Annotated in this window: 221 protein-coding genes, 4 tRNA genes and 1 pseudogene (2 of these 226 running past the window's edge); 105 read left to right on the forward strand and 121 right to left on the reverse strand. The window is 56.8% G+C overall.

Going from position 1 to position 229,628, the window contains the following annotated elements:
- The 4 genes from C7476_RS09305 to C7476_RS09320 all read right to left on the reverse strand — a co-directional run.
- A protein-coding gene (locus C7476_RS09305) for a GNAT family N-acetyltransferase (RefSeq protein ID WP_114429892.1) crosses the window boundary here: on the reverse strand, positions 1–499 show its 5' portion. 50 nt of this gene lie to the left of the window's left edge; the window shows 499 of its 549 coding nt (coding positions 1–499); it begins with the start codon at positions 497–499; its stop codon lies off the left edge, out of view.
- 160 nt (positions 500–659) lie between these two features.
- On the reverse strand, positions 660–1,436 hold the full coding sequence (locus C7476_RS09310) for a Bax inhibitor-1/YccA family protein (RefSeq protein ID WP_114429662.1): 777 nt from the start codon (positions 1,434–1,436) through the stop codon (positions 660–662).
- Between the two features lie 190 nt (positions 1,437–1,626).
- Positions 1,627–4,194: an ABC transporter permease gene (locus C7476_RS09315; protein WP_114429663.1), complete on the reverse strand. Its 2,568-nt coding sequence runs from the start codon at positions 4,192–4,194 to the stop codon at positions 1,627–1,629.
- The gene (locus tag C7476_RS09320; protein WP_181872400.1) at positions 4,191–4,922 is read right to left on the reverse strand and encodes an ABC transporter ATP-binding protein; all 732 of its coding nucleotides are present in this window, start codon (positions 4,920–4,922) and stop codon (positions 4,191–4,193) included. Before C7476_RS09320 ends, C7476_RS09315 begins: the two co-directional genes overlap by 4 nt.
- Positions 4,923–4,963: 41 nt before the next feature.
- Here C7476_RS09320 and C7476_RS09325 point away from each other — a divergent pair, with 41 nt between their 5' ends.
- Positions 4,964–5,623: an arylesterase gene (locus C7476_RS09325; protein ID WP_114429664.1), complete on the forward strand. Its 660-nt coding sequence runs from the start codon at positions 4,964–4,966 to the stop codon at positions 5,621–5,623.
- Between the two features lie 162 nt (positions 5,624–5,785).
- Positions 5,786–6,382, forward strand: coding sequence for an RNA 2',3'-cyclic phosphodiesterase (gene thpR / locus C7476_RS09330; protein WP_114429665.1), 597 nt, complete (start codon positions 5,786–5,788; stop codon positions 6,380–6,382).
- Here the strand turns inward: thpR and C7476_RS09335 are convergent.
- Positions 6,334–6,804 (reverse strand): low molecular weight protein-tyrosine-phosphatase, encoded by a 471-nt coding sequence (locus C7476_RS09335; RefSeq protein WP_114429666.1) that lies wholly within the window; start codon positions 6,802–6,804, stop codon positions 6,334–6,336. The genes thpR and C7476_RS09335 overlap by 49 nt on opposite strands.
- A 120-nt stretch (positions 6,805–6,924) precedes the next feature.
- Here C7476_RS09335 and C7476_RS09340 point away from each other — a divergent pair, with 120 nt between their 5' ends.
- The 4 genes from C7476_RS09340 (at position 6,925) to C7476_RS09355 (ending at position 9,858) form a co-directional block, all read left to right on the forward strand.
- Entirely contained in the window at positions 6,925–7,317 is a 393-nt protein-coding gene (locus C7476_RS09340) for a YkvA family protein (RefSeq protein WP_114429667.1), read from the forward strand.
- A 253-nt stretch (positions 7,318–7,570) separates the two neighbouring features.
- On the forward strand, positions 7,571–8,074 hold the full coding sequence (locus tag C7476_RS09345) for an invasion associated locus B family protein (RefSeq protein ID WP_114429668.1): 504 nt from the start codon (positions 7,571–7,573) through the stop codon (positions 8,072–8,074).
- Between the two features lie 120 nt (positions 8,075–8,194).
- On the forward strand, positions 8,195–9,433 hold the full coding sequence (rlmN, locus tag C7476_RS09350; protein ID WP_114429669.1) for a dual-specificity RNA methyltransferase RlmN: 1,239 nt from the start codon (positions 8,195–8,197) through the stop codon (positions 9,431–9,433).
- On the forward strand, positions 9,430–9,858 hold the full coding sequence (locus C7476_RS09355; protein ID WP_114429670.1) for a hypothetical protein: 429 nt from the start codon (positions 9,430–9,432) through the stop codon (positions 9,856–9,858). The genes rlmN and C7476_RS09355 overlap by 4 nt, the downstream gene beginning before the upstream one ends.
- Before the next feature lie 9 nt (positions 9,859–9,867).
- Here C7476_RS09355 and C7476_RS09360 read toward each other — a convergent pair whose 3' ends face one another.
- The gene (locus C7476_RS09360; RefSeq protein ID WP_114429671.1) at positions 9,868–10,509 is read right to left on the reverse strand and encodes a LysE family translocator; all 642 of its coding nucleotides are present in this window, start codon (positions 10,507–10,509) and stop codon (positions 9,868–9,870) included.
- 250 nt (positions 10,510–10,759) lie between these two features.
- On the opposite strand from C7476_RS09360, the gene C7476_RS09365 reads away from it, so the two are divergent.
- Together C7476_RS09365 and C7476_RS09370 are read left to right on the forward strand one after the other, a co-directional pair.
- On the forward strand, positions 10,760–11,983 hold the full coding sequence (locus tag C7476_RS09365; protein WP_114429672.1) for an argininosuccinate synthase: 1,224 nt from the start codon (positions 10,760–10,762) through the stop codon (positions 11,981–11,983).
- A 152-nt stretch (positions 11,984–12,135) separates the two neighbouring features.
- On the forward strand, positions 12,136–14,184 hold the full coding sequence (locus C7476_RS09370; protein ID WP_114429673.1) for a M3 family metallopeptidase: 2,049 nt from the start codon (positions 12,136–12,138) through the stop codon (positions 14,182–14,184).
- 18 nt (positions 14,185–14,202) lie between these two features.
- Here the strand turns inward: C7476_RS09370 and C7476_RS09375 are convergent, their stop codons facing one another.
- The gene (locus tag C7476_RS09375) at positions 14,203–15,024 is read right to left on the reverse strand and encodes an alpha/beta fold hydrolase (RefSeq protein ID WP_114429674.1); all 822 of its coding nucleotides are present in this window, start codon (positions 15,022–15,024) and stop codon (positions 14,203–14,205) included.
- 146 nt (positions 15,025–15,170) lie between these two features.
- The gene (locus C7476_RS09380; RefSeq protein ID WP_114429675.1) at positions 15,171–15,593 is read right to left on the reverse strand and encodes an organic hydroperoxide resistance protein; all 423 of its coding nucleotides are present in this window, start codon (positions 15,591–15,593) and stop codon (positions 15,171–15,173) included.
- Between the two features lie 148 nt (positions 15,594–15,741).
- Here C7476_RS09380 and C7476_RS09385 point away from each other — a divergent pair, with 148 nt between their 5' ends.
- A complete protein-coding gene (locus C7476_RS09385; RefSeq protein ID WP_114429676.1) occupies positions 15,742–16,212 on the forward strand; it encodes a MarR family winged helix-turn-helix transcriptional regulator in 471 nt (156 codons plus the stop codon).
- Between the two features lie 46 nt (positions 16,213–16,258).
- On the opposite strand, the gene C7476_RS09390 is transcribed toward C7476_RS09385, so the two are convergent.
- Complete coding sequence (locus C7476_RS09390) at positions 16,259–17,293, reverse strand: aspartate-semialdehyde dehydrogenase (RefSeq protein ID WP_114429677.1); 1,035 nt, start codon at positions 17,291–17,293, stop codon at positions 16,259–16,261.
- Between the two features lie 101 nt (positions 17,294–17,394).
- Positions 17,395–17,526 (reverse strand): hypothetical protein, encoded by a 132-nt coding sequence (locus tag C7476_RS29095; RefSeq protein ID WP_281032685.1) that lies wholly within the window; start codon positions 17,524–17,526, stop codon positions 17,395–17,397.
- A 336-nt stretch (positions 17,527–17,862) separates the two neighbouring features.
- Between C7476_RS29095 and C7476_RS09395 the strand changes: the two genes are divergently transcribed.
- Complete coding sequence (locus C7476_RS09395) at positions 17,863–19,749, forward strand: MFS transporter (RefSeq protein ID WP_114429678.1); 1,887 nt, start codon at positions 17,863–17,865, stop codon at positions 19,747–19,749.
- A gap of 65 nt (positions 19,750–19,814) precedes the next feature.
- On the opposite strand, the gene leuB is transcribed toward C7476_RS09395, so the two are convergent.
- Both leuB and leuD read right to left on the reverse strand, forming a co-directional pair.
- The gene (leuB, locus tag C7476_RS09400; protein ID WP_114429679.1) at positions 19,815–20,927 is read right to left on the reverse strand and encodes a 3-isopropylmalate dehydrogenase; all 1,113 of its coding nucleotides are present in this window, start codon (positions 20,925–20,927) and stop codon (positions 19,815–19,817) included.
- A gap of 67 nt (positions 20,928–20,994) precedes the next feature.
- Positions 20,995–21,600, reverse strand: coding sequence for a 3-isopropylmalate dehydratase small subunit (gene leuD, locus C7476_RS09405; RefSeq protein WP_112524963.1), 606 nt, complete (start codon positions 21,598–21,600; stop codon positions 20,995–20,997).
- Positions 21,601–21,755: 155 nt separating this feature from the next.
- Between leuD and C7476_RS09410 the strand changes: the two genes are divergently transcribed.
- Positions 21,756–22,628: an HpcH/HpaI aldolase/citrate lyase family protein gene (locus C7476_RS09410; RefSeq protein WP_114429680.1), complete on the forward strand. Its 873-nt coding sequence runs from the start codon at positions 21,756–21,758 to the stop codon at positions 22,626–22,628.
- 45 nt (positions 22,629–22,673) lie between these two features.
- Entirely contained in the window at positions 22,674–22,880 is a 207-nt protein-coding gene (locus C7476_RS09415; RefSeq protein WP_112524959.1) for a DUF1737 domain-containing protein, read from the forward strand.
- A gap of 14 nt (positions 22,881–22,894) precedes the next feature.
- On the opposite strand, the gene C7476_RS09420 is transcribed toward C7476_RS09415, so the two are convergent.
- The 6 genes from C7476_RS09420 to C7476_RS09445 all read right to left on the reverse strand — a co-directional run bounded on the left by C7476_RS09420 (position 22,895) and on the right by C7476_RS09445 (position 26,539).
- The gene (locus C7476_RS09420; protein WP_114429681.1) at positions 22,895–23,317 is read right to left on the reverse strand and encodes a metallopeptidase family protein; all 423 of its coding nucleotides are present in this window, start codon (positions 23,315–23,317) and stop codon (positions 22,895–22,897) included.
- A 73-nt stretch (positions 23,318–23,390) separates the two neighbouring features.
- Positions 23,391–23,969, reverse strand: coding sequence for a TetR/AcrR family transcriptional regulator (locus C7476_RS09425; RefSeq protein WP_114429682.1), 579 nt, complete (start codon positions 23,967–23,969; stop codon positions 23,391–23,393).
- Positions 23,970–24,048: 79 nt separating this feature from the next.
- On the reverse strand, positions 24,049–24,243 hold the full coding sequence (locus C7476_RS09430; protein WP_114429683.1) for a Trm112 family protein: 195 nt from the start codon (positions 24,241–24,243) through the stop codon (positions 24,049–24,051).
- A gap of 18 nt (positions 24,244–24,261) precedes the next feature.
- Positions 24,262–24,924 (reverse strand): LON peptidase substrate-binding domain-containing protein, encoded by a 663-nt coding sequence (locus C7476_RS09435; protein ID WP_114429684.1) that lies wholly within the window; start codon positions 24,922–24,924, stop codon positions 24,262–24,264.
- A gap of 53 nt (positions 24,925–24,977) precedes the next feature.
- The gene (gene trxA / locus C7476_RS09440) at positions 24,978–25,958 is read right to left on the reverse strand and encodes a thioredoxin (protein WP_114429685.1); all 981 of its coding nucleotides are present in this window, start codon (positions 25,956–25,958) and stop codon (positions 24,978–24,980) included.
- A 71-nt stretch (positions 25,959–26,029) separates the two neighbouring features.
- Positions 26,030–26,539 carry a prolyl-tRNA synthetase associated domain-containing protein gene (locus C7476_RS09445; protein WP_114429686.1) on the reverse strand — a complete coding sequence of 170 codons (510 nt, stop codon included), beginning with the start codon at positions 26,537–26,539 and terminating at the stop codon, positions 26,030–26,032.
- A gap of 201 nt (positions 26,540–26,740) precedes the next feature.
- Here C7476_RS09445 and C7476_RS09450 point away from each other — a divergent pair.
- Both C7476_RS09450 and holA read left to right on the forward strand, forming a co-directional pair.
- Positions 26,741–26,815, forward strand: a tRNA-Gly gene (locus C7476_RS09450).
- Positions 26,816–26,937: 122 nt separating this feature from the next.
- Positions 26,938–27,987, forward strand: coding sequence for a DNA polymerase III subunit delta (holA, locus tag C7476_RS09455; protein WP_114429687.1), 1,050 nt, complete (start codon positions 26,938–26,940; stop codon positions 27,985–27,987).
- Positions 27,988–27,997: 10 nt separating this feature from the next.
- Here holA and C7476_RS09460 read toward each other — a convergent pair whose 3' ends face one another.
- The 5 genes from C7476_RS09460 to mnmE all read right to left on the reverse strand — a co-directional run bounded on the left by C7476_RS09460 (position 27,998) and on the right by mnmE (position 33,783).
- Positions 27,998–28,906: a ParB/RepB/Spo0J family partition protein gene (locus C7476_RS09460; protein WP_114429688.1), complete on the reverse strand. Its 909-nt coding sequence runs from the start codon at positions 28,904–28,906 to the stop codon at positions 27,998–28,000.
- 39 nt (positions 28,907–28,945) lie between these two features.
- A complete protein-coding gene (locus C7476_RS09465; protein ID WP_114429689.1) occupies positions 28,946–29,740 on the reverse strand; it encodes a ParA family protein in 795 nt (264 codons plus the stop codon).
- A gap of 54 nt (positions 29,741–29,794) precedes the next feature.
- Complete coding sequence (gene rsmG / locus C7476_RS09470; protein ID WP_114429690.1) at positions 29,795–30,439, reverse strand: 16S rRNA (guanine(527)-N(7))-methyltransferase RsmG; 645 nt, start codon at positions 30,437–30,439, stop codon at positions 29,795–29,797.
- Complete coding sequence (gene mnmG / locus C7476_RS09475) at positions 30,436–32,301, reverse strand: tRNA uridine-5-carboxymethylaminomethyl(34) synthesis enzyme MnmG (protein WP_114429691.1); 1,866 nt, start codon at positions 32,299–32,301, stop codon at positions 30,436–30,438. The genes rsmG and mnmG overlap by 4 nt, the downstream gene beginning before the upstream one ends.
- A 147-nt stretch (positions 32,302–32,448) precedes the next feature.
- Positions 32,449–33,783, reverse strand: a complete 1,335-nt coding sequence (gene mnmE / locus C7476_RS09480; RefSeq protein ID WP_114429692.1) for a tRNA uridine-5-carboxymethylaminomethyl(34) synthesis GTPase MnmE — start codon at positions 33,781–33,783, stop codon at positions 32,449–32,451.
- 73 nt (positions 33,784–33,856) lie between these two features.
- Between mnmE and C7476_RS09485 the strand changes: the two genes are divergently transcribed.
- Positions 33,857–35,863, forward strand: coding sequence for a thioredoxin domain-containing protein (locus tag C7476_RS09485; protein ID WP_114429693.1), 2,007 nt, complete (start codon positions 33,857–33,859; stop codon positions 35,861–35,863).
- A 3-nt stretch (positions 35,864–35,866) separates the two neighbouring features.
- Here the strand turns inward: C7476_RS09485 and rho are convergent, their stop codons facing one another.
- The 3 genes from rho to hemE all read right to left on the reverse strand — a co-directional run bounded on the left by rho (position 35,867) and on the right by hemE (position 38,923).
- A complete protein-coding gene (gene rho / locus C7476_RS09490; RefSeq protein WP_114429694.1) occupies positions 35,867–37,132 on the reverse strand; it encodes a transcription termination factor Rho in 1,266 nt (421 codons plus the stop codon).
- Positions 37,133–37,329: 197 nt separating this feature from the next.
- Positions 37,330–37,869, reverse strand: coding sequence for a protoporphyrinogen oxidase HemJ (gene hemJ / locus C7476_RS09495; RefSeq protein ID WP_114429695.1), 540 nt, complete (start codon positions 37,867–37,869; stop codon positions 37,330–37,332).
- A gap of 22 nt (positions 37,870–37,891) precedes the next feature.
- A complete protein-coding gene (hemE, locus tag C7476_RS09500; protein WP_114429894.1) occupies positions 37,892–38,923 on the reverse strand; it encodes a uroporphyrinogen decarboxylase in 1,032 nt (343 codons plus the stop codon).
- Between the two features lie 365 nt (positions 38,924–39,288).
- On the opposite strand from hemE, the gene C7476_RS09505 reads away from it, so the two are divergent.
- From C7476_RS09505 to dnaQ, 5 genes are all read left to right on the forward strand, one after another.
- Complete coding sequence (locus tag C7476_RS09505) at positions 39,289–40,158, forward strand: pyruvate, water dikinase regulatory protein (RefSeq protein ID WP_425373961.1); 870 nt, start codon at positions 39,289–39,291, stop codon at positions 40,156–40,158.
- A 28-nt stretch (positions 40,159–40,186) separates the two neighbouring features.
- Positions 40,187–40,780: a Maf-like protein gene (locus C7476_RS09510; protein ID WP_114429696.1), complete on the forward strand. Its 594-nt coding sequence runs from the start codon at positions 40,187–40,189 to the stop codon at positions 40,778–40,780.
- Positions 40,773–41,630, forward strand: a complete 858-nt coding sequence (locus C7476_RS09515; RefSeq protein ID WP_114429697.1) for a shikimate dehydrogenase — start codon at positions 40,773–40,775, stop codon at positions 41,628–41,630. The genes C7476_RS09510 and C7476_RS09515 overlap by 8 nt, the downstream gene beginning before the upstream one ends.
- Entirely contained in the window at positions 41,627–42,208 is a 582-nt protein-coding gene (gene coaE, locus C7476_RS09520) for a dephospho-CoA kinase (RefSeq protein WP_114429698.1), read from the forward strand. The genes C7476_RS09515 and coaE overlap by 4 nt, the downstream gene beginning before the upstream one ends.
- A 70-nt stretch (positions 42,209–42,278) precedes the next feature.
- Positions 42,279–42,989: a DNA polymerase III subunit epsilon gene (gene dnaQ, locus C7476_RS09525; protein ID WP_114429699.1), complete on the forward strand. Its 711-nt coding sequence runs from the start codon at positions 42,279–42,281 to the stop codon at positions 42,987–42,989.
- Between the two features lie 52 nt (positions 42,990–43,041).
- On the opposite strand, the gene secB is transcribed toward dnaQ, so the two are convergent.
- Positions 43,042–43,548 (reverse strand): protein-export chaperone SecB, encoded by a 507-nt coding sequence (gene secB / locus C7476_RS09530; RefSeq protein ID WP_114429700.1) that lies wholly within the window; start codon positions 43,546–43,548, stop codon positions 43,042–43,044.
- A 129-nt stretch (positions 43,549–43,677) separates the two neighbouring features.
- The gene (locus C7476_RS09535) at positions 43,678–44,160 is read right to left on the reverse strand and encodes an FxsA family protein (RefSeq protein WP_114429701.1); all 483 of its coding nucleotides are present in this window, start codon (positions 44,158–44,160) and stop codon (positions 43,678–43,680) included.
- Positions 44,161–44,338: 178 nt separating this feature from the next.
- Between C7476_RS09535 and C7476_RS09540 the strand changes: the two genes are divergently transcribed.
- The 4 genes from C7476_RS09540 to C7476_RS09555 are packed head-to-tail and all read left to right on the forward strand — an operon-like array spanning position 44,339 to position 47,060.
- Positions 44,339–45,034, forward strand: coding sequence for a Tim44/TimA family putative adaptor protein (locus tag C7476_RS09540; protein WP_114429896.1), 696 nt, complete (start codon positions 44,339–44,341; stop codon positions 45,032–45,034).
- Between the two features lie 3 nt (positions 45,035–45,037).
- Positions 45,038–46,141, forward strand: coding sequence for a murein transglycosylase A (gene mltA / locus C7476_RS09545; RefSeq protein ID WP_114429702.1), 1,104 nt, complete (start codon positions 45,038–45,040; stop codon positions 46,139–46,141).
- On the forward strand, positions 46,138–46,692 hold the full coding sequence (locus C7476_RS09550; protein ID WP_114429703.1) for a Smr/MutS family protein: 555 nt from the start codon (positions 46,138–46,140) through the stop codon (positions 46,690–46,692). The genes mltA and C7476_RS09550 overlap by 4 nt, the downstream gene beginning before the upstream one ends.
- Complete coding sequence (locus tag C7476_RS09555) at positions 46,689–47,060, forward strand: helix-turn-helix domain-containing protein (RefSeq protein WP_114429704.1); 372 nt, start codon at positions 46,689–46,691, stop codon at positions 47,058–47,060. Before C7476_RS09550 ends, C7476_RS09555 begins: the two co-directional genes overlap by 4 nt.
- Here C7476_RS09555 and C7476_RS09560 read toward each other — a convergent pair.
- The 4 genes from C7476_RS09560 to hslV all read right to left on the reverse strand — a co-directional run bounded on the left by C7476_RS09560 (position 47,057) and on the right by hslV (position 50,595).
- On the reverse strand, positions 47,057–48,025 hold the full coding sequence (locus C7476_RS09560) for a DUF1402 family protein (protein ID WP_114429897.1): 969 nt from the start codon (positions 48,023–48,025) through the stop codon (positions 47,057–47,059). The two genes, C7476_RS09555 and C7476_RS09560, sit on opposite strands and share 4 nt — an antisense overlap.
- A gap of 164 nt (positions 48,026–48,189) precedes the next feature.
- The gene (gene hslU / locus C7476_RS09565) at positions 48,190–49,497 is read right to left on the reverse strand and encodes an ATP-dependent protease ATPase subunit HslU (protein ID WP_112524889.1); all 1,308 of its coding nucleotides are present in this window, start codon (positions 49,495–49,497) and stop codon (positions 48,190–48,192) included.
- A complete protein-coding gene (locus tag C7476_RS09570) occupies positions 49,494–50,051 on the reverse strand; it encodes a GNAT family N-acetyltransferase (protein ID WP_114429705.1) in 558 nt (185 codons plus the stop codon). Before C7476_RS09570 ends, hslU begins: the two co-directional genes overlap by 4 nt.
- Positions 50,041–50,595 (reverse strand): ATP-dependent protease subunit HslV, encoded by a 555-nt coding sequence (gene hslV, locus C7476_RS09575; RefSeq protein WP_114429706.1) that lies wholly within the window; start codon positions 50,593–50,595, stop codon positions 50,041–50,043. Before hslV ends, C7476_RS09570 begins: the two co-directional genes overlap by 11 nt.
- 215 nt (positions 50,596–50,810) lie before the next feature.
- Between hslV and hisB the strand changes: the two genes are divergently transcribed.
- The 7 genes from hisB to coaA are packed head-to-tail and all read left to right on the forward strand — an operon-like array spanning position 50,811 to position 55,428.
- A complete protein-coding gene (gene hisB, locus C7476_RS09580; protein ID WP_114429707.1) occupies positions 50,811–51,419 on the forward strand; it encodes an imidazoleglycerol-phosphate dehydratase HisB in 609 nt (202 codons plus the stop codon).
- Positions 51,420–51,422: 3 nt separating this feature from the next.
- A complete protein-coding gene (locus C7476_RS09585; RefSeq protein ID WP_114429708.1) occupies positions 51,423–51,908 on the forward strand; it encodes a DUF2628 domain-containing protein in 486 nt (161 codons plus the stop codon).
- A 2-nt stretch (positions 51,909–51,910) separates the two neighbouring features.
- A complete protein-coding gene (gene hisH, locus C7476_RS09590; protein ID WP_114429709.1) occupies positions 51,911–52,561 on the forward strand; it encodes an imidazole glycerol phosphate synthase subunit HisH in 651 nt (216 codons plus the stop codon).
- The gene (gene hisA, locus C7476_RS09595) at positions 52,558–53,301 is read left to right on the forward strand and encodes a 1-(5-phosphoribosyl)-5-[(5-phosphoribosylamino)methylideneamino]imidazole-4-carboxamide isomerase (RefSeq protein ID WP_114429898.1); all 744 of its coding nucleotides are present in this window, start codon (positions 52,558–52,560) and stop codon (positions 53,299–53,301) included. The genes hisH and hisA overlap by 4 nt, the downstream gene beginning before the upstream one ends.
- Complete coding sequence (gene hisF, locus C7476_RS09600) at positions 53,298–54,083, forward strand: imidazole glycerol phosphate synthase subunit HisF (RefSeq protein WP_114429710.1); 786 nt, start codon at positions 53,298–53,300, stop codon at positions 54,081–54,083. The genes hisA and hisF overlap by 4 nt, the downstream gene beginning before the upstream one ends.
- A gap of 17 nt (positions 54,084–54,100) precedes the next feature.
- The gene (locus C7476_RS09605; RefSeq protein WP_114429711.1) at positions 54,101–54,424 is read left to right on the forward strand and encodes a phosphoribosyl-ATP diphosphatase; all 324 of its coding nucleotides are present in this window, start codon (positions 54,101–54,103) and stop codon (positions 54,422–54,424) included.
- Positions 54,425–54,426: 2 nt separating this feature from the next.
- Entirely contained in the window at positions 54,427–55,428 is a 1,002-nt protein-coding gene (gene coaA / locus C7476_RS09610; protein ID WP_181872395.1) for a type I pantothenate kinase, read from the forward strand.
- Here coaA and C7476_RS09615 read toward each other — a convergent pair.
- The 4 genes from C7476_RS09615 to C7476_RS09630 form a co-directional block, all read right to left on the reverse strand.
- On the reverse strand, positions 55,415–56,029 hold the full coding sequence (locus C7476_RS09615; RefSeq protein WP_114429900.1) for an alpha-ketoglutarate-dependent dioxygenase AlkB family protein: 615 nt from the start codon (positions 56,027–56,029) through the stop codon (positions 55,415–55,417). The two genes, coaA and C7476_RS09615, sit on opposite strands and share 14 nt — an antisense overlap.
- A gap of 74 nt (positions 56,030–56,103) precedes the next feature.
- Complete coding sequence (gene lysM, locus C7476_RS09620; RefSeq protein WP_114429901.1) at positions 56,104–56,562, reverse strand: peptidoglycan-binding protein LysM; 459 nt, start codon at positions 56,560–56,562, stop codon at positions 56,104–56,106.
- A gap of 114 nt (positions 56,563–56,676) precedes the next feature.
- On the reverse strand, positions 56,677–57,114 hold the full coding sequence (arfB, locus tag C7476_RS09625; RefSeq protein WP_112524869.1) for an alternative ribosome rescue aminoacyl-tRNA hydrolase ArfB: 438 nt from the start codon (positions 57,112–57,114) through the stop codon (positions 56,677–56,679).
- 112 nt (positions 57,115–57,226) lie between these two features.
- Entirely contained in the window at positions 57,227–58,840 is a 1,614-nt protein-coding gene (locus C7476_RS09630; RefSeq protein ID WP_114429712.1) for a phosphoenolpyruvate carboxykinase, read from the reverse strand.
- A 307-nt stretch (positions 58,841–59,147) separates the two neighbouring features.
- Here C7476_RS09630 and C7476_RS09635 point away from each other — a divergent pair, with 307 nt between their 5' ends.
- The 12 genes from C7476_RS09635 to trxA (C7476_RS09690) all read left to right on the forward strand — a co-directional run bounded on the left by C7476_RS09635 (position 59,148) and on the right by trxA (C7476_RS09690) (position 76,862).
- Positions 59,148–59,867, forward strand: coding sequence for a response regulator transcription factor (locus C7476_RS09635; RefSeq protein ID WP_181872396.1), 720 nt, complete (start codon positions 59,148–59,150; stop codon positions 59,865–59,867).
- 143 nt (positions 59,868–60,010) lie between these two features.
- The gene (locus C7476_RS09640) at positions 60,011–61,798 is read left to right on the forward strand and encodes a sensor histidine kinase (protein WP_114429902.1); all 1,788 of its coding nucleotides are present in this window, start codon (positions 60,011–60,013) and stop codon (positions 61,796–61,798) included.
- Complete coding sequence (locus C7476_RS09645; RefSeq protein ID WP_114429714.1) at positions 61,798–62,256, forward strand: HPr kinase/phosphorylase; 459 nt, start codon at positions 61,798–61,800, stop codon at positions 62,254–62,256. The genes C7476_RS09640 and C7476_RS09645 overlap by 1 nt, the downstream gene beginning before the upstream one ends.
- Positions 62,257–62,440: 184 nt before the next feature.
- A complete protein-coding gene (locus C7476_RS09650; RefSeq protein ID WP_112524863.1) occupies positions 62,441–62,842 on the forward strand; it encodes a PTS sugar transporter subunit IIA in 402 nt (133 codons plus the stop codon).
- 24 nt (positions 62,843–62,866) lie between these two features.
- Entirely contained in the window at positions 62,867–63,181 is a 315-nt protein-coding gene (locus tag C7476_RS09655; RefSeq protein ID WP_114429715.1) for an HPr family phosphocarrier protein, read from the forward strand.
- A gap of 155 nt (positions 63,182–63,336) precedes the next feature.
- The gene (ahcY, locus tag C7476_RS09660; protein ID WP_114429716.1) at positions 63,337–64,737 is read left to right on the forward strand and encodes an adenosylhomocysteinase; all 1,401 of its coding nucleotides are present in this window, start codon (positions 63,337–63,339) and stop codon (positions 64,735–64,737) included.
- Positions 64,738–65,057: 320 nt separating this feature from the next.
- Positions 65,058–67,475 (forward strand): sensor histidine kinase, encoded by a 2,418-nt coding sequence (locus tag C7476_RS09665; protein WP_245426268.1) that lies wholly within the window; start codon positions 65,058–65,060, stop codon positions 67,473–67,475.
- A 7-nt stretch (positions 67,476–67,482) separates the two neighbouring features.
- Positions 67,483–68,991, forward strand: coding sequence for a tRNA (adenosine(37)-N6)-threonylcarbamoyltransferase complex ATPase subunit type 1 TsaE (gene tsaE / locus C7476_RS09670; protein ID WP_114429718.1), 1,509 nt, complete (start codon positions 67,483–67,485; stop codon positions 68,989–68,991).
- Positions 68,992–68,994: 3 nt separating this feature from the next.
- A complete protein-coding gene (locus C7476_RS09675; protein ID WP_114429719.1) occupies positions 68,995–69,720 on the forward strand; it encodes a nucleotidyltransferase family protein in 726 nt (241 codons plus the stop codon).
- Complete coding sequence (addB, locus tag C7476_RS09680; protein ID WP_114429720.1) at positions 69,713–72,853, forward strand: double-strand break repair protein AddB; 3,141 nt, start codon at positions 69,713–69,715, stop codon at positions 72,851–72,853. The genes C7476_RS09675 and addB overlap by 8 nt, the downstream gene beginning before the upstream one ends.
- A complete protein-coding gene (addA, locus tag C7476_RS09685; protein WP_114429721.1) occupies positions 72,850–76,347 on the forward strand; it encodes a double-strand break repair helicase AddA in 3,498 nt (1,165 codons plus the stop codon). The genes addB and addA overlap by 4 nt, the downstream gene beginning before the upstream one ends.
- A 191-nt stretch (positions 76,348–76,538) precedes the next feature.
- A complete protein-coding gene (gene trxA / locus C7476_RS09690; protein WP_027230897.1) occupies positions 76,539–76,862 on the forward strand; it encodes a thioredoxin in 324 nt (107 codons plus the stop codon).
- 54 nt (positions 76,863–76,916) lie between these two features.
- Here trxA (C7476_RS09690) and C7476_RS09695 read toward each other — a convergent pair whose 3' ends face one another.
- The 10 genes from C7476_RS09695 to C7476_RS09740 all read right to left on the reverse strand — a co-directional run bounded on the left by C7476_RS09695 (position 76,917) and on the right by C7476_RS09740 (position 86,121).
- A complete protein-coding gene (locus C7476_RS09695) occupies positions 76,917–78,245 on the reverse strand; it encodes a bifunctional folylpolyglutamate synthase/dihydrofolate synthase (protein WP_114429722.1) in 1,329 nt (442 codons plus the stop codon).
- Positions 78,246–78,275: 30 nt separating this feature from the next.
- Positions 78,276–79,196, reverse strand: a complete 921-nt coding sequence (accD, locus tag C7476_RS09700; protein WP_114429723.1) for an acetyl-CoA carboxylase, carboxyltransferase subunit beta — start codon at positions 79,194–79,196, stop codon at positions 78,276–78,278.
- A gap of 41 nt (positions 79,197–79,237) precedes the next feature.
- Complete coding sequence (gene trpA / locus C7476_RS09705; protein ID WP_114429724.1) at positions 79,238–80,077, reverse strand: tryptophan synthase subunit alpha; 840 nt, start codon at positions 80,075–80,077, stop codon at positions 79,238–79,240.
- Positions 80,078–80,079: 2 nt separating this feature from the next.
- Positions 80,080–81,330 carry a tryptophan synthase subunit beta gene (gene trpB, locus C7476_RS09710; protein WP_114429725.1) on the reverse strand — a complete coding sequence of 417 codons (1,251 nt, stop codon included), beginning with the start codon at positions 81,328–81,330 and terminating at the stop codon, positions 80,080–80,082.
- A 56-nt stretch (positions 81,331–81,386) separates the two neighbouring features.
- Positions 81,387–82,046, reverse strand: coding sequence for a phosphoribosylanthranilate isomerase (locus tag C7476_RS09715; protein WP_114429903.1), 660 nt, complete (start codon positions 82,044–82,046; stop codon positions 81,387–81,389).
- Positions 82,047–82,104: 58 nt separating this feature from the next.
- The gene (locus C7476_RS09720) at positions 82,105–82,734 is read right to left on the reverse strand and encodes a YdcF family protein (protein ID WP_114429904.1); all 630 of its coding nucleotides are present in this window, start codon (positions 82,732–82,734) and stop codon (positions 82,105–82,107) included.
- 11 nt (positions 82,735–82,745) lie between these two features.
- Positions 82,746–83,504: a M48 family metallopeptidase gene (locus C7476_RS09725; RefSeq protein WP_114429726.1), complete on the reverse strand. Its 759-nt coding sequence runs from the start codon at positions 83,502–83,504 to the stop codon at positions 82,746–82,748.
- A 105-nt stretch (positions 83,505–83,609) separates the two neighbouring features.
- The gene (locus tag C7476_RS09730) at positions 83,610–84,053 is read right to left on the reverse strand and encodes a DUF2852 domain-containing protein (protein WP_114429727.1); all 444 of its coding nucleotides are present in this window, start codon (positions 84,051–84,053) and stop codon (positions 83,610–83,612) included.
- Between the two features lie 107 nt (positions 84,054–84,160).
- Positions 84,161–85,315: a benzoate/H(+) symporter BenE family transporter gene (locus C7476_RS09735; protein WP_114429728.1), complete on the reverse strand. Its 1,155-nt coding sequence runs from the start codon at positions 85,313–85,315 to the stop codon at positions 84,161–84,163.
- Between the two features lie 14 nt (positions 85,316–85,329).
- Complete coding sequence (locus tag C7476_RS09740) at positions 85,330–86,121, reverse strand: alpha/beta hydrolase (RefSeq protein WP_114429729.1); 792 nt, start codon at positions 86,119–86,121, stop codon at positions 85,330–85,332.
- Positions 86,122–86,335: 214 nt separating this feature from the next.
- On the opposite strand from C7476_RS09740, the gene infC reads away from it, so the two are divergent.
- From infC to pheT, 6 genes are all read left to right on the forward strand, one after another.
- On the forward strand, positions 86,336–86,872 hold the full coding sequence (gene infC, locus C7476_RS09745; protein WP_112524829.1) for a translation initiation factor IF-3: 537 nt from the start codon (positions 86,336–86,338) through the stop codon (positions 86,870–86,872).
- A gap of 79 nt (positions 86,873–86,951) precedes the next feature.
- Positions 86,952–87,569, forward strand: coding sequence for a methyltransferase family protein (locus C7476_RS09750; RefSeq protein WP_114429905.1), 618 nt, complete (start codon positions 86,952–86,954; stop codon positions 87,567–87,569).
- Between the two features lie 249 nt (positions 87,570–87,818).
- Complete coding sequence (rpmI, locus tag C7476_RS09755; RefSeq protein WP_106713409.1) at positions 87,819–88,019, forward strand: 50S ribosomal protein L35; 201 nt, start codon at positions 87,819–87,821, stop codon at positions 88,017–88,019.
- Positions 88,020–88,058: 39 nt separating this feature from the next.
- A complete protein-coding gene (gene rplT, locus C7476_RS09760; RefSeq protein ID WP_112524827.1) occupies positions 88,059–88,460 on the forward strand; it encodes a 50S ribosomal protein L20 in 402 nt (133 codons plus the stop codon).
- A gap of 152 nt (positions 88,461–88,612) precedes the next feature.
- Positions 88,613–89,695: a phenylalanine--tRNA ligase subunit alpha gene (pheS, locus tag C7476_RS09765; protein WP_114429730.1), complete on the forward strand. Its 1,083-nt coding sequence runs from the start codon at positions 88,613–88,615 to the stop codon at positions 89,693–89,695.
- Between the two features lie 52 nt (positions 89,696–89,747).
- On the forward strand, positions 89,748–92,162 hold the full coding sequence (gene pheT / locus C7476_RS09770) for a phenylalanine--tRNA ligase subunit beta (protein WP_114429731.1): 2,415 nt from the start codon (positions 89,748–89,750) through the stop codon (positions 92,160–92,162).
- Between the two features lie 215 nt (positions 92,163–92,377).
- Here pheT and C7476_RS09775 read toward each other — a convergent pair whose 3' ends face one another.
- Complete coding sequence (locus C7476_RS09775; RefSeq protein ID WP_114429732.1) at positions 92,378–93,190, reverse strand: aspartyl/asparaginyl beta-hydroxylase domain-containing protein; 813 nt, start codon at positions 93,188–93,190, stop codon at positions 92,378–92,380.
- Positions 93,191–94,032: 842 nt separating this feature from the next.
- Positions 94,033–95,028, reverse strand: a complete 996-nt coding sequence (locus tag C7476_RS09785; RefSeq protein WP_114429733.1) for an aldo/keto reductase — start codon at positions 95,026–95,028, stop codon at positions 94,033–94,035.
- 98 nt (positions 95,029–95,126) lie between these two features.
- Here C7476_RS09785 and C7476_RS09790 point away from each other — a divergent pair, with 98 nt between their 5' ends.
- Together C7476_RS09790 and C7476_RS09795 are read left to right on the forward strand one after the other, a co-directional pair.
- Positions 95,127–96,017 (forward strand): LysR family transcriptional regulator, encoded by an 891-nt coding sequence (locus tag C7476_RS09790; RefSeq protein ID WP_114429734.1) that lies wholly within the window; start codon positions 95,127–95,129, stop codon positions 96,015–96,017.
- Between the two features lie 151 nt (positions 96,018–96,168).
- On the forward strand, positions 96,169–97,155 hold the full coding sequence (locus C7476_RS09795) for a Gfo/Idh/MocA family protein (protein WP_114429735.1): 987 nt from the start codon (positions 96,169–96,171) through the stop codon (positions 97,153–97,155).
- A gap of 156 nt (positions 97,156–97,311) precedes the next feature.
- Here the strand turns inward: C7476_RS09795 and C7476_RS09800 are convergent, their stop codons facing one another.
- On the reverse strand, positions 97,312–98,457 hold the full coding sequence (locus C7476_RS09800) for a zinc metalloprotease HtpX (protein WP_114429736.1): 1,146 nt from the start codon (positions 98,455–98,457) through the stop codon (positions 97,312–97,314).
- Positions 98,458–98,679: 222 nt separating this feature from the next.
- Here C7476_RS09800 and dnaK point away from each other — a divergent pair, with 222 nt between their 5' ends.
- From dnaK to C7476_RS09845, 9 genes are all read left to right on the forward strand, one after another.
- Positions 98,680–100,605 (forward strand): molecular chaperone DnaK, encoded by a 1,926-nt coding sequence (gene dnaK / locus C7476_RS09805; RefSeq protein ID WP_114429737.1) that lies wholly within the window; start codon positions 98,680–98,682, stop codon positions 100,603–100,605.
- Between the two features lie 262 nt (positions 100,606–100,867).
- On the forward strand, positions 100,868–101,326 hold the full coding sequence (locus C7476_RS09810; protein ID WP_147274639.1) for a hypothetical protein: 459 nt from the start codon (positions 100,868–100,870) through the stop codon (positions 101,324–101,326).
- 186 nt (positions 101,327–101,512) lie between these two features.
- Positions 101,513–102,640 carry a molecular chaperone DnaJ gene (dnaJ, locus tag C7476_RS09815; RefSeq protein WP_114429739.1) on the forward strand — a complete coding sequence of 376 codons (1,128 nt, stop codon included), beginning with the start codon at positions 101,513–101,515 and terminating at the stop codon, positions 102,638–102,640.
- 87 nt (positions 102,641–102,727) lie between these two features.
- Complete coding sequence (gene pmtA, locus C7476_RS09820) at positions 102,728–103,324, forward strand: phospholipid N-methyltransferase PmtA (protein ID WP_114429740.1); 597 nt, start codon at positions 102,728–102,730, stop codon at positions 103,322–103,324.
- 47 nt (positions 103,325–103,371) lie between these two features.
- Positions 103,372–103,956 (forward strand): NADPH-dependent FMN reductase, encoded by a 585-nt coding sequence (locus tag C7476_RS09825; protein ID WP_114429741.1) that lies wholly within the window; start codon positions 103,372–103,374, stop codon positions 103,954–103,956.
- 62 nt (positions 103,957–104,018) lie between these two features.
- Positions 104,019–104,732, forward strand: a complete 714-nt coding sequence (pyrF, locus tag C7476_RS09830; protein WP_114429742.1) for an orotidine-5'-phosphate decarboxylase — start codon at positions 104,019–104,021, stop codon at positions 104,730–104,732.
- Between the two features lie 119 nt (positions 104,733–104,851).
- The gene (locus tag C7476_RS09835) at positions 104,852–105,139 is read left to right on the forward strand and encodes a DUF1330 domain-containing protein (RefSeq protein ID WP_114429743.1); all 288 of its coding nucleotides are present in this window, start codon (positions 104,852–104,854) and stop codon (positions 105,137–105,139) included.
- Positions 105,140–105,317: 178 nt separating this feature from the next.
- A complete protein-coding gene (locus C7476_RS09840; RefSeq protein WP_114429744.1) occupies positions 105,318–106,589 on the forward strand; it encodes a polyhydroxyalkanoate depolymerase in 1,272 nt (423 codons plus the stop codon).
- 327 nt (positions 106,590–106,916) lie between these two features.
- A complete protein-coding gene (locus tag C7476_RS09845) occupies positions 106,917–107,531 on the forward strand; it encodes a transglutaminase-like cysteine peptidase (RefSeq protein WP_114429745.1) in 615 nt (204 codons plus the stop codon).
- Positions 107,532–107,629: 98 nt separating this feature from the next.
- Here C7476_RS09845 and C7476_RS09850 read toward each other — a convergent pair whose 3' ends face one another.
- The 5 genes from C7476_RS09850 to C7476_RS09870 all read right to left on the reverse strand — a co-directional run bounded on the left by C7476_RS09850 (position 107,630) and on the right by C7476_RS09870 (position 113,356).
- A complete protein-coding gene (locus tag C7476_RS09850) occupies positions 107,630–109,159 on the reverse strand; it encodes a YifB family Mg chelatase-like AAA ATPase (RefSeq protein ID WP_114429906.1) in 1,530 nt (509 codons plus the stop codon).
- A 114-nt stretch (positions 109,160–109,273) separates the two neighbouring features.
- The gene (gene gshB / locus C7476_RS09855; protein ID WP_114429746.1) at positions 109,274–110,215 is read right to left on the reverse strand and encodes a glutathione synthase; all 942 of its coding nucleotides are present in this window, start codon (positions 110,213–110,215) and stop codon (positions 109,274–109,276) included.
- A 366-nt stretch (positions 110,216–110,581) separates the two neighbouring features.
- Complete coding sequence (locus C7476_RS09860; RefSeq protein WP_181872402.1) at positions 110,582–110,887, reverse strand: septal ring lytic transglycosylase RlpA family protein; 306 nt, start codon at positions 110,885–110,887, stop codon at positions 110,582–110,584.
- Between the two features lie 476 nt (positions 110,888–111,363).
- Entirely contained in the window at positions 111,364–112,554 is a 1,191-nt protein-coding gene (gene uxuA, locus C7476_RS09865) for a mannonate dehydratase (RefSeq protein ID WP_114429748.1), read from the reverse strand.
- Between the two features lie 34 nt (positions 112,555–112,588).
- Positions 112,589–113,356 (reverse strand): GntR family transcriptional regulator, encoded by a 768-nt coding sequence (locus C7476_RS09870; protein ID WP_114429749.1) that lies wholly within the window; start codon positions 113,354–113,356, stop codon positions 112,589–112,591.
- A 265-nt stretch (positions 113,357–113,621) separates the two neighbouring features.
- On the opposite strand from C7476_RS09870, the gene uxaC reads away from it, so the two are divergent.
- Both uxaC and C7476_RS09880 read left to right on the forward strand, forming a co-directional pair.
- Positions 113,622–115,019, forward strand: coding sequence for a glucuronate isomerase (gene uxaC, locus C7476_RS09875; RefSeq protein ID WP_114429750.1), 1,398 nt, complete (start codon positions 113,622–113,624; stop codon positions 115,017–115,019).
- 27 nt (positions 115,020–115,046) lie between these two features.
- Positions 115,047–116,528, forward strand: coding sequence for a mannitol dehydrogenase family protein (locus C7476_RS09880; protein WP_114429751.1), 1,482 nt, complete (start codon positions 115,047–115,049; stop codon positions 116,526–116,528).
- Positions 116,529–116,612: 84 nt separating this feature from the next.
- Here the strand turns inward: C7476_RS09880 and C7476_RS09885 are convergent, their stop codons facing one another.
- A complete protein-coding gene (locus tag C7476_RS09885) occupies positions 116,613–118,139 on the reverse strand; it encodes a UxaA family hydrolase (RefSeq protein WP_114429752.1) in 1,527 nt (508 codons plus the stop codon).
- Between the two features lie 498 nt (positions 118,140–118,637).
- On the opposite strand from C7476_RS09885, the gene C7476_RS09895 reads away from it, so the two are divergent.
- Both C7476_RS09895 and C7476_RS09900 read left to right on the forward strand, forming a co-directional pair.
- On the forward strand, positions 118,638–120,125 hold the full coding sequence (locus tag C7476_RS09895) for a calcium-binding protein (protein ID WP_114429754.1): 1,488 nt from the start codon (positions 118,638–118,640) through the stop codon (positions 120,123–120,125).
- A 302-nt stretch (positions 120,126–120,427) separates the two neighbouring features.
- Entirely contained in the window at positions 120,428–121,405 is a 978-nt protein-coding gene (locus C7476_RS09900; RefSeq protein WP_147274640.1) for a DUF2971 domain-containing protein, read from the forward strand.
- Between the two features lie 431 nt (positions 121,406–121,836).
- Here the strand turns inward: C7476_RS09900 and C7476_RS09910 are convergent, their stop codons facing one another.
- Both C7476_RS09910 and C7476_RS09915 read right to left on the reverse strand, forming a co-directional pair.
- The gene (locus C7476_RS09910; protein ID WP_114429757.1) at positions 121,837–122,331 is read right to left on the reverse strand and encodes a DUF1772 domain-containing protein; all 495 of its coding nucleotides are present in this window, start codon (positions 122,329–122,331) and stop codon (positions 121,837–121,839) included.
- Between the two features lie 66 nt (positions 122,332–122,397).
- Positions 122,398–122,631, reverse strand: coding sequence for an XRE family transcriptional regulator (locus C7476_RS09915; RefSeq protein ID WP_114429758.1), 234 nt, complete (start codon positions 122,629–122,631; stop codon positions 122,398–122,400).
- A gap of 151 nt (positions 122,632–122,782) precedes the next feature.
- On the opposite strand from C7476_RS09915, the gene C7476_RS09920 reads away from it, so the two are divergent.
- Together C7476_RS09920 and C7476_RS09925 are read left to right on the forward strand one after the other, a co-directional pair.
- Complete coding sequence (locus C7476_RS09920) at positions 122,783–123,193, forward strand: MarR family winged helix-turn-helix transcriptional regulator (RefSeq protein WP_210207786.1); 411 nt, start codon at positions 122,783–122,785, stop codon at positions 123,191–123,193.
- A gap of 75 nt (positions 123,194–123,268) precedes the next feature.
- Positions 123,269–123,655: a hypothetical protein gene (locus tag C7476_RS09925; protein ID WP_114429759.1), complete on the forward strand. Its 387-nt coding sequence runs from the start codon at positions 123,269–123,271 to the stop codon at positions 123,653–123,655.
- Between the two features lie 12 nt (positions 123,656–123,667).
- On the opposite strand, the gene C7476_RS09930 is transcribed toward C7476_RS09925, so the two are convergent.
- The 3 genes and pseudogenes from C7476_RS09930 to C7476_RS09940 form a co-directional block, all read right to left on the reverse strand.
- On the reverse strand, positions 123,668–125,656 hold the full coding sequence (locus C7476_RS09930; RefSeq protein WP_114429760.1) for a putative bifunctional diguanylate cyclase/phosphodiesterase: 1,989 nt from the start codon (positions 125,654–125,656) through the stop codon (positions 123,668–123,670).
- 112 nt (positions 125,657–125,768) lie between these two features.
- Positions 125,769–125,969, reverse strand: coding sequence for a hypothetical protein (locus C7476_RS09935; protein ID WP_114429761.1), 201 nt, complete (start codon positions 125,967–125,969; stop codon positions 125,769–125,771).
- Positions 125,970–126,055: 86 nt separating this feature from the next.
- Positions 126,056–126,190 (reverse strand): annotated as a pseudogene (locus C7476_RS09940) (phosphohydrolase); the annotation flags it as partial.
- A 185-nt stretch (positions 126,191–126,375) separates the two neighbouring features.
- On the opposite strand from C7476_RS09940, the gene C7476_RS09945 reads away from it, so the two are divergent.
- Positions 126,376–126,837, forward strand: a complete 462-nt coding sequence (locus C7476_RS09945) for a DUF4126 family protein (RefSeq protein ID WP_114429908.1) — start codon at positions 126,376–126,378, stop codon at positions 126,835–126,837.
- Positions 126,838–126,959: 122 nt separating this feature from the next.
- Here C7476_RS09945 and C7476_RS09950 read toward each other — a convergent pair.
- The 8 genes from C7476_RS09950 to mepA all read right to left on the reverse strand — a co-directional run bounded on the left by C7476_RS09950 (position 126,960) and on the right by mepA (position 133,859).
- Positions 126,960–127,044: transfer RNA gene (locus C7476_RS09950), tRNA-Leu, on the reverse strand.
- A 206-nt stretch (positions 127,045–127,250) separates the two neighbouring features.
- Positions 127,251–127,871: a 2,3-bisphosphoglycerate-dependent phosphoglycerate mutase gene (locus tag C7476_RS09955; protein WP_114429762.1), complete on the reverse strand. Its 621-nt coding sequence runs from the start codon at positions 127,869–127,871 to the stop codon at positions 127,251–127,253.
- A 23-nt stretch (positions 127,872–127,894) separates the two neighbouring features.
- Positions 127,895–128,731 (reverse strand): 4-hydroxy-tetrahydrodipicolinate reductase, encoded by an 837-nt coding sequence (gene dapB / locus C7476_RS09960; RefSeq protein ID WP_114429763.1) that lies wholly within the window; start codon positions 128,729–128,731, stop codon positions 127,895–127,897.
- The gene (locus tag C7476_RS09965; RefSeq protein ID WP_114429764.1) at positions 128,728–130,560 is read right to left on the reverse strand and encodes an ABC transporter ATP-binding protein; all 1,833 of its coding nucleotides are present in this window, start codon (positions 130,558–130,560) and stop codon (positions 128,728–128,730) included. The genes dapB and C7476_RS09965 overlap by 4 nt, the downstream gene beginning before the upstream one ends.
- Positions 130,561–130,770: 210 nt before the next feature.
- Positions 130,771–131,799, reverse strand: coding sequence for a glucokinase (locus C7476_RS09970; protein ID WP_114429765.1), 1,029 nt, complete (start codon positions 131,797–131,799; stop codon positions 130,771–130,773).
- Between the two features lie 16 nt (positions 131,800–131,815).
- Positions 131,816–132,271: a methylglyoxal synthase gene (locus tag C7476_RS09975; RefSeq protein WP_114429766.1), complete on the reverse strand. Its 456-nt coding sequence runs from the start codon at positions 132,269–132,271 to the stop codon at positions 131,816–131,818.
- Positions 132,272–132,468: 197 nt separating this feature from the next.
- Positions 132,469–132,696 (reverse strand): hypothetical protein, encoded by a 228-nt coding sequence (locus tag C7476_RS09980; RefSeq protein WP_147274641.1) that lies wholly within the window; start codon positions 132,694–132,696, stop codon positions 132,469–132,471.
- Between the two features lie 149 nt (positions 132,697–132,845).
- Positions 132,846–133,859 (reverse strand): penicillin-insensitive murein endopeptidase, encoded by a 1,014-nt coding sequence (gene mepA / locus C7476_RS09985; protein WP_114429768.1) that lies wholly within the window; start codon positions 133,857–133,859, stop codon positions 132,846–132,848.
- A 127-nt stretch (positions 133,860–133,986) separates the two neighbouring features.
- Between mepA and C7476_RS09990 the strand changes: the two genes are divergently transcribed.
- Positions 133,987–135,027, forward strand: a complete 1,041-nt coding sequence (locus C7476_RS09990; RefSeq protein WP_114429769.1) for a zinc-dependent alcohol dehydrogenase family protein — start codon at positions 133,987–133,989, stop codon at positions 135,025–135,027.
- Positions 135,028–135,182: 155 nt separating this feature from the next.
- Here the strand turns inward: C7476_RS09990 and C7476_RS09995 are convergent, their stop codons facing one another.
- The 3 genes from C7476_RS09995 to C7476_RS10005 all read right to left on the reverse strand — a co-directional run bounded on the left by C7476_RS09995 (position 135,183) and on the right by C7476_RS10005 (position 138,077).
- Complete coding sequence (locus tag C7476_RS09995; protein ID WP_114429770.1) at positions 135,183–136,052, reverse strand: SDR family oxidoreductase; 870 nt, start codon at positions 136,050–136,052, stop codon at positions 135,183–135,185.
- On the reverse strand, positions 136,052–137,209 hold the full coding sequence (queG, locus tag C7476_RS10000; RefSeq protein WP_245426252.1) for a tRNA epoxyqueuosine(34) reductase QueG: 1,158 nt from the start codon (positions 137,207–137,209) through the stop codon (positions 136,052–136,054). The genes C7476_RS09995 and queG overlap by 1 nt, the downstream gene beginning before the upstream one ends.
- A gap of 175 nt (positions 137,210–137,384) precedes the next feature.
- Complete coding sequence (locus C7476_RS10005; protein ID WP_114429772.1) at positions 137,385–138,077, reverse strand: glutathione S-transferase family protein; 693 nt, start codon at positions 138,075–138,077, stop codon at positions 137,385–137,387.
- A 172-nt stretch (positions 138,078–138,249) separates the two neighbouring features.
- Here C7476_RS10005 and C7476_RS10010 point away from each other — a divergent pair, with 172 nt between their 5' ends.
- The gene (locus C7476_RS10010) at positions 138,250–139,056 is read left to right on the forward strand and encodes an undecaprenyl-diphosphate phosphatase (RefSeq protein WP_114429773.1); all 807 of its coding nucleotides are present in this window, start codon (positions 138,250–138,252) and stop codon (positions 139,054–139,056) included.
- 4 nt (positions 139,057–139,060) lie between these two features.
- Here the strand turns inward: C7476_RS10010 and C7476_RS10015 are convergent, their stop codons facing one another.
- From C7476_RS10015 to C7476_RS10025, 3 genes are all read right to left on the reverse strand, one after another.
- Positions 139,061–140,029 (reverse strand): complex I NDUFA9 subunit family protein, encoded by a 969-nt coding sequence (locus C7476_RS10015; RefSeq protein ID WP_114429774.1) that lies wholly within the window; start codon positions 140,027–140,029, stop codon positions 139,061–139,063.
- Between the two features lie 154 nt (positions 140,030–140,183).
- A complete protein-coding gene (locus tag C7476_RS10020; RefSeq protein WP_425373962.1) occupies positions 140,184–140,441 on the reverse strand; it encodes a BQ00720 family protein in 258 nt (85 codons plus the stop codon).
- Positions 140,442–140,584: 143 nt separating this feature from the next.
- The gene (locus tag C7476_RS10025) at positions 140,585–141,007 is read right to left on the reverse strand and encodes an Hsp20 family protein (RefSeq protein ID WP_112529546.1); all 423 of its coding nucleotides are present in this window, start codon (positions 141,005–141,007) and stop codon (positions 140,585–140,587) included.
- 134 nt (positions 141,008–141,141) lie between these two features.
- Between C7476_RS10025 and C7476_RS10030 the strand changes: the two genes are divergently transcribed.
- Both C7476_RS10030 and C7476_RS10035 read left to right on the forward strand, forming a co-directional pair.
- The gene (locus C7476_RS10030; RefSeq protein ID WP_114429775.1) at positions 141,142–142,080 is read left to right on the forward strand and encodes a nucleoside hydrolase; all 939 of its coding nucleotides are present in this window, start codon (positions 141,142–141,144) and stop codon (positions 142,078–142,080) included.
- 130 nt (positions 142,081–142,210) lie between these two features.
- Positions 142,211–142,780, forward strand: coding sequence for a L,D-transpeptidase (locus C7476_RS10035; RefSeq protein WP_114429776.1), 570 nt, complete (start codon positions 142,211–142,213; stop codon positions 142,778–142,780).
- Here C7476_RS10035 and C7476_RS10040 read toward each other — a convergent pair.
- The 7 genes from C7476_RS10040 to cysG are packed head-to-tail and all read right to left on the reverse strand — an operon-like array spanning position 142,777 to position 148,946.
- Positions 142,777–143,124, reverse strand: a complete 348-nt coding sequence (locus C7476_RS10040; RefSeq protein WP_112551609.1) for a 2Fe-2S iron-sulfur cluster-binding protein — start codon at positions 143,122–143,124, stop codon at positions 142,777–142,779. The two genes, C7476_RS10035 and C7476_RS10040, sit on opposite strands and share 4 nt — an antisense overlap.
- A gap of 12 nt (positions 143,125–143,136) precedes the next feature.
- Positions 143,137–144,162 carry an NAD(P)/FAD-dependent oxidoreductase gene (locus C7476_RS10045; protein WP_114429777.1) on the reverse strand — a complete coding sequence of 342 codons (1,026 nt, stop codon included), beginning with the start codon at positions 144,160–144,162 and terminating at the stop codon, positions 143,137–143,139.
- A 41-nt stretch (positions 144,163–144,203) separates the two neighbouring features.
- Entirely contained in the window at positions 144,204–144,737 is a 534-nt protein-coding gene (locus tag C7476_RS10050; protein ID WP_114429778.1) for a DUF934 domain-containing protein, read from the reverse strand.
- Positions 144,734–145,489 (reverse strand): phosphoadenylyl-sulfate reductase, encoded by a 756-nt coding sequence (locus C7476_RS10055; RefSeq protein ID WP_114429779.1) that lies wholly within the window; start codon positions 145,487–145,489, stop codon positions 144,734–144,736. The genes C7476_RS10050 and C7476_RS10055 overlap by 4 nt, the downstream gene beginning before the upstream one ends.
- A complete protein-coding gene (locus tag C7476_RS10060) occupies positions 145,479–147,149 on the reverse strand; it encodes a nitrite/sulfite reductase (protein ID WP_114429780.1) in 1,671 nt (556 codons plus the stop codon). The genes C7476_RS10055 and C7476_RS10060 overlap by 11 nt, the downstream gene beginning before the upstream one ends.
- 18 nt (positions 147,150–147,167) lie before the next feature.
- Positions 147,168–147,476 carry a DUF2849 domain-containing protein gene (locus tag C7476_RS10065; RefSeq protein WP_114429910.1) on the reverse strand — a complete coding sequence of 103 codons (309 nt, stop codon included), beginning with the start codon at positions 147,474–147,476 and terminating at the stop codon, positions 147,168–147,170.
- Between the two features lie 18 nt (positions 147,477–147,494).
- On the reverse strand, positions 147,495–148,946 hold the full coding sequence (gene cysG, locus C7476_RS10070) for a siroheme synthase CysG (protein ID WP_114429781.1): 1,452 nt from the start codon (positions 148,944–148,946) through the stop codon (positions 147,495–147,497).
- 343 nt (positions 148,947–149,289) lie between these two features.
- On the opposite strand from cysG, the gene C7476_RS10075 reads away from it, so the two are divergent.
- Positions 149,290–149,685 carry a VOC family protein gene (locus C7476_RS10075; protein WP_114429911.1) on the forward strand — a complete coding sequence of 132 codons (396 nt, stop codon included), beginning with the start codon at positions 149,290–149,292 and terminating at the stop codon, positions 149,683–149,685.
- Between the two features lie 50 nt (positions 149,686–149,735).
- Here C7476_RS10075 and C7476_RS10080 read toward each other — a convergent pair whose 3' ends face one another.
- From C7476_RS10080 to rph, 7 genes are read right to left on the reverse strand one after another with little or no spacing between them, the layout of a single operon-like run.
- Positions 149,736–150,434: a methyltransferase family protein gene (locus C7476_RS10080; protein WP_114429782.1), complete on the reverse strand. Its 699-nt coding sequence runs from the start codon at positions 150,432–150,434 to the stop codon at positions 149,736–149,738.
- Positions 150,435–150,445: 11 nt separating this feature from the next.
- The gene (locus C7476_RS10085; protein WP_114429783.1) at positions 150,446–150,811 is read right to left on the reverse strand and encodes a YraN family protein; all 366 of its coding nucleotides are present in this window, start codon (positions 150,809–150,811) and stop codon (positions 150,446–150,448) included.
- Positions 150,808–151,707 (reverse strand): 16S rRNA (cytidine(1402)-2'-O)-methyltransferase, encoded by a 900-nt coding sequence (rsmI, locus tag C7476_RS10090; protein WP_114429784.1) that lies wholly within the window; start codon positions 151,705–151,707, stop codon positions 150,808–150,810. Before rsmI ends, C7476_RS10085 begins: the two co-directional genes overlap by 4 nt.
- Positions 151,708–151,716: 9 nt before the next feature.
- Positions 151,717–152,880 carry a radical SAM family heme chaperone HemW gene (gene hemW, locus C7476_RS10095; RefSeq protein ID WP_114429785.1) on the reverse strand — a complete coding sequence of 388 codons (1,164 nt, stop codon included), beginning with the start codon at positions 152,878–152,880 and terminating at the stop codon, positions 151,717–151,719.
- The gene (gene rdgB, locus C7476_RS10100; protein ID WP_114429786.1) at positions 152,877–153,524 is read right to left on the reverse strand and encodes an RdgB/HAM1 family non-canonical purine NTP pyrophosphatase; all 648 of its coding nucleotides are present in this window, start codon (positions 153,522–153,524) and stop codon (positions 152,877–152,879) included. The genes hemW and rdgB overlap by 4 nt, the downstream gene beginning before the upstream one ends.
- Complete coding sequence (locus C7476_RS10105) at positions 153,521–153,928, reverse strand: VOC family protein (RefSeq protein WP_114429787.1); 408 nt, start codon at positions 153,926–153,928, stop codon at positions 153,521–153,523. The genes rdgB and C7476_RS10105 overlap by 4 nt, the downstream gene beginning before the upstream one ends.
- A gap of 12 nt (positions 153,929–153,940) precedes the next feature.
- Positions 153,941–154,657, reverse strand: coding sequence for a ribonuclease PH (rph, locus tag C7476_RS10110; protein ID WP_114429788.1), 717 nt, complete (start codon positions 154,655–154,657; stop codon positions 153,941–153,943).
- 123 nt (positions 154,658–154,780) lie between these two features.
- Between rph and hrcA the strand changes: the two genes are divergently transcribed.
- The 5 genes from hrcA (at position 154,781) to C7476_RS10135 (ending at position 158,098) form a co-directional block, all read left to right on the forward strand.
- Complete coding sequence (hrcA, locus tag C7476_RS10115; protein ID WP_114429789.1) at positions 154,781–155,848, forward strand: heat-inducible transcriptional repressor HrcA; 1,068 nt, start codon at positions 154,781–154,783, stop codon at positions 155,846–155,848.
- 74 nt (positions 155,849–155,922) lie between these two features.
- Entirely contained in the window at positions 155,923–156,636 is a 714-nt protein-coding gene (gene grpE, locus C7476_RS10120; protein WP_112529582.1) for a nucleotide exchange factor GrpE, read from the forward strand.
- Between the two features lie 111 nt (positions 156,637–156,747).
- Positions 156,748–157,401, forward strand: a complete 654-nt coding sequence (locus tag C7476_RS10125; protein ID WP_114429790.1) for a trimeric intracellular cation channel family protein — start codon at positions 156,748–156,750, stop codon at positions 157,399–157,401.
- Between the two features lie 44 nt (positions 157,402–157,445).
- Positions 157,446–157,715 carry a type II toxin-antitoxin system Phd/YefM family antitoxin gene (locus C7476_RS10130; protein ID WP_114429791.1) on the forward strand — a complete coding sequence of 90 codons (270 nt, stop codon included), beginning with the start codon at positions 157,446–157,448 and terminating at the stop codon, positions 157,713–157,715.
- Positions 157,712–158,098: a type II toxin-antitoxin system VapC family toxin gene (locus tag C7476_RS10135; protein ID WP_114429792.1), complete on the forward strand. Its 387-nt coding sequence runs from the start codon at positions 157,712–157,714 to the stop codon at positions 158,096–158,098. Before C7476_RS10130 ends, C7476_RS10135 begins: the two co-directional genes overlap by 4 nt.
- On the opposite strand, the gene C7476_RS10140 is transcribed toward C7476_RS10135, so the two are convergent.
- Positions 158,095–159,087 (reverse strand): adenosine kinase, encoded by a 993-nt coding sequence (locus C7476_RS10140; protein ID WP_114429793.1) that lies wholly within the window; start codon positions 159,085–159,087, stop codon positions 158,095–158,097. The genes C7476_RS10135 and C7476_RS10140 overlap by 4 nt on opposite strands.
- 164 nt (positions 159,088–159,251) lie before the next feature.
- Between C7476_RS10140 and C7476_RS10145 the strand changes: the two genes are divergently transcribed.
- Positions 159,252–159,971 (forward strand): sulfate transporter family protein, encoded by a 720-nt coding sequence (locus C7476_RS10145; protein ID WP_114429794.1) that lies wholly within the window; start codon positions 159,252–159,254, stop codon positions 159,969–159,971.
- Here C7476_RS10145 and nth read toward each other — a convergent pair.
- Positions 159,964–160,722: an endonuclease III gene (gene nth, locus C7476_RS10150; protein WP_425373963.1), complete on the reverse strand. Its 759-nt coding sequence runs from the start codon at positions 160,720–160,722 to the stop codon at positions 159,964–159,966. The two genes, C7476_RS10145 and nth, sit on opposite strands and share 8 nt — an antisense overlap.
- 34 nt (positions 160,723–160,756) lie before the next feature.
- Here nth and C7476_RS10155 point away from each other — a divergent pair, with 34 nt between their 5' ends.
- The 4 genes from C7476_RS10155 (at position 160,757) to cueR (ending at position 165,414) form a co-directional block, all read left to right on the forward strand.
- Positions 160,757–161,251 (forward strand): DUF2244 domain-containing protein, encoded by a 495-nt coding sequence (locus C7476_RS10155; protein ID WP_181872398.1) that lies wholly within the window; start codon positions 160,757–160,759, stop codon positions 161,249–161,251.
- A gap of 77 nt (positions 161,252–161,328) precedes the next feature.
- Positions 161,329–162,228: a methylated-DNA--[protein]-cysteine S-methyltransferase gene (locus C7476_RS10160; protein ID WP_114429797.1), complete on the forward strand. Its 900-nt coding sequence runs from the start codon at positions 161,329–161,331 to the stop codon at positions 162,226–162,228.
- A gap of 276 nt (positions 162,229–162,504) precedes the next feature.
- Positions 162,505–165,003, forward strand: coding sequence for a heavy metal translocating P-type ATPase (locus tag C7476_RS10165; protein ID WP_114429798.1), 2,499 nt, complete (start codon positions 162,505–162,507; stop codon positions 165,001–165,003).
- A gap of 6 nt (positions 165,004–165,009) precedes the next feature.
- Entirely contained in the window at positions 165,010–165,414 is a 405-nt protein-coding gene (gene cueR / locus C7476_RS10170) for a Cu(I)-responsive transcriptional regulator (RefSeq protein ID WP_114429799.1), read from the forward strand.
- Here the strand turns inward: cueR and C7476_RS10175 are convergent.
- The 6 genes from C7476_RS10175 to C7476_RS10200 form a co-directional block, all read right to left on the reverse strand.
- The gene (locus C7476_RS10175; protein WP_114429800.1) at positions 165,407–165,700 is read right to left on the reverse strand and encodes a Dabb family protein; all 294 of its coding nucleotides are present in this window, start codon (positions 165,698–165,700) and stop codon (positions 165,407–165,409) included. The genes cueR and C7476_RS10175 overlap by 8 nt on opposite strands.
- 99 nt (positions 165,701–165,799) lie before the next feature.
- A complete protein-coding gene (gene preA / locus C7476_RS10180) occupies positions 165,800–167,110 on the reverse strand; it encodes an NAD-dependent dihydropyrimidine dehydrogenase subunit PreA (protein WP_114429801.1) in 1,311 nt (436 codons plus the stop codon).
- Between the two features lie 11 nt (positions 167,111–167,121).
- A complete protein-coding gene (locus C7476_RS10185) occupies positions 167,122–168,579 on the reverse strand; it encodes an NAD(P)-dependent oxidoreductase (protein WP_114429802.1) in 1,458 nt (485 codons plus the stop codon).
- A 217-nt stretch (positions 168,580–168,796) separates the two neighbouring features.
- A complete protein-coding gene (locus C7476_RS10190; protein WP_114429803.1) occupies positions 168,797–172,117 on the reverse strand; it encodes an alpha-L-rhamnosidase-related protein in 3,321 nt (1,106 codons plus the stop codon).
- A 244-nt stretch (positions 172,118–172,361) separates the two neighbouring features.
- The gene (locus C7476_RS10195; RefSeq protein WP_245426270.1) at positions 172,362–175,436 is read right to left on the reverse strand and encodes an efflux RND transporter permease subunit; all 3,075 of its coding nucleotides are present in this window, start codon (positions 175,434–175,436) and stop codon (positions 172,362–172,364) included.
- Between the two features lie 71 nt (positions 175,437–175,507).
- Entirely contained in the window at positions 175,508–176,662 is a 1,155-nt protein-coding gene (locus tag C7476_RS10200; RefSeq protein WP_114429805.1) for an efflux RND transporter periplasmic adaptor subunit, read from the reverse strand.
- A gap of 270 nt (positions 176,663–176,932) precedes the next feature.
- Here C7476_RS10200 and pncB point away from each other — a divergent pair, with 270 nt between their 5' ends.
- Positions 176,933–178,240, forward strand: a complete 1,308-nt coding sequence (gene pncB / locus C7476_RS10205) for a nicotinate phosphoribosyltransferase (protein WP_114429806.1) — start codon at positions 176,933–176,935, stop codon at positions 178,238–178,240.
- A gap of 26 nt (positions 178,241–178,266) precedes the next feature.
- On the opposite strand, the gene C7476_RS10210 is transcribed toward pncB, so the two are convergent.
- Entirely contained in the window at positions 178,267–179,283 is a 1,017-nt protein-coding gene (locus C7476_RS10210; protein ID WP_181872404.1) for a LacI family DNA-binding transcriptional regulator, read from the reverse strand.
- Between the two features lie 419 nt (positions 179,284–179,702).
- On the opposite strand from C7476_RS10210, the gene C7476_RS10215 reads away from it, so the two are divergent.
- Positions 179,703–180,290 (forward strand): hypothetical protein, encoded by a 588-nt coding sequence (locus C7476_RS10215; RefSeq protein ID WP_114429808.1) that lies wholly within the window; start codon positions 179,703–179,705, stop codon positions 180,288–180,290.
- Positions 180,291–180,371: 81 nt separating this feature from the next.
- Here C7476_RS10215 and rpsA read toward each other — a convergent pair whose 3' ends face one another.
- The 4 genes from rpsA to aroA form a co-directional block, all read right to left on the reverse strand.
- The gene (rpsA, locus tag C7476_RS10220; protein WP_112529614.1) at positions 180,372–182,072 is read right to left on the reverse strand and encodes a 30S ribosomal protein S1; all 1,701 of its coding nucleotides are present in this window, start codon (positions 182,070–182,072) and stop codon (positions 180,372–180,374) included.
- Between the two features lie 122 nt (positions 182,073–182,194).
- Positions 182,195–182,851 carry a (d)CMP kinase gene (gene cmk, locus C7476_RS10225; protein WP_114429912.1) on the reverse strand — a complete coding sequence of 219 codons (657 nt, stop codon included), beginning with the start codon at positions 182,849–182,851 and terminating at the stop codon, positions 182,195–182,197.
- Positions 182,852–183,168: 317 nt separating this feature from the next.
- Positions 183,169–183,495 carry a hypothetical protein gene (locus C7476_RS10230; protein ID WP_114429809.1) on the reverse strand — a complete coding sequence of 109 codons (327 nt, stop codon included), beginning with the start codon at positions 183,493–183,495 and terminating at the stop codon, positions 183,169–183,171.
- Positions 183,496–183,516: 21 nt separating this feature from the next.
- Complete coding sequence (aroA, locus tag C7476_RS10235; protein ID WP_114429810.1) at positions 183,517–184,866, reverse strand: 3-phosphoshikimate 1-carboxyvinyltransferase; 1,350 nt, start codon at positions 184,864–184,866, stop codon at positions 183,517–183,519.
- A gap of 243 nt (positions 184,867–185,109) precedes the next feature.
- On the opposite strand from aroA, the gene C7476_RS10240 reads away from it, so the two are divergent.
- Both C7476_RS10240 and C7476_RS10245 read left to right on the forward strand, forming a co-directional pair.
- Positions 185,110–185,493 carry a TIGR02300 family protein gene (locus C7476_RS10240; RefSeq protein WP_114429811.1) on the forward strand — a complete coding sequence of 128 codons (384 nt, stop codon included), beginning with the start codon at positions 185,110–185,112 and terminating at the stop codon, positions 185,491–185,493.
- A 162-nt stretch (positions 185,494–185,655) separates the two neighbouring features.
- Positions 185,656–185,731: transfer RNA gene (locus C7476_RS10245), tRNA-Ala, on the forward strand.
- Between the two features lie 552 nt (positions 185,732–186,283).
- Here the strand turns inward: C7476_RS10245 and C7476_RS10250 are convergent.
- Positions 186,284–186,559 (reverse strand): DUF2277 domain-containing protein, encoded by a 276-nt coding sequence (locus tag C7476_RS10250; protein WP_114429812.1) that lies wholly within the window; start codon positions 186,557–186,559, stop codon positions 186,284–186,286.
- Between the two features lie 263 nt (positions 186,560–186,822).
- Between C7476_RS10250 and C7476_RS10255 the strand changes: the two genes are divergently transcribed.
- On the forward strand, positions 186,823–187,557 hold the full coding sequence (locus C7476_RS10255; protein WP_114429813.1) for a response regulator transcription factor: 735 nt from the start codon (positions 186,823–186,825) through the stop codon (positions 187,555–187,557).
- A gap of 31 nt (positions 187,558–187,588) precedes the next feature.
- Here the strand turns inward: C7476_RS10255 and C7476_RS10260 are convergent, their stop codons facing one another.
- From C7476_RS10260 to C7476_RS10280, 5 genes are all read right to left on the reverse strand, one after another.
- Positions 187,589–187,870, reverse strand: a complete 282-nt coding sequence (locus tag C7476_RS10260; RefSeq protein WP_114429814.1) for a transposase — start codon at positions 187,868–187,870, stop codon at positions 187,589–187,591.
- Between the two features lie 54 nt (positions 187,871–187,924).
- Positions 187,925–189,361, reverse strand: coding sequence for an HlyD family type I secretion periplasmic adaptor subunit (locus tag C7476_RS10265; RefSeq protein WP_114429913.1), 1,437 nt, complete (start codon positions 189,359–189,361; stop codon positions 187,925–187,927).
- A gap of 11 nt (positions 189,362–189,372) precedes the next feature.
- Positions 189,373–191,088: a type I secretion system permease/ATPase gene (locus tag C7476_RS10270; RefSeq protein WP_114429815.1), complete on the reverse strand. Its 1,716-nt coding sequence runs from the start codon at positions 191,086–191,088 to the stop codon at positions 189,373–189,375.
- Positions 191,089–191,179: 91 nt separating this feature from the next.
- Positions 191,180–191,749, reverse strand: a complete 570-nt coding sequence (locus C7476_RS10275; RefSeq protein ID WP_114429816.1) for a PE-PGRS family protein — start codon at positions 191,747–191,749, stop codon at positions 191,180–191,182.
- Positions 191,750–192,036: 287 nt separating this feature from the next.
- Positions 192,037–193,119, reverse strand: a complete 1,083-nt coding sequence (locus C7476_RS10280; RefSeq protein ID WP_114429817.1) for a hypothetical protein — start codon at positions 193,117–193,119, stop codon at positions 192,037–192,039.
- A gap of 400 nt (positions 193,120–193,519) precedes the next feature.
- Here C7476_RS10280 and C7476_RS10285 point away from each other — a divergent pair, with 400 nt between their 5' ends.
- The 3 genes from C7476_RS10285 to C7476_RS10295 are packed head-to-tail and all read left to right on the forward strand — an operon-like array spanning position 193,520 to position 197,465.
- Positions 193,520–194,911: a gluzincin family metallopeptidase gene (locus C7476_RS10285; RefSeq protein ID WP_147274642.1), complete on the forward strand. Its 1,392-nt coding sequence runs from the start codon at positions 193,520–193,522 to the stop codon at positions 194,909–194,911.
- 25 nt (positions 194,912–194,936) lie between these two features.
- On the forward strand, positions 194,937–195,596 hold the full coding sequence (locus C7476_RS10290) for a nuclear transport factor 2 family protein (protein ID WP_114429819.1): 660 nt from the start codon (positions 194,937–194,939) through the stop codon (positions 195,594–195,596).
- An 18-nt stretch (positions 195,597–195,614) separates the two neighbouring features.
- On the forward strand, positions 195,615–197,465 hold the full coding sequence (locus C7476_RS10295; RefSeq protein WP_114429820.1) for a hypothetical protein: 1,851 nt from the start codon (positions 195,615–195,617) through the stop codon (positions 197,463–197,465).
- Here C7476_RS10295 and C7476_RS10300 read toward each other — a convergent pair.
- Positions 197,454–200,648: an AAA family ATPase gene (locus C7476_RS10300; protein WP_114429821.1), complete on the reverse strand. Its 3,195-nt coding sequence runs from the start codon at positions 200,646–200,648 to the stop codon at positions 197,454–197,456. The genes C7476_RS10295 and C7476_RS10300 overlap by 12 nt on opposite strands.
- A 138-nt stretch (positions 200,649–200,786) precedes the next feature.
- Positions 200,787–200,972, reverse strand: coding sequence for a hypothetical protein (locus tag C7476_RS27835; protein WP_147274643.1), 186 nt, complete (start codon positions 200,970–200,972; stop codon positions 200,787–200,789).
- 113 nt (positions 200,973–201,085) lie between these two features.
- On the opposite strand from C7476_RS27835, the gene C7476_RS10305 reads away from it, so the two are divergent.
- Positions 201,086–202,003: a glycosyltransferase family 2 protein gene (locus C7476_RS10305; RefSeq protein WP_114429822.1), complete on the forward strand. Its 918-nt coding sequence runs from the start codon at positions 201,086–201,088 to the stop codon at positions 202,001–202,003.
- Positions 201,996–202,805, forward strand: coding sequence for a glycosyltransferase (locus C7476_RS10310; RefSeq protein ID WP_114429823.1), 810 nt, complete (start codon positions 201,996–201,998; stop codon positions 202,803–202,805). Before C7476_RS10305 ends, C7476_RS10310 begins: the two co-directional genes overlap by 8 nt.
- A 2-nt stretch (positions 202,806–202,807) precedes the next feature.
- Here C7476_RS10310 and C7476_RS10315 read toward each other — a convergent pair whose 3' ends face one another.
- The 3 genes from C7476_RS10315 to C7476_RS10325 all read right to left on the reverse strand — a co-directional run bounded on the left by C7476_RS10315 (position 202,808) and on the right by C7476_RS10325 (position 205,334).
- Positions 202,808–204,223 carry a phosphomannomutase gene (locus tag C7476_RS10315; RefSeq protein WP_114429824.1) on the reverse strand — a complete coding sequence of 472 codons (1,416 nt, stop codon included), beginning with the start codon at positions 204,221–204,223 and terminating at the stop codon, positions 202,808–202,810.
- 184 nt (positions 204,224–204,407) lie between these two features.
- Positions 204,408–204,481, reverse strand: a tRNA-Gln gene (locus C7476_RS10320).
- A gap of 97 nt (positions 204,482–204,578) precedes the next feature.
- Complete coding sequence (locus tag C7476_RS10325; protein ID WP_114429825.1) at positions 204,579–205,334, reverse strand: NIPSNAP family protein; 756 nt, start codon at positions 205,332–205,334, stop codon at positions 204,579–204,581.
- A 96-nt stretch (positions 205,335–205,430) separates the two neighbouring features.
- Between C7476_RS10325 and C7476_RS10330 the strand changes: the two genes are divergently transcribed.
- The gene (locus C7476_RS10330; RefSeq protein ID WP_114429826.1) at positions 205,431–206,039 is read left to right on the forward strand and encodes a TetR/AcrR family transcriptional regulator; all 609 of its coding nucleotides are present in this window, start codon (positions 205,431–205,433) and stop codon (positions 206,037–206,039) included.
- An 87-nt stretch (positions 206,040–206,126) separates the two neighbouring features.
- Positions 206,127–207,077, forward strand: coding sequence for a DMT family transporter (locus tag C7476_RS10335; protein WP_114429827.1), 951 nt, complete (start codon positions 206,127–206,129; stop codon positions 207,075–207,077).
- Positions 207,078–207,085: 8 nt separating this feature from the next.
- Here the strand turns inward: C7476_RS10335 and C7476_RS10340 are convergent, their stop codons facing one another.
- From C7476_RS10340 to C7476_RS10355, 4 genes are read right to left on the reverse strand one after another with little or no spacing between them, the layout of a single operon-like run.
- Positions 207,086–207,559, reverse strand: coding sequence for an SRPBCC family protein (locus tag C7476_RS10340; RefSeq protein ID WP_114429828.1), 474 nt, complete (start codon positions 207,557–207,559; stop codon positions 207,086–207,088).
- Between the two features lie 4 nt (positions 207,560–207,563).
- A complete protein-coding gene (locus C7476_RS10345) occupies positions 207,564–207,896 on the reverse strand; it encodes an ArsR/SmtB family transcription factor (RefSeq protein WP_112529664.1) in 333 nt (110 codons plus the stop codon).
- A gap of 49 nt (positions 207,897–207,945) precedes the next feature.
- On the reverse strand, positions 207,946–208,140 hold the full coding sequence (locus C7476_RS10350) for an eL24 family ribosomal protein (RefSeq protein ID WP_114429829.1): 195 nt from the start codon (positions 208,138–208,140) through the stop codon (positions 207,946–207,948).
- A 19-nt stretch (positions 208,141–208,159) separates the two neighbouring features.
- Entirely contained in the window at positions 208,160–208,621 is a 462-nt protein-coding gene (locus tag C7476_RS10355) for an OsmC family protein (protein WP_114429830.1), read from the reverse strand.
- Between the two features lie 100 nt (positions 208,622–208,721).
- On the opposite strand from C7476_RS10355, the gene C7476_RS10360 reads away from it, so the two are divergent.
- Positions 208,722–209,504, forward strand: a complete 783-nt coding sequence (locus C7476_RS10360; protein ID WP_114429831.1) for an SDR family oxidoreductase — start codon at positions 208,722–208,724, stop codon at positions 209,502–209,504.
- A gap of 7 nt (positions 209,505–209,511) precedes the next feature.
- Here the strand turns inward: C7476_RS10360 and C7476_RS10365 are convergent, their stop codons facing one another.
- The 3 genes from C7476_RS10365 to rutR form a co-directional block, all read right to left on the reverse strand.
- Positions 209,512–210,207 (reverse strand): response regulator, encoded by a 696-nt coding sequence (locus tag C7476_RS10365; RefSeq protein WP_114429832.1) that lies wholly within the window; start codon positions 210,205–210,207, stop codon positions 209,512–209,514.
- On the reverse strand, positions 210,204–212,885 hold the full coding sequence (locus tag C7476_RS10370) for a sensor histidine kinase (RefSeq protein ID WP_114429833.1): 2,682 nt from the start codon (positions 212,883–212,885) through the stop codon (positions 210,204–210,206). Before C7476_RS10370 ends, C7476_RS10365 begins: the two co-directional genes overlap by 4 nt.
- A gap of 111 nt (positions 212,886–212,996) precedes the next feature.
- Positions 212,997–213,650 (reverse strand): HTH-type transcriptional regulator RutR, encoded by a 654-nt coding sequence (gene rutR / locus C7476_RS10375; RefSeq protein ID WP_114429834.1) that lies wholly within the window; start codon positions 213,648–213,650, stop codon positions 212,997–212,999.
- A 205-nt stretch (positions 213,651–213,855) separates the two neighbouring features.
- Between rutR and aptA the strand changes: the two genes are divergently transcribed.
- From aptA to C7476_RS10415, 8 genes are read left to right on the forward strand one after another with little or no spacing between them, the layout of a single operon-like run.
- Positions 213,856–215,181 carry an omega-aminotransferase AptA gene (gene aptA / locus C7476_RS10380; protein ID WP_114429835.1) on the forward strand — a complete coding sequence of 442 codons (1,326 nt, stop codon included), beginning with the start codon at positions 213,856–213,858 and terminating at the stop codon, positions 215,179–215,181.
- 11 nt (positions 215,182–215,192) lie between these two features.
- Positions 215,193–216,440, forward strand: coding sequence for a Zn-dependent hydrolase (locus tag C7476_RS10385; protein WP_114429836.1), 1,248 nt, complete (start codon positions 215,193–215,195; stop codon positions 216,438–216,440).
- A gap of 58 nt (positions 216,441–216,498) precedes the next feature.
- Entirely contained in the window at positions 216,499–217,953 is a 1,455-nt protein-coding gene (gene hydA, locus C7476_RS10390; RefSeq protein ID WP_114429837.1) for a dihydropyrimidinase, read from the forward strand.
- 40 nt (positions 217,954–217,993) lie between these two features.
- The gene (locus C7476_RS10395) at positions 217,994–218,794 is read left to right on the forward strand and encodes an ABC transporter ATP-binding protein (protein ID WP_245426254.1); all 801 of its coding nucleotides are present in this window, start codon (positions 217,994–217,996) and stop codon (positions 218,792–218,794) included.
- A 16-nt stretch (positions 218,795–218,810) separates the two neighbouring features.
- Positions 218,811–219,272, forward strand: a complete 462-nt coding sequence (locus C7476_RS10400) for a GNAT family N-acetyltransferase (RefSeq protein WP_114429839.1) — start codon at positions 218,811–218,813, stop codon at positions 219,270–219,272.
- Entirely contained in the window at positions 219,269–220,144 is an 876-nt protein-coding gene (locus C7476_RS10405; protein WP_114429840.1) for an ABC transporter permease, read from the forward strand. The genes C7476_RS10400 and C7476_RS10405 overlap by 4 nt, the downstream gene beginning before the upstream one ends.
- Positions 220,141–221,241 carry an ABC transporter permease gene (locus tag C7476_RS10410; protein ID WP_114429841.1) on the forward strand — a complete coding sequence of 367 codons (1,101 nt, stop codon included), beginning with the start codon at positions 220,141–220,143 and terminating at the stop codon, positions 221,239–221,241. The genes C7476_RS10405 and C7476_RS10410 overlap by 4 nt, the downstream gene beginning before the upstream one ends.
- Positions 221,242–221,267: 26 nt before the next feature.
- Complete coding sequence (locus C7476_RS10415; RefSeq protein WP_114429842.1) at positions 221,268–222,257, forward strand: ABC transporter substrate-binding protein; 990 nt, start codon at positions 221,268–221,270, stop codon at positions 222,255–222,257.
- 54 nt (positions 222,258–222,311) lie between these two features.
- Here the strand turns inward: C7476_RS10415 and ilvD are convergent, their stop codons facing one another.
- Positions 222,312–224,165, reverse strand: a complete 1,854-nt coding sequence (gene ilvD / locus C7476_RS10420) for a dihydroxy-acid dehydratase (protein WP_114429843.1) — start codon at positions 224,163–224,165, stop codon at positions 222,312–222,314.
- Positions 224,166–224,324: 159 nt separating this feature from the next.
- Positions 224,325–224,561 (reverse strand): Lrp/AsnC ligand binding domain-containing protein, encoded by a 237-nt coding sequence (locus C7476_RS10425; RefSeq protein WP_114429844.1) that lies wholly within the window; start codon positions 224,559–224,561, stop codon positions 224,325–224,327.
- A 325-nt stretch (positions 224,562–224,886) separates the two neighbouring features.
- On the opposite strand from C7476_RS10425, the gene C7476_RS10430 reads away from it, so the two are divergent.
- Both C7476_RS10430 and C7476_RS10435 read left to right on the forward strand, forming a co-directional pair.
- On the forward strand, positions 224,887–226,815 hold the full coding sequence (locus C7476_RS10430) for an autotransporter assembly complex protein TamA (RefSeq protein ID WP_114429845.1): 1,929 nt from the start codon (positions 224,887–224,889) through the stop codon (positions 226,813–226,815).
- A protein-coding gene (locus tag C7476_RS10435) for a translocation/assembly module TamB domain-containing protein (protein WP_114429846.1) crosses the window boundary here: on the forward strand, positions 226,812–229,628 show its 5' portion. The gene runs 1,812 nt beyond the window's last position; only the first 2,817 of its 4,629 coding nucleotides appear in the window; its start codon is at positions 226,812–226,814; its stop codon lies beyond the right edge, outside the window. Before C7476_RS10430 ends, C7476_RS10435 begins: the two co-directional genes overlap by 4 nt.

Consider the following 229,628-nt stretch of genomic DNA (forward strand, 5'->3'; position numbering starts at 1 on the left):
TATCCAGCTGCATCAGCACGGTGTCGAGCCAACGGCCGTGCTTGAAGCCCGATGCCTTGATCGTCCCCGAATGTTTGAAGCCGGAGCTCAAATGCAAGCGTACCGACGCCGATGCATCGTGGCCATCGCCGATGACTGCGATAAACTGGCGGAAGCCGAGATTGGTACAATCCTTGATCAGCTGTTGCAGCAGGACCTTGCCGAGCCCCTTACCCTTGGCCTCCGGCGCAACATAAATCGAATCTTCGGCTGACCACCAATAAGCCGGGCGTGTCCGGAAATAACTGGCATAGGCATAGCCGATTACTGCTCCGTCGAGTTCCGCGACAACGTAGGGAAATCCATCCGTGGTGATCGCATGGAACCGCCGCGTCATCTCCTCCATATCGGGTGGATCGATTTCGTAAGTCGCCGTTCCATGCAGGACGGCGTCGCGATAGATTTCGGTTATGGCCGGAAGGTCGGCGGGGCGGGCCGAACGGATATGAATCTGGGACATGGCATTTCGCAATGAATAGATGATCTTGAACGCTTCATGCACTTCTTTGCATGGAATTTGAAGGGAGCGTCGCGAAAATTGTCGCCGAATCACCGGCGGCAGGAAAAACGATAAGGGCAGCGTTTCCGCTGCCCTTATCTTCAATTCAGGTTCGCAAGAGTCAGTTGCGGTTACCCAGGAACTGCAGCAGGAACATGAACATGTTGATGAAGTCGAGATAAAGTCGGAGTGCACCCATGATTGCCTTGCGGCCATAAGTGTCCGAGCTATCACCTTCGTAGTACATTTCCTTGATATTCTGCGTGTCATAGGCAGTCAGGCCGGCAAAGACCAGAACGCCGATAGCCGAGATTGCGAACTGCAACGCGCTCGACGCAAGGAAAATATTAACCAGCGACGCAAGGATGATACCGATCAGGCCCATGAACAGGAACGAGCCCATCCCGGACAGATCACGCTTTGTGGTGTAGCCGTACAGAGACAGCGCACCAAACGATGCTGCGGTGATGAAGAAGGTCTGAACGATGCTTCCGGATGTATACACGAGGAAGATCGAGGACAGGGAAATACCGACGAGCGCGGCATAGACCCAGAACGTCGTCTGCGCAGCAGCAACGCTCATCTTCTCGATGCGGAAGCTCAAGAAGAACACTGCGGCAAGTGGTGCAAGCATCACAACCCAGCGAAGGGGCGAGCCATAGATTGCCACGCCAAGATTTGTCAGCATCTTGCCGTTCGGCAACTGCGCTGCGGCGAGCGACGCATCATTGGTGGTTGCGAGATAAACGATTGCAAGGGCGGCCAAACCGGTCACAGCAAGACCGATACCCATAAGGTTATACACCTTCAGCATGTAGCTGCGTAGACCTTGATCGATCCCCGCGTCCACACGCACTCCGGCCGATGTACGGGCCTGGATGTTGCGATAGTCAGCCATGGTTTTCCTCATTTGCTTCGTCCCGTCGGGTGTCGGGGGAATCCCGGGCGCCGCTGGCGGGACCCCAGCATGCCTTGCTAAGAATTATGGTGATTTAAATGCCTCATAACAAGACCTGATTTACTCAAGATCGTGTGTTGCAGTCCCAAATTGCCCTGAATCCGTACAATATTACATCGTTTTAATGATTTCAAAGGTTTCGCAAGATCGGCGCCGCCTTCTGGCCAAGTATTCGCCATGTGCCAGCGAGGCCGAAACCGATAGTCAGAACCAGTGCGATAATTACCGTCATCATCGCCACCTCCGGCTGGAATGAAGCTGGCAATGTCATGACACGCACAATCACATACCAGGCAGCCACACCACCGGCGAGCAACGCAAAAATAGCGGTTGATAGGCCGAGCAGCATATATTCGAGCGTAAAGGCCTTTATCAGCGTGCGTCTGGTCGCTCCAAGCGTTTTCAGCACGACCGCATCATGGACACGCGCGCGGTTTCCTGCCGCCAAAGCACCGCCAAGCACCAGAATCGATGCGATGAGTGCCACTGACGCTGCCGCGCGAATAGCAACGGCCAATTGTCCGACCAGCTCATTTGCGATGGTGATCGCATCCTTGACCCGAACGGTCGTCACCGCCGGAAAGGCGCGGGTCACATCGCGCATGACGGTGGCTTCTTGCTGGGAGGTGGCTGCGGGGTCGGTCAGGGTCGCCAGCCACGCATGCGGCGCGCCGGTAAACGTGTTCGGCGAAAACACCATCACGAAGTTGATGGCAAGAGATTCCCACTGGAGTTGGCGAAAATTGGCGATCCGCGCGGTGATGTTGCGACCAAGCACATTGACCGTCACGGTGTCACCAATCTTCAAGTCAAGATTGCCAGCCTCTTCGGCAGAGAAGGAGACGAGCGGTTCACCGGAGTAATCAGCCGGCCACCACGAACCTTGTGTCAGCGTCGAGTTTTCCGGCACGGTTTTGGCATAGGTGATACCGCGATCGCCGCGCAATACCCATGCGCCCTCGGGTGGAATGGTCAATTTGGTGATATCGGTCCCGTTGAACGCGACGATCCGACCGCGCAGCATCGGAGCGCTGACGATCTTGCCATTCGGCGCCGCATTCTGCAGGAGACTGGTGAATTGATCGACCTGCTTGCTCTGAATATCGACAAAGAAGAAATTTGGCGCCCGCTCGGGCAAGTTACCCGCCAGTTGCTGGCGCAAACTACCGTCGATAAGGGCAAGCGCCACGAGAAGCGTCAGTCCCAGGCCAAGCGACAGGACTACGGACGGAGTCAGGGCACCAGGCCGGTGAATATTGCCAAAAGCCAGTCGCAGCGCTGTCGATCGCACGCGCGGCGCACGCCGTGCAAGCCATTGAACCAGGCCCGAAACAGCGCGCAAAACGACGAATGAGAACGCCACTGCGCCAACAAAGACCATGGCGATTCGCCGGTCATAGGCAAAAATCACGGCCAGCAAGCAAAGAATGGCAATTAGCACAACCGCGACTACCACATAGATTGGCTTCGGCCAGCCCCGCTGTTCAAACCCCTGTTCGCGGAAAAGTGCCGTCGCTGGAACGTCCCTAGCGCGCCCCAAGGGCAATATGGCGAACGCGAGCGTTGTCAAAAGACCAAACAGCGCCGCCCAGAGCAATGCGCCGGGATAGAAGCCGCCCTTCGAGGCGATGGGCAGAACACTTTGCAACGCATAGCCAGCGGCATAAGGAATAAGGGCCGCAACGACGAGGCCGATGAGAATTCCGGCCAGCGCCATGATGACGATCTGTATCAAATAGACGGCGATGACGAACCAGCCTGGAGCTCCAAGCGACTTGAAAGTGGCAATGACGCCGCGCTTCGCGTCGAGATAGGACCTTACCGCATTGGCTACGCCAACCCCGCCAACGATCAGGGAGGTCAGCCCGACTAAGGTCAGGAATTGTGAGAACCGTTCGATATTGGCACTGAGCGAAGGCGCGGCATTGTTGCGGCCACGTATTGTCCAACCGGCTTGTGGAAATTGCTTTTGCGCTTCGTCGCGTATGGCAGTGATCGCAGCGTCCGTCTCCCCGGCTGGTAGAGCGATCTTATAGCTATGATCGACAAGGCTTCCCGGCTGGATAAGCCCGGCAGCTCCAAGTCCTTCAAGCGAAACCATGAAGCGAGGTGCGAAGCCAAAGCCGTCGGATAGCAGATCCGGCTCGTTGCTGATGACGGAGCGCAACTCGAACGTTGCAGTTCCAAGGAGAACCCGGTCACCCAGCTTCAGATTGAGCCGGTCGAGAAATATCTGGGCTATGGCGGCTCCGTAGGCACCATCCTTTTCTGCAAACAGTGCCTGATGGTCAAGTGCGGGTGTTGTCTGCAGCGCTCCATAGAGCGGATAGGCATTGTCCACTGCCTTCACTTCCACCAGCGACTGATCAGACCCGTCGGCGAGCCTTGCCATCGACCGCATGTTGGCGCTGACGGCTACGCGGCCCTTGCTGTCGAGAAAAGCCCGCTCGTCCGGGTCGACTTCGCGCTGGTTGAGCTGGAAACGGATATCGCCGCCAAGGATGCTCTGGCCTTGCGTGGAGATACCCGCCGTAACGGAGTTTGCGACCGAGTTGACACCGCCAATGGCCGCCACACCAAGCGCAATGCAGGCGAGAAAGATATAGAACCCTGACAGACCACCGCGCATTTCACGCAGGGCGAAACGCAACGCCAGTTTCAGGGACGGTGAAGCACGGGCGGGGGATATCTCGCTCATGCGCTTTTCGCCAGCTCCGGAGCATGTTCATCCGCTTCGATCAGGCCGGAGCGAACGCGGATCTCCCTGTCGCAGCGCGCGGCAAGCGTCGCGTCATGGGTGACGAGGACCAGCGTGACGCCGAATTCCTTCTGCTTCTCAAACAGTAGGTCGGTTATTTGCCGGCCGGTCGCAGTGTCGAGATTGCCCGTTGGCTCGTCGGCAATGAGGATCTTCGGCGACGGCGCCAGTGCGCGGGCAATCGCGACGCGCTGCTGCTCGCCGCCCGAGAGTTCCCCTGGGTAATGCGTAATGCGATCGGCTAGACCGACTGCCGCGAGCACATTCTCTGCAATACCGAAGGCATCCGGATTCCCCGCGAGCTCGAGCGGCACAGCGACATTTTCGAGCGCCGTCATGTTCGGAATGAGATGAAATGATTGGAATACGATGCCGATATTGCGACCGCGGAACGCCGCGATCTGATCTTCGCTCATGCTTTCGAGTTTCTCGCCGGCAATCTGGACCGAACCGGAATCCACATGCTCAAGTCCGGCAAGAACCATCAGCAGTGTCGATTTGCCCGAGCCGGACGGGCCGACAATGCCGACTGACTGCCCATAATTGATATTTAGCGAGATGCCTTTCAGTACATGAACCGAGGAAGCGCCGCTGCCAAGTGTCAACTCAATGTGATCAAGCGCGATAACGGATTTAGTCACGAAGCACTTCCTTTGCGGTATGGTCATCACCAGATTGATTGCAGCTGGTCTGATATGGGTACCCAAGAATGAGATTCAAACCATTGTTACAGTTCTTCGTTTTGTCTGGCCTTGTTGCCTTGCCGTCCGTGGCTCTGGCCAATCAAAATGCCGTGTCCGACCGCCCCTTGGCGGTCGTCGGTTTCGGCGACAGCCTGATGTCCGGCTTCCAACTGCCAATCCAGGATTCGTTCACCGCCCAGTTGGAAAAGGCCCTGAAGGACAAGGGTGTCAACGTGACGATCACCAATGCGGGCGTTGCGGGAGAAACGACCACAGACGGCGTCTCCAGGCTGGATTGGTCGGTACCCGAAGGTACCGACCTGGTGATTCTCGAATTCGGCGCCAATGACGCGCTTCGAGGCATCGACCCGGCCATCAGCGAGAAAAACCTTTCCGATATCCTTGAGAAATTGAAGCAGCGCAAAGTTCAGGTCATTCTCGCCGGCATGCTGGCACCCCCCAACATGGGCAATGATTATGCCGAGAAATTCAACGCGATCTTTCCACGTCTGGCGAAAAAATACGACGTGCCGCTCTATCCCTTCTTCCTGGATGGGGTCGCCACAGTAAAATCATTGCAACTCGAAGACGGCGAACATCCGAACACGGAGGGTGTTGCCAAGATGGTTGAACGTTTTCTGCCCCTCATGGAAAAGACCATAAGCCAGCGCACCGCATCACAATAGGTGCTCAACGCGCTGATGGAGGCAATCTGGCAACCTGTTCCGCCACCTTTGGATGAGCCGTGGCTAATTTGTCGCGCCGGAGGATAATCTGAACTTATGTCTTGCTCGCGAGTTCATTCGATGATTCTCTAAAGTCACAACTCGATTCGGGGAGGATGCCTTATGCCGCGTCTCTTTACTGCCCTCGAAATCCCGAGGGACGCCGCTCTCTCACTGTCGCTCTTGCGCGGTGGCCTGCCAGGTGCCCGATGGATTGATGTCGAAAACTATCACATCACACTGCGCTTTATCGGAGATGTCGAAGGCCATATCGCCGACGAGGTCGCCAATGCGCTCGACCGGATAAGGCGACCGGAGTTCACGCTGCAACTTTCCGGCGTGAACGCCTTCGGTTCAAAGAAGCCCCATAGTCTGGTCGCGGGCGTTTTTCCTTCGCCCGATATTCAGGCCCTGCACGCCGAAATCGAACGCATCTGTCAGCGGCTTATGCTGCCGCCCGATCAACGCAAGTTCACTCCGCATGTCACGCTGGCACGACTGCGCAATGTCCGTAATGAAGAAGTCGCGCACTATCTCTCCTCACGTGGAAACTTCTCCACAGCGCCGTTCACAATCGGACGTTTCGTGCTGATGTCTTCGCGCGACTCCATCGGCGGCGGGCCTTACATCGTCGAGGAAGCCTGGCCCATGGAAGCCCCGCGCTCTTTCTATCAGAACCGCGCGGAGAGGCCCTTGGAAGCCGCCAGGATCATTCGGTAGACGCGTTCGAAATCGACACTCGTGCCGTAATACGGATCCGGGATCTGTTTGGCTTCTCCAAGTGCGAGCTCATAGAACATTCCGAATTCCGCTGTAGCAAAGCTGGGCCGCCGCGCTTTAATGGTCGCGATATTCTCCCGGTCCATGCCGACGATCAGGTCAAACCGGTTGAAATCATCCGCGATGAGTTGACGGCACCTTTGAGCTGAAATGTCGATGCCGTGGCGACTGGCGACGGCAATGGAACGTTGGTCCGGCAATTCTCCCGTGTGATAGCCATTGGTACCGGCGGAATCTATGAGAACACCATTCTCCTTCCTCTCCGCCGCAAGCACCGATCGGAATACACCCTCGGCCAAGGGAGAGCGGCAAACATTGCCGAGACAAACGAACAGAACGGAATGAAGCGGGTGTGATGTCATGCAAGCACTCTGGTTTGGACGGGGACGTGTTCACCAATTCCTGCAACAATTTCACTGAAACTCTTGCAGCAGGTGGCCGTTCTTCCCATGTTGTCACGGAATGGTTTTGAAGGAAAAGGGATGAACGACGCAAAGATTGGCGAAATTCTGGAACCGGGGAGTGAGGATCAGCAGCGCTCCCGCGAGGAACGCGTTCGTGCGCGCTTCTGGAAAACGGCACGCAAGGCTGCGAAATCGATCCCGTTTCTCGATGAAGTGGTTGCCGGTTATTTTTGTGCGCTCGATCCTGCGACGCCGACGAAAGTGCGCGGCATCCTTCTCGGTTCGCTTGCCTATTTCGTATTGCCCCTCGACTTCATTCCGGACTTCCTCTTCGGTCTCGGTTTCACCGACGACGTCGCAGTCCTGATGGCAGCATTGAGCGCCATTCGCAGTCACATCACACCGGCGCATCGGGCGGCCGCACAGACGGCGATCGAAAACCTCGACCGCGACCCTTCGCCGGCCAATTGATTTCGATTCATCACAAGGATGTGAAACCGTGAAACGTCAAAGTCTCGCCGCTTTTGTTTGGCTGGAGTTCACAGGTGGGACGTTAACGAGGACGCGATATTCGTAGCTCTGAAAATTTGCTCTATCTTCACCGTTTGGTAACCCAGATTAAGTCAAATTAAGGGAAGCGAACTGGACAATACGGCATTCGGAAATCTCCGGGCCATTGCCGGTTCGCTAGTTATGAAATACGCGAGAAAAACTGGTAGGTAAAATGTTTGGAAAATCAATCGTAGCGATCTCTGTGCTCATGTTTGGGCTGACGGGAACAGCTCTTGCCCAGACCCCAAGTCAGATCAGCCAGTACAACGCGTGGGGCGCTTACAGCTACCAGCAAGGCAACGGTAAAGTCTGCTACGTCCTTTCTGTCCCCATCGACAAGCAACCTGCCAAGATCGATCATGGCGATAATTTCTTCATGGTCAGCCAGAAGCCAGGGCAGAACGTCAGTTATGAGCCGCAGTTCAAGGCTGGCTACGATCTGCAGGCAAATTCGAAGGTCGTTGTAAAGATCGACGAGCGCTCTTTCTCCATGTTTACGAGTGGCAGTCATGGCTGGATGGAAAACGCTGCCGAAGAACCGCAACTGGTCGCTGCGTTGCGCGCGGGACATCAGATGTCAATCAACGCTGTCTCGAAGCGCGGTACGAAGACGAGTTATGCGTATTCGCTGAAGGGTGTCTCGGCTGCTCTGAAGGCCATTGCGACCTGCAAATAACAATTCGAAGAGATGTCGTCGCAAGGGCCGAGCACTGTTTCGGCCCTTTTGCATGTGGAGGTGACGCGCGGGCTGGAACGTGGTATGAGCCCGCTTCCGATTAGAACGTTAGAAAACTCCATGTCCGTATCGCTAGACCTGACACACCCTGTTGCCCGGGATAAATCCCGTGATGCTATTCGAACCGCGCTGGTTGAAAAGCCGTCGTTGATTGGCTTGTCGCGTGCGGAAATGGGCGAGGCGTTGGTTGCGATTGGCGTGCCGGAACGTCAGATAAAGATGCGCGTCGCACAGCTCTGGCATTGGCTCTATGTACGCGGCGTTTCCGATTTCGCCGATATGCTCAACATTTCGCGGGACATGCGTGAATTGCTGGATCGGCATTTCAATATTGCGCGTCCGGAGATCGTCGAGGAACAGATCTCCAATGACGGGACGCGCAAGTGGCTGTTCCGCTTCCCGCCACGCGGGGCCGGACGTCCTGTGGAGATCGAAACCGTTTATATTCCGGAAGAAGGCCGCGGCACCCTGTGTATTTCCAGCCAGGTCGGCTGCACCCTCACCTGCTCCTTCTGCCACACTGGCACCCAGAAGCTCGTCCGCAATCTGACCGCCGAAGAGATTCTGGCTCAGCTGCTCATCGCCCGGGACTGCCTCGGCGATTTCCCTGATCGCAATACTCCGGATGGCGCCATTGTACCCGCTGAGGGCCGCAAGGTTTCCAACATTGTGATGATGGGGATGGGCGAGCCGCTTTATAATTTCGAGAACGTCAAGAAGGCTCTGCTAATCGCCTCCGATGGCGACGGCCTGTCGTTGTCCAAGCGCCGGATCACATTATCGACTTCAGGCGTTGTGCCTGAAATTTATCGCGCGGGCGAAGAGATTGGCGTCATGCTGGCCATCTCGTTACATGCGGTGAACGACGATCTGCGCGACATGCTCGTGCCTATCAACAAGAAGTACCCGCTGAAGGAATTGCTCGATGCTTGCCGGGCTTATCCGAGCCTCTCCAATTCGAAGCGGATCACCTTTGAGTATGTCATGCTCAAGGGCGTCAATGACTCGCTCGACGATGCCAAACAGCTTGTAAAGCTACTCAGGGGCATTCCGGCGAAGATCAATCTGATCCCGTTCAATCCCTGGCCCGGTGTGAACTACCAGTGTTCCGACTGGGAGCAGATCGAGAAATTCGCCGATTACGTCAACAATGCTGGCTACGCCTCGCCGATACGCACTCCGCGCGGACGTGATATTTTGGCAGCCTGCGGCCAATTGAAATCAGAATCGGAACGCATGAAGAAGACCGACCGTCTGGCGTTCGAGGCGGCCATGATCGCCGGGCACGGCGAAGATTGAGCCGGATCCTGTTCTACTTGCTGCGTTTTGGCCTGATCACGTTTGGCTTTGTCTGCGCGATTTTCGCCGCATCCCTGTTCCTTAACCTGCTGCTGCTCGGTAGCTCCGAGTTGATCGGCTCGGAGGGTCCATTTCTCTATCTGACCGTTCCGGCTTTTGCGGTGGTGATTGGCTACAGCATCTTCTTTCCGGCGGCCATCCTGATCCTGTATGCCGAGCTGACCGCCTGGCGCGATTGGCTGTTCTACGCGCTCGGCGGTGCTGGCATCGCCGTCGTGATCATTGTCTGGAAATGGCGGCCGCAGGCGGAAGACACAAGTACATTCGCTGCAATCCTCGCCACCGGGGTTGTCGGTGGTTTTGTTTACTGGCTGATTTCAGGACGCAGTGCAGGCGTGATCGCGCAGCTGCCGAAAGACCTGTAGCCTAACGCACTACTTCGCTTGTGCCATCAGGATCTTTGCCGCGAAAGCGGAAAAAACACCCGCGAAAAGCCAATCAGTGATCCGGGTGACCGTCGGGTTTTTCTTGAGCAGCTTGGAAAACTTGTCCGCCGCGATAATCATCGGCGCAACCACAGGCAGGGCGAGCGGGATAAACAGCACACCTAGAAAAAACAGTTTTCCGGGTGCGTGCGGATCCGAGGCCGAGACGAACTGTGGCAAGAAGGTCATGAAAAACAGAATGATTTTCGGATTGAGCAGATTTATTCCGAAGCCGGTCAGCCAGTTTTGAAACAATGTGTGAGATTGCCCTGCCTGCTTTTCGGGCGAAAATGCTGACCCATGGCGGATTGCCTGATAGGCAAGCCATACCAGGTATCCCGCGCCGACGATCTTGAGCGCAAGGAAGGCGCTTGGTGAAGCAACAATCAATGCGGAAAGCCCAATAGCCACCATCGTCGTGTGTACGACAACCCCGCTGCTTGCGCCGGCCAGACAAGCAAAACCGGCCGCCTTGCCTTCCGACAAAGCCCGTCCCACGAAAAGCGTCATATCAGGCCCGGGTGTGATTGACAGAACGAAGGTCGCAACGGCGAACTGCAGGATGATGGACCATTCGGGAATGAAGTTCATTTACAAGCTCCGCTACGGATTTGGCGGAAACTAACGCGACTGTCGGATTTTAGCCACCCGCTTTCGGGGCTCGACGCCTATTTTGTACGCTGCATTTTCGAATGTCGTTCTCGAACCGTTGACTTTTCCGGTTCACCGACCGACACGACACCTGCAGAGGCAAGCCGCAGCTCTCCGAGACCAGCCTTGCCAACATCACCCCACCTGATAAAAGACCCTGCAAGAAATGGCCAATATGCGGGAAAACAGAATGAACAAGTGGAAAGACGTCAAGAAGGTCGTGCTCGCCTATTCGGGTGGACTCGACACATCCATCATCCTGAAGTGGCTGCAGACGGAACTCGGCGCTGAAGTCGTCACCTTCACCGCCGATCTCGGCCAAGGTGAGGAACTCGAACCGGCTCGAAAAAAAGCCGAGATGATGGGCATCAAGGAGATCTATATCGAAGATGTGCGCGAGGAATTCGTTCGCGATTTCGTCTTTCCGATGTTCCGCGCCAATGCCGTCTATGAAGGCGTTTATCTGCTCGGCACTTCGATTGCCCGCCCGCTGATTTCAAAACATCTCGTCGAGATCGCAGCCCGCACCGGCGCCGACGCAATCGCCCACGGCGCGACCGGCAAGGGCAACGATCAGGTCCGTTTCGAGCTTTCCGCCTATGCGCTCAATCCGGATATCAAGGTGATCGCGCCCTGGCGCGACTGGACCTTCAAATCGCGTACGGATCTTCTGGAATTTGCGCGCGAACACCAGATCCCGATCGCCAAGGACAAGCTCGGCGAGGCCCCGTTCTCAGTAGACGCAAACCTTTTGCACTCTTCGTCGGAAGGAAAGGTACTTGAGGATCCGTGGGTGGAGGCTCCGGAATATGTCCACCAGCGCACGATCTCGCCCATGGATGCGCCAGATAAGGTAACGGAAATCGAAATCGCTTTCGAAAAGGGCGATGCGGTTGCTATCGACGGCAAGCCGCTCTCCCCCGCAACATTGTTGAAAGCGCTCAACGACCTTGGCCGCGACAATGGTATCGGCCGTCTTGATCTGGTCGAAAACCGTTTCGTCGGCATGAAATCGCGCGGTGTTTATGAGACACCCGGCGGCACCATACTTCTCGCCGCACATCGTGCAATGGAATCAATTACGCTCGACCGCGGCGCCGCTCATCTCAAGGATGAATTCATGCCACGCTATGCCGAACTCATCTACAACGGTTACTGGTTCTCGCCGGAGCGTGAAATGCTGCAGGCCATGATCGACAAAAGCCAGGACGATGTAGAAGGCACCGTTCGTTTGAAGCTATACAAGGGCAACGTCATGGTTTCCGGCCGGAAGTCGAAAAAGTCGCTCTATTCGGACGCTCTCGTGACTTTCGAGGACGACCACGGCGCTTATGATCAGATGGACGCCGCTGGATTTATCCGCCTCAACGCGTTGCGGCTGCGCACGCTTGCCGCCCGCAAGCGCAACAGCTGATATGTCCGAACGCGAAGCGAAGCGGGGCCCTGCCCCGCTTTTTTTGTTTGGCACACTTGTGCAGACTTTATCGCAGATCCGACTTGTGGCACTCGCTTCTCCGTCTTAGATGTTACACGCTTAGAGTTTCTTGCCTATGACGGAGTGCCCCCATGTCCTCAACAAAACCGTCCATCAACGCAGCATTGAGAGAATGGACCGGGCCTCTTGGGCTGCCGGACTTCACCGCGTTCAACGATGACGACTTCACCGCTGCCTTTGATGCCGCCCTTGCGGGAGACCTCGCCGATATCGAGGCCGTGATTAACCAGCACGACGTCCCGACGATTGAGAACACGCTGAAAGCCTTGCAACTTTCCGGCAAGGACCTGGATCGCGTCTCCGCAATATTCTGGCTGCGGGCCGGTGCCCACACCAATGAAACGATTCAGGCGCTTGAACGGGTCATTGCGCCGAAAATGTCACGCCATTCTTCCTCGATCATGATGAACCCGCTGCTCTTCGCGCGTATCGATTCGCTTTACGAGCAGCGCGACCTGCTCGGTCTCGATCCCGAAACAGATCGCGTACTGGAAAAGACCTGGAAGGGTTTTGTGCGCAGCGGCGCGCGGCTCGCTGAACAGGGGAAGGCACGGCTTGCCGACATTAATGAAAGGTTGGCAAGCCTTGGCGCGCAATTCGGGCAGAATGTGCAAAAAGACGAAGCGGATTGGGCACTTTTCATCACTGACGAGGCGGAGCTGGCCGGTTTGCCGGATTTTGTGCGTGATGCGATGCGCGGTGCCGCCGAAGAACGTGACCGCCCCGATGCCTGGGCAGTCACATTATCCCGCTCCATTATCGAACCGTTCCTGTCCTTCTCCGAGAACCGCTCCCTGCGCGAAAAGTCGTTCCGTGCATGGGCAGCCCGGGGCGAAAATGGCGGCGAGACGGACAATACCGACATCGTTGCCGAAATGGTGAAGCTGCGTGCTGAAAAAGCCAAACTGCTCGGCTACCAAAGCTTTGCGGCTTACAAGCTCGATGACACGATGGCCAAAACGCCCAAGGCGGTTATGGACTTGCTGGAACCGGTCTGGGACAAAGCCAAGGCACGCGCCGCCGAAGAAGAAACCGATCTGCAGCGACTTATCACAGGCGAAGGCCGCAATCACAAAGTCGAACCCTGGGACTGGCGCTACTATGCCGAGAAACTGCGCAATGAACGTTTCGCTTTCGACGAGGCCGAACTGAAACCCTACTTGCAACTGGAGAAGGTCATCGAGGCCTGCTTCGACGTCGCGACACGTCTGTTCGGAATTACGTTCGAGGAGAAACAGGGCATTCCGACCTGGCATTCCGATGTCCGCGTCTGGGAAGTTTTCAATGCGGATGGCAGCGAACGTGGTCTCTTCCTTGGCGATTACTTCAATCGCCAATCGAAGCGCTCTGGCGCATGGATGAGCGCGCTCCAATCGCAACACAAGCTCGACGGCGAGCACAAGCCGATCATCTACAATGTCATGAATTTCGCCAAGCCACCCAAGGGGGAGCCTGCTCTGCTATCGCTTGATGGTGCGAAAACGCTGTTTCATGAGTTTGGCCATGCGCTGCACGGACTTTTGTCGGACGTCACCTGGCCAGCGGTTTCCGGCACATCCGTATCGCGTGACTTTGTCGAATTGCCATCTCAACTCTACGAGCACTGGCTGACCGTGCCGGCCATTCTTGAGAAGTATGCAATTCACTACCGCACCGGCGAAGCGATGCCGAAGGCCTTGCTCGACAAGGTGCTAGCAGCCAATACATTCAATGCGGGGTTCAACACGGTTGAATTCACCTCGTCTGCGCTGGTTGACATGGCGTTTCATGCGGACGGTAACCCCCCCGTTGATCCGATCAAATTCGAGGCCGATACATTGAGGCAACTGGAGATGCCCGACGCCATTATCATGCGCCATCGCACCCCGCACTTCACCCACGTGTTTTCCGGAGACGGTTATTCAGCCGGCTATTATTCCTATATGTGGTCGGAGGTGCTGGATGCGGATGCGTTCAAGGCATTCGAGGAGACGGGCGATGTGTTCAACAGTGATCTCGCCGCGAAGCTCAGGCGGTATATCTATTCAGCGGGCGGAAGCCGTGATCCGGAAGATCTCTACAAGGCATTTCGCGGCAAGATGCCCACGCCCGATGCAATGATCGAAAAGCGTGGGCTTTGATCTGATTTAAAGTCCAGATCAGGCCTTGGCGAAATCCAGAAGGTCCTTGTTCAGTTCATCCTTGTGCGTTGTTGCAAGACCGTGAGGCGCACCGGGATAGACCTTCAAGGTAGCGTTCTTCACGATTTTGACAGCCTTCCGCGCCGCATCGTCAATTGGCACGATCTGGTCGTCATCGCCATGGATGAACAAGGTCGGAATGTCGAACTTCTTCAGATCTTCGGTGAAGTCAGTTTCGGAGAATGCCTTGATGCAGAAGTAGGAGGCCGGCATACCGGCCATCATACCTTGCAGCCAGAACGCTTCCCTTACCCCTTCGGAAATTTTTGCTCCGCTGCGATTGTAGCTGTAGAACGGGAGTGACAAATCCTTGAAAAACTGCGAGCGGTCGGCAATGACACCATCGCGAATGCCATTGAAGACATCTAGCGGCAGACCTTCCGGATTGGCGTCCGTCTTTAGCATTAGCGGCGGCACTGCGCCGACCAGCACGGCTTTGGCTACGCGTTTTGTACCATGACGGCCGATATAGCGGGCGACTTCACCGCCGCCGGTTGAATGACCGATCATGATCGCGTCCTGCAAATCGAGCTTGTCGAACAGTTCCGCCAGATCGTCCGCATATTGGTCCATGTCATTGCCGTGCCACGGCTGGCTCGACCGGCCATGACCGCGGCGGTCATGGGCAATGACTCGGTAGCCATTTGAGGCGAGGAAGAACATCTGGTCCTCCCAGGCATCCGAAGAGAGCGGCCAGCCATGGCTGAAAACCACCGGCTGTCCCTTGCCCCAGTCCTTGTAGTAGATTTCAGTACCGTCGTTTGTGGTGATCGTAGGCATAGTTTGTCCTTTCGCTGGTTGTGGCTCGATTTCCTGCATTTGGGCAACGAACGCTGCCTTGGGAAAAAGCGGGGGATGTCATGTGTAACGGGATATCGCTCTGGGTGTAGCTGTCTTGGACAACCCTAGTACGACAACCCTTGGTGTCAATTAATCGATATACGTACGTTGAGGTTGCTACGTGTGGCCTCGGAATAGGGGCAAACAATGTGCGCGGCATCCACAATTTCCCGAGCCTGTGCAGCTTCCACACCCGGCAGAGTGACTGCGAGCGCGACATCCAAGCCGAACCCCTTGCCGTCGTCGCGCGGACCAATGCCAACTGTTGCAGTGACAGCGCTCTCCTCGGATAGCTTCACCTTTTTCTGACCAGCGACGTATTTGATCGCGCCAAGAAAGCAGGCGGAATAGCCGGCGCCAAAGAGCTGTTCCGGATTGGTGCCGTCACCGCCATTCCCGCCAAGCTCCTTCGGCGTTGACAGCGTAATCTGCAGGCGGCCATCCTCACTTGCTGCGCGGCCCTCGCGGCCGCCAGTTGCCGTCGCCTTCGTTGTGTAGAGAATGCTCATCACTTGTTCCTTAGATTGGTTGTTCAGCACGCATTAAATTGCACACAATTAAATAGTGCGCAATAGATATTCGATGTGGCGAAAAATTAAATGATGCGCAATTCAATTGCCTTTGCTATCTTGCACTGCCTTGGAAGGATACTGAACAATGAAACCAACATCGGGAAATGCACCGGACTCCCTCCTCAAACTGGAAAACTTCCTGTGCTTCGCCATCTATTCGACCGCCAACGCTGTTACGCGTGCCTACCAGCCGCGCCTGGCGGTGCTCGGCCTGACCTACCCGCAATATCTTGTGATGGTGGTGCTCTGGGAGCGGGAAAACCAGACGGTTAAATCGATCGGGGAAAAGCTCAGCCTTGATTCCGGCACGCTGACCCCGCTTCTAAAACGTCTGGAGAGCGCGGGCTTGATCACACGACGCCGCGATACGGTGGACGAGCGTCAGGTTCTGATCGGACTTACGGATGAAGGCCGAGCCGCGCGCAGACGCGCAGAAGCCATACCCATTGCAATCGGAAAGGCTTTTGGGTGCACCCTAGGCGAGGCGAATGATTTGCGCGCCGAATTAATAACTGTGCGCGACAATCTCATTGCCAGCATCGACAAGGCAAAATAAAAGGGCGCGGTCTCCCGCGCCCTTTTGCAGTTCAAACGGCTAATGATTAGGCCGCAATTTTCTTCGGCTGGATGAGCCCGCGCGCAACCAGAAGCTCGGCAATCTGGATCGCATTAAGCGCCGCACCCTTGCGCAGGTTGTCGGAAACGATCCAGATGGAAAGACCGTTTTCGACCGTAATATCTTCGCGGATACGGGAAATGTAAGTCGCATCTTCACCGGCGGCTTCGTAAGGCGTGATATAGCCGCCATCTTCGTGGCGATCCACGACCAGGCAGCCCGGCGCATCGCTCAGGATCTCGCGGGCTTCCTCGGCGCTCATCGGGCTTTCGAATTCGATATTTACCGCTTCCGAGTGACCGATGAATACCGGTACGCGCACGCACGTCGCCGTGAGCTTGATTTTCGGATCAAGCATCTTCTTGGTCTCGGCGACCATCTTCCACTCTTCCTTGGTCGAGCCATCTTCCATAAAGACGTCAATATGCGGAATGACATTGAAAGCAATGCGCTTGGTAAACTTTTTGGCCTCCACCGGATCGGCGACGAATACCGCCCGCGACTGCTGAAACAGTTCGTCCATGCCGTCCTTGCCCGCACCCGAAACCGATTGATAGGTCGCGATGACCAGGCGCTTGATCCTGGCCTTATCATGCAACGGCTTCAACGCGACCACGAGCTGCGCAGTCGAACAGTTCGGATTGGCGATGATGTTCTTCTTGGTAAAGCCGGTAATTGCATCGGGATTAACTTCCGGCACGATCAGCGGCACGTTTGAATCGTAACGCCATGCGGAGGAGTTATCGATGACAACGCACCCCTGCGCGCCAATCTTCGGTGACCATTCCTTTGACACGTTACCGCCGGCAGACATCAAGCAAATGTCCGTATCGGAAAAATCGTAATTTTCGAGGTTTTTGACCTTGAGCGTCCGGTCGCCATAGGACACCTCGGTTCCCTGCGAACGGCGCGACGCAAGCGCCACGACTTCGCTGACCGGAAACCCGCGCTCTTCCAGTATTGTAAGCATTTCGCGGCCCACATTGCCTGTGGCACCAACAACCGCAACCTTGAAACTCATCTGTGGTATCTCCTGTCCCTCTCTGCTGTATAAACCCGCTGGCCACTGCGGGTCTTCTCCCCCGGGCCGGACCCGGGAGGGGGCGAGCAGGCCAAGGGAAATCAGACCGTTTTAGTGGTCGTTTTCGCAGTCTGTTTGGCCGAAATTTTAAGGGCAAGAGCACGCGCATCACCGCCTCCGGCAAGCTTACCGGAACCGTTCTTCAAAAACAGCGCTGTTGTTTCGCCACCCATGCGGGCATCTCCTTGTCCGTCTGTGCTTGTACGCGGTTTCGGTAAAGAGTCAATTGTTTCGGCAAATGACAAGAATATGTCGCGTTACGCACAATTTTCGGCAATTGACGTAAGATGCGGGCTTTGCTTTGATCAATATATGGTGAACACTTCATCCGTATATCGGGTGCGTGACCTTTTGGGGGAAAAATTCCGGAGGACACTCACCAACGCGTTGTCTACGGCGAGCAATTCTGGTCCGCAGCTGACCACGCGTAGTGTCGACAGGTAATGGCATGACAAGGGGGTTACCTGTCGTGTTCTTGGCTCAACTGCTGTTTTCTGGGAGAAAATGAAATGACAACCACTACTGTGGCCGACGATTCTAGTCGGGGTATGACGAGGGAGGAAAAGAAGGTCATCTTCGCTTCTTCGCTCGGAACCGTTTTCGAATGGTACGATTTCTATCTCTATGGTTCCCTTGCCGCTTTCATCGGTACTGCCTTCTTCAGCGAGTACCCGGAAGCAACGCGCAATATCTTCGCGCTACTGGCCTTCGCCGCAGGCTTCCTGGTTCGGCCATTCGGCGCCCTCGTTTTCGGACGCATCGGCGATCTTGTCGGCCGTAAATACACGTTCCTCGTCACCATCATGATCATGGGTCTGTCGACCTTCCTTGTCGGTATTCTTCCAGGTTCAGCCAGTTGGGGTATTGCCGCGCCCATCGTCCTTATTGCCCTGCGCATGCTGCAAGGGCTAGCTCTCGGGGGTGAATATGGCGGTGCAGCAACGTATGTCGCTGAACACGCGCCAAACAATAGACGCGGCTACTATACGTCCTGGATTCAGACCACAGCAACACTTGGTCTTTTCCTTTCCCTCGTCGTCATCCTGATCATTCAGAATTGGCTCGGCAAAGAAGCGTTTGCTGCATGGGGTTGGCGTATTCCATTCATTCTATCTTTCATACTCCTCGGTATCTCCGTCTGGATCCGTTTGTCCTTGAGCGAATCGCCGGCGTTCCAAAGGATGAAGGAGGAGGGTAAAGGCTCCAAGGCACCGCTATCGGAAGCCTTCGGCCAATGGAAAAATGCGAAGATCGCGCTAATTGCACTCCTCGGCCTTACCGCCGGCCAGGCCGTTGTCTGGTATTGCGGCCAGTTCTACGCATTGTTCTTCCTGCAGAACGTTCTGAAGGTCGATGGCCAGTCGGTCAACATCATGATCGCCATCGCGCTCTTGCTCGGAACCGGTTTTTTTGTCTTCTTCGGCTGGCTTTCCGACAAAATCGGCCGCAAGCCTATCATCATGGCCGGTCTTGCTTTGGCAATCCTGACGTATTTCCCGCTGTTCAAGGCGTTGACCTGGGCAGCAAATCCTGCGCTCGCCATGGCACAGGAAAATGTTCGCGCGACCGTCACTGCAGCACCGGGCGACTGCAAGTTCCAGTTCAATCCGACTGGCACCGCCAAGTTCACTACCTCGTGCGATATCGCGACCTCTTACCTGACTCGCAACTCGGTTCCCTATGACGTCGTGGCAACGGCGGCGCCAGGTACTATAGCGACGGTGAAGATCGGCTCGGAAACAGTCGAATCCTACGACGCGACAGCTGCCGGAGCGGACGCAAAGGCAAAGGACGCGGCTTTCGCCAAAAGTGTCAACAACGCGCTTCAGGACGGCGGCTATCCCCTCGTCCGCGATCCGGTGAAGGTCGTCGACTCGAAGCTTGATGCCCTGGTCGCGGCAAATCCGAAACTGGCTCTCGATGCTGCCGCGATCCGGGGTGGCGAAAAGACGCTCGTTCCGGTTGATCAAGCTATCAAGGACAAGTTGCTGACCGCAGAAGAGGCTGCCGGCGCAACCGAGGTGCCGGTCTATACTGTTCCCGGCGCAGGCGCGTTCAAGATGGTTGCCGATCCCGCCGCTGTCAACTGGACAAAGGTCATCGCGATCCTCTTCGTGCTCGTGCTCTATGTGACAATGGTTTATGGTCCCATCGCCGCAATCCTCGTCGAGATGTTCCCGACCCGCATCCGCTACACCGGCATGTCCTTGCCCTATCATATCGGTAACGGCTGGTTCGGTGGGCTGCTCCCGGCAACGGTCTTCGCAATGAGCGCGTTCAAGGGCGATATATACTACGGCCTGTGGTATCCGATCATTGTTGCAGCGATGACCCTGATAATCGGTCTCATCTTTGTCCGCGACACCAGGGGAGTTGATCTCCACGACATTAAGTAACCCGGTAAACTAAAAAGCCCGGCATGATTTCTCATGCCGGGCTTTTGTTTTTCCGGAATTCCGATTCAGGCAGCCAGTGCCTTGAATTTGGCGAGAATTGCATCGCCCATTTCGACGGTCCCGATTTTGGTCTTGCCTTCCGACATGATATCCCCCGTGCGAAGGCCATCATCGAGCACGCCGGCTACGGCCGCCTCCAACCTGTCAGCTTCGGTGATCATATTGAACGAGTATCGCAAACACATTGCGAACGACGCGATCATCGCGATCGGGTTGGCTGCACCTGTCCCGGCAATGTCCGGCGCTGAGCCGTGCACCGGCTCATAAAGCGCCTTGCGCTTGCCGGTCTTGGCGTCCGGCGCACCGAGTGATGCTGACGGCAGCATGCCGAGCGACCCCGTGAGCATTGCCGCGATGTCAGAAAGCATGTCGCCAAACAGATTATCCGTCACAATGACGTCGAACTGTTTGGGCCAGCGAACGAGCTGCATGCCGCCGGCATCGGCCAGCATATGTTCGAGTTTCACATCTGAATATTTCGCCTTGTGGGTAGCCGTAACCACTTCATTCCACAAAACGCCCGACTTCATGACGTTGCGCTTTTCCATCGACGTCACCTTGTTGCCGCGCGTGCGCGCCAGCTCAAAGGCAACGCCGGAGATGCGCTCGATCTCATAGGTGTCATAGACCTGTGTATCGATGCCGCGTTTCTGGCCGTTGCCAAGGTCGCGAATTTCCTTGGGTTCACCGAAATAGACGCCGCCGGTCAGTTCGCGGACGATCAATATGTCGAGACCTTCGACGATTTCCTTTTTCAAGGACGACGAATCGGCAAGCGCCGGATAGCAGATCGCCGGGCGCAGATTGGCAAAGAGCTCCATATCCTTCCGCAGGCGTAGAAGACCAGCCTCGGGGCGCACATCATAGGGGACGCTGTCCCATTTTGGTCCGCCAACAGCGCCAAACAGGACTGCATCGGCGGCCAGAGCTTTTGCCATATCGGATTCGGAGATTGCCTTGCCATGCGCATCATAAGCACAGCCGCCAACGAGCCCCTCTTCCAGCGAGAAGTCACTCTTCAATTCCGCATTCATATAGGCAACGATCTTGCGGACTTCGGCCATAGCCTCGGGGCCGATACCATCTCCCGGAAGAAGGAGAAGCTTTTTTGCTGCCATTGTAGAACCTCACATAAGACTCAGAAAAAAGCCCGGAAGACCGGGCTTTCAGATTAGGAAACTGATTTCAGGCCCAAGGATGCTTTTCGGCATTGGCCGCTTCGAAATTGTCGATCTTCGTCGCCTTTTCCATCGTCAGGCCGATATCGTCGAGACCATTGAGCATGCAGTAGCGGCGAAACTCATCAAGTTCGAAAGTGATCGTGCCGCCATCCGGCCCCTTGATGGTCATTTCTTCAAGGTCGATGGAGATTGTCGCATTTGCGCCGCGCTGCGCATCATCCATCAGCTTGTCGAGATCTTCCTGGCTGACCCGGATCGGCAAAATACCGTTCTTGAAGCAATTATTGTAGAAAATATCGGCAAAACTGGTCGAAATAACACAACGGATGCCAAAATCCAAAAGAGCCCATGGCGCGTGCTCGCGGCTGGAACCACAGCCGAAATTATCGCCGGCGACAAGGATCTGCGCCTTGCGATAGGCCGGTTTGTTAAGAACGAAATCGGGGTTTTCCGAACCATCTTCATTATAGCGCATTTCAGCAAAAAGGCCGGTACCAAGACCCGTTCGCTTGATCGTCTTCAGGTAGTCCTTCGGGATGATCATGTCGGTGTCGACGTTGATAATCGGCAGCGGAGCTGCAACGCCAGTGAGCTTGGTGAATTTGTCCATGATATCTGCCTGTAGATATTGGGTATGACTTTCCGTTCGCTTTACACCAGCTTTACCTTGAATCAAAGCTTTTCGCCTGTGGCACTTTGGGCGAAGTCCCTCAATCCCTTGTGATTGTCCTTGTCTTGACTGTCCGATCAAGGCAAAACAAGTGAATGATCCGAACTTTCCGTCCTCGCCGGTCCGCACTCTATGTTCCCGCGTCAAACAACCGGGCACTGGCCAAAGCAGCATCGCTGGATGCCGACGTGATCATATTCGATCTGGAAGATGCCGTAGCACCGGATGTCAAGGAAGACGCACGCGAGGCGTTGCGGGAATACTTCGTCGCCCATCCCCAAAGCAAGGCCGAACGCGTTGTCCGCGTCAATGGCTTGGCGAGCGAATGGGGCGCCGAGGATTTGTTTGCTGCTCGTGCCTGCAGACCGGACGCCATACTCCTTCCCAAGGTCGAGACTCCGCAGGATATCACCGGCGTTGCCGAAATTCTCGAAGAGACCGATGCTTCCGAGGGCGTTCGTCTCTGGGCAATGATCGAAACTCCGCGCGGGATTCTCAATGCCGATGAAATCGCCGAGCTTGGATTGCGATCGACGGCACGGCTCGACTGCTTCGTCATCGGGACCAATGATATTTCAAAGGAAACCGGCACGAAAGGGCGCGGCGCTCTAATGCCATGGCTCATGCAAGTTCTGTTGTGTGCCAAAGCCGGCAAACTTGATGTCATAGACGGCGTATACAATGATTTCTCCGACCTCGACGGGTTTGCTGCCGAATGCATCGAGGCCGTTAGGATGGGTTTTGACGGAAAGTCGTTGATCCATCCATCACAGATTGAAACAGCAAACGCCTCCTTCCTTCCCGACGCAGCTTCTGTCGCACAGGCTAGAATGATCGTTGAGGCATTCTCCAATCGGGAGAAGATTGGCAAGGGAGTGACTTCACTGAATGGCAAGATGGTCGAACGTCTGCATTTGGAAATGGCAGAAAAGCTGCTGGAAAAACTCGACATAATCGGCAAGAAATGAAATCAGCATTGCCGATTTCAGCGTAGATTAGGGAAAGAACGCCACATGAAACTGTACCGGATTTTAACAGGTCCCGATGATGCAAGCTTCTGCCACAAGGTGACGGCAGCCATAAACAAAGGCTGGCACATTTATGGTTCACCTACCTATGCGTTCAATTCAGCAACAGGCGTGATGCAATGCGGTCAAGCTGTGGTCAAGGATATTGATGGCGTCGACTATGAACCGGGCATCAAGCTGAGCGATTACTGAAACTCGCAGCAAACTTATTCAGCACTTGCTTCTATGCGCTCCATATCCTCGTCCGACAGACCGAAATGATGGCCGATTTCGTGGATTAGAATGTGAGTGACAATGTCGCCTAGCGCTTCTTCATATTCAGCCCAGTAGTCGAGAACGGCGCGCCGGTAGATTGTGATCCGGTTGGGCTGCTCGCCAGTTTGCAGCGAAAACCGTTCCCCGATACCGGTCCCTTCAAAAAGGCCAAGCAAATCAAAGGGCGATTCGAGTCCCATATCCTCGATAATCTGATCGTCTGGAAATTCGGATACCTGAATTGTAATGTCGCCGCATAGCGCACGGAACGTTTCAGGCAGATGAGCATAGGCCTCGATCGCCAATGATTCGATTTCGCCCAGCGATGGTGACAGGCGGTTGGTCCAGTCAGCGGTTTGATTACTTCTGGCCATCATGACTCCTAGGAGACCTTTTCTGGCTTCATATAGGGCCTTTACCCCACAGATGCGAGTGGAGTTGTCGCGGTCAGGAGCGAGGCGGCCCTGCAACCAATAATCGTTCCATTCGCCGAAAACTCTCGACCAGAACAGCCGGGTCCTTCAAACCATGGGCAAGCATGATTCCACCCTGCCATTCGGTCACCGCATTGCGCGCTATGCCCAAGGCGCTCGAAGGGCGAATACCGGAACGGCCGAGCTCCCTTCCTATGAAACCGATGAGCAAACTGAACGTCTCGGCGGCCCGCCCCGCGGCTTCAGGCGATTCATGTCTGAAGTCCCGAATTCCCAGAGCGATCGGACATCCATGTTCCACCCGACTTTTGAGTGAGTGAGCAAGTTTCTCGATAAGAAGCTTTAAACGTGTACGCGGATTCTGGTCGGCCTCTGTGATTTCCGCCAGCATATCTTCAGTCTCGGCAACGAAGATATCGGCAACGCCATGCGCCAGTTCGGCCTTGCTCTTGAAGTAATAGTAGATATTCCCCAGCGGTACACCAGAATCGGTTGCAATATCGGCAAGACTCGTCGTCGCATAACCCTGTCGCCAGAATAATCCGGCCGCCGTAGCAATCAGAATTTCGCGTTTGTCGTTACGCTTTGTCATGGCCCAAAGCTAGTCAGCTGTGCAACTGACTAAGACTATGCCGTAAACAATCCTGTATGGAAAGTCACTGGATGGTAGCTTAGTCATCGATTGGCCGTGCTTCCGATGGCAGCATGATCGGAATGCCGTCTCTCACGGGATAAGCCAGATGTGCCGATTTGGAAACCAGTTCTGACCGTTGTTGATTGTAGACGAGTGGACCTTTGGTCAAGGGGCAGACCAGCAACTCAAGCAACTTTCGATCGATCACTGTTTCGCGTTTCTCTTCAGTCATGCCTCTTCCCTGAGTATCTCACTGGAGGCTTCCTTCGTAATCGTCCTGATCCTTGGCGAGCGCAATCTCGGTAATAGCGATCAGGGTTTCAGCTCGCGTCTTTAAATCCGCGGCCTCCAGGAGCGCCTGTTTTTCCGCAGCACCAAAGGGCGACATCATCGCCAGCGCGTTGACCAGCGTCTCATTGCCGGCCCGCGAGATGCCATCCCAATCCGCTTCAAGGTTGTTTGCATCGAGATAAGCACGAAATACGCGCAGCAACGCGAGCCTGTCCACTTCCGAATCATCCGGTTCGTCGAGATCGGCACGCAGTGGCGCAATCTTGCATTGACGAAATGGAGTGCGAGTGGAGAGTTCCTTGATGACCCGAAAGCGGCATATGCCCTGAAGAGTTATCAGCAAACGGCCATCGCCGGTTTCAGCAAAAGATGTGATCCGGCCCAAGCAACCAACTTCACACAGATCGCCACCATCCTCATCGTCCTGGTCGAAACGCGGCTGGATCATGCCAATTATTCGCTTGCCGCTGAGCGCCGCGTCAACCATAGCCAGATAGCGAAGTTCGAAAATATTGAGTGGCAGTTGCCCGCCAGGAAGCAGCAACGCACCCGAGAGGGGAAAGATCGGCACGCTTTCAGGGATATCATCCAGCGTCCGATAACGAACATTTCCAGCTTGCATTGCCTACTCCGGCCCGAAAAAATCGGGGTCGCGGCTATTGTGCCTGATTTCCGTCAAGAGAACAGTAGGGAAGATAATTTACGGCGTGCAGTGACCGAGGCTTCATCCGCAGGTCCCCAAGCGTCGAAAAATTGCAACAGCTGCTTGCGGGCACCATCGTCGTTCCATGCCCGATCAGCCTTCATGATTGCGAGAAGCTGGTCTGCCGCTTCGTGGTGCTGGCCTTTGGCATTCAGAATCATCGCAAGGTCGAATCGTGCCGCATAATCCTTCGGGTTTTCCTGCAGCCGCGCCTCCAACGCCACCGGATCGCCAAGTTTTGCCACCTGCTCAGCCAATGCGATCTTGGCCTCGGCGGCACGGACACCCGCCTCGTCTTTGCTGGCCGCAGGCACTTGCTCCAAGGTGCCTTTGGCCTTGTCGAGTTCACCGAGCTCGATCAAACAATTGGCTAGGCCCGCAAGCGCCGGCACGTGGTTTGGCACCTCGCCGAGGACAGCAGAATAAATCTGGGTGGCCTGCTCGACATCGCCGGCTTCTACAGCATGAGCCGCTGCGTCGAGCGCGGACTGAATGGCTGCATCCCTGCCCCCATCGGGCGACGCAATACGATCGATGAATTCTGTCACTTTCGATTCCGGGAGGGCTCCCATGAAACCATCGAGTGGCTTGCCGTCGGCGAAGGCGATGACCGCGGGAATGGACTGGATTCCAAGCTGGCCAGCGATAGCCGGATGGTCGTCGATATTCATCTTGACGAGTTTGACCCGTCCGCCCGCTGCACGAACTGCCTTTTCAAGAATAGGCGTGAGCTGCTTGCATGGTCCGCACCACGGTGCCCAGAAATCCACAAGGACCGGCTGACTTTTCGATTCAGCAATCACATCTTTGGAGAATGCTGCCGTGGTCGTTTCCTTGATGAGGTCGCGGGCGCTGGCCGCAGCTCCGTTTGGAGACGGTGTTCCATAGGAGACGGTCTGGGCAGCCGAGGCTGCGCCATAGCCGCTGCCGAACGGGTTATCTATTTTGCTCATGAAATTCTCCCGTCATCTGCCGTTCCATTCAACCACAACCTCTTGCAAAGGCCAACTCATGCAACGAGGTATCAGTTTGGTGTTGCCACGTCGATTTTCAAGATGAGAGGTTCATGTCCGGTCATCTTGAGAAACGTCAACAGGTCTTCACGCCGGATCGATGTCGTCGCCTCATTCGTCAAGGGATGGGCGTTGATAATGTCATGCTGCATGAGCTTTTCGTCCAGCACCACGCTGACCTGGTGCTGCGTGTCATTGATCAGCCCGAACACACTGACTGCTCCTGGTGTCAGACCAAGGTACTCCAGCAGTTTTTCCGATTTGCCGAACGATACACGGCTCGCAGCGCCGATCTTGCTGTGAATTGTCTTGAGATCGACCTCAGCGTCCTCGTCCACCGTCACCAGAAAGTAGTTGTCTTTCTTGTCCTTGAGAAAAAGATTCTTGGTGTGAGCGCCGGATAGCTGCCCACGCAGGTTCTGGGCCTCGGCTACCGTAAACACAGCGGCATGACGAATGGTCGATACCTCTATGCCCATGTCGCCGAGATACTGCATCAACTCATCGACTGACTTGCCCATGACCGCCTTTTCGCTAGTCTTTCTGGTAATAACCGTATGTTCTCGTAATGGTTCAGCCGCTCTTCCTCAAGCGGAAAGCCGCATCCCGCAAATGTTCATGAGCGATTTCCACCATATCTCGCAGAAGGCGAAATTTCCCTGTTGCAATTAGCCGGCGCTTAGGCCATATAGGCCCCGCTTCGCAAGACTTAACTGGCATATGCGGGAGTAGCTCAGGGGTAGAGCACAACCTTGCCAAGGTTGGGGTCGAGGGTTCGAATCCCTTCTCCCGCTCCAGTTGTCCGAAGTTCAAAAGGCTCAGGTTTACCTGGGCCTTTTTGCTGTTTCGGCGTATGGCGCATGCTGCTGGCGGACCACGTCGCAATTGCAATCCTTGGTGAAATGGGTAAACCCATCCCATGGCACAAAAGAAAGCGCACGAGGTTGATTCTTTCCTGAAAAGGCTGGATCGCTCCTACCCGATCGTTCTGCTTTACGGACCGGACAAGGGTCTTGTGAGTGAGCGAGCCGACCTTTTCATCAAGCTCACCGGCCTTGCGAAAGACGACGCCTTTGCGGTAATTCGACTTGATGCCGACGATATCAATGCCGAGCCAGGCAGGCTTTCTGACGAGGCAAACACGATTTCCATGTTTGGTGGCGAGCGTTTAATCTGGGTGCGCAGCGCGGCAGGCCAGAAAGGGTTGGCAGACGCCGTTGGCTTCCTTGCCAAAAACCCACCTGCCGATACATTGATCCTGATCGAGGCCGGGGACTTGAAGAAAGGTGCTGGTTTACGTGGCATCGTCGAGCAAAGTTCCAGCGCTATGGCCCTTCCCTGCTATAGCGATGATGCACGCGGTATTGATGGCACCATTGATGATGTGCTGACGAAGAACCGGCTGCAGATCGCGCTGGATGCACGCAGTCTTCTCAAGGAGAGTCTCGGCGGTGACCGTCTCGCCACACGAGCCGAGCTCGACAAGATCTGCCTTTACGCTTACGGCAAAGAGCGCATCTCCATTGACGATGTGCGCGAAATCATCGGCGACGTCAGCGCTGTCTCCTATGAGACAATTGTCGATGCGATGATGGTTGGCAACATCATCGATTTCACTCACGCATTTGATCGCGTCATCGGGACCGGTTCGTCAAGTTTTCTTGTGCTCAGCGCCGCAATCCGCCAGTTTCAGTCGTTACAAACGTTACGTTACGGCATGGAGAACGAAGGAAAGAACGCGAACCTCGCCGTTACGGCTGCCAGACCCCCGATTTTCTTCGCACGGAAAAAACTGGTGGAAACTGCTCTTCGGTATTGGACGACGCAATCATGCGCGCGTGCTATCGAGCGATTGCAACGAACGGTCCTTGAGAGCCGGCGCAACGCAGCGCTAGCCGTCCCGATCATCCGGCAATCCATGATCGCCCTCGCAGCCGAGGCAGCGCGTGGAGCGCGCAACAGCCGTTGAAAAAATTTCGTCAGGCGAGACCGCCCCACTTCACACGATTTTGAAGGCGCTGGCAGATCTCATCGAGCTGCTCCAGCGTCGTATAATGGATGCGGACATCGCCACCATTGTTCACGTGATTGACCGATACGCGCATTCCCATGACATCTGAAAGCAGCTTCTCCAAGGCTTTGGTATCCGCGTCCTTGCCCTCCCCGGGCTCGGCTTTCCGCTTGACAGCTGACGGCTTGCCACCATCCTGCGCAAGCGCTTCAGCCTGGCGTACTGACAAGCCACCCTTGATGATTTTTTCGGCAAGCGCACTCGGGTCTTCGGTGGTGATGAGGGTGCGAGCATGGCCGGCCGACAACGATCCATTTGTAATCATGTCGCGCACTGAATCAGGCAGTTTGAGCAGTCGCAGCGTATTGGCAACGTGACTGCGGCTCTTGCCAATCACCTGCGCCAGATCAGCTTGGGTATATTCGTGATCATCAATAAGCTGTTGATATCCCATGCCTTCTTCAATCGGGTTAAGGTCAGCACGCTGCACGTTCTCGATAATTGCAAGCTCGAGCGCGACGCGATCATCAACTTCGCGGACAATGACTGGAACTGTCGCAAGGCCGGCGCGCTGAGCCGCGCGCCAGCGGCGTTCACCCGCGATCAACTCGTAGTGGCCGGGAGAATCCTTTGCCGGCCGAACGACTACAGGCTGGACAATGCCATGCTCGCGTATCGATTGCGTCAGATCTTCAAGATCGCCTTCCGTAAAAAGGCGGCGCGGATTGCGAGGATTTCGGGTTATGAATTCGATGGGAACTTGACGATCCAAAAGCGCCATGGACTGTGCACCGGCTTCATCAGGCACGCGGTCCATCTCGCCTATCAGGGCTGCCAGACCGCGGCCCAAACGTTTTTTTGACAGGTCTTCATTCATTTTAAGTGGACTCTCATAAATGTTTCGCCTTCGAATCGATCAGGCCGCACGCAAATGCCGCTCTCGTTGAATAACCTCTGATGCGAGCTGCAGATATGCTTGGCTGCCCGCACATTTCAGATCGTACAGAATCGCTGGAATTCCATAGGACGGTGCCTCGGAAACCCTAACATTGCGGGGTATGACGGTCCGGTAAACCTTGTCGCCCATAAAAGAGCGCACATCATCGACGACCTGCGTCGCAAGATTGTTCCGCCCATCAAACATAGTGAGCACGATCCCCTGAATCATCAGATGAGGATTAAGCGCCGCTCTGACCTGATTGACCGTCTCCAGAAGCTGACTCAATCCCTCAAGCGCGAAGAATTCACACTGCAATGGGACCAGAACTGAATCGGCCGCAGCCATCGCATTCATCGTCAATAGATTGAGCGACGGAGGGCAATCTATCAAGATGTAGGTAAAAGGAGATGCGTCTGCACCGCCGCGAAACGCCTTGCGCAGCCGCGTAGCACGGTCGGAGGCATTCGAAATCTCCATCTCGACGCCAAGAAGGTCCAGCGTGGAAGGAATTAGCGATAGATTCGGCACCGCTGTCGGCACAGCCGCTTCTTCGACGGAAGCCAACTGCATCAGGACGTCGTAGGACGATATAGTTCGACTTTTTCGATCGATTCCAAGCCCTGTGCTGGCATTGCCCTGCGGATCAAGGTCGACAATCAATACACTCTCACCAATAGCAGCCAACGCCGTGGCCAGATTGATCGCGGTCGTGGTTTTACCCACTCCGCCCTTTTGATTGGCTATGGTAATGATGCGAGTCTGGCTGTTCATCGCTTGACTTCCTGAGAAAAACGTCGATCGAAGACGATCAGGCGGATGCAAATTCTATTGGTTCGTGTCTTTCCGTCGCAAATTGCTGACATGTAGCACGACAGAATCTTTGTCGACGGCACTTTCACGTTCTACCAGATCAAATGACCACGCGTCACGGGTTTCCTCGATTTCCCTGCGGTAATCCCGTCCTTTTTGAAAAAGCGCTACAGCATCCTGCCTCAACCAGGGCTCGGCAAGCGTGAACAAACCGCTCAAAGGGGCGAGAGCGCGGGCGGTTATAACGTCTGGGGTAGCTATTTTGGCCCACGCAGCATCGATTCGCATAGCGTGGATGGTTCCGGGGGCGGAGAACCGGCCAATCGCTGTGCGCAAAAAAGCGGCTTTCTTACCATTGCTTTCGACCATATCTATACTGGCTCCCGGCCGTTGCTTAAGAAGAATTGCCAGTACAATACCAGGAAACCCGCCACCGGAACCAAGATCCAGCCACTTTAGGGCATATGGCGCCATATCGAAAAGTTGAGCGCTGTCCACGATATGCCGTTCCCATAGCTGATCGAGTGTTGAGGGCGATGCCAGATTGATAGCCGCGGACCACTTGCGGAAGAGTTCTTCAAAGTCATATAGATTATCCACTGTTTCACGTGAAACAATGGATAATACTTCTTTCAGACGTTTTTCCCGGCTGGAACTCACGCCACTTCACACCTAGCAGTCCGGCGAATCTGCGTAATGATGAGAGCCAAGGCGGCAGGGGTCATGCCATCGATGCGCTGCGCTTCAGCAAGCGAACGCGGCTGCCGCTGCTTCAATTTTTGCTTAAGCTCATTCGACAGACCGGGTGTTTTGGAAAAATCAATCGATTGCGGAATCAATAGGGATTCTTCGCGCTCCATAGCCGCCACGTCGGCTTTCTGCCGGTCAAGATAGACGGCATACTGTGCTTCGATCGCCAGCGCATCGGCAACACGACCACTGATCTCGCCAAGCTCTGGCCAGATTTGCGTGAGACGCGCAAAGTCAATATCAGGGAACGCCAGCAGGTCGTAGGCCGAGCGGCGGATGCCATCCTGGTTCAAATGGAGATCCGCCCGCGCTGCCGCATTGGGAGTAATCGCCAAGCCCTTTGCGAGTTCGCGCGCTGCATCGAGATCACGCGTCCGGCCAGCAAAGCGTTCCTTGCGGGTCGCGCCAAGAATGCCAAGTCGTTCAGCCATTGGAGTCAAACGTTGATCAGCATTGTCCGCCCGAAGCGACAACCGGAATTCCGCCCGGGATGTAAACATCCGGTATGGTTCGCTTACGCCACGCGACGTGAGATCGTCGACCATGACACCAATGTATGCCTCCGTCCGTTGAATAATGACAGGCGCAGAACCGGCGGCGAGACGCGCAGCATTGAGACCGGCGAGCAAGCCTTGTGCCGCGGCTTCCTCATAGCCTGTGGTTCCGTTGATCTGGCCCGCCATGAACAGGCCCGAAATACGACGTGTTTGCAAACTGCGATCAAGTTCGCGGGGATCAATAAAATCATACTCGATGGCGTAGCCTGGCTGCAACATAACAGCATGTTCCAAACCTGGTATGGTCTTCAAGAGATCAAGCTGGACATCCTCCGGCAGCGAGGTCGAGATGCCGTTAGGATAAACGGTGTTGTCGTCAAGCCCTTCCGGCTCAAGAAATATCTGGTGTCCGTCCCGATCCCCAAACTTTACGATCTTATCCTCAACGGACGGACAGTAACGCGGACCGACACCCTCAATGGAGCCGGAATACATGGCTGATCGATGCAAGTTCGCTCGAATGATCGCATGTGTTTCCGGCGTCGTTCGGGTGATTCCACAATCAATCTGCAGGTTCCGGATCGAATCCGTCATCAGCGAAAAGGGAAAGGGATCCGCATCGGCGGATTGCATGTCCAGGTTCTGCCAATCGATCGAACGTCCGTCGAGCCGTGGCGGCGTGCCAGTCTTCAATCGTCCGAGCGCAAACTCATGCTTTGCCAAGGTGTCTGAGAGGCCAAGGGCAGGAGCTTCGCCGATACGTCCCGCCGGGATCTGCTTTTCCCCAATATGGATGAGACCGCGCAGAAATGTTCCCGTCGTCAAAACCGCTGACGTGCAGGATAGCACGCGCCCATCCATCAATTGGACTCCAATAACCCTGCCATTTTCAATAGCGAGATCACTGGCCCCGCCCTCAACCACAGTTAAGTTGGCCTGCTCGGCAATTGCCTGTTGCATGGCTACGCGATAGAGCTTGCGATCCGCCTGGGTGCGTGGCCCGCGCACGGCAGGACCCTTTCGCCTATTCAGCAAGCGAAACTGGATACCCGCGGCGTCGGCTACACGGCCCATCAGTCCATCAAGTGCATCGATCTCGCGGACGAGGTGACCCTTGCCCAATCCCCCGATCGCCGGATTGCATGACATAACTCCGATCGTGTCAGCACGATGGGTGATTAGCGCCGTCCTGGCGCCAAAGCGCGCGGAAGCTGCTGCTGCCTCACAGCCGGCGTGACCACCACCAATAATGATGACATCAAAAGCTTTTTCCACGTGCCAGAACTTTCTGAGATTTGAATCGTGCCTTGATGGGCAAAACCGCGCCGAGAGTCAAGTATGGGCTGATGGACCATGTTTCACGTGAAACAATGGGCGCTGGCTGCGCGTTGCAATCCCCGACGAACAAGTGTTTCACGTGAATCATTTGCCGATGCAGAACTGCGCAAAAACAACATCCAAGATATCTTCGACATCCACATCCCCGGTTATCCTGCCCAACGAATGCGAGGCGCGACGTAAATATTCGGCCCGAACTTCCAGAGGCGCCGCTTCGTCGTAAACCGCGGCCGTGACCTCGCGAATGGTTTCCGCCAAGAGTTCCATATGCCGGCGACGCGTGGGCAACGGGTCAGAGAGATTACCCGCAGCAAGCCCTGCCCGTTTGCTAAGCGTCTCCAACAGATCATCCAGTCCTTCCCCGGTTCGGGTGGAGATAACCAGATCATATTTGGCAGCAGCCGAAGGCGCCGCAAGATCGGATTTCGTGCCAAGACGGAGCGTTACGCTATCTGCAACATCGTCCAGCGCAGGCGCAACCGGGTTCGATAGATCGGTTAGTGTAATTACCAAATCCGCTGCGGAGGCCTGTTCTCGAGCGCGGTTGATACCTATTCTCTCGACCTTTCCCTCGGTCTCGCGCAAGCCAGCCGTATCGGTAACCAGCACTGGAAGGCCATTCAGATCGAGTTTTATCTCGATCAGATCCCGCGTTGTACCCGGCTCGTCCGATACAATAGCAACGTCACGACCCGCCAGCGCATTGAGAAGGCTGGATTTGCCGGCATTTGGTGCCCCGACGATAACCACGCGAATACCGTCACGGACCATCGCACCACGTTTCCCGTCTGCAACATGCTTGCCCATGCGGTCGGCCAAATCACGCATCGACTGCCAGACCTGATCGGAGACCGATCCTGGGACATCCGATTCGTCGGCAAAATCAAGCTCGGCTTCGATCAAAGCGCGCGCGCGTATCAGTTCTGTGCGCCAGGAGGCATAAAGAGTTGCTTGAGCTCCAGAAGAGATCTGGAGCGCGAGCCTGCGTTGGCCGTCGGTCTCCGCCGCTATCAAGTCGGCGAGGCCCTCAGCCACCGTCAGATCGAATTTGCCATTAGCAAAAGCGCGGCGGGTAAACTCTCCCGCCTCGGCCAACCGGCAGCCCTCAAATTTGTACAACGCAGTAATCATAGCGTCCACAACGGCCTTGCCCCCATGAAGGTGGAGCTCAGCGCAATCTTCGCCGGTAAAGCTCGCCGGCGCTGGAAAGAACAGCACCAGTCCACGATCGATAGGACTATTCTCCGAATCCCTGAAAAATCGCAAGGCAGCAATCCTCGGCTCGGGAAGACCGCCAGATATTGTTTCGATAACGAATCGAGTCTGCGGTCCGGAGATGCGCATAACGCCCACGCCGGAGGGGAGCCTACCGCTGGAGAGGGCGAAAATCGTATCGCCAAAAACATGGTTCTGTTTCATTTCGTTCAATCCACGCCTACACTAGGCCTTGATAGACTGTCGCGTTTCATTCGAAAAGGGTATTGCAGTTTCGATGTTTGATAAAGCCAATCTGCTCGGCCACGAATCCAGCCCTTACCTGCGCCAGCATGCGACAAACCCTGTCCACTGGCGGCCATGGGGCAAGCATGCATTGGACGAGGCCCGCGAAACCGGCAAGCCCATCCTTCTATCCGTTGGCTACGCCGCCTGCCATTGGTGCCATGTCATGGCGCATGAGTGTTTTGAAGACGTTGAAGTCGCAGCACTGATGAACGATCTCTACATCAACGTGAAAGTGGATCGCGAAGAACGGCCTGACATCGACCAGATATATATGGCGGCGCTCGGCGCAATGGGCCAACAAGGCGGCTGGCCGCTGACGATGTTCCTCACGCCAGGGGCGGAGCCCTTCTGGGGCGGGACGTATTTTCCCAAGCATTCCAAGTACGGCAGGCCGGGCTTTCTTGACGTGCTCCGTTCGATCAGCTCAGCCTGGCATAAGGATCGAATGCGCGTCGAGCAAAATGTTCGCCTAGTTACCCAGCACGTCAGCGGGCGGCTTAATGCCCAAGCAGATTCCACTCCGATCAATAAAGGTCTGTTCGATCGGTTTGCCGCAGATGTTTACAGCATGATCGACCTAGCTAAGGGAGGCCTATCTGGTGCCCCCAAGTTTCCAAATGCTCCCTTCATGGATACCTTGTGGCTATCCTGGCTCCAAAATGGCGAGATTGCCCATCGGGATGCATTTCTGACCAGCCTGAAAACAATGCTTCAGGGTGGGATTTACGATCATCTGGGCGGCGGATTATCGCGCTATTCGGTCGATGACAATTGGCTGGTGCCGCACTTCGAAAAGATGCTCTACGACAATGCGCAGCTCATCCGCCACGCCACATACGCATATGCCCAGACCCAAGATGAATTGTTCCGTATCCGAATCGAAGAAACGGTCGGGTGGCTGCGGCGCGAAATGCTGGTCGACGGACGTTTTGCTTCGAGTCTCGACGCTGACAGCGAAGGGGAGGAGGGTCGCTTCTACGTCTGGGAGGCTGCCCAAATCCCTGATGAACCAGAATTCCAGACTTTCCGCCAAGTCTATGATGTGCACGAGGAGGGGAACTGGGAGGAGAAGACGATCCTCAATCGCCTGCACGCTCTCGACAGTCTCGATCCCGACGTTGAACGACAACTGGCCGGCGCAAGGCAGAGGCTCTTTTCAATACGGGAGAACCGTGTGCGCCCCGGACGGGATGATAAAGCACTAACCGATTGGAACGGTCTGATGATCCGCGCGCTCGCAGAAGCTGCACGCGCATTCGATCGGCCGGATTGGTTGCAACTAGGCGCTACAGCTTATCGTTCCATATCCGAATCGACTGTGGATGGGCGGCTTCCACATTCGGTTCTCGGTGAGTCGCGACTGTTTCCAGGGCTATCATCGGACTATGCCTCGATGATCAACGCGGCTCTATCGCTCTATGAGGCGACGCAGGAAAAGCCATATATCAAGGATGCGCAGCATTGGCTGACAATGCTGAACAAATGGCACAAGACCGAGGACGGTAACTATGCCCTTAGCGCTTCTGACAGCGCGGATGTCATCATTCGCGTGCGCGGCGATCAGGATGAGGCAATACCCAGCGCGACCAGCCAGGTCATCGAAGCAATGACGCGCTTGGCGACGATAACCGGAGATGAGAAACTTCAGCAAAATGCGGAACGTTGTGTTGAGAACGCGCTGGGCCGGGTGATCCAACAGCGTTACGGACAGGCTGGGGTTTTCAACAGCGCCAGCCTTCTTCTTGAGCCGTTGAAACTGGTTATCGTTGCGCCGGAGATAGACCATCCCCTTATGAAACTGGCGGCTCACACACCTGACCCGCGCCGTACCGATATATGGATTCAGTTTCGCAAAGGCGAAAAGATGGAACTCGTTCCGGGCACCGGCGAGGTTACAATAAACAAACCCGCAGCTTATTTGTGCCGCGGGTTCGTCTGTCTTGCACCAGTGGAGACGACCGAAGAGCTTCAAGCACTGCTTCGGCCAAATCCTTAAACGTTACGTATTCATCGAATCGAAGAATTCACCATTGGTCTTGGTCTGCTTGAGCTTGTCGATAAGGAACTCGATCGCATCTGTCGTGCCCATGGGAGCGAGAATACGGCGCAGAACGAAAATCTTCTGCAAATCCTGACGCGGCACGAGAAGGTCTTCCTTACGCGTACCGGATTTCAGAATATCCATGGACGGGAAGATGCGCTTGTCGGCGACCTTGCGGTCGAGCACGATTTCGGAGTTGCCGGTACCCTTGAACTCTTCGAAGATGACTTCATCCATACGGCTGCCCGTATCGATCAGCGCTGTCGCGATAATTGTCAGCGAACCGCCTTCTTCGATATTACGCGCGGCACCAAAGAAACGCTTCGGCCTCTGCAGGGCATTGGCATCGACACCACCGGTCAATACCTTACCGGATGACGGCACCACGGTATTGTAGGCGCGGCCAAGCCGGGTAATGGAATCGAGCAGAATAACAACATCGCGGCCATGTTCGACAAGACGCTTTGCCTTCTCGATAACCATCTCCGCGACCTGTACGTGGCGTGACGCGGGCTCATCGAAAGTAGACGACACGACTTCGCCCTTTACCGAGCGCTGCATGTCGGTCACTTCTTCCGGACGTTCGTCGATCAGAAGGACGATAAGATAGCATTCCGGATGATTGGCAGTGATAGAATGCGCAATATTCTGCAAGAGTACGGTTTTACCCGTACGGGGCGGGGCAACAATCAGTCCGCGCTGGCCTTTGCCAAGTGGCGCGACCAGATCGATGACGCGAGCGGAAAGATCCTTGGTGGTCGGATTCTCCAGTTCCATCTTGAAGCGCTCGTTTGGATAGAGCGGCGTCAGATTGTCAAAATGAATCTTGTGGCGAATTTTTTCAGGATCTTCGAAATTGACGGTATTAACCTTGAGTAGAGCAAAATAGCGCTCACCTTCCTTCGGTCCGCGTATAGGGCCTTCCACGGTATCGCCTGTCTTCAGCGAAAAACGCCGGATCTGCGAGGGTGAAATATAGATATCATCGGGGCCCGGTAGATAATTGGCATTGGCGGAGCGCATAAAGCCGAAGCCATCTTGCAAAATCTCGACTACGCCTTCGCCGATGATTTCTACCTCCTGCGAGGCTAATTTTTTCAGTATCGCAAACATCAACTCCTGTTTGCGCATGACGCTGGCGTTTTCAACCTCGAGCGATTCGGCAAAGGCGAGGAGGTCAACCGCGGTCTTGTTCTTGAGTTCTTGTAGTTTCATTTCCTGCATGTGTGCGGAACTCTTAATTCTATTGGTGTGAAATGGGAAAGGGAAATGACGATGCCTGAATGCAGTGCCACTAAAAATGGCCGAAGATTGCTGTGGCGGTATTTCCGGAGAGGAGGCCCTTGTCTAGCCAATCGTGGCCATAAGGGCAAGAGATTTCATCAGTGGTATTGATCACTGACTAAAATTTTTATTATCGATCAAAATGGCTTTATGATGACCATGATCACGATAATGACCATTAGCACGGTCGGTACCTCGTTCATCATACGCCAGAAGCGAACCGTCTTCACGTTTCGGTCCTCTGCAAATAGCCGTACCGCCTTGGAAAAATACCCATGCACGCCCGAAAGAATGAGAACACATAGAAACTTGGCGTGAAACCAGCCATCCATGTAAGCGGCCGATTGCCAGGCAAGCCACAGCCCCGCGAGCCAGGTCACACCCATGGCGGGATCGATGATCGCCTTCAACAGGCGATTTTCCATCACCTTGAAGGTTTCGGATTGAACGGAACCTGGTTCGGCGGTGCAGTGATAAACAAACAATCGTGGCAAGTAGAGCATCCCGGCCATCCACGAGATAACGGCTATGACATGGATCGCTTTAACCCATGGATAGGCGCCGCCGGGATATAGGAAAACCAGCGTGATGACACAAAACGCCACAGCCGCAGCGATCAACCGCGGCAGAACTGGAATTTTCTTCGATTCCGTATTGGTCAATTTGATATCACTCATACTGCTTGCCTACTGTTGAGAATCAGGTCCGGATCGTGGCCTGACGTACGCGGTTCACCATCTGCTCGACATGGGACACCGGCGCATCCGGTGTAATGCCATGACCCAGATTGAAGATCAGTGGTCCCTGACCCAACGCATCCAGAATAGCATCGATGCCATCGTCCAGAGCCCGACCACCGGCAACGACCCGCAAGGGATCGAGATTGCCCTGAACTGCCCCACCACCCTGCAATGACGAGGCCATCGAAAGCGGCACTGACCAATCCAGTCCGAGTGCGGTGACACCGGTACGTTCCCGATAGTTCACATAAAGCGCACCCGCACCTTTGGGGAAACCGATGATCGGGACATCTGGATGAACTTCGCGAACCTTTTTAACGATTGCCGCAACTGGCGCCACGCAAAACTGCTCGAAGCAGGCTTCATCGAGAACACCAGACCAGGAATCGAAAATCTGCACCGCATCGGCACCCGCATCTATCTGACGGATGAGGTATTCAGCGGATACATCAGCGAGCTCGTCCAACAGCTTTTGAAATGCTTCCGGGTTGCGATAGGCAAAAAGCCGGGCGGGAGCCTGATCCGGCGTCCCATGCCCGGCGATCATATAGGTCGCCACCGTCCAAGGCGCCCCACAGAAGCCGAGCAAAGTTGTCTCGGTAGGGAGTTGCTGCCGTAACAGTCGCACGGTCTCGTAGACCGGCTCCAGGCGATCGGCCGCGCCTTTCGATTCCAGCCAGAATATCCCGTCCTTGTCGATCGGAGTCATCAGGGGGCCACGTCCTTCCTCAAAGCGAAGATCGCGTCCGAGCGCGTGCGGGACAACCAGAATATCAGAAAACAGGATTGCCGCATCGAAACCAAAACGGCGAATAGGCTGCATGGTTACTTCGACAGCCAGGTCCGGCGAATAGCACAGGTCGAGAAAGCTGCCTGCGTTCTTTCGCACTTCTCGATATTCGGGAAGATAGCGCCCCGCTTGGCGCATCATCCAGATTGGTGGAGGAAAGACAGTCTCGCCTCCAAGGACTTTCATCACTTTGCGAACCATCATTGGTCACTCCCAGTCTATCTTACAAAAAAGAAATTCAGATCTAATTGGATTTTCTGATTCTTAGAGTCTGTTTGTAATGGGAATTACCACATTGCCAGAATATTCCCACAACGAACAATTCCGGGTTCCAATCCAGAATAACTGCAGCAAAGTTTCCTAGGGCATTGGTAAAAATCGATATAAGTCAATTATATCAATCATTTAACTTAGCATCAATTGTGGATAATCCTGTGAAAACCATGGGAAAACAGGCGAAAAGTCGCAATAGTCCACAGAATTGTAAAACGATCGGAAAGAGTTCCCACAGGCAGGCTCGCTGTGGATGACTTGCCAATAATTCACATGGCTGCCATCAGTTGTGGATGCGCTGGCACTTTGTCCCCAGTCATCAACAAGACGTGGAATTTTCTGTGACGAAACCGATAAACTACTTTCATCTTCACATGATCTCTGATGCGACGGGAGAGACTCTCATCGCAGCCGGTCGTGCCGCCGCGGCACAATATGCCCATGCGCGGGCGATTGAGCATGTCTATCCGTTGATAAGGACCGAAAAGCAGATCAAAAGAGTCCTGGAGGGTATCGATGCCGAACCGGGTATCGTCCTTTACACGATCGTCGATCAGCGCCTCGCCGCCATGATCGACGACACCTGCGCGTCAATCGGTGTTCCCTGTGTCTCCGTTCTCGAGCCGGTCCTCACGCTGTTCCAATCCTATCTGGGTGCTCCGGCGGGGCGGCGCGTCGGCGCCCAGCACGTTCTCAATGCAGAATACTTCCAGCGGATTGACGCGCTCAATTTCACAATGGAGCACGATGATGGCCAGCTCCCGCCGGATATCGAGGAAGCGGACGTCATTCTGATCGGTATTTCGCGCACGTCGAAAACCCCAACCAGCATCTACCTCGCCAATCGCGGTATCAAGACCGTCAATGTTCCCATCGTTATCGGGGTGCCGATACCCGACGTTCTTGTGAAATCCGAACGGCCCCTGATTGTCGGATTGGTCGCATCAGCAGAGCGCATTTCACAGGTACGTCAGCACCGGGTGCTTGGCGCAGCACTCAGCTTCGATGCCGATCACTACCTCGATCGCGCTAATATTATCGAAGAACTGACCTATGCACGGCAGATTTGTCATCGGCACAATTGGCCGATGATCGATGTTTCTCGCCGTTCGATCGAAGAAACCGCGGCAGCCGTTCTTGCCCTGCGTTCGCAGGGGCGGTAACGCATCGCTGTTCAAGAGAGAACCTAACATGGATATCATTCTCGCCTCCAAGAGCCCGTTCCGTGCCACATTGTTGAAAAACGCTGGTATTGCGTTCACTGTTCAGTCGGCTGACATCGACGAACGTGCTGTGGAGGCGCCATTGTATGATAGCGGCGCAACGCCAGAAGATATCGCTCAGATTCTGGCAGAGGCAAAAGCTCTTGATGTGAGTGAGCGCAACCCATCCGCACTGGTCATCGGTTCCGATCAAACCCTTTCCCTGGGCGATGAGATCCTGCACAAGGCGGAAGACATGGATGCTGCTCGCCGGCAATTGCTGAAACTGTCTGGAAAAACGCATCATCTCAACAGCGCGGTCGTTGTCGCCAAGGATGGCCAGACATTGTGGCGGCACGTGTCGATCGCACGCATGACTTTGCGCGATCTCGATCCGGGTTTCATTGGTAGATACCTGTCGCGCGCTGGAACTATCGCTTTGCAAAGTGTTGGCGCTTACCAAATCGAGGGTGAAGGCGTTCAGTTGTTCGAAAAGGTTGATGGCGACTATTTCACCATAGTGGGTTTACCGCTTTTACCATTGCTCGCCGAGTTACGCCGTGAGGGCGCGATAGATGGCTGATCATCCAAAGGCGTTTGTTACGGGATTCCCTATTCGCCACTCACGTTCGCCGTTGATCCACGGCTATTGGCTAAAGAAGTATGGCCTGGAAGGCACATATCAGGCCATCGAGATTGCACCGGAAGGCTTTACTGATTTTGTCCGGAGCCTGCAGAACAATGGTTATACCGGCGGCAACGTTACAATACCGCACAAGGAGATGGCATTTGCCTTGTGCAAAAAGCGCGACAGTGCCGCTGAAGATATAGGCGCTGTCAACACGCTGTGGTTTGAGGATGGGGAGTTGTGGGGTGGTAACACCGATGCCTACGGTTTCCTCGCCAATCTGGATGCAAAGGACCCGAGCTGGGACAATGGCGATAAGGCGTTGGTTATCGGCGCCGGTGGTGCCAGCCGTGCAGTCATTTATGCGCTGAAGCAGCGGGGCTTTAGTGAGATCCGCATCGTCAACCGCACGGTGGAACGAGCGCAAGCACTAAAGGATCGCTTCGGGCAAGGTATTACCGCGCACGAATGGCAGGCAATTCCCGAATTGCTGCAAGACGCAACATTTATTGTCAACACGACTTCACTGGGCATGGAAGGCAAGGATGATCTGACTATTGATCTATCGTTTGTCAATGCAAATGCCCTGCTGACCGACATTGTCTATGCTCCGCTGGAAACACCGCTGTTGAAAGCCGCACGCGCACATGGACTGAGAACGGTGGACGGGCTTGGCATGCTGTTGCACCAGGCCGTTCCCGGTTTCCAACATTGGTTTGGCATCACACCGGAAGTCACACCGGAACTGCGAGCACTCATTCTTGCCGATATGGACAGACCAACCCATGGCGGGCAATCCAGATGATTGTGCTCGGCCTGACGGGTTCCATTGGCATGGGCAAATCTACGTCTGCTCAGATGTTCATTGACGAAGGCATACCGGTGTACTCGGCAGACCAGACTGTGCATCGGCTTTATTCTGGTGCGGCCGCTCCATTGATCGAGGCGGCGTTCCCTGGAACGACCAAAAAAGGCAAGGTGGATCGCACGAAACTTTCTGCTGCGGTTATGGGAAAACCCGAGGCGCTGAAAAAGCTCGAGGCGATTGTCCATCCGCTGGTGCGGGCCGAGGAAAACAGATTTCGAGATGGCGCCCGCGCCAATGGTGCGAAACTGATTGTCGTCGATATTCCATTGCTCTTTGAAACGGGGGCTGAAGAGCGGGTTGACAAGATACTCGTCGTTACCGCACCTGAAGAAGTGCAGCGAAAGCGCGTTCTCGAACGTCCAGGCATGACGCCAGACAAACTGGATGCCATTCTGGCACGCCAGACTCCGGATGCTGAAAAGCGCGCCCGCGCCGATTTCATCATCGACACGCGCCATAATTTTGACGTTACACGAGATGAAATTCGCAGGATTATCAGTCTGCTGACAGTATAAAGGGGATACATTTCAGTCCCCACTTGCCCGCACTGGCCAGTTTGTGGAACTTGGGCAAAGGGGTGATTCCATGCGCGAAATCATATTTGACACAGAAACGACGGGTCTGGACCGGCTTGATGACCGGGTCATCGAGATCGGCGGCGTCGAACTGATCAATCGGTTCCCCACCGGACGGACATTCCATGTCTACATCAATCCCGAAGGCAAGATCATCCACCCTGATGCACTGGCCGTGCATGGTATCAGCAATGACAAGCTGGCCGACAAGCCGCTGTTCGCCGGGATTCTGCATGACTTTCTGGACTTCATAGATGGGGCCAAATTGATTGCCCACAATGCGACATTCGATATGGGTTTCATCAATGCGGAGCTCAACCGGCTCGGTCATCCGCCGATTCACAATGACCGCGTCGTGGATACGCTGGCGCTGGCGCGGCGAAAACATCCGATGGGGCCGAATTCGCTCGACGCTCTTTGCAGGCGTTATGGTATCGACAACAGCCACCGCACAATGCACGGCGCTCTGCTGGATTCGCAGCTCCTCGCTGAAGTCTATATCGAGCTGATCGGCGGCAAGCAGGCTGCGCTTGGCCTTACGATTGCCGAACAAGGAAACAACCAGAAGCCAGGTGATATTTCGGGAACAATTATCATTTCCCGCCGGCCAGTACCGCTCCAACCGCGTCTAACCGAGACCGAAAAAATGGCCCACGCGCACCTGGTCGAAAAGATTGGCGACAAAGCCATCTGGAACGAACGTATAGCATTTGCTGTTTGAACGAAAAACCCGGGCGAAAACCCGGGTTTTAAACTTCCATAAAAAGTCTGGCTTAGCTGACTTGCGCCTTGGCCTGCTCTTCGGCCATGCGCTGCTGGAACATTTGCGCGAAATCGATCGGGTCGATCATCAGCGGCGGGAAACCGCCATTGCGTGTGGCTTCCGCAATGATCTGGCGCGCGAACGGGAACAGCAGGCGCGGGCATTCGATAAACAGCAGCGGCAAAAGGTGTTCCTGCGGGAAACCGACAAGCCTGAACACACCGCCATAGACGAGTTCCGCGTTGAAAAGCACATCCTTGCCTTCGCTCGCCTTTGCCGACAGCGTGAGAACGACATCAAAATCGTTTTCGGCGATCGGATTGGCGTTGACGTTGACATTGATGCTGATGCCGGGTGCATTTTCGCGCGGACGCAGCGACAACGGAGCGCCGGGGCTTTCAAAGGAAAGGTCCTTTACATACTGCGCCAAGATATTCAGCGTCTGCTGCTGAGCGGAACCGTTGCCAGTTGTCGCTTCGTTGCCGTTCTCGGCCTTTTCATCAGGCTTTTGAGCCATTGTCTGGAAACCTTCTTCTGTTACGTCCGCTTTGCACGGTTATCGAATGAATGCAGGGGTCGCTAGCATGTGTGCCTCAACGAGGCAAGGCTCTCGCACTAGTCTCATAGTTCAATGGCAGGCGGATTCCTATGGTTTCGGGTTCCAGGGCGAGTCCGGATCCGGCTTGCTGGAGTAGTCTTCCGGATCGAGCTCGATAACCCGGTCCTTGTTGCGCGATGTGTCGGGACGTCCGCGACGACGCGCACCAGAATCGGCGACGACCACACGATCACTGATGCAACGCCAGCCAAAGTCACGAACGGCGGGGATGAATAGCAGCAGGCCTATGATATCGGTAATGAACCCGGGTATGATCAGCAGGAACGCCGCGAAAACCAGCATGACACCGTGAACCAGTTCGCGTTTTGGTGTACGGCCAGCGGCCGTTTCTTCGCGAATTTTCTGGATAAGGCCGAGGCCTTGAAAGCGCAACAGGAATACGCCGACAAAAATCGACAGGATTATCAGACCGAGCGTCGCCAAAACACCGATCTCGCTGCCGACTACAATGAAACCGGCGATTTCAAGAAATGGCAAAGCCAGAACGAAAAGGGGCACAAGAGATCGCAAACTAATTTACCTTTCAAAGGACATATCCGGATATTATCCATAGCCGGTGTCAATTTCATGCCTATATAGGATAGCGTGAAGAGTATTTGTATGATTGCAGTTGGCAATCTATATGTTTTTGGTATTTCGACGGAAGATTGAAAGCCGTAAACGAACATTAGAACGAATGGCAGGCGACATGGAATATCTGGACTTCGGAACGATTTTCTTTTTCGTGGCAGCAGTGGTGATTTTCCTGCAGCTGCGGAAGGTCCTCGGTCGCCGCACAGGCAGTGAACGCCCACCGTTCAATCCCTACACACGCACCGCCGACGCGGATGACAAGTCCAAACCCGGCGACAATGTCGTTTCGCTGCCACGCCGCGGCGAAGTGAAGGAAAACAGCTTCGAAAAGATCGATGCCATTTCCAAACCTGGCACGCCGTTGAATGACGGCCTGCGCGCCATCCAGAATGCGGATCCTTCATTCGAGCCTGTGAAATTTCTCGAAGGTTCGAAAATGGCTTATGAGATGATCGTCATGTCGTTTGCCGATGGTGACCGCAAGACGCTGAAGACGCTGCTGTCGCGCGAAGTCTTCGATGGCTTCGTTTCCGCCATTGCCGATCGCGAAGCACGCGGAGAGAAAGTGCAGTCCTCGTTCGTCGGGATCAACAAGGCGGAAATCATCGGCGCGGAAATGAAGGGCACTGAGTCCCATGTTACGGTGCGCATCACCAGCGAGCTTATTTCGGCAACGCTCGATAAGGATGGCGTCGTGATCGACGGCGACAAGGAAGCCGTTGCTGAGGTCAAGGACGTCTGGACCTTTGCGCGTGATACGAGGTCGAAAGACCCGAACTGGAAGTTGGTCGCGACCGAAGCCGAAGACTAAAGCATGCTCTCATCCCTCTTCAGACCGGTGGATTTCACTGATTGTCCCGGTTGGCGGGATGACCAGCACCTGGAAGCGTTCCGCGCGTTCGCTCGCTCGGCAGAACAGGTCCAGATAAAGCCGTACAAATCCGGATCGCTCGGGATCAACTTCGAAGCCCTTGCACCGATTTTTGCTGATTCACGTGAAACAATCGTCGAGTCCGACGGCGAGGCAAGGGCCTTTTTCGAGAAATGGTTTCGTCCCGCGCTCATAGAGAATACCGAAGCAGCCGGTGGTTTTGTGACCGGCTTCTACGAACCGGAAGTGGTTGCCTCGCCGGTTCGCACTGAGAGATTTACCGTTCCATTCCTGCGCCGTCCGGCGGATTTGGTCGATATCGACGACAACAACCGGCCAGAGGGCTTTGATCCCTACTTTGCTTTTGCGCGACAGATACCGACCGGCCGCGTCGAATATTTCGACCGACCGGCCATTGAGCGCGGCGCGCTTGAGGGCCGAGGACTGGAGATCGCTTATGTGGAAAGCCAGATCGATGCTTTCTTCATCCACGTGCAGGGCGCTGCACGGCTAAAGATGACCGACGGACGCTTGCGCCGCATCACCTATGCGGCAAAGACCGGGCATCGGTTCACCGGCATTGGCAAGATACTGCTCGAAAGCGGAGAGGTTGCGCCGGATAAAATGTCCATGCAATCCATCCGTAGCTGGCTTGCCGAGCACCCGGACAGAGCTCAGGCACTGATGTGGAACAACCGCTCTTACATCTTCTTTCGCGAAGCCGAAGTTGACGATGCAGCGATGGGGCCAATCGCTGCCGCGAAAGTCCCCCTGACGGGCGGGCGATCGCTTGCCGTCGACCGGCTCCTGCATACATTTGGCACGCCGTTCTATATTCACGCGCCAGATTTAAAGGCATTTGGCGGGGAACGCTTTGCGAGGCTGATGATCGCGCAGGACACAGGCTCGGCCATCGTTGGTCCTGTACGTGGCGATCTCTTTGCCGGTTCTGGCGATACGGCGGGCGAGATCGCCGGGGGTATCCGCCACAAGGCGGATTTCTATGCGCTGGTTCCCCGTGTCCTTCTGGCAGCCTCAGGCCGATGAAGAAGAAGGTACCAACAGATGAATTCGCCACGCTGGAGGACCGGATCCTCTGGGAAAAGGTGGCCAAGACTGCCCGCCCGCTCAAGGGCAAGGAGAAGCCGACCTTTCTGATTGATGACATGCAAGAGCAGATTTCTATACATCCCTCTGCACCTGAAAATCCGACGCCGCTCGCCGCCGCGGTGGAGACCAAGCCGGCGTTGGCGCATCGCCTGCATCCAATCGATCGGCCCACACACAAGAAGATTGCTAAGGGACGGGTTGTCATAGAAGCGAGGATTGATCTGCACGGCCTGACCCAAAGCGAGGCCTATGGCTTGCTTCTCGGGTTCCTGCAACGCGCCCATCTGCGCAAACTTCGGCATGTTCTTGTCATCACCGGAAAGGGCTCATCCATGGGCAGCGATGGCGTGCTGCGTCAGGCGGTTCCTATGTGGTTTATGACGCCGTCGTTTCGCATCCTGGTCAATGGCTATGAAGATGCTGCTCGCAATCATGGCGGCACAGGTGCGATCTATGTTCGTATGCGCCGGCAGCCGGAGGCACCGTGACACCTTTTGGTGCAAAATTGCGCGATCTGCGCGCGGAACGTGGCATCTCGCAAAAGGATATGGCCAGGTCGATCGGCGTATCGGCTGCCTACCTGTCAGCTCTCGAACACGGCCGGCGCGGTCAACCAACCTGGGACAAGCTGCAGCGCATTATCCAGTATTTCAATATTATCTGGGACGAGGCCGAGGAATTGCAGCGGCTGGCGATGATTTCGGACCCGCGCATCGTCATCGATACCGGGGGGCTTTCGCCGGCCGCGACAAAACTCGCGAACCTTCTTGCCGCACGAATTGGTGAACTCGACGAGGAGACCACTCGGATGTTGGTCCTGAAGTTGGAGGCAATACCTGAAAAGCGAAAACGCTAGAAGAGGGCCCGCAACTGGTCGATCTTGTCGTTGACCAGCCAGCCGTAGTAATTCTCTTCCGGCAGTTGCGGCTGTTCGCCGTTAGCTACACGGGCCAAGTTGGAATCAGCCAACACTCGTGCGCGGCTATCGGCACCACCTGTATTGTAAAGTGTCGCTGTAATACCGGGATTTTTGGAAATGTCGAAGTCGGCGACCCGGCGGTAGACCTCGATCGAGTGTTTTAACGTTGCGGCCATATAGGGCAGGGTCAGATCCGGATCCATAATGGTCTTGTAAACATCGGCAGCATGGTCGGCATCAAGCTTCGGTAGGCCGGAATAGCGGTTGACCATGTCGGTCATCTGCAGCGCAATCAATGGGCTCAGTTGCCCAAGGCCAAAACTTTGCCCTGCGTAGAACGGCTGGAAGAATACGGCGCTGAAGCGATTGTTGGGGAAAGGCTTGCCACCAACAGATTTACCGCGGAAGTTCTCTTCCCATACATCTTCGCGACATGTCCAAAGGCGCAAACTGTCTTTGAATTGCGCACAAGACGAAAATTGCGGACGTCTGACGAAGGCGCCGATTGTCTCGCCCTGATAATCGAAATTCAAGCCTTGCTGTACGTAGGAAATTGCCTTGACGTAGTAAGTCTGAAGCCGGTCATAGGCATCGACATTATAGGTATGTTCGCCAACGAGCGCGCCAGCGATATGAACAGGATCGATGCCATAAGTGCGCGCAACGCTGGCGATCTTCGATCGCAGTTTGGAGTCGGTTCTCAGCAGGTTATAGATTTTCTGATATTTCGCTTCGTATGTAGTGTTCAACTCGCGCGTTCGCTTGGCGGAAGCAGCTGGAACACCCGGCTGGGTCGCATTGCGGTTGCCTTCGGGAACAACGGTCACAGCCTGTACCGGTTGCAAAGTGACCAGCAACAGCGAGAGACAGCTTGTCGCGAAAAGGATCAGGTGGCGGTTCATCATCGGTCCAGAAATTGATTGGACGCTCCGAATAGCGCCTTGCACCCTCGAAAGCCAGAAAAACCTGACTGAGGACGGTTCCAAAACAAAAATGCCCCCGCGTAGCACGAGGGGGCACTAAGGGATAAGTGATGATTATTCAAACACAAGGCCCGAGATAAGCGCTACAGTATGAACCGAGAGAGATCGGCATTCTTGGCAAGATCTCCGACAGTCTCCCGTACATATTTGGCGTCTATCGTGTGTTCGGCGCCCGATTTGTCAGGTGCATTGAACGAAATGTCATCGAGCACCCGCTCCATGACCGTTTGCAGGCGCCGCGCACCGATGTTCTCGACAGTCGAGTTCAGATCGACTGCGATATCGGCCAAAGCGTCGATGGCATCATCGGTTATATTGAGCGTAACCTCTTCAGTTGCCATCAACGCGATATATTGCTTGAGCAGACTGGCTTCCGGTTCGGTCAGAATGCGGCGCATGTCATCGCGAGTCAGAGCGCTAAGCTCCACCCGGATCGGCAGGCGGCCCTGCAGCTCGGGCAGTAGGTCAGAGGGTTTCGAAACATGGAACGCACCAGATGCGATAAACAGGATATGGTCTGTCTTGATCGGACCGTACTTGGTGGCAACGGTCGTCCCTTCCACCAATGGCAGCAAGTCCCGTTGCACGCCTTCGCGTGAAACACCGGCGCCCATGCCGCCATCACGAGCGGCAATCTTGTCGATCTCGTCAAGGAATACGATGCCGTCGTCCTCGGCAGACCTCAGGGCCTCCTGAGTGATCTGATCCTGATCGAGGAGCTTGTCGGATTCGTCATTGATCAGGACACCGTACGATTCCTTGACCGTCGTCTTCACCGTCTTGGTGCGGCCGCCCATGGCCTTGCCCAGCATGTCACTGAGGTTGAGCACGCCGATGTTTGCTCCGGGCATGCCCGGCAGTTCGAAATTCGGCATGCCGGAACCAGTGTCGGCAACCTCGACCTCGATCTCCTTGTCGTCGATCAGACCATCACGCAGTTTTTTGCGGAAGCTGTCGCGCGTTGCCGGGCTTGCGGTCTTGCCCACCAATGCATCGAGAACGCGTTCTTCCGCATTGACATGCGCCTTGGCCTTTACATCCTCGCGCTTCTTTTCGCGCACGAGACCGATGGCGACTTCGACCAGATCGCGAATGATTTGTTCGACATCGCGGCCGACATAGCCGACCTCGGTAAATTTGGTTGCTTCCACCTTGATGAAGGGTGCACCGGCAAGCTTGGCGAGGCGGCGGGATATTTCCGTCTTGCCGACACCGGTAGGTCCGATCATCAGAATATTCTTCGGCATCACCTCTTCGCGCATCTGGCCTTCCAGCTGCTGACGGCGCCAGCGGTTACGCAGGGCGATAGCGACGGCACGTTTGGCGTCGTTCTGGCCGATAATGTAGCGATCGAGTTCGGAGACGATCTCGCGAGGGGAAAATGTTGTCATTGTAATCTCGTTTCCTGCCCGTCGTCGGGCGATTGTTCAGACACAAGGTCAGGGTTGTCCCGTGCCATCATGAGGGCGGGACCGTAAATGGATGTCCGGGTATCGAAAGCGACGAAGCCCGCCTTTTCGTATGCCTTGATCGCCTGGCTGTTTGCTGGGTCAGGATCGACGATAACGCGAGGCACGCCTTCTTCGAAGAGCAGCGACACGAACTCGTCAAGCAGGCGAGGGCCGTGGCCTTGACCGATCAGATCGGATTCGCCGATGAATTGGTCGAGGCCGAGCGTCCCGGTCGGCTGATCCTGGTAGGGGTGATCATCCTCGAGGTGCGGATCATAGGTCTGCAGATAGCCAATCGCTTCATCGCCGAGCATGATAATGAACGGCTCCACGGACACACTGTCCATGTGTTCCGCGATCGATGCCATCTCAACGCTGGAATCTTCATTCCACCATTTCGCCACATGCGGCTCCGCCAGCCATTCCGAAATCATGTTCAAATGGCGGGGTTCCACCGGGATGAAGCGGTAGCGATAGATAGGCTCATTCGGCATCAAGAGTCTCGAGTGTGACGCTCGTGTTCGTATAGATGCAAATGTCGGCGGCGATCTGCATGGCACGGCGGGCGATCTCTTCGGCGCTCAAATCGGTATCGGCAAGAGCGCGTGCTGCGGCCAGCGCATAGTTGCCGCCGGAGCCAATGGCCATGACACCATGTTCGGGTTCAAGCACATCGCCAGTGCCGGTCAGCGCAAGCGTGACCGACTTGTCGGCGACAAGCATCATGGCTTCCAGCCGGCGAAGATAGCGATCGGTGCGCCAGTCCTTGGCGAGTTCGACACAGGCGCGCGTCAATTGATCCGGATATTGCTCGAGCTTGCTTTCCAGCCGCTCAAGCAGGGTGAATGCATCGGCGGTGGCACCGGCAAATCCGGCGATGACATTGCCTTTGCCAAGTCGGCGTACCTTGCGCGCGTTGCCTTTCATGACCGTATTGCCAAGGCTGACCTGCCCGTCGCCGGCAATGACGACCTTGCCATCCTTGCGGACAGTGACAATCGTGGTTCCATACATGGTTGAGGGATTGTGTTCTTGCATTCGATTCTCCTTCAAGCAAATTCGATTATGCCCCAAATGGCAGCAGATCGAACCCCTTCTGTTCCACTTATGTATGAAGCGCTCGCAGAATTGCAAATGCTGCTCGGGTCACGACCTTGGTCTGCGCCATCAAAGCATTTGGAGATTCGCCGTTCGTGTTTTAGAAGGCCTCATTTGGAACGGTTTTTTACAAACCCCTGTGGCGGGAAACAGTAATGACAAGCGTCAACACACGCACCGCGAAGATCGAGCGAAGCACCAAGGAAACCAGCATTGCCGTTTCGGTCAATCTGGATGGTACCGGGGCGTTCGATATTTCTACTGGCGTCGGCTTTTTTGACCATATGCTGGAGCAGCTCTCCCGTCACTCTCTGATCGACATGGATATCAAAGCCAAGGGCGACCTGCATATCGATGATCACCACACAGTGGAAGATACGGGTATCGCCATCGGCCAGGCTATTGCCAAGGCGCTGGGTGATCGCCGCGGCATCACCCGTTACGCCTCGCTGGATCTCGCCATGGATGAAACGCTGACTCGCGCTGCCCTCGATATCTCGGGCCGCCCGTTTCTCGTATGGCAAGTGGAGTTCTCCGCGGCAAAAATCGGCACCTTCGATACGGAACTAGTCCGTGAGTTCTTTCAGGCGCTGGCGCAGAATGCCGGAATGACATTGCACGTATCGAACCTTTATGGCGCCAACAATCACCATATCGCCGAGACCTGCTTCAAGGCGGTCGCGCGCACGTTACGGCACGCCATAGAAACCGATCCCCGGCAGAAGGATGCTATTCCATCCACCAAGGGTACTTTGAAAGGCTGAAACATGGCCAGTTTCATTGTGTTGGCACCTGAGCTGGACGGCCAGCGTGACGATGACAAAACCGTCTTCGTCAGGGACGGCTTTGCCTTGCTTGCCTTTATCCTGACTGTTCCCTGGCTGCTGGTGCAGCGGCTATGGTTCGAAGCGGCAGCCGTTTTTGGATTGATGGTCGTGATTTCTGGTGTGGGTACCTATACTGGCCATGAAGACATGGCTGGATTTATCACAGCGTTGCTTTCGCTCCTCGTAGGCTTTGAAGGCAATAATTGGCGCATCGCGGCCCTTGAACGTCGCGGCTTCAGCGAGCTCGGCGTTGTCAATGCGCGCAATGCAGACGATGCTGAAACGGCCTGGTTCCTTGGCGAAAACTTCGTTTCATCGCCTGAAGTACCTGTGCGCGCTCACCCGGCGGTACCTTCGCTGCAAGTAGCCCACAAGCCGGTGCTCAGCGGCATGGTCGGACTCGTCAGCCACCGCGGAGAAAACTGAGCATGCGCGTCGCCATCATCGATTATGGCTCGGGCAATCTCCGCTCGGCAAAAAAGGCATTCGAGCGCGCTGCGCGGGAAAGTGGCGTGGATGCGAGCATCGATCTGACAGCCGACGCTGACCGGGTCCGTACGGCTGATCGCATCGTCCTTCCGGGCGTTGGCGCCTATGCCGATTGCCGCCGTGGGCTCCATGCCGTCAACGGCATGGTCGAGGCCATCCATGAAGTAGCCGTGGAAAAAGCGCGGCCGTTTCTCGGGATTTGCGTGGGCATGCAGCTGATGTCGTCGCGCGGGCTGGAAAAGACCATTTCGACCGGTTTTGACTGGATCAAGGGCGACGTTCGCGAGATGGTGCCATCGGACCCGGCGTTGAAAATTCCGCAGATCGGCTGGAACACGATCCGGCTTACTCGTCCGCATCCATTGTTCGACGGAATTGAGACCGGGCCGCAAGGCCTGCATGCCTATTTTGTCCATTCCTACTTTCTAGATGCCGAGATGGAAAATGATGTCGTCGCCGTCACCGACTATGGCGGGCCGGTTACCGCTGCCGTAGCCAATGACAACATGGCGGGGACACAGTTTCACCCGGAAAAGAGTCAGGCGCTGGGCCTCGCTCTCATCGCCAATTTTTTAAGGTGGAATCCGTGATCCTTTTTCCGGCAATCGATCTGAAAGACGGCCAGTGCGTGCGGTTGAAACTTGGCGACATGGATCAGGTGACGGTCTACAACGCCGACCCGGCCGCTCAGGCCAAAGTCTTTGAAGATCAAGGGTTTGAGTGGCTGCATGTGGTTGACCTTAACGGCGCTTTTGCCGGCCAATCGATCAATGGCGCTGCTGTCGACGCGATCCTGAAGGCGACGAAAAATCCTGTACAGCTTGGCGGCGGCATCCGCACACTCGATCATATCGAAAGTTGGCTGGCGAAAGGCCTGTCCCGCGTCATCCTCGGCACGGTTGCCGTGCGCGATCCGGCGCTGGTGATCGAGGCCTGCAACCGCTTTCCAGGCAAGGTTGCGGTGGGCATCGACGCCAAAGGCGGCAAGGTCGCCGTTGAGGGCTGGGCCGAGGCGTCGACATTGGGTGTGATCGAGCTGGCGAAAAAGTTCGAAGGCGCCGGTGTCGCGGCGATCATTTACACAGATATTGATCGCGACGGCGTGCTTACGGGCATCAACTGGGAATCGACACTGCAACTTGCCGAAGCTACCTCGATCCCGGTCATCGCTTCCGGCGGCCTTGCGTCCATCGCCGATGTCGTTCGCATGACCATGCCCGACGCACAAAAGCTCGAAGGCGCGATTTCCGGCCGCGCGCTTTATGACGGGCGTATCGATCCTGCAGAAGCATTACAGGTGCTTCGCGATGCAAGGGAGCGCGCCGCATGACCCTCAAAGCTCGCGTCATTCCCTGCCTCGACGTCAAGGACGGACGTGTCGTCAAGGGCGTAAACTTCGTCGATCTCATCGATGCCGGCGACCCGGTCGAGGCAGCGAAGGCCTATGACGCTGCCGGGGCAGACGAACTCTGCTTCCTCGACATCACAGCTTCTTCCGACAATCGCGAGACAATTTTCGATGTGGTGGCTCGCACCGCCGAGCAATGCTTCATGCCGCTGACGGTCGGCGGAGGGGTGCGTACCGTCGCCGATATCCGCAAGCTCTTGCTGGCGGGTGCCGACAAGGTATCGATTAATACCGCAGCCGTGGACAATCCCGACTTTATTGCCGAGGCCGCCGACAAGTTCGGCAATCAATGTATCGTCGTCGCCATCGATGCCAAGAAGGTATCGCGCGAGGACGAGGCCGAGCGCTGGGAAATCTTTACCCATGGCGGAAGACGGGCGACTGGCATCGATGCCGTCGCGTTTGCGCGCAAGGTGGTCGATCTTGGTGCGGGCGAAATTCTGCTGACCTCGATGGACCGTGATGGCTCGAAGATCGGTTACGACATTCCCGTCACGCGGGCGATTGCCGATGCGGTTCGTGTCCCGGTTATCGCTTCCGGCGGTGTTGGTAATCTCGACCACATGGTTGAAGGCATTCTCGAAGGCCACGCTTCGGCGGTGTTGGCCGCTTCCATTTTTCACTTTGGCACCTATACGATCGCGCAAGCTAAGGCCCACATGGCAGCGGCGGGTATCCCGATGCGCCTTGATCCTGTCCGCTGACTGGAGAACTAGATCTAATGAGTTCATTCACACTTGCTGATCTCGAACGCATCGTGGCGGAACGCGCCACATCAGCAGACACCAAATCCTATACGGCCAGCCTTTATGCCAAGGGCATCGGCAAGGCGAGCCAGAAGCTGGGAGAGGAAGCGGTTGAAACCGTCATCGCCGCCGTCTCCAGCGACAGGAAGGGTCTTATTTCGGAAAGCGCCGATTTGCTCTATCATCTTCTCGTTGTTCTCGGGATCTCCGGCATAAAACTCGGAGAAGTGCTGGAAGAGTTGGAGCGGAGAACGGCGCAGACCGGACTTGAGGAAAAAGCCGCACGAGGACATGACTGATCATGTTTAAAGCTCCGGCTCTTGAACGGCAGACGGGAGAGGATGTCGTGGATCAGTTGGCACCCAGCGAGTTTTCGCCTTATCGGTTTTATAGTGCCGAGAGGTGGGCTGAGTTTCGCGCGGATACGCCACTGACGCTAACCTATGATGAGGTCAAGCGGCTCCGCTCTCTCGGCGATCCGATCGATCTCGACGAGGTGAGCAGAATTTACCTATCGCTGTCGCGGCTGTTGTCGGCGCATGTCGAGGCGAGCCAGCTGCTATTCTATCAGCGCCGCCAATTCCTCAATACCGGAGACGCATTCAAGACACCGTTCATTATCGGCATTGCGGGCTCGGTAGCCGTTGGCAAATCCACCACCGCGCGCGTACTGAAAGAATTGCTTGCCCGTTGGCCATCGAGCCCCAAGGTCGATCTGGTTACCACAGATGGGTTCCTTTACCCGAATGAGGTCCTTCGAGCCAAAGGCTTGATGGAGCGTAAAGGTTTTCCCGAGAGTTATGATGTCGGCATGGTGTTGCGGTTCCTCTCGCAGATCAAGGCCGGCCAGCGCAACGTCAACGCGCCGCTTTATTCGCACCTGACCTATGATGTGCTGCCGGGCCGCTATCAGACCGTCGATGCGCCGGACATCCTGATTTTCGAAGGGATCAATGTGCTTCAGGTCCGCGATCTGCCTGAGGACGGCAAAATGGTGCCATTCGTGTCGGATTTCTTCGACTTTTCAATATATATCGATGCCGATGAAGAGCAGATACACAAATGGTATATCAGCCGCTTCATGCGCTTGCGGGAGACAGCGTTCAAGGATCCGAGCTCGTTCTTCCATCGCTATTCGACGATTTCGGATGATTCCGCGCTGGCCATCGGCGAAAGCCTTTGGGCAAACATCAATTTGAAGAACCTGCGGGAGAACATTCTGCCGACACGGCCGCGCGCTGATCTCATTCTACGCAAGGGTGATAATCATCTTGTCGAGGAAGTTGCGCTCAGGAAGCTGTGACCCTTCTAAGCGTCAGGTTTATGCGGCCCGCATTTTTCAATAGCGTCGAAGTGCCGGGATAAATGCGATCGACGCCGTGAAACACCATGCGGCCTTCCCCGCCAAGCACGATCACATCACCGCTCGACAGTCGGATGGACTGCGTCTTGTCGTTGCGGTTCGTCCCGCCAAAACGGAACAGGCACGCATCTCCGAGCGAGACTGAAACAACCGGCGCGTTCAAATTCTGCTCATCGCGATCCTGATGCAGGCCCATTTTCGCTGTTTCCGAATAGAAGTTGACGAGGCACGCCTCCGGCAGAAGCGGAAAATCGCCGACTTCCCGCCAGAGATCGAGCAGGCGCTGTGGGATAGAAGGCCAAGGTCTTCGCGTCACAGGATGGACTGCCTGATAACGATAGCCGCCTTCCTTGTCCGTAACCCAGCCGAGCACACCGCAATTCGTCATGCGGACGCTCATTTCCTTGCCGGTTTTCGGCATGGCAGGAACGTAAAGCGGTGCTTCCGTGACGACAGCCCGGATATCCTGGACCAGCGCAGCCTGTTCGGCCGGATCAAAATGTTCGGGGAAGTAGCGAATGCCGGGGGCCAGCAAAAGCATCATCTATCCAACTATTCAAAATTCAAAGGCCCGGCCGCAATAGGGAGCCGGGCCGTTTGGCAACGGAAATGCGATCAGCCGAGTTCGGGGATTCTTAGGACCTGACCTGGATAAATCTTGTCTGGGTGAGTAAGCATCGGCTTGTTGGCTTCGAAGATGATTGTATTCTTCGCACCCTTGCCCTTGCCATACTGCGACTCGGCGATCTTCCACAAATTGTCGCCCTTCTTTACCGTATAGAACACCGGTTCCTTGGCGACGGAGCCGGTGGCGACTTCATCGACCTTAAGCCCTTCGGTCTCGACTTTGGAGATGCCGAGGGAATTTCCGACGGCGATGATCGCCTTTTCGAGTATTTCCTGATTGGTGACATTGCCCTTCAGAACTGCTTTGTCACCTTCAACCACCACCTGGACATTCTCGGTACCAAGCTTGTGGGAATCGAGTTCCTTCTTCAGCGCATCGGCACTTGGCTCGTCGTCGCCGATACCGATTTTCTTGCCTACGGATTTAACGAAATCAAATAGTCCCATGTCTGGCTCCTGTTGATTGTTCAAACCGAAATAGTGTTGTGGCATTACGTGAAGCAGTTGAAAAGCCAAGATTAATACCTGCGGTTAATATTCGTTCTATTGCAGGTCCTGACTCTAATCTCCCTTCACCTTGCCACGCATCTTTTTGACATCGGCCCGACCTGATTTTTCCTTGAGACGGCGCTCGATCGATCCCTTTGTTGGTCTGGTTTTCTTGCGTGGTGGCGGTGGCGGTTCTGCGGCCTTGGCAATCAGCGCAATCATGCGCTCGCGCGCGTCCTGCCTGTTGCGCTCCTGCGTGCGAAAACGGTTGGCCTCGATAAGCACATCGCCGTCTTTGGTCGCCCTTTGGCCCGCAAGTTTAATGAGGCGCGCAAAAACATCGTCTGGTAAACCGGCGCGTGCCGCCAAGAATCGCAGTTGTACAGCCGTCGAGACTTTGTTGACATTTTGTCCGCCGGGGCCGGCAGAGCGAATGAAGCTTTCCTCCAGATCGTCCTCGTCGATCCAGATTCTATTGCTTATTCTGATCCGGCTGCGGCTCTCTTCCATAAAAGAATTGGTAGCCTAATCTTTGATTCGCGGAAAGCACCGCTCAGTGCCGCAAAAACGCAAGAAACCCCCGCTGGGCGACAGCGGGGTTTTGATTTGAAAAAACAGGCGATTATTCCGCAGCGACCGGGGTATGCGGAGCTGCCGCCCTGACGTCACCGTCAACGTGGCCTTCGAACTTGCCGAAGTTACGAATAAACATATCAACCAGCTTTGTTGCCTGGGCATCATAGCCAGGCTTGTCCGCCCAGGTCGAGCGGGGATCGAGGATCGCATCATCGACGCCCGGCACAGCAACAGGTACTGCGAAACCAAAATTCGGGTCTGTCCGGAACTGCGCGTTCTTTAGCGAACCATCGAGCGCCGCCGCAAGCAGCGCCCGCGTTACCTTGATGGGCATGCGCTTGCCTGTGCCATGGGCACCGCCAGTCCAGCCTGTGTTTACGAGCCAGCAGTCAACGTTGTGATCGGCGATCAGCTGCCGCAGGAGGTTGCCATATTCCGACGGATGACGCGGCATGAAAGGCGAACCGAAACACGTCGAGAACGTTGCCTCGGGTTCGGTCACGCCGCGTTCCGTACCGGCGACTTTGGCGGTGTAGCCGGAGAGGAAGTGATACATTGCCTGCGCCGGGGTAAGTTTGGCGATGGGAGGCATGACGCCGAAGGCATCGGCGGTCAACATGATGATGTTTTTCGGATGGCTTGCCTTGCCGGTCTTCGATGCATTCGGGATGAAGTCGAGGGGATACGCGCAGCGCGTATTTTCCGTCAGCGAACCATCGTTGAAATCGGGCTCCCGGTTTTCGTCGAGAACAACATTCTCAAGCACAGTGCCGAAACGCTGTGTCGTCGCGTAGATTTCCGGTTCCGCCTCGGCGGAAAGGCGAATGGTCTTGGCGTAGCAACCACCCTCGAAATTGAAGACACCGTTCTCGCCCCAGCCATGTTCGTCATCGCCGATCAGCGTACGGGTGGGATCGGCCGAGAGCGTGGTCTTGCCCGTACCGGAGAGACCGAAAAAGACGGCTGTGTCGCCGTCCGGACCCTCATTGGCCGAACAATGCATCGGCATGACGCCCTTGGTCGGGAGAATATAATTGAGCGCCGTGAAGACGGACTTTTTCATCTCGCCGGCATAGGCGGAACCGCCAATCAGCACGATCATGCGATTGAGATCGACAGCGATTACTGTCTCCGATCGCGTGCCGTGTCTTGCGGGATCGGCACGAAAGGACGGAAGGTCGATGATCGTCATCTCCGGCACGAAATCAGCCAAGGCGGCACGGTCCGGACGGATCAGCAGATTGCGGATGAACAGCGAATGCCAGGCGAATTCAGTGATGACGCGCGTATTCAGCCTGTACTCTTCATCGGCACCACCGATGAGATCCTGGACAAACAGTTCCTTGCCCTTTGCCTGCTCAATAAAATCTGCATAGAGCAGCTCAAATGCCTCAGGTGACATCGGCGCGTTGTTGTCCCACCAGACATGAGCGTCGGTTGACGCGTCGCGCACGACGAATTTGTCCTTTGGCGAGCGCCCGGTATGTTGGCCGGTACGAGCAACAAGCGCACCCTGCGCCGTCAGCTCCGCTTCGCCTCTGCGCAAGGTCTCCTCGTAGAGTTCCGCGGCCCCCAGATTATAATAGACCGCCGAAACATCCTTCAAGCCTGAGGTGCCGAGCGCGATCGTCGCGTTGTGAATACCGGTCTCTCTAGTCATGTGTCCGCCATTGTTTAAGAATGCGTTGAGGGGTCAAGTTAACACGTGCTGCTTCCTGCATCTTCCAGCATGAATGCGGCTACTCATGTTCAAAAGCAGAAATACTGAATAGTATCAAACGTTTAATCGATTTAAAGAATTTAAATTTTTTTAAATCGTTTTAGATAAGGGAAATTTTGGTCATCCTTCCGTAAGCGTAAAAGCAAGTGAATCCGGCAGGGATGACACGACTCGCGATCTGTGCCACATTTTGTACCTAATTTGTCCGGCACAAGCACAGTTGTTTTGATGACATGAAAGGCAGGGCATGAGGGAAGTACCCGCAATGCAGACTATCGCGCTCGTCGACGACGATCGCAATATTCTGACATCCGTATCGATCGCGCTTGAATCGGAGGGCTATCGTGTCGAAACCTATACCGACGGTGCCTCTGCACTCGATGGTTTGATGGCCCGTCCGCCGAATCTCGCCATTTTCGACATCAAGATGCCGCGCATGGATGGGATGGAACTTCTGCGTCGTCTGCGTCAAAAGTCCGATTTGCCCGTCATTTTCCTAACCTCCAAAGACGATGAGATCGACGAACTGTTCGGCCTCAAGATGGGTGCCGACGATTTCATCACCAAGCCGTTTTCGCAGCGCCTCCTCGTCGAGCGGGTAAAAGCGGTCCTGCGCCGTGTCGCGGCGAGGGAAAGCGCCGCAAAGCCCGGCAGTCCCCAGACGAAATCACTTGAGCGCGGCCAACTTGTCATGGACCAGGAGCGTCACATCTGCACGTGGATGGGTGAACCGGTGACGTTGACCGTGACCGAATTTCTGATCTTGCACTCGCTGGCCCAGCGCCCGGGTGTTGTCAAAAGCCGTGATGCGCTGATGGATGCAGCCTATGATGAGCAGGTTTATGTAGACGATCGCACCATCGACAGTCACATCAAGCGCCTGCGCAAGAAGTTCAAGGTCGTCGACGATGATTTCGACATGATCGAAACCCTGTACGGCGTTGGCTATCGCTTCCGCGAAACCTGATCGTCAGACTGGTTCCTCTCAAGGGGACTTCAGTGCGAAAACGTACCTGCGCTTTCAAAGCTACGTGATCCGCTGTAAAACAAGGTTGTCTCGCCGCTGCATGAATGCGATGAGCCAACCGGATCATGATGTCTGAGGCAAAGATGGTAGCCGAACTGCAAGGCGGCAATATCACGCGCAAAAGCGCCGTTATGCGCCGAAAGCGTTCGCTGGCTTTGCGCCGTTTTTTCCGTCCGCTGAACCGCGTCTTTGGCAACTATCTGTTCTCGAGCCTGACCCGGCGCATTCTTTTTCTCAATCTGGCCGGACTGGCCGTGCTTCTGTCCGGCATCATGTACCTCAATCAGTTCCGCGACGGATTGATCGATGCTCGCGTCGAGAGCCTGATGACGCAGGGCGAGATCATCGCTGGTGCCATAGCGTCATCGGCAACGGTCGATACGAATTCCATTGCCATCGACCCAGAGAAGCTGCTGGAACTGCAGGCTGGTCAGAGTATTACGCCGTCGCCCGACGTCCTGGACAATCTCGATTTTCCCATTAATCCGGAGCGCGTGGCGCCGGTTCTACGCAGGCTGATCTCGCCAACACGGACACGCGCCCGCATTTATGACCGGGATTCCAATCTGCTGCTGGATTCGCGCCATCTCTATTCGCGCGGCCAGGTTCTGCGGTACGAACTCCCGCCGATCGATGGCGAGGAACCGAGCTTTTTCGAACGCCTGACCAATCGCATGACACGGCTTTTGCGCCGTAGCGACCTACCGGTTTATCAGGAACAGCCTGGCGGCAATGGTTCGTCTTATCCCGAAATCATGAAGGCGCTGACCGGTTCCCCAGCTACCGTTGTCCGCATGACGGAAAAGGGAGAGCAAATCGTCTCGGTCGCAGTGCCGATCCAGCGGTTTCGTGCCGTGCTCGGCGTTCTGCTTCTTTCAACCGAAGGCGGTGACATCGACAAGATCGTTCAGGGTGAGCGCTATGCGATCATCCGGGTCTTTACCGTTGCCGCACTGGTCATGGCTATTTTGTCGCTGTTTCTCGCCTCAACAATTGCCAATCCGCTTCGCCGTCTCGCTGCCGCTGCCGATCGTGTCCGTCATGGTGTGAAAAACCGCGAGGAGATACCGGATTTTTCCGAGCGGCAGGATGAAATCGGCCATCTTTCGACCTCGATCCGCGACATGACCAATGCTCTGTACGCCCGCATCGAATCGATTGAGAGCTTTGCCGCCGACGTCAGCCACGAACTAAAAAATCCACTGACGTCGTTGCGAAGCGCCGTAGAGACGTTGCCACTTGCCAAAAACGAAGAGTCGAAGAAGCGGCTCATGGACGTGATCCAGCATGATGTGCGCCGTCTCGACCGTCTGATCACCGATATCTCCGATGCCTCGCGTCTCGACGCTGAACTGGCTCGCGAGGATTCCGAGCACGTCGATCTCAAATATCTGTTGGGCAACCTCGTCACCGCCGCGCGCGAGGTCCGGCGGAACAAGAAAGACACCCGCATCGAATTGGTCGTGGGCAAGTTGCCGAACAACAGGAAGGGTTTCTTTGTCGCCGGCCATGATCTGCGGCTCGGTCAGGTCGTCTCCAATCTGATCGAAAATGCGCGGTCGTTCGTTCCCGTTGAGGACGGCGTCATCACAGTGACGCTGGAGCATATGGGCGACCGCATCAGAACTACCGTCGAAGACAACGGGCCAGGTATCCGGGTAGAACAGATCGACCGGATTTTCGAACGGTTTTATACGGATCGGCCATCCGGAGAGGCCTTCGGTCAGAACTCGGGCCTGGGATTATCCATCAGCCGTCAGATAATCGAGGCCCACGGCGGCACTTTGAATGCCGAGAACATCATCGACCCTAAAGACCCCGACAATTATCTCGGTGCGAAGTTCGTCGCCATTATTCCAGTCGAGGTCTGATGATTGTCGAGCCGGGTGGGCATGTGCACGCGACTGCTGTCCTCGTCGGAGATCGCGGCATCTTGATTTCGGGACCTTCCGGATCGGGTAAATCATCGATCGCCAGTGAACTGGTGCGGCGAGCGGCTGACAGAGGCGCATTTGCCGCCCTGATCTGCGACGATCAGTGTCTTTTGCAAGCCATATCCGGCCGCTTGATCTGCACTGCCCCTGCCTCCCTGCAGGGAGGCGTGGAGGTGCGCGGCTCGGGCTTGCATACGGTTGATTTTGAGACTTGCGGCGTGATCCATCTTGCCGTTGAACTGTCCAAGCCCGAGCAAGCCATTCGATTTGCTGGTGACGCTAGAATAGTGCTCGAAGGCGTCGCGATGCCACATCTAATTTTACCTGAACGGGAGGTGGAAGCAGCCTGCCGGGCCGTGGAGGCGAGGCTATTCCGGGCGTTCTGGAAAAAATAGGACAATCGATTCAAATGGTTGCAATGTTGCACTGCGATAAAATGACTGACCCTCTTGCTCAGGCCATTTTTCCGCTTGCCTTCACGATTCGTCCTGCCAAAATGCGACACCTGCCAAACGGGGCATTCAATGCGCAGTAAAAAGCCCAAACCCAAGGGGCTGGCGCGACAGGAGCAGTTTCAGAATGATCGGACTCGTGCTTGTGACGCACGGAAGACTGGCTGAAGAATTTCATCATGCCGTGGAGCATGTGGTCGGCCAGCAGGAATATTTGGAAACCGTCTCGATCGGTGCGGATGATGATATGGAGCAGCGGCGGCGTGACATTGTCGATGCTGTTGCCCGTGCCGACAATGGTTCGGGCGTTATTATCCTGACAGACATGTTTGGTGGTACGCCTTCCAATCTGGCCATCTCGGTGATGGAATCGGGACGGATCGAAGTCATTGCCGGAGTTAATCTGCCGATGCTGATCAAGCTTTCCAGTGTGCGGGTTACTAATGACATGGCAGCTGCATTGCGTGAAGGTCAGGATGCAGGACGGAAATATATCAATGTGGCCAGTCAGGTGCTGACAGCCAAATAGGGCTTATGCTCAAAGAGGAAATAGATGCGCCTGACTGCCGAAACAACCGGTACGTTTGACCCGGAAAATGCACTCGTCGAGGAATTCGAGATCGTCAACCGGCGTGGTCTCCATGCACGTGCATCTGCCAAGTTCGTCCAGCTCGTCGATGGCTACGACGTGCATGTCCGCGTCGAAAAGGATGGAATGACCGTCGGCGGCACTTCGATCATGGGCTTGATGATGCTTGCCGCATCTCCCGGGTGTTGCATCAAAGTCAGTGCGTCTGGTGTACAGGCGCGCGAATTGATGAAGGCTCTCGGCGCGCTCATTGCCGACAAGTTCGGCGAAGAAGCCTGATTAAGGCAACTCTCCTTGCCGAATCACATGCACGCATAAGGATTTCTTTATATCCCATTGTGCGGCGGGGTCTAATCTGCTAGTCAACTTCATCTCCGGTCGCCCGATCAAATACGCGCGGCCAAATGAAAACAAAGACGGAGCTGACACGAGAGATGGCCGACACACAGGATTACATCGTCAAGGACCTTGAGCTGGCCGCATGGGGCCGCAAGGAAATGGATATCGCCGAAACAGAAATGCCGGGCTTGATGGCTAGTCGCGAAGAATTCGGCAAGACGCAGCCGCTCAAGGGTGCGCGCATCACCGGGTCGCTTCACATGACGATCCAGACAGCTGTCTTGATCGAGACGTTGCAGGCGCTCGGCGCGAAAGTCCGCTGGGCTTCGTGCAATATCTTTTCCACACAGGATCACGCCGCTGCGGCGATTGCTGCAACCGGAACGCCGGTGTTCGCCGTCAAGGGCGAGTCACTCGAAGAGTACTGGACCTATACGGACAAGATATTTCAGTGGCCGGATGGTCAGCCTTCCAACATGATCCTCGACGACGGCGGCGATGCCACGATGTATATTCTCATCGGTGCACGTGCCGAGGCTGGCGAAGATGTGTTGTCGAAGCCGGAGAGCGAAGAAGAGGAAATCCTCTTCGCACAGATCAAAAAGCGCATGAAAGAAACGCCTGGCTTCTTCACCAGGCAGCGCGATGCCATCAAGGGTGTCACTGAAGAGACCACGACCGGCGTCAATCGCCTGTATCAGTTGCAGAAGAAGGGCCTGCTGCCTTTCCCTGCGATCAACGTCAACGACAGCGTGACCAAGTCGAAATTCGACAACAAGTATGGCTGCAAGGAATCGCTGGTGGACGGTATTCGCCGCGCTACCGACGTCATGATGGCCGGCAAGGTCGCTGTCGTCTGCGGCTACGGCGATGTGGGCAAAGGTTCGGCCCAGTCGCTGCTTGGCGCCGGCGCCCGCGTCAAGGTGACGGAAGTCGATCCGATCTGTGCATTGCAGGCGGCGATGGATGGATTTGAGGTTGTGACGCTCGAAGACGCGGCCCCGACTGCCGATATCATCATCACCACGACCGGCAACAAGGATGTCATCACCATCGAGCACATGCGCGCGATGAAGGACATGGTTATTGTCGGCAATATTGGTCACTTCGACAACGAGATTCAGGTCGTTGCCCTGCGCAATCTCCAGTGGAACAACATCAAGCCACAGGTCGACATGATCTCGTTCCCGGATGGCAAGCGCTTGCTGCTTCTCTCGGAAGGCCGTCTCCTCAACCTCGGCAATGCCACGGGTCATCCAAGCTTCGTCATGTCCGCCTCGTTCACCAATCAGGTTCTGGCTCAGATCGAGCTTTATAGCCGTGGCGAACAGTACAAGAATGAAGTCTATGTCCTGCCGAAGCACCTCGACGAAAAGGTTGCCCGGTTGCATCTCGACAAGCTTGGCGCGAAATTGTCGGTGCTTTCGGAAGAACAGGCTGCCTATATTGGTGTGACGCCGAAGGGCCCTTTCAAATCAGACCACTACAGATATTGATCTGACTAGTATATACCCACAAGATATAGAAACCGGAGGATTGACAAATCCTTCGGTTTTCTTTTTTGTGCCTAGTTCTTCCCGTCGATTCGCTCAAGGTTTATTGTAGTGATTCGGGATGACGGCGTTCCAGGTGGGCCGCTTGCTTAAAAAGCGGGCGGAAGGGAACAGCCGGCATTCGTCAGGATGGGGCAGCGACGGTTGATATGAAAATTGGGACAGGTGATGTTCGCAGTAAAAATGCAGCACACGCACCGGTGCTGAACAGACTGCGGAGGATCTTGGCTAAAGGCACAAGTTCGGCCCTGCCGGTCCTGTTGATGTCTTCCCCATCGGCCCGAGCGCAGGACGCGCTAGGCAAAATCACGACGCCCTTTGGCGTTGAGGTCGGCACGTTCGAAGTCGTGCAGTTCGCTATTTTCCTCGGCGCCATGGGTGCAGCGCTGCTTTCCGCTGGCTGGCTTATTCGCGAGCGCGGTCGTATTGCTCAGGAGAATCGCCAGCTGCGTGACAAGGTTGCGGATCTCAACGTGACGGTCCAGCGCAATGAGGCCCTGCTTAACCTCAAGGATCAGCGTGTGGTCGTGTGGGAAGGCGCTTCGAGCACACCCAATCTCATCGGCACTCTTCCTCCGGAGATCGGCGTGCCAGAAGGCCGCGCGCTGTTTTTGGCCTTCGGACGATGGCTGCGTGTCGATTCCGTTACGTTGCTTGATCGTTCCATCTCTGCTTTGCGCGAGAAAGCGCGGCCATTCGACATTGCCGTCGAAACGTCGAAAGGCGCTCCACTGGAAGTCCAGGGTCGCACCTCCGGCGGTTATGCAATAGTGCGTTTCATCAATCTTGGTGAGACCCGGATCGCGCACGCGCTCCTCAAGTCTGAAAACTATCAGCTTAACGAGGCCGTCACCACACTGCGCGGCTTGCTGGAATCGATCGATATGCCGTCTTGGAGCCGTGATGGTGATGGCCGGCTCAACTGGGTGAATATGGCCTATGCAAAGGCTGTCGATGTTCGCGACCCGCAGATTGCGGTTCGCGACGGTCGCGAATTGTTCGGCGCACAGGCGCGAGAAAAGATCGAACGCGACAAGGTGACAAGCCGGCGCTTCCAGGATCAGCTTTCGACAGTGGTTGGTGGCGATCGTCATGTCTTCCGGGTCACCGATGTCGCCAGTAGCGCGGGTTCAGCCGGCCTCGCGACCGACGTCAGCGAAGTCGAACTTATCCGTGAAGAGTTCAAGCGAACAGTTCTCAACCATTCGGACACACTCGACCAGCTGAATACTGCTGTCGCGATGTTCGACGCCAATCGCAAGCTGCAGTTCCACAACCAAGCGTTTGCCAAGCTGTGGGGACTGGACGCGGCGTTCCTTGAGAGTAGCCCTGACAATGCGATGCTGCTCGATCGCTTTCGTAGTGATGGAATCCTGCCAGAGCAGCAAGATTGGCGCCGATGGAAGGAAACGGTCTTGTCGGCCTATCATTCGGTCGAGTCGCAGGAGCATATCTGGTATCTGACTGACGGCCGCACGCTGCGTGTCATCGTCAATCCGCAGCCAAAGGGCGGAGTGACGTGGGTCTTCGAAAACCTTACTGAGAAGCTCGAGCTGCAAAGCCGTTACAACACATTGATAAAGGTGCAAGGTCAGACGCTGGACCATCTGGCGGAAGGCGTCGCCGTTTTCGGCTCAGACGGAAAGATTCGTCTATCGAATCCTGCTTTCGCTTCCCTCTGGTCGCTGAAGCGCGAGCAAATCTCTGAAGGTATGCACATTTCGGCCATTCGCCGGTTGTGTGAACCGGTCTCGGATGCTGCGCATTGGGAAACCTTTGTCACCACCGTGACTGGTTTTGACGACGAGCGCCTGTCCCTCTCGGGACATCTCGAACTCAGCTCCGGCAAAATTCTCTACTATGCGACGGCGCCGCTGCCAAACGGCCAGACAATGCTGACCTTCGTTGATGTGACCGACTCGGTGCAAGTGGAGCGGGCGCTGAAGGAAAAGAACGAGGCGCTGGAGCGGACGGATGAGCTGAAAAATGATTTCGTTCAGCATGTGTCCTATGAGCTGCGATCGCCTTTGACCAACATCATCGGCTTCACCGAACTTCTGCAGACGCCGATGACGGGACCGCTCAATGACCGTCAACGCGATTATCTCGATCACATCGGCACGTCCTCTTCGGTGCTGCTGACGATCGTCAACGACATTCTCGATCTCGCCACCGTCGATGCCGGTATCATGGAACTCGATATCAGCGATGTGTCGGTCACCGATGCTATCGCCACTGCATCCGAGAAAGTGGCGGAACGATTCAGGGAGCATAATATCCTGCTCGACATCCGCATCGCACCAGGAACGGGTTCGTTTCGTGCCGATGCCAGCCGGGTCAAGCAGGTTCTATCCAATCTTCTCAGCAATGCCGCCAATTATGCGCCTGAAGGCAGCACTGTGACGCTCGCATGCTGGCGCGACCAGGCCGAAATGGTGTTCAGCGTCAAGGACAATGGGCCAGGCATGCCGGACTATGTCCTCGACAGTATCTTCAAGCGCTTCCAGCCCTATCCCAATGGCGGCCGCAAGCGTGGAGCCGGCCTCGGACTTTCCATAGTCAAGGGTTTCGTCGAATTGCATGGTGGTACGGTCGATATCGATAGCGGTGCCGGCAAAGGCACGCTGGTGACCTGCCGGTTCCCGGTGGAGGCGCGCACATTCAGTATCGCTGCCGAATAAACTCTCCATGACATCGATCTCCATTCAGCTTGCAACACCCGAGGATACGACGAGGCTCGGCCAGGATCTGGCACTGGCGTTGCGCAAGGGTGATCTCGTCACATTGTCCGGAGATCTCGGCGCCGGCAAGTCGACGCTCGCACGGGGACTGATACGAACCATTGCCGATGACCATGGCTACGAGGTGCCGAGCCCGACCTTCACCATCGTGCAGTCCTATCCGGAGTTGCGCCTGCCAACAAGTCATGTCGATCTTTTTCGCCTAGCTTCTGCCGATGAGGTGGATGAGCTCGGTCTTGATGAAGCCCTGGAGGATGGCGCCGTTGTAGTAGAATGGCCGGAACGGGCGGAGGGTGCACTTTCAGCGTCCAGCTTGAAGGTGACGCTTGTGAATGACGGCGACGGTCGGAAGGCATTGATCGAGGGCGAACCGGCTGCATTGGCGCGGCTGCAACGCTCCCTGGGGATTCGCGAGTTTCTCGCCAAAGAAGGATTCGCCACGGCTGAGCGGCGCTATCTGCTTGGCGACGCTTCAGCCCGTGGTTACGAAACCATTGCAATGGGCGAGGGCCATCCGTTTATTCTCATGAATTCGCCTTACAATCCAGGTGGTCCAGTCCTTCGCGGCGGCAAGACATATATGCAAATCGCGCACCTTTCCCAATCCGTGAATGCATTCGTCGCGCTTGACAGCCTGCTCACATCGCGCGGCTTCACGGTTCCAAAAATCTACGCGCAGGATTTAAACGATGGTTTTCTGATCCTGGAAAATCTTGGCAGCGATGGGATACTGGATGGCGAAGGCGCTCCGATCCTCGAGCGCTATGAAGCAACGGTCCGTTTGCTGGCAGCTCTGCACCAGCACTCCTGGCCACGGGATATCGATTTAGGCAAAGGCATTTCCCATCACATCCACGATTTCGATCGCGATGCCATGATGATCGAAGTCGAGCTTCTGTCTGATTGGTATGTCCCACGGATAAGTGGAGCAGCGCTCGGACCCGCCCAAAAGGCAGAATTTGTGGCCGCATGGGATAAAGTATTCAGCCAACTAAATAATACGGAGAAAAGCCTTCTCCTGCGCGATGTTCACTCACCCAACATCCTATGGCGCGAAAACGAAAATGGTATAAATCGGGTCGGACTTATTGACTTTCAGGACGCCATGATTGGACCGTCAGCCTATGACGTTGCGTCATTGATCTTCGATGCGCGCGTCACGATTGCCCCGGACATACAGGATCATTTGCTTGGCGCCTATGTCGACGAACGGCGTTCGGCTGATCCCGGTTTTGACGAAGCATTGTTCCGTAAAGCGTTCGCCATCATGGCAGCGCAGCGCAACGCCAAGATACTCGGTATTTTCGTTCGGCTCGACGAGCGCGACGGAAAGTCTTTTTATCTGAAACATCTGCCGCGTATCCGCTCCTATCTTGATCGCGTTATCGTTCATCCCGCACTGGCGCCGGTCAAGCAATGGTGCGAAAAGGCGGGAATACTTTCTTCGGAGATTTGATTGATGGCAGGTCCGCATACGGCAATGGTCTTGGCAGCTGGCCTTGGCAAGCGCATGGCTCCAATTACCGATACGACGCCGAAACCACTGGTAAAAGTAGCCGGCAAACCATTAATCGATTGGGGACTCGAAGCACTTGAAAATGTCGGCGTTGAACGAGCTATCGTCAACGTCCATTATCTTGCCGATCAGGTCGATGCACATCTGGCAAAGCGCAAGGCCCCAGCAATCGTCATTTCGGACGAGCGCAAAGAACTGCTTGATTCGGCCGGCGGTATCATCAACGCTCTTCCAAAGATCGGCTTCGATCCCTTCTATGTGGTCAATGCCGATACTTTTTGGGTGGATGGACCGAAGCCCAATCTTGTCCTGTTGGCCGAAGGATGGGATGATGCGCGCATGGATATTCTGCTGATGATTGCAGCAAAGGATCAGGCCACCGGCTATGATGGGCGCGGTGATTTCCACATGGACAATGACGGTCGCCTGCGCCGCCTCGAAATTGGCGAAACGTCGCGCAGTATTTATGCCGGCGCAGCCATTATCCACCCGCGGATTTTCTCAGGCGCCGTGGCGGGCAAGGCCTCGCTCAATCGCTATTTTGATGCGGCGATCGCCACGGACCGGCTTTATGGCCGGCGGATGGAGGGCTTGTGGCTGACGGTCGGAACACCTGATGCGATTGGCGAGGCGGAAGCCGCCATCGCCAGACAGACGGTCAATGGTTGAGCACGGGCATTCGCGCATATTTTCCATAGCGCCGGGCATCCCGTTTCTGCCTGCTTTGGTTGACGCGCTGCGATCGGGCACGCTTGTGCCAGGTTATCCGGCCGCCCCATCGGATCCCATGGCGCTGGCGCACGCAACCATCTACGTGCCGACACGCCGCGCTGCGCGCACCCTGCGTTCTTTGCTGGTCGAAACGAGCCCGGCCAGGTCTGCTATCCTTCCCGTCATCCGGCCGCTCGGTGATGTGGACGAGGATGCGGCAATGTTCGATCTGGGATCGGATGCTTTTTTCGATCTCCTGCCACCGATAGGCTCGACAGGACGCTTGCTGCTGCTCGCGCGGCTGGTGAGGCCTTGGCGCGAACGTCTGCCCGACCACGTCCGGGCACTTTTCGGCAACGAAGAGATCGCGATCCCGGCTACGACAGCGGATGCGATCTGGCTGGCGCGAGATCTCGCAAGCTTGATGGATCAGGTTGAGACCGAAGCGATGGGCTGGTCGTCGCTATCCAACATTGTGTCGGAGGATCTGCCGAACTGGTGGCAGGTAACTCTCGACTTCCTGGGGATAGTCACCAGTCTTTGGCCTGAGGTTCTTGCCGATCGGCATCGATCCAATCCTGCCGCACATCGCAATCGGCTGATAGAGCTCGAAGCCGAGCGTCTATTGCGCAGCCCGCCCGCCGGGCCGGTCATCGCCGCTGGTTCCACGGGTTCCATACCCGCCACCGCACAGCTGCTCGCCGCCATCGCTCGCCTGCCACAAGGTGCTCTGGTCCTGCCCGGCGTCGATCGTGACATGGACGCGGCAAGTTGGGAACTTCTGGCCAATACCATCGATAGCCCATCGATCTTCGGTCACCCGCAATATGGTTTGAGAAAATTATTGAGTCAGCTCGGCGTTCTGCGTCAGGACGTCATCCAATTGGGAGACGTCGCAGCGCCAAAACGCGCGCGCGAGGCTTTGCTGGCCGAGGCGATGCGCCCCGCAGACACGAGTGAAGCATGGGCCGATATCGACCGTGGCGATGGCAGGTTCTTGGCTGCCGTAGCACCAATTGCGCTTGTGGAGGCCGCGAATGAACGCGAAGAAGCGCTCGCGGTGGCGGTCGCCTTGCGTGACGCGATTGACCAGCCAGGCAAGACGGCAGCCTTGATCACGGCGGATCGCGATCTTGCGCGGCGTGTCTCGACCGAGCTCGCACGCTTCAATATCACAGCCGATGATTCCGGCGGTCATGCCCTGCGCGAAACGCAACCAGCCACACTGATGCGGCTGGCGCTTGAGACAATCTTCAATCCTGGCGATCCTGTCGCATTGCTCGCGCTTCTCAAGCATCCCTTGACCCGGCTCGGCCTCGAACGTTCCGCGGTCCGGCAAGCCGCGGAGACCATCGAACTCGTGTCGCTTCGCGGTGGCACTGGCCGGGCTACATTGTCCGGCCTCCGTTCCTTCTTTGAAGAACGCCTTTCGGAGGCGAGTACAACACCATTTGAACCCGGGTGGCTTCGGCAGATTACCGTTGCGCAGATCGAGGCTGCCCGCTCAGCCTGTGAAGCGCTCACGCAAAGTATGGAACCGCTGGCGGCCTTTGCCTCCAGAGAAGTTCCGGTGGAGATCGCGGAGATTATCCACGCCACCGTTGCCAGTCTGGAAAATCTGGCACGGGACGACCAAGGAAATATCGCGGCGCTCTACTCGGGCGCTGCTGGCGAACAGTTCGCCGCCTTCCTGCGCAATCTGATATCGGCAGATGCAGGGTTGGAGTTCATGCCTTCCGAATGGCCGTCGATGATCGAGGCGCTGGTCGCGGGAGAGGTCGTCAAGCCTAAGTCCGGTGCGCATCCCCGTCTCTTTATCTGGGGGGCACTGGAAGCCCGTTTGCAGACGGTCGACACGGTCGTCATCGGCGGTCTGAACGAAGGGACATGGCCGGGCAAAACCCGCAATGATCCCTTCATGTCGCGGCCAATGAAATCGATCATCAATCTTGAACCACCGGAACGGCGCACCGGCCTTGCAGCGCATGATTTCCAGATGGCGATGGGAATGGACCGCGTCATTCTCACACGGGCGCAGCGCGCCGCCAACGCTCCGACGGTTGCGTCGCGCTGGTTACAACGCCTCGAAACAGTTCTTGGCAAAACTGCAACTACTGAATTGCGCACCCGGGGCGCGACGTATCTGAACTGGGCGCGGGAGATCGATACTGGACCGGACGAAGATTTCGTCAAGCGGCCCGAACCCAAGCCACCTTTAGGCGCGCGGCCAAAGCATTTCTCCGTCACGGAAATTGAGACGCTCAGGCGCGACCCTTACGCGATCTTTGCCCGGCGCATCCTGCGCCTGCGCCCTATTGAGCCACTGATCCGCGATCCCGATGTCGCTGAACGCGGCTCTCTGTTCCACGATATCCTGGCCGATTTCACTGCACAGAGTGTCGATCCGCAGAACACCGATGCATCCGCACGTCTTCTGGAAATCGGAAGGCGCTTTTTCGATGAGATCGCATTGCCGGAAGAAATCGATGCGGTGTGGTGGCCGCGATTTCAATCTTTGGTTCCGGAATACCTCCAATGGGAACGCCAGCGCGCGCACCTTATAACGGCACGTCATCCAGAAATTGCTTCAAGAAAGATTCCCGTTGAAACGACCGGCGTGACGCTCTCGGGTCGTGCGGACCGCGTTGATCTCCGGCGAGACGGTTCGGCTGAGATTATCGACTACAAGACGGGTTCGACACCGTCCAAGCGGCAGGCGCATGTGCTTTTGTCCCCGCAGCTTGCACTCGAAGCAGCGCTTCTGGCGCGTGGTGCTTTTCTCGAAGTCGGTGCTCGCGATGCTGCGGACCTCCTTTATGTAAGGCTTCGTCCCAACGGCAAGGTTGATCCGGAATCGATCCTGAAGATTGGTAGCGGCTCCAATGGCAGCGAAAAATCAGCTCCGGAGCTTGGCGAGCTTTCGTGGCGCCGCCTGACCGAATTGCTGACCGCTTATCGCGACCCGCACAAAGGCTATCTTTCGCGGGCACTGCCATTCAAGGAAAGCGATTTGACCGGGGATTACGATCATCTCGCACGTGTGCTGGAATGGTCGGCGGGCGGCGCTGACGATAGCGGTGACGGCGAATGAAGACGCCGCGCAACATTCCGAGAGAAACAATTGCCAATCAAAACAAGGCGGCCGATCCGAAGGATTCCGTCTGGGTTTCGGCCAATGCCGGGTCGGGGAAGACGCATGTCCTGACCGAACGCGTCATTCGCCTACTGCTCGACGGAACCGATCCCTCCAAGATTCTTTGCTTGACCTATACCAAAGCAGCGGCAGCGGTCATGCAGAACCGTGTTTTTGCGCGATTGTCCGATTGGGCAACATTGGACGAAGGTGCGTTAGCCGAGACCATCGAGAAGATCGATGGCAGTCGCCCTGGGCCGAAACGGCTGGCGCAAGCGCGACGTCTGTTTGCACGGGCGCTGGAAACGCCGGGCGGCCTCAAGATTCAGACCATCCACGCCTTTTGTGAAGCGATTCTCCATCAATTCCCGCTCGAGGCTAATATTGCCGGCCATTTTGAATTGATGGATGACATGATGCAGGTCGCGCTGGTCGGCGAAGCGCGTCGCCAACTTTTGCAAGCCGCGCGCCTTGACCATAACACGGAGCTTGCTGCCGCTTTTGCCGATGTGCTCGATGCCGCCGGAGAGTTTGGTCTGCAGCAGCTGCTCGACGAGGCAGTAAACAAACGGCATGATCTGACGCAATTTATCGGTGAAGTCGGTCACGATGATCTGCGCCGCCAGGCTTTTTATTCGCACTTTGGCTTCCAGGGCGACGAGACCGAAGACAGTATTCTGTCAACGCTTTGGCCGGTGGACGAATTCGATCACTCGATGTTGTCCGGCATTCTCCAGATACAAAAGAGCGCGACGCGGGCGCAAGAATTTGCGCTGATTCTGCTTCATGCAAAGTTCAACGAACAAGTCGACCAACGTGAGGAAGCACTGCGGGCGGCGTTCCTGCAAGCGACGGGTGATCCCAAAAGCGGTTCCTATATCGCAACCAAGGGGGTAACGGACCGTTATCCGGATTTTATCGATCGTTACGATCAAGCGGCACAACGCGTATTCCAGGGTTTGGACCGTTTTAAACAATGGCGCGTGCTTCGCCTTACCCTTTCCGCCCTGGTTCTGATCGACGATCTGATCGGCCGCTATCAGCACATGAAAAAGACGCATGGTCTGCTCGATTTCGACGATCTTATTGTGCGTACGGTGAAATTGCTGGCGCGTCAGGATGCTGGACCATGGGTACAGTATAAGCTGGACAAGGGTATCGATCATATTTTGGTTGATGAGGCGCAGGATACGAGCCCCAATCAATGGCGTGTCATCCGTCTGCTCAGCGCGGAATTTTTTGCCGGCAAATCCGCCCGCGACATCCGGCGCACGCTGTTCGCCGTCGGTGACGAAAAGCAATCCATTTATTCGTTTCAGGGCGCTATTCCTGAGGATTTTGCCAAGCATGGCAGGGAGACCGAAAGGAACACCAGGCAATCTGAATTGAGTTTTGAGCGTGTCAATCTCAACTTCTCTTTTCGCTCGGCCCCGGATGTTTTGTCTGCCGTCGATAAAGTTTTCGCCCGGCCCGAGGCCAATCGTGGCTTTGGACGGGAACACGGCCCGACCGTCCATACGGCCATTCGCGATCATGATCCCGGCGAGGTCCAGATATGGGACATGATCACGCCAGAAAGCGCTCCGCAGGAAGACGATTGGCGCAAACCCGTGGACAGCCTGCCTGCTCCACCTGTCCGGCTCGCGGAGCAGATCGCCAGGACGATAGATAGCTGGCTAAAGAAGGGTGAAATAATTGAGGGACAGGGTCGGCGTCTCGAAGCGCGAGACATCATGGTGCTGGTGCGCAAGCGCGATCAGTTCATGCCAGCTTTGTCGCGTGAGCTGAAGAAGCGGCACGTCCCGGTCGCCGGCGCTGACAGGTTGAAGCTCACGGACCACATTGCCATCAAGGATCTGGTGGCGCTTGGCCGGTTCATGCTACTGCCATCCGACGACCTGTCGCTTGCAGCACTGTTGAAGAGCCCGTTGTTCAAGTGGAATGATGAACAACTGTTTGACCTCGCATATGGCCGGGCAGAACATGAAACACTCTATCAACGGCTGAAGGCGCGCGCGGACGATGATCTGATCGTGAGCGCAACGTCGCAACGATTGCAGAGTTGGCGCAATCGGGCCGACACCGTACCGGTGTTCGAGTTCTATGCGGAGATTTTGGGACCGGGAGGCGCCAGACGCGATCTGTTGGCAAGACTTGGCCATGAGGCCGGTGATGTCATAGACGAGTTTCAAAACTATGCGGTTGCTACGGAAAAGACCGGCCTCCCCGGACTTCAGGCATTCCTCGAAACGCTTGACGCCGCAACCCCCGAGATCAAGCGTGAACTCGATCAGAGCCGCAATGAAGTTCGCATCATGACGGTACACGCAGCCAAGGGGCTGGAGGCGGCCGTCGTTTTCCTGGTGGATTCCGGCAGTGCGGCATCGGCAGGTGGGCGAACACCAAATTTGCTTTCTTTCAAGCTGCAGGAAAAGGATGGCTGGCAAGGCCCAGGTTTTCTTTTCGTCCCTGGCAAAGCCTATGCGACCGCCTTTACGGGAACAATCGTCGATAATCTGAAAATTCGTGCCGAAGAAGAATATCGCCGACTTCTCTATGTGGGGATGACGCGCGCCGAGGATCGCTTGATCGTGTGCGGCTATCGCGGACCACGGCAGGCATCCGAAACATGGCATGGTTTGGTCGAGGCCGCCCTGGGCGAGTTAAGCGAACCATTCCAGCATCCCGTAGAAACCGTGGTCGCCAGACGCTATCGCGTGACGGAGCGCACTCACTCGTCGATCGATGAGCTTGCCACACCTTCCGAAGCGCGTGCCGAACCATTTCCTGCGGCCTATCGCTCTCCCATGCCGCGAGAAGCTGGCCTGCCAAGACCGCTTGCGCCATCCGGCGTCTCGGTCTTGATTGAACCGGACGACGAAGCGCCCGTTGTGACCGGCTCGCCCGTATTGACAAGTGATGGGGGTGATCCATCGTTCGCGATCCGCCGCGGAACGGTCATCCACGCCTTGTTGCAGACCCTGCCGAACTTGGCCGCCGAACAACGGGTCCCAGCTGCGGAGCGCTACCTTTCGCGTGCGGCCTTCGACTGGCCCCGACAGGAAATCGAAGATGCTCTGCAATCGGTCCTCGGCGTTATAGATGATCCACGCTATGCGCCGGTTTTCGCATCAGGTTCGCTTGCAGAAGTGGCGATCATGGGAACACTGCATCTGCGCGGCAAGGATCACGCCGTTTCGGGTGTGATCGACAGGCTGGCAGCCGATGAAGAGCGGGTGCTTATCGTGGATTACAAGACAAACCGCCCACCCCCCGCTAATCTCGCCAAGGTTCCAGAGGCATATGTCGCGCAGCTCGCCCTTTACCGCCAATTGCTGGAGCCGCTTTATCCGGGCAAGACTGTGGAGGCTGCGCTGCTCTTCACCGAAGGTCCGCACCTGATCGATATCCCCGCCGATGCGATGCGCGACGCACTCGGTCGGATGGTGTGAGCAAAGGATATGGATTGGAAAATGCAAAACGTGGTAAGGCTGATTATTGAATGCTGCGGGCAGGCAACGAAGCAGGATTGCAGGCTGCTCCAGACTGTTTGCACTGAATCGTGACAATACCGAGCTTGACGATTGCGAGCCGACTCACCACATGATGTGCAACACATTCACAAACACACAAGGAAAAGCCCATGGCTACCGTCAAGATCGACACCAGCAATTTCCAGTCCGACGTCATTCAGGCGGGCCAGCCAGTCGTCGTTGATTTTTGGGCGGAATGGTGCGGCCCGTGCAAGATGATCGCTCCTGCTCTTGAAGAGATTGCCTCCGAGATGGAAGGCAAGGTCACGATTGCCAAGGTCAACATCGATGAAAATCCGGAACTGGCTGCCCAGTTTGGTGTGCGTTCGATCCCGACTTTGCTGATGTTCAAGGATGGTGAACTTGCTGCCAATCTGGTCGGCGCTGCTCCGAAGAGCAAATTGTCCGACTGGATCAGGAATTCGGCTGCTTGATTGTTCAAGTCATTCGAACAAAAGAGCCCGGTTTAGTGCCGGGCTTTTTGTTGCCTATAAAGGCGGTGTGCCATTGTCCGAAAGAACGTCACCAGCGAGATATAGCGATCCCCCGATAAGAATTCGTGGTGCCGGCTCGGATGCGTCCCAGCTATGCGCCAGAATCTTCAGAGCATTTTCGACCGAATGTACAGGTTCAGCCGAAAGACCGGCTTCATTGGCAGCCAGCGCGAGCTCGTCATGTGGAATCCCGGCGCCGCTGGAACGTATCGGCACTGTGTACACGTGCCGTGCCATGCCGGTAAAAGCCTGGAAATAGCCAACAGGATCCTTGGTATTGATCATGCCGGTGATCAAAAACAGTGGTCGCTGGTTGCGATCTTCCAAGGTAGCGATAGCCTCGGCGATCACCAGCCCCGCGCCGGGGTTATGTCCGCCATCAAGCCAGATTTCCGAGCCCGGGACCGCCATCTCCACCAGCTTGCCCTTGATGAGTCGCTGCATTCGGGCGGGCCACTCGACATTTGCCATCGCCCGTTCGACGGCCTGCTCCGGCACCTTGAAGCCGGCAGTTCTGACCCCCTGGATTGCTGCAGCAGCGTTCGCCAGCTGGTGGCGGCCGAGGAGCGCCGGCAAAGGCAGGTCCATCAAGCCCTTATTGTCCTGATAGACCATGCGCCCACGTTCTTCGAAGCTGAGGAAATCCTGTCCATACACCGTAAATGGGCAATCGCGACGTTCGGCGGTCTCGATCAGCACCATGCGGACGGCTTCCTCCTCCTGGGCGCCGATGACAACAGGGCAACGCGGCTTGATGATGCCAGCCTTTTCCGCGGCAATCAGTTCCACACGGTCGCCGAGATAGGGCTGGTGATCGAGCGAAATGGGCATGATGACACTGACGGCCGGCTCGGGAATGACATTGGTCGCATCGAACCGCCCGCCAAGGCCAACTTCGAGGATGACAGCATCCGCCGGGTGTTCCGAAAACAAAACGAAAGTGACGGCGGTAAGGATCTCGAAGACGGTGATTGCCTGTCCGGCATTGGCGTCGGCAACGCGCTTGAGCGCATCGGCCAGCACATCGTCGTCGACGATCTTGCTGCCGCCTGGCGCGCCAATCCGATAGCGTTCATGCCAGCGTACGAGATGCGGGGACGTGTGGACGTGCACCGTGTAGCCTGCGGCTTCAAGCAGCGCCCGCGAGAAGGCGACGGCAGAACCCTTGCCATTGGTGCCTGCGACATGGATCACCGGCGGTATCCGCAGCTGCGGATTGCCCAGCGTGTCCAATAGGCGTGTTATACGGCCGAGAGACAGATCGAAGCCCTTGGGGTGGAGCCCGAGGAGCCGGTCGATCTCTTGTTCAGCACGCGATGGCATTGCACAGCCAATTCAAAAAGCAGCTCGGCATCAAGCTTGGGTTTCGGCCGGCACCGGCAGTACAGCCGGTTCAATCGGGTGTTCCTCAGCAATTTCCGTGGCCGCTTCGCCCATCAGCATTTTCAACAGCCGTGCGATCGTTGCTTTCAATTCCGGCCGCGGCACGACCATATCCACCATCCCATGCGTCTTCAGATATTCGGCGCGTTGGAACCCTTCGGGCAATTTTTCACGAATGGTCTGTTCAATGACGCGCTGTCCGGCAAAGCCGATCAATGCACCGGGTTCGGCGATGTGGATATCACCAAGCATTGCGTAAGAGGCGGAGACGCCGCCTGTCGTCGGGTTCGTGAGGACGACGATGTAGGGCAGACCGGCTTCCTTCAGCATTTCGACGGCAACTGTCGTGCGCGGCAACTGCATCAGGGAAAGAATACCCTCCTGCATGCGAGCACCGCCGGACGCAGCGAAAAGCACCAGCGGTTTCTTTTGGGCGATCGCGGTTTCGAAACCCTTGATGATTGCCTCGCCTGCCGCCATGCCGAGCGAACCGCCCATGAAACTGAAGTCATGGATGGTCACGACGATCGGCAGTCCCTCGATCGTGCCAAGGGCGTTGATGATGGCATCATCCTGGCCGGTTTTGGTGCGATGTTCCTTCAGCCGGTCGACGTAACGCTTTTCATCGCGGAATTTCAACGGATCTGTCGCGACTTTCGGCTGTTCCAGCACTTCAAAGACGCCGTCATCGAAAAAGAACTTCAATCGGTCCTTTGCGGGAATACGCATATGATGCCCGGAAGTCGGCACGACCCACTGGTTCTTTTCCAGATCCGTATGGAAAACCATTTCGCCGGATTCAGGATCCTTGATCCAGAGATTTTCTGGCATTTCACGGCGACCAAGCATCGAATTGATCTTAGGCCGGACGTAATTCGTGATCCAGTTCATGATCGGTCCTGTTCTTCTAGCAAACGGTTGATTTAGGAGCTTTACTCGGCCGCCGCAAGACTTGACGCCCGCACACCGCTGGAAAGGCCTTTGACCATCGTGGCGACGGCTTCGGCGGGATCTGCCACCAAAGAACCGTCGGGATTGATCGTGTTGGCAACAGCATTGACGATCGCCGTACCGACGACAACGCCGTCGGCGGCGGAGCCGATTACCTTCGCCTGCTCAGCGGTCTTGACGCCGAAGCCGACGACGACCGGCAAGTCCGTATGCTTCTTGATCCGCTCGACAGCGGCCGCAACCCTGCGGGTATCAGGCAAAGCCGATCCTGTAATGCCGTTCATCGACACGTAATAGACAAAGCCCGACGTGTTCTGCAGGACCTTCGGCAAACGCTTGTCGTCAGTCGTCGGTGTTGCCAAACGAATGAAATTGATCCCGGCCTTGATCGCAGGAATGCAGAGCTCTTCGTCCATTTCCGGCGGCAGATCGACAATGATCAGGCCGTCGATACCAGAGGCGGTGGCATCCACAAGGAAGCGGTCGACGCCGTATATGTAGATCGGGTTGTAATATCCCATCAGCACGATCGGGGTCGTATCGTCGGTTTGCCGAAAGCGCGCAGCGAGATCGAGTGTCTTCGTAAGCGACATGCCCTTTTTCAGGGCGCGCAAACCGGCGGCCTGAATGGCTGGTCCATCCGCCATGGGGTCGGAGAATGGCACACCGAGCTCGATGATGTCTGAACCTGCGCCGGGCAGCCCCTTCATGATCTTCAACGATGTGTCGAAGTCGGGATCGCCGCCCATGAAATAGGTCACGAGTGCCGGACGCCCTTCAGCTTTGAGCGCTGCGAATTTTCTGTCGATACGCGTCGTCATGATCAGATGTCCATCCCTAAAAGCTGCCCGACCGTGTGCACATCCTTGTCGCCGCGGCCGGAAAGATTGACGATCATGATCTTGTCCTGTGTCATCCTAGGCGCGATTTTCACCGCATGGGCGATGGCATGGGCGGATTCCAGTGCCGGAATGATGCCTTCGGTGCGGGTTGTCAGGGTGAACGCTTCGAGAGCTTCATCGTCGAGTATCGGTACATAGGAAACGCGGCCCGTATCGCGCAACCATGAATGTTCCGGACCGACGCCCGGGTAATCGAGACCGGCCGAAACAGAGTGACCGTCGAGGATCTGGCCGTCCTTGTTCTGCAAGAGATAGGTGCGGTTGCCATGCAAGACGCCGGGGCGTCCCGCGCTCATCGAAGCGCAATGTTCTTCGCCATCAAGCCCGCGACCTCCAGCTTCGATGCCGATGATCTCGACGCTCTTGTCGTCAAGGAAGGGATGGAACAGACCGATTGCGTTGGACCCGCCGCCAACGGCCGCAATGATGGTGTCCGGCAGGCGTCCCTCGCGCTCGAGGATCTGCTCGCGGGCTTCCGTCCCGATCACCGACTGGAAGTCGCGCACGAGTTCCGGGTAGGGATGCGGGCCAGCCGCGGTACCGATCAGGTAATACGTATCCTCGACATTAGAGACCCAGTCACGCAGGGCCTCGTTCATCGCGTCCTTCAACGTGCCATGACCAGACGATACGGGCTTGACCTCGGCGCCGAGCAATTTCATGCGAAAGACATTGGGCTTCTGCCGCTCGACGTCGGTCGCGCCCATATAGACCACGCAAGGCAGGCCGAAACGGGCGGACACCGTAGCCGATGCGACGCCGTGCTGGCCTGCGCCCGTCTCCGCGATGATGCGGGTCTTGCCCATACGCTTTGCAAGCAGGATCTGGCCAAGGCAATTGTTGATCTTGTGGCTGCCAGTATGGTTCAGATCTTCGCGCTTGAAATAGATCTTCGCGCCGCCGTCGAGGCCCTGATCCTTGGCCATCTGGCGCACATGGTGTGTCAGGCCTTCGGCGTAATAGAGCTTGGATGGCCGTCCGGCGTAATGCGTCGACAGGGCCTGAAGCTCTGCTTTGAACGACGGATCGTTCTTCGCGTCTTCATAGGCCTGCTGCAGTTCAAGGATCAGCGGCATCAGGGTCTCGGCAACAAAACGCCCGCCGAAAATGCCGAACATGCCCTCCTCGTCAGGGCCTGTCTTGAATGAATTGGGTTCAACCACCGTGTTCACTGCATCACTCCGTTCTTGAGGCCCTGCCGCGTTGTTGAAACGACCGCCTCTTATATTCAGGCCGCATCAGCGCTTTTGGCAGCGCGCACAGCCCAGAAAAAATCCTTGATCAGGCCAACATCCTTCACGCCCGGTCCAGACTCGACGCCGGAAGAAATGTCGATGCCTTGTGCATTCGTTGCCCGCAGCGCCTCGGCGATATTACTCGCGTTGAGACCACCGGAAAGCATGTAATCGGTAGAGGCGTCAAGCTCACTCAGCACCCGCCAGTCAAAAGAAACACCGTTTCCGCCAGGAAGCTCCGATCCCTTTGGTGGTTTGGCGTCAAAAAGGAAGCGGTCGGCCACGCCGATATACGGCTTGATCTGTTCAAGATCGCCGCGTTCGCGCAAGGCAAGTGCCTTCATGACCGGCAAGCCATAACGGGCCTTGATGTCCGCAACCCGGTTGACGCTCTCATCCCCGTGCAATTGGAGCATGTCCGGCTGCATCGCAGCAACAATAGCGTCGAGCGTGACGTCATCCGGATCGACAGTCACTGCAACTGCTATCGCGCGCCCCTTGGCAGCCTGACGCAGACGGCCAGCCTCGCCAGGATCGACATAGCGGGGGCTTTTCGGAAAGAAAATAAAGCCGATGTGCGATGCGCCGCCGTCCAGTGCCGCAGCCACTGCTTCGTCGGTTTTCAACCCGCATATCTTGATATCAAGGCCCATAAGCCGCCACTCGCACGAAAATGCGTCAAAGTCGAGGATTTTGCGCATTGATCAATGGTTAGAGATGGTGGTGATAGCCTTCTTTAACAAGGAAATCGAACGCATCCGCGACAGATGCAGGGATGGATTGCGCTATCTGGAAGCCTTTGGACGGATAGTCACGTATTCGCTGCACGTCGCCGACCATTTCGTGAACGAACATTTCAAACGGGTAGGCTTCGATCGGTTGTTCTTCGAAGGGCGTCATTGGTGCAGTGACAAGTGCCGATACTCCGGGCCATTGTGCCCGGACCGTCGCATAAGCGCGGCGCTGGGTCTGGGGCTTGGTGACAATGATGATGCGACCCACCTGGCCGTTCGCCATTGCACGTGAAAAGCGGATGTTCTCCCCGATATTGGTGGCTTGCGGTTCGATCAGGATCGCGTCCGCAGGAACACCCCGTTCCCTGGCACGACTGGCAAACGCTTCAGCTTCACTGCCATCGAACAGATTGTTGGTCCAATTGCCGGATTTGCCGGTAAAGAGAATTTTTTTGGCCATGCGCTGGTGGAACAGCTCGGCGCAACGATCGGCGACGCGCAAGTCGTAGCTGCCGAGACCAATGATCACATCGACCTCGGACAGTTCGTCATAGATGAGGTGAAAATTCCACAGCGTTCGTGCCGCTTGCAAAACGGCAGGCGAAATAGCGCGGTCCATCAGCTGAAATCAATAGCCTGCAAGGCGCTGCCATTGCGTTTCAACCAGGCTTTGCAGCGCTCCGTGTCGGGGCAAAGCTCGCCGCACAATTTCCAGAATTTCGGACCGTGGTTCATCTCTTTCAAGTGGGCCACTTCATGTGCGACGAGATAGTCGATAACCGGTGGCGGCGCCATCATGATGCGCCAGGAAAAAGATAACGTACCGTCCGATGTGCATGAGCCCCAGCGGCTTTTTGTATCTTTCAGGCGGACAGCCTTTGCGCGCCGCCCAACGGTGGTTGTGTGACGGGCGACGAGCATTTCCAGGTCGCGTCGCGCCTCACGTTTCAAGAAGTCGCCAACGCGCCTGGCGAGATGCGGACGATCGCCATAGACGATCAGCCTCGGCCCCTCGGCTCCGTTTTCCTGCCGCACCGTTCCACGCTTTGCTGGTTCATGCACGATGAGGTGTGGCACGCCGCGCACGGGGATCTTAACGCCCGGGCGTACGTTCGGTTGATCGGGCATCTTCGCAATGCGGGTCTCGATCCAGCCTTCGTGACGGGAGAGAAATTTTTCGACTTCGCGCGCAGCTATCCCAGGCGGCACGGTCATGCGCAGACCCTTGCCCCCTGCGTCGATACGCAGTGTCAACCGCGTCGCCCGCGGATTTTCCATTACCAGCAGCGGCAGGACACGGCCCGCGACCTCATAACTCCGCTCGGCTTTAAGCGTCGCGGATTTTTTCGGCGGGCTGCGGAACAAGGACAGGATCATAGAGCTACTTTAATTGATTCGAGCAAAACCGGTGAGACAAAACAGAGGCGGCGCCGCGAGGCGCCGCCGTAGCAATCGGTTTTTCAAGGAACTGACCTCAAGTCGCTATTCCTGATCAGTATCGGGAACAGATCCCGAGGGTTTCTTTGGCGCAGCGTTCCGCTCGGCCATGAAACGATCGAACTCTTCCCGGTCCTTGGCGCGCCGGAGTTCGCGGGCGTAGTCTTCGAATTCGGTTCGCATCTCTTCGAGCTTGCGGCGCTCTTCGTCGAGCCGCTGCAGTTCCTTCTCGCGCCACTCGTCAAAGGCAATATTGCCAGTGCCGAATGGGCCTCTGCCGAAATGCTGAGAACGGCGGCTGCGGCGGAACGCACCGCAAACATTATCGGCCGCATTGTTCATTTCGTGCTTGAAACCGCCGAAACGGTTGCCCCAGACAATGTAGGCAAGCATGGCCAAACCGAGAGGCCAGAACAACATGAACCCGATAATCATCAGAGCGATGGTCGCCGGAGACCAGCCTGGACGGATTAAAGCAGAAGTGTTCATCTAAAGCCCTTCCCTATCAAGAAAGCCCGGCCCCTATTGGCCGATTGATATCGACATGGGAAAGACTTTGCGGCTTTTCAAGAAACTGTGATTTCAAATGCTCCAAATCATTGAAATACGAAACGTTTCTTCGCGTAGTCGACGGCTATGACGAGAAGTCCAGCCACCAGGGCCCAAAATGCGGCGCCGATCCCCGCAATGGTAATTCCCGAGGCCGTGACAGCAAAGGTAACGATCGCCGCCAGCCGCTCGTGTTCGACTTTGAGCGCGAGCGACAGGGCATTGGTAAACGCCCCGATGAGCGCGAGACCTGCGACGAGGGCGATGAGCGGCGCAGGCAAGACAGCAAACAGGGCAACCAGCGACGCCCCAAAAATCGCAAAGATCAGATAGGACAGAGCATAGAACGGGCCGGTCAGCCAGCGCTTTTCCGGGTCGGGATGCGCGTCCGGGCCGGTGCAGATCGCAGCAGAAATTGCCGCCATGTTGCTTGTGTGAGCCCCGAAAGGCGCCGTGACAAGGGAGACGAGACCGGTGACTTGGAGCGCGGCCGCCGTTGGCGGCTCATAACCCGCTGCACGAAGCACGGCAAAGCCCGGCAGGTTCTGCGATGCCATGGTGACCAGATAAAGCGGCAGCGCCAGGCCGATCATCGCGCGCATGTCGAAGACAGGCATGATGAGTGTCAGCGTCGAAAGCTCGACACCAGGGACGCTGGCAACGCGGCCGCTGACAAAAGCATAAATCACCCCACCGAAAAGTACGGCGAGCACCGCCATGGCCGGGTTGAACAGGCGGATGATGAAGAAGAGCGCAATAAGAGGCAGTACAAAAACCGGGTCTATGGGTATGGTTCGTGCAGCGCCGATCAGGAATGCAAACAGCACACCGGCCAGCATTCCCGACGCTATCGATGCCGGGATCCTGGAGACAAAGGCAGAAACCGGTTTGATCAACCCGGTGAGAATGATCGCTATCGCGGTGACGATGAACGCTCCCACCGCCTGCGGCATGGTAAAGCCGATCGAGCCGCCGATGAGAGCCAATCCAGGCGTTGACCAAGCGGCAATGATCGGCATCTTGTAACGCCAGCTCAGATAGCCTGTCGCGAGGAACATCGCGAGACAGCATGCAGTCACCCAGCTTGCGGTCTCGGCTTGGGTGGCTCCGAGTGCCTGCGCTGCCGCGATCATAAGTGCAAGCGTTCCGCCAAAGCCCACGACAGCAGCGACAACAGCAGAAGCGATCACGGAAAAGCGCATGGAGAGCCTGAAATTTATTGAATTGGCGGAAGGACCTTTGTTCTATCCACCATTGAAGACACGGTTCGTGTCAGAAGATCAAGGTCTTGAGGACGTGACAGGCGATGATCACCGTCGCGCACCAGCGTAATCGTCACATCGTCGACGGGCAGGTGATCCATTAATCGCAGGGCATGGGTATAGGGCACGTCCTTGTCCTCCATGCCCTGAAGGATGTGGACAGGACAATCGGTCTGGATGACACCCTTCAAAACCTGGTTGGTTTTGCCGTCTTCCAGCAAAGCCTTGGTATAGATATAAGGCACGGACGAATAATCGGACGGTTCTTCCATATAACCGCGTTCGGCGATCTGCCGGCGCTGATCATTTGTCAGTTGCGGCTCGACGAGTTCCGAGGTGAAATCCGGCGCCGGCGCGATGAGCACCACTCCTGCAACACGCCCGCCTTCGCCGGTCCTTTGCAATTCCTCGATCATGCGCAAGGCGATCCATCCACCCATGGACGAGCCGACGAGGATTTGAGGACCGGAGGAAAACGCGCGAAATACTGCAAGGCTTTGCTCCAGCCATATCGAGATCGTGCCATCGCGGAATTCGCCGCCGGATTCGCCATGGCCGGAATAATCGTGCCGAAGGAAGGCCACGCCGCGTTCCGATGCCCACTGATCCAGCCATTGGGCTTTGCTGCCCAGCATGTCCGAGTAATAGCCCCCCAGCCATACAATGCCGGGCGTGCTGCCTTCGCGGCGGCGCAGCGCAATATCGAGGCCGTTGACGGTCAGGAACTGGGGCAGGGGTGCGTTCATAAAGGTAACTCCGTGTCGTGATCGGTCCTTTTGCCACGGCAAAGTTCATCGTTGAAGCCCGCAACATTGCATAAATCTGAAATAAACCTATGTTTGATTGGTGTGATTTTTCCCAAAAATAGTGATATTGGCATGCGCCCGCGCACAGAAGCATTGCGGCTCCGGCCTGACGGTGCTATTTGCGGGTCCGAAATAATTCAAGGAGATTACTGCCATTCGTCGACCCTTTAGAGCCCAGGTGGTCCAGAAAGATGGACCTCGTTCCAACCGCGATATCCGCGTACCTCAGGTACAGCTCATTGATGCCGAAGGTGAAAACCACGGCATAGTCACTATTCAAGCAGCACTGGCGATGGCCGATGAGGCTGGGCTCGATCTTGTCGAGATCGTGCCCAATGCCGAGCCGCCGGTCTGCAAGATCGTCGATCTCGGGAAGCTGAAATACCAGGGTCAGAAGAAAGCGGCGGAAGCGCGCAAGAAGCAGAAGACCGTCGAAATCAAAGAAATCAAGATGCGCCCGAATATCGACACGCATGATTATGATGTGAAGATGAAGGCGATCAAGCGTTTCTTCGAAGAAGGCGACAAGGTCAAGGTTACATTGCGGTTCCGTGGCCGTGAAATGGCTCACCAGGAACTTGGCATGCGGCTTCTGGATCGCGTCAAGGAAGATACGGTGGAAATTTCCAAGGTGGAGGCCGAGCCAAAGCTCGAAGGCCGCCAGATGATGATGGTTCTGGCGCCGCGCTAAAGCCAGTCAACTTCCATAGAAAAGCCGCCTTCGGGCGGCTTTTCTATGCTGAACGATCCGAAGGACCATCATGGCGGCGCTGAATTCTCTCAAGGACATGTCCCGGTTTCAACACCGCAGGCGTATCGTGATTGCGATCATCATTGCGTTGATTCTTGTTGCCCTGTTAACGATCCGCTCCGCCTGGAACGAGAACTGGATTCATGAATATATCGAGGATTTCGGCATTAGTACGATTGTGCTCGCAATCCTTGGACGCATGTGGTGCACACTCTATATAGGCGGACGCAAAAGCTCGGAGATTGTCCGCCTCGGACCCTATTCGATGAGCCGCAATCCACTCTACGTGTTCAGCACGCTCGGAGCGGCGGGCATTGGCATGCTGACCGGCAGCCTGACTGTGTCGCTCGCGCTTGCCGTGATTTGCTACATTGCCTTCCAGTTCGTCATCACGGCCGAAGAAGGTTATCTCGAAAAGGTGTTCGGCGAGACCTACACCAGTTATAAGCGGGAAGTACCGCGCTTCTTCCCCAATCCCCGGCTCTACAGGGAAGCCGATGTGCTGAGCGTCAAGTCGTCCATGCTCTATAGGACGTTCACCGACGGACTTGTATTCTTCGTCTCCTATCCACTGCTCGAGTTCGTGGAATATCTGCAAGGGCAACACATTCTGCCTGTTCTGTTGCGCCTCTACTAGTTGAGGCGCTGCGCTTTTCGCCGGCTCACGCGATTCAACTGTTGCGCTTTTTCTGACTTCTGGTAATAAGCACGCGTTCAAACCGCCCGGCAGGGCATGCCGTGGCGGTTTTGTATGCTTTCAGGCTTTGGTCGGCCTGAAGTCAAAAACAAGAGGCTCGAAACTCTTTGGAGCGAACGGGCCTCGCAAGAGGCGTGGAGTTCCGTAGGAACGACAGGGACCTCAAGAAAGAAAATCAGGAGTAGCAAAATGCCCAAGATGAAGACCAAATCTGCTGCCAAGAAACGGTTCAAGATCACCGGAACTGGCAAAATCAAAGCCGCCGCCGCTGGCAAACGCCATGGCATGATCAAACGTTCGAACAAATTCATTCGTGACGCACGCGGCACGATGGTTCTTTCCGAGCCAGATGCGAAAATCGTGAAGAAGTTCCTGCCTAACGGTCTCTGATCGGGCAAACGTTATCCATCTCAGTAAGGAGATCATATCATGGCACGTGTAAAACGGGGCGTTACGTCCCACGCCAAGCACAAAAAAGTTCTGAAGCAGGCCGAGGGTTTCCGTGGCCGCCGCAAGAACACCATCAAGACCGCCAAGGCCGCTGTCGATCGTTCGAAGCAGTACGCTTATCGCGACCGCAAGAACAAGAAGCGTACTTTCCGTGCGCTCTGGACCCAGCGCATCAATGCCGCTGTCCGCGAACATGGCCTGACATACAGCCGCTTCATCGACGGTCTGTCGAAGTCGGGTATCGAGGTTGACCGCAAGGTTCTGTCGGATCTCGCGATCCACGAGCCGGAGGCATTCGGCTCGCTCGTGGCTTCTGCCAAGAAGGCGCTTGAATATCTCAAGAATACAACTCCGAACGCTTTTGAAGGCGCTGTTCACTAAGCCAGCGCTCCCAAAGCATTCCGGAAATATAGATTTGGGAAACCCGCGCTGGCTCGGCTGGCGCGGGTTTTTCGATTTTCTGCATCGACGAGCAAGAGGCGGTCATTTCGAGAGAAATGACAGGAATCTCAAGAACCAACAGGTGAAGAACGATGGACGACCTGGTAGAACTGGAAAGCGTGCTTGCCGCGCAGATTGAGTCAGCCAATGACGAAGCGGCCATCGAGGCCGTCCGCATAGCAGCTCTCGGCAAAAAGGGCTCGATCTCGGAAAAACTGAAGTCACTCGGTTCCATGTCGCCGGAAGAGCGGCAGCTCCAGGGACCTGCCATCAATGGCTTGAAGAATCGTATTACGGAAGCACTCACCGCCCGGAAGATCGCGCTCAAGGACGCGGCCATCGCTGTGCGTCTTGAAAAGGAAAAAGTGGACGTCACGCTCCCTGTGCGCGCCGCGCCGGCAGAACGGGGTCGCATCCACCCGATCAGCCAGGTCATCGATGAGATCACCGCAATCTTCGCCGATATGGGCTTTTCCATTGCCGAAGGTCCGGATATCGAGACCGACTACTACAACTTCACCGCGCTCAATTTCCCCGAGGGTCACCCGGCTCGCGAGATGCACGACACTTTTTTCTTCAATCCCGACGAGACCGGCGAGCGACGGGTGCTGCGTACCCATACGAGCCCGGTGCAGATTCGTACGATGGAAAATCAGAAGCCGCCGATCCGCATCGTTATTCCCGGCAAGACCTACCGCATGGATAGCGATGCCACCCATTCGCCCATGTTCCATCAGGTTGAAGGGCTGGTTATCGACAAGTCTGCCAATGTCGCCAACATGAAATGGGTGCTCGAAGAATTCTGCAAGGCGTTCTTTGAAGTGCCGTCACTGAAGATGCGCTTCCGCCCGTCCTATTTCCCCTTCACCGAGCCATCACTGGAGGTCGATATCCAGTGCGACCGCTCTGGCAAGGAAGTGAAATTCGGTGAAGGCACCGACTGGATGGAAATCCTCGGCTGCGGCATGGTGCATCCGAACGTCTTGCGCGCCGGCGGTCTCGATCCGGATGAGTATCAGGGGTTTGCCTGGGGCATGGGTATCGACCGCATTGCCATGTTGAAATACGGCATGCCGGACCTGCGCGCGTTCTTCGATGCCGACGTGCGCTGGCTCCAGCACTACGGTTTCCGCCCGCTCGATATGCCGACGCTGTTCGGAGGTCTGAGCGCCTAGCGGCGCCTGGCCTCAAGTCTCCAAAAGATTAAAATGCGAAACGAGTGAAATCATGAAATTCACACTCTCCTGGCTTAAAGACCATCTCGAGACCGAGGCGTCACTCGAAGAGATCGTCGATTCCCTGACAAGAATCGGTCTGGAAGTCGAGCAGCTCGATGACAAGTCGGCGCTAAAGCCCTTCGTCATAGCCAAGGTGCTGACGGCTTCCCGCCACCCCGACGCAGACAAGCTGCAAGTTCTGACTGTCGATACGGGCGACGGCAAGCCGCTGCAGGTGGTGTGCGGTGCGCCGAACGCCCGTGCGGGCCTGATCGGCGCATTCGCGGCTCCTGGCACCTATGTCCCCGGCATCGATCTTACGCTGTCGGTCGGCAAGATCCGCGGTGTCGAAAGCCATGGCATGATGTGCTCCGAGCGCGAATTGCAGATGTCGGATGAACACAATGGCATCATCGACCTGCCCGCAGATGCGCCGGTCGGCACCAGCTTCGCTGCTTATGCCGGTCTGGATGACCCTGTTATCGAGATCAACCTGACGCCGAACCGTCCGGATTGCACCAGCGTCTACGGTATTGCCCGCGACTTGGCTGCAGCCGGTATCGGCAAGCTCAAGCAGCGGCCGATCGTGCCTGTCAAAGGCGCAGGGCCCGCGCTGGTGGACGTTCATCTTGAACTAGGCGAAGATACCCATCTTTGCCCCGGCTTTGCCTGGCGTACCGTCAAGGGCGTCAAGAACGGTCACAGCCCGCAATGGCTGCAGCAGCGGTTGATCGCCATAGGCTTGCGCCCGATCAATGCGCTCGTCGACATAACCAACTATCTGACCTTCGATCGCGGTCGTCCGCTACACGTTTTCGATGCCGACAAGGTCAGCGGCAATCTCACCGTGCGCCGCGGCCGGGAAGGCGAGCAGGTTCTCGGCCTCAACGGCAAGGAATATACATTGGGTCCGGACAATGTAGTCATCGCCGATGCCGATGGGGTCGAATCGATTGGCGGTATCATGGGCGGTGAACATTCCGGCTGTGATGAGAACACCACCAATGTCGTGATCGAGTCCGCGCTTTGGGACGCGATGAATATTGCCCGCACGGGGCGCACGCTCGGTATCATCACCGATGCGCGCTACCGTTTCGAGCGGGGCGTCGATCCGGAATTCATGATTCCCGGTCTTGAGCTCGCGACGCAGCTGGTTCTCGATTTCTGTGGTGGCACGCCATCCGAAGCGAAAGTCATCGGCTACAAGGGCCATACACCGAAGACAGTCCGGTTCCCCCCATCGGAGGTCAAGCGTCTTACCGGCATCGATGTTCCGGCAGAAACGAGCCTCGATATCCTGTCTCGCCTAGGCTTCAAGCCGCAAGGGAGGGGCGAACTCGTTGATGTGGTGATCCCGTCATGGCGTCCGGATATAGACGGCAAGGCCGACCTCGTCGAAGAGGTCATGCGTATTCATGGCGTCGACCAGATCGATCCGCAGCCCTTGGTTAGCCATGCGGCGGTCAACGGCAAGATCTTGACCACGTTGCAGATCCGTACGCGCAATGCCCGTCGGGCACTTGCTTCGCGCGGCATGATGGAGGCGGTTACCTGGTCGTTCATTTCCGAAGCCTCAGCGAAAGCATTTGGCGGCGGTCAGAGCGAACTGAAGCTTGCTAATCCGATCGCGGCCGATATGTCCGACATGCGCCCATCGCTGTTGCCGGGCCTGCTTGCTGCCGCCCAGCGCAACGCCGATCGCGGCTTCAACGACCTCGCGCTGTTCGAAGTCTCCGGCACCTACGAAGGCAACACGCCGGAAGCGCAGCGCCGCGTTGCTGCGGGTGTTCGCCGGGGTACCGCGAAGCTCGAAGGCTCTGGCCGTCATTGGTCGGGTAATATTGGGCCGGTTGGCGTCTTCGATGCAAAGGCCGACGCGCTTGCCGTGCTCGAAGCGTGCGGCGCTCCGGTTGATAAGTTGCAGATCGAAAGCGGCGGTCCTGCCTGGTATCATCCCGGGCGTTCCGGCACGATCAAGCTCGGGCCAAAGGTAATCCTCGGAACCTTCGGCGAGTTCCATCCGAAGACGCTGGAAACCCTTGATGTCTCCGGGAGCCTTTGCGGCTTTGAAGTTTTCATCGACGCCATTCCAGAACCGAAGCAAAAGGCGACACGCACCAAGTCGGCGCTCAATCTTTCGGATTTCCAGACTGTCCGGCGTGACTTTGCGTTTGTGGTCGACAAAGCCGTGGAAGCAGGTGCCATTGTGCGGGCAGCGCTCGCCGGCGACAAGAAGCTGATCACCGGCGTTCAGGTCTTCGACCTTTTCGAAGGCGCATCGCTTGGCCCTGACAAGAAGTCTGTTGCGATCGAAGTGGCGATACAACCCGTGGAGCGCACCTTGACCGATGAGGATCTGGAAGCGCTGACAAAACGCATCGTTGAAAGTGTCGGCAAACAGACGGGTGGCATGCTGCGCGGATAGCGATCAAGCCGGATTGCAATCCGGTAGTGCGTGGTTCGACAGGCTCACCATGAGGGAGGGTATTTGGACGCTCGTATGATTGCGAGCAACGTATCCCGATCTCCCGGCAACATGCCCACCTCCCTCATGGTGAGCCTGTCGAACCACGCACAATGACCCTGCCAACAAAAAAGGGGGCGCATCGCGCCCCTTTCCTTATGTCTAATCCGTAACAGCTATTTCTGGATAACTTTCCAGTTCTTGTAGAAGATCGAATTGCTGCCCTTGAGAATGACGCCCATGAACGAAACGATGGCGGCAAACAGGCCCGGCAGATAAGACGGGCGCAGGATATCGACGAACAGGCAATAGCGTGTCTGGTCTGTCTGGTTGACCGACTGGTGCATCAGCGTGTCATCGAAGATGAACAGCTTGTCGTCTTTCCAGTAGCTCGTCGTATCGCCGCACCAGATATAGGCTGTGCGATCGTTCATGTCGTTGATGTTGTAAAGCACGCGTATCGTCGCCCGGATCGGACCGAAATGCTTTGAAGTCGAATTCTTTTTGTTGAAGACAGACACACCGATCGTCTTCACGAAATTGTACTTCTCGTAGAAGGACGGCACGTTGGCGAAACTCGGCTGGTCTTTGCCGTACCATTTGAAAAAGAACATGCTGCGCGCCTGCTGTTCGGCGCGTGCCTGCAATTGCCCTACGATGTTTTCCTTCTGCGTCGCTGTAATCAGGCGCTTCACCTCGGCTTGATAACTGGCCGGAAGGTCCTGCAGTTTATAAACGCCCTTGTTGACGTAGGGCAGTGACAGGATGTCGAGAAGAATGTTGAGCGGCGAAAGGATCCAGGTGAACATGCCATTGCCGAAGAAGTATTGCTCGACAACCTGCAGGTTCAAATTCTTGTTGCGCGATAAATCGTAAAGGCCGCAGATCAGATAGAAGATCACCAGATAGGGGACAAAATAAGCGAGGATTGCCAGAAGAACCAATCCGACAGACCAACGCCGAAGGGACTTTTTCGTTGCTTTTTCCATGGTATTCCAGGTTCGGCGCCAGGGCAAAATAGAGGATGGCGCGGCTTGTTGAGACAAATCGATCTTGCGCGATATACAACCGCCGGCGAACTTTTAAAAGTGGTCAGCGACGGTCAGGAATAGGCCTTACGTCGATTCTGCTGTCAAGACAGACACGAATTTGCCGTTAAAACCGCAAGCTCAATAGTAAGATAAAGCATAGGAGTAAATGTCGAAATTTACCGAGCCTCATTTATCCTTGTAATTCAATGGCTTATCGCAGGTTAAGTCCTGTAGTGCTTACAATCGCCAATAAAACGCCGAAAATTTTAAACTCCGCCATCCGCGCACCATATGGGTAAGTTATTGAAAACGAACAACTTTATATTACTAGGCTGTGTATAACATCGACTTTCGCGCCTTGCTAGTTTGCAAAAGTGCAGGTTTTCCGAGAGATTCACTACGAATCGCTAAGAAGAAAGGCCAACCGCAGCTGTAACTGTGGTTGGCCTCGAAGCGATCCCAGCACCAACTATCGGGGATGCTGGGCCGATGTCTGTGAAGACGTGATAGTTGAATCACGATCGAATCATCGCGTCAAGTCCCCGAGGATTGAAACGTCCCCGAAAGGACATCGTTATGACACCACTAGGAACGAAGAAGCGTACAGGTGAGAGCTGCCCCGAAAGTGGCGTTTGGAAAGTAGACAGTCTTTATGACTCGACAACTGCGCCAATCGCCAGGGGCAATATATTCCCACCCTACAAAGGTAATGCGGTTACTTGGATATTGTCCAGGTACGCTTAGCTCTTGATGAAAACCTGGGGCGGCCTGGCCGCCCCAATTCCATCTGACAATCACGATTAGCCATTCACGAGTGCAAGCGACGCCTCCGTGTAACGTTTTCCCGCCACCTGCGTCGGCGAAAGCGCATCGCCAATCTTGGCGAGATCAGCGGCAGACAGGGAAATATCAGCCGCAGCTGCATTCTCTTCGAGATGCTTGATTTTGCGGGCGCCGGGGATCGGTACGATGAAGTCGCCCTGGTGCAGCACCCAGGCCAGCGCCAACTGTGCCGGCGTGACGCCCTTGTCCGCAGCCAGCCCCTTGAGTGTGGCAATCAGGACCGCATTGGCATCCATGTTTTCGGCCTGAAAGCGTGGCTGTGTCTTGCGCCAATCGTCGGCGCCAAGCTCATCCGGCCTGTTGATGGTTCCGGTCAGGAGACCGCGACCAAGCGGGCTGTATGGCACGAACCCGATACCGAGCTCGCGGCAGACAGCAAGAACGCCGTCCTCAGGATCACGGCTCCACAGGGAGTATTCGCTCTGCACGGCAGCGATCGGATGCACCTTGTGGGCGCGGCGGATTGTGGCGGCGTTGGCTTCGGAGAGGCCGAGAGCTTTCACCTTGCCCTGTTTGACGAGGTCGGCCATTGCGCCGATCGTGTCCTCGATCGGAACATTCGGATCGACGCGGTGCTGGTAGAAGAGATCGATCTGTTCGATGCCGAGGCGTCCAAGCGATGATTCCGCGACAGCCTTCAGATGTTCCGGCCGGCTGTCGACGCCGACCATGCGCGACATGCCTTCGCCCTCATCGGCAATCTTGAAGCCGAATTTGGTGGCGATCACCACCTTGTCCCAGCGCCCCTTCAACGCCTTACCGATAAGGATTTCATTGTCGAACGGTCCGTAGACTTCGGCTGTGTCGAAGAATGTGACGCCGATCTCCACGGCGCGATGCAGAGTGCGGATTGCATCGGCTTCATCTTGCCCGCCATAGGCGAAGGTCATGCCCATGCAGCCGAGGCCTACGGCCGAAACGTTGAGTTCTGTTCCGAGTTTGCGCTTTTCCATCACTGCTCTCCTTCTGGTGTGGTGAACACAAGATAGGCCGTACGACAGTGTTCGATAATTGGGTTACGATTTCACAACTTGTTCTATAAGATAGATCAATGCATCGTTCCTGGCTTCCCCAATTGGCAATCTTTGCGACGGTCGCCGCGCGCGGCGGGTTTCGCGGCGCAGGCAAGGAACTCGGCATCGCGCCGTCCGCCGTCAGTCACGCTATTTCCAGCCTCGAACAGAGCCTTGGTGTTCGGCTTCTCGCCAGGACGACACGTAGCGTCGCTGTCACCGAGGAGGGCGCTCTGCTGCTGAAGCGGCTTCGTCCGGCCCTTGGCGAAATCGACCTGGCACTGGATGCTGTCAAGGAGGTGAACAACCGCGTTGCCGGAAATCTGCGCCTGAGTGTTCCGCCTTTCGCCGCCCATTGGCTTCTGGCGCCGCGCCTGGCAGCTTTCAGCGAGACCTATCCGGGCGTGACGCTCGAGTTGCGCGTCGAGGAACCGTTCAACGATATTGTCGCGACGGGCGTCGATGCGGGCATGCGGCTCGGCGAAAGCCTGGAGCCGGACATGATTGCCGTGCGCATGAGTGACGCGATCACAGCAAGCATCGTTGCCACGCCGGGCTATTTCGAAAACCATGCCGTACCGAGGCACCCGCGCGATCTTCTCGACCATCTCTGCATCCGCCGTCGTTTCTCCAGCGGGCAGGTCTATCGCTGGGAATTCGAAAAGGATGGCGAGGAGATCGTCCTTGACGTAAACGGCCCGCTTGTTCTTGGCGATGACCGGCTTGTGGTTGAAGCGGCCCTCGGCGGTGCTGGCGTTGCGTTCCTGCTGCAGGATATGGCGCCCGAAGCCATAGCTCAAGGCAAACTTCGCCGCGTGCTTGAGGATTGGTGCGCACCGTTTCCCGGGGTCTATCTATATTACCCCAGCCGCCGTCAGATGCGTCCGGCACTGCGCGCGTTCATTGATTTCTTCAAGTTTACGATCTAGGGGTTGTGGAGATTCGTGTCAGGGCGAGACGAAAACGGTGGTTTTCGAGCACCGGAGCGCAGCGTACGTTCTGGTACGTGAGCGCCGGAGCGCAGAAAATGCCGTTTGCAGGCTGCCATGGCGTGAATATCGACGCAAAGGAGAGGTCACTATGTTTCGTTGGGGTGTTGTATCGACGGCAAAAATCGGGGTAACGCTGGTTATTCCAGCAATATGCAACGCGGAAAATTCGGTCGTGTCCGCCATCGCCAGCCGCGACCTTGCGAAAGCCCGCGCCGTCGCTGACCGCTTTGGCGCGCCGCACGCTTTTGGTTCCTACGAAGCGATGCTGACGTCCGATGAAATTGACGGCGTCTATATTCCGCTCCCGACATCACAGCATGTAGAATGGTGCCTGAAGGCTGCCGAGGCCGGCAAGCACGTCCTGTGCGAAAAGCCGATTTCGTTGCATGCCAGCGAGATCGCAGCGCTCCAGCGCGCCCGCGATACAAATGGCGTGCTGATTTCGGAAGCCTTCATGGTGACGTATCACCCACAGTGGCTGAAGGTTCGCGAACTGATCGCCCAGGGAGCAATCGGACAGCTGCGTCAGGTGCAGGCAGCTTTCACCTATTTCAACAAGGATGCGAGCAATATGCGCAACCAGCTGTCGCTGGGCGGCGGCGCCTTGCCGGATATCGGTGTCTATCCGACAGTGGTGACGCGCTTCGTGACCGGCAAGGAGCCTGTTCGCGCCATGGCGAATATCGAGCGCGATCCCGAGTTCGGTACCGATCGCTATGCGAGCGTCCGCGCCGACTTCGAGGATTTCGAATTGACCTTCTATGTCGCAACACAGCTCGCCGCGCGCCAGTCGATCGCCTTCCACGGCGACAAGGGCTACATCGAGGTCCTCGCGCCGTTCAACACCGGCAAATACGACCACGCCAAGATCACGCTGCATGACGCCAGCCATGGCACTTCCACCGAATATAATTTCGGCAATGTGGACCATTACTGCCTTGAGGTGGAGGCCTTTGCCCGTGCCGCACAGGGCGAGGATGTCGAAGTGTTCACCCTGGAAAACTCCGTCCTCAATCAAAAGTTGATCGACGCGGTTTATCGTGCGGGCGAGAGCGGCAACTGGGAAACGGTTTGACCCGACGATCATAGAGACGATTTGGAAAGTCGCTGCGGTGAGGTATATGACGCGGTTTTCGAGAACCGGAGCGCAGCGGACGTGTTGGTCCGTGAGCACCGGAAGCACAGAAAATCCCGTCAGATGACCATCGCAGTAGAGTTTACAATCAGTCTCTCACCAATAGACACCGCCGCGCGCCACATGCACGCGCGGCTTGCCATCCGGCGTATAAAGGCTTTGGGCGCACGCTTCGCAGTCCGCATTGTCGCCCGAGACCACCGGATGGGTCGCCTGTGTGTTGATCAGTGACAGGATTTCCAGATTGTTGGAATTCCAGCGTCCATATTGCTGACCGATCTGTGGGACTGATCTCGGGCGCGTGCGGATGTGGTCCTCCGGTTTCAGCTCCAGATCGGTCAGGATATCGCCGCGAGCTGCCATATCGCATGCTTCTTTCAACGCGTGCAACCGCGCCACACGGGCTTCCGTCAGTGGATGCGTGCGGAGAATCGAGGGGTCGGGAATGCGTCCGCCGGGAAGGATGAGGTTTTCCCAGATCCTGCCTTGAGCCTTCTCCAGTTTCATCAATGCATCGGCGAGACCATCGGGATCGCCGGTCAGCATCGCTGCGCCAAGATCGGCATCGAATTCGCGGGTGCGTGACAGCGCCATCTGCAGCAATCCGCCGATGGTTGGCGCAAACAGCAGCACGATCACGCCGAGCCACGGCACTTGCGCCGCCGATCCGCTGGCCATCCAGGTGATGTTGAACAGGAGGGAAACGATTCCCACGGTGGACATCAGCGAGGTAAAGCGCGAGACCGTATCGGCCAGAGCCATCACCTTGAGGTCCTCGTTATGAATATGGCTGATCTCGTGTGCCAGAACGCCGGTGAGTTCCCGCGCTGTCAGTGCCCGAATGAGTTGATCGGTTACGGCGACGACGGAGTTGTCTCTTCGCCCCACAGCAAAGGCATTCATCATGCGCGAGGGTATGACATGTAGTTTCGGCGGCTTTGGCAGGCTGGCGCGGCGCGCAAGCTCCTCGACGATCGCCAGTCCTTGCGGGAATTCGGCGCGCGTCACCGGTCTTGCCTTATACATCGTCAGCACCATTTGAGGACTTATGCGCCTGATGGCATAAAGGCTGATGCCGCCAAACACGAAGGCGTATATGATGCCGGCGGGCCCCGCCAGGGTCCAGGCGCAAACGATGAGCAAGAGCAGGCTTCCCGCCAGCAGCAGCCAGGTGTGCAGCCTGTTGATAAGCCGGCTCCGGCGATGTCCAGGCAAGGGGAGGTGGAGTGCATTGTCGGTCATTGGCGATATATGGGGCGAAAAAAGCATTTTGCCGAGTCTTTTAGGGTGATTAAGCATGCAAATGCAGCCTCTTCCGACTTGCATGGTAATTTTCCGCTTCTTATATAGCCCTCAACACGCTAGAACCGCCCATCCCGGCGACTCTGGACTGTGAAACCCCTAGAGGCTGCCGTATGGAATGCTCGGCAGAGGTCCCGGCAGCCTGCTGAATGGAGAAGAGTAATGGCTAAAGTTATCGGTATTGATCTAGGTACCACCAATTCCTGCGTCGCTGTCATGGATGGCAAAAACGCGAAGGTTATTGAAAATGCGGAAGGTGCGCGCACTACACCTTCGATCATCGCTTTTACGGATAGCGATGAGCGCCTCGCTGGTCAGCCGGCCAAGCGCCAGGCTGTCACCAATCCGGAAGGTACGGTTTTTGCGGTGAAGCGCCTTATCGGTCGCCGCTATGAAGACCCGACTGTCGAGAAGGACAAGAAGCTTGTTCCTTATAACATTGTCAAAGGCGACAATGGCGACGCTTGGGTAGAAGTTCACAAAAAGAAATATTCCCCATCGCAGATCTCGGCGATGATCCTGCAGAAGATGAAGGAAACGGCGGAAGCCTACCTTGGCGAAAAGGTCGAGAAGGCTGTCATCACCGTTCCTGCATACTTCAACGACGCCCAGCGTCAGGCTACCAAGGATGCCGGCAAGATCGCTGGCCTTGAGGTCCTGCGCATCATCAACGAGCCGACGGCGGCTGCCCTTGCCTATGGCCTCGACAAGAAGGAAGGCAAGACCATTGCCGTCTACGATCTTGGCGGCGGTACTTTCGACGTTTCGATCCTCGAGATCGGCGACGGCGTTTTTGAAGTCAAATCCACCAATGGCGATACGTTCCTTGGCGGTGAAGACTTCGACATGCGTCTGGTCGAATATTTTGCAGCAGAGTTCAAGAAGGAACAGGGCATCGACCTGAAGAACGATAAGCTCGCTCTGCAGCGCCTTAAGGAAGCCGCCGAAAAGGCCAAGATCGAGCTTTCGTCCGCCCAGCAGACGGAAATCAATCTGCCCTTCATCACCGCCGACGCTACCGGCCCGAAGCACCTGACGATGAAACTGTCGCGTGCCAAGTTCGAGAGCCTGGTCGATGATCTGGTTCAGCGCACTGTCGAGCCTTGCAAGTCGGCGCTCAAGGATGCCGGCCTCAAGGCTGGCGAGATCGATGAAGTGGTTCTCGTCGGCGGCATGACCCGCATGCCGAAGATCCAGGAAATCGTGAAGGCCTTCTTCGGCAAGGAACCCCACAAGGGCGTCAATCCTGATGAAGTTGTTGCCATGGGTGCTGCCATTCAGGCCGGCGTTCTGCAGGGCGACGTCAAGGACGTTCTCCTGCTCGACGTTACCCCGCTTTCACTCGGCATCGAAACACTCGGCGGTGTCTTCACCCGTCTGATCGAGCGCAACACGACGATCCCGACCAAGAAGTCGCAGACCTTCTCCACGGCCGAGGACAGCCAGTCCGCCGTGACGATCCGCGTCTTCCAGGGCGAGCGTGAAATGGCTGCCGACAACAAGTCCCTCGGCCAGTTCGACCTCGTCGGCATTCCGCCCGCACCGCGCGGCGTTCCGCAGATCGAGGTGACGTTCGACATCGACGCCAATGGTATCGTCAACGTCTCGGCCAAGGACAAGGGAACAGGCAAGGAGCACCAGATCCGTATCCAGGCATCCGGTGGTCTTTCCGATGCAGATATCGAAAAGATGGTCAAGGACGCCGAGGCCAATGCCGAAAGCGACAAGAAGCGCCGCGAGGCAGTCGAGTCGAAGAACCAGGCTGAAGCTTTGGTCCATTCGACCGAGAAGTCGCTCAAGGATTATGGCGACAAGGTATCGGCCGAGGACAAGGCATCCATCGAGACGGCTCTGGCCGAATTGAAGACGGCGGTCGAAGGCGACGATGCCGAGGTGATCAAGGCAAAGACCCAGACGCTTGCCGAAGTTTCGATGAAGCTTGGTCAGGCCATGTATGAAGCCTCGCAGGCTGCCGAGGCCGCTTCCGCCGAAGGCGGCGAAGCCGATGCAACCGCCAAGGCGGATGATGATGTCGTCGATGCCGATTTCGAAGAAATCGACGAAGACGGCAAGAAGAAGTCCGCTTAACTGACTTCACTTCTAATGAAAGCCCGGCCATCGTGCCGGGCTTTTTTTATTTGTGGGCAGGTCCGCTATAGGACTTTTGGATAATTGATATTTTCTTGCGATGGAACATAATAAGAACATGCGCAATTCACAGCGTAATCGAATTTCATGACGTGATCTTTTTGTGAACGATCCAAATAGCTTTAAACATTTGAAAGGACCAAATATGAGCATGGAGTACTGGGTACATCTGAATGAGATATCGGACGATATGATTCCTGATATGATCAGTGAACTTAACAAATTTGAAATGACCTGCGAGATTTACCCAGGCTTCAGTTTCTCCAAACACTCGGGATTTCTCCCTTTCAAGTTCCGCTTGTCCAACCCGAAGCTTGACATCCTGAAAGACAAGGATCTGGTGAGTGGATTCGAACTCTACGTCGAGGATTTTAACCCCGAGGACGCCGATTGGTTTGGCCCGGAAGATCTGGCCCGGCTATCGGAATTCAAAAAGACCGTGGCGATCAGATTTGCTGCTTCCGACAGCTTTCAACTGCGATTTGCCGACCTGACAAGCGCAGTGATAGCAAAGCTTACCGGCGGACCCCGATCTTTTGATGAGGATGTCGACTATAACACTTCGACAATCGTCGACAAAAGCTGGGAGGACCTCAAGCACTGGGAAAATTCGATCGCCGATGACGACTGGCGCTATTATGAGTTCCAGGGTTGGCACTGAACAAGCCAAACATATGTCTCAGATTCGTGGAGCGCTTGCCACACAAACGCAATAATCAGCAAATATGCGCATTTCGGGCGAATCAATATAAGTTGGCTATGGCATTCTCGGGCGTGAGCACCTAAATACCGGCTTTAAATGTGCTTCTGAAGAAGCGTTTGCGATTTTCTGGGAACGAGTGTCTGGATGAAGGCTGACTATTACGAAACCCTCGGCGTAGCGAAAAGCGCTGATGAGAAAGAGCTGAAGAGCGCTTTCCGTAAACTGGCAATGCAATTTCACCCCGACAAGAATCCGGGCGACGCCGATGCCGAGCACCGCTTCAAGGAAATAGGCGAGGCCTATGAAACCCTGAAAGACCCGCAGAAACGTGCCGCCTATGACCGGTTCGGTCATGCTGCCTTCGAAAACGGCGGGATGAATGGTGGCGGCGGTTTTGGCGGCGCCGGTGGCTTTGCCGATATTTTCGAAGACATTTTCGGCGAGATGATGGGCGGCGGACGCCAGCGCCGGTCAGGCGGACGCGAGCGCGGCGCTGATCTGCGCTACAATATGGAAATAACGCTGGAAGAAGCCTATGCCGGCAAAACGGCGCAGATCAGGGTCCCGACCTCGATCACCTGTGACGAATGCTCGGGCAGTGGCGCCAAGCCAGGTACGCAGCCGGTCACCTGCAGCACTTGCAGCGGCTCCGGGCGTGTTCGGGCGGCGCAGGGCTTCTTCTCGATCGAACGCACCTGCCCGACCTGCCATGGCCGCGGCCAGATCATCAAGGATCCTTGCCCGAAATGCAGTGGCCAGGGGCGTATAACCGAGGAACGCGCTCTTTCGGTTAATATTCCGGCTGGCATCGAAGATGGCACGCGTATCCGGCTGACGGGCGAGGGCGAAGCGGGCTTGCGTGGCGGGCCAGCCGGCGATCTCTATATTTTCCTCTCATTGAAGCCGCATGAATTCTTCCAGCGCGATGGTGCCGATCTTTATTGCAAAGTGCCCATCTCGATGACGACTGCGGCGCTTGGCGGCCAGTTCGAGGTAGCGACGCTCGACGGCACGCAGACACGTGTCAAGATTCCGGACGGTACGCAGAACGCCAAGCAGTTCCGGCTGAAAGGCAAAGGCATGCCGGTCCTGCGCCAGCCGGCCATGGGTGACCTTTATATTCAGATCGCAATCGAGACGCCGCAAAACCTCAACAAGCGTCAGCGTGAGTTGCTCGAAGAGTTCGACCGCATCTCGTCGCAGGACAACAGCCCGCAATCGTCGGGCTTCTTTGCGCGCATGAAAGAGTTCTTCGAGGGTCTAAGCGAATAATTTTATTGGAACTTTTCCGGGTGTCGGTCTTGCTTCCGCCATGTGTTGCGTCATAAACTTGTCTAACTGCGACGGAGGATAAGCGGGATGTCACGACCCTTGGGAAAGAAGCTGGCCGAAAAGTTCGGCGAGGAAATCCGGTTCTTCAAGGGATGGATGCATGGACCCAAGGCTGTGGGCTCGATCCTGCCGACAAGTTCCGTTACTGCGCGCCGCATGGCCAGCGTCGTCAACCCGCACTCGGGCCTTCCCGTGCTTGAGCTGGGACCGGGCACCGGCGTTATTACCCGCGCAATTCTCGATCGCGGCGTTGCTCCGTCAAAACTCTACAGCGTCGAGTATTCATCGGATTTTGCCGAGCATCTGCGCGAGGATTTTCCGGGCGTGAATATCATCGAGGGCGATGCCTTCAATCTGGATGTGACCCTCGGCGACAAGCGCGAGCAGAAGTTCGATTCGGTCGTTTCTGCCGTACCGCTTTTGAATTTCCCTGTCGGCGACCGTGTCAAGATCATCGAAGATTTGCTGCGCCGCATTCCGCATGGCCGTCCGATTGTGCAGATCACCTATGGGCCGATGTCGCCGGTTCCGGCAGGGCGTGGCAATTACAAGATCGAACATCTCGATTTCATTATCCGTAATGTGCCACCTGCGCGTTTGTGGGTCTACCGCCGGATCGATTGACCTCCTATAGTCCTCCCGTGGTCTGGTAACTCCTCAGAGGGAAATGAATGCTGCCGAAAATTCTTGTTTTCGCGGGCTCCAATCGTACGGGCGCTTTTAGCGGTCAGGTTGCGAATGTTGCGGTCAGAACGCTGGTGGAACTCGGCGCCGATGTCACGCGGATTGCACTGATCGACTATCTGCTGCCACTCATGGATCAGGATCTGGAACAGGAAAAAGGCATTCCGGAAAATGCCATGAAACTTGGCCGGCTATTCGCCGCCCATGATGGCATTTTGATCGCATCGCCGGAATATAACTCCTCGATCCCGCCGCTGGTGAAGAATACGATCGATTGGGTCAGCCGCATCTCGAAGGACGGCGACAAGCCGCTCAAGCCCTATGCCGGAAAGGTCGTGGCGCTGTGCTCGTCCTCGGACGGCAATTTTGGAGGTGCTCGCGGCCTCTATCACCTGCGCTCCGTCATGATGAATGTTGGCACCCAGATCATTACGGAACAATGTTCGGTGCCACGTGCCCAGGATGCATTCGCCGAGGATGGTTCGTTCAAGGATGAGCGAACCGCCAAATCGATGCAGCGCACGTGCCAGTCCCTGATCGATCACACGAGATTCGCCATTTCCCGCCGCTAGCGTATTTCCAATACGGCCTATCTGTGCGATTGAGGATCGATCAACAAAAAGGGTGATTTGTCATGACGGATGCGGCCTTGCGCGAGCGCCTGATCGTCGGCCTTGATGTGCCGACATTGAAAGCAGCTGAACAGGCGGTCAGCGAACTTGGCGATACGGTGTCGTTCTACAAGATCGGCTATCAGCTGGCATTTGCCGGCGGACTTGGCTTTGCCAGCGAACTTGTCGACTCGGGCAAGAAAGTCTTCCTCGACATGAAACTTCTCGACATCGACAATACCGTCGCCAAGGGTGTGGAGAACATCGTCAGGATGGGCGTTTCCATGCTTACGCTGCACGCCTATCCCAAGGCGATGAGGGCTGCAGTCGAGGCAGCCCGAGGATCGGACCTTTGCCTTCTCGGTGTGACGGTTCTGACTTCGATGGACGAGCAAGACCTGGCAGATGCAGGCTACGAGCACGATCCCCATACGCTGGTCCTCATCCGCGCCGAGCAAGCGCTTCAGGTGGGAATGGGCGGGATCGTCTGTGCGGCAACGGAAGCCGCCGCCGTCCGAAAGATCGTCGGGCCGGAGCTGGCCATCGTCACACCCGGGATCCGTCCGGCCGGTGCCGACGTGGGCGACCAGAAACGGGTGATGACACCAGCCGATGCACTGCGTTCCGGAGCAAGCCATCTGGTGGTCGGCCGGCCGATCGTCGGCGCTTCAGACCGGAAAGCGGCTGCCAAGGCGATTCTTGCGGAAATGGCTAGCGTCAGTGCTGGAATGAGGTGAAGATTGCGGAACTTCGCCCGAAATTGGGACAAGAATTGTTGATTCTGGCGCAAGAACACCCGGAACTGGGGCAAGAATATCAACCTGCTGGTGTAATTTGATTGTGGAAGGTAGAGGAAATGGCCAAGGGATATTGGATTGCACGCATCGATGTCAGGGATGCAGAACGCTACAAGGACTATATCTCAACGGCAAAGCCGGCTTTTGAAAAATTCGGAGCCAATTTTCTGGCTCGAGGCGGCCAGTACCACGTGCTTGAAGGTCAGGCTCGCGGCCGCAACGTTGTCATTGAATTCCCCTCGGTTCAGGCGGCTGTCGATTGCTATAATTCTCCGGAATATCAAGCAGCTAAGGCAATTCGCATCACCGTGGCCGATGGAGAGATGCTGGTCGTCGAAGGCGCGTGATCGCTGGCGGGCCGTGGTTTCCAGCACGCGAAGTTGTGAACATCTATACCCGACCTTATCCCATTGTTGCATTGCAATATTGAAGAAACCCGCTACGGTCACTGACCAGTCAAGAAATCTTTCATATTTAAGGGAGAGATTCTTGGAACTGACGTTGCGTTGATTGATCGGAAATTGGATGTTTTATCAGCTCTATGAACTGAACCATGCCGCACTCCAACCCTATCGCGCACTCGCCGACGCCACCAAGCTATTCTACGATAACCCCTTGAATCCATTGTCTCAAACGGTGGTCGGACGCTCGGTTACCGCGATGTGCGAGCTGTTCGAACGCACGACGCGATGCTACGGCAAACCGTCCTTCGGCTTGCCGACGACGATCGTTGACGGTGTCGAAGCAGACATAAAGGAAAAAATCGTCTGGTCGAAACCGTTCTGTAATGTCATCCATTTCAAGCGTGCATTGAGTGGCAAACGTCCCGCCGACCCGAAGATTCTCGTGGTGGCACCGATGTCGGGTCACTATGCAACTCTGCTCCGTGGCACGGTGGAAGCGTTGCTGCCGCATGCTGAGGTCTATATCACCGATTGGGTTGATGCGCGCAGCGTCCCGCTGAGCGATGGTAAATTCGACCTCGATGATTATATCGACTATGTTATTGAAATGCTTCATGCATTGGGCGAAGATACCCATGTCGTGGCCGTCTGTCAGCCATCCGTTCCGGTGCTTGCCGCCGTCTCGATCATGGAGGCCAATGGTGACAGATTCGCGCCTTCCAGCATGACGCTGATGGGCGGGCCGATCGACACCCGCAAGAATCCGACTGCCGTCAACAAGCTGGCAGAAGAAAAGGGGATCAACTGGTTCCGCGATAATGTGATCATGTCGGTTCCGTGGCCGCATGCCGGGTTCATGCGTGATGTCTATCCGGGGTTCCTGCAGTTGTCCGGCTTCATGAGCATGAATCTCGACCGCCACATCACTGCCCACAAGGAATTCTTCATGCATCTGGTGCACGAAGATGGAGATTCCGCCGATAAGCATCGTGAGTTCTATGATGAATACCTCGCGGTAATGGATTTAACCGCGGAATTCTATTTGCAGACTGTGGATACGGTATTCGTCCGCCAGGCATTGCCGAAAGGCGAAATGACTCATCGGGGCCTTCCGGTTGATCCTTCCGCTATTCGCAGCGTCGCGCTTCTCACAGTCGAAGGGGAGAACGACGATATCTCAGGCGTCGGCCAGACCAAAGCCGCGCAGACACTCTGTGTCAATATTCCGGACGAAATGCGCATGCATTATCTGCAACCCAAGGTAGGCCACTACGGTGTATTTAACGGCTCGCGGTTTCGCGCAGAGATTGCACCACGCATTGTCCAGTTCGTTAACGATCACGCACAAATGAACCGCAGGACCAACGTGACTCCGATCGTCAAGCGTGCGTGATGCTAGGCCGGTGGATGTAGCGGGACGACACTGACCGACGCGACGTTATGATCGGATACCTTGGTGTCTCATGCGGGCCGCCGAATTGTAAAATCGAGAAAAATCAGTGACTTGTCTTGTTTGACCACGGCGATTTGCACCGTCGTGTCGGGCGCCATTGTGGTTCCCTTCGACTTGTGATCTCTCATGAATATTGCGGAGTTCCGAAAATTCAAATTTTAACCATATATTAACAATGGCTGGATCGTGGCGCCATTGTGATTGACTCATGTCCCCTCCCGCCATTAACGTTTTGTTAACGATAGCGGATCGGGTCTGGAGTAAAGCATGTTGGGGGTTGCAGGGGTTGTGAAGGCCATGGGGTTCGCTGTGGCACTTGTCGTGGGCACACTTGGCACGAACAGCGCTTTCGCCTCCGAAGCATTCATGACCACTGGCGGTCTGACATCACAGCCAATCGGCCATTATGAATTTTGCAAGAGACTGCCGGAAGAATGCTCTATCCGCAGCCGGAATGTCATGCCTGAAAAGATGAACCATGATTTCTGGCAGTTGATCGTCAACGTCAACAGCAATGACAACCACAAGATCAAGCCATTGACCGATATGGAAATCTACGGCGTGGAAGAATATTGGGCCTACCCCGACAAGGTCGGCGATTGCGAGGATTATGTCCTTTTGAAGCGCCGTGATCTGATGCAGTCGGGAATTTCACCGGCCAATCTATTGATTACTGTGGTGCGCAAGCCCGACGGCGAAGGTCACGCTGTGCTGACCGTTCGCACCGACAAGGGCGACTTCGTCCTTGACAACCTTGTTGACGGCGTAAAAAACTGGTCGGAGACCCCATATACCTACCTTAAACGCCAGGCGACCAACAATTCGGGTCGCTGGGTCAGCATTGAGGCGCCCACGAATATTCTGGTTGGTTCGGTCCAATAATCGGGCGAAGACGACTTCAATCTATAACGAAAATGCCAGGAAGGTCTGGCATTTTCGTTATGCATGTTATGTTGCAAATGTGTCATCGGTAGCTCTGATCAGGCAGCCGACGTCGTGTCCGCTCCCATCCGATATGAAATAGCTTCGGCAAGATGAATGCGTCCGACGATTTCTTGTCCGTCGAGGTCTGCAAGCGTCCGCGCAACTTTCAGCACGCGATGGTAGGCCCGGGCGGAGAAGCGCATTTGCTCGCTCGCCTGCTGCAGCAAGGAAAGACCGGGTCCATCCGGTTGCGCCACCTGTTCGATAAGCGCAACGGAGCACTGCGCGTTTGTGGTGATCGTTGGAAAACCCAATTCCTCGTAACGTCTCTTTTGGATTGCACGCGCCCGCGCAACCCGTTCAGCGACAGATGCGCTGCTTTCAGATGAATGCGGGCGTATGAGATCGCTAGCGCTCACCGACGGGACATCAATCCTGATGTCGATACGATCCAGCAGCGGCCCAGAAATCCTTGCCTGATAATCCTGCCGGCATCGTGGCCCCCTCGCACATTGATGGCCAGGTTCCCCTGCCATGCCGCAACGGCACGGGTTCATAGCCGCGACAAGTTGGATTTGCGCCGGGTAGGAGATACGGTGATTGGCGCGCGCAATCATGCATTCGCCAGTCTCCAAAGGCTGGCGAAGGGAATCAAGGACTTGCGGCGTAAACTCGGGGAACTCGTCGAGAAACAGTATGCCGCGATGGGCCAGCGAGACTTCGCCCGGCCTTGCCCGGATACCACCCCCAACCATAGCTGCCATGGACGCCGAGTGATGAGGCGCGCGGAATGGCCGCCTGTCCGTCAACTTGCCGCCCATGAGTTCGCCGGCGATCGAGGCGATCATCGAGACGTCCAGCAGCTCACGCGGCAGCAACGGCGGCAGGATGGACGGCAGACGCTGCGCCAGCATGGATTTGCCGGACCCTGGCGGGCCCATCATCAGGAGGTTGTGGCCGCCCGCTGCGGCGACCTCCAGCGCACGCCGCGCACTTTCCTGGCCCCTTATGTCTGCAAGATCTGGCAGTCCTGTCGCGCTGGTCTGCATGACGGGCTCAGGCCGCGACAGGACTTGTGTGCCACGAAAGTGATTGGCAAGCTGAATCAAGCTGCGTGGCGCCAGAATATCGATGTCGGAGCCGGCCCAGGCGGCTTCTGGGCCACAGGATGCCGGGCATATCAGCCCTTTCTCTTGCCGGTTGGCAGCAATTGCTGCTGGCAGCACGCCCGCCACATGGGTAATGGTTCCGTCAAGTGACAATTCACCGAGCACTACATAGTTCTGAAGTGCGTCGGCAGGCATGGCGCCGAGCCCCGCCATCAACCCCACGGCGATAGGCAGATCGTAGTGGCTTCCCTCCTTGGGCAAATCGGCAGGCGCGAGATTCACTGTTACCTTCTTGACGGGCATTGAAAGCCCGGAGGCATGCAAGGCCGCCTGGACACGCTCTCGGCTTTCGGCGACTGCCTTGTCCGGAAGTCCGACGATATGCATTCCCATTTTGCCGGGAGCAATCATCACCTGTACATCTACAGGCTGAGCTTCAATACCTTGGAAAGCAACCGTACGAACGCGGGTAACCATGAAATCTTTCTTGAAAATGCAGATGTTTAAAAATGAAGAATGCCAATGAACGCACATCAGCACACTTCAATCTGCATGACAAGAACAATGAGGGAACAGATCGGGGGATGAGAACTACGGGCGTTTGGCTTCCACCGCATCCCAAAACAGCGCGGCAATATCGGCACCGCCAAAGCGCTTGACCTCCCGAACGCCCGTCGGAGAAGTGACATTGATCTCGGTCATATAGTCGCCGATCACGTCAATACCCACCAGAATGAAGCCGCGCTCTCGCAAGGACGGACCGATCCGAGCGCAGATTTCGCGTTCACGATCCGTGAGTTCGGTCTTCTCGGCGCGGCCGCCAACGTGCATATTGGAGCGCGAATCGGTTTCAGATGGCACACGATTGATCGCGCCGACAGGCTCGCCATCAATCAGGATGATCCGTTTGTCGCCCGAACGCACATCTTTCAAATAACGCTGTGCAATGAACGGTTCGCGGAACATCTGGCCGAACATTTCCAGCAATGACGTCAAGTTGCGGTCGCCGTCGGCCAAGTGAAATACACCTGCGCCGCCATTGCCATAGAGCGGTTTCAGAATGATATCGCCGAATTCCTTGCGGAATGCCGCGATTTCCAATGGATCCTTGGTGATCAACGTTTCCGGCATCAGATCGGGAAACTCGGTAACGAAAATCTTCTCGGGGCTGTTGCGAACCCAAGCCGGATCGTTGACGACAAGCGTCATCGGATGGATCCGCTCGAGCATGTGCGTGGTCGTGATGTAGTTCATGTCAAAGGGAGGGTCCTGGCGTAGCAGCACTACGTCCATTTCCGACAGATCGCGCGAAACCGGTTCTCCCAGCGTATAATAATCGCCTTCGATATCGCGGACGCTCAGTTCTTCCACGCGCGCGGAAACCACGCCGTCGCGCATGCTGAGCCGGTCGGGGGTATAGTGGTAGAGTGTGTGGCCGCGCTTTTGCGCCTCGAGGCAAAGCGCAAAGGTTGTATCGCCGGCGATCCGGATCGATTTGATATGGTCCATCTGGACCGCGACTTTGAGTGCCATGGAACGTCCCCCGACAGGATTAGGAGTGTTCACATGGCGATGTCACGTTCAATGGTCAAGGTCAATGCCGAGATGGCATCAACATCTTGCGAGGTTAGAGCCTTTCTTGTTTAAATAGAACCCGTTCTGTTTCACGGATGGCGAGACAATCCACACGGAAGGTGGCGAGGCCGATGTTTATCCATCGGACGAAGCCGCCTGACAAAGTGGTTGGCCGCCAGCCAGAAACCCGAAGGGCCGGGTGAATTTGCTCCAAATCCTTCGGGCTTCGGCTTCGTCCGATGGAAAGGCATCGGCCTCGCCCAACCCCTCGACCTTGAACCAAATTCCTTCCGGCAGAACGATTCTATTTAAGCAAGGAAGGCTCTACAAGCGGGCCATGCAGATATTGGTGTGTCCAGCACCGATAAAGCCAAGGCGGCCAGCGGCGCCTTTAGAGAGATCGAGCATGCGGCCCCTGACGAATGGCCCCCGATCATTGATGCGCACTACGACCGTCTTGCCATTGCGCTGGTTGGTTACTTTGACGCGCGAGCCGAGCGGCAAGGTGCGATGAGCCGCCGTGAGAGCGGAGGGATTCATCCGTTCGCCGGAAGCGGTTCTGGAATGAAGAGCGTACCAGGATGCACCGCCACACGCCGAACCGGCACTGGCGGATACAGCGCCCAACATCAGAAAAAGGATGGATGAAATAAGTACCGTGCGGATACTTGCGAAAGAGACCATGTGAAATTCACACTTTGAGGTAGCCCGCGGCACAGAACAGCCGGACTGAAGACACACGCGTAGAGATTGACCCCCGGGCAAGTAGATCGTGGCGTGAGCGAGTAGCTCCTTCTATTTTGGAGAAATGTGGCCTTGAGGTGACCCGTTTCGGAAACTTTGTCGAGATCAATCCAAAATATGGTCTAAGTTATTCAAAAAACTTGTCTTAATATGACTCAAAAAGTGATGACAGATGCTTGCAGTTAAATGCGGTATGACTGAAAACGGTCGAGAATATGGTCACAATGTGATGAATGCCAATAGAATTATTGGGCGGTTACTGCAGGGTGTCTAGTACGTTTAAAAAATCGGTAACCCGTTGGATGTAGAAAAGCCCTGGCTCGTGAAAACCAGGGCTTTGAAAACTGAAAAATTTGTCCGGATTATCCCAGCGCGGAGGCATCCAGCGCATGTATAATTCCACGCAGTTCGGCAAGACCGCGCAGGCGACCAATTGCCGAATAACCAGGCGTCACATCCTTGTTCAGATCGTCGAGCATGCGGTGCCCATGATCGGAGCGGAAAATAATGCTGTTGGCCCTGTCGCGCTTGTGGTCTTCAATGAGGAGTTCGCGCAACACCGTGACCATATCCACGTCGCCTTCGAGGTGAGCTGCTTCGTGGAAGCTGCTGCCATCACCCTCGCGGGTCGTCGCCCGCAGATGGGTGAAGTAAATGCGCGAAGCAAAGCGCCTGGCGATCTTGGGCAGGTCATTGTCGGCCCGCACACCAAGACTTCCTGTACAAAAGCACATGCCATTTGCAGGCGAGGGTACCACATCGAACAGCGCCGCATAGTCTGCTTCAGTCGAAGCAATACGCGGCAGGCCGAAGAGCGAACGGGGCGGATCATCCGGATGCAGGGTCAGCTTGACGCCCAGCTTTTCGGCGACCGGTGTCACAGCCGCCAGGAATTCAACCAGATGCTGACGCAACCGGTTCGCATCGACGCCGGAATAGGTTTCGAGCTTGTCGCGGAACGCCGGTATGGTCAGCGGTTCAGTGGTCGAGCCTGGGAGCGCGCTGGCGATATTGCGCGTAAGGTCAGCGATTTCCTGGGGACCCATGGCATCATAAAGGTCGCTGGCAATTTTGCGGTCAGCCTCTGAGTAATCATTTTCGGCGCCCCTTCGCTGCAGGATGTGCAAATCGAATACAGCGAAGACGTTGTGGTCGAAGCGCATGGCCGTCGAACCCGTCGGCGTGACATAGTCGAGATCGGTGCGGCACCAGTCGACCACGGGCATGAAATTATAGCAGATGACCTTGATGTCGTTTGCCGCGACGGCCTCCATGCTAGCGATCCAGGCGGCAATGTCATCCTTGGCAGCACCGCCTAGGCGCTTCACCGCATCAGGAATTGGAATGCTCTCGACGACCGACCAGGTCAGCGGCGTCCGCCCCGCTGGCGTCGATTCAATCAACGATTTGCGCTCGTGCACCTGCGCCATTGTCCACGCTTCTCCGATGGGCACTTCGTGGAGCGCCGAAACGATATCGGTCGCGCCGGCCTGCCGTACGTTATCGAGTGAGACACCGGCTTTTGGGCCAAACCATCGCCATGCCTGACGCATTCATTCCTCCGTCAAATTATACCGCCAATCCCTATCAAACAAATGATCCAGGATGGCTCTTTCTCAAGGTTTCAATATCGGGGATGACGGCGTTGAGATGCTGTTTCATCGCCGCACAGGCGGCGGGCACGTCATGGGCTTCAATGGCATTACGGATGATCTGATGCTCGAACAGGACATGCTCCATGCGGCCCAAACCCGGCAACGTCATGCGCCGCGCCCTATCGATCTGCACCTTCACTGGCTTGAGATAGTGCCAGATGCCGGGATGGCCGGAAATTCCGGCAATCGCTTCGTGGAAAGCCTCGTCAGCCTCGTGAAACGCGCTCGTGTTCTGACGATCGGCAAAGAAGCGCTGGCGGGCGAGGATTTCGTCAAGCCATTCGACATCCTTGGCCGTTGCGACCGCCGCTGCACGCTCCACGGTTGCTCCTTCGAGTGCCTGGCGGATCACCACAGCCTCGGGGATCAGCGCAACAGGAATGCGCGCGACAAATGTTCCTGATTGCGGAAAGACATCGACAAGTCCGTCTTCAACCAGACGGATCAACGCCTCGCGCACCGGCGTGCGGCTGACGCCAAAGCGTTCGGTCAGGACCTTCTCATTGAGGGCAGTTCCCGGGGTCATTTCCATCGATACAATGGCTGCGTGGAGTTCCCGGTAAATTGCGGTGGCAGTGGTCATCCGCCCGGCTGGCGCCCCGCGCGCTCCGGGGCGCGCACCGCGATTGACACCTGACGTTTGCACCTCGGGCGGCGCTGCAATGGCCAAGCCTTTTTCTCCTTGGTTCTCTGCCGTCATTGCAGTGCTCCATTTTCCTTATTCACAGATCATCCGATCTATTGAATGATGGAATTCCCATTGAATTCATAGTCCGAAACCGTCGTTATGCGCGATATCGCAGGCATTTAGTTTCGGTTGACATACTAATATATTATTATTTACTCTTCGCCAAGATCATCATTATCGATGTTCACAAACGGGACAACTGCCATCATAAACGTGCCATGGCGACTTGGCAGCAAAGTCGGGCAAAGCACACGAATAATGGTAGCAAGGACGCATAATGGCACTACATCCTGACCGATTTTTCCCGATCGAGCCCGATGCACGGGGGATTGCCCGCCGTCTGTTCAACGCGGTCGAGATGCTGCCGATCATCTCGCCTCATGGTCATACTGACCCCCTTTGGTATGCCAATGACGAGGCTTTTCCAGATCCGGCGAGCCTGTTCGTCAAGCCCGATCATTATATTTTTCGCATGCTCTACTCACAGGGTGTGAGACTCGAAGATCTAGGCGTCCCACGTCAGGATGGCGGGCCGGTGGAAGTTGACGGCCGCAAGATATGGCAGCTGTTTGCGAAGCACTTCTATCTGTTTCGGGGGACACCCTCCCGCCTATGGTTCGAGCATGCACTGGAAACGGTTTTTGGCATCGAGGAGCGGCTTAACGAGAAGAATGCAGATGGGCTTTATGATCGAATTGCCGAGCGCCTGACGGAACCCTCCCTGCGCCCTCGGGCGCTCTACAAGCAATTTGGCATCGAAGTCATTTCGACGACCGATGCAGCGACCGATGAACTTGCTGCGCACGATTCGATCTTGAAGTCAGGCTGGGATGGCCGTGTTGTTCCCGCCTATCGTCCTGATGCGGTCGTAGATGCATCGCGTGCGGATTTCCTCCCCAACGTAGAGGATTTCGTTGCACTAGCAGGCACCAAGCTCGATTATGGGGGGTATCTCGAAGCGCATCGGGTGCGCCGCGCCTATTTCAAACGGCGTGGCGCCACGTCCAGCGATCACGGGCATCCGAACGCGCGTACCGCTGATCTTTCCGTCTCTGCTGCGTCAGCGCTGTTTGAGCGCGTGCTGAAAGGTGCTTCGCCTGAAGACGCCGACCTCTTCCGCGCGCAGATGCTGACGGAAATGGCACGAATGAGCATCGAGGACGGTCTGGTCATGCAGATTCATCCCGGCTCATACCGAAATCACAATCCCGCTCTGTTCGAACGGTTTGGAACAGACAAGGGCGCCGATATTCCGCGCTCTACCGGCTATGTCGAAGAATTGAAACCTCTGCTCGACGCGTTTGGCAACGATCCCCGGCTGACGCTCATTCTGTTCACCCTCGATGAGACCAGCTACAGCCGGGAGCTTGCTCCCTTGGCAGGCCACTATCCGGCCTTGCGCCTTGGCCCAGCCTGGTGGTTCCATGATAGTCCGGAAGGTATGCGCCGCTTCCGTGAACTGACGACGGAGACGGCCGGTTTCTATAATACGGTCGGCTTTAACGACGATACGCGTGCCTATCTGTCCATTCCCGCGCGCCATGACATGGCCCGGCGTGTCGATTGCGCGTATCTGGCGGGGCTTGTCGCTGATCACCGGTTGGATGAGGATGAGGCGCACGAGGTCGCGCACGATCTTGCCTACCGCCTGGCGAAACAGGCCTACAAGCTTTGAAACAGACACCACAATTGCAGGCACAAAATGACTGAAAAGCTCCGCCTATCGGCCCAGACGCTGCATCATCTGGCAACGAATGTGAAGCAACCCGGCTATGATAGAAGCCAGGTTCGCATTGGTATCGTGCATCTTGGCATCGGTGCATTCCATCGAGCACATCAGGCCGTCTATACGGACAGCGTACTCGCCAGTGGCGACAATCGCTGGGGCATACTGGGTGTTTCGTTGCGCAGCGGCGATACGAGAGAGGCAATCGAACCGCAAGACGGGCTTTATACGGTTGCATCCCGCGATGGCGGCGGCGATAGCTTCCGTGTGATTGGCAGCGTCGCAAAAGTTCTGGTCGCACCCGAAAATCCGGAATCAGTGCTCGCTGCAATGACAAACCCCGACGTCAGGATTGTTTCCTTGACCGTGACGGAAAAGGGGTATTGCTATTCGCCCGCCACGGCATCGCTCGACGAATCTCATGCCGATATCGTCCACGACCTTGCTGATCCTGCTACACCGCGCTCGGCTATTGGTTTTATCGTAGAAGCACTGGCCCGGCGCCGTGCCAATGGTACCGCGCCTTTCACGCTGTTGTCTTGCGATAACCTCCCCTCCAATGGCGAAACGCTGAAGCGGGTGGTCACACGTTTTGCTGAACTGCGCGACGCCGGGCTTGGGCGGTACATTGGCGAAAACATTGCCTTTCCTTCGACCATGGTTGACCGGATTGTCCCGGCTACGACCGATGCAGATTGCACCGTGACGGCCCAGGCCACTGGACTATTCGATGCATGGCCTATCATGACCGAGCCCTTCACGCAGTGGGTGGTGGAGGATCATTTCCCTTCCGGCCGTCCGGCATGGGAGAAATTCGGCGCAACATTCGTCGATAATGTCGATGCATTTGAACTGATGAAGCTCCGGTTGTTGAACGGCAGCCACTCAACCTTGGCTTATCTCGGTTATCTCGCGGGTCATGAGACCGTGTCCGATGTGATGAAGGCCGAGGGCTTCAGTGCTTTCATTGAAGCAATGATGGACGAGGAAATCACGCCGACACTTCCGCCGCTTCCAGGGTTTGACCTGGACGCGTATAAGGCTCAATTGCGCGAACGCTTTCGCAACCCGGCCCTGCGCCATCGCACGTGGCAGATCGCGATGGACGGCTCGCAGAAACTGCCGCAACGCTTGTTGAACACGATCCGGCAGCGTTTGGAACAGAAGAAACCTTTCGACCGTCTCGCTTTCGGCGTCGCCGGCTGGATGCGCTACGCCACGGGAGTGGACGAAAACGGCAAGCTGATCGATGTGCGCGATCCGCTCGCTGACCAATTCAAGCAGCGCACAACCGGGAAAACATCCTCTGACGACCTTGTGAATGCCTATCTCGGTCTTGACCAGATCTTCGGCAAAGACCTTCCCGGAAACCTGGAATTTCGCCAAAGCGTCGTCCGCGCTCTGGAAAAGCTTCTAGAGGATGGCGCAGCACGAACCGTTGCCGCGATGACGTCATAAGGCGCGGAAGCTCTTGCCATCTCGATCTAGCTGGCACGGCGCGATTTCCCGGCAAGAAACTGGTCATGCAGCTGTTCCGGCTGCTTACATCGTGGCGCCGATCTGCCAGGGCACGAATTCAGCGTCGCCATAGCCGAGCTCTTCGGATTTGCTGCGCTGGCCTGAAGCGATCTTGAGAATATGCTCGAAAATCTCGCGGCCTTTGTCCGCGATCGACACGCCGTCGAGCACATCGCCGCAATTGATGTCCATGTCCTCGATCATCTGGGTGTACATCGGCGTATTGGTGGCAAGCTTGATCGATGGCGTCGGCTTGCAGCCATAGGCCGAACCGCGCCCTGTGGTGAATGCGAGGATATTGGCACCGCCCGCGACCTGTCCCGTTGCTGAAACTGGATCATAGCCAGGCGTATCCATGAAAACGAGACCGTGCGCGGTGACAGGCTCCGCATAACCGTAAACCGCTTCAAGCGGTGTCGTGCCGGATTTGGCCACGGCCCCAAGGGACTTTTCCAGAATTGTGGTCAAGCCGCCAGCCTTGTTTCCAGGCGAGGGATTATTGTTCATTTCCATCTTGTTGCGGGCGGTATAATCCTCCCACCAGGCGATGATAGATTGCAGGCGCTCGACAGCTTCCGGGTTGGAAGCGCGCTCGATGAGCAGATGCTCGGCTCCGTAAATCTCCGGTGTTTCCGAAAGGATCGCAGTGCCTCCCTGCTGCACCAGAAGATCGACGGCAGCGCCGAGCGCCGGATTGGCGGTGATGCCAGAATAGCCGTCGGAACCGCCACACTGCAGGGCGAGCATAAGTTCTGATGCCGGGATGGTCTCTCGTTTCACATTGGCGGCGGTCGGCAGCATGTCGCGTACGGCCGCAATACCTGCCTCCATGGTCTTGCGCGTACCGCCGACTTCCTGGATCGTCAGACTGCGGAACGTGTCACTCTCTACGATATTATAGGCTTCTTTCCAGCGGCCGATCTGGAACCCTTCGCAGCCGAGCCCCACCATCAGCACGGCGGCAATGTTCGGATTGGACGCATAGCCCCACTGGGTACGCTTCAGCACTTCGTAGCCTTCGCCCTTGACGTCGAGCGCACAACCGCCGCCATGCACCAGCGGAATAATGCCGTCGATCATCGGATATTCGTCAAGCAGACCGGATTTCTGCACCGCCTCTGCGATGAACCGCGCGACGGAAGCCGAACAGTTTACGGAGGTCAGTACGCCGATATAGTTGCGGGTGCCTGCGCGGCCGTTGGTCCGGCGGAAGCCCTCAAACGTTGCACGCTGCTCTATGGGCAACATGCCATTTGCAGGAACCAGGTGCGTTGCATCCGGTTCGCGAACGAAATTGCTGTAGTCGAGATTGTGTTCGTGTACCCATTCGCCGGCTTCGATCCGCTTGGAGGCGGAGCCGATGATCTGGCCGAACTTGCGCACTGGTTCACCGGCCGCAATCACGCGGGAAGCCAGCTTGTGCCCGCGTGGCACGCGGCTTGCCACGGTCACAGCCTCAATTTTTTGGCCCACCTGGAACGTATCGACAGCAACAATCACATTGTCGCTGGCGTGAAGGCGCAAGTGCCGGGGAGCGGTAAGCGTGTCCATCGAATTCTCCAACTGGTCAATTAATATATTAATTAGATCCGGCGCCAGTTGCAATGTGGCAAGTTGGACCCAATCAACCGCTTGCAACCGAATTACACGCGTCGGCTGAAATTCTTACGCCAGTTTCGTACATTCTTGCATGAGAATCGCTGAGTCTTGTCCCATTTTACGGCTTTCTTCGGCAAAACATGGATGGGATTCGAGGCCCTGCGTTTGAAAATTTCGATCGGGAATGTGTAGTCCGTAATTAGCCGGTGCGGCGCAAAATTTTGGCTACTGCGGACCGTAACGACCGGTACGGCGCACGCTTTCAGCAGGCTGACGCACTGAAGATTGACAATATTCAAAAGCATAAACTAATTCAAAATTTGAAGTACATTTCAATTATATTTTGCGATACTTCGTTATGAAAAATTCATTTGCATGAAATACCAAATTTAGTTCTATATCCAAATATAGCTCAATAAATTCGTTCCTAACTGTCTCAAAACGGGGGCCATGATGGCGCTGAACAATTCCCTGCTCGACCTCCTCAATATCCACCCGGAAAACGGACTGGACCAGATACTCACCGGTGGCGACGGACCCGATATTTTGTTCGGCGGCAGCGGCAATGACTTTATCCAGGGCAAGGCCGGCAGCGATCTGCTCTTCGGTTATGAAGGCATCGATACGCTGGCCTATGTCGGTTCGTCCGAAGGTGTGATGGTCCACCTTGGTGGCCTCGATGGATCAGGTGCGCTCGGTACGTGGGGCGGCGATGCCGAAGGCGATCGGCTTGCCGTCGGCTTCGAGAATCTCGTGGGTTCGGCCTTTGACGACAAGCTCTCCGGCGATGCCGGTGACAATGTGCTCGTCGGCCTCGATGGCGATGACGGTCTCTCCGGTGGTGAAGGCAATGACACGCTGGTCGGTGGCGCAGGTACTGACTGGCTCGACGGCGGGGCTGGCGAAGACCAGCTTCTCGGCGGTGACGGCGAGGACTATCTCTATGGCCGGGACGGCGACGATACGCTCAATGGCGGTGCTGGCGAGGATCGCCTCGATGGCGGCAATGGCGATGATCACCTTCTTGGCGGTTCCGGCACAGATTGGCTCGATGGCGGCAACGGTGCCGATTATCTCGATGGCGGCGAAGGCAACGATTTGCTCGATGGCGGCCGCGGCAATGATACGCTTATTGGCGGCGCCGGCGACGACGTGTTAAGTGGTGGCTCCGGTGATGACAGGCTCAACGGCGGCGAGGGCGCCGATTATGTCGCGGGCGGACGGGGCACTGACTGGATGGACGGTGGAGCCGGCGATGACCGGCTGGAAGGCGGATCGGGACAGGACTGGCTCTACGGCGGTGATGGCAATGACACGCTCGATGGCGGCATGGGCGAGGACCGGCTGAACGGCGGGGCTGGCGATGACACGCTTGTTGGCGGTTCAGGCACAGACTGGCTGGATGGCGGCGCGGGCGCTGATCATCTCCTTGGTGGTTCCGGCGATGATTTCCTGCGCGGCGGAGACAACAACGATACGCTCGATGGCAGCACCGGCAACGACACGCTGAACGGTGGTGCCGGGGATGATCAACTCATTGGCGGCCCGGGATCCGATATCCTTGCCGGCGGGACCGGCGCAGACACGTTCATCTTCGGTCAGGTCGAAACCGGTTTCCAGACCCAGGGCGGACACAGCACCGTGACCTCGATCGTCGATTTCAACGCCGGCGAAGGCGACAGGATCGATCTCAGCCGGGTCGATGCCGACACGAGCACCTCGGGCAATCAGGATTTCCATTTCATCGGCGAGAGCGACTTCTCCGGTGTCGCCGGCGAATTGCGGGTTTTCCAGGCTCCACAGGACCACTCGGGCGGCACGGCCATCGACCATTGGCTGGTCGAAGGCGACACGGATGGCGATGGTATCGCCGACCTGATCGCCGAGGTCTCGGGGCATGTCGAGGATGGACTGTCGGTGCATGACTTCGTGATGTGAGGATCGATTTGAAACTCTACTGCAACGGTCATCTGACGCGATTTTTCTGCGCTTCCGGTGCTCACGTACCTTAAAGTACGCTGCGCTCGTCGCAAGGGCGACCCCAAAAACCGCGCCACATGCCTCGCCGCACCGAGTTTCAATATTGTCTCTGAGGAGTTGTATTATTGCGGGGGCCTACCTCGACAGCAGTGTACAATGCCCGCGGTCGGTCTTATTCTGGGGGACTGAAACCCCGCATCAGAACACTATGAACCGTGCAGATTCGCATATCGGCACGGTTCAAGCATTTGAGGAATAATTTGGAAGACTGGGACCCTAACGTAGTCAAGATGCTCAGCGTCTTCATGCCAACCACTTTTGACAGGCGTCTGGCCATCAAGGGACATTCCCGCTTCGTCCATTATACCACGGCTGAAAATCTGTTTCGCATTCTCGATCAGGAGGAAATACGGTTCCGAAACACGCGATGCATGAACGACTATCGCGATGTGGAACAAGGGGTCATGCAGCTGCACCAGTGGAACAATGACGGGGAAAGCAGCGAGCCCCTGGCGAAAGCGCTCGAAGCCAGCAGTCCGGGGGTTTGGGGTGAGGCAATCAAGAAATACTACCAGGCGTTGCCGAGCTTGCGCACTCAATCCTATGTCCTGTCGGTCGCCGAACATGATCCCGCTGAAAATGACACCGGCCGGCTATCGCTGTGGCGGGCCTACGAACAGGGCGAAACGGGGATCGCCGTCGTCGTCAAGGTCGCGCCTTTCATGCAGGTGACGGAAGCTCTTAAAGCCTATTCGAGCCCGGTGGCGTACTGGACGCGGCACCAGCTCGACAACGAGTTCAAGGTCGTCGCCCAGCGCGTGTCCGCCAATAAGGATTTCCTGTCGAAATTACCGAAGCCCGCACTGATCGAGATGCTGTTCCTGATGCTGGTCTTCGCGGCGACATGCTCCAAACATCCGGCTCTGGGCGACGAGCGCGAGTGGCGTGTATTGACCAATCCCCTACTCTGGCCATCACCCCAGCTGATCGAACACCATGACGTCATCGATGGAGTCCCGCAGACGGTCTACCGGATGCCGCTGAAAAACAACCCCGCCGACAATGTGATGGGTATAGAACTGCCCGAGCTCATCGACCGCGTGATCATTGGTCCGACAGCCTATGCCGGGCCGATCCGCGATGCGATCATCGCAAAATTGGCACAGAGAAAGATCGATGATCCCGCATCGAAGGTTGTCATATCGGGGATGCCTGTGCGTGCGAAGGCAATGGGATAGCTTTTTCATGTCTGAATGGAAACGTCCTTTCGGGTGGATTCGGGCCAAAGCCATCAAGCTTCGGCACCGTCCGACGGAAAGACATCGGCGCCGGCAAATCCCTTGACCTTGTGACGATCTCCCTCCCGCAGAACAGACGCTATTTGGTCATGAAAGGCTCTGGTAAATGCAGTGTGATCAAACTTCGCGGAATCGTCGTCCTCAAGCCTCCTTTTGATCAAAAACAGACCTAAACTGAGCACAACCTCGCTTTCAACCTTCGCGCCGAGGGTGCTGTTTCCGCCCAAGGAGAATAGTCACATGCACGACCTAACCATAGTCCTGGGAATCTTCGCTATTGTTCTTCTCGCTTATCAATCCGACCTCGATGACCGTCCTACCGTTCAGGACGATGACGGGTCGTATTCGGATAATTCTGATTAGGTCGTGATTTACGACGCGGTCAATGCGATGGCTATCGAGACAAGGCTGAGTATCGCAAAGACAGCGCGTGCGACATGCGAATATTCCCAGATGTTCCGCAACTGCTTCCAGTCCTCTTTGCCGCCTTTGCCAGCGAAACTCGAAAAGAAGGTGTTTCCGGCGCCGGATAATTTGGTATCCCTCAGCCAGAAATTGTTCACTCTGTGGGTGAACGCCCAATAGATGAGATTGACGACGACGAGGCATGCGAGCGCTGCGGCGCTCCACCAGAAGCGTGTGGTGCCATAGGGCAGGATCAAGAGAAGAATGGCGAGAGCCACGATGCCGCCGAACTCGCCGACAAGGCCGCCAAAGGTGAAGCCTGGGTAATAGATCGGCTGGACAATGCCGTATTGATCCTTGTTCAGTCGCTTCTTCCCCGGAAACTCCAGCGCATGTGCCAATGAAAGTCCCATCGCGACGGCCACGAGCAGCAGCGACAGAATATGCATGAAGGTATCCATGACGAATTCTCCCGATGGTGATCCTGAAAGAATGACGTATGGGAGGCCGTCATTCCGACAATCGGATCAAGTCTGAGGAGCGCCGGCAATATCGCCCGGAAGGCCAACGGAATGGGCAATGCGATGCAGTTTCCCCGGCTCGGCATCCTGACCCATCTCGATGCCATTGAGTTCATCGACGGTCAGACCGCACGCAATGGCGAGATCCTCGACAGTGTAATTGAATTTTTGCTTGATCATTTTCACCAGATTAGCGCTGGCGACGATGGCGGAAGCCGTCGCTTCAATTGTGTCGGCCATGGCGGATCTCCGGATCTGACAAGTTTCGGTCTCCCGAAATGCGCCGGACCATGTTTGGTTCCAAGCAGAGGCAGCAGACTCCAATATCAGGATGGCCTTGACAAAGTGCATATGCACAGTTATATCCCTCCTCATGAATGAAACATCGTCCATGGATGCGTGCAATGGTTTCGCGACACGGCGTGCTGCTCGTTACATTACGAGGCTTTATGAGCGGCATCTTGCGGCAGCGCACGTGACGACTACCCAGTTCTCGATATTGGTGTTGCTCAATGAGAGACCGGGTATGACAATGAGCGAGCTGGTGCAGGCAATGGTCATGGACAGGACGTCATTGGTACGGGCCATCAAACCAATGCAACGTGATGGCTGGCTGAAAACAGAACCGGCGCTTGACGAGCCGCGAAAGCTGGTGCTGTCACTGACAGAACCGGGCCAGAGCAAGGTCCGGGAGGCCAGACCGTTATGGCAAAAGGCTCAAGACGAATTCGAGGCCCAGGTAGGGTCCGAACGAGCCGCACAATGGCGGCATGATTTTTTCGAGATGACACGCAGTACCTAGAATATCTCAGAGGTCGAAATTGCGTGTCGGATAGTGTGCATATGCACATAGCGTTGCAACATATAGGAGACTGAAATGACTGGATATTTGAAAATTGCTGGCAGTGCCGTCCTGTATGGCATGATCGCAGCAACATCGCCGGTTCAGGCCACCGAACCAGATCGCAATGTGAAAGAAGGGCAAGCCGTCGTTACGACCCTTGGTAGTGATACGTCCGCCGTTACCTACTGGGTCAGCCAAAGCGATGGCTGGCATGTCGTGACAACAGTCGATACGAAGAACGCAGCCGTCAGTTCCGAGACCGGAAATCACGCCGTGGTAAGGTTCTCTGCGATACTGCAGCCGGGCCAATCACACTCGATCTCGATCCCGGTTGCCGTTGGCGAGAAACAGCCGGCGCTGCTTATCCGGCGCGTGGCGGACCGGATCGAGGTGGAGACAGATCCGGCACTGTTGAACTAGCGGGATACCGCATTACTGCACGAGCGATCTGGACTGGTTGATCCAGTCGATCGCTTCGTGATGCGGCATAGGCTTTGCAAAATAATGACCCTGCATGCTCACGCAGCCGAGTTGCCGCAGAATGCGCAGGTCGGCTTCAGTCTCGACGCCTTCGGCCACGACCTCGATTCCGAGTGACTTGCCAAGGCCGAGAATGGACTGCACGACTTTGCGATCATCCACAGACTCTGCGATGCCGAAGATGAAAGAACGGTCAATCTTGATCCGGTCGACATGCAATAGCCGAAGCGATGACATTGACGAATAGCCGACGCCAAAATCATCGATGGCAATGCGCACGCCTTCTTTGGCCAAGGCAGCCAGTTTGCCTTGCACCGAGCTGATGTCCTTTGCCGTGTCTTCGGTGATCTCGATCTCCAGCATGGAAGCCGGCAGATCGAGTTTGCGCAGTTTGGCGATGATCAAATCGTCTACGGCGAGTTGAGACATCTCGCGCGGGGACATGTTCATCGCCACACGCAAATGACCGAGGTTCATTGCGCGCAATGTCTGCATCATGGCGCAGACGTCCTTCAATATGTATCGGAACAGCGGTTCGGCAAGTCCGGAAAACGATGCCACCGCTACCAGATCCGTCGGGGGAATCCAGCCGTGTCGCGGGTGGTTCCATCGTACGAGCGCTTCGAGATCGGTAATCTTGCGCCCGCCATCTCCCAAAATTGGCTGAAACCAGACCTCCAATGCGTCATTGCTCAATGCCTTGGCAACGTCGCGCTCTATATCGCGCCGCATCGCGAGGTGATCGCGCAAATCGTCGTCGAACACATAATGCCGATTGCGGCCCTGTGACTTCGCCCTGTAAAGCGCCGCATCCGCACGGACCAGCATCTCGTCGACGTCACGTTCTCTGGATACACAAACGCCGATGCTGACGCCGATACGGCCGGCATCGAAGGTGGCGAACGGAATGGATATTGCGGCGATCAACTTGGTGGCGAGTATTGACGGCGTCTCGTCACGACACGCGGTGTCGAGCAGAACGGCAAATTCATCTCCACCCAGACGTGCCACAAGTACGTCGTTACTCAGACTCTGACGAAGCCTCCTGCCGACTTCCACGAGCACCCTGTCGCCCGCTTTGTGACCGAATGCGTCATTGATCGACTTGAAACCATCCAGATCGAGCAGCATGAGCGCGAATCCGGTTGTGCTGGCAGAGGGCAAAGATGCAACTTCCTGCATGAACCCGCTGCGGTTGAGAAGACCCGTCAATTCGTCGTGGGCGGCGCGATGTCCCATTTTGGCAGCGGCTTGCGTCGCCTGATCCCTGGCCGCTTCCAGAGAAATTGCCATTGCGGTGGCCTCGTTCTTCAGCCTGCTGGACTGACGGAACAATGCTTCGCTTTCCCGTGCGCCGCGTATGAGCGCGGCGAGGTAAATTATCGTCGTTGCTGCCAGACAATACCGGTCAAAGCCACCGGCATAGACGAGGCATCCGGCAACCGACAGTAGAACCGGTACAATGTAACAGATTGGCATCAGCGCATAGGCAAAGCCGGCGGTAATTGCGCCCGCGGTAATCCCGCACAGGACGACCAGGTAGAATACCGATTGCGGGGCGGTATAACCGTCGCACAGAATTGCGATGAAAGCCCATACCACACCTGAGGCCGCAGCCACGAGCGACTGCAGGAAAAGATGTTGTCTTACCGAGGCGGGGTCTAGATTGTTTGGCTTCACGGGGGCACCGGGATCAACCAGCCGCACCGGAGAACGGCACAGAAGCATCCGGACCACATTCACGAGGCTCGAAGCGAGAAACCACAACAAACCGGCCAGTCCTTGTCCGTAGTGAAGAGCGACGAGCAGGCTGATCAGCCCGAGGACGATACTCACGGGAACGGAAATGAGCATGCTGCGGCGCACGGCCATCAGCTGGTCGGCGGCGATCAGATGCTGCAAGGGCAGCGCAAGCGCTTCTGCAGGTTGGTTGGGACTCATCGCGTCTCTGCCAGAAATGCATTGTTATTATTGCTGAAAGGCAACTTAACCGCCTTCTGCATAATTATTGGTAACTTTTGCGAGCGGACACGCTCACCCAACCATACGAGTGTTAATTTTTCAGGCCACGATCAGCGCAATAGGTCATAAACTCCTCCGGCAGCATTATGTCTTCACCCTCGACCTCCACTTGCAGGACCGGATGTTTGTGTACCGCGTGCAAGGCGTCCTTGGCGCATGGATATTTGATTGCCGTTATCGTCAACCGTCCTTCGACAATGAACACGCGAACGGTCGTGTCTAGCCGGGACATCGCCAGGGCTCCTTTGTATGTGCTTCGATTTGACCCTTAGATAGTCATTGAAGCGCACACAAAAAAGACCCTGGGCATGATCTCGCTTATGCTTTCCATGCCGAGCCGCGAATGATGCTGCAGAAGTTGCCACGGTGAAAATGTGGGGTCTTGTCGGCAAGCACATCGGCCTTGACGCTACCGAAGGTGGTGTCGGGCTTGTGCTTGATGCCATCGTAGAAGAGATATGCGGAGGGATAATGTGTCCGCTCCACGGACCGGATAGGCTGTGTTTATAGGGGGGCGCAAGCCACCCAAGCGCGGTTGCATGCGGAACGCTGTGGCGCGCTGGAGTTGCACCAAACTTTGTTCGTGTCATATTCACATTGAAAACGGACCCGCCTATCGGATTGGACAAAGGAACATGATGATCTTGCTCTTGGCACTTCTGATCGGGATTGTAGCTGGTTTGCGTGCAATGACGGCCCCGGCGGCTATCAGCTGGGCTGCTCACCTCGGTTGGCTGCATCTCGGTGACAGTTGGCTCGCATTCCTCGGGTATGCATTCACACCCTGGATATTTACCGCCTTGGCCATCGTGGAGTTGGTCACCGACCAACTGCCGTCCACGCCAAGCCGAAAGGTCCCGGTGCAGTTTGGTGCACGTATTGTCATGGGCGCCTTATGTGGCGCGGCGGTTGGAATCAGTGGCGGTTGGGCTTTGGGCGGCGTTGCCGCGGGCGCGATCGGCGCAGTGATCGGCACTCTGGCGGGCGCCGAAATCCGAGGGCGCCTTGCCAGTAGCTTTGGTCAGGACCGACCGGCCGCGATCATCGAAGACGTCGTGGCAATAGTTGCAGCCTTCCTGATTGTCGCTGCTTTGCCGTAAGTGCCAATGATTTCACTCGGGCAGGTTCGGGGGCGCTCCAAGGGAACTAAAAAACAAAAAGCCCGGAAAACCCGGGCTTTTGTCTGACTTCAATACCGTATTGACGGTATGAAACGGGAATTTGGTGCCCAGAAGAGGACTCGAACCTCCACGCCTTGCGGCACACGGACCTGAACCGTGCGCGTCTACCAATTCCGCCATCTGGGCAGCGGGGTTCCATGTAAGGGGCGCTTCAGAGTCTGTCAATCCATTTGCCGGGGAATTCGTCAGCGATCGTCGGCTTCATACCATGGCGGCCTGCAAACGGCGTTTTTCTGCGCTCCGGTGCTCACGTACCCTAAAGTACGCTGCGCTCCGGTGCTCGAAAACCACCGTTTTCGCCTCGCCCTGACATGAATCTCAACAGACCATGGTCAGCCTTCGAGAACTTCCTTGGAAGCGACCGTCGAATCTGCGTTGAGCTTGTAGATGATCGGAACGCCGGTCGCGATTTCCTGTGCGACGATCTCCTCGCCCGTCAGGCCGTCCAGAGCCATGACCAGCGAGCGCAGCGAATTGCCATGCGCGACCACCAATACGTTTTCGCCGCGCAGCACATGCGGCTGCATGTCGTGCATGTAATAGGGCCAGACGCGCGCGCCGGTATCGCGCAAGCTTTCACCGCCGGGCGGCGGAACGTCATAGGACCGGCGCCAGACATGCACCTGCTCTTCGCCCCACTTAACGCGGGCATCATCCTTGTTGAGGCCGGACAGGTCGCCATAGTCGCGTTCGTTCAAGGCCTGGTGGCGGATCGTTTCGAGGCCGGTCTGGCCAACCTCCTCGAGAATGTGGTCGAGGGTCGCCTCGGCGCGCGAGAGCACCGATGTAAAGGCGATGTCGAAATGCAATCCCATGGCCTTCAGCCGCTGGCCGGCATCCTTGGCTTCCTCATGGCCGAGCTCGGTAAGCGCGGGGTCGCGCCAGCCGGTGAAGAGGTTCTTCAAATTCCATTCGCTCTGGCCATGGCGGACAAGGACGAGGGTTCCGGACATTGCAGTACTCCTGTTTGACAGACTTATGAATTGAGACCGAGGACGTCGGACATGGCATAAAGGCCGGGTTTGCGGCCTTTGCCCCAAAGTGCCGCCTTGACGGCACCGCGCGCGAATATCGTGCGGTCTTCCGCATGGTGCGAGAGCGTGATGCGCTCGCCCTGACCGGCAAGGATGACGGAATGGTCGCCAACGACGGAGCCGCCGCGCAATGCGGCAAAACCGATCGTCCCACTCTCGCGCGCACCGGTGTGGCCGTCGCGCACCCGCACGCTGTGCTGGCCGAGCCCGATGTCGCGCCCTTCGGCGGCGGCTTCGCCCAGCAGCAATGCGGTGCCGGATGGCGCGTCGACCTTGTGCTTGTGGTGCATTTCCAGAATCTCGATATCGAAATCATCAGCGCCGAGCGCACGCGCCGCCTGTTTGACGAGGACGGCGAGCAGATTGACGCCAAGGCTCATATTGCCGGATTTGATGACGACCGCATGACGGGCGGCTGCGGCAATCTTTGCCTCGTCTTCGCTTGTGCAGCCGGTCGTGCCAATGACGTGGACGATACGTGCCTGTGCGGCCAGCCCGGAAAAGAGAACGGTCGCGGCAGGCGTAGTGAAATCGAGCACGCCCTCGACGCCGGCAAACGCTGCTGCCGCGTCATCCGTGATCGAGACGCCAAGATTGCCGACGCCAGCAAGTTCGCCCGCATCACCGCCGATGTGGGGTGAGCCGGGCCGTTCAATGGCTCCGGCAAGTATCGCGCCGGGGGTTGCGTGAATGACGCGGATCAGCGTCTGGCCCATGCGCCCCGCCGCGCCGACAACGGCGAGTTTCATTGGCGTCGTGGGCTGTTCCGCTCTGCTCATTCGGCTGGTCTCGCTATGCGATGGGATACTTCTTCGCTGTCATCGATGATGGGCGACTCTTCTTTGCCCTGCAACTGGTAGAAGCGGGCATAAACCCCGTTGGGACGGGCGAGCAACGTCTCGTGCACGCCTTCCTCCACGACGCGCCCAGCCTCCATGACGACGATATGGTCGGCGTTGACGATGGTCGACAGGCGGTGGGCGATGACGATGGTGGTACGCCCTTGCATGACGTGTTCCAGTGCCTGCTGCACGCGCTTTTCCGATTCATTGTCGAGTGCGGACGTCGCCTCGTCGAGAAGGAGGATGGACGCATTGCGGACGATGGCGCGGGCGATGGAAAGCCGCTGGCGCTGGCCGCCGGAAAGCGTCACGCCGTTCTCGCCGACTTCCGTGCCATAGCTTTGCGGCTGCTGGCGGATGAACTCATCGGCGTTGGCGAGCTTCGCCGCCTCGATGATGTCCTCATCGGTGGCATCCGGCCGGCCATAGCGGATATTGTCGGCGATCGTTCCTTCAAAGAGATAGGGCTGCTGCGAGACATAGGCAATCTGCTGGCGCAGCGAGCGCTTGCTGACATAGGCGATATCCTGTCCATCGACGAGGATACGGCCGCCATTGATATCGTAGAAGCGTTGGACGAGGCCGATCAGCGTCGATTTGCCGGCGCCGGAAGCGCCGATAATGGCGGTGGTCTTGCCGGCTTCCGCCGTGAAGCTGATGCCGTGCAGCACTGGCACGCCATTGCCGTAGCTGAAGGTCACATTGTCGAATTGCACCTCGCCGCTCTGCACGGTGATCGGCACGGCGCCGATGCTGTCCGCCTGGCGCGGCTCGATATCGAGGATCTCGTAAATCATGCGCGCATTGACCAGCGAACGCTCGAGCCCGACCTGGACCCGCGCCAGACGACGCACGGGATCATAGGCGAGGAGCACCGCCGTCATGAAGCCGAACATGGCGCCGGGTGGCTCGGCATTATAGACAGCGCGGTAGCCCGTGTAGATGATCATCGAGGCGATGGCGATGCCGGCGATGAGTTCGGTGATCGGCGTCATACGTTCCGAAACGCGTGCGATCTTGTTGGCGCGCTCCTCAGCCCGCTTGATCAGCGCGCTGATCTTGATGCGCAGCTGGTCTTCCATGGTGAAGGCCTTGACGATGGCGATGCCCTGCGTCGCTTCCTGCATGGCCCCGAGCAAATGCGAGTTCAGCGTCACGGATTCGCGATGGATGCTGCGCAGGCGCCTCGCCAGATAGCGGACGACTAGTATCAGCGGCGGCCCGACGAGCAGGGCGATCAGCGACAGGAATGGATCGAGCAGAACCATGCTCACGATGAGGGCGATCAGCGTGGGTACGTCCTTGGCAATGGTCGTGACGACGATATCCAAAAGCTCGCGCACGCCGCCGACGTTCTGGTTGATGCGGGCGGCAAGCTGGCCAGAACGGGTGTCATGGTAGAAGTCGAGGCCGAGCTTCATCAGGTGATCGAAGACACGGGCTTGATAACGCGCGACGATGTTGTTGCCGATTCTCGCCATGGTCACGGACTGGACGTAAGTTGCGATGCCACGAATGACGAAAGCACCAAGAATGCCGAGACTTATTGGGAGTATGAGGTCTTCGCGGCGTTCGTAATAGATCTTGTTGATCACGTCCTTGAAGATATAGGCGACGAAAGCCGTCGTGCAGGCAACCGCAAGCATGGCGACGATGGCAATGGCATAGGAAGACCGGTGATCGCGGACATTTTCGCCAAGAACCCGGCCGATGACGCGCTTCGCCTCGGACGGATCGATCTTCTTTTTCCTGGTCTGTTCGCTCATTACTGGCGGCAACTCGCTGGTACTGAAAAATCCGGCAAAAGCATTACTCTCGCAGCTATTCAGAGCCTGTTTCGACACTCTACTGCGTCGCCGCAGCGACTTTCCAAACGGCTCTACGTCCCTATAGCGTTATTGAACCGGCTTGCCTATCGGTTTTGGCCGCGGTTTCGCAGGGATTGGACGAGTGTTGCTCTTGTGCCGACCGAGGATTTAATCGCGCCGCCAGCGCCGTCCCTCAATAGAAACACCAAAGCGGGTCGGTGTACGCGCGAATGCCGAAAGGCCGCTGAGCGCCGCGAGCGGATGGGTAATGACATAAACCGGCGTCTCACGCAGGATATCGCCATGCGGCGCCTTGTCTTCGAAGGCCTGGCGGAACGCCGGATCCTTCAACGGCTCGATGATCTTCTGGACGATGCCGCCGGCGAGGTAAACGCCGCCGCGAGCCATGAATGTCAGGGCGAAATCACCGGCAAGCCGGCCGAGATAGGTCACGAACAACGCCAATGTCTCCCTGGCCTCGGCGGATTCTCCGGAAAGGCCGGCCGAAGTGATATCGGCAGGCGTTTGCAGCGGTGCTTCTGTGCCGCTAACCTTGCAGATCGCGCGATAGATATTCTGCAGACCACGGCCGCAGAGCAACTGTTCGCCCGAGATGCGCCCCTCGATATGCTCGATATGCGGAAAGATTTCGAGATCGCGTGGCGTGCGCGGCCCCATATCGACGTGGCCGCCTTCTCCCGGAACCGGAACCCAGCTCGAGCGTGCGCGGACCATGCCGGCGACGCCAAGGCCGGTGCCGGGTCCGAGCACGGCGCGGCTGCCATGCGGATCGCCTGCGCCGCCGCCAAGTTTTTCCAGATGCTTGGGTTCAAGCGATACGACGGCGAGCGCCTGCGCTTCGAAATCGTTGAGCACGGTGATATCGCGCAGGCCGAGCGTCTCCATCATCTGGTGCGGCTTGACCACCCACGCGCAATTCGTGAGATCGATTTCGTCGCCTTCCACCGGTCCGGCGATGGCGAGGACCGCTGAACGCGGCTGGATCGAGGTGTGGTCGAGAATGGCGTTCTGGATCGCCTCGTCGATGGTCGGATAATCGGCGGTCTGGAGAACCGGAAATTCCTTCGGGTCCGCATAAGCGTCGACCAGAATGGCAAATCGCGCATTGGTACCACCGATGTCACCAACCAGGATCGGAAATTTCATGATGTGGTCGGTATCTGCCTGTGTAACCATTATCGCTTCCCTGTTTTTACGTGTTACTGCGACCTTGCGTGTCGTTAAGAGCCCGCGGCGCGGTGAGAGTATTTTCAGCCGCGTCATCGCGCAGCAGACCTCGCTTTTGCACCAGAACCTCGGCAGTCGCCCGGTTCAAGGCCATCGGAATGTCGTAGACGCTTGCGAGTCGCATCAACGCCTTGACATCGACATCATGCGGCATAGGAGACAGCGGGTCGACAAAGAAAATCAATCCGTCGATCTTCCCCTCGGCAATCAGTGCGCCGATCTGCTGGTCGCCGCCAAGCGGTCCGCTCTTGACTCGCGCAATGGTCAGCGAAGGGCAAGCATCCTGGACGAGCCCGCCCGTCGTACCCGTGGCAACGATCGTGCAAGGTGCAAGCAACCTCTCATAGGTGCGAGCAAAATCCACCATGTCGTCCTTTTTCTGGTCATGCGCTATCAGCGCGAGGCGAAATGGCTGTGTCATGAAAACTCTGTATCGGGTCCAACCCTAAATCGATTGAAACCCTATACTCAATTCATGACCGCATGAAAAGGCCGGAGGTAGTTCGAAGTTGAATTATCTACGCGATCGCAATCAGTGCTTCTGCAGGTGCAGAGCCGCAAGCACAGCAGCCACGCCAACGATCGGGACCAGTAAAGATAGATAGTTGTATATGGTCACTATAGCATCTCACTTAGATGGCGTGTTGCATAGGACAACCCAAGCACAAGGCAAACCCCAGCCGACAGCGCCATGAACAGAAACACATCGCCCTTCATCGCCGGATCGTATGCGGCGCGCGTGATTGGCGTGAATACGCCGATCAGGACTACTCCGATTGCCAGTCCGTTGATAAAGTTAGCTCGAAGTTTGATCCGTTCGATCTCACTGGCAGTCACGTATTGCACGCCGAGCTAACCTGAGCCAGACAATCAGGCCAGCGAACCGTTGGAATGGAATAAATATCTCTCATAATATCTCCTCGTAAAAGGCGATATTGGACACAATCTCCAACAAAAGAAAATCCCAACGCGGCAAATTTCGCCTTCCTTGTTGGTTATTGGCCTCGAACCGGCACGTCTTCCGGCAGATCGCCCGCTTCCGGGGCATAGGCCGTTGCCGGAGTTCCCGCCGCAGCCGGCTGCGCAACTTTCGCACCTGCGCCGTAGGTCACTTCATCAACCGATTTCGGCCCGGGTGCGTTGAGGATCATCGCGCAAGCCTTGGGCAGTTCGGAGAGCATTGTCACTTTCGGCTTCTTGGGTTTGACAGGTTCGGGTGCCTTTTTCCACGGCTCGTCCGTAAACCACCACGCAAGCGACTTGCCACAACCGTCATCGGTACCTATCGGCTCCTGCGGCTTGCAATTGGGCGATCCTGGCTGGCATTTAATACGCACGTGGAAATGGTAGTAATGCCCCCAGTAGGGCCGGATTTTCGCCATCCAGCTGCGATCGCCCTGAACACTGTCGCACAGCTTCTTCTTGATACCGGGGTGAACGAAAATGCGCTCCACTTCGGGGTAGCTGGCAGCGCGTTTCAGGAGCGCCGTTCGTGACTGGGTCCATCTGTCCGGATCGACATAAAGTGTGTCGCCCTTGAGCATGGATGTCGCTGCCACATTCTCACGCTGATCGTCGGTAAAGCGCTGTTTCGGCATCGGCGTCAGCCAGATATCGGCGTCCAGCCCCACCTGATGCGAGGCATGTCCCGTCAGCATCGGGCCACCGCGGGGCTGCGATATGTCGCCCACGAGCAGACCCGGCCAGCCATCCTTCGCGGCGGCATCGCGCGCCAGCTTTTCCAGAAGGGCGATCATGCGCGGGTGTCCCCAGCGGCGGTTGCGTGACAGGCGCATCACTTGCCAGGCCGGTCCATCCACGGGCAACGCGACACCGCCTGCAAGACAGCCCTTGGAGTAAAAACCCGCCGATTGAGGTGCACTGACCGTCGGGAGGCTCTGTGCCCCGAACAATTGCTTGGCTGGACCATCCACGGCAATGGCATCGATGGTGCCGGTGAACGAAATGAGTGCGCCGAGGGCAAGACGCAACAGGGTTTTCGATTTCATGATCGCTGTCCCCACAAGTGACCTTGGCAAATTTACGCTTCGGATCGGGGCTTTATGATGGCCAGATTCGCGAGAAAGTCGCAATATAGCAATGCTTACCTCACTTTGATTCGAACGGAACATCGCCATGAAAGCAGTCATTTTCGAGCAATTCGGCCAGACGCCGCGCGTGCAGAGTGTTGCGGATCCAGCACCCGCTGCAACGGGTGTGGTCATCAAGGTAGAGGCGACGGGCCTCTGCCGCAGCGACTGGCATGGCTGGATGGGGCACGATGCCGATATCGTCCTGCCGCATGTGCCGGGACACGAACTGGCCGGGACCGTTCAGGCCGTCGGCAAACACGTAACGCAGTGGAAGATTGGCCGGCGCGTCACCGTGCCATTCGTTGGCGGCTGCGGCCATTGTTTCGAGTGCAATTCCGGCAACCATCAGGTGTGCGAAAACCAGTTTCAGCCGGGTTTTACCGCTTGGGGGTCCTTTGCGGAATATGTGGCGGTGGATTTCGCCGATACCAATCTCGTGGCTCTGCCTGAAACGCTGGATTTTGCCACGGCGGCAAGCCTCGGCTGTCGCTTCGTGACCTCGTTTCGCGCCATCGTCGATCAGGCAAAGGTCAAGCCGGGTGAATGGGTGGCGGTGCATGGCTGCGGCGGCGTTGGCCTTTCGGCGATCATGATCGCAACGGCGATGGGTGCCAATGTCGTCGCCATTGACCTGACCGAAGAGAAGCTTGCCTTCGCCCGCGAGCTTGGCGCTGTCGCGACAATAAATGGCTGCGAGACGCAGGATGTGATCGGTGCGGTGCGGGAAATCACCAAGGGCGGCGCGCATGTCTCCATCGATGCGCTAGGCCATCCATCGACATGTTTCAACTCTATCGCCAACCTGCGCCGCCGCGGTCGGCATGTGCAGGTGGGACTGATGCTTGGCGACCACGCGCATCCGCCGATCCCGATGGACAAGGTCATCGCCCATGAGCTCGAGATCTATGGCAGCCATGGCATGCAGGCTTTCCGCTACAAGGCGCTGATGGACATGCTTGAAACGGGTAAGTTGCAGCCGCAAAAGCTGATCGGCAAGGAGATCGCGCTGGATGATGCACCCGCAGCGCTCATGGCGATGGACCGGTTCGAGGGACTGGGTATCAATGTGATAACGCGGTTCTAGAGACCTTTGCCAATCCACCCTGACGGGCATCCAATGCGATTTTCTGCGCTTCCGGGTGCTCATGGACCCAAAAGTCCACTGCGCTCCGGTTCTCGAAAACCGTACCGGCTGCCTCGTCAGGCTGAATTCTCAAAACGGTCTCTACGCAAGCAGCGCTATTTCCAGCTTCCATCCCGCCACATGGTCGCAAAGGCGGTGCCGTAGTCGGGATAGCGGAAGGAAAAGCCGAGCGCTTTGATGCGTTTATTGGAAACGCGTTTGTTCTCGCCGTAGAACGATCGTGCCATTGGCGTCAGCGGCGCTGTATCGAAATCGGCCTCTTCCGGGGGTTCGAGGCCCATCAGTTCCGCCGCATAGGCGACGACATCCTGCGGCGGTGCCGGTTCGTCATCGGTTATGTTGAAAATGCCGGCCTCATTGCGCAGGCTGAGAAAAACCAGAGCACCGGCAATATCATCGACATGGATACGGTTGAACACCTGCCCGCTCTTGTTCAGCCGGCGCGCGCTGCCGTTGGCGAGATTGACGAAAGCGTTGCGCCCCGGCCCATAAATGCCGGCAAGCCTCAAGATGGCGAGCGGAACACCGCGCTCATCCGCCAGTTGCTGCCAGCCCTGCTCGGCAGCGACACGTTCGGTGGAGCGGGCCGAGAGCGGATGACATGGTGTACTCTCGTCGACCCATGCACCGCCATGATTGCCGTAGACGCCGACGGTGGAAAGATAGCCGATCCATTGCAGCTTGGGCATGGCGTGCCGAATGGTATTGCCAAACTGCGCCAGCACCGGATCGCCGCTCTGCCCGGGTGACGTCGAGATGACGAGGTGCGTGACACCGGCGAGTACATCGACGATCTCCTGCGAGGCGTGGGTACCATGAAAGAGGAACGGCGTGATGCCATCCTTCTTGAGGTCTGAAAATTTGGCGCTATCGCGCGTCGTCCCGCCGATGAAATCCGCTTGACCATCGATGACTTTGGCAAAGGCTCGCGCCGAGTATCCGGCACCGAAGAGAAAAATATTCATTATTGATTTTTCGCGGCTTTGTGCCACTCGGTCAAGACGCTCGCATCATTTTCCTTCGCGGCTCCGTGCATGCGCAGGGCCGCGAACCCGTCTTCGTCCATCAATTCACTTAACGCCCATACGGCGGCGCCGCGCACAAGGGGCGAGGGGTCGGCGAGATGTGTCTTGACGGTTTCGATCAGGCCAGGGTCGCCGGAATTGCCGCTGGCGATAAGCACATTGCGTATAAAACGGTCCCGGCCGATGCGCTTGATCGGTGACCCCGAGAACATTGTGCGGAACGCCGCGTCGTCCAGCATCAGAAGCGACGCGAGCGACGGCGATTTCAGGTCTTCGCGCGCCTGAAGCTTGGTCTCACGCGCGGTCTCGGCAAATTTGTTCCACGGACAGACGGCGAGACAATCGTCGCAGCCATAGATGCGGTTGCCCATCGCCTTGCGGAATTCGAGCGGGATGGGTTCCTTGTGCTCGATGGTGAGATAAGAGATGCAGCGCCCCGCATCGAGTTGGTAAGGCGCGGGGAATGCGTTGGTCGGGCACACGTCGAGGCAAGCGTGACACGAGCCGCAATGATCTGCCTCTCGTTCATCAGGCGGCAATTCCGCCGTGGTGAAGATCGTACCGAGAAACAGCCACGAGCCATGACTGCGGCTGACGAGATTGGTGTGCTTGCCCTGCCAGCCGAGGCCGGCGGCTTCGGCCAGCGGCTTTTCCATAACCGGTGCGGTATCGACGAAGACTTTCAGGTCTTCGTCCGCGGCACGGGAGGCGAAACGGCTGGCGACGCCCTTGAGCTTGCCTTTGATGATGTCGTGATAATCGCGGTTCTGTGCATAGACGGAAATCGCGGCCTTGTCCTTGTGCTGGAGGATTGCCATAGGATTGCCGTCCGGTCCGTAATTCATGGCAAGCACGATGATCGAGCGCACCTCCGGCCACAGGTTTTGCGGACTGGCGCGGCGCTCTTCCGTTTCCTGCATCCAGTCCATGCTGGCATGGCGTCCGAGCGCCAGATATTGGCGCAAGCGCTCTTCGGCGAACGGGATGGCATCCGGCCTGGTGATGGCGACCAGATCGAAGCCGGCCGCACGCGATTCCTCAAGGATGAACTGCTTGAGGCGTTGCGCTTGCGAGGGTTTGTATGTTTCGGAGTGCAAAATCATCTCGCACTGGCCCTATGCGTGGTTCGCCCTTCGACGGGCTCAGGATTCTCACCATGAGGGAAGTTGATATTTTTGCAAGGAGCCAAGAAACGCTGACGTTTCCGAACTATCTTGCAATCAACCAAGTTCCCTCATGGTGAGCTTGTCGAACCACGCACCCACACCAAGTTCAAAAATCCAGATCGCCATAATGCGATGAAGGTGGCAAGCCGCGCACCCGATCCGACAGCAATGGCCGGAACGACGGACGCGATTTCATCCGCGTATACCAGTCGCGCGCCGCTTTATAATCGCCCCATTTGATTTCGCCAAGATAGTCGAGAATCGAGATCGAAGCGGCGGCCGACATGTCCGCATAGCTCGGGGCCGGTCCGGCCAGCCAGTTGCGCGTGGCCGTCAGCCAGTCGATATATTTCATGTGCTGGGTAATATTGGTACGGGCAGCACGAATAGCGCCCGAATCCGGCGCTCCGCCACCCTGTTCGGCGGTCATGTGCAATTTGAAGATGCGTTCACGCGCCATGTGCCGGGTCACCTCATTTTCCAGCTTTGTAAGGAACCAGTCGACCAGCCGCCGTACTTCGGCACGGTTGAGCGAATCTTCAGGAAACAACCGGCGGCTGCGCTTGAGTGCGCCGCGTGTTTCATCGATATATTCGGCGATCACGGAAGCCCCTGAAACCGGAACATCGCCTTCCGCCAGGAGCACGGGCAGGGTTCCCGCCGGGTTGAGCGCCAGAAACTCCTTGCGCCGTGCCCAGCTGTTTTCTTCGATCAGCTCCACTTCAATGTCATATTCATTGAGGATAAGCCGGGTGTAGCGCGAGCCGGTGGACATAGGATGATGGAAGAGCGTCAACATGGCAGATTGGTAAATCTTTCAAACTGGTATTTTATCCGCACCGTCGTCTCGCGACAGCCGCGTCGGACCTGCGCCAAACCTATAGGCGCAACCTTAGCACGAGACAAGTAAACAGGATTTCACCAACAGCCGGTTTATCTCCCAGCCGGCACCCATCAAGAAAGCGGTAATTATGGAAACACAGACGATTGTCGAAGCGGCCTTTCTTGGCTTGCTGGAAGGAATAACCGAATTCCTGCCGGTGTCCTCGACGGGGCATCTGTTGCTCGCGGGTCATTTCCTCGGCTTCGAATCGAACGGCAAGACATTCGAGGTGTTGATACAGCTCGGCGCGATTCTGGCGATCCTGAGCGTCTATTTCGGCCGTCTCGTGAAGATTGCGCGCGATCTCCCAACCGATCCGAAAGCCCGCCGTTTCGTCGCTGGCGTGCTTATCGCCTTCCTCCCGGCAGCAGTCGTCGGGGCGCTCGCCCATGACGTCATCAAGACCGTGCTGTTTGAATCGCCCATGCTGATCTGCGTGATGCTCATCATCGGCGGGCTGATCCTGCTCTGGGTCGACCGGGTCGAACTGAAGCCGCGCTATACCAATGTCATGGATTATCCGTTGGGTCTCTGCTTCAAGATCGGCTTGATCCAGTGTTTTGCCATGATTCCCGGTACGTCGCGTTCCGGGGCGACAATCGTTGGAGCCCTGCTGCTCGGAACGGACAAGCGCTCGGCAGCCGAGTTTTCATTCTTCCTGGCGATGCCGACGATGGCCGGCGCCTTCGCCTACGACCTCTTCAAGAACCGCCACATACTGACCTTCAACGATGCGTCGCTGATCGTTGTGGGATTCATAGCAGCCTTCATCGCGGGCGTATTTGTCGTCCGCTATCTGCTGGACTATGTCTCGCGCCACGGTTTTGCATTGTTCGCATGGTGGCGGCTGGTCGTCGGGACGCTCGGATTGGTCGCGCTGATCCTCATGCGCTAGACCGTCAGGCGGGTGTCTGGCTGGAATACTGTCCGTGGCTCCGGAAACGCCAGAGATATGACGGCAGGATCGTCTCGATCGTCTGCGGCCGGATGCCAAGCCCTTCGAGGGTGCGCCCTTCTTCCATAGCAGCGTTGGAAACCACGTTGTCATGCTGCAGGAGCACGACTTGATCGCGTGTCAGCGGTGGCTTTGGCAGATAGCCAAGGATAGAGCCCTGAATTCTGGCGATCCAGAACGGTATTGATACGAACATACGCTTGCGGCCAATGACACGCAGCATTTCTTCGAGGCACTTCCTGAACGTCAGGACTTCACCGCCGCCAAGTTCATAGACTTTGCCTGGCTGCAAGGTGCCATCGACCGAACGCGCAAAGACTTCGGCAACATCGCCGACATAGACCGGCTGGAACCTGGTGTGGCCACCGCCGATCAGCGGCAGGAAGGGCGAAATGCGCGCCATGCCGGCAAATTTGTTGAAGAAATTGTCCTCAGGCCCGAAGACGATGGACGGGCGAATGATAATGGCATCCGGAAGCGTATCGTGGATGGCTGCCTCGGCACGGCCCTTGGTGCTGGCATAGGCGGAATGAGAACGAGGGTCAGCGCCAATCGCCGACATGTGGGTAAGGGGGACGCCTGCCGCACGGGCGGCTTCCGCGACCGCGCGGGCACCGAAATCGTGTACCGCGCTGAACTTCTGCTTGCCGCCTTCGAACAGCAGCCCCACAAGGTTGATCACATGATCGCAACCGGCAACCGCACGATCGATCGAAGCACGATTACGCAGATTTGCCTGTACGGCCTGGATCTGGCCGACACCGCCAAGCGGCTGCAGATCGAATGCGAGATCGGGATGGCGCACGGCAACCCGAACGCGGTAGCCACGCTTGGTCAGCGCACGCACGACATGACGACCGATAAAGCCGGAGCCTCCGAAAACGGTGACGAGTTTTGGCTTGATGATTGTCATCGAGCTCTCCTAAAATGCAAGCGGGCAACAGATGCTGTTTAATGCGTTTTGTCGACGGCGCAAAGGGGAATGGAGCTCAAAGTTCGCGGCGCGTTGCCGCGCTATATGCAGATGCGTGGCCGGCAAAAGCAGCCGAACCACGCGCTTTGATTGATTACTGCAACATCACGGTGCGCAATTCGTGTTCCTGCGCGCCGACAAGCACATTGTCGCGTTCATCGGAAAGCACGATCGGCTCGCCATTGGCCGCAAAAAGGGCCCAAAGTTCAATCCCCGGCGTCATCGGCGGGAGCGCCGGAAAGCTCGTAGCGAGCTCATCGGTTTTGACTTTGCGCATATAAGCCACCTGGCCAGCGCCAAGGCGGGCAAATTCAAGCTCGGTCAGGAGATTCTTGTGATCGGTGGTTTGCATAATAGCCTCCATGTTCGGACAGTCCATTCTTAGGCCCCGTCCAGTTAGAGCTTCTACTGCGCCACGCGTCCGCTTGGTCGCAGTAGCACTTTCAATTACCCATGGTCCTGTCCAAAATCGAAATTGATTTTGGGATCATGGGGCTAGTCCTGAACCGCAATATTGATGCGCTTGACCAGTCGTTCGGGTTCCGGCCGATCGAGATCGATCGACAGAAGCCCATTCTTCAAAGTGGCGGCGCTGACGCGCATTCCATCGGCAAGAACGAAGATGCGCTGGAACTGACGTGCGGCAATACCACGATGCAGATATTCTCGGGTCTCTTCTTCGGCCTGCCTGCCGCGAATGATCAACTGATTGTCTTCCGTGGTCACTTCGAGGTCGTCATTGGAGAAACCCGCAACGGCGAGAATAATTCGAAGCTGTTCACGGTCATTGTTGCCGCGGATACGCTCGATATTATAAGGCGGATAGCCGTCGCCGGACTTGGCGATACGCTCCAGCGTCTTTTCCATCGAATCGAAACCAAGCAACAAGGGGCTTGAAAACGGTGTCATTCGTGTCATTTGTGCAGTCCTTGAGAAAAGCGACCTAAAAGCAAAACCCGTGATGTTAAGGCATTTCACTTCTGTTCATTGATATGGCGATTGAACTGCAGACTTCAAGAGAGTGCCGGTTTAAGGCCTAAAGAAAGTAAGAAATGACGCGTAAAATCATAATCGACACCGATCCCGGCCAAGATGATGCTCTCGCAATCCTTCTGGCATTCGCCAGCCCGGAACTGGAAGTCCTTGGAGTGACGGTTGTCGCCGGCAATGTGTCACTCGCCTTGACCGAATTGAACGCACGGAAGATCTGCGAGCTTGCCGGCCGCCCTGACGCGCGAGTCTTTGCCGGCGCCGATCGCCCTTTGATGCGCCCGCTGGTCACGGCTGAACACGTGCACGGAAAGACGGGGCTTGATGGCCCTGATCTGCCGGAACCGGCGATGCTGCTGCAAGATCAGCACGCGGTCGATTTCATCATCGAGACTTTACGCAAGGAGCAAACGGGAAGTGTTACGCTCTGCGCACTTGGGCCCCTCACCAACATTGCCCAAGTCCTGATTCGCGCTCCGGAACTTGCACCCCGGATTAAGGAAATCGTTCTTATGGGCGGCGGGTTCTTCGAAGGCGGCAATATTACCCCGACAGCGGAGTTCAATATCTATGTGGATCCGCATGCGGCGCAGATCGTGCTCCGGTCGGGCGTTCCCGTGATCATCCTGCCGCTCGACGTAACCCACAAGACTCTGACCACCGCCAAGCGTATCGAGCGTTTCCGTGCAATGGGAACAAGGGCCGGCGATGCCTCCGTTGCCCTTCTGGAATTCTTTGAACGGTTCGACGAGGAAAAGTACGGCCGGGATGGCGGTCCGCTGCATGATCCGAATGTCATCGCCTACGTGATGAAGCCGGAGCTCTACCGGGGCAGGTATTGCAACGTCGTCGTCGACGCTACAAACGACTTGACGCTCGGCATGACCGTCGTCGATTGGTGGGGGGTGACCGACCGTCCGAAGAACGCACTCTATATCCGCCATGTCGACGATGAAGGTTTCTTCGATCTCTTGACCGAACGCGTCGCGCGCCTGCCGTAATCGTGACCTATCCTGTTGTTTATTCACGGAAAGTTGAAATCACGTAAACCATCAATAAGTAATTCTCGGACAAAATCCCCCTGAGCGAGTAGTGTCCAAAGGATGGACAGCAGAGAACTTGGGGTTTGATATGCTGACACGGCGCGGTGTTCTTACCGGTATACTTGCAGCGGCGTTGGCGCCGCAGGCTGCACTGGCAGCGGCGCCAAAGAAGAAGAAAATCTTTGTCATCAATCCGGTATTCAGCCCACAATATGTATCGTACGATTCACCCTATGCGCCGGGCACAGTGGTGATCGACCCTCGTGGCCGGTTCCTTTACCTGATCGAAGACAGTTTCACCGCAAGGCGTTATGGCGTTGGGGTCGGACGAGCTGGCCGGGTCTTCCATGGCGTCGCGAAAGTCGGCCGCAAGGCGAAATGGCCGCGCTGGATCCCGACGAACGGTATGATCAGGCGTCAGCCGGAAAAATATGCGCGCTACGCCGGTGGTGTCGCAGGCGGTCCCCATAATCCGCTAGGTGCACGCGCGCTTTATCTTTATCGCAATGGCCGCGACACGCATTATCGCATTCACGGAACAACGGAGCCGTGGACGATAGGACGTGCTGTCTCCAATGGTTGCATCCGCATGGTCAACGAACACGTCATGGACCTGTATGCGCGGGTGCCGGTTGGCGCGCGCGTCGTTGTAATCTAGGCTGCGACGCTCTCCCGCTGGGTATCGGGAGCCAGGGTGATTTCGAGACCATTGAGCTCTGCAGTCATTATGAGCTGGCAGGAAAGACGAGAATTGTCCTCGACGTGAAAGGTCACGTCGAGCTGGTCGACTTCCTCGTCAAGGGGTTCAAAGAGCTTTTCCGACCAGTCCTGATCGACATAGACATGGCATGTACCGCAGGCGCAGGCGCCGCCGCATTCCGCCTTGATGTCGAGCCCCCAATCGCGAATGACTTCCATGACGCGGAAGCCTTCGAGGGCTTCCAGCGTATGGCGTTTGCCGTGCTGATCGGTGACGTGGATATAGAGGGACTCTGAGCTCATCAGGGTTGTTACCTATGCCGCCTTCAGTTTCTTCTGCAGGGAGGTGGATGACGTTGTATACTGGAAGATGATCCGTTCGCCTGGCGAAACAATACGTTTGGCAGCCTGGCTCATCAGAGCAGCTTCATGAAAGCCGGAGAGGATCAGCTTCAACTTGCCGGGATAGGTGTTGATATCGCCAATCGCGAAGATACCTGGCTCGGAGGTTTCGAATTTCTCCGTATCGACGGCAATCAGGTTCTGATCGAGATTGAGGCCCCAATCGGCAATCGGACCGAGCTTCATCGTCAGGCCGAAGAACGGCAGCAGACGCCCGGCGTCGAGGATTTCTTCGCCTTCGGCGCCCTTGAGGATGACCTTCGACAATTGGCCGTCGGCGCCTTCCAGACCGCTGACCTGCCCCATGCGGAACTTGACGCGGCCGTCCTTTTCCAGCGCCCACATCTTGTTGACGCTGTCGGGGGCGGCGCGGAATTCCGGCCGGCGATGCACGAGGGTCACCGATTTGGCCACAGGCTCGAGGTTGAGCGTCCAGTCGAGGGCGCTGTCGCCGCCACCGACGATAACCACGTCGTGGCCGCGGAAAGCCTCGATCTTGCGCACCGCGTAGTGAACGCTGACGCCCTCATACAGCTCGATTTCCGGCACAGGCGGGCGCTTGGGCTGAAAGGAACCGCCACCGGCCGCGATGACGATGACCTTGGTGATGAAAACCTCGTCCGCATCGGTCTCCACGCGGAAACGTCCGTCCTCGAGCTTCTCGAGCGCGGTGACCATGGTGGAAAAATGGAACTGCGGATCAAAAGGCGCGATCTGCTTCAAGAGATTGGTGGTCAGGTCCTGTCCGGTGACTTCCGGCAAACCGGGGATATCGTAGATCGGCTTTTCCGGATAGAGCTCGGCACACTGGCCGCCCGAACGATCGAGAATATCGATCACATGGGCGCGCAGGTCGAGCAAACCGAGCTCGAACACGGCAAAGAGACCAACCGGACCGGCGCCGACAATAACCACATCTGTTTCAATCAATTCGGACATAAAGGTGCCTTCTAGGTAGCAAATTCGAGTTGTTGTGGAGTTCACGCCCCGGGAACGCGGCGCCAGCTATAGGTGCCGGACACTGTGTGCGAGCCTCGTCCCGGCTGGTAGTAACCGGGAACATCGTGAAGATTATGGCCGGCAAGACGGTTCAGTGTCACCGCATGGTTGACCTTCATCGTGTCGAAGCCGGTGCGCAGCATATAGGCGACCTGATCGATCAAAACATCCCCAACGGCGCGCAACTCACCCTTGAAATGATGCTGGTTCTTGATCAGCTCGGCCTTCGAATAGGAGCGCCCATCGTTGAAAGCCGGAAACTGCAGCGCAATCACCGGGATACTATCCAGCAATGGCAATAGCGGCTCGATGCTTTCACCCGGGGCGACCAGAACCCCGATCTTGCGATTGGAGGCGTTGCGAATCTCTTCGGTGAGACCGAGCCATGCGACCAGCGGCAGGATCACAGCAGGTGCATCGCCGGCTTCCTCCAGCGTTTCGGCCGTAACGTAGGGATCCTCGCGGAACCCTTCGCGGCCCCAAAGCTCACCCGCAGGTTGTTCAATGTCACTCATAAACTCGAATCCGTCAGCGAGATGTTGCTCAGTTCGTCGGTAAGTCCCGTCAGGTGAATGCCGCACTCGGTCTTGTCGGAGCCAGCCCAACGGCCAGCGCGATCATCTTCGCCGTCCTTGACCGGCAAGGTGCAGGGCATGCAGCCGATCGACCGGTAGCCTTCGGCGACCAACGGATGCGGCGGCAAATCATGCTCGGCCATATATGCCTTGAGATCGGCGGAGGTCCAGTGCGCAAGCGGGTTGATGCGGACACGCGCCCCCACAGCCTCGAACACGGGCAGTGCCGTACGCGTCGATGCCTGGAACTGCTTGCGGCCGGTCATCCATGCGCGGTAGGGCGCGACGGCGCGGGCCATCGGCTCGACCTTGCGGATATAGCAGCAGCGATCCTTGTTGGTCATCGACAGCGCGCCGAACGGGTCCTCATCCTTGAGGCTCTGCTTCAGCGGGTGGATATCATGCACGTCCGTCATGCCGAGCTCGGCGATGAGCTGGTCGCGGTAGCGCAGCGTTGCCGGAAAATGCTTGCCGGTCTCAAGGAAAAGCACCGGCGTTGCGCGGTCGATCTGCGCGATCATGTGCAGCATCACCGCGCTGTCAGCGCCGAAAGAGGAAACGACGGCGATCTCCTCGTTGAAGAGGTGATCGACCGCAAGCTCGATGACGTCCATCGGCTCCAGATTGCCGTAGCGGGCCTGAAGCGCACGCGCCTCATCCGCCACGGTCTGGTCATTGATCTCAAGCTGCATTTGCAACCTCGCTATAGAGCGCATCCTTGAACGGTGCCGCGCCCACGCGCCGGTAGGTGGCAAGGAAGGTCTCTTCCTTGTCGGTTCGGATTTCGAGATAACGGTCGACGATTGTCTCGATTGCATCGACGATTTCTTCCGAGGAAAAGCCGCGGCCGGTGATGTCACCGATCGTGCAAATCTCGTCGCCCGAGCCACCGAGGGAGATCTGATAGAGCTCTTCACCTTTCTTCTCGACGCCGAGAATGCCGATGTGGCCGACATGATGATGACCGCAGGCATTGATGCATCCGGAAATCTTCAGCTTGAGTTCGCCGATATCTGCCTGACGCTCCGGATTGCCGAAGCGTTCGGAAATGCGCTGCGCGACGGGGATTGAACGCGCCGTCGCCAGAGCACAATAGTCGAGACCCGGGCAGGAGATGATATCTGTAATCAGGCCGGCATTGGCCGTTGCCAGACCATCCGTCAAAAGCAGATCGTAAACGATGCGCAGATCGGCAATTGCCACATGCGGCAGAACAAGGTTCTGCTCGTGACTGACGCGGATCTCGTCATAGGAGAATTTCTCGGCGATATCGGCAACCAGATCCATCTGCGCGTCGGTGGCATCGCCCGGAATACCGCCGATTGGCTTCAGCGAAATGGTCACGACGCCGTAATCGGGGTTCTTGTGCGGCGTCACGTTCTGGTCGACCCAGGCGGAGAATGCATGATCCGCCTTGCGCGCGGCCGCAAGCCCGGACCAGCCTTCTGGGCGCTGGACCAAATTTGGCGGCGCAAAGTAGGTGTCGATGGCATCGACGTCCTGCTGCGGCAGTTTGAGATCGGTTTCCTTGATCGCCTGCCATTCGGCCTCGATCTGGCGGGTGATTTCTTCGGTCCCGGTCTCATGCACGAGGATCTTGATACGCGCCTTGTACTTGTTATCCCGACGTCCACTAAGGTTGTAAACGCGCACGATGGCTGTCGTGTAGGTCAGCAAATCCTCGACGGGCAGGAAATCGCGGATTTTCTTGGCGACCATCGGCGTGCGGCCCTGGCCACCGCCGACATAAACGGCAAATCCGAGTTCACCGGCTTCGTTCTTCTTCAGATGCAGACCGATATCGTGAACCTGGATCGCAGCGCGATCGCGGTCAGCGCCGGTCACGGCGATCTTGAATTTCCGCGGCAGATAGGAGAATTCCGGGTGCATCGACGACCACTGGCGAAGGATCTCGGCGTAGGGACGAGGATCCCCGACCTCATCGGCGGCGGCGCCGGCAAAATGATCGGCGGTCACGTTGCGAATGCAGTTGCCCGAGGTCTGCAGCGCATGCATTTCCACCGAGGCGAGCTCGTCGAGAACTGCTGGAATATCCTTGAGCGCAGGCCAATTGTACTGGATGTTCTGGCGCGTGGTGAAGTGGCCATAGCCGCGATCATAGTGTCGGGCGATATGGGCGAGCTTGTGCATCTGGCGGCTGGACAGCGTGCCATAAGGAACCGCGACACGCAGCATATACGCGTGCAACTGTAGATAGACGCCATTCATCAGCCGCAGCGGCCGGAACTGCTCTTCCGTCAGCTCGCCGGAAAGACGGCGCTCCACCTGATCCTTGAACTGTTCAACGCGAGCGGAGACGAACGCGTGATCAAACTCATCATAACGATACATACTGCGGTCTTTCGAGTTTCAAGCAGCTTTAGGCTTTTCAGCCTGTTTGCCGAGGTCGAGGCGAATAGTGGGTCCGAGCTGACGGATGCGCTCACGCAGGCGGACCGGATATAGATCTGTGCCGCGCTCTTCGACGTCGATGACATTCACGTCGATGACGAGGTTGGACTTGATGGCGGACTTGCCGGCTTCTTCCAGCGCACTGACGGCTTCCGCGTGACGCGCGATCAACGCTCCATCGATATGCTCCAGCCACTCGCCATTGGCGCCGAGCCATACAACTTCGCCATCGGTCAGGCGGTTTGCAGTCAAGACTTTAACGCTCATGATCTTCATCCTTCGCAGTTATGCAGCATTGGGTTCAAGGTGGTGCTGCTCCACGGAATTCTTTGCATTGGCGGAAAGAGGTTCGGCCTTGTCGATCGCAGCGCCGGCAACCGCGTCGCCGATGATGACCATGACCGGGCCGTCAAGATCGTCGCGCTGTTCCAGCGCCGGCAAATCATTGAGCGTGCCATGGAACATGCGCCGGTCTGCACGGCCGGCGTTCTCGATAACGGCAACGCCGGTATCGGCATGAAGCCCCGCCTGCATCAGCCGTTCGGCAACGGAAGCAGCGACGCTACGGCCCATGTAGACGGCGATGGTCGCGCCGGAAATGGCAAGGCGCGCCCAGTCGGGCAGAACTTCGCCCGCCATGTCATGACCCGTGGTGAAGACGAGGGAGGATGCGACACCGCGCAGGGTCAGAGGCAGTTGCATATCCGCTGCAGCAGCAAAGGCTGAAGTGATGCCGGGGACGATCTCGAAGGCAATGCCGGCGTCGCGCAAGGCGGCCATTTCTTCACCTGCACGGCCGTAGACCAAAGGATCACCCGACTTCAGGCGAATGACACGCTTGCCTGCACGGCCCAGCGTGACGAGCAGATCATTGATTTCGCTCTGGCTCTTGGTGTGGCAACCCTTGCGCTTGCCGACGGAGAGCCGGGTCGCATCGCGGCGGCCCATGGCAACGACCGCTTCCGGCACCAGCGCGTCATAGACGATAACGTCCGCCTCCATGAGGACGCGGTGCGCGCGCAGTGTCAGAAGGTCTTCCGCGCCGGGTCCCGCGCCGACAAGCCAGACGTAGCCCTTAGGGGCGGCCTGATCATCGAGAAGACCGGCTGCCGCCTGGTGGGCGCCTGTCAGATCATTGTTGTAAATCTTGCTGGCGACATCGCCGGAAAAGAACGAGCGCCAGAACAGGCGGCGGGGCAGGCCTTTCCTGACCAGTTTCTCGACCACAGGGCGATAGGCATTGGCAAGGCGCGCAAGATCGCCGAGTCGCGGCGAGAAGGCGGCGTCGATGCGGGCGCGGATCATCTGCGTCAGCACGGGGCCGGTGCCTTCCGAACCGATGGCAATGGCGAGCGGTGCGCGATTGACGATGGCGGGCGTGAAGAAATCGCAAAGGTCGGGGCGGTCAACGACGTTGACCGGAATGTGCTGGCGGCGCGCTTCATCGGCGATCTCCGCATCCTGGTCTTCGTCGCCAGTGGCGACGAAGACCAGCTTTGCGCCGGTCAGTTGCTTGGGAGCAAATTTTGTCGCGATGTGTTCGTAGCTGCCGTCACGCAGGAAAGCGGCAAGTTCAGGCTCAGGCTCAGCAGCGATTACCCGAATGGTAGCGTTGGTCTGGCCTAAAAGCCGCGCCTTGTTCAAGGCTTCCTCACCGTTGCCAACAACGACAAGCACTTCATTCCGCACGCGGAAGAAGGCTGGAAAGACGGATAGCTGGCTGGAACGGATAGACATAATCAAGGGTATCCCGATGGTTCCGGGGATTATCCATGATCCGTCTTCGTTTTATAAGGAACAGAAATGCGCCGATTGTCGCGGGTGAGCATGGAATTTCTGAAAATGCCGGAACAAGAGGATTCGCATTCCATGGGTTCAAAAGGACGCACGCCCCGCCATCGCCTCTGGAAGGCAAAGCACGACTGCTTCATTTGTCTGTATCCGCGAGCGTCGATACACGACCAGATTTATCGTGTTAGCAGGCAAATGCAAGTTATTTTTTGTTATTGCCAATGTCGCATCGCGCAACCTTCCTTCGTCCTCTATAGGAAAGCCGCTGAACGAAGAGGAGATTTATTTCATGCGCATGATTTTCGTGAACCTGCCAGTCAAGAAGATAGAGGCTACACGGGCCTTCTTTGCCGCTTTGGGATTCAGTTTCAATCCCGATTTTTCTGACGACAAAACCGCCTGCATGGTGATCGAGGAGAACATATTCGCCATGCTCATGGAGGAGGATCGGTTTCGGGATTTCATCAACAACGATATCAGCGACGCCACCAAGGCACAGGAAGTGCTGATCGCGCTTTCTGCCGGGAGCCGTGCGGAAGTGGACGACATGCTGGCCAAGGCGCTTGGCGCAGGCGGCAAGCCGTGGAAGCCAGTTCAGGATCTCGGTTTCATGTATGGATGCAGCTTCCAGGACATCGATGGTCATGTTTGGGAAGTCGCGTACATGGACATGTCCGCACAGTAGGAAGGTCTGCAGCAATCGACCCTCCTCATGCGAGGGCGGCCGATTGCATTTTACCAGATACCGGGGATGAGGTGCGACTTCACCTTGCCGCAATAGGCATCATACCCCGATAGATTTGCTTTCAGATAACGTTCTTCATCAAGCAATCGTATGGCGATGACGATGCTCAAGAGGATCGCAACGGGAAGCGCCCAGAGCGAACCAAGCGCCAAAGGCGTTGCCAGAAAAAACATGACTGCGCCCGAGTACATGGGATGACGCACCAAAGCGTAAGGGCCGCTGGAGATAACGTTCTGCCCGGATTTCACCTCGATGATACTCGACGCGTGTCCATTTTCGCGTAAGGCCAGAAACATGATCCAGAATCCGACGACGACAAGGATGTCAGCCAAGATGACGAGCCAAACCGGCAAGGGTAGTCCGGTAAAGTGGCGCTCTATTCCCGGTACAATGTACATCAGGAGGCCAACCACGCTGGCCGCGCCCTGAATCCATTTCTGCGAAGTTTCACGTTCGGCGCCCGCACCGGCTTTCTGCCGGCTGGCAACAAGCGCCGGATCATGCTTGAGAAAATAGAATGTCAGCCAGAACATGCATAGCGTGAAGACAACCAGATAAAGCCACCCCTGCCAGAAGCTTAAGGACCAGGCGGGAACATGCACCAGGAGCACCAATACCACCAAGGCCTTGATGCATCCCCCGATTGCCGTTTTGCGCAGTTTTTCGAGGTCAAATTGTTGCGTCGCCATGCTATTTCTCCTTAGCTCGTAAACACCGCAGGCACGTGCACTGGCCAGCGCCATGGCAGGATAGCAACAAGATCGAAACGAAGAGAGAGGCGGGAATGGTCTGGTTGGCGCGCGAGCCACAGATCGGCAGCGGCTTCGATACGGCGCATGGTCAGAACGTTGACCGAATCCATCGCCTGCTCAAGTGTTGTTCGAGCCTTGACCTCGACGATGAGCACGACATCCTTACGCCGCGCGATCAGGTCGATCTCTCCGAGTTTCGTGCGATAGCGGCGGCCGATAATGCGATAACCCTTCAGCATCAGGGCAAGTGCAGCAAGGCGCTCGGCGGAATGGCCGCGACGGTAGGCCTTGTGGCGCTTGCCGGACCCTGTCATTTCATCGCCAGCAGCCGCTGATACAGCTCGCCTTTCGGTCGTCCGGTCATGCGCGAGGCCTCACCAGCAGCCTTGGCGGGAGACATTTCAAGGCTGAGTGCACGCAACAGCGCGTCGATATCATCGTCGCTTCGAGGCACGTGCTCATCTTCGGGGGGAGGAGCGATGACCAGCACTACCTCACCCCTTATCCGATCTTCACCGTCGTATTCCGCTGCCAGCTCCTTGAGTGGCAGGGTGACTATCGTCTCGTAGGTCTTGGTCAGCTCACGGCACAGCGAGGCCTGCCGCTCCGGGCCGAACACCTCGACCATGTCGGTCAGGGTCGCCGCTGCGCGATTGGGCGATTCAAAGAACACCAGTGTCGCATCGAGCGACTTCAATTGTTCAAGCTTGGCGCGGCGTTGGCCCTGTTTGGACGAAAGGAAGCCGGCAAAATGAAAGGCATCCTTGAACAGACCAGACGCCGTGAGCGCCGCCAGAACCGAGGATGCGCCCGGGATCGGTACGACGCGAATGCCTGCTGCCTTGGCTTCCGGCACCAGACGCCCGCCCGGATCGGAGACTAGCGGCGTGCCCGCATCGGAAATCAAAGCCACGCTTTTACCCGCCAGCAGCGCTTCGATCAGCTTGGGTCCCGCCATATCCGCATTGTGTTCGTGATAGGCATAGGGACGCCGCGAAATGCCATATCTATCGAGCAAAACGCGGCTGACGCGCGTGTCCTCGCAAGCGATGACATCCGCAGCGGCCAAGGTTTCGATCCCGCGAATGGTCATATCGCCGAGATTGCCGATCGGTGTCGCCACGATATAAAGCGCCGGCTCCAGCGGCCGGGCGCGGAACGACGCGCTGCCAATCTGATAGTCCCGCCCTTTTGCTTCCCCTTCGGACAAGTATCTTCCTTAAGCTGCGAGATCAGCGATGACCGCATTGAGCACGATTGCACCTTCGGACGTCGTGCGGATGCGGCTATTGCCGATATATTCGATGAGGCCCTGTTCGGCCAAGGAAATCACACGGCTTTCCTTGACGCTGTGTCCGGTCAGGCGTTCGTAACGGGAAAGGTCGATACCCTCGACGAGACGCAATCCCATCAGCAGGAATTCATCGCCCTCCTGTTCACGCGTCAGCAATTCTTCTTCAACCACTCCGTGACCGATAGCTTCGACCTTCTGCGCCCAGGTTTCCGGGTGACGTTCGGTGATAGTCACGGCTCGCGTGCCGTTCTCGATGAAGCGGCCATGTGCGCCCGGTCCGATGCCGACATATTCGCCGTACCGCCAATAGACGAGATTGTGCTGCGACTCCGCACCCGGCGCGGCGTGATTGGAAATTTCATAGGCGGGCAGGCCATACCGGGCCGTGACCTCTTGCGTCTCCTGATAGAGCATTGCTGCATGATCACCATCCGGCGTCACCAGCTTGCCGGCTTTCCAGAGGTTATAGAACGGCGTCCCTTCTTCAATGGTCAATTGATAGAGCGACAGATGGTCCGCGGCATAGGAGATAGCCTTCGCCAGTTCGTCGCGCCATGCGGCAATCGTCTGGTCGGGCCGCGCATAGATCAGGTCGAACGAGAGCCGGGGAAAAATCTCCCGCGCCAGTTTGATCGCGGCTAGCGCCTCCTCGACATTGTGCATCCGGCCGAGGCGACGCAAATCGGGATCGTTGAGGGCCTGAACGCCAAGCGAAACACGATTCACGCCGGCGGCGCGGTAACCCCGGAAACGGTCGGCTTCAACGCTCGTCGGATTGGCTTCAAGCGTGATCTCGATATCGTCTGGCACATGCCAATTGCGTGAAATCTCGTTGAGAACGGATGCCACGGTTTCCGGCTGCATCAGCGAGGGTGTGCCACCGCCGAGAAAAATGCTCGAAACCGTGCGCGATCCGGTCCGTTCCCGCATTGTCGCCATTTCGCGTGCGAAGGCTGCGGCAAAGCGCGGTTGATCAACAGCTTGATGCCTGACATGCGAATTGAAGTCGCAGTACGGGCATTTGGCCATGCAGAACGGCCAATGGACATAGACGCCGAATCCGGCCTCGCCTCTGTCGGACTGGTTCATCCCAAGTCCAGACAATCTTTGGCAAAATGCTGGAAGGCGCGCGCGCGATGCGACAGCGCGTCCTTGTCGCCAGGCTTCCAGCCATGCTTTTGTTCCGCCGTCATTTCGCCGAACGTCACGTCGTGGCCTTCCGGTTTGAACACCGGATCGAAGCCGAAACCCGCGGTACCGCGCGGCGGCCAGACAAGCTCGCCTTCCACCTCGCCGCGATAGTAATTGGCTTCACCATCCGGCCATGCAAGGCAAATGACCGAAACGAAACGGCCGCTGCGTTTTTCAGGCGCATTAGCGCCCGCTTGCTGCAGTTCGGCTTCAACCTTTTGCATGCCATGGGCAAAGTCGCGCTTGCCATCGGGCAATTGCGCCCAATTGGCCGTATAGACACCCGGTTTGCCGCCCAGCGCGTCAACGCAAAGGCCGGAATCATCGGAAAGCGCCACAAGACCGGTCGCCTTGGCGGCGGCGAAGGCTTTGATATAGGCGTTCTCTTCAAAAGTCGTGCCGGTTTCATCCGGTTCGGGCAGACCGATATCCTTTGCCGAGACTACTTCAAAGCCGAACGGACCGAGCAGGTCGATCATTTCCTTGATCTTGCCCTGGTTGTGACTGGCGACAAGCAGCTTGCCTTTTTCGAGTGTCTTCATTTCAAATTCCATAATTTCGGTTCGGCAAATTCGATCGAGTTGCCCGACGGATCGCGGAAATACAGCGAGTGCGCACCATTCGGCCAGTCGAATTCGCTTTCGATGGCAACGCCATGCGCTTCAAGATGGGATTTCCATCCGGCGATTTCATCCCGGGTCGCGCGAAAGCAGACATGACCCGGACCCGTGGCACCATGCGAGGGTATCGGCAAACCACCTTTCGGGCGTTCCTTCAGTTTTTCCACGTCAAACAGGATCAGCACGCCGGCACCACAGCGGAAGAACACGGATTCTTCGCCCGCCCGCAGGATGCATTCAAGCCCGAGCACATCGCCGTAGAATCGCGCAGCCGTTTCGACATCGGTCACATAAAGCGCTGTTTCCAATATTCCCGAGGGCTGCATGGTGAAACCCCGTTAGCTGACGGCCATTTTCTGCAGGGAAACCAAACGGTTGATGCCGTTGCGGGCAAGACCCATCAGCGACAGCAATTCCTCTTCGGAGAAGGGCTCACCTTCGGCAGTTCCCTGTACTTCGACGATACCACCCTTGCCGGTCATGACGAAATTGGCGTCTGTCTGCGCGGTCGAGTCCTCGAGATAATCGAGATCGATCACAGGGGTGCCGTTGGAAATGCCGCAGGAAATGGCCGCGACATGATCCTTCAGTACCTTTTCCACCTTCAGCATCTGGCGCATTTCCATCCAGCGCAGACATTCGTGCAGCGCAACCCAGCCGCCGGTAATCGCGGCCGTGCGAGTGCCGCCGTCGGCCTGAATGACATCGCAATCGACGGTAATCTGCACTTCGCCAAGCGCCTGCAGGTCGACGACCGCGCGCAGCGAGCGGGCGATCAGCCGCTGGATTTCCAGCGTGCGTCCGCCCTGCTTGCCGGAGGAAGCTTCGCGGCGCATGCGATCGCCGGTTGAGCGCGGCAGCATGCCATATTCCGCCGTCACCCAGCCTTTCCCGGTGTTGCGCATCCAGCCCGGCACTTTTTCCTCGAGGCTGGCAGTGCACAAGACGTGCGTGTCGCCGAACTTGACCAGGCACGAGCCCTCGGCATGTTTGGAAACGCCGCGCTCAAAGGAAATGGCGCGCATTTCGTCGGGGGCTCGCTTGGAGTGACGCATGGATAGACCTCTTGTTGATGTGTTCTGGGCCTTTTAACCGTGATGGGGTGATGAAGCAAAGGCTTTGATGATTGCGCAGAGAATGCTTATATCAAGACATAAAGAACGGAAGTACGAGGCACGATGAACAGGACCGTTGTTCCGGACACATTGCAATCGCTCGACCAGCGGTCGCGCGATATTTTCCGGCGCATCGTAGAGAGTTACCTCGGCGATGGCGAGCCGGTGGGTTCACGCAATCTGTCGCGCATCCTGCCCGTGTCGTTGTCTCCGGCGACGATCCGCAATGTGATGAGCGATCTCGAGCATCTCGGCCTGGTTTATGCGCCGCATATATCCGCCGGCCGCTTGCCGACCCAGATCGGCCTGCGCTTTTTCGTCGATGCGTTCATGGAAGTTGGTGACCTTTCCAAGTCCGAACGCAATTCCATCGAGGCGCAGGTCAGGGCCGGGGAAACGCAGTCCGCCGAAAGCGTGCTGACGCAGGCGAGCCAGATACTTTCCGGCATGTCGCGCGGGGCGGGGCTGGTCCTCGCGGCAAAGGCGGAAGGTGCGCTCAAGCATATCGAGTTCGTCAGGCTCGAACCGACAAGGGCTCTCGCCGTACTGGTCACGCAGAGCGGTGATGTCGAAAACCGTGTGATCGATCTGCCGGTTGGCGTGACGCCATCGCAATTGATCGAAGCCTCGAATTTCCTCAATGCGCACATTCAAGGTCGCACCATCACCGAGGCGCGGCAGGAAATCGCCCGGCTGAAGGAAGAAACCCAGCAGGCGCTTGACGCCCTCTCGCAACATCTGGTCGAACAGGGGCTCGCCATCTGGGGCGGCGATGGCGGCGGCCAGCCGGCACGGCTGATCGTGCGCGGGCGGGGCAATCTGCTTGAGTCCGTCAACGCTGAAGCGGACCTTGATCGCTTGCGGCACCTCTTCGATGATCTCGAGACGAAAGAGGGCACGCTGCAGCTGCTTGATCTGGCGGAAGCCGGGCCGGGGGTGCGCATCTTCATCGGCTCGGAGAACAAGCTGTTTTCGCTTTCCGGCTCATCGCTGGTTATCGCGCCCTACCGCGATTCTGAACAGCGGATCATCGGAGCACTCGGTGTCATTGGCCCGACACGACTGAATTATGCGCGTATCGTACCCATGGTAGATTATACCGCCCAGCTCGTCTCGCGCCTCTTGAGATAGTCATTTGCACTTGATTTTTATGGCCTAAACCTCGATATCCAGCGCAACTTACGAATAATGAATGGACAGGATACATGGCTGAAGACAAGAAAAATCACGACACTCCCGATCTCGACCAGCGCGACCTGAAGAATCCGCGCGATCGCGATGCGCTGAAGCGCGCTGCCGATGATTTTCTCAAATCACGCAAAGCTGAAGAATATGCCCTCGCTCAGGACGACGAGATGGAGGCAAATGCCAACAACTGGGCCGAACTTGATAAATTGCGCGCCGAGAACGGCGACCTGAAGGACCAGCTGTTGCGGCTTGCCGCCGACATGGAAAATCTGCGCAAGCGTACCGCGCGCGATGTCCACGATGCGCGTGCCTATTCGGTCGCCAATTTCGCTCGCGACATGCTCTCCGTTTCCGACAATCTGAAGCGTGCCCTGGAGGCCATCCCTGCCGATGTGCTGGCAAGTGGCGATGCAGGGTTCAAGACCCTCGCTGAAGGTGTCGAGATCACAGAGCGTTCGCTTATGTCGGCAATGGAACGCCATGGCGTCAAGAAACTGGATCCCCTGGGCCAGAAATTCGATCCCAATTTCCATCAGGCGATGTTCGAAATTCCAAATGCCGACGTGCCGCACAACACGGTGCTACAAGTTGCGCAGAGCGGCTTCGTCATCGGTGACCGCATGCTGCGTCCGGCGCTTGTCGGCGTATCAAAAGGCGGTCCAAAACAGGCATCTGCCGAAGGTCAGCCTGAACCTGGCCCGATCAATCCGCAGGCAGAAAAAGACGCCTGATCCGATTATCAGATCAGCTTTGGGAGCCACATTTCCAAGCGGAATGTGGCTCTTTTCATTTCACCGCCATACACTATCGTGGCCCAATGAACGGCGCAGGGGGAACTGCCGATGACCATGATCCAGCTCTTCAACTATGCCGGTATCTTCGTCTTTGCCGCGACGGGGGCTTTGGCGGCATCGCGTCGTCAGCTCGATATCATCGCCTTCGTGTTTCTCGCCGCCGTCACCGGCATCGGCGGTGGCACATTGCGCGACTTGATCCTTGGCGTACCGGTGTTCTGGGTCGAGGATCCCGGGAATCTTATGGTCTGCGCTGCGGCAGCCATTCTCGTCTACTTTTCCGCCAATCTGCTTGAATCACGCTACCGCGTTCTGCTTTGGCTCGATGCGCTCGGTCTTGCCGCTTACAGCGTTATCGGCGCGGCCAAAAGCCTGGCACTGGGCTTCGACTCGACGATTGCGATCGTTACCGGAATTATGACCGCGACCTTTGGTGGAATTCTGCGCGATATCATATCGGGAGAACCCTCCGTGCTCATGCGGCGCGAGATCTATGTGACCGCCGCTCTCGCCGGGTCGGTTACATACATTGTGCTGCACAGCGTCGCCGCTGGTCCAGGGATATCAGCCCTCGTCGCGGCGCTTGCTGCGTTTGCCGTACGCGGCGGTGCGCTTTATTTCGGCTGGGCGCTGCCGACGTATCACAAGCCCGGTCGCACACCGGAAGAGTTGAAGCGCGAGGGTTATATCCGTTCTGAGTAAGACTATACATTGACAAAAGAGCTACATGTAGCCACAATCGACTCATGACAACTGTATCGATCCGGGACGCAAAGAATCGCCTGACCGAGCTTGCCCGGCAGGTCGAAAAGGGCGAAACCATTGTGGTCACGCGTAATGGCCGCCCGGCGTTTGATCTCGTGCCGCACAAGCCTCGAAAGGGGCTGCGGTTGGAGGCGATTGACGAATTCAAGAAAACCCACGGCATCAGGACGATTGTGCCCTTTATTGCGGACGATTTCGACGAGCCATTGCCAGAAGATTTTCTCCTTGGGCCTCTGCCGCCAGACGCATGAGAGTATTATTGGATACTCATATTCTGCTGGCTATTATAGAACAGCAGCTGGACAGGTTTACTCCCGGAATCCGCAGCTTGCTCGTCGATCCGACCGGTGAATTCTACGTGAGCGTGGCCAGTCTGTGGGAAATCGCGATCAAGCGGCGGCTCGGAAAACTCCAGCTGACGCCCCCTCTCAAAGCATTGCCAAGTCTGTTGACGAGCATTGGTATCGAACTCATTGCAATCAACGAGCACCACACTTTGCTCGCCGTTGAACCCGAGCCCCTGACACGTGATCCTTTTGACCGGCTGTTGCTGGCGCAATGCCAGGTCGAAGACTTGCGCCTTGTCACGACAGATCGCGCGCTTGTGGCTCATCCGATGGCGATCAACTCCTAGAGCAATCCGGCTTGCTCGGCAGCCGCTTTCAGGTTCTGCTGTGGGCGCGGACCGATCTGCTGAATGACGAGACCTGCGGCCAGCGAACCGAGTTTAGCACAATCCGTCAAGGACCGGCCACTCGTATACCCGAACAGGAAGCCGGCAGCATAAAGATCGCCAGCGCCGGTCGTGTCGACCAATTCGGCAATCTCGATCGCCGGAACCGCCACGGTTTCATCCTTCGAGACCACGACCGAGCCCTTCTCGGACCGGGTTACGGCTGCAAGTTTGCAATCCCTGCGGATGAGTTCGAGGCCCTTTTCAAAATCATCGGTCTGATATAGCGACTTCAATTCCGCCTCATTGGCAAAGACGATGTCGACCGTGCTGGAGCGCATCAGTTCGAGGAACTCCTCGCGATAGCGATCGACGCAGAATGGGTCTGATAGCGTCATCGACACTTCGCGCCCATACTCATGCGCGATCTTCGCCGACAGGCGGATTGCTTCCTTGGCCCGGGGCGGATCCCAAAGATAGCCCTCGAAATAGGTGACCTTGGCTTCGGAAACCTTGGAACTTTCAACATCTTCCGGTCCAAGCTCGACGCAGGCACCGAGATAGGTGTTCATCGAGCGCTCACCATCCGGGGTGACGAAGATCATCGAGCGCGCGGTGGGCGGCGGCGAATTCAAGACACGGGTATCGAAGGCAACACCCTGCGAACGAATATCATGGGTGAAGACATGGCCAAGCAGATCGTCGGCTACCTTGCCGAAATAAGCCGCACGCCCGCCGAGACTGGCGACGCCAGCGGCGGTGTTGCCGGCACTTCCGCCGGACGCTTCGATCGCCGGACCCATGCGCTCGTAGAGAAACTCCGCGCGATCGGCATCGATCAGGTTCATGGCGTTCTTGATGATGCCGTTCTTGACGATGAACTCATCATCGGTGCGGGCAATGATATCGACAATGGCATTGCCGATGCAAAGCACGTCAAAGCTGGACATGAAAACTCCGGGATTGGACTGTTCGGTACCTGTTGGCGGTTATTTTGGCGCCTGTCCTAGCGCGTCGGCAGCCGGTTGACTACCCCTTCTTTGGTGTGTTGCCTTGTCTCACCGGCAAACTGCCCCTATGTCCGCAACCCGGAAACCTTGGAGAGCGACCCTAAATGATCGTTGAAAGCGCCCGCGCTGCGGCCAATCATCTGTTTCGCCCGGAGTTTCGTGCTGTCCTGTGGAAATCGATCGGCCTGACCATTTTGCTGCTCATCGGCATATGGTTCGGCCTGCGGGAACTGTTCGAAGCGCTGGCTTGGCCCTTCTTCGACCAGATGGTGCCGGAACTGCCGTCCTGGGCGGGATGGCTCGGTCTCATCGCCGGCATTCTTGCAAGCATTGGGCTTGCGCTTGGACTGGCACTGCTCATTGCGCCCGTCACGGCAATCGTTGCCGGTCTCTTCCTCGATGATGTGGCGGCGGTGGTAGAAAAAGAAGATTACCCGCTCGACCCGAAAGGACAGCCCTTGCCCGCTGTCCGATCGCTGATTCTGTCGGTGAAATTCCTCGGCGTCGTTATTCTCGGCAACATTGCTGCTTTGTTGATGCTGTTGATCCCCGGCGTCAACATCATCGCCTTTTTCGTTGTCAACGGCTATCTGCTCGGCCGCGAGTTCTTCGAATTTGCCGCGATGCGCTTTCGCCCGGAAATGGAAGCCAAGGCGCTGCGCTCGAAACATGCAACGACAGTGTTTTTGGGAGGGCTGGTCATCGCCGCCTTCATGGCGATCCCGATCCTCAATCTTTTGACGCCGCTGTTTGCCGCCGCGATGATGGTGCATTTGCACAAGGCGGTCGCGCAGTCCGAGCCGCCAGCCACTGTGATCAGATGATTTGTGGTGGCAGTGGCACCAGCGGCGCCGGTATTTCCGAGGTCTTTTCCACTGCTTTGCAGATATCGGCGATAACACAGGAAGGGCATTCCGGTTTGCGCGCCTTGCAGATATAGCGGCCATGCAGAATAAGCCAGTGGTGCGCGTGGTAGAGATATTCGGAAGGAATAACCTTCATCAATCGTGCTTCCACTTCCTCCGGCGTCTTGCCGGGTGCAAGGCCAAGCCGGTTGCCAATACGGAAGATGTGGGTGTCCACCGCCATGGTCGATTGGCCGAAGGCCATACTGAGGACGACATTGGCCGTCTTGCGGCCAACGCCCGGCAATTTGATCAGCTCGTCGCGATCATTCGGAACCACGCTGCCATATTGGTTGATGAGGGCCTCGGACAAGGCGATGACATTCTTCGCCTTGTTGCGCCAAAGCCCGATCGTACGGATGTAGTCGCCGACCTTTGCTTCGCCCAGAGCCAGCATCCTTTCTGGCGTGTCCGCAACCTTGAACAATGCCCGCGTCGCCTTGTTCACACCGGCGTCGGTCGCTTGCGCTGAAAGCACCACCGCGACCAGCAGGGTGAACGGATTTATGTGTTCGAGCTCGCCCCGGGGCTCAGGGCGTTGGACCGAAAAACGCCGGAAGATTTCATGGATTTCCGCAGCTGTATAACGCGTGCCCGGAACGTTGCGCGCTTTTGTCGGCTTCACCTCACTCACGCCAATCTGATCAATTTTACGCTTGGGATTTTCCATGCTCAATCTATACTCAACGCCCATGAGCCAAACAATGAACCCAATTGACGCTGCGGGCCAAAATGAGGAAGAAATTTTTCGTGCGCTTCTCGTGCCACATCGTTCGCTGGGTCAAACTGGTTTTCTCATTCTGATGGCAACGATGGGTGTCAGCAGCTTCCTCACCGGCCTGTTTTTTCTGTCGCTTGGTGCCTGGCCAGTTTTCGGCTTCTTCGGCCTCGATGTTCTGCTGGTCTATATAGCTTTCAGGATGAATTATACGTCGGCAAAAGCCCATGAAGAGGTGAGCGTTTCGCGCATTGCCTTGAAAATCCGCCAGGTCGCCCCGTCAGGGCGGGCGAAGCTGCATGAATTCAATCCGTTCTGGACACGATTCAGCGTCGCCCGTCATGCGGAAATCGGCATCACGTCGATGCTGGTCGAGGGACAGGGCAAGGCTGTGGCGATCGGCTCGTTTCTCAATCCCGATGACCGTGAAAGCTTCGCTTCCGCATTCCAGATGGCGCTTGCGACCGCCAAAGGCCGGTAAATCCAGGGCCTGCAAGAATCGGGTGGCGACAAGGGCCGCAGAGTGGTCATATAGCCTCAATAGAGAGGTAAAAGCTCATGAAACCACATGCCATACTGCAGAAAGACATTACCCCGACGGGCGATGATTATGCGATCGTCAGCCATATCATCGAACGTATCAGCAAGGACTATCGCGACCAGCCGTCGCTGGAGACACTGGCCCGCGATACGGGGCTGTCGCCAACCGCGTTGCAGAAACTGTTTACCCGCTGGGCGGGCCTTTCTCCCAAAGGCTTCCTGCAGGCGGTGACCATCGATCACGCCCGGCGCCTGCTGGATGAGGGCATGCCGCTCCTGGAAACAGCCTATGAGACGGGACTATCCGGACCGAGCCGGCTGCATGATCTGTTTGTCACGCACGAAGGCATGTCGCCGGGCGATTATAAGACCCGTGGTGCGGGGCTGACAATCCGCTACGGCTTTCTGATATCGCCGTTCGGCCTGGCGCTGGTGATGGTGACGGACCGCGGGCTTGCGGGTCTGGCCTTCGCCGATCCGGGCAAGGAACGCGAAGCATTGGCCGACATGACATCGCGTTGGCCAAATGCCAACTATGTCGAAGATCTCGCAGCAACCGCTCCCTATGCAGCGCGTATCTTCAACCCGGCAGAATGGCGTGCCGACCGGCCGCTCAAGGTGGTTACGATCGGCACTGATTTCCAGCTGCGTGTCTGGGAAGCACTGCTGAAGATCCCGATGGGCAAATGCGTCGCCTATTCGGATATCGCCGCCGATATCGGATCGCCCAGGGCTTCGCGCGCCGTGGGTGCCGCCGTCGGCGCCAATCCGGTCAGTTTCGTCGTCCCCTGCCATCGCGCAGTCGGCAAGTCCGGAGCGCTGACCGGCTATCATTGGGGCCTGACTCGCAAACGCGCCATTCTTGGTTGGGAAGCAGGTCAGCTGACCGGCGAGGCAGACCAAGCGCAGGCGGGTTAAATCCGACGCCTTATCTCTCCCCTTGCGGGAGAGAAAGCGATTTCAGCATCTTAGCTCTTGCTAAGTGCTAGAAATCGCCAGAGAGGGGATTTGCAATCTTCACACTACCTCGCTCTTGGATTTTCTAAGGATTTAGCGAAGAGGCTAAATCCAAGAAAATCCTTTCTCCTCCCAAGGGGGAGATAAGAGCAGTGCTTTCACACACCCCCTTGACCTTCCAGTTACTGGAAAGATTACCTTTGACGCACTATCTGGTTCATAACCGAAAGTTGCATCATGAAACACGACCATCCCCACCACACCCACGATCATGCCTGCTGCAGCGGGGAGCAACGCGCAGAATCCGTGATTGTGCGCGATCCGGTATGCGGGATGACTGTAGACCCGGGGGCGAACAAACCGACAGCCGAACATGGCGGGCGGCTGTTTCATTTCTGCTCAGCGGGCTGCCAGAGCAAATTCATCACGGAGCCGGACGCCTATCTCGAGGCGATCGATCCTGTTTGCGGCATGAAAGTAGACCGGGCAAGCGCGAAACATTTCCTGCGCCATGAAGGTGAAAAATACTATTTCTGTTCGGCGGGCTGCCTCGCCAAATTTGAGAAGGCGCCGCAGGATTATCTCGGCGCTCGGCCTGCGCCCAAAGCCATGCCCGCCGGGACGCAATATACCTGCCCCATGCATCCCGAAATCATCCGGGATGGCCCGGGCTCATGCCCGATCTGCGGCATGGCGCTGGAACCCGCGGGCATTCCGACCGGCGATGAAGGGCCGAACCCGGAGCTGGTGGATTTTACCCGCCGCTTCTGGATCAGCGCCGTATGTTCGGTTCCTCTGCTTCTGATTACAATGGGTCCGATGCTCGGCTTGCCGTTGCGTGGCTGGATTGGTGAGAGTTTGGCTACGTGGCTGGAATTCATGCTGGCAACTCCGGTCGTTATCTGGGCGGCTATTCCCTTCTTTGAGCGGGCCTGGGCCTCTTTCATCAATCGCAGCCCCAACATGTGGACGTTGATCGCCATCGGCGTCGGCACAGCCTACGCTTTTAGCGTCGTCGCCACGTTCCTGCCGGATATTTTTCCGCACTCCTTCCGTATGCATGGTGGCTCGGTGCCAGTTTATTTCGAAGCGGCCGCGGTGATCGTGACGCTCGTCTTTCTCGGCCAGATACTCGAACTGAGAGCACGCGAGCGCACAGGCTCAGCCATCCGCGCCCTTTTGGATCTTGCGCCCAAGAAGGCCCGGCGCGTTACCGAGGACGGAACAGAAACGGACGTGCCCCTGGATGAGATAATTGCCGGCGACCGGCTGCGCGTGCGCCCCGGGGAAAGCGTGCCGGTGGACGGCATCGTGCTTGAAGGACGCTCCTCCATCGACGAATCCATGCTCACCGGAGAGCCTGTGCCGGTCGAAAAGACCGAAAATGACACGGTGACCGGCGGCACTCTCAACCGCAACGGCACGCTGATGATCAAGGCGGAAAAGGTCGGTGCGGATACGGTTCTGTCGCAGATCGTCTCCATGGTCGCCTCGGCCCAGCGTTCGCGTGCTCCCATCCAGGGGCTGGCCGATCGCGTCGCCGCCTGGTTTGTTCCGGCAGTGGTGCTGGTTGCGATCATCGCCTTTATCGTTTGGTCGCTCATAGGACCAGAGCCGAGCATGATCTATGGCCTGGTTGCTGCCGTTTCCGTGCTCATCATCGCCTGCCCTTGTGCGCTCGGCCTGGCGACGCCAATGTCGATCATGACCGCCACCGGGCGCGGGGCGCATGCGGGCGTGCTGATCAAGGATGCGGAAGCTCTCGAGCGATTCGCCGCCGTTGATACGCTCATCGTCGACAAGACAGGAACTTTGACGGAAGGTAAGCCTAGGCTTACTGATATTGTTGCGCAACCGGGTTTTGCTGAAGACGAACTGCTGGCTCTGGCTGCAAGCCTAGAGAAAGGCTCCGAACACCCGCTCGCCGAAGCGATTGTCGAGGGGGCAAAGTCGCGCAATCTCATACTTGCCGATGCAATTGGCTTCGAAGCAGCGACGGGCAAGGGGGTATCCGGGACGGTCAACGCCAGAAGCGTGGCGCTTGGCAACAAGGCGATGATGCAGGACATCGGTGCTGACGTTTCACAATTGATCGAGAAGGCAGACCAACTGCGTGCACTGGGCAAGAGCGCTCTCTTCATCGCAGTCGACGGCAGAGCCGCCGGGATCGTTGCGGTTGCCGATCCGGTCAAGGGGACGGCCGCAGAGGCGATTCGCTTGCTGCATGAAGCCGGGCTGAAGGTCATCATGGCAACCGGTGATAACGCCGTGACGGCGCAGGCAGTTGCGCGCTCGCTCGGCATCGACGAGGTCCGGGCCGATATGCTGCCGGAGGGCAAGAAGCAGCTCATCGATGCGTTGCATGCCAAAGGCGCCAAGGTCGCGATGGCCGGCGACGGCGTCAACGATGCACCTGCGCTTGCCGCGGCCGATGTAGGTATTGCCATGGGCACGGGAGCGGATGTTGCGATGCAGAGCGCCGGGATAACGCTGGTGGGCGGTGACCTGAACGGCATCGTTCGCGCCCGCCATCTTGCCGCCGCCACGATCCGCAATATCAAGCAGAACCTGTTCTTCGCCTTCGTCTACAATGTGCTCGGTGTGCCGGTCGCGGCAGGTGTGCTGTATCCGGTGTTCGGTCTGTTGCTTTCGCCCATGCTGGCGGCGGCGGCCATGAGCCTTTCGTCCGTGTCGGTTATCGCGAACGCGCTGCGGCTGCGGACAATAAAATTGTGAGGTCCCATGAATATTGGTAACGCTTCTGATAAATCCGGCCTGCCCGCCAAAACGATCCGCTATTACGAGGATATCGGCCTCCTGAAGCCGGATCGGGCAGACAATGGCTATCGCGACTATTCCATCTCGGATGTACACAAGCTGCGCTTCCTGCAGCGCTCTCGCGGGCTGGGCTTCACGGTTGAAGAGTGCCGCCAGCTCTTGGCGCTCTATGAGGACAAAAGCCGCGCGAGCGCCGACGTCAAGTCGATCGCGCAGTCAAAGCTGCAGGAAATCGAGCGCAAGATCGTCGAGCTGCGCGAATTACAGCACACACTGAAACATCTGGTTGCTCATTGCCATGGCGACCAGCGGCCGGATTGTCCGATTCTGGAGAGTATTTCAGGGGCGGCCAGGCCTGACCCTAGCTGAGCGTCGACACTACATCCGCAGAAATACGCAGTTCACGCAGCGGCCGGACGACGGCCGTTGTTTCGCTGTAAATTGGATGCGCCTTGTAGGCCGCCAGCGCCTCGGCGTTCTCGAATTCCCCATAGACGACGACGTCGATCTCGCCGGAAATCGGATCGGTCTTGGTATTCTTCATCACTTCGAAAACGGTCGAGTGAGGGATTTCACCAAGACGCCGGAGGCCGTTCACGATTGTCTCGACGTCTTTCTTTTCACGGGCGCTGAAGAATACAATATGGCGGATCACGATGTTGCTACCTGCTGCATTTTCACTGCGCCGGACTTTTCATACTCCGCCCCTGTCAGTCAATAGATGCGCTGTCGCAGCCCTGATCGAACCCGGCGCTCACTCAGCGGCCAGCTTAGCCATCGGATTGTTCGGATGCGTGGTCCAGTTGGCGTAATCCGGCTGGATCGGCATTTTGGTCCGCGGATCAACGCCCGAAACCATCGGTTCCATGGTGATGCAGTTTTCAACGGGGCAAACACTGACGCAGAGGTTACAGCCCACGCATTCCTCGTCGATGACTTCGAAGTGCCGCGCGCCATCGACCATCGATGTGATCGCCTGGTGCGATGTGTCCTCGCAGACGATGTGACAGCGGCCGCATTTGATGCACAGCTCCTGATCGATCTGCGCCTTGGTGATGTAATTCAGGTTGAGGTACTGCCAGTCGGTGACATTCGGTACGGCGAGACCCTGGAAATCGTCGATGGTGCGGAACCCGCGGGAATCCATCCAGTCGGAAAGGCCGGAAATCATTTCCTGAACGACCTTGAAACCGTAGGTCATCGCCGCCGTGCAGACCTGCACGTTGCCGCAACCGAGCGCAATGAACTCCGCTGCATCCCGCCATGTGGTGATACCGCCGATGCCGGAAATCGGCAGGCCACGCGTTTCAGGATCGCGGGCGATTTCCGCTACCATGTTCAGCGCTATCGGCTTTACCGCCGGGCCGCAATAGCCGCCATGCGAGCCGCGTCCATCGATCGTCGGGTTCGGGGCGAAATTGTCGAGATCAACTGAAACAATCGAGTTGATGGTGTTGATGAGCGATACGGCGTCGGTACCGCCGGATTTGGCGGCCCGCGCAGGTTTGCGGATGTCGGTGATGTTTGGGGTCAGCTTGGTGATGACCGGCATGCGCGTATATTGCTTGCACCAGCGCACCACCATTTCGATATATTCCGGCACCTGACCGACGGCGGCGCCCATCCCGCGCTCGGACATGCCATGCGGGCAGCCGAAATTCAGTTCGATACCGTCTGAACCCGTAGCTTCCACCAGCGGCAGGATTGCCTTCCAGGCTTCCTCCTCGCAGGGCACCATGATCGAAGCGATCAGGGCGCGATCCGGCCATTTCTTCTTCACCTCGGTCATTTCCCGCAGGTTCAACTCGAGCGGGCGGTCGGTGATGAGTTCGATATTGTTGAAACCGAGCAGACGCCGGTCCGGACCGTGAATAGCGCCATAGCGCGGTCCGTTGACATTGACGACGGGCGGGCCTTCTTCACCCAGGGTTTTCCAGACAACGCCGCCCCAGCCCGCCTTGAAGGCGCGCTCGACATTATAGGCCTTGTCCGTGGGTGGAGCAGAGGCCAGCCAGAAAGGGTTCGGAGATTTGATGCCGAGGAAATTCGTTGAAAGATCAGCCATGGCGGTTTCCTTTAGCTGACTAAATGACTTGGTTGACTGGATTGCTGTTCCGGAACCGACGCGCCGCCCGAATTATCGGCCATGGTGGCTTCGACGAAACCGCTGACCTTTTCCGGTTGTTGCATCAGCGCACGGTGAATTGATTCGGCCGCTATCTTGCCGTCCTGTACGGCGGCGACGGTCAGATCTTCGCCATCTGCAACACAATCGCCGCCCGCCCAGATGCCCGGGATGGACGTGCGTCCCTCATCGTCAACACTTATACGTCCCCTGGTAAGGGCGATATTCGCTTCGGCAAGCACCGCTTCAGCCGGTGTCTGACCTATCGCCTTGAATATCTGATCGCTGGCGAGCGTGATGCTCTCGCCTGAAACGCCAAGACGACCATCGGTCATGACAGTGTAGTCCAGCGTTATGCCGCAGACCTCGCCATGTTCGTTGCGGGTCAGCGCGCGAGGCTGCAGCCAGTGGCGGATGATCACGCCATTCTTCAGCGCGAGTTCCTGTTCGAAGTCACTGGCGTTCATGTGTTCCGGTCCGCGGCGATAGGCGATAATGACATTTTCCGCGCCCAGCAGTTTTGTCTGTACCGCGACGTCAATCGCGGTCATGCCGCCGCCGATCACGACGACATCCCGGCCGACAGGGATTTCTGACAGATTGTCGCTCTGGCGAAGCACCGAAATGTAATCCACCGCATCGATGCAACCGGCAGCATCTTCGCCGTCAAGACCAAGGTCGTTGACGCCCGGCAGGCCCATGCCGAGAAACACTGCATCGAAACCCGCCTTCAACGCATCAAGACTGATATCCCGCCCGAGGGCCTTGTCATTCTGGATGGTGATGCCGCCGATTTCGAGAATGAAGTCGAGTTCTTTCTGGGCGAAGTCGTCAACGCTCTTATAGGGAGCGATACCATATTCGTTGAGGCCGCCTGCCTTGGGGCGCGCTTCGAAAATAGTCACATCGTGACCATGCATGGCCAGACGGTGGGCGGCGGACAGACCCGCTGGTCCGGCGCCGACGACCGCGATGGATTTGCGCGTAGGCTCGGCGCGCTTGAAGGGATGCTGGCCATTGGCCATCAAATGATCGGTAGCGTAACGCTGTAAAAGTCCGATCTTCACTGGCTTGCCTTCCGCCACTTCGCGTACGCATGCCTGCTCGCACAACGTCTCGGTGGGGCAGACGCGGGCGCACATGCCGCCAAGGATATTTTCGGAGAGAATGGTCTTGGCAGACCCGGTAGGATTGTCTGCCGCGATCTCGCGAATGAACAGGGGAATATCAATGCCGGTGGGGCAGGCATTCATGCATGGCGCGTCATAGCAGAAGTAGCACCGGTCCGATTCGACGAAGGCTTCATGCCGGCTTAACGGCGGGTGAAGATCAGAAAAAACTTCCGCATAGGCGCTAGACGAAAGCCGCCCGGCTCTGACGTCACGGATTCCAGAATCCATCGATCCCATGAAATCTCATCTCCTCGTTTTGACTGCGTCCGGTTCCCATGGATCAGCAGTCTTTTCGATGGCCGGTATGTTCCGGACCTGTGAGGAAGAATGGCAGATTTTCTCGGAAGGTCAAATTTTTTATCAAACGGTCAAGAAATTTCACAAGTATCGCGCACTTGAAAAGTCATGGCCCGGACTTGCCGGGCCATCTCCGTACATCGCTAGTCCTTACCCCTCAATCAGCCATACGCCGCAATATCAGCTCAGTAATATTGGCCCGATTCAATATACCCTCCTTGCCACCCCGGTCGTTGTAGGTTGCGTTAGAGGCAAGATAGGACATGTTGTAAAAGTCGCTAAGCTTTATTGTGTACTCTGTCCCCGCTTCCAGCTTCACCGGGACAACAGTGGATTCGCCCCAAGTATCCCAGCTATCTAAATGCGGCATGACCACAATGCCGCTATTCAGAGTTTTGCCGGCGCCCGCCACGTCCATTTTCTTGACTGCCGCTGTCACGCCGGTATTCACAGGGCCAAAAGCATTGCCGTAGTTTAAGAGAATATGATAGGTGCCGTCCACGGACGGTATGAATTTGAACGTCAGTTCCTCTTCAGGAAGCCCCCAGTTCGACCACGATCTGCGGCCATGTTCGGTGATCGGGCCCGTTTTCGCGTCAGCCACTGGCTTGTTGGTCGCTGAGTTGGCACCAATGGTTTCGATCCTGCGATCGCTCCAATAACATGAGGGATTCGTACGTTGCGACACATTATCATACGCTTCGCGAGTATACTGGCGTTCAAGTGAGTAGCATAGGGCTTGGCCCATCTCCCCCGGCCCCGGTGTATCCGTCCATTCTCGACCTGGGATACCCGTCGCGATCGATACCCCGTTGCGGTAGATGTTGACACCTGTCCAAAGGGGAGGGGCATCTTTCCAATCTAGTTTGATCGACCCATTGTTATTCTCCACGCGGTTGAAATCAACCGTTCGTGGACCGTAGAGGTGAGGGTTGGTGGCACCAACCACTTTGGCTACCCCGCCATCGGCAGGATTGTCGATAAGCTCCACCACGAGAATGTTGGTACCAGCAATGTTTAAATCCGATGCTGGCGTGTAACGGTCCAACGGTATAGTGCTGCCGTTAAGCATCACGGTCTGAGCCTTGTAAGACCCCTTTGCACTCAAACCGGCGTCGGGCAAATTCACCTTGACCGTGATTTTTCTGCCTCGATATTCAAGATTGTTCAACTGGATCTGTCGGGCTCCGTTGAAGACGTCCTTGTGCATCTTCTTGGTGATGAAAGGTTCGAACCGAATGCCCTTCATGTTGGCCTCACGCCCGAACACCACGTCGAGAACTGAACCGATATAGCCGCCAACTGACCATAATTGCTTATCGGAATCGATTTCAGGGCGGTCTTCGTCCCTAGGCGCTGTCACTGCAAGCTTGGTGAACTCGAAGTTCTCCATATTCGACAGGTTCAATGCAGCGCCGTTGATAAGCGTATCGAAGTTACGATTAACCACATCGGCATTTCGCCCCTTTGCGGCTTTGATCAAATAGCTGGATACGAACGGCCAGATAGCCCGGTTGTGGTAAACCTTCAAGTCTTGCACCTGCGGCCAGACAACCGCAGCGCCTGCCGTCGTGTGCGGATAGTTCTCCAGGATACTGGTTGTCTGGCCCTTATCGGCAATGCCATCCTGAATGGCCAGAGCCTCTCCCAGCAATTCAAAACGACGCACCGGCGCCTGATCGAGCTCGGTGATCTTCATCATGCTGAACATGCCGGCATCCTTCAACCACAGATCATTTCTTATGCGTTGTTTTAGATCGTCGGCCCAGTCGGCAAATTTGGCGGCATCCGGAGCTTTGTTCAGCTCGACAGCCATTTTCGCCGCGACATCGAGAATTTTCCAGTGATTGATGTTGGTAGACAGCGTCTTCGACATCGCAATGTGGACCACGGTATCCTTCATCCAGTCGGGATAGGTCTGTTCGCGCCAATCGAGGAATGAGGTTTCGCCGCGATAAAGCCCATCACGGTTGTCATAGGCAGCAAGGCGATCGCTTTCGATCGTGTTACGAATGGCGGTATAGGCATCGTTCAGGAATTGCGTGCGATCCTCACCGTCGAGATATTTGAGCAATTCGAAAGCAGCACGCGCCCAGACGACACGGTCTGTGCTGACCGGCCAGCTGCCGCCACTGCCTGTGTCCTGAACGATTTCCGTCGTCTCGGCGCCGAGCGTCTGCGTTGCATTGCGACGCTTTGACAGTTTGAATAACAGGCTGTTTTTGGCGGCCTGCGGGTTGATCTGCGCGAGACCGAGATCAACGGCGTAGGCAGTATCGCGCGTCCACACATACGTCCACTCGTCTCCCGACTGATAACAGCCGATCGTGCCGCCACAGGGTACGGAATTGCCGTTATTGTACGCGCCATCCTTGATGGAGGTCACGGTCAGTTCCCTGGCTTCCTGCATCGCCATGGCAAACAACCCGTCAAACATCTGGCTGCCGGTGCGGATCGTCGGATCGTTCGCCCGTTCCTCAATTTTTAGTTGTTTACCTTTGTTCGCTTTTCGTTGGTCCTGGGTGGTCGTCAGCTTGTAGGTACGCAGAGTAGACACTAAATCGGCAGTCTCTATCGCAGCACTACTGCCATTCCAATCCACACGCCTGATGCCATCATCCCGATTGACGGGATCGGTAACGGACGGGACTTTGACTTCGACGCATTCGCCATCGACCAGAGTGCCCCTGGCGCACCGGCTGACGACCACTGGCTTGATGACGCAAACGTCATCTTCAAGCGTGCCTTTGTCGCAACGGGTAGTCGCGACTGGCCTGATGACGCACTTGTCAACCTCAAGGGCGCCCGCACCGCATACAAAGGTCGCCTCGGGCTTGACCACGCATTCGGTACCAACGAGTGTTCCTTTTTCGCATGCGCCGGTAGTTATACTCGGCTTGACGACGCACTTGTCCACCTCAAGGATGCCCGCACCGCATACAAAGGTCGCCTCGGGCTTGATCACGCATTCGGTACCAACAAGTGTTCCTTTTTCGCACGCGCCGGTAGTTATACTCGGCTTGACGACGCACTTGTCCACCTCAAGGATGCCCGCACCGCATACAAAGGTCGCCTCGGGCTTGATCACGCATTCGGTACCAACAAGTGTTCCTTTTTCGCATGCGCCGGTAGTTATGCTCGGCTTGACGACGCATTTGTCGCCTTCGAGAGTGCCCGTCTGGCATACCGCGGTTACAGCGGGCGTGACGATGCATTGGCCATCAACGAGCGTGCCCGTCTGGCAAACGGTGATGGCGACGGGCGTGACGATACACTTCCCATCGATCAAGCTGCCCTGCTCGCACGTGTCGATAACGACGGCAGGCGCGATGAGGCATTTGCCATCAACAAGGGTGCCCGCGCATGAGACAAAGGTTCCGGACCCGTCGTCCGTGCCCGCTGTTTTGTTTGAGTCATTGCAGCCGGCCAGCATGATACAACATGCCAAGGCCCCCGACAGCGTTCGAAACGAAGCCATAATTCCTCCCAATAAATAAAAAATGCTTCTTTTTAAAAATGGTGCGCATGCAGTAACGACCGACCATCGACATGCATGGTTACCCGCACGATGGCACAGACTGTATAAAAGAGTTTTGGAGGTTCCTCCCGAGGAAACCGCAGGATTTGGCTATAGGTGCAGTGGAACGCCGTCAATAATACGATAGTCAAAGAAAATCGGGAATCGAGCCGATTAGCCCAATTTATTGCAAACCCGATGCCCGTTATTCCGCCGCCAGCGGTGGTTGTGAAGCAACTTCCAGAAGTTCGCGGTTGAGCCGCGCTTCTTCCTCGGCTTTCGGCTTGGAGAAGCCGGCCAGCAGCAGATAGGCGACCGGCGTCAGGAAGAGCGTCGAGGCGGTTGCCATGCCGAGGCCGCCAACGATGACCCAGCCAAGGGCGATACGCGCTTCGGCCCCCGCACCACTGGCAAGGACCAGCGGCACCCCGCCAAGGATGGCGCAGAGCATGGTCATCACGACGGGCCGCAGACGGATGTTCGAGGCCTCTTCGATGGCTTCTCTTACATTCCTGCCCTCATCGCGCAGATGATTGGCAAATTCGACGATCAGAATACCGTTCTTCGCCATGATGCCGACGAGCAACACCAGTCCAATTTGACTGTAGACGTTCATGCTTGTGCCGGTCATGACCATGGCAAAGACCGCGCAGGCGAGACCAAGCGGGACCGTAGCCATCACAACGGCCGCACTGATAAAACTTTCAAATTGTGCCGCGAGAACCAGTAGAATGATCAGGATGGCAAAGCCGAAAGTCGTGACCATGCTCGACGAATTTTCGCCCAGCGTCGCCGCTTCAGCGAGCGGAATGATGCGATAGCCGGAGGGCAGCAAAGGTGCGGCAACCTCCTGCACGACTTTGTACGCATCGCCCAGCGCGAAGTTGGGGCTGAGGGCTGAGGTGATGGCGACGGAACGCATCTGCTGTTCGCGCGTCAATGCCGGTGGAACGGCGACTTCAGTGAGTTTGGCGATTGTCGACATGGGGACGAACCGGCCGTCGCCGGTGCGCAGGAAAACGTTTTCGAGGTCTGTCGGATCATTGATGGGATTTGTGCTCGATACGAGCTTCACATCGAAGGAACGATCTTCGATATAGACCGAACCAACCTTATAGCCGTCGAGCACCGATTGCAGCGCTTCGGCCAAACCAGTGATATTGATATTGAGATCCGAAGCGCGCTCGCGGTCGATCGACACGGCCAGTTGCGGCTGGGTCGGCTCATTGGTCAGACGCGGACGATCGAAGCGGCTGTCCTTTTCGAGCTCCGCCACGATGTTGGCGGCGGTGGTCCCGAGCTCGCCATAACTGGTGCCGACGACAGCGAACTGCAGGCCGTTACCTGCGCCGCGGATACCCAGCGAGTTTGGCTGCGCGGCAAAAACCTGGATACCTGGAATGTTGCGGACGCGTTTCGAGACGTCGGCGAGAATCTCCTGCTGGCTCCGCGTCCGCTCTTTCCAGGTGGCGAGACTGAGGACCATGAAGCCACGGTTGGTATTGCCATTCTGTCCGGCGATCGAGAACGTATTCTGGATTTCGCCGTTATCGCGCAACGGCTGGATCAACTGCTCGATCTGACGCATCTCGTCACCGAGATATTCGAGACTGACGCCCTGTGGCGCGGTTATGCGCAGGAAAGCCGAAGCTCGGTCCTCCGTTGGTGTCAACTCCTGCTTGAGAAGAGAAAACGCGCCAAACGCCGCGCCGGCAAACAGCACCGAGGTCACGACGACGATCCACGGGGCGGCAAGGCAAACATGCAACATGCGTTTGTAAAGATTGCCGAACCAGCTTCCGACACGGGCCACCCGTCCCGGTGTGTGGGTGACATCCTGATGCTTGGCCTCACTCGCACTGAGCAAGCGGGAAGCCAGCATCGGGCACAGCGTCAATGCCACGACGGCCGACAGAAGCACGCAGATCGCCAGTACGAAACCAAACTCGCGGAAGAGCCCTCCGGTCTGGCCAGGCAGGAAGGATAGCGGCACGAAAACCGCCGCGAGCGTCACCGTCGTCGCGATGACTGCGAAGAAAACTTCCTCCGTACCGAGAACGGCGGCAGCACGTGGCCCCATGCCCTGATTGCGGCGGCGCACGATGTTTTCCAGCACCACGATCGCGTCGTCCACCACCAGACCGGTCGCCAGGACCAAGGCGAGCAACGTCAGGATGTTGATTGAGAAACCGGCAAGATAGATAGCAGAAATGGTGCCAATCAGCGCAACCGGCAGACTGACAGCCGGGATAAGGGTTGCGCGAATGTCCCATAGGAAGAGGTAGATGATCAGGATAATGATGACGACAGACACACCGAGTGCAATTTCCACCTCATGGACAGCGCCATTGACGAAGTCCGCATCATCGCTTGTCACGCGGATGTCGACACCCTCGGGTAGCGTTTGCTGCAATTGCGCGACCGCGGCGCGAACGCCTTTCGAAATATCGAGCGTGTTGGATTGAGCCTGGCGGATGATGCCGAGGCCGATGCCGGTCTTGCCGTTGGCGCGCAGAATCGAGGTGCCGATATCGGGGCCCATCGTTACCGTGGCCACGTCGCGGATCTTCGTCTGACCTTTGATAATGATGTTTTCGAAGTCTTCCGGCGTCGATACCGGCGCCGTTGCACGAACGACGATGCTCTGGTCATTGCTGTTGAGCTGACCGGCAGGGGTATCGAAGGCCATCGTGGTCAGGGCGTTGCGAATGTCGGCGATGTTCATGCCGAGGCTCGCAACCTTGCCCTGATCGATGTCGATGCGGAATATCTTGCTGCGATTGCCATTGACCTGAACGTCGGCGACCCCCGGAACCGAAGCGAGCACGTCCTCGATCTGGTCCTCGACGAGGACCGTCATGTCCTCGACCGCCATGGTATCCGAGGTGACCGCAAGACGCATTACCGCATCAGAATTTGCATCGGCTTTGACGATCTGCGGCGGATCCGCTTCGTCTGGCAGAGTGTTGGCGATGCGGCTGATGGCATCGCGCATGTCGGCGGCTGCAACGTTGAGATCTACGCCATCATTGAATTCGACGGTGACGCGGCTGTTACCGAAAGAAGAACTGGAAGATATGGATTTGACGCCCGAAACGCGGGATACAGCGCCTTCGATGGCGGAAGTCAACTCACGGTCCACCGTCTCCGCGGCAGCCGATTCAAAAACAGTCGAGACTGTGACCACCGGGCGATCGACATCGGGCAATTCGCGCACATCGACGCCATACCAGGCGGCAAGGCCCGCGACGACGATCAGGGCATTGAGCACCAGCGCCATGACAGGTCGACGAATGAAAAGTGCGGTGAAACTGGAATCGTTTTGTCCGTTTGACGTGCTCACCTTGAACCTCAGCCCCGTTCGCCGACGGAAGCAGTTGGTTCCGCGCTGGTATTGGCCTCAGGAGCCGGCTGTCCCTGAATTTGGACAACCCCGTCCTGGCGGACTGACTGCACGCCTTCGGCCACAATCTGATCGCCGGGCTTTATGTCAGCATCGACCAGCACATAGGCGGTGTTGCGCTGGACAACACGCACCGGAACGCGCGTCGCCTTGTTATCCTCGATCTTCCAGACATAAGCGCCCTCAGTACCCCATTGAACGGCGAGGGGATCGACCGTCGGGTAGGTGTCGCCTGCAAACCCGACCGCCATCTGGAAAGCCATGCCTTCGCGCAAGGCATCGTTTGGATTGGTGATTTTCGCCTGGACATGCAGCGTACGGCTCGTCGGATCGACACGGTTGTCGATGGCGCTGATGGCACCTCTGAAGGTTTCACCGGGGCGGGCGATGGAGGTTGCCGTGACCGGCAGGTCGATTGATATGGCCGGCGCAAAGCGTTCAGGCACCCAGAAATCAACCAGAAGATCGGAGCGGTCGTCGATCATTGCGACCGTGGTCGATATCGTGACGTAGTTGCCTGCATTGATAGGCAGGATGCCGACAATGCCGCCGATAGGGGCTTTGATTGCCCGGCGGTCTAAGGCGAGTTCTGCCTCGCGAACGTTGAGGGCGGCGTTATCGACCGCCAAGGCCGCTTCGGAAAGCTGCACAGCGGATACCGTGTTGCTTGAACGCAGGCTTTCGGCGCGCTTGAGCTTGGTCTGGGCGTCCTTCAGCGCCACCCGCGCCTTGTCGACGAGGATGCTTTCGGCTTCTGAATCAAGACGGGCTATCACATCGCCGTCTTTGACCTTTGTCCCTGATGTGACGAGAATTTCGGTCAGGCGCCCGGCGGTGAACGGAGTGACTGCGACGGAACTCTTGGCCTTGCCGGTGCCGATCGCCGACAGTTTGTCGTTGATCTTCGCTTCAGCAGCAGCACGAACGACGACAAGCGGCAAGGCCTGCCCGCTGCGGCGCTGTCCCCTATTGGCAGCGGGTTCGGTTGCGGCGGTCGAGTTGCGATCAATGCCAGCCTTCGAGCCTGGATAGAAATACAACCAGCCAGCTCCAGCGAGTACCAGAATTAGTACGGCAAAAATCAGTTGCTTCGAAAGCCGCATATATCACTCCAAAAGGCCGGTCCCGCACAAGCAGAGCCAGCACAAAATGATCATATCCCAACGCGCAAGTCAGCGCGAACGGTTGTTTGCCGGGCAGAATAAGGGGGTTTTACCTAACCGTTAATGACAATTCCGTTATGTTACAAATATTTAATGGAGTAAGCACAGCCATGCGATCCGCCGAAATTAGCCGGATTTGCTTGTCGCTCCTTGAAGGCCCGGTTCTGGCGTGCAACATGACGGGCGGAAAATTCGCAAGGAAAACAGCCAATGGCGACGAAGACCGATATCGCACGGCGCGTGTTCAACCACACGTTCAAGCTCGATCCGATCGTCCGCAGCCTGCTCGATACGGATTTCTACAAGCTGCTCATGCTGCAGATGATCTGGGGGGTCTATCCCGAAGTGGATGCGACATTTACGCTGATCAACCGCACCACCAAGGTACGGCTTGCCGAGGAGATCGACGAACAGGAATTGCGCGAGCAGCTCGATCACGCGCGGACGATCCGCTTTTCCAAAAAGGAAATGATCTGGCTCGGAGGCAACACCTTCTACGGCAAGCGCCAGATATTCGAACCGGACTTTCTCGAGTGGCTGTCGAACTTCCAGTTGCCGGAATACGAACTGACAAAGCGGGACGGACAATACGAACTGAATTTCTACGGGCCGTGGATGTACACGACGATGTGGGAGATACCGGCGCTGACCATCATCAACGAGCTGCGTTCGCGTGCTGCCATGAAGAAGATGGGCCGGTTCGAACTTGATGTTCTTTATGCCCGTGCCAAGGCCAAGATGTGGTCGAAGGTGGAGCGGTTGCGTGCACTCCCCGACATCAAGATTTCCGATTTCGGCACGCGCCGCCGCCATTCCTTCCTTTGGCAACGCTGGTGCGTCGAAGCCCTGAAAGAAGGAATCGGTGAAGCCTTTACCGGCACGAGCAATGTGTTGATGGCGATGGACAATGATCTGGAAGCGCTCGGCACCAACGCGCACGAATTGCCGATGGTACTTGCTGCACTGAGTACCAACAACGCGGAGCTGCTGAAATCACCCTACAAGGTCTTGCAGGACTGGAACCGCTATTATGGCGGCAACCTGCTCATTGTCTTGCCGGATGCGTTCGGAACGGCCGCGTTTCTTCGCGACGCGCCCGACTGGGTGGCGGACTGGACGGGTTTTCGTCCGGACAGCGCGCCTCCGATAGAGGGAGGAGAGAAAATCCTTGCCTGGTGGCGATCAAAAGGCAAGGACCCACGGGAAAAGCTGCTGGTGTTTTCCGACGGGCTCGATGTCGATACGATTGAGGAAACCTATCGCCACTTCGACGGCAAGGTGCGCATGAGTTTTGGTTGGGGCACCAACCTCACCAATGATTTCGAAGATTGCGCGCCCCGCTACAATGATCAGTTGAATGCGATTTCACTGGTGTGCAAAGTCAGTGATGCCAATGGACGTCCCGCGGTCAAGCTTTCCGATAACCCGAAGAAGGCAACTGGGAATCCGGCGGAAATCAAACGTTATCTGGAATTGTTCGGAGCGGAGGACCGTGTGGAACAGGCTGTCAAAGTTTGAAGCCCGTCCGGGCACAACCAGTGCAATCAGGCTGACATGCGCAGCATGATTTCCGCATTCAACAGAATTCGCTGGTCATCGGGAAGCTCGATCTTCGGCTCGTCACTTTCCCCGAGCTTATCGAACAACAGCTTGATCGCCAGTCTGCCGATTTCGTTGTAGTTTTGCGCGACTGTCGTAAGCGGCGGGCACATATAACGCGACAGGGGCTGGTCATCGTGGCCGGCAACCCGTAGATCGCAACCCTCGCCCCGTCCGACCTTCAGGCCAGCCTGGAAAGCGGCTGCAAGGACGCCATAGGCAATGCGATCATTGGCGCAAAGGACGGTTTTGGTAGGAAAGCCACCCTCCTTCAGGATCTGCTTCGTCGCATCGAAGGCGAACTTCTCGAACTCCCAGTTGGCATGCGCTTCGTGTACAACAAAGCGGGGTTCGAGATTGAGGTTTTGCATCGCTTCGATATAGCCCTCGCGACGTTCGAGAGCGTTGCTGTTGACCGAGGTCATACCGAAATAGCATGGCTGATCACCCGAGCGGATCAGATAGTCGACGATCAATTTGAAGCTTTGACGGTTATTCGTACCGACAAATGGCGATGTCGCGTCTAGCGGAGAGTCGACGTAGATCAGCGGAATCGATTCGCCGAGCTTGGCCAGTTTATCATGATGCGACTTGACACCGAGTGGCCCGATGATCGCACCAGCGACGTTCATCGACTTGAACGTTTCAATGGCGCGTTCCTCAAGTTCCGGCTTGCCATCGGAACTCAGTACAAACGCCAGATACCCGGCCTGATCTGCGATCCCTTCGATCCGCCGCGTCAGGGCCATGTAAAACGGGTCCGTCGAATTGGGAACGATAAGGCCCAGAATATTCGTGCGACGGCGATTGAGATTGACGGCGAATATGTTTGGCCGGAAGCCGGACTTCTTGATGGCCGCTTCGATGATGTCACGGGTCTTCTTGCGCACCGATGTGGGGTCGTTGAAATATTTCGACACAGTGGGACGCGACAATCCTACAAATGCAGAGAAGTCTTCCATTGTCTTGATCGGCTGATTCACCGCACGTATTCCTTTTTATTATCCCTTGCTCATTTCAAAACCGTATGCCGGCGAAGAAATTGCGAAGGACATTTGCAATCATTGCTGAAAACTACGCCGACGCAATACATCTCATGATTGATACAAGGCCGCTCTTAATGGTTGAAAATTTACAGCATGAGCAACATGCGTCAAGATTTTATTTAAACCGCATCAACTAGATAGAGCTATTTAGGGTTTGTTCGCCTTCCTCAACGCTCCGCACCGGAAAGTTGACTTGTTCAATCATTAAAGTTTACGTGGGAAAACTTGCGCCAAGCTGACGCGGTTGAAAATGGCGTGCAAGATTGCATTGGGTTGATAGTCAAGTAGCATGCAACCTCCGAGTGTAAACATCGGCCAGCAGCAGGAGGAGTGTGATGGAGGGCGGTATTCCGAATCCGGAAGTCTTCACCCATGTACGCGTGATTATCGGCATCGTACTTGGCCTGAGCGTCTCGCGCTTGCTGACTGGCATCGCCCGCATCATCCAGCATCCGCAGCGCAAGAATATCTACGCGGTGCACCTTGGCTGGGTGTTGTTCGCTTTCCTCACCGTCGTGCATTTCTGGTGGTTCGAGTTCTACCTGCATGCACTGGTGTTGTGGAAATTCGAGGCCTATCTCTTTGTCATTTTCTTTGCCAGCCTGCACTTTCTTGCCTGCAGCATGCTTTTTCCCGACAGCATGGAAGGCTATTCCGGCTATGAGGATTATTTCATGTCGCGCAGGGCCTGGTTCTTCGGAATACTGATATCGATTTTCATTTTCGATTTTCTCGATACGGCCATGAAGGGCATGGATCATTTTCGAGCACTCGGAGCGGAATACCCCTTCCGCAACGTCTTCCTCATCGCACTTTTCGGACTGGGCATTTACGTACACCGGCAAAAAATCCAGCTGGTCGTACTGGCTTTGGCACTTGTTTCGCAGGTGGCGTTTATCCTCGTCCAGTTCGATACGATTTGATAAGAGCAATTTGCTCTAGAACAAGAAAAACCCGCCGGTTCGCACCGGCGGGTTTCATTTGTTTCAGCTTAGGAAAAGAACTTAGTTCTTGTCGCGGCTCTTCAGAGCGGCACCGAGAATGTCGCCAAGCGAAGCACCGCTATCGGTCGAACCGTACTGGGCAACAGCTTCCTTCTCTTCGGCGATTTCCAGCGCCTTGATCGAGACCTGCAGCTTGCGGGTCTTCTTGTCGAAGGCGATGACGCGAGCGTCAACCTTCTGACCGACCGTGAAGCGTTCCGGACGCTGTTCGTCGCGATCGCGGGACAGATCAGCGCGGCGGATGAACGAGTCGAGGTCATGATCGACCAGACGCACTTCAAGACCACCATCGGTGATGCCCGTGACTTCAACGGTGACAACGGCGTTCTTGCGCAGTTCACCTGAAGTAGCGGCTTCACCGACCTTGTCGCCGGTCAACTGCTTGATGCCGAGCGAGATGCGTTCCTTCTCGACATCAACATCGAGAACCTGCGCCTTGACGACGTCACCCTTGTTGTACTCTTCGATGACCTGCTCGCCTGGACGGTTCCAGTCGAGGTCGGAGAGGTGAACCATGCCGTCCACATCGCCGTCGAGGCCAATGAACAGGCCGAACTCGGTCTTGTTCTTGACTTCGCCTTCGACGATCGTGCCGACAGGGAACTTGTCTGCGAAGGTCGTCCATGGGTTGTCGAGCGTCTGCTTGAGGCCAAGGGAGATGCGGCGTTTGACCGGATCCACTTCGAGAACAACGACTTCGACTTCCTGTGTTGTCGAGAGCAGCTTGCCCGGATGCACGTTCTTCTTTGTCCAGGACATTTCGGAAACGTGGATAAGGCCTTCGATGCCTGGCTCGATTTCGACGAATGCACCGTAGTCGGTGATGTTCGTGACCGTACCGGTAATCTTTTTGCCGATCGGGTACTTCGCACCGATACCATCCCAGGGATCGCTCTCGAGCTGCTTCATGCCGAGCGAAATACGATGGGTTTCCTGGTTGATACGGATGATCTGTACCTTGACCGTCTGGCCAATGGACAGGATTTCCGACGGATGGTTGACGCGGCGCCATGCCATGTCGGTCACATGCAACAGACCATCGATGCCGCCGAGATCGACGAACGCACCGTAATCGGTGATGTTCTTGACAACGCCTTCAACGACCTGACCCTCTTCGAGGTTCTGGACGATCTCGGAACGCTGTTCCGCACGGCTCTCTTCAAGAACGGTACGGCGCGATACAACGATGTTGCCGCGACGCTTGTCCATCTTGAGGATTTCGAAGGGCTGCGGGTTGTGCATCAGCGGGGTAACGTCGCGGATCGGACGGATGTCGACCTGCGAGCGCGGCAGGAAGGCTACGGCACCGTCGAGATCGACGGTGAAACCACCCTTGACCTGATTGAAGATCACACCATCGACGCGTTCGCCGCGGTTGAACTTCTCTTCGAGACGGACCCAGCTTTCTTCGCGGCGTGCTTTTTCACGCGACAGAACTGCTTCGCCGAGGGCATTTTCGATACGCTCGACGTAAACTTCAACGATATCGCCCGGCTTGAGCGAACCGTCCTTGGCTTTCGCGCCGAATTCCTTCAGCGGAACGCGGCCCTCGACCTTGAGGCCGGCGTCGATGATCGCCATGTCTTTTTCGATGGCGACGATACGGCCCTTGACGACATAACCTTCAGCAAGGTCATTGGTGGCAAAGGACTCGGCGAGAAGAGCTTCGAAATCTTCGCGCGTTGGATTGGCTTCAGACATAAATACTCCTGAGTGTCCGGAAAACTCGTCGGACACAGCACCGGTGGTTCGTGTTTCGGTTCACCTGCATGCCAACCCGCCCATTGAAGGGCAATCCGGTGCGTGGGTCGGTTGCAGATGGTCTAATGCGTGTTCTTCGCGAGAGCCTGATCAATCAGGGTTTTGGCGCTAAGAAACGCGGTCTCTATATCCATTTCCGTCGTATCTAGCAAGTGCGCGTCGGCAGCGGGCTTTAATGGCGAATCGGTGCGCCCCATATCGCGGGCATCGCGGCGCGTGAGATCTTCGAGAATCTCCTCATAATTGGCACCGCCGCCATTGGACCTGATTTCATCATAGCGTCTTCTGGCGCGTGCCTCGGGCGACGCTGTGATGTAGAGCTTCACCGGAGCATCGGGGCAGACAACAGTACCGATATCGCGCCCGTCGAGCACGGCGCCGGGCGGGCGCTCGGCGAAGCTGTGTTGCATGGCAACGAGTGCTCGGCGCACTGCCGGCATGACTGCAACCTTTGATGCCGCCTCGCCGACAGCGTGGGCGGACAAGACTGCGCGATCGAGCTTCGTCAGATCGACGCTGCGCGCGGCCTTTTCCGCGAGAAATTCATCGTCCAGCGGCATGTTCTGATCCATCAGGACCTTGGCGACGGCGCGATAGGTCAGGCCCGTGTCCAGGTGATGAAAACCGTAAGCCTCGGCAATCCTGCGGGCGAGGGTTCCCTTGCCAGAAGCCGCGGGGCCATCGATCGCGACGGTAAAATGCCTCTGCGGTGTTGGCATATCCTTTTCATCCCTGTCGAAAAGCCATTGTCCGAGCGCAAAGAGCAGATAGGCGGCAGCCAGCACGAGGGTAATGATAGGGGTGATTCCGATTGTAACGAAGGCAAAGCCACCGAGCGTCGTCAACATGGATTCGAGCAAGTCGGGCATGGATGTTGCAAAATTCTGTAGCAGCGCGTCGATGCTGAAGATCAGCACGAACTGGAAGACGAACAGCCAGAACAGCAGAGCAAACAGGCCAAAGCGAACCCGGAGACCGAACCGTTCGATCACATAGGGAATGGCAACGACGACAAATGACGTCAGCAGGAAAAACATCAGATGATCCTTCTCTTGCCCATGAAATAACCGATACCGTATCCGGCGATAGATCCAAATGCCGGCGGTAGCAGCAAAAACTGGAATGGTACCCACTCGCTCGTATTCGCCGCCTCCGCACCGGCCGAGACATTCCACGCATAGAGGAAGATGACCGTCAAAGGAAGAAGGACGCGAAATATCGTGCTGGTTATACCCGGCCACGGCGCCGGCCCCGTGCTCGCGACCGTGCCGCTATAGGCGCTGCGTCCTGCCCAGACAAGAAAGGGCACGCTGGACATGGCATACAGGAAATATACGGTGAGACGCGATATGAGCTCGGTCATCGCTGATTTTCTTGCTTGTTTTCAGATTTCGAGTTCGGAAATCTCCGCACCCATTCCCTTCATCATGTCCATGAATTCCGGGAAACTGGTAACGATCATGGTCGAATCGTCGATTGTGACAGGCTTTTCTGCGGCGAGGCCGAGGACCAGAAAGCTCATTGCGATGCGATGGTCGAGATGCGTTTCGACACTGCCGCCGCCAAGACCCTTGCCATCCGGACGGCCGCGAACTGTCAACGTGTCATGACCTTCGGTGCAATCGGCCCCATTGGCCTTGAGGCCGTTGGCAACAGCCGAAAGGCGATCGGATTCCTTGACGCGCAGCTCCTCGAGCCCATTCATCACCGTCTCGCCAGTGGCGAAGCAGGCCGCAACCGCAAGCACCGGATACTCGTCAATCATCGACGGCGCGCGGTCTGCGGGCACATGGACGCCCTTGAGTTCGGAGGCGCGAACACGCAAATCCGCGACATCCTCGCCGCCGGCAAGGCGCGCATTGAGTATCTCTACGTGAGCGCCCATCTCCTGCAGCGTCAGGATAAGTCCAGTGCGGCTCGGGTTCATCAGCACATTGCGAATGGTGATGTCGGAGCCCGGCACGATGATGGCCGCAACCAGCGGAAAAGCGGTGGAGGACGGATCACCCGGCACGTCGATAGTCTGGCCGATCAGCTTGCCCTGGCCCTCGATGCGGATGTGGCGCGCGTTATCCCTGTCGGTCTCGACGGAAAGGTTGGCGCCGAACCCTTGCAGCATCTTTTCCGTATGATCGCGCGTCATGACCGGTTCGATGACTGTCGTGATGCCCGGCGTGTTGAGCCCGGCGAGTAACACGGCGGATTTCACTTGCGCTGAGGCCATCGGCACGCGGTAGGTGATCGGCGCTGCGACTTTCGGACCGCGCAGCGTCAGCGGCATGCGATCACCTTCCGCGGCGGAAACCTGGACACCCATTTCGCGCAAGGGATCAAGCACGCGGCCCATCGGCCGCTTCGACAATGAAGCATCGCCCACGAAGGTGGTCTCCATGGCGTAGGTGCCAACGAGACCCATGGTCAGGCGCGCGCCCGTGCCCGCATTACCGAAATCGAGCGGCGCTTCCGGGGCAAGCAGGCAGCCATTGCCGGTTCCCTGTATGACCCACACATCGCCTTCCTTGACGATTTTCGCGCCCATCGCCTGCATGGCGCGGCCCGTATTGATAACGTCCTCGCCCTCGAGCAGGCCGGTAATGCGTGTTTCGCCGGAAGCGAGCCCGCCGAACATAAAGGCGCGATGCGAAATCGATTTATCGCCGGGAATGCGGATATCGCCGGAGAGAGCCTGCGAGCGGCGGGCAGTGGCGGGTTTTGGCGGCGCGGAATGGGACATGGAGAGGATCAATCGCGATAAAAGAAGGTCATTGGGATGCGGGCATCCTACTAACACAGCTTGCCAGTGTGGTCATCTTGCAAATTCAATGATTGACACAAGCTTTTTTCGCTTTGACAAATGCGTCGAATTGCGTTTATGGGACCGCAAATTCATTTTGATGAGTATCGGCGTAAACGGTTGGGGCCAATAGGGACCTGATATCAGCCGGTCGCAGGCGAGCGCAGCAAGACGAGGCAAAACGTGGCGAATCCAAAACTTGGCACCAAGCGAGTTGACCCGGAGACCGGGCAGAAATTTTACGATCTGAATCGCGATCCGATCGTTTCGCCCTATACGGGCAAGAGCTATCCGCTCAGCTATTTCGATAGCACCGCTTCGTCCGCGCGCGAGGAAGAGGAAGAGGTCGAGACGGAAGAGCTCGACGTTGCTCTCGAGAAGCCGGAGTTCGTTGCTCTTGAAGAAGCCGACGCCGAAGGCGACGACGTCCCCGATATCGGGGATGACGATGTCGAGGTCGAGGACGCCGATGATGACGACACGTTCCTCGCGACCGACGAAGAAGATGAGGATGACGATGTCACCGACATTCTTGGCGGTGGTATCGGCGACGACGACGAGAATTGATTTTGATTATACCTGTTCACCGAAAATATCCGGTGAACAGGACTTGATCTTCGAGGCGGCGGGCGATAAGTACCGCCATCTTCGCGAAAGCAAGAGGCAAGGCTCCAGACCTTGCCGGACAGTTTGCCGGTGCACCCGGCGGTCTAAACGGCCATTTTGAATGGGGCCATAGCTCAGCTGGGAGAGCGCTTGCATGGCATGCAAGAGGTCAGCGGTTCGATCCCGCTTGGCTCCACCAAATTTCTCAGCAGGTTTCCAGTATGGCTCTCGGCACAGCCTTCGGTATTGGCATCGACGCGATGCTTGGAAACACAATGTTTGGCAGCATCTCGATGGGAATAGTTGTTGACATCGCAATAGGTGCCGCGCTCGGGCGCACGTTGTCCAAATAACGAAACCTGTTTGGCTCACTATAGGCGACGAGGCCGTATCCGAACGGCGCAGGCATAAAATTTCAGCGCCATGCTATCACGGTTATCACATACGGCTCACGGCGACCTGATTCGTAACACGCAGTATCAACCCCATGGCTATCAAGGTACACAATAGTGCCGATGAGCATCGTGGAGGAGACTGGCCGTGATGGCAATTTCAAGCTCGATGCTTGCAGGATGTCTGGACAGCAGCGCCGCCCGGCGGCACCCTACCATCCCGGCTGGACAGGCTCCGACGGCGTAAGCTCGGGCCACAGCAAGCGCTGATGGCCAGACCAAAGCATGCCACTAAACTCGCCATAATCTTGGATGCCCGCAGCCTGCCGCACGTTGCAGGTCGGGTAGGACATTGTGCCCTACCCAGCCTGTGCGAACCGTGCCCTTGAGCGCTCACGTGCTTTTTCGGCTTCGACAGTCCGATCGCGTGCCGGCGCTTGAGTATGGAGAGAGGCAAGCAGACGCCGTGCAGCATCTGAAACTTCCTTGACGGCGCGATCGAAAGCTTCGGTGTTGGCCTGCGAAGGTTTGTTGAAACCAGATAGCTTACGCACGAATTGCAGAGCGGAAGCGTCGATCTCATCCTTGGTTGCAGGTGGATCGAAGTTAAACAGTGTCTTTATATTGCGGCACATGATGGTCTCCTCAATGTCGATTACTGCGACGTGGCAAGGCCACTGATGTCGTTCCTCCTGTCCGCTGGTCGAGGCTTACCCCATCATATCAGCGGCCGTCGAGTTAAATCCTTCGGTAGTATGATCAGGGTCATTTCTCAGGAGACCCTAACTAATTGGTAGTATTTTTCCAATTTTATCACGACAGGAAGAGTAAAGAGATATAATATGTGAATGTGGCATTTGCATTCAAACTCTGCAGAGACGGGGAGAATGGGGGAGCAGTGTCCAATTATGAAACAAAACGCCGTCGGGCGCGTCAAGTTCCTGCCGTTATAATCATAGACCAACACACGCTTGCAAGGACGACTATCGTAAGACTCCTTGCGCACGAACTCGTTGGCTGGGATTTTATAGACATGATGGGCATCGATAACCTCGATAGCGCCATCGGTATGGATGTGCGTCTGGTCGCACTGGATGTGGCGGGAAGAAACGTCGAAAGCTCCAGTTTGCACAATGACCTCGCTGCAATATCCGAGCTCTTTCCTGAAGCTGCGATTGCGCTTTTATCCAGCACGGACGATCCTGCGATGGCCTCGCATGCGCTGGCGATGGGAGTTCGCGGGTATTTCACCACCTCGCTGCCCATTGAAATAGCGATTGCCGGAATACGGCTGGTTCTTGCAGGCGGCATATTTTGTCCAAATCCGCTCGGCACGTTTGTTGCCGAGATGCCAAAAAGCGACAGATACGCCCGCGACAACCGGACAAACGGGAATGGAAGCGCACGTTACCTGAGCGTTGCAGATTTCACGCCGCGCGAAGCGGACGTTCTTGCAGAATTGCAGCGCGGTCACCCGAACAAGGTGATTGCGGGAAAGCTCAACCTGTCGGGCAACACCGTGAAGATGCACCTGCAACACATCATGCGCAAACTCAACGTCCAGAATCGGACGGAGGTGGTGGCTCGGTTGGGGCAGGCGCCGTCCACGGATCATGAATATACCGCCTCATAATTCCCGAAGTTTTTGAATAGAAAAATTTGCTCTAGGCATTTCCCCTTGATGGCGTATTGGCAAGCATCTCACTGAGTGTCGCTGCTGCCAGCATGGCTTCGGCCAACAGCTTCTTGAGCTTCTGGTTCTCGTCTTCCAGGGCCTTGAGCCTTTTCACGTCAAAGCCGGCATTTCTGAGTTGCAGGGATTGCCACCGGTAGAACGTTGGCTCGCTGATACCATGTTCGCGGCATAACTGGGCCACGCTCATTCCGCTGCGATGTGCCTTGAGAATGTTCATAACCTCGTCGTCATTGAATTTTCTTTTGCTCATCACATCCTCTCCCTCCGACAGTATGAGTCGATCATCGACCGATCAAGTTCCTGCTCAATCCTCGCGGAATGCTCTGTTGAAACTGTCTATGAGCGGGCGGACTGCATAAAAAGCCACAGTGCTCTCCCCCGTTTCGATCAAGGTCTGGGCCGGCATTCCGGGAACCAAACCAACATTCTTCATCTTGGGCAGGCGCTCATCCGTCACTCGGATCGTCGCCGCGTAGTAAGGTAGACCGGTGGCCTTGTCGACAAGACGGTCCGCGGAAACATATTCGACGAGGCCTTTGAGAAGCGGCACCCGACGTTGATTATACGGGAGGAGGTGAACCTGTGCGGACAACCCCGAGTGCACGAGGTTGATGTCTTCCGGGCGGACATGTGCGGTAATGATAAGCCGCCCTTCGCGAGGGACCAGATCGACAATGGGTTCGCCAGCACCGATGACGCCGCCCGCCGTATGGATGCGCAGATCCATGATCACGCCATCTTCCGGTGCCTTGATCTGTGTCCTTGAGAGTTGATCATCGATCGCCCGAAGTCGCTCATTCAGCTGCATGATCTGGCTCTCGGCGTCGCGCAGACCTTGGGCCACTTCGTTCAGCCGGTCATTCTCAATTTTGACAAGGTAAGCCTGACTTTCGCCTATCACCTGATAAGCCCGCGATATTTGGGCAGTCACTTCACCAAGCTGACCATCTATATCGGCTTTCTCACGGTTGAGATTGAGAAGCCGGCTCTTTTTCTCGATGCCCTTCGCCACGAGAGGTGTCACCACTGCGAGTTCCTGCCGCGCGATTTCGGCTCTTTGCGTCAGGCCCGCCTTTTGTGCTGTCAGGCCCGCTATCTCCTGTTGCACTTGCTCCATCTTGCTCTGGGTGATTGCGATCTCCGATCGCATGACCATCCTGCGTGTCGCGAAGATACGCTGCTGTCCCGTTAGAATGCTGTCGACAGCCGGGTTCGTGACCCGGATCGCGGCGAGGTCTGCGGGATAGACGACGTTGTCGCTGCTCGTACGCTCGGCGGTCAGGCGGGCATGGTTGGCCTGGGCGTCCCAAAGTTGACCCTGCAAAGCGTCGCGCTCAGAGCGAGACTTCGTATCTTCAAGCTGGATCAATGTTTGACCAGCTTTGACCGTGTCACCATTCTTGACGAGAATTTGTCGGATGATACCGCCTTCGAAGTGCTGGATCGTTTTGCGGCTCGATTCGGGTTCAACCACACCCGAGGCGATAGCAGCGCTCTTCAAAGGCGCAAAGACAGACCAGGCGCCGAAGCCAACGATGAAAGTGCAAATCAAAAGGTTGCCAACCAGGGCGACCCTGCGAAGCCGCGGCATCGGGGATATTGGTGCCAAGGCTGTCGAGGTGTTTGGTGTCGGTACATAGGTCAAGAATCGTTTTCTGATTCCTGACGTTTGGACGCTGTGCCGGATTGCGCTCAAGGCGCCTGTAAATTTTTCTGGAATGCCGAATTGAACAAGGGCCATGGCGAACATCCTTATGTCCCTGTCTTCGATGGCGGTTGAAGATAGGTGTCGTAAATTTCGTCGCTATCTCCAAAGGCATCGACGGTCCCGTTGCGCATGATTGCGATTTTGTTGGTGACCGGCAGAATTCCCATCCGGTGGGTGATGATCACCACCGTCATTCCCCTCGCCTTCATACGTTCGATCGCGTTGAACAAAACTCGCTCGCCGTCATAGTCGAGACTGGAGTTCGGATCGTCGAGCACGATCAAGGAAGGATAGCCATAAACTGCCCTGGCAAGTCCGAGTTGCTGGCGTTGCGCGCGCAGCAGCAGGTTGCCGCCTTCGCCGACGTCAGTCTCGTAACCTTGCGGCAGCCGCATGATCGCATCATGCAGACCGACGAGCTTTGCCGCTTCGATTGCCTTGCCGGGCCCCGAACCATCCAGCCGGCCGATCACATCCTTTATAGCGCCGCCGAAAAGCTCGATATCCTGCGGCAGATATCCGATGTGGTGGGTTCCTCCGCAAAGACGCAAGGCAGATATGTCGACACCGCCAAGAAGCGCGCATCCGCTGGTGGGTTGGAGGACACCTGCGATAATGCGGCCCAGCGTCGACTTGCCCGATCCAGAAGGGCCAATCAGCGCCACGCAGTCGCCGGGGGCGAGCCGAAGCTTGACTCCGCTCAGCAGTGGCCGGCCGGAAAAGGGCAATGCATAACCGACTTTGTCAAGGATAAGGCCGCTGGGTTCGGGAACCGGCACCATACGCGTGTCGGAGTCCGAGGAAACAGCGATGAGCATCTTGTTGAGACGGTTGAAAGCGTTGCGGGCATAGGCAAAGGAACGCCAGGCACCGATCGCGCCCTCGACCGGAGCGAGCCCGCGACCGAGCAGAAGGCTGGCGACGAAAATAATGCCGGGGCTGCTGTTTTCGGCCAGCACCAGCCACGTCGCGGCACCCATCACGAGTATCTGGGTCAAGGTGCGAATGGACTTGGAAAAACCAAGGATGATCTCGGTCCGGTGCATGGCGCTGTCTTGCGCTTTTCTTGCGACTTCCGCATCGCGATAGACGATCTGCGCAGCACCGTCCTGCATGCCCATCGCACGGATGACCTGGATATATTTGAGCGCTGTGGCAAACCGGGCGTAGCTCCTTGCCAGCGCAACATTCGCCTGGGTGAGTGGTTCCCGCGTGGCGAGTTCGGTAAGCAGCGCAAGCAATAACAATGCGATCGCGCTCAAGACGCCGATTGCGCCGAGCAAAGGGTGGACGAGGAAAAGCAGCAGCAGGAAAACTGGCGCCCAAGGCACGTCGAAAAGCAATGCGCTTGCGGGCGAATCGAGAAACTGGCGCAGAGAGGCGAGATCCCGGTAGCAATCGGTAGCCACGCCCGCATCGGCTCTCGCCGCATATTCGAACGATGCAGTGAGGACACAAGGCCGCAAGCGATGGTCGAACCAGCTTCCAATGCGAGATAGGGCCGCGCGCCGGACAATATCAAGCACGGATCCGACGATGACGGCGACCGCTATGATCAGCGTCAACATCAGCAGCGTATCGGTGCTGCGGCTGGACAAGACACGATCATATATCTGCAGGAGATAGATGGAAGGTGCGAGCAGAAAGAGGTTGTAACCGCAGCTATAGACGAAAACCAGACCGAAGGCTCCAGCGCAAGCGCGAAGGGCTACCACCAGATGCGTCGGTTGACGCTGCGATTGTACGAGACTCGTTGTCATGGTCAGGTGCTCACTGATTGGACAGCCATCTGGTGTCGCCGTCCGGATTTAAGGATCGCCGGTCACAACCGGCGATCCTGGCGAATTGATTTTATGAGCCCAGATCGTGTTGATCGATCGTTCCGAGAACGTTGACGAAATGGTCGAGAGTATTATTGACGGTCGTGGGATCGATATGAACCGCTGTCGACTCGATATTGCCACCCAGTGCCAGGTTGCCGTTGCCGCCACTACCACCGACGCCAGCGATAATAGTGGCATCCTGACTGGCCATGAGCTCATTCACCTGCGTGGCCGTCGTGGCTGCAGCAACTGTTGCCGTATTGCCGCCACTGGAGTTGGACTGACTGCCATTGGAGTTGGCGTCGCCGCCGGCGCCGCCGTCACCATTGTTGGTGATGGCTGCAATGAGACCATGATGCGCCGACGTGTCGCCGCCATTGCCGGCGTCCTTGGCTTCCCAACTGGCTTTTTGCCAAACGTCATCGCCGTTATACAATTTGGTATGAGCACCCTCTACCGTTTGTGAAGCGTTGAAGTAGGCGCTGGGGCTGAAGCTGATATCTCCCTTGTTGTAGCCGTCACCGCCGTTACCGGCATTTGCATCGCCAGCATCGGAATTGTTAAGCTGGATCGTGTCAGACATTTGTGGAATAGGCATAATCTTACTCCTTACTAAGTTTTTCCGTGTTTCTCCCACGGCCAGATACCCGCGACGTCATCGTCAGGCAGATTAACCGCCTACAAAGAGTGCTCGCGATTTTGCTCGGGAACTAGCCGGATATTCGGGGACGTCCGTTTGGGTGGGGTGTGTATCTGGCGACGGGGTGTAGTCGATTTGACGGCCGAAATGTCACATCGGCGCGGCGCGCCGATTGGCGGCGAATCGCAATCTTCCACGACAAGCGCGCTTCGAAGACGGCGAGAAGAAGTACGGAGAAATTTACTCTAGGTATGCAAAAACGAGAGGATATCATCCACCAGTGCGGAGTGATTATCAGCAAGGCTGCCGTCGCCGCCGTTGCCGCCGATGCCGCCCATTTGGAATGAGTGCTGATCGAAAAGCACATTATCGATCTGCTGGGCATCCGCAGTGCCGCCCGCGGGCACAGCAATGTTGATCGGATGATAAACACCGACATTGAGATCGACGAAATTACCGTTAGAGAAGCCTGAGCCCCCGTTGCCACCGCTGTGGTTGCCGGTGAAAATCGTATCCGAACTCAAATTGAAGCCGCCGCCATCGCCGCCGATACCCGCGATCTGGATGCCACCCTGGTCGAAAATCGCGTTGTTGGTCTGATGCGCCTCGGCGGAGCCGCCGGCCGCGCCGACGGCGATATTGATCGGCGAAAAGATAGCAACATTCACGTCGACCATACTGCCCATGAAATAGCCGTTGCCGCCATGGCCGCCGAACATGTCACCCGTGTAGGTATGTGTTCCAACGCCTCCGGGAGTGCTGTCGAATGTCCCGTTATTATCCCCGCCGGAACCACCGACACCGCCAATTTGCGTGGCGCCTTGGTTCATAACGGAATTGTTTGACTGGCTGGCAATGGCGGATGAACCGCTACCCCACGAGATAGCGGTATTGACAGGCGCGAATACACCGACATCGGAACTCACCATACCACCGAAGAAAAGCCCGTTGCCACCGCTTCCGGAATTGTGATTGCCGTCGCCCCCGCCGAGAGCAACATTGCCGTTTCCGCCATCTCCACCCATGCCAGCAATTTCCGTGGAATGCTGATTGATCAACGCGTTGTTGCCCTGATGCGCTTCTACCGCGGTGTTGGGACCAGCGATGGCCGCGTTAGAGGGCTGGAAGATCGCCATCGGCATGCTGCTGATAAGACCGATGGCAATGCCATCGCCACCGCTGCCCGCGGAATATGTGGGACTAGGGACGACCTCGAGGGGCAACCATGTTGGCACCAAAGCCAGGTGACCGGATGCGGAACCAGAGATCGCGTTTTGGCTGACGTTCGGGTTAGGTGCTTCTTCCGACATAGGGCGAATTTCCGGCATTGCGTCTCTCCATTCAGTCCGCAAAACTTGCGCATTTCTCCGACGTATTGTGAAGTCAGTTGAAGAAAAAGAAGAGCCTGCAATTCGGCTATATCCATTTGGGCGGAGATGGGCGGTAACCAGACTAAGCCCTTCTACGTATTCATAGTTGTTCCAGATTGCTATATCATACAGGGTAAGTGAACAATCAATCGACTTACCTCATGGGGGAGCTGTGATTGGGCAATCGGGCAACAATACAATGAAATTTGCCCGGAGGACGCATTTATATAGCTCTACAGTTTTGATCTCATAGCAGCGTTTATACGCTGTTTCCGTATTCGTAACTGTGAATGACTGTCAGACCTTCGAACAATACACTGTGCCGCCGGCGCAGTTCTGGTCATTTGGGGGATGTATCATGGCCGCCCAGCAGATTCTGATTTGGGAGAACGATCCTGCTTCCAGTGTATTGGTAATGGCTGACAAACCCAGCATCAGCACGATTCCGTTCAAATATACTTTTCCGCCGCCGCGTCTCGACCCCAACCAACATCCGGACACGCGCGAGTTCAGATACTGGAACGCTGCCGCAGCTTTGCGGCGAGGCGCAGATTTTTGGGGCCCGAAGGTCGACAGGAGTGAATGGCTTCGCGGTCCTGCCCTCGGCGTGAGCCTGGATCTGGGGCCCGGATGGAACGCCAACTATGATCGGCGAGCGCTGAACTTCTATCACGGGGTAACTTCCACCGGGAACATCTATGCTGCGGCAAGCCCTGACATGCTTTGCCATGAGCTGGGTCATGCCATGCTTGATGCGATCCAGCCACATCTTTGGATTACAACTTCCCTGGAAGTCGAAGCCTTTCATGAATCGTTCGGCGATATCAGTGCTATACTATGTTCGCTTCAAATCCCGTCGATGCGAGATTCCATTCTGGTGTCGACGGGCGGCAATCTTTACTGCAACTCAAGACTGTCCCGAGTTGCTGAGCAATTCGGGACAGCCCTTCACATCCACTTTCCCGACGACGCGGATCCGGATTGCCTGCGCAACGCGGTAAAGTTTTTCTGCTACCGCGATCCCAACACCCTGCCATCGAGCGCCCCCACCACACAGGATTCGCATTCGTTCTCAAGGATTTTTACTAACGCCATATTCGAGGCATTGGCAGGTATGCTCTCCCTTTATCCTGCACCAACTTCAGCTCAGTTGCTTTTGGTTACAGAGGAAATGCGGGACATAGTGGTTGAGGCGGTCAAATCTGCCGGGATCGTGACCAACTACTATGCGGAAGTGGCGGCCAAGATCGTGCAGAAAAGTGCCGTAAAAAATCCTGCGTATCCGGCGATCTTCCGAGCCGCCTTTGTCCGTCGCAACATTCTATCACTTGAATCGGCCTCAACGATTATGTCGTTGCTGAACGGTACGATCGGTGCGGATGCCGACGAAGGAATAGATCAAACCTACGTGCCGAAACTCGCTCCACTTGATTCATCTCATTATGGCCTGGACGAGCCCTTGTTCGTTCAGATGCCGTTGGACCCGGTAACTACTATAGCACGAAGCGCAACCCCGGACGGTAGGTCGATGGAGCCGCCCAGCCCCGAAGCGGCTGCAACAGCTTTCGTCGATCAATTATTCATCAAAGGCCTCGTCAACTATGGCGAGTTCGGAGACAGGGATCACAAGGGCGACAAGGACAACAAGGATCCAGCACTGGCACATACCACGCATCGTATTCAGCGCGAAGGTGACCAACTTCGCTTGGTGAGAATTAGAATCAACTGCGGGTCACGGCACGTCTGTTAAAAGTCATGAGTTAAAGGAGGTTGGAATGTCAGTCATGGACAGGAAGCTTTTTGCCGATTGGGCTAGAATGACAGCTTTGATGATCGGTTGCTCACTCTGCCTCATCGTCGCTGGAACAGCGATAGCGCAGACGGGTAAAACGAAGCAGGCTGGAAGTGCGCCTTCAACGGGAGGGTCTGCCGCTGTGCCGGCGTGTGAGAATCTTCCGCGAGCGGACTGGCTGATAGATCCCAGCGACCCCGGACCCGCGGATGCCAGGGCAATTTTGAAATTGATTCATCGCTATAACTGGGCTCTGGACGATCACGACTTCGGTCAGCTGGACGGGCTCTTTACGGACGATGTGTTCTATGAATTGTGCGATGCCGCCGGGGAACAGATTCTCAAGAGGACCGACAAGGGCCAGCTGGAGGTATATCTCGGCGGCGTCTTCGACGAACTTGGGACGCAGGGTACGCAGACGCGGCATATTCAAAGCAATGCACTGCTCAATTCCGTGGACACAAACACCATCCAGGGGAAAACAAGTTTGGCAGTGACGCTTCAACACTCGGATATCGAAACGCCGGTGCTCGACTACACCGGTGAATTCAGACCCGTGTTCAGGCGGGAAGGAGGTGTCTGGAAATTTTCGAGAATCACGCTCATCACCGATGGGCGGAAGATCGAATTCCGGGCACGTTGAACTTCATCGGAACTGGCAGTGAGGCACATCGGCCAAATCTTCATTATCGGAGCCGCGGTCGTCGCCGTCACCCAGGGTTTGGCGAGAAATTCCCAAGGCGGCGACACAACGCCGGTCGGCAGCCGTAGTCTCGGATTTGATGAGGTTTCGTTTGCTAAGGCGGTGCAGCGCTGGAATCGGCATTTCCTTTGGGAGCCGGCGTCGGCGAGCGGCGACACGATCACCCGGTTCGGGGATGAGACACGCGCTGTATTCGGTCCGATTCCCGACGGGGACTGCACGGACGGCGCAGCCAAGACAATACCTCTGCAAATCGACGGCAATCTTGTCGACCTTAAACCCAACCCCGGAAAGGCAGGGCATCCACTGGAATTTGAGCACCGCGATATCAAGGGGAAGGTGGTCAAATGGACAAGCGGTGTTGCGCGTTGTGACAAGCCTTCACTGACTGGAAGCGCAACCTATTGCGGCCTGAACTCAAGACTGAACCGTGTCGAAAATGGCAATGTGGAATGGCTTTTCCTTTGCCGCAAGTCGAGCCACCACCTCGAGGTGGAACCCGTCCCCTATTGGCAGCGCTCAAATCCGAAGTTTGCACTGTTCGGCGTTATCGGGTTCAACAGGCACTCGGGCGAGATCGTGTTCTTTGACGGCAGAAAAGACTGGAACGAATTCGACTGGTCGCAAAAATTTGTGCCGCCAGGCGGCCATTCCTATCACGACAGCGAGGGCCGAGCAGCGGCAGAAGCCCTTTACGACCCGACATTCCAGGTGCAATGCTCCGCGTGCCACGACAACAAAGGTGCTTATGTCATCAACCCCAATATCCAGCAAGCGAGAGTAGGCTACCTTGCCGGAAATAATGATCCGAGGGCGTCTGCCTTCAGTCTGGGCAGTTCGCTCCCCGCCGCGCCGCGGAGCAGGTCAACACCGTTCCGGGTTATAGGGTCCGGTTACACCGCCACCTATCGCGTCGATCTCGAACGCGCCATGACTGTCCAGGATCCGACGGGAAACTGCACGGAGTGTCATACCTTGACGACGCAAACGACGGGGCAGCGTTTTGCAGCCGATGCAGTGGCACGAGACCCGGTCATTGCACATCCGAAAAGGTCTCAGTTTCTTCGGCTCAAGGCGGAGCAGCGCAAGTTGCGAGAAATAAACTCTCACCGGACGAAGTGGGCGTCCAGGTCTGGCCCAGGAAAAATTCATCCCTGGATGGTCCCGATCGATGGAAACGAATTGTCGGCTCGAGCACCCGAAATCAGCGCCGCCGACTGGAGCGTGTTGAGCAATTGTCTGTGGGGTGCCGGCGGCAACGAGTGCGCTTACACGCCGCTTTATACGTCCTGTCCCGCACCAGGGGTGGCGGCGCAGGGCGATTACGCGAAACCTGAGGACCTGTCCATTGCCATTGTGCGGCCCACGGGTGCAGAAGCGATCGCCGGCCGTGTAGTCCGGCTAAGTTGGCGCTATTTGAACAGTTACGGCAATGTTCCGCAACGGGACGACGTGCGGTTCAATGTGGCGGTCAAATCAACGGAAATTCCGATGTCAGGTGCAGCGCCGTCGCCATCAGACTATCCTGTTTCGGAGGAAGCGACGGATAATAATTTTGTCGCCATAGACGGTGAGACAGGGACATCGGGTTCGGCTACGCTGATCCGCAATGTTTCCTACTTCGGCCACCTGAAACTCACGGACCCGGTTCCGTCAAAGGATATGCGGGCCTTCAGGCTGGATCTGCCTGCCCAATGCAATCGGCGTTACCTCGTTCGCATAATGCCCAAGAGGTTTTGCTTCGATCAAAGCAACATCACCTATGGGCAGGCCGATCATGTTCTGTACGCTGACGTCTCATGCAATTGAAGAAGGCCGATCGTTCCGGATCTTGCCATCGGACGAGCGACGCAGTTCCGTCAGGCTTTGGGTGGCCTTCTGCTCCCACGACCGCGCTCCTTGTTTGCGCGCAAAGGCAATGGCCTTTTTAAACAACGCTTCGGCAAAGCCAGGTGCATTTTTCATACGCAGCACTTCGCCTTTCAACCGGAACAGCTCCGCCGTAAAATAGTTTTCGTTAGTGTTGCTCACGAGATCCAGCGCCTCGTCGACGGCGTCGGATGCTTTCTCGATGGCATGGGCGTGGAGATAGCATTCCGCCAGTAGCCCCAGGTAGCAAGATTTGTCGATCTCTTGATCGCCGAGATTATCGCAGGTCCTACGCATCTTTTCCAAGCCGTCAAAGTTGCGGTCGGCCCGGACCATGGCCCAGCCCTCGAAAAAAGAACCCATATTCAGCCACAGCTGAAATCCGTTCTCCGTTGCCAAAGGGATGAGTTCATCGGTTAGCTCGCGTAGCTTGATGACATCATTGCGCAGTGCCAGCAGAATGCAGCCATTGCCAAGGCAGGCGGCAAGTCTGTAAGCCGACTGCTGACGCGCATCGAATTCCGCAGCGTTGTAGAGGTCGATTGACCTTTGATGTTCACCGAGCAAATGCAACGTCCAGGCGAGGTAAAGCATCGGCATGCTTGGAAAGTCGCTGCCAATTGTGTCCTTATGTGCTTCATATCCAAGCGAACGCTCGAGATAGTCGCGGGCACCTTTCAGATTACCTTGAGAAAACAAGCTCATGCCCTTGAACTGCAGTCCCAGTACCCGGGCCTTGATATGGTCGCGTCTACTGCCAATGTCGAGCAACCGGTCACTTGCCCATTCGGCATCGGCAAAGTGCGCAGAATTGAACGCCGTACCGAAGAGCCCGTCGAGTGCCCGGACAGGCGACTCCGTATCGCCGAGCTCGTCACTCAACTGCATTGCGTTTCGGTATGCATCGCTGCCTTCGCGTGTGACATACCCGAATGTCGCGTAGTGCACGTCGCCAATCTCCAGCCAGAGCCGCAACTCTTTCTCTTTGCGCTCAAGCGTGGCCGGAAGCTTCTGCAGGCATTCTACGCCATGTGCAAACATGTTCGCGGCTTCTACTTTGGCCCAGGTCTTGCTAACGTTGAGACCAGCAGCCAACCAGCAGTCAGCTGCCTTTTCCAACTCGCCGGCTTCCGAATAGTGCTGCGCCAAAAGCTCGGGGTGTTCGGCTGCCAGTTTGGGATAGATCTTCTGAATGACCTCCGCAACTTTGCCATGAAGTTGCCGGCAGCGTTCCCGCAACAGCGTGTCGCGCGCGGCTTCCTGGAGCAGCGCATGCGTAAATATGTAGCTCTTGCGGTCGGGTTGGGGTGCGAACAACCCGGATTCGACAAGGTGACGCAATGCGGCATTCAAGGAGCGAGCTGACAGACCGCTAAGTCGGCTTAGCAACTTGAGATCGAATTCACGTCCAATGACCGCAGCGGTTTGGGCGATCATCTTGCCGGGGCCAAGTTTGTCGAGACGCGACAACAGCGATGATTGCAGCGAATTCGGAACCCCCACGGACTGCTCCCGCACCTCCGACTCGGAAGGAAAGAGTGGGCCGCCTGTCTCCAGAGCTGCCCGCGCCAATTCTTCGACGTAGAGAGGAACGCCCTCGGCTCTGTTCAGGACAGAGGTCTGGATTTCGCTCGCCAGGGGTTTGCCGCCGCTGACATTGCTGACGAGCATATGAGCTTCGTAGTCGCTTAAACGCTTGAGTGCGATCTCGTGCAGATTCTCCACTTTCGGGGGCCTGCAAAGTGTCTTCTCTCGCGTCGTGATGAGGATCAGCATCGGGAACGATGCCACCTCTTCCAGGAGCGCCTCAAGCACATCACTCGAAGACGGGTCGATCCATTGTTCGTCCTCAATCAACAACAGGACACGGTTGATACGTGATACGTGATGAAGCCAGTCGATGATTATGCGATGCGAAACACTGCGCTGCCGTGGCGCCGTCAGTTCAGACGGTGGGTAACGCCGTTGGTCGATGGAAAGCAACCCCGCAAATATAGGTAGGGATTCAGCAAGAGGAACATCGCTCAACGCGAGAATTGCCTCGAGTTTTTCCAGACCGTGCGCGGGATTGTCGCCATGAATTCCGGCGTAGCGTTTGAGCAATGTGAGAAATGGGAACAGGGCACTGTTGGAGTACGCGGCCGAACACTGCAGCGTCAAATATGTACATTGTGGCATGCGACGCTGAGCTTCGAAAATGAGGCGTGACTTGCCGATACCGGCTTCGCCCGAAACCAGTGCTGCCTGACCGCGATTTTCAGAAGCTACATCTCGCCAGAGTTCGAGCACCTGCGACATTTCATTGCGGCGGCCAACAAGTTCGGTCAATTGCGTTCGTTTGGCGAAGCGGTTCTCCAGAAGCCGCTCTTTTTCGGCTTGCCAGACGTGTATCTGCTTGGAAAAGCCTTTAAGTGTTTGAGGGCCGCGATCGATGAATTCGAATGCGCCGGCGGCATTGTCGTGAGTCTGTTGATCCGTCAAGATCGTCTGCGGCTGCGCGATTGTCTGGAGCCGCTGTGCAAGGTTGGGTATCGATCCTAAAGCGACGGTAGACACGCCCGCAGGCGCTCCGAGAAAATCCCCCACAACCACGAGGCCACTTGCTATTCCTATCCGGACCCGTAAAGGCGGTCCTGCCGCCACCGGAATCTCGGGTACGAGCCTCAGAATATCGAAGGCCAGGGCAAGTGCGTGCTCCGCGTCGTCTTCTTCAGCAATCGGGTAACCGAACAATGCCTGGAAAGCGTCGCCGATATAGTTGGCCGCAATGCCGTTATGCCGTCTCACCGCATTGTTGCACTGCCGCAGATAGTCTCGCGTCAGTTTGCTGAAATCCTCCGGATCCAGCAGAACCGCATATTCGGTTGAATCGACCAGATCGCAAAACAGAATGGTCAACGGACGGCGCTCGCCCGAAATTTGGGATAGCTCGCCGCTGCCTTCGTCAATCAATCGCGCGATACCCGCCAGGATCTTTTTTCTGGGGCCGAGCGGAATCCGCATGCTCTGCAGGTCACTGTCCGAGAGGAGGCGGAGACTATCAAAGTCGACTTGCGATTCCGCGAACGCATCGGCGAAGTGATCAAGCTTCAGCTTGTTCAACCATTTCCTGACATCCTCCATAGGTCCCCCGTTAACGGCCTTGGATCAAGATGGTCGTTGACTCATCGCGAATGCCGACAAGAATAACATCCTTTTCAATTGCTGACTAAAGCATTCGAGCCGCGGTACTAATCATTCCGAAGTATTGTTTGGCGTGCGCTAATTGAAAACGCCGAGAATTTGTCCTTCGACAATCTGCGGGCGAAGCAGATCGATCCCGGTTTGGCCAGCTTGCGCGTCATAGGTTTCGGAGAAGAACAGAACGCGGAAAATAATGTACTGGACAAACAGAACCGATTTCAGCACAAGCGCGGGATGCAGTTCGCTCATCTTTGGGACAGACATTTCGCGGCAATGCCTGGACAAGCCGATCGCGTCGAGGGCTCAGGTCGTTTTGCTTCCAACAGATAACATTTTTTGTAGCGCGATCGCACCAGATAGCGAACCATGGGTTTGAAATGCAGATTGAACGCCAGCCAGAAGTCAGCGGCATTATCGTCACCTACAATCCTGACCTAAAGGGCCTGAAATCGCTGCTCGATGCAATCGTTCCGCAACTCGGCCCGGTGATCATCGTTGACAATGGTTCGAAAGCCGACATCGGAACGTGGCTGCGTGAGCAGGATGTTCATGTCGAACTCGTAGCGCTCGGCGATAATCTGGGCATCGCCAAGGCGCAGAACGTCGGCATCGAGCGCGCGCGTGCGCATGGATCTGGATTTGTGCTGCTCCTCGATCAGGATAGTCTTCCCGCGCCCGACATGGTGGTGACGTTGGTGGCCGCTGCCAAAGCGCAGATTTCCAACGGCGTGAAACTTGGATGTGTCGGCCCGCGATATGAAGACACCCGCCAGAACAATCCGCCGCCCTTCATCAGGACAAACGGCTTCCGGCTGGAACGGCAGACCTGCGCGATACCGGATGCCGTCGTGGATGTCGACTACCTGATCGCTTCAGGGTGTCTCATTCCGATGGGAACGCTGGATGATGTCGGTGGTATGCGGGAGGAGTTGTTCATCGACTATGTGGATATCGAATGGGGTCTGCGGGCGGGGAACAAGGGGTATCGCTCCTTCGGGGTTTGCGCGGCGCTGATGAAGCATGATCTCGGCGACGAACCGATCCTGTTTCTCGGCAGGCAAATTCCCGTTCATGGTCCGCTGCGGCATTACTATCATTTCAGAAATGCGGTCTGGCTCTACCGTCAGCCGTGGCTACGGTTCAGCTGGAAGGTCGTGGACGGGTCCCGCCTCCTGCGAAAATACGTATTCTACAGTCTGATGACCGTGCCGCGGCTTCAGCACGCCAAGATGATGACGACCGGCATCTTTCATGGCCTTTTTGGCAAGATGGGAAAGAAGGCCGGCAATGGCTGAATCGCAGGTTCTCGAGCTCACAGTCTGTATTGTGATCTTCAAACCCGACAGGCCGACTGTCCTCCGGACATTGCAAAGCTTGCGGAAAGCGGTTGTCAGTCTGCCGCCGTTACTGGTGAAGCTTACTATTGTCGATAATTCGCCTGGCGCTTCCGATCATGCCTGGCTCTATGCAGCGTCGGGCGATCTGCCCTGCGAGGTTATTGCAGGCCAAGGCAATGTGGGATTTGGCCAAGCCAACAATCTGGTGCTCGGCCATACCGGCAAATATCATCTGGTGCTCAATCCGGATGTGGAGATGGAGCCGGACGCGATCGAGCAAGCACTGTCGTTCATGCGCCATCACGAGGAATGTGGCCTTATTACCCCGCAGGCTTTCAATCCAGACGGCAGCAAGCAGTATCTGTGCAAACGATATCCGACGCTGTTCGATCTTCTTCTGCGCGGGTTTGCACCGCGCTGGCTCAAATCCCGGTTTCACAAGCGCCTGGACCGGTATGAGATGCACGACCAGCCGGCCAATTCCATCGCATGGGATCCGCCCATCGTTAGCGGCTGCTTCATGTTTTTCCGGGGCGACGTCTACACGAAGTTGAAGGGGTTCGATCCGCGTTACTTGCTATACTTCGAAGACTTCGACATCTCGTTGCGGACAGCAGAAGTCGCTCGCATCGCCTATGTACCGACAGTCAGGATCGTCCACGAAGGTGGACGCGCGGCTGACAAAGGCCTTTGGCATATTTGGCAATTTGTACGCTCAGCCGGGATTTTCTTCACGCAGCATACGATGAAAGTGTTCTGAGCCTAGCCCGAGACCACGGCTTGCTGCGCCCGATTCAAACCCCACTGCAAAAGCTCTTCTGCGCGCTCGTCCGTCGCCGCTTCCGCATAGCAGCGCAATTCGGGTGCGTTGCCGGAGGCGCGATAGTGGACCACCTCGCCGGTCGCAAGCGCGGTGCGAACACCGTCGATAGTGTCGCCTTCCTTGATCGTTCCGAGCTCCGCAAAAAAACTTTCCCGGTAGTTATCGTCACTCAGATTTTGCAGGAAAGGTCCGCTCTGGCTCGCATCGACATGTTCGAGGCGGCCGCTGCGTGTAAATCGCGCTGGCAAATTATCGAGGAGCTTCGACAGCGCAACACCCTCTTTTGCAGCCGTGCCCAGGACAGCAAGGATGGGGAGCATCGCGTCGCGCGTCGGCAAGGCGTCGAGACGCCCGCCATCCGCGGTGACTTGCGAACCAAGCAGAACACCGCCATTGGCTTCAAAACCGACAACGCGCTGATGGCCGTCCTTGCTGGCCTGTTCCATGCCCTCGATGACATAGGGCGAGCCGACGCGTGTGCGATAAACCCTTGAAAACAAGCCGCTAAGTTCGATCGCCGTATTCGAGGTCACAGGTGTGACGACCGCATCGGCACGCAGAAAGTGCGCGGTCAGGAGCCCGACACTATCTCCGCGCAAAAACGCGCCTTGTTCATCGGCGATGAGTGGCCGGTCGGCGTCGCCATCCGTGGAAACCAAGGCGTCAAGCCTATACTTTTTGGCGGCTGCATGGGCAAATTCAACATCCTCCGGCCGCAACGCTTCGGTATCGACTGGCACAAAAACCTCTGAGCGGGCGAGAGCAACCGCGTCTGCGCCGTAGTCTTGCAAGATGGTCACCAGCAAATCGCGCGCGACCGAGCTATGCTGATAAACGCCTATCCGTAGTCCAGCCAGAGATTTTGGTGCAAGAAGAGAAGCGCAGCGCCTGATGTAGTTTTCCAGCGCATCCGAAGCGACCGGCAAAGGTTCAGGCGAGGATAGGAGTGCGGTCGTCTCCGGGTCGAGCGCGGCAAGAATGCCGGCCTCGTCGGCCTTGTCGATCTCGCCATCAGGTCGATAGAACTTCAGCCCGTTGCGATCTGCCGGAATGTGGCTGCCTGTCACCATGATAGCCGGCACTTTCAGGCTCATCGCCCGGAAGGCCAGCGCCGGCGTCGGTACCGGGCCACAGTTTTCGACGTTCATGCCAAACTCTCGCGCCGCGGAAATGCAGGCAGCAGCCATCTGCGGGCTGCTTGATCGCAGATCATACCCGACGAGCACAACGGCAGGAGCCGCGTGAGCGCTTTGCATATGTTTGAGAAACGCCAGCGTATACGCGCGGCAAACCTGATCCGGCAGTTCTGTTACCAGGCCGCGAAGCCCGCTTGTTCCAAACTTCAAACTTGTCATGGGAATATCATCGTTGTTGAGATCCGGAACACACTGCTGAGCTCAAAATTCGGCGGTTACGCTTTTATCGCTCGTGTAGCGCTTTTCACAGGGCATGACAACGAGGGCATGCGGATGTTCGGAGGCCGATATCCGCTCGGGCGACTGAAGCGTCAAATCGTTTGTGGGAAATGATTGATTTTGCTGGCTGGGGAACCTGGATTCGAACCAGGACTAACGGAGTCAGAGTCCGTGGGTCTACCGTTAACCTATTCCCCAAAAGAGCTGGCAGCATTGGCCGGTGCGGGTCGTCATATAGTTGAATTCCGTCGATATGCAAACCCCTGATCTCAAAGTTTTTTGGCAGCGCGTATGCCTATCTCAACAATGACCTTGCGGTTGGCGAGAGCCGAGCGATGATCGGCGGTGCTGTCAGATAGGTTGCAAGGCGCTGTTGCACTGCCTGCCACGCCGAATTGTCATCGAGCAAATCCGTGAATGCCGCGTGGTCATCGACTGAATCGAAACGTGAGAAAACCACGACGACATTCTCACCGTGGCGTACGGGCAAGCGTGTGAAGGTATTCAGGCTGTGTTCGGAGGTGAAGCTTGCAATGGCGTGACGGCCCGAGGCGCGCAGAAGGGGTGACAGGACATCGTCATGGAAGGCGAGGAAGCCATCTACGGACGTTTTCAGCGTATACGTCGCAGCTTCTATGATTGCTGGTGAGGTCTCTCCTGCAATACGTCCAGGACGTTCGTGTGGCAGAGCAAAACCGGTGTCACCGCCGACGGGCCGCAGCAGAAGAACGTCGTCCGAGTCGATCATGGTATCATTTGCCGCGTTTCGATGTGCGGCCCAGACAGAACCGTCATAGAAGGCAGTCAGCGCTTCATGGCGAGCCTGCATGTCATCAAAACCGCGGAGCCAGACAAAGGCGTCGGGATCATCAAGATCGCGAAACTGGCCGATAATCTTCATGCCGCATAATTCCTGACTTTCCAGAAAATGCGTATTGAAGAGCGAAATCAAATCGTCACGCCGACCCGGATGCAACGTGTAGCGGCGCAGTTCCATGACGGGACTGTGGCGCTCACTGTCGATTTGTTGCGCAATTTCGGCAGTGGCCATGAGACGTTCCTCCAAAAACAAACCGGCTATCCTGTTTTAATAAAACCGGTTGTCCTGTTTTGTCAATTTGTTATTTTAAGCGTAAAAAGGCTCATCATGACGCAAGACATCATTGAACGGCCGAGACGCACCAACAATCCGCAGGCCATGCGGACACGCATTCTCGACGTCGCGGCCGATCTCTTCCAGCGAAACGGTTATAACGCGACCAGCGTCCATGATGTGGTGCGTGGCGCAGCGACGACCGGCGGTGCTCTGCATCATCATTTTGCGACGAAAAAGACCCTTGGTCTCGCCGTTATTGCCGAACGCGTAGCGAAGGAAGTGGACGAGACCGCGATCCAGCCCATCATGACCGCCACCTCCGCCGCTGCTGGCATTCATACGGTTTTCAACGGCGTGGCCGATACGCTGGAGCGCAACCGCGCGGTATCCGGCTGTCCGTTGAACAATCTGGCGCTGGAACTATCGCTGGCGGATACGGATTTTCGTGAGGCGGTCAATACTGTCTTCGACCGCTGGCGCTCGGCCCTCTCACTCAGATTGCGAGCCGACAGGCCGGATCTCGATGCGTCACGAGCGCATGATCTCGCGACACTGGTGGTAGCGAGTTATTCCGGGGCCATGGCAATGGCCAAGGCGAGCCAGAGTGCCGAGCCGCTGCGAGCATGTGCCAAACAGCTGGAAACCCTCTTGGGTTCATGAAGTTTTCGATTTTCGTGCTTTTCGGCTGGATTGGCGTCAAAAAATAGCCCAAAGCAATCGAAAACATCTCGATCCAGGAAACGGCCCATGACCACCGCCCCGGCGCGCTTTTCCAGCGCGTCCATATCCTCGGCAGCTCGCAGCGGCGTCCTGCTCATGCTCCTCGGTATGTTGATGTTCTCGCTCAATGACGTCATGGGCAAATGGCTCGTATCGACCTATTCCGTCGGCCAGGTGGTTTTCATCCGCAGCATCGCAGCGCTTATCGTGCTTGCGCCATTTCTTTGGTTCAACGGACCGGCAAAGATCGTTGAGGTCGATCGACCCTGGCTGCAGGCAGCTCGCGTTGTTCTATCCACAGCAGAAGTCTTCGCCTTTTACTTCGCTGTTGTCTATCTGCCGCTCGCCGATGTCATGACCTATTGGCTGGCCGCGCCGATCTATGTGGCGGCCGTCTCCCCTTTCGTGTTGAAGGAACCCGTGGGCTGGAGACGCTGGACTGCCATCGTCGTCGGCTTCGTCGGCGTGGTGATCGCGCTCGAGCCCTCGTCGCAGGCACTGACTTCGCAAGCGATCATCTCCATCCTTGGCAGCATGTTCTTTGCATTCATGCTGCTGCTTGGACGCTCGCTTCGCGGCACCCCGGACACGACGCTGGTATTCTGGCAGATCGTCGGCGCCGGACTTGCAGGCCTGGTCGCTGTCAGCTTCGAGTGGACGCCGGTTAGCGTGCGCGACCTCGTTCTGCTGGCATTGCTCGGCGTTGTGGCGATGCTCGCGCATGTGCTGGTAAACCGTGCGCTGAAGGTTGCGGATGCCGCGACCGTCGCGCCACTGCAATACACGATGCTTTTCTGGGCAATCGTCTTCGGCTGGCTGGTATTCGGAGATGTACCGCGCATATCGATGCTTGTCGGATCAGGCTTCATCATCGCTTCGGGGCTGTTCATCTTCTTCCGTGAACAGCAGCTGAAGCGTCAGGGCAGGATCAAGGCGCCGGCCGAGACCGTTGTCACGGGGTCGGGTGAAGCGCCTTGATATCGGGGTCAGGCGTTGACGCCTGTGTTTTCCAGGGATCTGCCCAATGCATCCAGGAGTTCTCCCATGCCCTGCCTGCGCACGGACGGGTCGTCGAAGCCGTCGAGATAGGCACCTTGTTCGGTCAGTACCAGCTTGGTGCCGCTGCCCTCCGGGCGAAGCTCGATCGTCGCAAGTGACACCGAGATGCGTTTGTCGTCGAGGTGCATGTCATAGGTGTATATGATGCGCTCATCCGGCACGATGTCCTGGTAGACGGCTACAAAGGTGTGCACCGGCCCGCCCTTCGGACCGCCACTGCTGATCTCCCGCCCGCCAACACGGAAATCCATTTCATACTTGCCTTGGCCCCATTCATCGGGGCCGCCAAACCATTTGGCCTTTGCCTGTTTGTCGCTGAGCGCAAAAAATACACGCGCTGGAGAGGCCGAATAGCTGCGTTCGAGGACGAAGGTGTCGTGTGTCACGGATCGTTTTGTCATTGATCTATCCTTTTTCCTGATCAGCGAGAAAATCACCCAGTCTGTCGAGGCGATGTTCCCAGGTCTTGCGCCGTTCCAGCATCCACTCTTCCGCGGTTTGCAGAGCTGCCCATTCGATATGGCAGGTGCGAACGCGTCCGATCTTTTCCGAGCGGATAAGTCCGCTTGCCTCCAGCACCTGTAGATGCTGAACCACCGCTGGCAGTGACATGGCAAACGGCTTGGCGAGTTCGCTGACCGAGGCGGGGCCGCGGCTCAACCGTTCAACCATGATGCGGCGCGAGGGATCCGCCAGCGCCTGGAACATGAGATCGAGTGGTGCTTGTTGGTTAAGCATATGCTTAAGTATTTCGATCCAGGAAAATTGTCAATGGAATTTTTTGGTTCTAGACGCTTTCGTGGCCTCGGCGCTGGAGCGCCGCCTCAAAATGATTGACCGCTTTTTCGAACTTGTCACGGCAGCCGGTGTTGCAGAATCCGACGACTGCGCCGTTATACAGCGTCAGGCTGTCCTCTTTGATCGGATCGCCCGACCAAGGGCAAGTAGTATTGATGGCATCGCCGATCTTGAGTTCAGGCATGATATTTCCTCCTGTGAGTTCAGACAGGCTGAACGTTGATATGGGTGAGCACGGAATTGGCAATAAAACATTGCTCGTGCGCTTCATGGTGCAGGTGTTGCTCCGTTTCCACATCGGGCGCGGCGCCTGCATAGGTTACATGCGGTTTCAGCGTGACGCGGCTGACATAGAGTTTTCCTTGATTGTTTTTTGCGAGTTCCCCTTCGGCGGCATCACGGTATTCATCAATGACAAATCCCTTTTTGGCGGCACCACTGAGAAAAAACAGCATGTGGCAGCTCGAAATCGAGGCGACGAAAGCCTCTTCGGGATCGACATTCTCCGCTGTGGAATAGGGCAGGCGAACAATATGCGGCGAAGACGAAGCGGGCACCTCGGCACCGCCGTCGAACTGCCAGACATGCGCCCGGCTATATTTGTTGTCGATGAAGACGGCGCCCTCCGGCCGCGTCCACAGAACAGTTGCTCCGAATGTAGTCATGGCTTGCGTTTCCCGAATCCGATTTTGTTTGAGGTCGAGCTTGTCAAAACATGCTGGAATTGTCGATAAGGGATGACACGGGACAACAGGCGAGGACATCATGGATCTGGGTATCAAAGGCAAGCGCGCCATCGTCTGCGCAAGTTCAAAGGGACTTGGCCGCGGCGTTGCGGAAAAACTGGCCGAGGCTGGAGTAGACCTGACGCTGAACGCACGCACCGAGGCAACGTTGCGCGCCACGGCCAACGAGATTGCCGACAAGTATGGCGTCAAGGTTCAGATCGTTGCCGAGGACGTGACGACAGAGACAGGGCGCAACGCACTGCTGAAGGCCGAACCGCAACCGGATATCCTCGTAAACAATGCAGGTGGTCCGCCGGCGGGCAACTGGTCCGAGTGGGGCGAAGAGGAATGGTTGAAGGCGATCAACAACAATATGCTGACGCCAATCCTGTTGATGAACGCAATCTTGCCCGGCATGATCGAGCGGAGGTGGGGACGCGTGCTCAATATCACGTCGGGCTCGGTGAAATCTCCGATTTCTTCGCTCGGGCTTTCCAACGCCGCCCGCAATGGGCTGACAGGTTTCGTTGCCGGCACTTCGCGGCAAGTGGCCAAGCATGGCGTCATCATCAACAATATTCTACCCGGATCGCATGATACGGATCGGACCAAGGGCTTTCTGGAGCGCACGGCGCAGGCCAAAGGCATTTCTATCGAGGCGGCGCGCGCCGAAGCCTATGCGGAAAATCCTGCCGGACGATACGGAACGGCCGAGGAATTCGGCGCGGCGGCGGCTTTTCTGTGCAGCCAGTATTCCGGCTTTATTGTCGGCCAGAACTTGTTGCTCGACGGTGGCGCCTACAATTCAACGCAGGGTTAGAACCTGGTTACCCAATTGATTCCGCGATAAACCGATAGCCCACACCGGCTTCGGTGCGGATGAACTGCGGGTTGTTGGCATCGTCTTCGATCTTGGCACGCAACTGGCCAACGAAGACGCGCAAATATTGCAGATCGTGCACATGTGCCGCGCCCCAGACCGAGGCGAGGAGTTGACGGTGCGTGACCACCATGCCCGCATGCAGTACCAGATGCACGAGCAGTTGGTATTCTTTGCGGGTCAGATGCACTTCCTCGCCGTTGCGGCTGACAATCCGCTTGACCATGTCAACGACAAGTCCATTGGCTTCGAATCGTGAAGGTACGCTTGTGCCGGCCACTTGCTGGCGCAGCGCCGTGCGTATGCGCGCCAACAGCTCGCCGATGCCAAAGGGTTTCTCGACATAATCATTGGCACCGAGGTCGAGGGAGGCGATCTTTTCGGCCTCGCGGTCACGGGCCGAAAGAACGATGATAGGCACTTCAGAAAATGCGCGCACTGTCTCGATCACTTCCTTTCCGTCCTTGTCGGGAAGACCGAGGTCAAGGACGATCAGATCCGGCGCGCTCGTCGCAGCGAGCCGCTCCGCCTCGGCGCCGGTGGAAGCCAGGATCACCTCGTAGCCCGATGCATTGAGCGCAGGGTTTAGAAAACGCTGGATCTGCGGCTCGTCATCGACGACCAGGATACGATGCTGGTTCATCCCATTGCCTCGTCGTCAGGATTGGCGACAGGAAGCCGGATAATGAACCGCGCACCGCGCTTGCGAATGGCAGGGCTTTCCGCCTTGATCGTACCGCCCATGGACTCGATAAAACCGCGAGAGATGGAAAGGCCCAGCCCTGTCCCCGGCGCGCGGCCGTCGCCTTTGACGCGCCGGTAGAACTTGTCGAAAATCTTGTCGAGATCCTTGGGTGGAATGCCCCGTCCCTGATCCGTGATACTGATGGCAACTTCCGGACCATCCTGCTTTGCATAGACCGCAATCGGACCATCCCCCGCATATTTTGTTGCATTATCCAAAAGGTTGAAAAGAGTCTGGCCAAGCAAAGAAGCATCGCCGTTCACCATGGGCAAATCCGGGGCGATGCTGGTGTCGATAGCGATGCCGGGCTTCAGTTTTGTCGTGCGCTCGATTGAAGACAAGATAATTTCTGCCGCATCGACGGGAAGATTTTTGGCCCTGAGCGTTCCTGCCTCGATCCGCGTCATATCGAACAGGTTGGCAACGAAGCGGTTCAACCGTCCGGCTTCTTCCTCGATGGAAAGCAAGAGGTCGTCACGTGTATCGGCTTTGATGCGGCTGCCCAACTGCCGCAGTGTCGTAACCGCGCCGGTAATCGAAGCAAGCGGCGTTTTCAGATCATGTGAAAGAGATGAGAACAATGCCGTGTGCAGCTTGTCGCTCTCCTGCAATGCAGCCGTTTTAGCATTTTCCCGTACGAGCTGCGCGCGATCGATTGCGATGGCAGTCTGATCGAGAATTGCGGTGAGCATGCGGTCGTCGTTCTCGCTCAAAGCCGCACGATCTTTCATGGAGAGGCCCAATACACCCGCCACGCCATTCGAGGTGAGAATGGGCAGAAACTGCCATTCGATCTGCGGCAACGTCGCTGTATCAGAACCCGCGCGCTCGTTCTTCTCGTGAGCCCACCGCACTGCAGTCATGTCCGTGCCGTCCAGCGTCAGGTCCGGCGGCCACGCAGTCTGCAGCGACAGCTCGCCGTCATAAGGCATCAGGATGACAACGCCGGTTCCAAAGGTCGAATGCAGATGCGTGGCGGTGGAAATCAGAACATCGTCGAGCCGCGCCGTGCCCGAGAGCTTGCGCGAAAATTCATAGAGTGCCTGTGTATTCTTCGCCTGGTTGCGCGATCGGGCGACCTGGTCGCGCAGGCGACCGGCAAGATCCCCGATCATCAAGGCAACGCCGAGAAAGATGATCAGCGAGAACAGTTGGTGCGGTTTTGCAATGCTCAGATCATGCAACGGTTCAAGGAAGAAGAAGTTGTAGAAAATGAAGGCGAGGCCAGCTGCGATCACCGCCGAAAGCCGCCCGCAAATCATTGCCGAAAGGATAACGGCGACAAGAAACAGCATCGACAGATTTTGAGCGTGGACGATGTCGCTGGCGGCGAGGCCGAGCAGTGTGGTCGCACCGGTTGCTACAACGGGCAGCGCGATTGCCTTGGCAAGTTCGAGCCGGGTACGCTTGCGCATCGACGGCGGCACGTAAGGGGTGCCCTGTTCCTCGCCAGTGACGATATGCACGCCAATATCGGTGAAACGCTTGATGATCTCGTCGGGCAGCGAACGCCGGAAAGGATTGGCGAGCCGCGCTGACTTTGGGCGACCGACAACGATCTGCGTGACGTTTTCGCGCCGGGCAATGCGGAAAATTTCTTCGACGAAATCCTCTGCGATCACCCGCCGCGTCTCCGCACCGAGCCGTTCCGCCAGGTCTAGAAGTTTATCGAGGCGTTTGCTGGTCTCACCACCAGCGTCGTTGGCCTGGGTCAGCGAAACCACCAGCCAACGGGCGTTCAATCCCGATGCGAGGCGGCTGGCCGTCCGAACGACCTTTTCGGAGAGGCTGTCGGGACCAACGCAGACGAGCAGCCGTTCGCCTGTCGCCCACGGCCCTTCGATAGCGTTCTGCCGCAACAGATCAATCATCTGGTCGTCGACGCGATCCGCTGTGCGCCTGAGCGCCAGTTCGCGGAGCGCCGTCAGATTGGCCGGTTTGAAGAAACCCACTGCCGCGCGCTCGGCATTGCCGGGCAGATAGACCTTGCCCTCCTTCAGGCGTGCGATGAGCTCTGCCGGCGGCAGGTCGACAAGCAGGACGTCGTCAGCCCGCTTCAAGACAACATCCGGCACGATCTCCCGAACAGTCACGCCGGTAATGCTGGTAACGACATCGGACAGGCTTTCCAGATGCTGGACATTCATTGCCGTCCAGACATCGATGCCCTGCCAAAGCAGTTCCTCGATATCCTGATAACGTTTCGGATGGCGGCTGCCGGGAACATTGGTGTGAGCGAGTTCGTCCACAATGATAATTTTAGGCTTGCGGGCAATCGCCGCGTCGATATCGAACTCCTCCAATACCTTGCCGCGATAGTTGACCTGCTTGCGCGGAATGCGTTCCAGCCCATCGAGCAGTTCTGCCGTCTCGACCCGGCCATGGGTCTCGGCCAGGCCGATGACGATATCCGCGCCATCCTCCTTCAGACGGCGCGCTCGAAGCAGCATCGCATATGTCTTGCCCACACCGGGGGCAGCGCCCAGAAATACAGTCAGTTTGCCGCGCGTTTCGCGAGCGGCAAGTTGCAGCAATTTATCCGGATCTGGTCGATTTTTTTGACCTTGATCGGCCATATACGCCTCAAATTATTCGTTCCGTGCGTGGAGCACGTGAACGTTTAGCCCAGCTTGGCTGCAAATGCCAAGGGCGGGTTCATTTTTCGTGCCTGCGTATAGGTCATGACCCTAATCTCGAGGCCTGATTCCGTTGAGAATAATGCTCAGCACCGCTTGTGCGGTTTGCTCCTTGAAGCCTGGGCGCCCGACCTGGCTGCCCATGATCGCGCGAACCTGTACGTCGAAATCCGCATAGTGCTGCGTGGTTGCCCAGATCATGAAGATGAGATGATAGGGATCGACTGGCGCGAGTTTGCCCTCGCCTACCCAGCGACGGATGACTGCGGCTTTCTCATCGACCAGTGGTTTCAAATACTTGCTGAGAAAATCGCTGATAGCCGGTGCGCCGTGCAGAACCTCATTGGCGAACAACCGCGACGCCTCCGGGTGCGTTTCGGACATGTTGATTTTCAGGGTTATGTAGTTGCGCAATTGCTCGATCGGATCGCCTTCTGCGTCGATCTCGGCAAGCGGCGCCAGCCATTCCGCCAATGTCTCCTCAAGCAGCGTCACATAGATGTTCTGCTTGCGCGGGAAATAATAGAGCAGGTTCGGCTTCGACATGCCGGCTCGCTCTGCGATCTGATCGATCGTCGTGCCGCGGAAGCCATACGTCGAGAAGACGTCGAGAGCCGCGTCGAGGATGAGGCGGCGATTGATTTCCTGAATCCGCGTCGTCTTTTCCGGCGCTTCTTTCAGTTTTTTCCTCTCCGCCCTCACCATGCCCAGCGTCCCTTTGTAATTTGCCCAAACGGGCCTTTTCGTCGCATCCCGGGATTGCTCTAAAGCCTTATAAAGCGCTTGACCGCCTTCCTATGCTCTTCTAGCCTGCATTTTGACCAACTAGTCAAGTTTTTGATTGTGCTGCAGGTTCAATCATTCGGGAACACAAAACAAGCGGTAACATCCGCTCTTCGGAGGCTTCACAATGTCTAAAGCGGCATACGGGACCAATAATCTTGACGCGTTCTGGATGCCATTTACGGCAAACCGCCAGTTCAAGGAAAATCCTCGCCTTCTGGTTAGCGCCAAGGACATGCACTATAAATCCCATGACGGCCGCGAGATACTCGACGGCACTGCCGGGCTGTGGTGCTGCAATGCCGGTCATGGCCGGCCGAAGATCGTCGAGGCCGTCCAAAAACAAGTCGCCGAGCTCGACTACGCACCCGCCTTCCAGATGGGGCATCCCAAAGCATTCGAGCTCGCCGCCCGCCTTGCTGCAATGCTGCCATCACCGCTCGACCATGTGTTCTTCACCAATTCCGGCTCGGAGTCGGTCGATACAGCGCTGAAGATTGCGCTGGCGTACCATCGCGCCAAGGGAAATGGCACCAAAGTCAAGCTGATCGGCCGCGAGCGCGGCTATCACGGCGTTGGTTTCGGCGGCATTTCGGTTGGCGGCATTTCGGGTAATCGCAAGACCTTCGGCAATGCCCTTAGCGGCATCGATCATATCCGTCACACGCACGATCTGGCGCGCAATGCCTATACGCGCGGCGAACCGGAATATGGCGCCGAGTTTGCCGATGACCTGGAAAAGGTGGTCGCGCTGCACGACGCCTCCAACATTGCGGCGGTGATCGTTGAGCCGGTCGCCGGATCGACCGGTGTCCTCATCCCGCCGAAGGGCTATTTGAAGCGCCTGCGCGAGATTTGCACCAAGCACGATATCCTGTTGATTTTCGATGAAGTCATCACCGGATTTGGCCGTCTCGGCACGCCGTTTGCGGTCGATTATTTCGGGGTCGTTCCAGACCTCGTCACGACGGCAAAGGGCATCACCAGCGGCGTTATCCCGATGGGTGCGGTATTCGCATCGAAGCAGATTTACGAAACCTTCATGACCGGCACGGAAAACATGATCGAGCTTTTCCACGGCTATACCTATTCCGGCCATCCCGTCGCCTGCGCTGCGGCGCTGGCAACGCTCGATACCTATGAAGAAGAAGGCCTTCTGACCCGCGCCTCCGAGATTTCAAGTTACTGGGAGGATGCGCTGCATGCGCTGAAGGGCCTGCCGCATGTCATCGACATCCGAAACCTCGGACTGATCGGCGCCATCGAACTTGAGCCGATAGAAGGCGCGCCAACCAAGCGGGCTTTCCAGGCGTTCCTCAAGGCCTATGAAAAGGGTGTGCTGATCCGCACCACCGGCGATATCATCGCGCTTTCGCCGCCGCTGATCATCAGCAAGGGGCAGATCGAGCACCTGTTCGACACGCTGGCCGACGTTCTGAAAAATCTCGATTAGGGGCTGCAGGCATGGCGCTCACAGGAAATCTCAGGATCAACGGCGACCGTCTCTGGGACAGCCTGATGGAGATGGCCAAGATCGGGCCGGGCGTTCGCGGTGGCAACAACCGCCAGACCCTGACGGATGAGGATGGCGAAGGCCGCCGCCTGTTCCAGTCCTGGTGCGAGAAGGCAGGCCTTTCCATGGGCGTCGACACCATGGGCAGCATGTTCTTCACCCGGCCAGGAACCGATCCCGATGCACTGCCGGTCTATGTCGGCAGTCATCTTGATACCCAGCCGACGGGGGGAAAGTATGACGGCGTGCTCGGTGTACTCGGCGGGCTCGAACTGATCCGCACCCTCAATGATCTCAATATCAAGACCAAGCACCCGATAGTCGTCGTCAACTGGACCAATGAGGAAGGCACGCGCTTTGCGCCGGCCATGCTGGCTTCGGGTGTCTTCGCGGGCATTCACGATCAGGAGTGGGCGTACAATCGTGAAGACGCCAAAGGCAAGAAGTTCGGTGACGAGCTTGAGCGCATAGGCTGGAAGGGCGATGAAAAGGTCGGCGCGCGTAAAATGCACGCGCTCTTCGAGCTGCATATCGAGCAGGGCCCGATCCTCGAGGCCGAGCGCAAGGATATCGGCGTGGTCACCCACGGGCAGGGATTATGGTGGCTGCAGATCACACTGACTGGCAAGGAAAGCCATACAGGCTCGACACCGATGCCGATGCGCAAGAATGCGGGGCTTGGTATGGCCCGTATCACCGAACTCGTCCACACTGTCGCCATGGCGCACCAGCCGAGCGCGGTCGGCGCAATCGGCCATGTCGATGTCTATCCGAACTCGCGCAATGTGATTCCCGGCAGGGTCGTATTTACGGTTGATATACGCTCTCCTGACCTTTCGACGCTGACGGCCATGAAGGCGGAGATCGAGGATAGGGCGCCGAAAATCGCCAAGGAGCTCGGTCTGGAGATACTGATCGAAGAGGCCGGTCATTTCGATCCGGTGACCTTCGATGACGGCTGCGTAACTGCGGTACGCAATGCGGCGGAACGGCTCGGCTACAGCCACCGCAACATTGTCTCCGGCGCGGGGCACGATGCGTGCTGGATCAACCGCGTTGCTCCGACGGCGATGGTCATGTGCCCATGCGTCGACGGCCTCAGCCACAACGAGGACGAGGATATTTCAAAGGAATGGGCTGCTGCCGGCACCGATGTCCTGTTGCATGCGGTTCTGGAGAAGGCGGAAATCCAAGCCTGACCGATAGCCCAAACAGACAGCGACATGTTCGAAAAAGACCAAAAAGGGGAACGGACACATGGCTACGAAAGTGATCAAGGGTGGTACGATCATTGCCGCCGACCGCACATACAAAGCGGATGTGCTGATCGACGGTGAGATCATCGCTGCCATTGGAGCGGACTTTTCCGGCGACGAGATTATCGATGCGACGGGCTGCTACCTGATGCCGGGCGGTATCGATCCGCATACCCATCTCGAAATGCCTTTCATGGGAACGCACTCCACCGACGATTTCGATACAGGCACTGCAGCGGCGCTGGCGGGCGGAACGACGATGGTTGTCGATTTCGTCCTTCCAGGGTCAGATGGTCTGCTGGTCGCCTTGCAAGACTGGTTCCAGAAAGCTGGCAAGGCACGCACTGACTATTCTTTCCACATGGCCATAACCAGCTGGAACAAGCAGGTTTTCGACGAGATGCCGAAAGTGGTCGAGCGCGGCATCAACACCTTCAAGCACTTCATGGCCTACAAGGGTGCGCTGATGGTGGACGATGACGAGATGTTCGCCTCGTTCCTGCGGTGTGCCGAGATCGGCGCCATGCCCCTCGTCCATGCCGAAAATGGTGACGTGGTCGCCCACTTGCAGCAAAAGCTGCTGGCAGAAGGCAACAACGGGCCGGAGGCGCACGCTTATTCGCGCCCGCCGGAGGTGGAAGGCGAGGCCGCCAATCGCGCGATCATGATCGCTGATCAAGCGGGAGTGCCGCTCTACATCGTGCATGTATCATGCGAACAATCGCATGAAGCCATTCGCCGCGCCCGTGCCAAGGGCATGCGCGTCTACGGCGAGCCGCTGATACAGCATCTGGTTCTGGACGAGAACGAGTACAAACACGAGGATTGGGACTATGCTGCGCGTCGCGTCATGTCGCCGCCCTTCCGCGACAAGATCAACCAGAATGGATTATGGGCGGGTCTGGCCACAGGCAGCCTACAAGTCGTCGCCACGGATCACTGCGCTTTCACGACCGAGCAGAAGCGCTTCGGTGTCGGCGATTTCACCAAGATTCCCAACGGAACAGGCGGGCTCGAAGACCGCATGCCGGTGCTATGGACGAAAGGCGTGCTTACGGGGCGGCTGACGCCAAACGAGTTCGTGGCCGTGACGTCGACCAATATTGCTCAAATTCTGAATATCTATCCCCGGAAAGGCGCTATTCTTCCGGGTTCGGACGCAGACATTGTCATATGGGATCCCAGGGCGAAGAAGGTCATCTCGGCAAAGACGCAAAAATCGGCGATCGATTACAACGTCTTTGAAGGGTTCGAGATAACCGGCCTGCCGCGTATGACATTGTCGCGCGGAACCGTCGCCTTCAAGGACGGTGAAGTACTGGCGCCAACAGGCAACGGACGTTTCGTTGAACGCGAAGCCAATCCATCTCAAAACCGCGCACTTTCAACTTGGAAGGAATTGACGGCTCCGCGTAGAGTAGAGCGCGATCCGAAAAACATTCCGGCAGGCGTATAGATTGATGTCCGTTGTGACGCTCCGACCCAAGGCGAAGCCAATGCCACAAGCGGCCAAAACCGTGATTGACGTCAAAGACCTGTCACTGGTCTTCGAGACCAATGATGGGCCCGTCAACGCTTTGTCGAATATCAATCTTTCTGTCGATGGCGGTGAATTCGTTTCATTCATCGGCCCGTCCGGCTGCGGCAAGACCACGCTGCTGCGGGTGATCGCCGATCTTGAGCAGCCGACATCCGGCTCGATCTCCGTAAACGGCATGACCCCATCCGAAGCACGGCAAAAACGCGCCTATGGCTATGTCTTTCAGGCGGCGGCGCTTTACCCTTGGCGGACGATTGGCGGCAATATTTCCCTGCCGCTGGAAGTGATGGGCGTGCCCAAGGCGGAACGGAAGGACCGCATCGCCAGGAATCTGGAGTTGGTCAATCTTTCAGGTTTTGAGAAGAAGTTTCCATGGCAATTATCCGGCGGAATGCAGCAGCGTGCCTCCATCGCCCGCGCACTCTCCTTTGATCCCCACCTTCTTCTGATGGACGAGCCCTTTGGTGCACTCGATGAGATCGTCCGTGACCATCTCAACGAGGAGCTGTTGAAACTCTGGGCAAAGACACAGAAGACCGTGGTCTTCGTTACCCACTCCATCCCCGAGGCTGTATTCCTGTCCACGAAGATCGTTGTGATGAGCCCGCGTCCAGGACGCATTCACGAGGTCATCGACTGCAATCTCGGCTCGGAACGCACGCTCGACATACGTGAATCGCCAGAGTTCCTCGAAATCGCCCACCGCGTGCGCGAAGGTTTGCGTCACGGCCATTCCTACGACCAGGCGCATCTATGACGCTACAGCGAGGCACATGATGATCATTCGTGCCGCCAGACTGCGCGACATGTCCGAATGCGCGGAAATCGTCAACGCGTGGATCGATGCAACGAAATGGATGCCGCGCGTTCACCCGAAGGAAGATGTCGCAGAGTTTTATCGCGACACCGTGTTCTCGAGGTTCCAGGTCTTTGTGGCCGAGAATGACAATCACGTTGCTGGAATGGTTGCGCTGGCCCCGGACAACACCGTCAGTGCGCTCTATGTACGCGCAAGCGAACGTTGTACAGGCGTCGGTAAAGCACTGCTCGATCACGCGAAGAAAGAGGCTGGCGGCCCGGTCGAACTATGGACATTCGTCGCAAACCGCGATGCGCAGGCCTTCTATGAGCGCGAGGGGTTCAAGGAAATACGGCGCACCGAGGGCGATAACGAGGAGAATCTCCCCGACATCCTCTATCGTTGGCAGCCGGTCGGCCCGGAGACGACGCCATGAACTTCGTCCGCAACAGCGTCATACCAGTGGGAACCGTGCTGATTGGCATTCTCGCACTGTGGTACGTATTCACCGTCATTCTCAATGCGCCGTTCGAGCGCGATCAGGCGGCGCGGGCAAATACGACCATTTCGACAAGCGAGCTCATAGCGAATACCATGCGCCAAGAGCGTCCGGTCCTGCCAGCACCGCATCAGGTGGCGGCTGAAATCCGAAAGACTGTTTTCGACATCAGCCCGACATCCAAGCGCAGCCTCGTCTATCATGGCTGGGTGACGCTTTCGTCGACGCTGCTTGGCTTTGGCCTTGGAACGCTGCTCGGGATTCTTCTGGCGATCGCCATCGTCCATTCGCGCACGCTGGACAAGAGCCTGATGCCGTGGATCATCACGTCACAGACTGTGCCGATCCTCGCAATCGCGCCGATGATCATCGTCGTGCTCAACGCTGTAAATATTACCGGACTGCTGCCCAAGGCGATGATTTCGACCTACCTGTCGTTCTTTCCGGTCGCCGTAGGCATGGTGAAAGGCCTGCGGTCGCCCGAGATCATGTATCTCGACCTGATGCGCACCTATAATGCCTCAAAGGCCCAGGTGTTCTGGAAGCTGCGCTGGCCGGCTTCGATGCCATATCTATTCACGTCGATGAAGATCGCTGTCGCCATCAGCCTCGTCGGCGCCATTGTTGGAGAATTGCCGACTGGCGCGGTGGCCGGCATCGGCGCGCGGCTGCTTGCCGGATCCTACTACGGCCAGACCGTCCAGATCTGGGCGGCGCTGATTGTGGCGGCGCTGATGGCGGCGGTTCTCGTTAGCCTGATCGGTCTGATCGCTACATTCGTCAACCGGCGCATGGGAGCGCGGGCATGAAGCGTTCGCCGCTCGCGATTGTCGCTTTCCTGCTCGCAGCGGCGTCATTGGTGCTGCCGACGGGCGCCGACGCCCCTGGGCTTTTCTTCTTTGCAACGCCTGCCTTGTTGTTCGCGGCATCCGCATTGGCGCTCTTCGCTTCCAGTTCGAACAGCTCGCTGATCGCGCTGCTGATACTGGTCCACTTGGCGGCAATCTTCCTGATCGGCTTGCTCGGCTCCTTCGCAATGGCGCCTCCCGCGATCGGCTATTGGTGTATGGTGGTTGCCGCCTGGTTGCTGGCGTGGCTCGCCGTACAAAGGCTGGCTGCGCTTCGACCGAAATCCCTCACCGCACAACGAATGGTCAATCTCGCGCTGCCGGTCGTGTTCGGCGCATGGTTGCTGATTCTCTGGGAGATCGTCGTTCGCGGCTTTGGCGTGCCGCCGATACTACTACCGCCGCCTTCGATGATCGCAGCGCGTATCGCCGGATCGGTGCCAACTCTCTGGGCAGACTTCCAGCAAACCTTCCTGAAGGCTGCGATCGCTGGCTATGTGATTGGCTGCGGATCGGGCTTTCTCGCGGCTATCATCGTTGACCGCGTTCCTTTCCTGCGCAAGGGCCTGCTGCCGGTCGGCAATCTCGTTGCGGCGCTCCCCGTCGTTGGCATCGCGCCGATCATGGTCATGTGGTTTGGCTCTTATTGGGAATCGAAGGCGGCAGTGGTCGTCATCATGACGTTTTTCCCGATGCTGGTGAACACCGTCGCCGGTCTTGCCGCGTCCGGCGCCATGGAGCGCGATCTCATGCGCACCTATGGTTCGAGCTACACTCAGACCTTGTTCAAGCTGCGCCTGCCTGCAGCCATGCCGTTCATCTTTAATGCCCTGAAGATCAATTCGACGCTCGCCCTGATCGGGGCAATCGTCGCGGAATTCTTCGGCTCGCCGATTGTCGGCATGGGCTTTCGCATCTCGGCGGAAGTTGGCCGCATGAACGTCGATATGGTCTGGGCCGAAATATTTGTTGCAGCCCTCGCAGGGTCGCTATCCTATGGGCTGATCACACTCATCGAAAGGGCCGTCACGTTCTGGCATCCTTCCTATCGAACCTAAAAACAAGAACAGAGGAGAACTAAAGCATGAAAAATAAAATCGTATTTTCGCTGGGGTTAGCCGCCATGACTTTGATGGCCGGTTCGGCGCTTGCCGCGGATAAGCTCGTACTCCAGCTGAAATGGGTCACGCAGGGCCAGTTTGCCGGTTACTACGTGGCAAAAGACAAAGGCTTCTACGAGGAAGCCGGGCTGGATGTGGAAATCAAGCCAGGCGGGCCTGACGTTGCCCCTCCACAGGTGATTGCCGGCGGTGGCGCCGATGTCGTGGTCGACTGGATGCCTTCGGCGTTGGCTACACGCGAAAAGGGCTTGCCGCTCGTCAACATCGCGCAGCCGTTCAAACGTTCTGGCATGATGCTGACCTGCCGCAAGGAGACCGGCATCACCAAGCCGGAAGACTTCAAAGGCAAGACGCTCGGCGTATGGTTCGGCGGCAATGAATATCCGTTCCTGTCGTGGATGAACCACCTTGGCCTCAAGACCGATGGCGGGCCAGACGGCGTGACGGTTCTGAAGCAGGGCTTCAATGTCGATCCGCTGATCCAGAAGCAGGCCGATTGCATATCCACCATGACCTACAATGAATATTGGCAGGTGATCGACGCGGGGATACCGGCCGATCAGCTTGTGACGTTCAAGTATGAGGACGAGAAGGTGGCGACGCTGGAGGACGGTCTCTACGTCCTGCAGAAGAGCCTGGACGATCCGAAGATGGTCGAAAAGCTCGCGAAGTTCGTCAAGGCTTCGATGAAGGGCTGGGATTATGCGCGCGCCAATCCGGATGAAGCCGCGACCATCGTGCTCGACAATGACGCCAGTGGCGCCCAGACGGAAAAGCACCAGAAACGCATGGTCGCCGAAATCAACAAGCTGACGGAAGGTTCCGATGGCGTCCTGGATGTGGCGGCAGCTAACCGCACGGTCGAGACATTGCTCGGCGGTGGTTCGGATCCGGTCATCACCAAAAAGCCCGAAGGTGCGTGGACAACGAAAATCACGGACGCCGCGATGTAGTCGCTACTTTTTAACCCTCCCTCTTGTGGGGAGGGCCAGGAGCGTCACCCTAGCTTACTCCCAATGATCCGGGATCTGCCGGACAGCGCCACGTGCGGCACTCGTTGCCATGGCACCATAGGCCCGCAACGCAGTGGTGATCTTGCGCTTGCGTTTTTCTTCCGGCTTCCAGGCGGCAGTGCCCTTGGCTTCCATATGAGCACGGCGGTCTGCGATGACAGCATCATCGACAGCAAGGTGAATCTTGCGGTTGGGGATGTCTATCTCGATGATATCGCCCTCATGGACAAGCGCGATCAGCCCGCCTTCTGCCGCTTCCGGCGAGACGTGACCGATGGAAAGGCCCGACGAGCCGCCCGAAAAGCGTCCGTCCGTGATAAGGGCACAGGCCTTGCCCAAGCCTTTCGATTTCAGATAACTGGTGGGATAGAGCATTTCCTGCATGCCAGGTCCGCCGCGTGGACCCTCATACCGGATCAGCACGATATCGCCGGGTTTGACGCCGCCATTCAGGATACCGAGCACTGCACTGTCCTGGCTCTCGAATATGCGGGCAGGGCCGGAGAATTTCAGGATCGACTCGTCGACGCCAGCGGTTTTGACGATACAGCCATCTTCCGCGAGATTACCGTAAAGCACGGCAAGACCGCCATCCTTCGAATAGGCGTGTTCCGCGTTACGGATGACACCCTTTTCACGGTCGAGATCGACATCGGCGAAGCGGCGCTCCTGGCTGAAGGCGACCTGCGTCGGCACACCGCCCGGCGCCGCCATGAAGAAATCATGCACGGATTTGTTCGTGCTGCGAACGACGTCCCAGCGATCGAGCGCCGCACCGAGATTGGCCGCATGCACCGAGTAAACCGATGTGTCGAGCAGCCCGGCACGATCGAGTTCACCCAGGATGCCCATGACACCACCGGCGTGATGGACGTCTTCCATGTGAACATTGGCAACTGCGGGCGCTACCTTGCAAAGAACTGGAACGCGGCGCGACAGGCGGTCGATATCCGCCATGGTGAAATCGATCTCGCCTTCGTGCGCGGCCGCAAGCAGATGCAGAACCGTATTCGTTGACCCGCCCATGGCGATATCCAGCGTCATGGCGTTTTCGAATGCGGCAAACGATGCGATGGAGCGCGGCAGAGCAGTCTCGTCATCCTGTTCGTAATAACGGCGCGCGAGATCCACGACGAGATGCCCGGCCTCGACGAAAAGACGGCGCCGATCCGCGTGGGTTGCGAGCGTCGAGCCATTGCCCGGCAATGAAAGGCCAAGCGCCTCGGTCAGGCAGTTCATCGAATTTGCGGTGAACATGCCGGAGCAGGAGCCGCAGGTCGGGCAGGCTGAGCGCTCGATTGCCTTGACCTCCTCATCGGAGATGCGGTCATCTGCGGCAGCTACCATGGCATCGACCAGATCGAGCTTCTTTTCCTTGTCGTCCCAGACGACCTTGCCGGCTTCCATCGGTCCACCGGAAACGAACACGACCGGAATGTTCAGCCGCAGTGCCGCCATAAGCATTCCAGGGGTGATCTTGTCGCAATTGGAGATGCAGACCATCGCGTCAGCGCAGTGGGCATTGACCATATACTCGACGCTATCGGCGATGATCTCGCGGCTGGGGAGCGAATAAAGCATGCCGTCATGGCCCATGGCGATACCGTCATCGACAGCGATCGTATTGAATTCCTTGGCAACGCCGCCCGCACTTTCGATTTCGCGCGCAACAAGCTGGCCGAGATCCTTCAGGTGAACATGGCCGGGCACGAACTGCGTGAAAGAGTTGACTACAGCAATAATCGGCTTGCCGAAATCCTCGTCCTTCATGCCGGTCGCGCGCCAGAGCCCGCGAGCTCCTGCCATATTACGGCCATGGGTGGTTGTGCGTGAACGATAGGGCGGCATCTGCGTAATTCCTGATGATAAATTTGCTGAGGAAGTATCTTTATAGAAAAACCACTTCCATGGCAAAAGAATGGAGGTTTGTTGCCGCCGGGCCGTTTTATTTCCAATGATTACATAGGGAAGGTCGTTAGCGAATAAAACGGGGCGTAATGTCTCGGTTCAGAACGCTGTAAAGGTCATTGTCGTCAACGATCGGGCGATACCGGCGATATCGAGCACGTTGTCGTTGATGAACTTGCCGACGTCCTGATCCTCGGGAATATAGATTTTCATCAGCAGGTCGTAGTCGCCGCTGGTCGAATAAAGCTCCGAGACGATTTCGCGTTCGAAAAGCGCAGCAGCCACCTCGTAGGTTTTGCCGGGGAAGCATTGCAGCTGCAGGAAGACGGGTTTCATAAAATTTCACTCCGGAGGTCAAGTCTGATCTGCATAGCCTAATTTGCTTGCGCGCGCAGCGCAATTGCGCGTGAATCCAGCGGCACATTACAGTGTCCTAACAAAACTGATGTTTCTCATGCCCTATACGGGGCGCTTTTGTGGCCGTACTGCCACAAGCCAAGCCCTGCAGAACCCTGCGCTGGCTATTGCGGGTTGGCCTCCCTATCCCCGCATGTTATCGTTTTCTTAAGCTCGGGAGGGGAATTTTATCAATTGCAGGATATGTTTCTCCGTTTCTGCGGGCGCATTTGTGTGTTTTCTTGAGTAGGGATTTTACTGGTTGATGGACTTTAAGCGCCCACAGGCCAGTTTGTTTGGTGCAGCCCTTTTGGCTTGTACGGCGCTCGTCTCGCCCGCCCATGCATTCGATCTTTTCGGCATTCATCTTTGGGGTGAAAGGAAGGATGCCGATGCTGATGCGGTGATCGCCGATCCACACAAATACACCGTCGAGATCGCTTCGGACGAAGATAAAGATACAAAAAAGCTGGTCGAAGGGGCTTCCAGCCTCATCGCAGACAAGGACAAGCCTGCTTCGGGAGCTGCCGGGTTGCTGGCAAAGGCGCGTGGCGATTATCGCCGCATCCTTGGCGCGCTTTATGCGGAGGGCCGCTATGGCGGCACGATCAGCATCAAGGTCGATGGGCGGGAAGCCAGCGATATTCCGATTGACGCTGATCTGGCCAACCCGGCACCCGTGGTGATTTCCGTCGATCCGGGGCCGCAGTTCCTGTTCGCGACCGCCCGTGTCGAGCACATGGCCCCGCCTACACTCGACCGGAAGGACATGGTTGACCGGCCGGAAACGCAGGGATTTGCGCCCGGCGACATCGCGAGGTCAACTGCGATCGTCAAGGCGGAACGGCTTGCCGTCGATGCGTGGCGCGAGCAGGGCCACCCGAAAGCGAAGATCGTATCGCGCAACGTGCTTGCGGATCACGATAACAGCAAGGTCGACGCAACGATCGATGTTGATCCCGATCGCCGCGCCGCCTTCGGTCCGGTTCGGGTGACGGGCACCGAACGCATGGATCCGGAGTTTGTCGCCTTCATCACCGGCCTGCAGCCTGGTGTCGAGTATGATCCGGATGAGATCGAGCGGGCAAAGAAGCGCCTGTCGCGCCTCGAAGTGTTCCGTTCGGCCCGCATCGAAGAAGCCGACGCGATCACTGATAACGGTCTGTTGCCCATCACGGTCGCCGTGCAGGAACAAAAGCTGCGGCGCTTCGGGCTCGGCGGATCATATTCGACGCTGGACGGCGCGGGTCTGGATGCCTACTGGCTTCACCGCAACCTTTTCGGACGTGCCGAGCGTCTGCGGTTCGATGCCAAGATCGGTGGCATCGGCGCACAGTCCTACAGTCCCGAGGACTATAATTACACGCTTGGCGTGACCTTCACCAAACCCGGTGTCTATACGCCCGATACAGATTTCTTTTCGTCGCTGATTGGCAGGCGAGAGGTTCTGGACGCCTATACCCAGACCTCGATCACAGCCGAAGCGGGTTTCACCCAGATTTTCTCTGACGAACTGACCGGCAAGATAAGTGCAATTGTCTCCAAGTCCCGCTTTGACGATGATTTCTTCGGCAAACGGGATTTTTTGACCGCCGGTCTCCTCGGTGGTCTTACCTATGACAGCCGGGACAGCAAGGTCGATCCGTCACGAGGCTATTTCCTTGAGGGACTGATTTCGCCCTTCTATGAATTCGAGTACGGCAATTTCGCCACCAAGTTCACCGCCGAAGGCCGCACCTATTACAGTTTCGATGCCGACAACCGTTTCATCCTTGCTGGTCGCCTGAAGCTTGGTTCCATCGTTGGCGCCGAGGTTTCTGAATTACCGCCGGATCAGCTCTTCTTCGCCGGTGGTGGTGGCTCGATCCGCGGCTACGCCTATCGCAATGTCGGCGTCAATGTGACCCGCGATGGCGAGACATTTGTCATTGGCGGCCGCTCGCTGGTCGAAAGCTCGGTCGAAGCGCGCATCCGCATGACTGATACGATCGGCGTCGTTGGCTTTGTCGATGCGGGCTATGTCGGCGAAGAGTCGTTTCCTGATTTCGCCGATCAGATGCGGCTCGGCGTCGGGGCTGGTCTGCGCTATAATACCGGCCTTGGTCCGATAAGGCTCGATTTCGCGGTGCCGCTCGATCGAACGAGCGACGACCCCGATTTTGCTTTCTACGTTGGCATAGGACAGGCGTTTTGACCCGGATTATCGCAGCTCTCTTTCTCCTGCTCTTTATGGGCCCGATCCTCGCGCAGGATGCCCGGGCGCAGGCCCAGGACTCTGCAAGTGCCGAAGCTGAGAAATCCTATTTTCTGAGCTTTGTACAAAACCAGCTGTCCACGCCTAACCGACAGATCGTCATTTCCGGTATCCAGGGCGTTCTCTCATCGGAAGCCAGCATAGGCAGCATCACGGTTGCCGACCGCGAAGGCATCTGGCTGAGGGTGACCAATGCCAGGATCGTCTGGAGCCGGCTTGCCTTGCTGCGCGGCCGGTTGGACATAAACACGCTTGCCGCCGATCGTATCGATATCTTGCGCAAACCGTTGCCGGACGAGAGTCTGCCTGCGCCTGAGGCGAAGGGTTTCAGCCTGCCGGAACTGCCGCTGGCGGTGATTCTGCAGCAGCTGAATATAGGGCGCATCGCTTTTGGCGATGGTGTTTTTGGTCTGAGGTCCGAAATTTCCCTGGCAGGCAATCTGACGCTCGAAAGCGGGTCGCTGGATTCGAACTTGCAGGTGCAACGCCTTGATGGACCGGGCGGCGAATTCCGGATCAAGGCCGCCTATGCCAATGAAAGTCAGCAACTCGATCTCGACTTGACCTTGAACGAGCCGCAAAATGGTATCGTTGCCAATCTCCTCAACATCGAAGGCAAACCGCCGGTAGCTCTCGCATTGAAAGGCTCGGGCCCGCTCAGCGATCTCCTGTTGCAACTGACGCTCGATGCGGCAGGCAAGCGGGTGCTCACCGGCGATACGAAACTCGATCGCCAGAGTGACGGGCTCGGTTTCAAGACCAATCTCAACGGTGAAATCGCCGCGCTGATCCCGCCGATTTTTCGGGATTTCTTCGGCAATGAAACGACACTGATCGTCAACGGTGTGATGCGCGACGCCGGCGGCGTGGGGCTGGACCGCTTGAACATCAAGAGCAATGCTCTGGTGCTTGACGCGAACGGCGAAACGACGAATGACGGCTTCCTGAAGCGCTTGAAGGTCGATGCGACAATCGCCGACCCGACCGGCAAGAAGGTAATCCTGCCCGTCAAGGGCGGCCAGACGACGGTTGATAAGGCAGTGCTGGCGGTAGGTTTTGGAACCAGTACCAACAATGATTGGTCGAGCACCGTCGAAGTGACCAACTTCACCACGGACAGCTTCGCCTCGAAATCCATCGATCTCGTCGCTAAAGGTCTCGCGGAGAACATCGACAATCCCGCGGCGCGCTCGCTCACCTACGATGTGAATGGCGAAGTCGCCGGTATTACGGCCACGCGCGCCGATATCGCCGAAGCGCTGGGCGAACTGATCCAGCTCAAGATCAATGGCGACTGGAAAGCCGGAACGCCCGTCAATCTGAAGCAGGCGTTGATCGCTGCAAACGGGTTCAGCACGGCTCTGGCCGGAACCATCGACAAGTTTGCCTACCGGGGTGACATTTTCGTCAAGGCTTCGAGCCTCGCGCCGTTTTCGGCGCTGGCAGGGCGTGATCTCGCGGGGGCGATCGACCTCAAGGCCACCGGCCTTGTAGAGGCGCTCACCGGGGCCTTCGATCTCATGCTCGACGGCCATGCCACCGGCATGACACTAGGCATCGATGCTGCCGACAAGGTGCTGGCGGGTGAAACGCGGATCACTGGTGGGGTGGCGCGAGGCGAAGCCGGGCTGAGCGCGAAGAACTTCCGGGTAGAAAATCCGCAGACACTCGTAACGGCCAACGGAACTTTCGCGACGGGTGCCGCAAACTTCGATTTCGGCCTGGACCTCACCGATCTCGCGCTCTTGTCGGAAAAAGCAGGCGGCGCTCTCAAGGTCAAAGGCAGCGCGCGCGGCCAGGACAATATCATCGCACTCGCTTTCAATGCCGGGGTACCTGAAGGAACGCTTTCCGGTCGCAAGCTGACGCAGGGCGATCTGACGTTCAACGGCACGCTCTACAAGGATATCGTCGACGGCAAGGTCTCGGGTCTCGCCTTCCTCGACGGGATCCGCGCTGATCTTGCGACGGAAATCGCGCTGCATCAGGACGAAAAACGGCTGACCAACATCTCCTTCATCGCGGGCGGCACGCGACTGCGTGGCGATGTTACGCAGTCGAAACAAGGCCTCTATAACGGCAATTTGACGCTTGCCTCCAGCGATGTCTCGACGGCTGCGGCGCTTTTCCTGGTCGAGGCGACCGGCAAGGCAGACGCCACCATCGCCCTGTCGCATGCCGACGAGAAACAGAACGTCGATATCAAGGGTCAGATCGACAATCTCAAGGCCAACGACATCGTCGTCGGCAAGGCAGCGGTCGCATTGGCTGCGCAGGACATTTTCAAGGTTCCTTCCGCGAACGGCAGTATAACTGCATCGGACGTTTCGGCCTCGGGCATCGTCGTCAACAACCTTGACGCTCAGGCAACGCAGGATGGGAAGACCACCAACTTCAGGCTCAACGCTGGTCTGAACAATGGAGCACGGACGTCACTTCAGGGTGCCTTGCAGCCAACGGACAAAGGTTATCTGCTGTCGCTGGCCAATGCCGAGCTTACCCGCGGCGCGCTCGCTGCGCGGCTGGTGCAGCCCGCCGCCATCAATGTTGCCGGTAGCAATGTGTCCTTTGGCGATATCGTGCTCGATGTTGGGCAGGGCAGGGTTACAGTCGGCGGAGAAGTGGCGGAAACGCTCAATCTTGCAGTCGCGATCCAGCGATTGCCGCTCGATATCGCTAATACCATCAAGCCTGATCTTGGACTTGGTGGCGAGATCAATGGCACAGCGAAGGTCGGGGGTACCAGGCAAAGG

The sequence above is a fragment of the Phyllobacterium bourgognense genome, assembly GCF_003337575.1.
Taxonomy (GTDB): Bacteria; Pseudomonadota; Alphaproteobacteria; order Rhizobiales; family Rhizobiaceae; genus Phyllobacterium; species Phyllobacterium bourgognense.

Bases quoted from the DNA above. Each gene is read 5' to 3' on its own strand.
- C7476_RS09310 (WP_114429662.1), bottom strand. From the start codon at position 1,436: ATGGCTGACTATCGCAACATCCAGGCCCGTACATCGGCCGGAGTGCGT.
- C7476_RS09315 (WP_114429663.1), bottom strand. From the start codon at position 4,194: ATGAGCGAGATATCCCCCGCCCGTGCTTCACCGTCCCTGAAACTGGCG.
- C7476_RS09320 (WP_181872400.1), bottom strand. From the start codon at position 4,922: ATGACCATACCGCAAAGGAAGTGCTTCGTGACTAAATCCGTTATCGCG.
- C7476_RS09325 (WP_114429664.1), top strand. From the start codon at position 4,964: ATGAGATTCAAACCATTGTTACAGTTCTTCGTTTTGTCTGGCCTTGTT.
- thpR (WP_114429665.1), top strand. From the start codon at position 5,786: ATGCCGCGTCTCTTTACTGCCCTCGAAATCCCGAGGGACGCCGCTCTC.
- C7476_RS09335 (WP_114429666.1), bottom strand. From the start codon at position 6,804: ATGACATCACACCCGCTTCATTCCGTTCTGTTCGTTTGTCTCGGCAAT.
- C7476_RS09340 (WP_114429667.1), top strand. From the start codon at position 6,925: ATGAACGACGCAAAGATTGGCGAAATTCTGGAACCGGGGAGTGAGGAT.
- C7476_RS09345 (WP_114429668.1), top strand. From the start codon at position 7,571: ATGTTTGGAAAATCAATCGTAGCGATCTCTGTGCTCATGTTTGGGCTG.
- rlmN (WP_114429669.1), top strand. From the start codon at position 8,195: ATGTCCGTATCGCTAGACCTGACACACCCTGTTGCCCGGGATAAATCC.
- C7476_RS09360 (WP_114429671.1), bottom strand. From the start codon at position 10,509: ATGAACTTCATTCCCGAATGGTCCATCATCCTGCAGTTCGCCGTTGCG.
- C7476_RS09365 (WP_114429672.1), top strand. From the start codon at position 10,760: ATGAACAAGTGGAAAGACGTCAAGAAGGTCGTGCTCGCCTATTCGGGT.
- C7476_RS09370 (WP_114429673.1), top strand. From the start codon at position 12,136: ATGTCCTCAACAAAACCGTCCATCAACGCAGCATTGAGAGAATGGACC.
- C7476_RS09375 (WP_114429674.1), bottom strand. From the start codon at position 15,024: ATGCCTACGATCACCACAAACGACGGTACTGAAATCTACTACAAGGAC.
- C7476_RS09380 (WP_114429675.1), bottom strand. From the start codon at position 15,593: ATGAGCATTCTCTACACAACGAAGGCGACGGCAACTGGCGGCCGCGAG.
- C7476_RS09385 (WP_114429676.1), top strand. From the start codon at position 15,742: ATGAAACCAACATCGGGAAATGCACCGGACTCCCTCCTCAAACTGGAA.
- C7476_RS09390 (WP_114429677.1), bottom strand. From the start codon at position 17,293: ATGAGTTTCAAGGTTGCGGTTGTTGGTGCCACAGGCAATGTGGGCCGC.
- C7476_RS29095 (WP_281032685.1), bottom strand. From the start codon at position 17,526: ATGGGTGGCGAAACAACAGCGCTGTTTTTGAAGAACGGTTCCGGTAAG.
- C7476_RS09395 (WP_114429678.1), top strand. From the start codon at position 17,863: ATGACAACCACTACTGTGGCCGACGATTCTAGTCGGGGTATGACGAGG.
- leuB (WP_114429679.1), bottom strand. From the start codon at position 20,927: ATGGCAGCAAAAAAGCTTCTCCTTCTTCCGGGAGATGGTATCGGCCCC.
- leuD (WP_112524963.1), bottom strand. From the start codon at position 21,600: ATGGACAAATTCACCAAGCTCACTGGCGTTGCAGCTCCGCTGCCGATT.
- C7476_RS09410 (WP_114429680.1), top strand. From the start codon at position 21,756: ATGATCCGAACTTTCCGTCCTCGCCGGTCCGCACTCTATGTTCCCGCG.
- C7476_RS09415 (WP_112524959.1), top strand. From the start codon at position 22,674: ATGAAACTGTACCGGATTTTAACAGGTCCCGATGATGCAAGCTTCTGC.
- C7476_RS09420 (WP_114429681.1), bottom strand. From the start codon at position 23,317: ATGGCCAGAAGTAATCAAACCGCTGACTGGACCAACCGCCTGTCACCA.
- C7476_RS09425 (WP_114429682.1), bottom strand. From the start codon at position 23,969: ATGACAAAGCGTAACGACAAACGCGAAATTCTGATTGCTACGGCGGCC.
- C7476_RS09430 (WP_114429683.1), bottom strand. From the start codon at position 24,243: ATGACTGAAGAGAAACGCGAAACAGTGATCGATCGAAAGTTGCTTGAG.
- C7476_RS09435 (WP_114429684.1), bottom strand. From the start codon at position 24,924: ATGCAAGCTGGAAATGTTCGTTATCGGACGCTGGATGATATCCCTGAA.
- trxA (WP_114429685.1), bottom strand. From the start codon at position 25,958: ATGAGCAAAATAGATAACCCGTTCGGCAGCGGCTATGGCGCAGCCTCG.
- C7476_RS09445 (WP_114429686.1), bottom strand. From the start codon at position 26,539: ATGGGCAAGTCAGTCGATGAGTTGATGCAGTATCTCGGCGACATGGGC.
- holA (WP_114429687.1), top strand. From the start codon at position 26,938: ATGGCACAAAAGAAAGCGCACGAGGTTGATTCTTTCCTGAAAAGGCTG.
- C7476_RS09460 (WP_114429688.1), bottom strand. From the start codon at position 28,906: ATGAATGAAGACCTGTCAAAAAAACGTTTGGGCCGCGGTCTGGCAGCC.
- C7476_RS09465 (WP_114429689.1), bottom strand. From the start codon at position 29,740: ATGAACAGCCAGACTCGCATCATTACCATAGCCAATCAAAAGGGCGGA.
- mnmE (WP_114429692.1), bottom strand. From the start codon at position 33,783: ATGAAACAGAACCATGTTTTTGGCGATACGATTTTCGCCCTCTCCAGC.
- C7476_RS09485 (WP_114429693.1), top strand. From the start codon at position 33,857: ATGTTTGATAAAGCCAATCTGCTCGGCCACGAATCCAGCCCTTACCTG.
- rho (WP_114429694.1), bottom strand. From the start codon at position 37,132: ATGCAGGAAATGAAACTACAAGAACTCAAGAACAAGACCGCGGTTGAC.
- hemJ (WP_114429695.1), bottom strand. From the start codon at position 37,869: ATGAGTGATATCAAATTGACCAATACGGAATCGAAGAAAATTCCAGTT.
- hemE (WP_114429894.1), bottom strand. From the start codon at position 38,923: ATGGTTCGCAAAGTGATGAAAGTCCTTGGAGGCGAGACTGTCTTTCCT.
- C7476_RS09505 (WP_425373961.1), top strand. From the start codon at position 39,289: ATGCGCTGGCACTTTGTCCCCAGTCATCAACAAGACGTGGAATTTTCT.
- C7476_RS09510 (WP_114429696.1), top strand. From the start codon at position 40,187: ATGGATATCATTCTCGCCTCCAAGAGCCCGTTCCGTGCCACATTGTTG.
- C7476_RS09515 (WP_114429697.1), top strand. From the start codon at position 40,773: ATGGCTGATCATCCAAAGGCGTTTGTTACGGGATTCCCTATTCGCCAC.
- coaE (WP_114429698.1), top strand. From the start codon at position 41,627: ATGATTGTGCTCGGCCTGACGGGTTCCATTGGCATGGGCAAATCTACG.
- dnaQ (WP_114429699.1), top strand. From the start codon at position 42,279: ATGCGCGAAATCATATTTGACACAGAAACGACGGGTCTGGACCGGCTT.
- secB (WP_114429700.1), bottom strand. From the start codon at position 43,548: ATGGCTCAAAAGCCTGATGAAAAGGCCGAGAACGGCAACGAAGCGACA.
- C7476_RS09540 (WP_114429896.1), top strand. From the start codon at position 44,339: ATGGAATATCTGGACTTCGGAACGATTTTCTTTTTCGTGGCAGCAGTG.
- mltA (WP_114429702.1), top strand. From the start codon at position 45,038: ATGCTCTCATCCCTCTTCAGACCGGTGGATTTCACTGATTGTCCCGGT.
- C7476_RS09550 (WP_114429703.1), top strand. From the start codon at position 46,138: ATGAAGAAGAAGGTACCAACAGATGAATTCGCCACGCTGGAGGACCGG.
- C7476_RS09560 (WP_114429897.1), bottom strand. From the start codon at position 48,025: ATGAACCGCCACCTGATCCTTTTCGCGACAAGCTGTCTCTCGCTGTTG.
- hslU (WP_112524889.1), bottom strand. From the start codon at position 49,497: ATGACAACATTTTCCCCTCGCGAGATCGTCTCCGAACTCGATCGCTAC.
- C7476_RS09570 (WP_114429705.1), bottom strand. From the start codon at position 50,051: ATGCCGAATGAGCCTATCTATCGCTACCGCTTCATCCCGGTGGAACCC.
- hslV (WP_114429706.1), bottom strand. From the start codon at position 50,595: ATGCAAGAACACAATCCCTCAACCATGTATGGAACCACGATTGTCACT.
- hisB (WP_114429707.1), top strand. From the start codon at position 50,811: ATGACAAGCGTCAACACACGCACCGCGAAGATCGAGCGAAGCACCAAG.
- C7476_RS09585 (WP_114429708.1), top strand. From the start codon at position 51,423: ATGGCCAGTTTCATTGTGTTGGCACCTGAGCTGGACGGCCAGCGTGAC.
- hisH (WP_114429709.1), top strand. From the start codon at position 51,911: ATGCGCGTCGCCATCATCGATTATGGCTCGGGCAATCTCCGCTCGGCA.
- hisF (WP_114429710.1), top strand. From the start codon at position 53,298: ATGACCCTCAAAGCTCGCGTCATTCCCTGCCTCGACGTCAAGGACGGA.
- C7476_RS09605 (WP_114429711.1), top strand. From the start codon at position 54,101: ATGAGTTCATTCACACTTGCTGATCTCGAACGCATCGTGGCGGAACGC.
- coaA (WP_181872395.1), top strand. From the start codon at position 54,427: ATGTTTAAAGCTCCGGCTCTTGAACGGCAGACGGGAGAGGATGTCGTG.
- C7476_RS09615 (WP_114429900.1), bottom strand. From the start codon at position 56,029: ATGCTTTTGCTGGCCCCCGGCATTCGCTACTTCCCCGAACATTTTGAT.
- lysM (WP_114429901.1), bottom strand. From the start codon at position 56,562: ATGGGACTATTTGATTTCGTTAAATCCGTAGGCAAGAAAATCGGTATC.
- arfB (WP_112524869.1), bottom strand. From the start codon at position 57,114: ATGGAAGAGAGCCGCAGCCGGATCAGAATAAGCAATAGAATCTGGATC.
- C7476_RS09630 (WP_114429712.1), bottom strand. From the start codon at position 58,840: ATGACTAGAGAGACCGGTATTCACAACGCGACGATCGCGCTCGGCACC.
- C7476_RS09635 (WP_181872396.1), top strand. From the start codon at position 59,148: ATGAGGGAAGTACCCGCAATGCAGACTATCGCGCTCGTCGACGACGAT.
- C7476_RS09640 (WP_114429902.1), top strand. From the start codon at position 60,011: ATGGTAGCCGAACTGCAAGGCGGCAATATCACGCGCAAAAGCGCCGTT.
- C7476_RS09645 (WP_114429714.1), top strand. From the start codon at position 61,798: ATGATTGTCGAGCCGGGTGGGCATGTGCACGCGACTGCTGTCCTCGTC.
- C7476_RS09650 (WP_112524863.1), top strand. From the start codon at position 62,441: ATGATCGGACTCGTGCTTGTGACGCACGGAAGACTGGCTGAAGAATTT.
- C7476_RS09655 (WP_114429715.1), top strand. From the start codon at position 62,867: ATGCGCCTGACTGCCGAAACAACCGGTACGTTTGACCCGGAAAATGCA.
- ahcY (WP_114429716.1), top strand. From the start codon at position 63,337: ATGGCCGACACACAGGATTACATCGTCAAGGACCTTGAGCTGGCCGCA.
- C7476_RS09665 (WP_245426268.1), top strand. From the start codon at position 65,058: ATGTCTTCCCCATCGGCCCGAGCGCAGGACGCGCTAGGCAAAATCACG.
- tsaE (WP_114429718.1), top strand. From the start codon at position 67,483: ATGACATCGATCTCCATTCAGCTTGCAACACCCGAGGATACGACGAGG.
- C7476_RS09675 (WP_114429719.1), top strand. From the start codon at position 68,995: ATGGCAGGTCCGCATACGGCAATGGTCTTGGCAGCTGGCCTTGGCAAG.
- addB (WP_114429720.1), top strand. From the start codon at position 69,713: ATGGTTGAGCACGGGCATTCGCGCATATTTTCCATAGCGCCGGGCATC.
- addA (WP_114429721.1), top strand. From the start codon at position 72,850: ATGAAGACGCCGCGCAACATTCCGAGAGAAACAATTGCCAATCAAAAC.
- trxA (WP_027230897.1), top strand. From the start codon at position 76,539: ATGGCTACCGTCAAGATCGACACCAGCAATTTCCAGTCCGACGTCATT.
- C7476_RS09695 (WP_114429722.1), bottom strand. From the start codon at position 78,245: ATGCCATCGCGTGCTGAACAAGAGATCGACCGGCTCCTCGGGCTCCAC.
- accD (WP_114429723.1), bottom strand. From the start codon at position 79,196: ATGAACTGGATCACGAATTACGTCCGGCCTAAGATCAATTCGATGCTT.
- trpA (WP_114429724.1), bottom strand. From the start codon at position 80,077: ATGACGACGCGTATCGACAGAAAATTCGCAGCGCTCAAAGCTGAAGGG.
- C7476_RS09715 (WP_114429903.1), bottom strand. From the start codon at position 82,046: ATGGGCCTTGATATCAAGATATGCGGGTTGAAAACCGACGAAGCAGTG.
- C7476_RS09725 (WP_114429726.1), bottom strand. From the start codon at position 83,504: ATGATCCTGTCCTTGTTCCGCAGCCCGCCGAAAAAATCCGCGACGCTT.
- C7476_RS09730 (WP_114429727.1), bottom strand. From the start codon at position 84,053: ATGAACACTTCTGCTTTAATCCGTCCAGGCTGGTCTCCGGCGACCATC.
- C7476_RS09735 (WP_114429728.1), bottom strand. From the start codon at position 85,315: ATGCGCTTTTCCGTGATCGCTTCTGCTGTTGTCGCTGCTGTCGTGGGC.
- C7476_RS09740 (WP_114429729.1), bottom strand. From the start codon at position 86,121: ATGAACGCACCCCTGCCCCAGTTCCTGACCGTCAACGGCCTCGATATT.
- rpmI (WP_106713409.1), top strand. From the start codon at position 87,819: ATGCCCAAGATGAAGACCAAATCTGCTGCCAAGAAACGGTTCAAGATC.
- rplT (WP_112524827.1), top strand. From the start codon at position 88,059: ATGGCACGTGTAAAACGGGGCGTTACGTCCCACGCCAAGCACAAAAAA.
- pheS (WP_114429730.1), top strand. From the start codon at position 88,613: ATGGACGACCTGGTAGAACTGGAAAGCGTGCTTGCCGCGCAGATTGAG.
- pheT (WP_114429731.1), top strand. From the start codon at position 89,748: ATGAAATTCACACTCTCCTGGCTTAAAGACCATCTCGAGACCGAGGCG.
- C7476_RS09775 (WP_114429732.1), bottom strand. From the start codon at position 93,190: ATGGAAAAAGCAACGAAAAAGTCCCTTCGGCGTTGGTCTGTCGGATTG.
- C7476_RS09785 (WP_114429733.1), bottom strand. From the start codon at position 95,028: ATGGAAAAGCGCAAACTCGGAACAGAACTCAACGTTTCGGCCGTAGGC.
- C7476_RS09790 (WP_114429734.1), top strand. From the start codon at position 95,127: ATGCATCGTTCCTGGCTTCCCCAATTGGCAATCTTTGCGACGGTCGCC.
- C7476_RS09795 (WP_114429735.1), top strand. From the start codon at position 96,169: ATGTTTCGTTGGGGTGTTGTATCGACGGCAAAAATCGGGGTAACGCTG.
- C7476_RS09800 (WP_114429736.1), bottom strand. From the start codon at position 98,457: ATGACCGACAATGCACTCCACCTCCCCTTGCCTGGACATCGCCGGAGC.
- dnaK (WP_114429737.1), top strand. From the start codon at position 98,680: ATGGCTAAAGTTATCGGTATTGATCTAGGTACCACCAATTCCTGCGTC.
- C7476_RS09810 (WP_147274639.1), top strand. From the start codon at position 100,868: ATGATCAGTGAACTTAACAAATTTGAAATGACCTGCGAGATTTACCCA.
- dnaJ (WP_114429739.1), top strand. From the start codon at position 101,513: ATGAAGGCTGACTATTACGAAACCCTCGGCGTAGCGAAAAGCGCTGAT.
- pmtA (WP_114429740.1), top strand. From the start codon at position 102,728: ATGTCACGACCCTTGGGAAAGAAGCTGGCCGAAAAGTTCGGCGAGGAA.
- C7476_RS09825 (WP_114429741.1), top strand. From the start codon at position 103,372: ATGCTGCCGAAAATTCTTGTTTTCGCGGGCTCCAATCGTACGGGCGCT.
- pyrF (WP_114429742.1), top strand. From the start codon at position 104,019: ATGACGGATGCGGCCTTGCGCGAGCGCCTGATCGTCGGCCTTGATGTG.
- C7476_RS09835 (WP_114429743.1), top strand. From the start codon at position 104,852: ATGGCCAAGGGATATTGGATTGCACGCATCGATGTCAGGGATGCAGAA.
- C7476_RS09840 (WP_114429744.1), top strand. From the start codon at position 105,318: ATGTTTTATCAGCTCTATGAACTGAACCATGCCGCACTCCAACCCTAT.
- C7476_RS09845 (WP_114429745.1), top strand. From the start codon at position 106,917: ATGTTGGGGGTTGCAGGGGTTGTGAAGGCCATGGGGTTCGCTGTGGCA.
- C7476_RS09850 (WP_114429906.1), bottom strand. From the start codon at position 109,159: ATGGTTACCCGCGTTCGTACGGTTGCTTTCCAAGGTATTGAAGCTCAG.
- gshB (WP_114429746.1), bottom strand. From the start codon at position 110,215: ATGGCACTCAAAGTCGCGGTCCAGATGGACCATATCAAATCGATCCGG.
- C7476_RS09860 (WP_181872402.1), bottom strand. From the start codon at position 110,887: ATGTTGGGCGCTGTATCCGCCAGTGCCGGTTCGGCGTGTGGCGGTGCA.
- uxuA (WP_114429748.1), bottom strand. From the start codon at position 112,554: ATGCGTCAGGCATGGCGATGGTTTGGCCCAAAAGCCGGTGTCTCACTC.
- C7476_RS09870 (WP_114429749.1), bottom strand. From the start codon at position 113,356: ATGACGGCAGAGAACCAAGGAGAAAAAGGCTTGGCCATTGCAGCGCCG.
- uxaC (WP_114429750.1), top strand. From the start codon at position 113,622: ATGGCACTACATCCTGACCGATTTTTCCCGATCGAGCCCGATGCACGG.
- C7476_RS09880 (WP_114429751.1), top strand. From the start codon at position 115,047: ATGACTGAAAAGCTCCGCCTATCGGCCCAGACGCTGCATCATCTGGCA.
- C7476_RS09885 (WP_114429752.1), bottom strand. From the start codon at position 118,139: ATGGACACGCTTACCGCTCCCCGGCACTTGCGCCTTCACGCCAGCGAC.
- C7476_RS09895 (WP_114429754.1), top strand. From the start codon at position 118,638: ATGATGGCGCTGAACAATTCCCTGCTCGACCTCCTCAATATCCACCCG.
- C7476_RS09910 (WP_114429757.1), bottom strand. From the start codon at position 122,331: ATGGATACCTTCATGCATATTCTGTCGCTGCTGCTCGTGGCCGTCGCG.
- C7476_RS09915 (WP_114429758.1), bottom strand. From the start codon at position 122,631: ATGGCCGACACAATTGAAGCGACGGCTTCCGCCATCGTCGCCAGCGCT.
- C7476_RS09920 (WP_210207786.1), top strand. From the start codon at position 122,783: ATGGATGCGTGCAATGGTTTCGCGACACGGCGTGCTGCTCGTTACATT.
- C7476_RS09925 (WP_114429759.1), top strand. From the start codon at position 123,269: ATGACTGGATATTTGAAAATTGCTGGCAGTGCCGTCCTGTATGGCATG.
- C7476_RS09930 (WP_114429760.1), bottom strand. From the start codon at position 125,656: ATGAGTCCCAACCAACCTGCAGAAGCGCTTGCGCTGCCCTTGCAGCAT.
- C7476_RS09935 (WP_114429761.1), bottom strand. From the start codon at position 125,969: ATGTCCCGGCTAGACACGACCGTTCGCGTGTTCATTGTCGAAGGACGG.
- C7476_RS09945 (WP_114429908.1), top strand. From the start codon at position 126,376: ATGATCTTGCTCTTGGCACTTCTGATCGGGATTGTAGCTGGTTTGCGT.
- C7476_RS09955 (WP_114429762.1), bottom strand. From the start codon at position 127,871: ATGTCCGGAACCCTCGTCCTTGTCCGCCATGGCCAGAGCGAATGGAAT.
- dapB (WP_114429763.1), bottom strand. From the start codon at position 128,731: ATGAGCAGAGCGGAACAGCCCACGACGCCAATGAAACTCGCCGTTGTC.
- C7476_RS09965 (WP_114429764.1), bottom strand. From the start codon at position 130,560: ATGAGCGAACAGACCAGGAAAAAGAAGATCGATCCGTCCGAGGCGAAG.
- C7476_RS09970 (WP_114429765.1), bottom strand. From the start codon at position 131,799: ATGGTTACACAGGCAGATACCGACCACATCATGAAATTTCCGATCCTG.
- C7476_RS09975 (WP_114429766.1), bottom strand. From the start codon at position 132,271: ATGACACAGCCATTTCGCCTCGCGCTGATAGCGCATGACCAGAAAAAG.
- mepA (WP_114429768.1), bottom strand. From the start codon at position 133,859: ATGAAATCGAAAACCCTGTTGCGTCTTGCCCTCGGCGCACTCATTTCG.
- C7476_RS09990 (WP_114429769.1), top strand. From the start codon at position 133,987: ATGAAAGCAGTCATTTTCGAGCAATTCGGCCAGACGCCGCGCGTGCAG.
- C7476_RS09995 (WP_114429770.1), bottom strand. From the start codon at position 136,052: ATGAATATTTTTCTCTTCGGTGCCGGATACTCGGCGCGAGCCTTTGCC.
- C7476_RS10005 (WP_114429772.1), bottom strand. From the start codon at position 138,077: ATGTTGACGCTCTTCCATCATCCTATGTCCACCGGCTCGCGCTACACC.
- C7476_RS10010 (WP_114429773.1), top strand. From the start codon at position 138,250: ATGGAAACACAGACGATTGTCGAAGCGGCCTTTCTTGGCTTGCTGGAA.
- C7476_RS10015 (WP_114429774.1), bottom strand. From the start codon at position 140,029: ATGACAATCATCAAGCCAAAACTCGTCACCGTTTTCGGAGGCTCCGGC.
- C7476_RS10020 (WP_425373962.1), bottom strand. From the start codon at position 140,441: ATGCAAACCACCGATCACAAGAATCTCCTGACCGAGCTTGAATTTGCC.
- C7476_RS10025 (WP_112529546.1), bottom strand. From the start codon at position 141,007: ATGACACGAATGACACCGTTTTCAAGCCCCTTGTTGCTTGGTTTCGAT.
- C7476_RS10030 (WP_114429775.1), top strand. From the start codon at position 141,142: ATGACGCGTAAAATCATAATCGACACCGATCCCGGCCAAGATGATGCT.
- C7476_RS10035 (WP_114429776.1), top strand. From the start codon at position 142,211: ATGCTGACACGGCGCGGTGTTCTTACCGGTATACTTGCAGCGGCGTTG.
- C7476_RS10040 (WP_112551609.1), bottom strand. From the start codon at position 143,124: ATGAGCTCAGAGTCCCTCTATATCCACGTCACCGATCAGCACGGCAAA.
- C7476_RS10045 (WP_114429777.1), bottom strand. From the start codon at position 144,162: ATGTCCGAATTGATTGAAACAGATGTGGTTATTGTCGGCGCCGGTCCG.
- C7476_RS10050 (WP_114429778.1), bottom strand. From the start codon at position 144,737: ATGAGTGACATTGAACAACCTGCGGGTGAGCTTTGGGGCCGCGAAGGG.
- C7476_RS10055 (WP_114429779.1), bottom strand. From the start codon at position 145,489: ATGCAGCTTGAGATCAATGACCAGACCGTGGCGGATGAGGCGCGTGCG.
- C7476_RS10060 (WP_114429780.1), bottom strand. From the start codon at position 147,149: ATGTATCGTTATGATGAGTTTGATCACGCGTTCGTCTCCGCTCGCGTT.
- C7476_RS10065 (WP_114429910.1), bottom strand. From the start codon at position 147,476: ATGAGCGTTAAAGTCTTGACTGCAAACCGCCTGACCGATGGCGAAGTT.
- cysG (WP_114429781.1), bottom strand. From the start codon at position 148,946: ATGTCTATCCGTTCCAGCCAGCTATCCGTCTTTCCAGCCTTCTTCCGC.
- C7476_RS10075 (WP_114429911.1), top strand. From the start codon at position 149,290: ATGCGCATGATTTTCGTGAACCTGCCAGTCAAGAAGATAGAGGCTACA.
- C7476_RS10080 (WP_114429782.1), bottom strand. From the start codon at position 150,434: ATGGCGACGCAACAATTTGACCTCGAAAAACTGCGCAAAACGGCAATC.
- C7476_RS10085 (WP_114429783.1), bottom strand. From the start codon at position 150,811: ATGACAGGGTCCGGCAAGCGCCACAAGGCCTACCGTCGCGGCCATTCC.
- hemW (WP_114429785.1), bottom strand. From the start codon at position 152,880: ATGAACCAGTCCGACAGAGGCGAGGCCGGATTCGGCGTCTATGTCCAT.
- rdgB (WP_114429786.1), bottom strand. From the start codon at position 153,524: ATGAAGACACTCGAAAAAGGCAAGCTGCTTGTCGCCAGTCACAACCAG.
- C7476_RS10105 (WP_114429787.1), bottom strand. From the start codon at position 153,928: ATGCAGCCCTCGGGAATATTGGAAACAGCGCTTTATGTGACCGATGTC.
- rph (WP_114429788.1), bottom strand. From the start codon at position 154,657: ATGCGTCACTCCAAGCGAGCCCCCGACGAAATGCGCGCCATTTCCTTT.
- hrcA (WP_114429789.1), top strand. From the start codon at position 154,781: ATGAACAGGACCGTTGTTCCGGACACATTGCAATCGCTCGACCAGCGG.
- grpE (WP_112529582.1), top strand. From the start codon at position 155,923: ATGGCTGAAGACAAGAAAAATCACGACACTCCCGATCTCGACCAGCGC.
- C7476_RS10125 (WP_114429790.1), top strand. From the start codon at position 156,748: ATGACCATGATCCAGCTCTTCAACTATGCCGGTATCTTCGTCTTTGCC.
- C7476_RS10130 (WP_114429791.1), top strand. From the start codon at position 157,446: ATGACAACTGTATCGATCCGGGACGCAAAGAATCGCCTGACCGAGCTT.
- C7476_RS10135 (WP_114429792.1), top strand. From the start codon at position 157,712: ATGAGAGTATTATTGGATACTCATATTCTGCTGGCTATTATAGAACAG.
- C7476_RS10140 (WP_114429793.1), bottom strand. From the start codon at position 159,087: ATGTCCAGCTTTGACGTGCTTTGCATCGGCAATGCCATTGTCGATATC.
- C7476_RS10145 (WP_114429794.1), top strand. From the start codon at position 159,252: ATGATCGTTGAAAGCGCCCGCGCTGCGGCCAATCATCTGTTTCGCCCG.
- nth (WP_425373963.1), bottom strand. From the start codon at position 160,722: ATGGAAAATCCCAAGCGTAAAATTGATCAGATTGGCGTGAGTGAGGTG.
- C7476_RS10155 (WP_181872398.1), top strand. From the start codon at position 160,757: ATGAACCCAATTGACGCTGCGGGCCAAAATGAGGAAGAAATTTTTCGT.
- C7476_RS10160 (WP_114429797.1), top strand. From the start codon at position 161,329: ATGAAACCACATGCCATACTGCAGAAAGACATTACCCCGACGGGCGAT.
- C7476_RS10165 (WP_114429798.1), top strand. From the start codon at position 162,505: ATGAAACACGACCATCCCCACCACACCCACGATCATGCCTGCTGCAGC.
- cueR (WP_114429799.1), top strand. From the start codon at position 165,010: ATGAATATTGGTAACGCTTCTGATAAATCCGGCCTGCCCGCCAAAACG.
- preA (WP_114429801.1), bottom strand. From the start codon at position 167,110: ATGGCTGATCTTTCAACGAATTTCCTCGGCATCAAATCTCCGAACCCT.
- C7476_RS10185 (WP_114429802.1), bottom strand. From the start codon at position 168,579: ATGGGATCGATGGATTCTGGAATCCGTGACGTCAGAGCCGGGCGGCTT.
- C7476_RS10190 (WP_114429803.1), bottom strand. From the start codon at position 172,117: ATGGCTTCGTTTCGAACGCTGTCGGGGGCCTTGGCATGTTGTATCATG.
- C7476_RS10195 (WP_245426270.1), bottom strand. From the start codon at position 175,436: ATGGCGCTGGTGCTCAATGCCCTGATCGTCGTCGCGGGCCTTGCCGCC.
- C7476_RS10200 (WP_114429805.1), bottom strand. From the start codon at position 176,662: ATGCGGCTTTCGAAGCAACTGATTTTTGCCGTACTAATTCTGGTACTC.
- pncB (WP_114429806.1), top strand. From the start codon at position 176,933: ATGGCGACGAAGACCGATATCGCACGGCGCGTGTTCAACCACACGTTC.
- C7476_RS10210 (WP_181872404.1), bottom strand. From the start codon at position 179,283: ATGGAAGACTTCTCTGCATTTGTAGGATTGTCGCGTCCCACTGTGTCG.
- C7476_RS10215 (WP_114429808.1), top strand. From the start codon at position 179,703: ATGGAGGGCGGTATTCCGAATCCGGAAGTCTTCACCCATGTACGCGTG.
- rpsA (WP_112529614.1), bottom strand. From the start codon at position 182,072: ATGTCTGAAGCCAATCCAACGCGCGAAGATTTCGAAGCTCTTCTCGCC.
- cmk (WP_114429912.1), bottom strand. From the start codon at position 182,851: ATGCCAACACCGCAGAGGCATTTTACCGTCGCGATCGATGGCCCCGCG.
- C7476_RS10230 (WP_114429809.1), bottom strand. From the start codon at position 183,495: ATGACCGAGCTCATATCGCGTCTCACCGTATATTTCCTGTATGCCATG.
- aroA (WP_114429810.1), bottom strand. From the start codon at position 184,866: ATGTCCCATTCCGCGCCGCCAAAACCCGCCACTGCCCGCCGCTCGCAG.
- C7476_RS10250 (WP_114429812.1), bottom strand. From the start codon at position 186,559: ATGTGCCGCAATATAAAGACACTGTTTAACTTCGATCCACCTGCAACC.
- C7476_RS10260 (WP_114429814.1), bottom strand. From the start codon at position 187,870: ATGAGCAAAAGAAAATTCAATGACGACGAGGTTATGAACATTCTCAAG.
- C7476_RS10265 (WP_114429913.1), bottom strand. From the start codon at position 189,361: ATGGCCCTTGTTCAATTCGGCATTCCAGAAAAATTTACAGGCGCCTTG.
- C7476_RS10270 (WP_114429815.1), bottom strand. From the start codon at position 191,088: ATGACAACGAGTCTCGTACAATCGCAGCGTCAACCGACGCATCTGGTG.
- C7476_RS10275 (WP_114429816.1), bottom strand. From the start codon at position 191,749: ATGCCTATTCCACAAATGTCTGACACGATCCAGCTTAACAATTCCGAT.
- C7476_RS10280 (WP_114429817.1), bottom strand. From the start codon at position 193,119: ATGCCGGAAATTCGCCCTATGTCGGAAGAAGCACCTAACCCGAACGTC.
- C7476_RS10285 (WP_147274642.1), top strand. From the start codon at position 193,520: ATGGCCGCCCAGCAGATTCTGATTTGGGAGAACGATCCTGCTTCCAGT.
- C7476_RS10290 (WP_114429819.1), top strand. From the start codon at position 194,937: ATGTCAGTCATGGACAGGAAGCTTTTTGCCGATTGGGCTAGAATGACA.
- C7476_RS10300 (WP_114429821.1), bottom strand. From the start codon at position 200,648: ATGGAGGATGTCAGGAAATGGTTGAACAAGCTGAAGCTTGATCACTTC.
- C7476_RS27835 (WP_147274643.1), bottom strand. From the start codon at position 200,972: ATGTCTGTCCCAAAGATGAGCGAACTGCATCCCGCGCTTGTGCTGAAA.
- C7476_RS10305 (WP_114429822.1), top strand. From the start codon at position 201,086: ATGCAGATTGAACGCCAGCCAGAAGTCAGCGGCATTATCGTCACCTAC.
- C7476_RS10310 (WP_114429823.1), top strand. From the start codon at position 201,996: ATGGCTGAATCGCAGGTTCTCGAGCTCACAGTCTGTATTGTGATCTTC.
- C7476_RS10315 (WP_114429824.1), bottom strand. From the start codon at position 204,223: ATGACAAGTTTGAAGTTTGGAACAAGCGGGCTTCGCGGCCTGGTAACA.
- C7476_RS10325 (WP_114429825.1), bottom strand. From the start codon at position 205,334: ATGGCCACTGCCGAAATTGCGCAACAAATCGACAGTGAGCGCCACAGT.
- C7476_RS10330 (WP_114429826.1), top strand. From the start codon at position 205,431: ATGACGCAAGACATCATTGAACGGCCGAGACGCACCAACAATCCGCAG.
- C7476_RS10335 (WP_114429827.1), top strand. From the start codon at position 206,127: ATGACCACCGCCCCGGCGCGCTTTTCCAGCGCGTCCATATCCTCGGCA.
- C7476_RS10340 (WP_114429828.1), bottom strand. From the start codon at position 207,559: ATGACAAAACGATCCGTGACACACGACACCTTCGTCCTCGAACGCAGC.
- C7476_RS10345 (WP_112529664.1), bottom strand. From the start codon at position 207,896: ATGCTTAACCAACAAGCACCACTCGATCTCATGTTCCAGGCGCTGGCG.
- C7476_RS10350 (WP_114429829.1), bottom strand. From the start codon at position 208,140: ATGCCTGAACTCAAGATCGGCGATGCCATCAATACTACTTGCCCTTGG.
- C7476_RS10355 (WP_114429830.1), bottom strand. From the start codon at position 208,621: ATGACTACATTCGGAGCAACTGTTCTGTGGACGCGGCCGGAGGGCGCC.
- C7476_RS10360 (WP_114429831.1), top strand. From the start codon at position 208,722: ATGGATCTGGGTATCAAAGGCAAGCGCGCCATCGTCTGCGCAAGTTCA.
- C7476_RS10365 (WP_114429832.1), bottom strand. From the start codon at position 210,207: ATGAACCAGCATCGTATCCTGGTCGTCGATGACGAGCCGCAGATCCAG.
- C7476_RS10370 (WP_114429833.1), bottom strand. From the start codon at position 212,885: ATGGCCGATCAAGGTCAAAAAAATCGACCAGATCCGGATAAATTGCTG.
- rutR (WP_114429834.1), bottom strand. From the start codon at position 213,650: ATGGTGAGGGCGGAGAGGAAAAAACTGAAAGAAGCGCCGGAAAAGACG.
- aptA (WP_114429835.1), top strand. From the start codon at position 213,856: ATGTCTAAAGCGGCATACGGGACCAATAATCTTGACGCGTTCTGGATG.
- C7476_RS10385 (WP_114429836.1), top strand. From the start codon at position 215,193: ATGGCGCTCACAGGAAATCTCAGGATCAACGGCGACCGTCTCTGGGAC.
- hydA (WP_114429837.1), top strand. From the start codon at position 216,499: ATGGCTACGAAAGTGATCAAGGGTGGTACGATCATTGCCGCCGACCGC.
- C7476_RS10395 (WP_245426254.1), top strand. From the start codon at position 217,994: ATGCCACAAGCGGCCAAAACCGTGATTGACGTCAAAGACCTGTCACTG.
- C7476_RS10400 (WP_114429839.1), top strand. From the start codon at position 218,811: ATGATGATCATTCGTGCCGCCAGACTGCGCGACATGTCCGAATGCGCG.
- C7476_RS10405 (WP_114429840.1), top strand. From the start codon at position 219,269: ATGAACTTCGTCCGCAACAGCGTCATACCAGTGGGAACCGTGCTGATT.
- C7476_RS10410 (WP_114429841.1), top strand. From the start codon at position 220,141: ATGAAGCGTTCGCCGCTCGCGATTGTCGCTTTCCTGCTCGCAGCGGCG.
- C7476_RS10415 (WP_114429842.1), top strand. From the start codon at position 221,268: ATGAAAAATAAAATCGTATTTTCGCTGGGGTTAGCCGCCATGACTTTG.
- ilvD (WP_114429843.1), bottom strand. From the start codon at position 224,165: ATGCCGCCCTATCGTTCACGCACAACCACCCATGGCCGTAATATGGCA.
- C7476_RS10425 (WP_114429844.1), bottom strand. From the start codon at position 224,561: ATGAAACCCGTCTTCCTGCAGCTGCAATGCTTCCCCGGCAAAACCTAC.
- C7476_RS10430 (WP_114429845.1), top strand. From the start codon at position 224,887: ATGGACTTTAAGCGCCCACAGGCCAGTTTGTTTGGTGCAGCCCTTTTG.